201 protein-coding genes, 1 tRNA gene and 1 pseudogene (2 of these 203 only partly in view) are annotated in these 230154 nt (G+C 62.8%); 107 read left to right on the top strand and 96 right to left on the bottom strand.

Annotation, left to right across the window (positions count from 1 at the left end; translation table 11 throughout):
• Together IE123_RS07775 and IE123_RS07770 are read left to right on the top strand one after the other, a co-directional pair.
• Positions 1–106, top strand: the 3' portion of a protein-coding gene (locus tag IE123_RS07775) for a DUF445 domain-containing protein (protein ID WP_189516817.1). The gene continues 1163 nt to the left of window position 1, outside the view; only the last 106 of its 1269 coding nucleotides appear in the window; the start codon falls outside the window, past its left edge; its stop codon occupies positions 104–106.
• A 241-nt stretch (positions 107–347) separates the two neighbouring features.
• Positions 348–2000, top strand: a complete 1653-nt coding sequence (locus IE123_RS07770) for a catalase (RefSeq protein ID WP_189516816.1) — start codon at positions 348–350, stop codon at positions 1998–2000.
• A gap of 108 nt (positions 2001–2108) precedes the next feature.
• Here the strand turns inward: IE123_RS07770 and IE123_RS07765 are convergent, their stop codons facing one another.
• Positions 2109–2300, bottom strand: a complete 192-nt coding sequence (locus IE123_RS07765; RefSeq protein ID WP_189516815.1) for an SEC-C metal-binding domain-containing protein — start codon at positions 2298–2300, stop codon at positions 2109–2111.
• Positions 2301–2649: 349 nt separating this feature from the next.
• Between IE123_RS07765 and IE123_RS07760 the strand changes: the two genes are divergently transcribed.
• A complete protein-coding gene (locus IE123_RS07760; RefSeq protein ID WP_189516814.1) occupies positions 2650–3141 on the top strand; it encodes an Hsp20 family protein in 492 nt (163 codons plus the stop codon).
• Positions 3142–3230: 89 nt separating this feature from the next.
• On the opposite strand, the gene IE123_RS07755 is transcribed toward IE123_RS07760, so the two are convergent.
• A complete protein-coding gene (locus IE123_RS07755; RefSeq protein WP_189516813.1) occupies positions 3231–3899 on the bottom strand; it encodes a GntR family transcriptional regulator in 669 nt (222 codons plus the stop codon).
• A 270-nt stretch (positions 3900–4169) separates the two neighbouring features.
• Between IE123_RS07755 and IE123_RS07750 the strand changes: the two genes are divergently transcribed.
• From IE123_RS07750 to IE123_RS07725, 6 genes are all read left to right on the top strand, one after another.
• Complete coding sequence (locus tag IE123_RS07750) at positions 4170–5408, top strand: NRAMP family divalent metal transporter (RefSeq protein ID WP_189516812.1); 1239 nt, start codon at positions 4170–4172, stop codon at positions 5406–5408.
• 14 nt (positions 5409–5422) lie between these two features.
• Positions 5423–6193 (top strand): LamB/YcsF family protein, encoded by a 771-nt coding sequence (locus IE123_RS07745; RefSeq protein ID WP_189516811.1) that lies wholly within the window; start codon positions 5423–5425, stop codon positions 6191–6193.
• 28 nt (positions 6194–6221) lie between these two features.
• The gene (locus IE123_RS07740; protein WP_189516810.1) at positions 6222–7820 is read left to right on the top strand and encodes a 5-oxoprolinase subunit B/C family protein; all 1599 of its coding nucleotides are present in this window, start codon (positions 6222–6224) and stop codon (positions 7818–7820) included.
• On the top strand, positions 7817–9574 hold the full coding sequence (locus IE123_RS07735) for an acetyl/propionyl/methylcrotonyl-CoA carboxylase subunit alpha (protein WP_229819659.1): 1758 nt from the start codon (positions 7817–7819) through the stop codon (positions 9572–9574). Before IE123_RS07740 ends, IE123_RS07735 begins: the two co-directional genes overlap by 4 nt.
• Positions 9575–9994: 420 nt before the next feature.
• A complete protein-coding gene (locus tag IE123_RS07730; protein ID WP_189516809.1) occupies positions 9995–10396 on the top strand; it encodes a DUF2382 domain-containing protein in 402 nt (133 codons plus the stop codon).
• Between the two features lie 48 nt (positions 10397–10444).
• Positions 10445–11275: a YsnF/AvaK domain-containing protein gene (locus IE123_RS07725; protein WP_189516808.1), complete on the top strand. Its 831-nt coding sequence runs from the start codon at positions 10445–10447 to the stop codon at positions 11273–11275.
• A gap of 567 nt (positions 11276–11842) precedes the next feature.
• On the opposite strand, the gene IE123_RS07720 is transcribed toward IE123_RS07725, so the two are convergent.
• From IE123_RS07720 to IE123_RS07710, 3 genes are all read right to left on the bottom strand, one after another.
• Entirely contained in the window at positions 11843–12889 is a 1047-nt protein-coding gene (locus IE123_RS07720) for a CAP-Gly protein (protein WP_189516806.1), read from the bottom strand.
• A 491-nt stretch (positions 12890–13380) separates the two neighbouring features.
• A complete protein-coding gene (locus IE123_RS07715; RefSeq protein WP_189516803.1) occupies positions 13381–13869 on the bottom strand; it encodes an Lrp/AsnC family transcriptional regulator in 489 nt (162 codons plus the stop codon).
• Positions 13870–13937: 68 nt separating this feature from the next.
• Positions 13938–14594: a hypothetical protein gene (locus tag IE123_RS07710; RefSeq protein WP_189516801.1), complete on the bottom strand. Its 657-nt coding sequence runs from the start codon at positions 14592–14594 to the stop codon at positions 13938–13940.
• Positions 14595–14901: 307 nt separating this feature from the next.
• Here IE123_RS07710 and IE123_RS07705 point away from each other — a divergent pair, with 307 nt between their 5' ends.
• Positions 14902–15828 (top strand): 2-hydroxyacid dehydrogenase, encoded by a 927-nt coding sequence (locus IE123_RS07705; RefSeq protein WP_189516799.1) that lies wholly within the window; start codon positions 14902–14904, stop codon positions 15826–15828.
• A 114-nt stretch (positions 15829–15942) separates the two neighbouring features.
• Here the strand turns inward: IE123_RS07705 and IE123_RS07700 are convergent, their stop codons facing one another.
• From IE123_RS07700 to IE123_RS07655, 10 genes are all read right to left on the bottom strand, one after another.
• Positions 15943–16989 carry a CAP-Gly protein gene (locus tag IE123_RS07700; RefSeq protein WP_189516797.1) on the bottom strand — a complete coding sequence of 349 codons (1047 nt, stop codon included), beginning with the start codon at positions 16987–16989 and terminating at the stop codon, positions 15943–15945.
• Between the two features lie 336 nt (positions 16990–17325).
• Complete coding sequence (locus IE123_RS07695) at positions 17326–18786, bottom strand: NAD-dependent succinate-semialdehyde dehydrogenase (RefSeq protein WP_189516795.1); 1461 nt, start codon at positions 18784–18786, stop codon at positions 17326–17328.
• A gap of 29 nt (positions 18787–18815) precedes the next feature.
• Positions 18816–20468: an ABC transporter ATP-binding protein gene (locus tag IE123_RS07690; protein WP_229819658.1), complete on the bottom strand. Its 1653-nt coding sequence runs from the start codon at positions 20466–20468 to the stop codon at positions 18816–18818.
• Between the two features lie 4 nt (positions 20469–20472).
• The gene (locus IE123_RS07685) at positions 20473–21381 is read right to left on the bottom strand and encodes an ABC transporter permease (RefSeq protein ID WP_229819657.1); all 909 of its coding nucleotides are present in this window, start codon (positions 21379–21381) and stop codon (positions 20473–20475) included.
• 14 nt (positions 21382–21395) lie between these two features.
• Positions 21396–22340: an ABC transporter permease gene (locus IE123_RS07680; protein WP_189516793.1), complete on the bottom strand. Its 945-nt coding sequence runs from the start codon at positions 22338–22340 to the stop codon at positions 21396–21398.
• 106 nt (positions 22341–22446) lie between these two features.
• Positions 22447–24093, bottom strand: a complete 1647-nt coding sequence (locus tag IE123_RS07675; protein ID WP_189516791.1) for an ABC transporter substrate-binding protein — start codon at positions 24091–24093, stop codon at positions 22447–22449.
• Between the two features lie 99 nt (positions 24094–24192).
• Positions 24193–25467: an NAD(P)/FAD-dependent oxidoreductase gene (locus IE123_RS07670; protein WP_189516789.1), complete on the bottom strand. Its 1275-nt coding sequence runs from the start codon at positions 25465–25467 to the stop codon at positions 24193–24195.
• A gap of 46 nt (positions 25468–25513) precedes the next feature.
• Entirely contained in the window at positions 25514–26188 is a 675-nt protein-coding gene (locus tag IE123_RS07665) for a haloacid dehalogenase type II (RefSeq protein ID WP_189516787.1), read from the bottom strand.
• Positions 26189–26370: 182 nt separating this feature from the next.
• Positions 26371–27702: an NAD(P)/FAD-dependent oxidoreductase gene (locus tag IE123_RS07660; protein ID WP_189516785.1), complete on the bottom strand. Its 1332-nt coding sequence runs from the start codon at positions 27700–27702 to the stop codon at positions 26371–26373.
• Between the two features lie 93 nt (positions 27703–27795).
• Positions 27796–29271 (bottom strand): aldehyde dehydrogenase family protein, encoded by a 1476-nt coding sequence (locus IE123_RS07655; protein WP_189516783.1) that lies wholly within the window; start codon positions 29269–29271, stop codon positions 27796–27798.
• A gap of 253 nt (positions 29272–29524) precedes the next feature.
• On the opposite strand from IE123_RS07655, the gene IE123_RS07650 reads away from it, so the two are divergent.
• Positions 29525–30376, top strand: coding sequence for a GNAT family N-acetyltransferase (locus IE123_RS07650; protein ID WP_189516781.1), 852 nt, complete (start codon positions 29525–29527; stop codon positions 30374–30376).
• Positions 30377–30491: 115 nt separating this feature from the next.
• On the opposite strand, the gene IE123_RS07645 is transcribed toward IE123_RS07650, so the two are convergent.
• From IE123_RS07645 to IE123_RS07630, 4 genes are all read right to left on the bottom strand, one after another.
• Positions 30492–31643 carry an aldo/keto reductase gene (locus tag IE123_RS07645; protein WP_189516779.1) on the bottom strand — a complete coding sequence of 384 codons (1152 nt, stop codon included), beginning with the start codon at positions 31641–31643 and terminating at the stop codon, positions 30492–30494.
• Between the two features lie 163 nt (positions 31644–31806).
• Positions 31807–32757, bottom strand: a complete 951-nt coding sequence (locus IE123_RS07640; RefSeq protein ID WP_189516777.1) for a 3-hydroxyacyl-CoA dehydrogenase family protein — start codon at positions 32755–32757, stop codon at positions 31807–31809.
• A 29-nt stretch (positions 32758–32786) separates the two neighbouring features.
• Positions 32787–33755, bottom strand: a complete 969-nt coding sequence (locus IE123_RS07635) for a sugar phosphate isomerase/epimerase family protein (RefSeq protein ID WP_189516775.1) — start codon at positions 33753–33755, stop codon at positions 32787–32789.
• A 93-nt stretch (positions 33756–33848) separates the two neighbouring features.
• Positions 33849–35240, bottom strand: a complete 1392-nt coding sequence (locus IE123_RS07630; protein WP_189516774.1) for a GntP family permease — start codon at positions 35238–35240, stop codon at positions 33849–33851.
• 228 nt (positions 35241–35468) lie between these two features.
• On the opposite strand from IE123_RS07630, the gene IE123_RS07625 reads away from it, so the two are divergent.
• The 6 genes from IE123_RS07625 (at position 35469) to IE123_RS07600 (ending at position 42110) form a co-directional block, all read left to right on the top strand.
• Positions 35469–36368 carry a LysR family transcriptional regulator gene (locus IE123_RS07625; RefSeq protein ID WP_308430203.1) on the top strand — a complete coding sequence of 300 codons (900 nt, stop codon included), beginning with the start codon at positions 35469–35471 and terminating at the stop codon, positions 36366–36368.
• A 110-nt stretch (positions 36369–36478) separates the two neighbouring features.
• Complete coding sequence (locus tag IE123_RS07620; RefSeq protein WP_189516769.1) at positions 36479–37714, top strand: pyridoxal phosphate-dependent aminotransferase; 1236 nt, start codon at positions 36479–36481, stop codon at positions 37712–37714.
• A gap of 122 nt (positions 37715–37836) precedes the next feature.
• Entirely contained in the window at positions 37837–39036 is a 1200-nt protein-coding gene (locus IE123_RS07615; protein WP_189516767.1) for a multidrug effflux MFS transporter, read from the top strand.
• Between the two features lie 138 nt (positions 39037–39174).
• Positions 39175–40230: an ABC transporter substrate-binding protein gene (locus tag IE123_RS07610; protein WP_189516765.1), complete on the top strand. Its 1056-nt coding sequence runs from the start codon at positions 39175–39177 to the stop codon at positions 40228–40230.
• Positions 40227–41270, top strand: a complete 1044-nt coding sequence (locus tag IE123_RS07605) for a FecCD family ABC transporter permease (RefSeq protein WP_189516763.1) — start codon at positions 40227–40229, stop codon at positions 41268–41270. The genes IE123_RS07610 and IE123_RS07605 overlap by 4 nt, the downstream gene beginning before the upstream one ends.
• 51 nt (positions 41271–41321) lie before the next feature.
• On the top strand, positions 41322–42110 hold the full coding sequence (locus IE123_RS07600) for an ABC transporter ATP-binding protein (protein ID WP_189516761.1): 789 nt from the start codon (positions 41322–41324) through the stop codon (positions 42108–42110).
• Between the two features lie 7 nt (positions 42111–42117).
• On the opposite strand, the gene IE123_RS07595 is transcribed toward IE123_RS07600, so the two are convergent.
• Positions 42118–42795, bottom strand: a complete 678-nt coding sequence (locus IE123_RS07595; protein WP_189516759.1) for a GntR family transcriptional regulator — start codon at positions 42793–42795, stop codon at positions 42118–42120.
• A 232-nt stretch (positions 42796–43027) separates the two neighbouring features.
• On the opposite strand from IE123_RS07595, the gene IE123_RS07590 reads away from it, so the two are divergent.
• From IE123_RS07590 to IE123_RS07570, 5 genes are all read left to right on the top strand, one after another.
• On the top strand, positions 43028–44080 hold the full coding sequence (locus IE123_RS07590; RefSeq protein ID WP_189516757.1) for a 4-hydroxythreonine-4-phosphate dehydrogenase PdxA: 1053 nt from the start codon (positions 43028–43030) through the stop codon (positions 44078–44080).
• 57 nt (positions 44081–44137) lie between these two features.
• The gene (locus IE123_RS07585) at positions 44138–45115 is read left to right on the top strand and encodes a TRAP transporter substrate-binding protein (protein ID WP_189516755.1); all 978 of its coding nucleotides are present in this window, start codon (positions 44138–44140) and stop codon (positions 45113–45115) included.
• A 115-nt stretch (positions 45116–45230) separates the two neighbouring features.
• On the top strand, positions 45231–45785 hold the full coding sequence (locus IE123_RS07580) for a TRAP transporter small permease (protein WP_189516753.1): 555 nt from the start codon (positions 45231–45233) through the stop codon (positions 45783–45785).
• Positions 45782–47074 carry a TRAP transporter large permease gene (locus tag IE123_RS07575; RefSeq protein WP_189516751.1) on the top strand — a complete coding sequence of 431 codons (1293 nt, stop codon included), beginning with the start codon at positions 45782–45784 and terminating at the stop codon, positions 47072–47074. The genes IE123_RS07580 and IE123_RS07575 overlap by 4 nt, the downstream gene beginning before the upstream one ends.
• 227 nt (positions 47075–47301) lie before the next feature.
• A complete protein-coding gene (locus tag IE123_RS07570; protein ID WP_189516749.1) occupies positions 47302–48297 on the top strand; it encodes an ATP-grasp fold amidoligase family protein in 996 nt (331 codons plus the stop codon).
• 5 nt (positions 48298–48302) lie between these two features.
• Here the strand turns inward: IE123_RS07570 and rhtB are convergent, their stop codons facing one another.
• Complete coding sequence (gene rhtB / locus IE123_RS07565) at positions 48303–48926, bottom strand: homoserine/homoserine lactone efflux protein (protein ID WP_189516747.1); 624 nt, start codon at positions 48924–48926, stop codon at positions 48303–48305.
• A gap of 231 nt (positions 48927–49157) precedes the next feature.
• On the opposite strand from rhtB, the gene IE123_RS07560 reads away from it, so the two are divergent.
• Positions 49158–50360, top strand: coding sequence for a PQQ-dependent sugar dehydrogenase (locus IE123_RS07560; RefSeq protein WP_189516745.1), 1203 nt, complete (start codon positions 49158–49160; stop codon positions 50358–50360).
• Positions 50361–50434: 74 nt separating this feature from the next.
• On the opposite strand, the gene IE123_RS07555 is transcribed toward IE123_RS07560, so the two are convergent.
• Positions 50435–51241, bottom strand: coding sequence for an MBL fold metallo-hydrolase (locus tag IE123_RS07555; RefSeq protein ID WP_189516743.1), 807 nt, complete (start codon positions 51239–51241; stop codon positions 50435–50437).
• Positions 51242–51401: 160 nt separating this feature from the next.
• Positions 51402–53225, bottom strand: a complete 1824-nt coding sequence (locus IE123_RS07550) for a glycoside hydrolase family 15 protein (RefSeq protein ID WP_189516741.1) — start codon at positions 53223–53225, stop codon at positions 51402–51404.
• Between the two features lie 306 nt (positions 53226–53531).
• Between IE123_RS07550 and IE123_RS07545 the strand changes: the two genes are divergently transcribed.
• Positions 53532–54323: a sulfite exporter TauE/SafE family protein gene (locus IE123_RS07545; protein WP_189516739.1), complete on the top strand. Its 792-nt coding sequence runs from the start codon at positions 53532–53534 to the stop codon at positions 54321–54323.
• A gap of 142 nt (positions 54324–54465) precedes the next feature.
• Positions 54466–55908: a YfcC family protein gene (locus IE123_RS07540; RefSeq protein WP_189516737.1), complete on the top strand. Its 1443-nt coding sequence runs from the start codon at positions 54466–54468 to the stop codon at positions 55906–55908.
• Between the two features lie 108 nt (positions 55909–56016).
• Here the strand turns inward: IE123_RS07540 and IE123_RS07535 are convergent, their stop codons facing one another.
• The gene (locus IE123_RS07535; RefSeq protein ID WP_189516735.1) at positions 56017–56778 is read right to left on the bottom strand and encodes an FCD domain-containing protein; all 762 of its coding nucleotides are present in this window, start codon (positions 56776–56778) and stop codon (positions 56017–56019) included.
• A 279-nt stretch (positions 56779–57057) separates the two neighbouring features.
• On the opposite strand from IE123_RS07535, the gene IE123_RS07530 reads away from it, so the two are divergent.
• Together IE123_RS07530 and lldD are read left to right on the top strand one after the other, a co-directional pair.
• On the top strand, positions 57058–58752 hold the full coding sequence (locus IE123_RS07530) for an L-lactate permease (RefSeq protein WP_189516733.1): 1695 nt from the start codon (positions 57058–57060) through the stop codon (positions 58750–58752).
• Between the two features lie 57 nt (positions 58753–58809).
• Positions 58810–59964, top strand: coding sequence for an FMN-dependent L-lactate dehydrogenase LldD (gene lldD, locus IE123_RS07525; protein ID WP_189516732.1), 1155 nt, complete (start codon positions 58810–58812; stop codon positions 59962–59964).
• Between the two features lie 91 nt (positions 59965–60055).
• Here the strand turns inward: lldD and IE123_RS07520 are convergent, their stop codons facing one another.
• The 4 genes from IE123_RS07520 to IE123_RS07505 all read right to left on the bottom strand — a co-directional run bounded on the left by IE123_RS07520 (position 60056) and on the right by IE123_RS07505 (position 63723).
• A complete protein-coding gene (locus IE123_RS07520) occupies positions 60056–60658 on the bottom strand; it encodes an SEN1982 family lipoprotein (protein ID WP_189516726.1) in 603 nt (200 codons plus the stop codon).
• Positions 60659–60808: 150 nt separating this feature from the next.
• Complete coding sequence (mmuM, locus tag IE123_RS07515; RefSeq protein WP_189516724.1) at positions 60809–61765, bottom strand: homocysteine S-methyltransferase; 957 nt, start codon at positions 61763–61765, stop codon at positions 60809–60811.
• A complete protein-coding gene (locus IE123_RS07510) occupies positions 61762–63201 on the bottom strand; it encodes an amino acid permease (RefSeq protein ID WP_229819656.1) in 1440 nt (479 codons plus the stop codon). The genes mmuM and IE123_RS07510 overlap by 4 nt, the downstream gene beginning before the upstream one ends.
• 180 nt (positions 63202–63381) lie before the next feature.
• The gene (locus IE123_RS07505) at positions 63382–63723 is read right to left on the bottom strand and encodes a zinc ribbon domain-containing protein YjdM (RefSeq protein ID WP_189516722.1); all 342 of its coding nucleotides are present in this window, start codon (positions 63721–63723) and stop codon (positions 63382–63384) included.
• A 244-nt stretch (positions 63724–63967) separates the two neighbouring features.
• On the opposite strand from IE123_RS07505, the gene IE123_RS07500 reads away from it, so the two are divergent.
• The 3 genes from IE123_RS07500 to IE123_RS07490 all read left to right on the top strand — a co-directional run bounded on the left by IE123_RS07500 (position 63968) and on the right by IE123_RS07490 (position 66638).
• Positions 63968–64549 carry a manganese efflux pump MntP gene (locus IE123_RS07500; RefSeq protein WP_189516719.1) on the top strand — a complete coding sequence of 194 codons (582 nt, stop codon included), beginning with the start codon at positions 63968–63970 and terminating at the stop codon, positions 64547–64549.
• A gap of 90 nt (positions 64550–64639) precedes the next feature.
• Positions 64640–65794: a hypothetical protein gene (locus IE123_RS07495; RefSeq protein ID WP_189516717.1), complete on the top strand. Its 1155-nt coding sequence runs from the start codon at positions 64640–64642 to the stop codon at positions 65792–65794.
• Between the two features lie 37 nt (positions 65795–65831).
• Complete coding sequence (locus tag IE123_RS07490) at positions 65832–66638, top strand: mechanosensitive ion channel family protein (protein ID WP_189516715.1); 807 nt, start codon at positions 65832–65834, stop codon at positions 66636–66638.
• A 66-nt stretch (positions 66639–66704) separates the two neighbouring features.
• Here IE123_RS07490 and arfA read toward each other — a convergent pair whose 3' ends face one another.
• Together arfA and IE123_RS07480 are read right to left on the bottom strand one after the other, a co-directional pair.
• Positions 66705–68219 carry an arabinosylfuranosidase ArfA gene (arfA, locus tag IE123_RS07485; RefSeq protein WP_189516713.1) on the bottom strand — a complete coding sequence of 505 codons (1515 nt, stop codon included), beginning with the start codon at positions 68217–68219 and terminating at the stop codon, positions 66705–66707.
• 32 nt (positions 68220–68251) lie between these two features.
• Positions 68252–69682 (bottom strand): glycoside-pentoside-hexuronide (GPH):cation symporter, encoded by a 1431-nt coding sequence (locus tag IE123_RS07480; RefSeq protein ID WP_189516711.1) that lies wholly within the window; start codon positions 69680–69682, stop codon positions 68252–68254.
• Positions 69683–69960: 278 nt separating this feature from the next.
• Between IE123_RS07480 and IE123_RS07475 the strand changes: the two genes are divergently transcribed.
• From IE123_RS07475 to IE123_RS07465, 3 genes are all read left to right on the top strand, one after another.
• Positions 69961–70299, top strand: a complete 339-nt coding sequence (locus IE123_RS07475) for a tRNA-binding protein (RefSeq protein ID WP_189516709.1) — start codon at positions 69961–69963, stop codon at positions 70297–70299.
• A 126-nt stretch (positions 70300–70425) separates the two neighbouring features.
• Entirely contained in the window at positions 70426–71442 is a 1017-nt protein-coding gene (locus IE123_RS07470) for an SDR family oxidoreductase (protein ID WP_189516707.1), read from the top strand.
• A gap of 59 nt (positions 71443–71501) precedes the next feature.
• Complete coding sequence (locus IE123_RS07465) at positions 71502–72152, top strand: HD domain-containing protein (protein WP_189516705.1); 651 nt, start codon at positions 71502–71504, stop codon at positions 72150–72152.
• Here the strand turns inward: IE123_RS07465 and IE123_RS07460 are convergent.
• Positions 72149–73540 (bottom strand): aminotransferase-like domain-containing protein, encoded by a 1392-nt coding sequence (locus IE123_RS07460; RefSeq protein WP_189516703.1) that lies wholly within the window; start codon positions 73538–73540, stop codon positions 72149–72151. The genes IE123_RS07465 and IE123_RS07460 overlap by 4 nt on opposite strands.
• Positions 73541–73802: 262 nt before the next feature.
• On the opposite strand from IE123_RS07460, the gene IE123_RS07455 reads away from it, so the two are divergent.
• From IE123_RS07455 to IE123_RS07430, 6 genes are all read left to right on the top strand, one after another.
• A complete protein-coding gene (locus tag IE123_RS07455) occupies positions 73803–74588 on the top strand; it encodes an alanyl-tRNA editing protein (RefSeq protein ID WP_189516701.1) in 786 nt (261 codons plus the stop codon).
• The gene (locus IE123_RS07450; RefSeq protein ID WP_189516699.1) at positions 74585–75793 is read left to right on the top strand and encodes an MFS transporter; all 1209 of its coding nucleotides are present in this window, start codon (positions 74585–74587) and stop codon (positions 75791–75793) included. Before IE123_RS07455 ends, IE123_RS07450 begins: the two co-directional genes overlap by 4 nt.
• Positions 75794–75795: 2 nt before the next feature.
• Positions 75796–76707, top strand: a complete 912-nt coding sequence (locus tag IE123_RS07445; protein WP_189516697.1) for a pyridoxal-phosphate dependent enzyme — start codon at positions 75796–75798, stop codon at positions 76705–76707.
• A gap of 108 nt (positions 76708–76815) precedes the next feature.
• Positions 76816–77463 (top strand): serine O-acetyltransferase, encoded by a 648-nt coding sequence (locus IE123_RS07440; protein ID WP_229819655.1) that lies wholly within the window; start codon positions 76816–76818, stop codon positions 77461–77463.
• A 115-nt stretch (positions 77464–77578) separates the two neighbouring features.
• Positions 77579–77857 carry a hypothetical protein gene (locus IE123_RS07435; protein WP_189516695.1) on the top strand — a complete coding sequence of 93 codons (279 nt, stop codon included), beginning with the start codon at positions 77579–77581 and terminating at the stop codon, positions 77855–77857.
• Between the two features lie 128 nt (positions 77858–77985).
• The gene (locus IE123_RS07430; RefSeq protein ID WP_189516692.1) at positions 77986–78621 is read left to right on the top strand and encodes an NAD(P)H-dependent oxidoreductase; all 636 of its coding nucleotides are present in this window, start codon (positions 77986–77988) and stop codon (positions 78619–78621) included.
• An 83-nt stretch (positions 78622–78704) separates the two neighbouring features.
• Here IE123_RS07430 and IE123_RS07425 read toward each other — a convergent pair whose 3' ends face one another.
• Positions 78705–79409, bottom strand: coding sequence for a hypothetical protein (locus IE123_RS07425; RefSeq protein ID WP_189516690.1), 705 nt, complete (start codon positions 79407–79409; stop codon positions 78705–78707).
• A 495-nt stretch (positions 79410–79904) separates the two neighbouring features.
• On the opposite strand from IE123_RS07425, the gene IE123_RS07420 reads away from it, so the two are divergent.
• Together IE123_RS07420 and IE123_RS07415 are read left to right on the top strand one after the other, a co-directional pair.
• Positions 79905–81317 (top strand): MFS transporter, encoded by a 1413-nt coding sequence (locus tag IE123_RS07420; protein WP_189516688.1) that lies wholly within the window; start codon positions 79905–79907, stop codon positions 81315–81317.
• A gap of 258 nt (positions 81318–81575) precedes the next feature.
• Positions 81576–81779, top strand: coding sequence for a cold-shock protein (locus tag IE123_RS07415; protein ID WP_189516686.1), 204 nt, complete (start codon positions 81576–81578; stop codon positions 81777–81779).
• A gap of 207 nt (positions 81780–81986) precedes the next feature.
• On the opposite strand, the gene IE123_RS07410 is transcribed toward IE123_RS07415, so the two are convergent.
• Entirely contained in the window at positions 81987–83552 is a 1566-nt protein-coding gene (locus IE123_RS07410; protein ID WP_189516684.1) for a methyl-accepting chemotaxis protein, read from the bottom strand.
• A gap of 263 nt (positions 83553–83815) precedes the next feature.
• Between IE123_RS07410 and IE123_RS07405 the strand changes: the two genes are divergently transcribed.
• From IE123_RS07405 to IE123_RS07395, 3 genes are all read left to right on the top strand, one after another.
• Positions 83816–84277 carry a GNAT family N-acetyltransferase gene (locus IE123_RS07405; RefSeq protein ID WP_189516682.1) on the top strand — a complete coding sequence of 154 codons (462 nt, stop codon included), beginning with the start codon at positions 83816–83818 and terminating at the stop codon, positions 84275–84277.
• A 121-nt stretch (positions 84278–84398) separates the two neighbouring features.
• Positions 84399–85475 carry a 23S rRNA pseudouridine(2604) synthase RluF gene (gene rluF, locus IE123_RS07400; protein ID WP_189516680.1) on the top strand — a complete coding sequence of 359 codons (1077 nt, stop codon included), beginning with the start codon at positions 84399–84401 and terminating at the stop codon, positions 85473–85475.
• A gap of 132 nt (positions 85476–85607) precedes the next feature.
• Complete coding sequence (locus IE123_RS07395; RefSeq protein WP_189516678.1) at positions 85608–86444, top strand: YrhK family protein; 837 nt, start codon at positions 85608–85610, stop codon at positions 86442–86444.
• 103 nt (positions 86445–86547) lie between these two features.
• Here the strand turns inward: IE123_RS07395 and IE123_RS07390 are convergent, their stop codons facing one another.
• From IE123_RS07390 to IE123_RS16325, 4 genes and pseudogenes are all read right to left on the bottom strand, one after another.
• Positions 86548–87114 (bottom strand): HD domain-containing protein, encoded by a 567-nt coding sequence (locus tag IE123_RS07390; RefSeq protein ID WP_189516676.1) that lies wholly within the window; start codon positions 87112–87114, stop codon positions 86548–86550.
• 211 nt (positions 87115–87325) lie between these two features.
• On the bottom strand, positions 87326–88870 hold the full coding sequence (locus IE123_RS07385) for a M20/M25/M40 family metallo-hydrolase (RefSeq protein ID WP_189516674.1): 1545 nt from the start codon (positions 88868–88870) through the stop codon (positions 87326–87328).
• Positions 88871–89154: 284 nt separating this feature from the next.
• Complete coding sequence (locus IE123_RS07380; protein WP_189516672.1) at positions 89155–89301, bottom strand: hypothetical protein; 147 nt, start codon at positions 89299–89301, stop codon at positions 89155–89157.
• A 98-nt stretch (positions 89302–89399) separates the two neighbouring features.
• Positions 89400–89749, bottom strand: a pseudogene (locus IE123_RS16325) (HD domain-containing protein).
• Positions 89750–89939: 190 nt separating this feature from the next.
• Between IE123_RS16325 and IE123_RS07370 the strand changes: the two are divergent.
• Together IE123_RS07370 and IE123_RS07365 are read left to right on the top strand one after the other, a co-directional pair.
• Positions 89940–90953: an Abi family protein gene (locus IE123_RS07370; RefSeq protein ID WP_189516670.1), complete on the top strand. Its 1014-nt coding sequence runs from the start codon at positions 89940–89942 to the stop codon at positions 90951–90953.
• A gap of 133 nt (positions 90954–91086) precedes the next feature.
• Positions 91087–92196, top strand: coding sequence for a DUF8606 domain-containing protein (locus tag IE123_RS07365; RefSeq protein WP_189516668.1), 1110 nt, complete (start codon positions 91087–91089; stop codon positions 92194–92196).
• Positions 92197–92275: 79 nt separating this feature from the next.
• On the opposite strand, the gene IE123_RS07360 is transcribed toward IE123_RS07365, so the two are convergent.
• Positions 92276–92352, bottom strand: a tRNA-Arg gene (locus IE123_RS07360).
• Between the two features lie 179 nt (positions 92353–92531).
• Here IE123_RS07360 and IE123_RS07355 point away from each other — a divergent pair.
• The 4 genes from IE123_RS07355 (at position 92532) to IE123_RS07340 (ending at position 96048) form a co-directional block, all read left to right on the top strand.
• Complete coding sequence (locus tag IE123_RS07355; RefSeq protein ID WP_189516666.1) at positions 92532–92858, top strand: c-type cytochrome; 327 nt, start codon at positions 92532–92534, stop codon at positions 92856–92858.
• A 64-nt stretch (positions 92859–92922) separates the two neighbouring features.
• Positions 92923–93774, top strand: coding sequence for a hydroxyethylthiazole kinase (gene thiM / locus IE123_RS07350; RefSeq protein ID WP_189516663.1), 852 nt, complete (start codon positions 92923–92925; stop codon positions 93772–93774).
• Positions 93767–95383, top strand: a complete 1617-nt coding sequence (crtD, locus tag IE123_RS07345; protein ID WP_189516661.1) for a 1-hydroxycarotenoid 3,4-desaturase CrtD — start codon at positions 93767–93769, stop codon at positions 95381–95383. The genes thiM and crtD overlap by 8 nt, the downstream gene beginning before the upstream one ends.
• The gene (locus IE123_RS07340; RefSeq protein WP_189516659.1) at positions 95383–96048 is read left to right on the top strand and encodes a carotenoid biosynthesis protein; all 666 of its coding nucleotides are present in this window, start codon (positions 95383–95385) and stop codon (positions 96046–96048) included. Before crtD ends, IE123_RS07340 begins: the two co-directional genes overlap by 1 nt.
• A gap of 151 nt (positions 96049–96199) precedes the next feature.
• On the opposite strand, the gene IE123_RS07335 is transcribed toward IE123_RS07340, so the two are convergent.
• Positions 96200–97288 (bottom strand): acyltransferase family protein, encoded by a 1089-nt coding sequence (locus tag IE123_RS07335; protein WP_189516657.1) that lies wholly within the window; start codon positions 97286–97288, stop codon positions 96200–96202.
• Positions 97289–97559: 271 nt separating this feature from the next.
• Between IE123_RS07335 and IE123_RS07330 the strand changes: the two genes are divergently transcribed.
• Positions 97560–98591: an Ldh family oxidoreductase gene (locus IE123_RS07330; protein WP_189516655.1), complete on the top strand. Its 1032-nt coding sequence runs from the start codon at positions 97560–97562 to the stop codon at positions 98589–98591.
• Here IE123_RS07330 and rep read toward each other — a convergent pair.
• Complete coding sequence (rep, locus tag IE123_RS07325) at positions 98588–100639, bottom strand: DNA helicase Rep (protein WP_189516653.1); 2052 nt, start codon at positions 100637–100639, stop codon at positions 98588–98590. The genes IE123_RS07330 and rep overlap by 4 nt on opposite strands.
• 255 nt (positions 100640–100894) lie before the next feature.
• On the opposite strand from rep, the gene IE123_RS07320 reads away from it, so the two are divergent.
• Positions 100895–101401: a GNAT family N-acetyltransferase gene (locus IE123_RS07320; RefSeq protein ID WP_189516651.1), complete on the top strand. Its 507-nt coding sequence runs from the start codon at positions 100895–100897 to the stop codon at positions 101399–101401.
• On the opposite strand, the gene trmL is transcribed toward IE123_RS07320, so the two are convergent.
• The 3 genes from trmL to pyrE all read right to left on the bottom strand — a co-directional run bounded on the left by trmL (position 101359) and on the right by pyrE (position 103328).
• On the bottom strand, positions 101359–101823 hold the full coding sequence (gene trmL, locus IE123_RS07315) for a tRNA (uridine(34)/cytosine(34)/5-carboxymethylaminomethyluridine(34)-2'-O)-methyltransferase TrmL (RefSeq protein ID WP_189516649.1): 465 nt from the start codon (positions 101821–101823) through the stop codon (positions 101359–101361). The two genes, IE123_RS07320 and trmL, sit on opposite strands and share 43 nt — an antisense overlap.
• A gap of 124 nt (positions 101824–101947) precedes the next feature.
• On the bottom strand, positions 101948–102499 hold the full coding sequence (locus tag IE123_RS07310; RefSeq protein WP_189516640.1) for a YfaZ family outer membrane protein: 552 nt from the start codon (positions 102497–102499) through the stop codon (positions 101948–101950).
• A gap of 181 nt (positions 102500–102680) precedes the next feature.
• Complete coding sequence (gene pyrE / locus IE123_RS07305) at positions 102681–103328, bottom strand: orotate phosphoribosyltransferase (RefSeq protein WP_189516638.1); 648 nt, start codon at positions 103326–103328, stop codon at positions 102681–102683.
• Between the two features lie 86 nt (positions 103329–103414).
• Between pyrE and IE123_RS07300 the strand changes: the two genes are divergently transcribed.
• Positions 103415–104176 carry an exodeoxyribonuclease III gene (locus IE123_RS07300; RefSeq protein WP_189516636.1) on the top strand — a complete coding sequence of 254 codons (762 nt, stop codon included), beginning with the start codon at positions 103415–103417 and terminating at the stop codon, positions 104174–104176.
• Positions 104177–104311: 135 nt separating this feature from the next.
• Here the strand turns inward: IE123_RS07300 and rph are convergent, their stop codons facing one another.
• Entirely contained in the window at positions 104312–105034 is a 723-nt protein-coding gene (rph, locus tag IE123_RS07295; protein WP_189516634.1) for a ribonuclease PH, read from the bottom strand.
• 127 nt (positions 105035–105161) lie between these two features.
• On the opposite strand from rph, the gene IE123_RS07290 reads away from it, so the two are divergent.
• Entirely contained in the window at positions 105162–106028 is an 867-nt protein-coding gene (locus IE123_RS07290; protein WP_189516632.1) for a YicC/YloC family endoribonuclease, read from the top strand.
• Positions 106029–106091: 63 nt separating this feature from the next.
• On the opposite strand, the gene IE123_RS07285 is transcribed toward IE123_RS07290, so the two are convergent.
• A complete protein-coding gene (locus IE123_RS07285; RefSeq protein ID WP_189516630.1) occupies positions 106092–107006 on the bottom strand; it encodes an MBL fold metallo-hydrolase in 915 nt (304 codons plus the stop codon).
• 117 nt (positions 107007–107123) lie between these two features.
• On the opposite strand from IE123_RS07285, the gene IE123_RS07280 reads away from it, so the two are divergent.
• From IE123_RS07280 to IE123_RS07265, 4 genes are all read left to right on the top strand, one after another.
• Complete coding sequence (locus IE123_RS07280) at positions 107124–107825, top strand: CPBP family intramembrane glutamic endopeptidase (protein WP_189516628.1); 702 nt, start codon at positions 107124–107126, stop codon at positions 107823–107825.
• Positions 107826–107963: 138 nt separating this feature from the next.
• Entirely contained in the window at positions 107964–109103 is a 1140-nt protein-coding gene (locus tag IE123_RS07275; protein ID WP_189516626.1) for an ornithine cyclodeaminase family protein, read from the top strand.
• Between the two features lie 78 nt (positions 109104–109181).
• Positions 109182–109607 carry a Rid family hydrolase gene (locus tag IE123_RS07270; protein ID WP_189516624.1) on the top strand — a complete coding sequence of 142 codons (426 nt, stop codon included), beginning with the start codon at positions 109182–109184 and terminating at the stop codon, positions 109605–109607.
• A 92-nt stretch (positions 109608–109699) separates the two neighbouring features.
• Positions 109700–110989, top strand: coding sequence for an NAD(P)/FAD-dependent oxidoreductase (locus tag IE123_RS07265; RefSeq protein ID WP_189516622.1), 1290 nt, complete (start codon positions 109700–109702; stop codon positions 110987–110989).
• Between the two features lie 16 nt (positions 110990–111005).
• Here IE123_RS07265 and IE123_RS07260 read toward each other — a convergent pair whose 3' ends face one another.
• On the bottom strand, positions 111006–111935 hold the full coding sequence (locus IE123_RS07260; RefSeq protein WP_189516620.1) for a helix-turn-helix domain-containing protein: 930 nt from the start codon (positions 111933–111935) through the stop codon (positions 111006–111008).
• A 167-nt stretch (positions 111936–112102) separates the two neighbouring features.
• Between IE123_RS07260 and feaR the strand changes: the two genes are divergently transcribed.
• Positions 112103–113041, top strand: a complete 939-nt coding sequence (gene feaR / locus IE123_RS07255; RefSeq protein ID WP_189516618.1) for a transcriptional regulator FeaR — start codon at positions 112103–112105, stop codon at positions 113039–113041.
• Between the two features lie 106 nt (positions 113042–113147).
• Here feaR and IE123_RS07250 read toward each other — a convergent pair whose 3' ends face one another.
• From IE123_RS07250 to IE123_RS07220, 7 genes are all read right to left on the bottom strand, one after another.
• Positions 113148–114632, bottom strand: a complete 1485-nt coding sequence (locus tag IE123_RS07250) for an aldehyde dehydrogenase family protein (RefSeq protein WP_189516615.1) — start codon at positions 114630–114632, stop codon at positions 113148–113150.
• 138 nt (positions 114633–114770) lie between these two features.
• Positions 114771–116114 carry an alginate export family protein gene (locus IE123_RS07245; protein WP_229819652.1) on the bottom strand — a complete coding sequence of 448 codons (1344 nt, stop codon included), beginning with the start codon at positions 116112–116114 and terminating at the stop codon, positions 114771–114773.
• Between the two features lie 274 nt (positions 116115–116388).
• Entirely contained in the window at positions 116389–117705 is a 1317-nt protein-coding gene (locus tag IE123_RS07240) for a TRAP transporter large permease (protein ID WP_189516613.1), read from the bottom strand.
• Positions 117705–118208 (bottom strand): TRAP transporter small permease, encoded by a 504-nt coding sequence (locus IE123_RS07235; RefSeq protein ID WP_189516610.1) that lies wholly within the window; start codon positions 118206–118208, stop codon positions 117705–117707. Before IE123_RS07235 ends, IE123_RS07240 begins: the two co-directional genes overlap by 1 nt.
• On the bottom strand, positions 118205–119314 hold the full coding sequence (locus tag IE123_RS07230) for a TRAP transporter substrate-binding protein (RefSeq protein ID WP_189516608.1): 1110 nt from the start codon (positions 119312–119314) through the stop codon (positions 118205–118207). The genes IE123_RS07235 and IE123_RS07230 overlap by 4 nt, the downstream gene beginning before the upstream one ends.
• 105 nt (positions 119315–119419) lie before the next feature.
• Entirely contained in the window at positions 119420–122455 is a 3036-nt protein-coding gene (locus IE123_RS07225) for a cytochrome P450 (protein WP_189516606.1), read from the bottom strand.
• Positions 122456–122758: 303 nt separating this feature from the next.
• Positions 122759–124636, bottom strand: a complete 1878-nt coding sequence (locus IE123_RS07220; protein WP_189516596.1) for an FAD-binding monooxygenase — start codon at positions 124634–124636, stop codon at positions 122759–122761.
• Positions 124637–124930: 294 nt separating this feature from the next.
• On the opposite strand from IE123_RS07220, the gene IE123_RS07215 reads away from it, so the two are divergent.
• From IE123_RS07215 to hpaH, 5 genes are read left to right on the top strand one after another with little or no spacing between them, the layout of a single operon-like run.
• A complete protein-coding gene (locus IE123_RS07215) occupies positions 124931–125410 on the top strand; it encodes a 5-carboxymethyl-2-hydroxymuconate Delta-isomerase (RefSeq protein ID WP_229819651.1) in 480 nt (159 codons plus the stop codon).
• A 28-nt stretch (positions 125411–125438) separates the two neighbouring features.
• Entirely contained in the window at positions 125439–126947 is a 1509-nt protein-coding gene (gene hpaE, locus IE123_RS07210) for a 5-carboxymethyl-2-hydroxymuconate semialdehyde dehydrogenase (RefSeq protein ID WP_189516578.1), read from the top strand.
• 59 nt (positions 126948–127006) lie between these two features.
• Positions 127007–127987 carry a 3,4-dihydroxyphenylacetate 2,3-dioxygenase gene (gene hpaD / locus IE123_RS07205; protein ID WP_189516576.1) on the top strand — a complete coding sequence of 327 codons (981 nt, stop codon included), beginning with the start codon at positions 127007–127009 and terminating at the stop codon, positions 127985–127987.
• 56 nt (positions 127988–128043) lie between these two features.
• Complete coding sequence (locus IE123_RS07200) at positions 128044–128934, top strand: fumarylacetoacetate hydrolase family protein (RefSeq protein ID WP_189516574.1); 891 nt, start codon at positions 128044–128046, stop codon at positions 128932–128934.
• On the top strand, positions 128921–129721 hold the full coding sequence (gene hpaH / locus IE123_RS07195) for a 2-oxo-hept-4-ene-1,7-dioate hydratase (protein WP_189516572.1): 801 nt from the start codon (positions 128921–128923) through the stop codon (positions 129719–129721). Before IE123_RS07200 ends, hpaH begins: the two co-directional genes overlap by 14 nt.
• 31 nt (positions 129722–129752) lie before the next feature.
• Here the strand turns inward: hpaH and hpaA are convergent, their stop codons facing one another.
• Positions 129753–130652: a 4-hydroxyphenylacetate catabolism regulatory protein HpaA gene (hpaA, locus tag IE123_RS07190; protein ID WP_189516570.1), complete on the bottom strand. Its 900-nt coding sequence runs from the start codon at positions 130650–130652 to the stop codon at positions 129753–129755.
• 154 nt (positions 130653–130806) lie between these two features.
• Between hpaA and hpaD (IE123_RS07185) the strand changes: the two genes are divergently transcribed.
• From hpaD (IE123_RS07185) to gabD, 3 genes are all read left to right on the top strand, one after another.
• Entirely contained in the window at positions 130807–131661 is an 855-nt protein-coding gene (gene hpaD, locus IE123_RS07185; protein WP_189516568.1) for a 3,4-dihydroxyphenylacetate 2,3-dioxygenase, read from the top strand.
• Positions 131662–131705: 44 nt separating this feature from the next.
• On the top strand, positions 131706–132509 hold the full coding sequence (gene hpaI, locus IE123_RS07180) for a 4-hydroxy-2-oxoheptanedioate aldolase (RefSeq protein WP_189516566.1): 804 nt from the start codon (positions 131706–131708) through the stop codon (positions 132507–132509).
• 66 nt (positions 132510–132575) lie between these two features.
• A complete protein-coding gene (gabD, locus tag IE123_RS07175; RefSeq protein ID WP_189516564.1) occupies positions 132576–134027 on the top strand; it encodes an NADP-dependent succinate-semialdehyde dehydrogenase in 1452 nt (483 codons plus the stop codon).
• A 125-nt stretch (positions 134028–134152) separates the two neighbouring features.
• Here the strand turns inward: gabD and IE123_RS07170 are convergent, their stop codons facing one another.
• From IE123_RS07170 to IE123_RS07150, 5 genes are all read right to left on the bottom strand, one after another.
• A complete protein-coding gene (locus tag IE123_RS07170; protein WP_189516562.1) occupies positions 134153–135853 on the bottom strand; it encodes an amidohydrolase in 1701 nt (566 codons plus the stop codon).
• A gap of 318 nt (positions 135854–136171) precedes the next feature.
• The gene (locus IE123_RS07165; protein WP_189516560.1) at positions 136172–137617 is read right to left on the bottom strand and encodes an amidase; all 1446 of its coding nucleotides are present in this window, start codon (positions 137615–137617) and stop codon (positions 136172–136174) included.
• The gene (locus tag IE123_RS07160; RefSeq protein WP_189516558.1) at positions 137607–138863 is read right to left on the bottom strand and encodes an MFS transporter; all 1257 of its coding nucleotides are present in this window, start codon (positions 138861–138863) and stop codon (positions 137607–137609) included. The genes IE123_RS07165 and IE123_RS07160 overlap by 11 nt, the downstream gene beginning before the upstream one ends.
• 8 nt (positions 138864–138871) lie before the next feature.
• Entirely contained in the window at positions 138872–139795 is a 924-nt protein-coding gene (locus tag IE123_RS07155) for a SphA family protein (protein ID WP_229819650.1), read from the bottom strand.
• A 59-nt stretch (positions 139796–139854) separates the two neighbouring features.
• On the bottom strand, positions 139855–140832 hold the full coding sequence (locus IE123_RS07150; protein ID WP_189516554.1) for a helix-turn-helix domain-containing protein: 978 nt from the start codon (positions 140830–140832) through the stop codon (positions 139855–139857).
• Positions 140833–141233: 401 nt separating this feature from the next.
• On the opposite strand from IE123_RS07150, the gene hpaR reads away from it, so the two are divergent.
• A complete protein-coding gene (gene hpaR / locus IE123_RS07145; RefSeq protein WP_189516552.1) occupies positions 141234–141674 on the top strand; it encodes a homoprotocatechuate degradation operon regulator HpaR in 441 nt (146 codons plus the stop codon).
• A 192-nt stretch (positions 141675–141866) separates the two neighbouring features.
• Positions 141867–143489, top strand: a complete 1623-nt coding sequence (locus IE123_RS07140; protein WP_189516550.1) for a GMC family oxidoreductase — start codon at positions 141867–141869, stop codon at positions 143487–143489.
• An 83-nt stretch (positions 143490–143572) separates the two neighbouring features.
• Here IE123_RS07140 and IE123_RS07135 read toward each other — a convergent pair whose 3' ends face one another.
• Positions 143573–144967 carry an APC family permease gene (locus IE123_RS07135; protein ID WP_189516548.1) on the bottom strand — a complete coding sequence of 465 codons (1395 nt, stop codon included), beginning with the start codon at positions 144965–144967 and terminating at the stop codon, positions 143573–143575.
• A gap of 205 nt (positions 144968–145172) precedes the next feature.
• Positions 145173–146567: an APC family permease gene (locus tag IE123_RS07130; RefSeq protein WP_189516546.1), complete on the bottom strand. Its 1395-nt coding sequence runs from the start codon at positions 146565–146567 to the stop codon at positions 145173–145175.
• A 240-nt stretch (positions 146568–146807) separates the two neighbouring features.
• Between IE123_RS07130 and IE123_RS07125 the strand changes: the two genes are divergently transcribed.
• From IE123_RS07125 to IE123_RS07105, 5 genes are all read left to right on the top strand, one after another.
• A complete protein-coding gene (locus tag IE123_RS07125; RefSeq protein WP_189516544.1) occupies positions 146808–147626 on the top strand; it encodes a MoaF C-terminal domain-containing protein in 819 nt (272 codons plus the stop codon).
• On the top strand, positions 147616–148407 hold the full coding sequence (locus IE123_RS07120) for an SDR family NAD(P)-dependent oxidoreductase (protein ID WP_189516543.1): 792 nt from the start codon (positions 147616–147618) through the stop codon (positions 148405–148407). The genes IE123_RS07125 and IE123_RS07120 overlap by 11 nt, the downstream gene beginning before the upstream one ends.
• 64 nt (positions 148408–148471) lie before the next feature.
• On the top strand, positions 148472–149242 hold the full coding sequence (locus IE123_RS07115) for an SDR family oxidoreductase (protein ID WP_189516542.1): 771 nt from the start codon (positions 148472–148474) through the stop codon (positions 149240–149242).
• Between the two features lie 93 nt (positions 149243–149335).
• Positions 149336–150007, top strand: coding sequence for a helix-turn-helix transcriptional regulator (locus tag IE123_RS07110; protein WP_189516541.1), 672 nt, complete (start codon positions 149336–149338; stop codon positions 150005–150007).
• Positions 150008–150066: 59 nt separating this feature from the next.
• Positions 150067–150831: a glutathione S-transferase family protein gene (locus IE123_RS07105; protein WP_189516540.1), complete on the top strand. Its 765-nt coding sequence runs from the start codon at positions 150067–150069 to the stop codon at positions 150829–150831.
• A 71-nt stretch (positions 150832–150902) separates the two neighbouring features.
• Here the strand turns inward: IE123_RS07105 and IE123_RS07100 are convergent, their stop codons facing one another.
• The 12 genes from IE123_RS07100 to IE123_RS07045 form a co-directional block, all read right to left on the bottom strand.
• Positions 150903–151976, bottom strand: a complete 1074-nt coding sequence (locus IE123_RS07100; protein WP_189516539.1) for an HlyD family secretion protein — start codon at positions 151974–151976, stop codon at positions 150903–150905.
• A 49-nt stretch (positions 151977–152025) separates the two neighbouring features.
• Positions 152026–153573, bottom strand: a complete 1548-nt coding sequence (locus IE123_RS07095) for an MFS transporter (protein WP_189516538.1) — start codon at positions 153571–153573, stop codon at positions 152026–152028.
• Positions 153574–153691: 118 nt separating this feature from the next.
• On the bottom strand, positions 153692–154129 hold the full coding sequence (locus tag IE123_RS07090; RefSeq protein WP_189516536.1) for a MarR family winged helix-turn-helix transcriptional regulator: 438 nt from the start codon (positions 154127–154129) through the stop codon (positions 153692–153694).
• Between the two features lie 122 nt (positions 154130–154251).
• A complete protein-coding gene (locus IE123_RS07085) occupies positions 154252–154953 on the bottom strand; it encodes a response regulator (RefSeq protein ID WP_189516534.1) in 702 nt (233 codons plus the stop codon).
• Positions 154943–157705 carry an ATP-binding protein gene (locus IE123_RS07080; RefSeq protein ID WP_189516532.1) on the bottom strand — a complete coding sequence of 921 codons (2763 nt, stop codon included), beginning with the start codon at positions 157703–157705 and terminating at the stop codon, positions 154943–154945. Before IE123_RS07080 ends, IE123_RS07085 begins: the two co-directional genes overlap by 11 nt.
• The gene (gene kdpC / locus IE123_RS07075) at positions 157702–158307 is read right to left on the bottom strand and encodes a potassium-transporting ATPase subunit KdpC (protein WP_189516530.1); all 606 of its coding nucleotides are present in this window, start codon (positions 158305–158307) and stop codon (positions 157702–157704) included. Before kdpC ends, IE123_RS07080 begins: the two co-directional genes overlap by 4 nt.
• An 11-nt stretch (positions 158308–158318) precedes the next feature.
• Positions 158319–160382 (bottom strand): potassium-transporting ATPase subunit KdpB, encoded by a 2064-nt coding sequence (kdpB, locus tag IE123_RS07070; protein WP_308430201.1) that lies wholly within the window; start codon positions 160380–160382, stop codon positions 158319–158321.
• 11 nt (positions 160383–160393) lie between these two features.
• Complete coding sequence (gene kdpA / locus IE123_RS07065) at positions 160394–162109, bottom strand: potassium-transporting ATPase subunit KdpA (protein ID WP_189516528.1); 1716 nt, start codon at positions 162107–162109, stop codon at positions 160394–160396.
• A gap of 10 nt (positions 162110–162119) precedes the next feature.
• Complete coding sequence (kdpF, locus tag IE123_RS16320; protein WP_373295801.1) at positions 162120–162194, bottom strand: K(+)-transporting ATPase subunit F; 75 nt, start codon at positions 162192–162194, stop codon at positions 162120–162122.
• A gap of 269 nt (positions 162195–162463) precedes the next feature.
• Entirely contained in the window at positions 162464–163906 is a 1443-nt protein-coding gene (gene dcm, locus IE123_RS07055) for a DNA (cytosine-5-)-methyltransferase (RefSeq protein WP_189516526.1), read from the bottom strand.
• Positions 163907–163987: 81 nt separating this feature from the next.
• Positions 163988–164728 carry a siderophore-interacting protein gene (locus tag IE123_RS07050; protein WP_189516524.1) on the bottom strand — a complete coding sequence of 247 codons (741 nt, stop codon included), beginning with the start codon at positions 164726–164728 and terminating at the stop codon, positions 163988–163990.
• Complete coding sequence (locus tag IE123_RS07045) at positions 164725–165159, bottom strand: MarR family winged helix-turn-helix transcriptional regulator (RefSeq protein WP_189516522.1); 435 nt, start codon at positions 165157–165159, stop codon at positions 164725–164727. The genes IE123_RS07050 and IE123_RS07045 overlap by 4 nt, the downstream gene beginning before the upstream one ends.
• Positions 165160–165310: 151 nt before the next feature.
• On the opposite strand from IE123_RS07045, the gene IE123_RS07040 reads away from it, so the two are divergent.
• Positions 165311–165919 carry an inorganic diphosphatase gene (locus tag IE123_RS07040; RefSeq protein WP_189516520.1) on the top strand — a complete coding sequence of 203 codons (609 nt, stop codon included), beginning with the start codon at positions 165311–165313 and terminating at the stop codon, positions 165917–165919.
• 90 nt (positions 165920–166009) lie between these two features.
• Here the strand turns inward: IE123_RS07040 and IE123_RS07035 are convergent, their stop codons facing one another.
• A complete protein-coding gene (locus IE123_RS07035) occupies positions 166010–167497 on the bottom strand; it encodes a Na+/H+ antiporter family protein (protein ID WP_189516518.1) in 1488 nt (495 codons plus the stop codon).
• A gap of 155 nt (positions 167498–167652) precedes the next feature.
• On the opposite strand from IE123_RS07035, the gene IE123_RS07030 reads away from it, so the two are divergent.
• From IE123_RS07030 to IE123_RS07020, 3 genes are read left to right on the top strand one after another with little or no spacing between them, the layout of a single operon-like run.
• A complete protein-coding gene (locus tag IE123_RS07030; RefSeq protein ID WP_229819649.1) occupies positions 167653–168663 on the top strand; it encodes an ABC transporter substrate-binding protein in 1011 nt (336 codons plus the stop codon).
• A gap of 14 nt (positions 168664–168677) precedes the next feature.
• Positions 168678–170375, top strand: a complete 1698-nt coding sequence (locus tag IE123_RS07025; RefSeq protein WP_229819648.1) for an ABC transporter permease — start codon at positions 168678–168680, stop codon at positions 170373–170375.
• A complete protein-coding gene (locus tag IE123_RS07020; protein WP_189516512.1) occupies positions 170363–171439 on the top strand; it encodes an ABC transporter ATP-binding protein in 1077 nt (358 codons plus the stop codon). Before IE123_RS07025 ends, IE123_RS07020 begins: the two co-directional genes overlap by 13 nt.
• 10 nt (positions 171440–171449) lie before the next feature.
• On the opposite strand, the gene IE123_RS07015 is transcribed toward IE123_RS07020, so the two are convergent.
• Together IE123_RS07015 and IE123_RS07010 are read right to left on the bottom strand one after the other, a co-directional pair.
• Positions 171450–171758 (bottom strand): ArsR/SmtB family transcription factor, encoded by a 309-nt coding sequence (locus tag IE123_RS07015; protein WP_229819647.1) that lies wholly within the window; start codon positions 171756–171758, stop codon positions 171450–171452.
• A 78-nt stretch (positions 171759–171836) separates the two neighbouring features.
• Positions 171837–172970: an NADH:flavin oxidoreductase gene (locus IE123_RS07010; RefSeq protein WP_189516510.1), complete on the bottom strand. Its 1134-nt coding sequence runs from the start codon at positions 172968–172970 to the stop codon at positions 171837–171839.
• Positions 172971–173222: 252 nt separating this feature from the next.
• Between IE123_RS07010 and IE123_RS07005 the strand changes: the two genes are divergently transcribed.
• The 3 genes from IE123_RS07005 to IE123_RS06995 all read left to right on the top strand — a co-directional run bounded on the left by IE123_RS07005 (position 173223) and on the right by IE123_RS06995 (position 175241).
• The gene (locus IE123_RS07005; RefSeq protein WP_189516508.1) at positions 173223–174056 is read left to right on the top strand and encodes an inositol monophosphatase family protein; all 834 of its coding nucleotides are present in this window, start codon (positions 173223–173225) and stop codon (positions 174054–174056) included.
• A gap of 229 nt (positions 174057–174285) precedes the next feature.
• Positions 174286–174747 carry a MarR family winged helix-turn-helix transcriptional regulator gene (locus tag IE123_RS07000; protein WP_189516506.1) on the top strand — a complete coding sequence of 154 codons (462 nt, stop codon included), beginning with the start codon at positions 174286–174288 and terminating at the stop codon, positions 174745–174747.
• A gap of 65 nt (positions 174748–174812) precedes the next feature.
• The gene (locus tag IE123_RS06995; RefSeq protein WP_189516504.1) at positions 174813–175241 is read left to right on the top strand and encodes an organic hydroperoxide resistance protein; all 429 of its coding nucleotides are present in this window, start codon (positions 174813–174815) and stop codon (positions 175239–175241) included.
• A gap of 128 nt (positions 175242–175369) precedes the next feature.
• Here IE123_RS06995 and norR read toward each other — a convergent pair whose 3' ends face one another.
• On the bottom strand, positions 175370–176938 hold the full coding sequence (gene norR / locus IE123_RS06990; RefSeq protein WP_189516502.1) for a nitric oxide reductase transcriptional regulator NorR: 1569 nt from the start codon (positions 176936–176938) through the stop codon (positions 175370–175372).
• A 229-nt stretch (positions 176939–177167) separates the two neighbouring features.
• On the opposite strand from norR, the gene hmpA reads away from it, so the two are divergent.
• Positions 177168–178346, top strand: a complete 1179-nt coding sequence (gene hmpA, locus IE123_RS06985) for an NO-inducible flavohemoprotein (protein ID WP_189516500.1) — start codon at positions 177168–177170, stop codon at positions 178344–178346.
• A 107-nt stretch (positions 178347–178453) separates the two neighbouring features.
• Here the strand turns inward: hmpA and IE123_RS06980 are convergent, their stop codons facing one another.
• The 3 genes from IE123_RS06980 to IE123_RS06970 all read right to left on the bottom strand — a co-directional run bounded on the left by IE123_RS06980 (position 178454) and on the right by IE123_RS06970 (position 181504).
• On the bottom strand, positions 178454–179020 hold the full coding sequence (locus tag IE123_RS06980) for a peptidylprolyl isomerase (RefSeq protein ID WP_189516498.1): 567 nt from the start codon (positions 179018–179020) through the stop codon (positions 178454–178456).
• A 100-nt stretch (positions 179021–179120) separates the two neighbouring features.
• Positions 179121–179789 carry a two-component system response regulator NarL gene (gene narL, locus IE123_RS06975; protein ID WP_189516496.1) on the bottom strand — a complete coding sequence of 223 codons (669 nt, stop codon included), beginning with the start codon at positions 179787–179789 and terminating at the stop codon, positions 179121–179123.
• Complete coding sequence (locus IE123_RS06970; RefSeq protein WP_189516494.1) at positions 179786–181504, bottom strand: histidine kinase; 1719 nt, start codon at positions 181502–181504, stop codon at positions 179786–179788. The genes narL and IE123_RS06970 overlap by 4 nt, the downstream gene beginning before the upstream one ends.
• Positions 181505–181728: 224 nt before the next feature.
• On the opposite strand from IE123_RS06970, the gene IE123_RS06965 reads away from it, so the two are divergent.
• Positions 181729–184401: a nitrate/nitrite transporter gene (locus IE123_RS06965; protein WP_189516492.1), complete on the top strand. Its 2673-nt coding sequence runs from the start codon at positions 181729–181731 to the stop codon at positions 184399–184401.
• A 22-nt stretch (positions 184402–184423) separates the two neighbouring features.
• Positions 184424–188212 (top strand): nitrate reductase subunit alpha, encoded by a 3789-nt coding sequence (locus IE123_RS06960; protein WP_189516490.1) that lies wholly within the window; start codon positions 184424–184426, stop codon positions 188210–188212.
• 198 nt (positions 188213–188410) lie between these two features.
• On the opposite strand, the gene IE123_RS06955 is transcribed toward IE123_RS06960, so the two are convergent.
• The 5 genes from IE123_RS06955 to IE123_RS06935 all read right to left on the bottom strand — a co-directional run bounded on the left by IE123_RS06955 (position 188411) and on the right by IE123_RS06935 (position 194689).
• Positions 188411–189469 (bottom strand): acyltransferase family protein, encoded by a 1059-nt coding sequence (locus tag IE123_RS06955; RefSeq protein ID WP_189516488.1) that lies wholly within the window; start codon positions 189467–189469, stop codon positions 188411–188413.
• Between the two features lie 213 nt (positions 189470–189682).
• A complete protein-coding gene (locus tag IE123_RS06950) occupies positions 189683–191443 on the bottom strand; it encodes an ABC transporter permease subunit (protein WP_189516486.1) in 1761 nt (586 codons plus the stop codon).
• A gap of 10 nt (positions 191444–191453) precedes the next feature.
• Positions 191454–192986, bottom strand: a complete 1533-nt coding sequence (locus tag IE123_RS06945) for an ABC transporter substrate-binding protein (RefSeq protein WP_189516484.1) — start codon at positions 192984–192986, stop codon at positions 191454–191456.
• A gap of 24 nt (positions 192987–193010) precedes the next feature.
• Positions 193011–193865, bottom strand: coding sequence for an ABC transporter ATP-binding protein (locus IE123_RS06940; protein ID WP_229819646.1), 855 nt, complete (start codon positions 193863–193865; stop codon positions 193011–193013).
• Positions 193853–194689, bottom strand: a complete 837-nt coding sequence (locus IE123_RS06935) for an ATP-binding cassette domain-containing protein (RefSeq protein WP_189516482.1) — start codon at positions 194687–194689, stop codon at positions 193853–193855. The genes IE123_RS06940 and IE123_RS06935 overlap by 13 nt, the downstream gene beginning before the upstream one ends.
• 201 nt (positions 194690–194890) lie before the next feature.
• On the opposite strand from IE123_RS06935, the gene IE123_RS06930 reads away from it, so the two are divergent.
• The 4 genes from IE123_RS06930 to IE123_RS06915 all read left to right on the top strand — a co-directional run bounded on the left by IE123_RS06930 (position 194891) and on the right by IE123_RS06915 (position 200254).
• Positions 194891–195244, top strand: a complete 354-nt coding sequence (locus IE123_RS06930) for a DUF488 domain-containing protein (RefSeq protein WP_189516480.1) — start codon at positions 194891–194893, stop codon at positions 195242–195244.
• Positions 195245–195374: 130 nt separating this feature from the next.
• Positions 195375–197489, top strand: a complete 2115-nt coding sequence (locus tag IE123_RS06925; RefSeq protein ID WP_189516478.1) for a putative phage tail protein — start codon at positions 195375–195377, stop codon at positions 197487–197489.
• A gap of 143 nt (positions 197490–197632) precedes the next feature.
• The gene (locus IE123_RS06920) at positions 197633–199705 is read left to right on the top strand and encodes a TonB-dependent receptor family protein (RefSeq protein WP_373295797.1); all 2073 of its coding nucleotides are present in this window, start codon (positions 197633–197635) and stop codon (positions 199703–199705) included.
• A 165-nt stretch (positions 199706–199870) separates the two neighbouring features.
• A complete protein-coding gene (locus tag IE123_RS06915; RefSeq protein WP_189516476.1) occupies positions 199871–200254 on the top strand; it encodes a hypothetical protein in 384 nt (127 codons plus the stop codon).
• An 82-nt stretch (positions 200255–200336) separates the two neighbouring features.
• Here IE123_RS06915 and IE123_RS06910 read toward each other — a convergent pair whose 3' ends face one another.
• Complete coding sequence (locus IE123_RS06910) at positions 200337–202376, bottom strand: glycerophosphodiester phosphodiesterase family protein (protein ID WP_189516474.1); 2040 nt, start codon at positions 202374–202376, stop codon at positions 200337–200339.
• A 435-nt stretch (positions 202377–202811) separates the two neighbouring features.
• Here IE123_RS06910 and narH point away from each other — a divergent pair, with 435 nt between their 5' ends.
• Genes narH through IE123_RS06890 form a run of 4 tightly spaced genes read left to right on the top strand, consistent with a single transcriptional unit; the run spans position 202812 to position 206681 of the window.
• Entirely contained in the window at positions 202812–204413 is a 1602-nt protein-coding gene (gene narH, locus IE123_RS06905; RefSeq protein WP_189516472.1) for a nitrate reductase subunit beta, read from the top strand.
• Positions 204406–205140 (top strand): nitrate reductase molybdenum cofactor assembly chaperone, encoded by a 735-nt coding sequence (gene narJ / locus IE123_RS06900; RefSeq protein ID WP_189516470.1) that lies wholly within the window; start codon positions 204406–204408, stop codon positions 205138–205140. The genes narH and narJ overlap by 8 nt, the downstream gene beginning before the upstream one ends.
• Before the next feature lie 35 nt (positions 205141–205175).
• Positions 205176–205853 (top strand): respiratory nitrate reductase subunit gamma, encoded by a 678-nt coding sequence (gene narI / locus IE123_RS06895; RefSeq protein WP_189517853.1) that lies wholly within the window; start codon positions 205176–205178, stop codon positions 205851–205853.
• Between the two features lie 12 nt (positions 205854–205865).
• Positions 205866–206681, top strand: coding sequence for a peptidylprolyl isomerase (locus IE123_RS06890; RefSeq protein ID WP_189516468.1), 816 nt, complete (start codon positions 205866–205868; stop codon positions 206679–206681).
• A gap of 118 nt (positions 206682–206799) precedes the next feature.
• Here the strand turns inward: IE123_RS06890 and IE123_RS06885 are convergent, their stop codons facing one another.
• Both IE123_RS06885 and IE123_RS06880 read right to left on the bottom strand, forming a co-directional pair.
• Complete coding sequence (locus tag IE123_RS06885) at positions 206800–207363, bottom strand: GNAT family N-acetyltransferase (RefSeq protein WP_189516466.1); 564 nt, start codon at positions 207361–207363, stop codon at positions 206800–206802.
• A 36-nt stretch (positions 207364–207399) separates the two neighbouring features.
• Positions 207400–207999 (bottom strand): LysE family translocator, encoded by a 600-nt coding sequence (locus tag IE123_RS06880; RefSeq protein ID WP_373295800.1) that lies wholly within the window; start codon positions 207997–207999, stop codon positions 207400–207402.
• A gap of 113 nt (positions 208000–208112) precedes the next feature.
• On the opposite strand from IE123_RS06880, the gene IE123_RS06875 reads away from it, so the two are divergent.
• From IE123_RS06875 to ridA, 8 genes are all read left to right on the top strand, one after another.
• The gene (locus IE123_RS06875) at positions 208113–209504 is read left to right on the top strand and encodes an aminotransferase-like domain-containing protein (RefSeq protein ID WP_189516462.1); all 1392 of its coding nucleotides are present in this window, start codon (positions 208113–208115) and stop codon (positions 209502–209504) included.
• 126 nt (positions 209505–209630) lie between these two features.
• Positions 209631–210359 (top strand): glutathione S-transferase, encoded by a 729-nt coding sequence (locus IE123_RS06870; RefSeq protein WP_189516460.1) that lies wholly within the window; start codon positions 209631–209633, stop codon positions 210357–210359.
• Between the two features lie 162 nt (positions 210360–210521).
• A complete protein-coding gene (pnuC, locus tag IE123_RS06865; RefSeq protein WP_189516458.1) occupies positions 210522–211238 on the top strand; it encodes a nicotinamide riboside transporter PnuC in 717 nt (238 codons plus the stop codon).
• A gap of 155 nt (positions 211239–211393) precedes the next feature.
• Positions 211394–212050 (top strand): glutaredoxin 2, encoded by a 657-nt coding sequence (grxB, locus tag IE123_RS06860; protein WP_189516456.1) that lies wholly within the window; start codon positions 211394–211396, stop codon positions 212048–212050.
• Positions 212051–212124: 74 nt separating this feature from the next.
• The gene (gene gmk, locus IE123_RS06855) at positions 212125–212757 is read left to right on the top strand and encodes a guanylate kinase (protein WP_189516454.1); all 633 of its coding nucleotides are present in this window, start codon (positions 212125–212127) and stop codon (positions 212755–212757) included.
• A 90-nt stretch (positions 212758–212847) separates the two neighbouring features.
• Complete coding sequence (rpoZ, locus tag IE123_RS06850) at positions 212848–213099, top strand: DNA-directed RNA polymerase subunit omega (protein ID WP_189516452.1); 252 nt, start codon at positions 212848–212850, stop codon at positions 213097–213099.
• Positions 213100–213125: 26 nt separating this feature from the next.
• Positions 213126–215252: a RelA/SpoT family protein gene (locus IE123_RS06845; RefSeq protein WP_189516449.1), complete on the top strand. Its 2127-nt coding sequence runs from the start codon at positions 213126–213128 to the stop codon at positions 215250–215252.
• Positions 215253–215313: 61 nt separating this feature from the next.
• Entirely contained in the window at positions 215314–215703 is a 390-nt protein-coding gene (gene ridA / locus IE123_RS06840; RefSeq protein ID WP_189516447.1) for a deaminase RidA, read from the top strand.
• A 111-nt stretch (positions 215704–215814) separates the two neighbouring features.
• On the opposite strand, the gene IE123_RS06835 is transcribed toward ridA, so the two are convergent.
• Positions 215815–216690 carry an SDR family oxidoreductase gene (locus tag IE123_RS06835; protein WP_189516445.1) on the bottom strand — a complete coding sequence of 292 codons (876 nt, stop codon included), beginning with the start codon at positions 216688–216690 and terminating at the stop codon, positions 215815–215817.
• Positions 216691–216800: 110 nt separating this feature from the next.
• Between IE123_RS06835 and IE123_RS06830 the strand changes: the two genes are divergently transcribed.
• The 3 genes from IE123_RS06830 (at position 216801) to IE123_RS06820 (ending at position 220760) form a co-directional block, all read left to right on the top strand.
• Entirely contained in the window at positions 216801–217718 is a 918-nt protein-coding gene (locus IE123_RS06830) for a hydrogen peroxide-inducible genes activator (RefSeq protein WP_189516443.1), read from the top strand.
• The gene (gene recG, locus IE123_RS06825; RefSeq protein WP_189516441.1) at positions 217715–219820 is read left to right on the top strand and encodes an ATP-dependent DNA helicase RecG; all 2106 of its coding nucleotides are present in this window, start codon (positions 217715–217717) and stop codon (positions 219818–219820) included. Before IE123_RS06830 ends, recG begins: the two co-directional genes overlap by 4 nt.
• Positions 219821–219911: 91 nt before the next feature.
• Positions 219912–220760 (top strand): oxygenase MpaB family protein, encoded by an 849-nt coding sequence (locus tag IE123_RS06820; RefSeq protein ID WP_189516438.1) that lies wholly within the window; start codon positions 219912–219914, stop codon positions 220758–220760.
• Positions 220761–220808: 48 nt separating this feature from the next.
• On the opposite strand, the gene IE123_RS06815 is transcribed toward IE123_RS06820, so the two are convergent.
• Genes IE123_RS06815 through IE123_RS06805 form a run of 3 tightly spaced genes read right to left on the bottom strand, consistent with a single transcriptional unit; the run spans position 220809 to position 223851 of the window.
• Positions 220809–221684, bottom strand: a complete 876-nt coding sequence (locus tag IE123_RS06815; RefSeq protein ID WP_189516436.1) for a phosphogluconate dehydrogenase C-terminal domain-containing protein — start codon at positions 221682–221684, stop codon at positions 220809–220811.
• The gene (locus IE123_RS06810; protein WP_189516434.1) at positions 221677–222477 is read right to left on the bottom strand and encodes a sugar phosphate isomerase/epimerase family protein; all 801 of its coding nucleotides are present in this window, start codon (positions 222475–222477) and stop codon (positions 221677–221679) included. The genes IE123_RS06815 and IE123_RS06810 overlap by 8 nt, the downstream gene beginning before the upstream one ends.
• A gap of 18 nt (positions 222478–222495) precedes the next feature.
• Positions 222496–223851 (bottom strand): MFS transporter, encoded by a 1356-nt coding sequence (locus IE123_RS06805; protein ID WP_189516432.1) that lies wholly within the window; start codon positions 223849–223851, stop codon positions 222496–222498.
• A 329-nt stretch (positions 223852–224180) separates the two neighbouring features.
• Here IE123_RS06805 and IE123_RS06800 point away from each other — a divergent pair, with 329 nt between their 5' ends.
• Both IE123_RS06800 and nanR read left to right on the top strand, forming a co-directional pair.
• Complete coding sequence (locus tag IE123_RS06800) at positions 224181–224387, top strand: hypothetical protein (RefSeq protein WP_189516430.1); 207 nt, start codon at positions 224181–224183, stop codon at positions 224385–224387.
• A 27-nt stretch (positions 224388–224414) separates the two neighbouring features.
• A complete protein-coding gene (nanR, locus tag IE123_RS06795) occupies positions 224415–225134 on the top strand; it encodes a transcriptional regulator NanR (protein WP_189516428.1) in 720 nt (239 codons plus the stop codon).
• A 13-nt stretch (positions 225135–225147) separates the two neighbouring features.
• Here nanR and IE123_RS06790 read toward each other — a convergent pair whose 3' ends face one another.
• The 3 genes from IE123_RS06790 to IE123_RS06780 form a co-directional block, all read right to left on the bottom strand.
• Positions 225148–225768, bottom strand: a complete 621-nt coding sequence (locus tag IE123_RS06790) for a LysE family translocator (protein WP_189516426.1) — start codon at positions 225766–225768, stop codon at positions 225148–225150.
• A gap of 15 nt (positions 225769–225783) precedes the next feature.
• The gene (locus IE123_RS06785; RefSeq protein WP_189516424.1) at positions 225784–226617 is read right to left on the bottom strand and encodes an AraC family transcriptional regulator; all 834 of its coding nucleotides are present in this window, start codon (positions 226615–226617) and stop codon (positions 225784–225786) included.
• A 101-nt stretch (positions 226618–226718) separates the two neighbouring features.
• Positions 226719–227618, bottom strand: a complete 900-nt coding sequence (locus IE123_RS06780) for a LysR family transcriptional regulator (protein ID WP_189517851.1) — start codon at positions 227616–227618, stop codon at positions 226719–226721.
• 157 nt (positions 227619–227775) lie between these two features.
• Between IE123_RS06780 and trpB the strand changes: the two genes are divergently transcribed.
• Both trpB and trpA read left to right on the top strand, forming a co-directional pair.
• Positions 227776–229104: a tryptophan synthase subunit beta gene (trpB, locus tag IE123_RS06775; protein WP_189516422.1), complete on the top strand. Its 1329-nt coding sequence runs from the start codon at positions 227776–227778 to the stop codon at positions 229102–229104.
• Positions 229104–229919: a tryptophan synthase subunit alpha gene (gene trpA, locus IE123_RS06770; RefSeq protein ID WP_189516420.1), complete on the top strand. Its 816-nt coding sequence runs from the start codon at positions 229104–229106 to the stop codon at positions 229917–229919. The genes trpB and trpA overlap by 1 nt, the downstream gene beginning before the upstream one ends.
• A gap of 67 nt (positions 229920–229986) precedes the next feature.
• Here the strand turns inward: trpA and IE123_RS06765 are convergent, their stop codons facing one another.
• Positions 229987–230154, bottom strand: partial view of an HU family DNA-binding protein gene (locus tag IE123_RS06765; protein ID WP_189516418.1) — the 3' portion only. It continues 156 nt past the right edge of the window; the window shows 168 of its 324 coding nt (coding positions 157–324); its start codon lies beyond the right edge, outside the window — the gene reads right to left on this strand; the stop codon is at positions 229987–229989.

Here is a 230154-nt window from a genome sequence, read left to right as displayed (position 1 = left end):
GAACGTGGGCAACGACCTGCAGTTCATTCGCATCAACGGCACGCTGGTGGGGGGGCTGATCGGACTGGTCATCCATGTGCTGACCCAGCTTGTGATGGCGCTTTAAGGCGTCAAACCTTCGAAATGAGGCAGCGGCGAAGAGTCGATGCCATTCATGTTTCACGTGAAACATCGTCTGCCCGGACGACAGGCCCGTTCCCCTGAGCGGCAAAGGGCCTGTCATAGTCTTGATCTTTACTGCCCGATAGAACTAATACATGAGGGTACCGTGGTACCTTTCGCATTCCGGGCCGCTCGTGACCGGTGCCGGATACGACCCGGACAGGATGTCAAAAGAGGAGAAAGGCATGTCAGATAGAGATAACGAACTGACCAACCGGCAGGGTCACCCTGTCACCAACAACCAGTCCCAGCGTACGGTCGGCAGCCGCGGCCCGGCGACGCTTGAAAACTATCAGTTCCTTGAGAAGATCAGCCATTTTGACCGTGAGCGTATCCCCGAGCGTGTAGTACACGCCCGCGGCTTCCTCGCCTACGGTGAATTTGAAGCCACCGGCATGATCGGTGATGAGCCCGCGTCGAAGTACACCCGCGCGAAGCTCTTTCAGGAAGCCGGCAAGAAAACCGATCTGGCCCTGCGCTTTTCGACCGTTATCGGTGGCCGTGACTCCTCGGAAGCCGCTCGCGATCCGCGTGGTTTCGCGGTGAAGTTCTACACCGAAGATGGCAACTGGGACCTGGTCGGCAACAACCTGGCCGTGTTCTTTATTCGTGATGCGATCAAGTTCCCCGACGTGATCCACTCGCTCAAGCCGGACCCGGTCACCTTCCGTCAGGAACCCAACCGCATCTTCGACTTCATGAGCCAGACGCCTGAAGCGATGCACATGCTGACGCACCTGTTCAGCCCGCGCGGTATTCCGGCCTCCTATCGCCACCAGGAAGGCTTTGGCGTCAACACCTACAAGATGGTCAATGCCCAGGGCGAGACCTGCCTGGTCAAGTACCACTTCCACCCGCACTGCGGCGTGGCCAGCCTGACTGCGGCGGAAGCCGCCAAGGTACAGGGTCAGGATCTGGGCTCGGCCTCGAAGGATATGTATGACGCCATCGAGCGCGGCGACTATCCGAAGTGGGACGTCTTCGTACAGATCATGGAAGACCACGATCATCCCGAGCTTGACTGGGATCCGCTGGATGACACCAAGATCTGGCCGGAAAACGATTTCCCGCTGCGCAAGATCGGTGTGATGACGCTCAATCGCAACGTGCAGAACTTCTTTGCCGAAAACGATCAGATCGCCATGGGTACCGGCGTGCTGGTTGACGGTCTGGACTTCTCCGACGACAAGATGCTGGTCGGTCGTACGTTCTCCTATTCCGATACCCAGCGCTATCGTATCGGGCCCAACTACCTGCAGCTGCCGGTCAACCAGCCGAAGAACGCACGCGTTGCCACCAACCAGCGTGACGGTCAGATGGCCTATGAGCAGGGCGTGGCCCAGGGGCAGAACCCGCACATCAACTTCGAGCCGTCGATCCACAACGGCCTGCAGGAATCCAGCCGCGAAGAGCCCAACAACCCGCCTGAAATCCGCGGCGCGTTGACCCGCAGCGTGCTGGAGCGTCGCAACGACTACGTGCAGGCGCGCGGTCGTTACAACACCATGCAGGACTGGGAGCGTGAAGACCTGACCTTCAACATGGGCGACATGCTCAGTCAGTGCGAACGCGACGTGCAGGAACGCATGCTGTGGCACTTCTGGATGGTCCATGACGACTACGGCAACCGTGTTGCCGAGAAGCTCGGCATGAGCGTGAATGATGTCAAGCATCTGCAGCCGCTGGCCAAACAGGTCCTCACCGACGAAGACAAGAAGCGTCTTGAGAATCTGGGCAACAACGGCGACACCATCGATTCCGAAGTCTGGGGTCAGTGGACCAGCTCGGTCACCAACCGTCAGGTCACTGCTGAAGAAGTCCTCAGCGGCAAGCTCTGATCGGTTGAATCATTCGGGGCGATCCCTGACTGATTCCTGGCCATAAAAGAAACCGGCGCCTCTGGGCGCCGGTTTTTTTGTAGATCCCTGTCGCATCTGCCGACGGATTCAGCCGCCGTGACACTTCTTGTATTTCCTGCCACTGCCGCAGGGGCACGGATCGTTACGCCCGAGATCCTTCAACGCATTGCGAACGGGCTTGCGGGCGCCATGGCTGCAATTCGGCCCATGGACGTGCCCATGCTCATGATGATCGTGATCGTGCTGGCAGTTCGGGCCGTGAACGTGGGGCTGATTCATGTCGTGGTTTCCGGTGGTCGTGATTTCATGATTATCGACGCTGCGCGCCAAAAGAGAAGTCCTCGGCAGGACAATATCAATGCCCGCCCGCACGGCCCCGATATTTTTTGAAATGTCCTCTTGAAAAGCTTCATGCCGGCCCTATTTTCCCGACCAGTGACGTTTGGCAAAAAAGAGACAGGATTTTTTCCAGGAAGGACTTGAAATGCCGCCAGGCGCCACTATTTAACATAATGTCGCGACAACAGGCTCCATCAGAGCTGCTGACGCGAGCGCAGATGCCGCCCATGCGGGTCTGCGAGTCCTCAATCACGGTAGTGACGAACTTTGCTGTCCATCAGGAGGTTTTATGAACACCATGACCCTTTCTCCGCTCTTTCGTCGCAGCATCGGCTTTGATCGATTGAATGATCTGTTCGAACAGGCCATGCACAACGACGCGCCCAGCTATCCGCCCTACAACGTCGAAAAGCACGGCGACAATGACTATCGCATTGCGGTGGCCACGGCAGGATTCTCCGAGCAGGAGCTCGACGTCAACGTTGAAAACCGCGTACTGACCATTACCGGTGGTCGCGACGACAGTGACGGCGACGATTCAAGTGTCACGTATCTGCATCGCGGCATCGCCAAACGCTCGTTTCGGCTCTCCTTCCGCCTTGACGAAAACATCGAGATCCAGGGCGCACGGCTTGAAAACGGGCTGTTGATCGTTGATCTGCTGCGCGTGGTTCCCGAACGACAGCGCGCACGCCAGATCCCGATCAATGCCGGCCAGCGCGCCCTGACCGAGCAGAGAGACGATACGGCACGTGAGATGCCCGAGCACGCCAACGCCTGAGGTGTCGCCTACGCGGCAGTAACACCAGAAAGGCTGCATGAAAAAGGCCCCGCCAGTCATGGCGGGGCCTTTTGGTATCGTGGCTACCCTCAGGGCGCAGCCTGACGGGCCCAGGCCGCCAGTACGGTGCGCTCGGACTGGGCCAGATACTGCTCCAGCAGGGCGACGGCGGCTGTCGTGTCACCGGCCTCAAAGGTTTCCAGCACCTGCTGGTTCATCTCGACATAGGGCCCGTGCAGCCACTCCTTGTCAGACATCAGGCCAAAGGCCAGGCGCAGCTCGGCCGAGATCTGGCGAAAAAAGACGTCCAGCCGTGCACTATCCGCCAGTGCCACAATGGCGCCATGAAAGGCCATGTTGGCTGACCCCACCGCCTGCCAGTTCCTTTGCTCGCGACATGTCCGGGCCTCCTCTACGGCCGCGCGCATTTCCCTTACCGCTGGATGGCTGGGCCAGGCCGCGCTCAGGGCGCGACACTCGATGAAGCGGCGCAGCCGGTAAATATCGACAATCGAGGCCATGTCGGGTGTGGTCACAAACACCCCCCGGTTGGGCGCGTGGGTGACCAGCCCCTCATGTGCCAGCGTGCGAAAGGCCTCGCGCAGCGTATTGCGCGAGACACCCAGCTGCTCACTCAGCGCACTCTCGGACAGTCGCTGCCCCGGCGTCAGCGCGCCATCCACCAGCAGGCGCCGAATCTCGTCGCAAAGCGTCTCATTGAGCGTACTGCCCCTGCCCTCTCCCGCCTGCCTTTTCATTCATGCTTCCCGATCATGCCCTGTGCGTTGTCCATGCATGTTCGCGATTAACGTCGCCTACGGCAAGCGCGCGGCGCGCACCGATCTGGTGCGAGCACGGCGCTTTCTGCCCCGTGATGGGACACAAGTCGAATATCTGTCCTCTGCCTGCGCTTGTATTGTTGAACAATAAGTGACGATCAGCGCTACAACCCTGGCGACTTTCCTCACTTGTGGCATGCAAGTTGCTATCAGACATGACAACAAATCCGATTGTGGAGCTTCCCTGACATGGCACATGCAACCGACCCCGGGTTGGTCAGATCCCGACGCGCCTCGCTGATCGGCGCCGTCTTCCTGATGGCGACCTCGGCCGTGGGCCCCGGCTTCATTACCCAGACGGCCACCTTTACCGCCACGATGGGGGCGGCCTTCGCCTTCGCCATTCTGGCCTCGATCCTGATTGACCTGGTGGTGCAGCTCAATATCTGGCGGGTAGTGACCGTCACCGGCATGCGCGCCCCCGAAATTGCCAACGCCGCCCTGCCCGGCAGCGGCTATCTGCTGGCGATTCTGATCATCACCGGCGGGCTGACCTTCAACGTGGGCAACATTGCCGGCGCCGGTCTGGGGCTTAATGCCCTGATGGGGCTGGATACCACATGGGGCGGGCTGCTCAGCGCCGTCATTGCCGCCGGCATCTTTTTGTCAAAACGCGCCGGTATTGCCATCGACCGCATCATTGTCGTGCTGGGCGTGTTGATGCTGGCCATGACCGTGTTCGTGGCATTTGCCTCCAGCCCGCCCGTGGGCGAGGCGCTGCGCCAGACGGTGATGCCCGATACCATCAACTTTGCCACCATCACCACCATCGTCGGCGGCACGGTCGGTGGCTATATCACCTATGCCGGCGCCCACCGCCTGCTGGACCGCGGCCTGGGCGGCGTCGACAACGTCGAGACGGTCTCAAGGGCCGCCCTGCGCGGCATCCTGGTCACCGGGCTGATGCGCTACATCCTGTTTCTGGCCATTCTGGGCGTGGTCGCCAGCGGCGTGGTCATCGACGTCTCCAGTCAGAGCGCCAACCCCGCCGCCCAGGCCTTCCAGGCCGCCGCCGGCGAGCTGGGTCTGCGCGCCTTTGGTCTGATCCTGTGGGCGGCCGGCATTACCAGCATCATCGGGGCGGCCTATACCTCCATGACCTTTTTAAGCGCGTTTCGCCCCGGCATCAGCGAAGGCGTACGCAACCGGGCCACGCTGGTATTCATCCTCATCTCGCTGGTGGCCTTTGTGTCGATCGGCACACCGCCGGCGGCACTGCTGGTGTTTGTGGGCGGCTTTAACGGACTGATCCTGCCGGTGGGGCTGACGCTGTTTGTCTATGTGGCCTGGCGCAGAGCAGATCTCATGCACGGTCATCGCTATCCGCGCGGGCTGTTGATCGCCGGTGCCGTGGTCTGCGCCCTGACCTGGTATATGGGCGTTAACGCCATCGGTCCGATCTTTGACTTTCTGACACCGACTGCCTGAACAAGGAGCCCTGCATGTCCTCCATCGATTTGAACAGCGATCTGGGTGAAAGCTTTGGCCAGTGGCGCATGGGCGATGACGACACCATGCTCGGCATCGTCACCAGCGCCAACGTCGCCTGCGGCTTTCATGCCGGCGACCCGAGCGGCATTTTGCGCACGCTCAGGGCCGCCGCCGAACACGGCGTCACCGTGGGTGCTCATGTCAGCTACCCGGACCTGGTGGGCTTTGGCCGGCGTAACATGGATATCGCCAGTGATGAGCTCTACGCCGACGTCATCTATCAGATCGGCGCGCTGCAGGGGCTGGCCCGCGTCGCCGGCACCCGGGTGCGCTACGTCAAGCCGCACGGGGCGCTCTACAACACCATCGCCCACGACCGGCGCCAGGCCGAGGCCGTGATCGAGGCGATCCAGGACGTGGATGCCTCGCTGGTGCTGATGACCCTGGCAGGTGCCCCGTTGGTGACATGGGCCCGCGACGCCGGCCTCAACACGGCCGCCGAGGCCTTTGCTGATCGCGCCTACAATGCTGATGGCACGCTGGTATCGCGTCGCGAGGCAGGTGCGGTGCTGCATGACGCCGACCTTGTCGCTGCGCGCATGCAGCGTCTGGTATGTGAGGGCGTGATTGAGTGCATCGACGGTCACGACATTGCCCTTCATGCCGACTCCATCTGCGTTCACGGCGACAGCCCCGGCGCCATGGCACTGGCCGGCGCCGTGCGCCAGAGGCTGACCGCTGCAGGCGTCGCGCTGCGCGCCTTTGCAGGCCCGCATTCATGAACGGCACGGCACGCTTTCAGGAGCCTCTGTGAACATACTTCCCGTCAACCTGAGCGCCCTGCTGATCGAACTCGATGACCTGTCGCAGGCGCTGGGGCTTTTTGATCACCTTCATCGCCACCCGATCGACGGCGTCACCACCATCATCCCGGCGGCGCGCACCCTGCTGATTTACTTCACCCCGGCGCGCATCAGTGCCGCGCAGCTCACCCGAATGCTCATGGCGTGCCCCGTCAGCGATGCCAGTCACCGACAAGGCGAGCTGATCGAGATCCCCGTGTTTTATAACGGTGAGGATCTGGATGAGGTGGCCAGGCTGCTCGACATGGGCACCGATGAGGTCATCCGCCGCCACGGCGAGCATGAGTATCAGGTCGCCTTCTGCGGCTTTGCGCCAGGCTTTGCCTATCTGGCCGGCGGTGCGGGTTTTGACGTGCCCCGGCGCACCACGCCGCGCACCCGCATTCCGGCCGGTGCCGTGGCGCTGGCCGGTACCTTCAGCGGCATCTACCCCACCGAGAGCCCCGGCGGCTGGCAGCTGATCGGTACCACTCCACTTGCGATGTGGGATATCCAGCGCGAGCCGGCGGCGCTGCTGCAGCCCGGCATGCGGGTGCGCTTTACCGTGACCGATGCGCCTCCGACGCGGGTCAGCGTTCCCGCCGGCACCGTCGAGAACCGTGACACTGATGCCATGCCCTGTCTTGAAGTCCGCCAGCCCGGGCTTCAGAGCCTGTTTCAGGATCTTGGTCGCGAGGGTCAGACCGGCCAGGGCGTGTCCGGCGCCGGGGCGATGGACAAGGGTGCCCTGCGCAGTGCCAACCGCATCGTTGGCAATCCCTCCAATGCCACGGCCATCGAGTGCGCCCAGGGCGGGCTGTCGCTGGTCTGCCACCGGCCCGTCATCGTGGCCGTCACCGGCGCCGAGGTTCCGGTCTCGATCACTGCCCTTGATGGCACGCGCCATGACGCCGCGACCTGGCAACCCATCGAGCTGGCAGAAGGCGATACCCTCACCCTGGGCGCCACCACCTCCGGACTTCGCTGCTATCTGGCCCTGCGTGGCGGGTTTGAGGTCACACCAGTGCTGGGCAGCACCTCGACCGATACGCTGGCAAAACTCGGCCCCGAACCGCTCAGGCGCGGCGATGTTGTGTCCACGGCAGGGCTGGCGGTCACGGCAGTGTCGCCTGGCGAGATGCCACCGTTCGAACTGCCCCGCGCCGGTGAGTGCGTCACGCTCGATATCATCATGGGCCCGCGCAGCGACTGGTTCAGCGAGCAGGCGCTGGCGCTGTTGTGTGATCAGCCATGGCAGGTGACGCCGCGCTCCGACCGGGTCGGCATCCGTCTTGATGGTGAGCACTCACTGACACGAGCGCATCACGGCGAGCTGCCCAGCGAAGGCACCGTGACCGGCGCCCTTCAGGTGCCGGCCAGCGGCCAGCCGGTACTGTTTCTGGCCGATCATCCGCTGACCGGCGGTTACCCGGTCATCGCCTGCGTGGCCGAGCATCATCTGGATCTTGCCGGTCAGATCCCGCCCGGCGCCACCGTTCGCTTCAATCCGATTACCCGTTTCGCACCGCTTGCCGGTGACAACGCACCGCCTGAGGTCACGTCATGAATGCTCCCAATGCCCCGCGCCCTCTGAAGAAGGTGCTGATTGCCAATCGCGGTGAGATCGCCGTGCGTATCATCCACGCCTGTCGCGACTACGGTGTGGCCTCGGTCGCGGTCTACGCCGATGGCGATCTCGACGCCCTGCATGTGCGCCTGGCCGACGAAGCTTTTGCACTGGGCGGTGAGCGCCCGGGGGACAGCTATCTATCGATCGACAAACTGTTGGACGTCGCCCGCCGCGCCGGCGCCGATGCCATTCATCCGGGCTATGGCTTTCTCTCCGAACGGGCCGACTTCGCCCGCGCCGTGCAGAACGCAGGCCTGATCTGGATCGGCCCCGAGCCTTCCACCATCGACGTGCTGGGTGACAAGGTCCAGGCGCGCCGGTTGGCGCTCGAGGTAGGTGCGCCGCTGGCCCGCGGCACACAGGACCCGGTGGCAGGCGCCGAAGAGGTGGTGGCCTTTGCCGACGAGGTGGGTCTGCCGATCGCCATCAAGGCCGCCTTCGGCGGCGGCGGGCGTGGCCTCAAGGTCGCCTGGCGCATGGATGAAGTCACCGAGTGCTACCACTCGGCGGTGCGCGAGGCCGAGGCCGCCTTCGGGCGCGGTGAGTGTTTCGTCGAGCAGTATCTCGATTGCCCGCGTCATATCGAGGCCCAGGTACTCGGCGACCGGCACGGCAACGTGGTAGTGGTCGGCACGCGGGACTGCTCGCTGCAGCGCCGCAATCAGAAGCTGGTCGAGGAAGCCCCGGCGCCCTTTTTGAGCGATGAACAGCGCCAAAGGATTCATCAGGCCGCCCACGACATCTGCGCCCGGGCCGGTTATGTCAGCGCCGGCACGGTCGAGTTTCTGCTATCGCGGGACAACACCCTGTCGTTTCTGGAGGTCAACACACGCCTGCAGGTCGAGCATCCGGTCACCGAGGAGACGAGCGGCGTGGACGTGGTGATCGAGCAGCTGCGCATCAGTGAGGGCCATCCGCTCTCCTTTACCGAGACACCGACGCCGCGCGGCCACAGCTTCGAGTTTCGCATCAACGCCGAGGACGCCGCCAAGGGCTTTCTGCCCACACCCGGCCATGTTGACACCTTCAATGCCCCCTCCGGCGCCGGCGTGCGTCTGGACAGCGGGATTGAAAGCGGCGGGCGCGTCTCGGGTCATTTCGATTCCCTGATGGCCAAGCTGATCATCACCGGGGCAACACGCGAGCAGGCCATCGCCCGGGCCCGACGGGCCCTTGAGCACTTCGAGATTGAAGGCGTGGCCTCGGTGTTGCCCTTTCATCGCGCGGTGATGGCCCATGACGATTTCACCGGTGCAGAGAGCTTCAACGTGCATACCCGCTGGATCGAGACCGTGTTCGACACCGACACGCTTGAATGGGCCGAGCGCCAACGTCCGGCCACCGAGCCCGGCATGCTGCACGCCATGATCGATATTGACGGCAAGCGTCACCGCATCGGTCTGCCCACTGCGCTGCTGGCGCAGCTGGCACCCGGCGCGGCAGCCGCAGCGCCCGAACAGGTATCCGATGCACATGACGGCAGCGTTACCGCGCCGATCAGCGGCACGCTGCTGGCCTGGCAGGTCGACGATGGCGAACGGGTCGCCAAGGGTGATGTGATCGCCATCATGGAGGCGATGAAGATGGAAACGCAGATCACTGCCGAGGCCGATGGCCGTCTGACCCACTGCGCCGAGGCCGGCGCCACGCTCGAGGCCGGCCAGGTAATGGCCGAGATCGCAACCGACTGACCGGACCGACGTGCAAATGGTCAGGGTTTGACAGGGGCGCTGCGGCGCCCCTGTTCATGAAATTTCGGTCATGCAGCTCCGGTCATGCGGGCCCGATCATACGGCCATGTTGGTCGGGCCTGCGTCCGCCAGCGCCGCTGGTAATTAATTGCCGCAAGGCAATGCGTTTAAGCTGTCCTGCCACAACCAATCATACATTCTACGAATCTTATACTTAACCTGCATCATGCTTGAAGGCGACGTTAAATAGCCGGAAAAAGCACGTAAATGCTGTGATGTATCCTGTTGATACCAAAGATAACAATAAAGGATTCGCTTCCTGTGTCAGAACTGCCAGGTTGAAGGGTGTCCCCTGCGAAGTCCTGCATCATTCCGGCTTCATAAGCGGCTGACACTACATGAACCCCAAGGGAGCTTCCCATGACGAAAGATTCAGCGCCTTCCGATAAAGAGCAGATTCTGCCTCTGCTTGAGGAAACGCTCGATGTATCTCGTCGTGAGGTCACGACCGGCAGGGTCAGCGTCAGCACCGAGACTCATGAACGCACGGAAATGGTCGAGGAAATGCTTGCGCAGGAACGTGTCGAGGTCGATCGCATCGAGATCAATGAGTATGTCGATGAGATGCCCGAGACGCGCCAGGAAGGTGATACCACCATTATCCCCGTCGTTGAGGAAGTTCTGGTGGTGGAACGGCGGCTGCGCCTGAAGGAAGAGGTGTATGTGCGTCGCGTTCATGGTCAGACGCCCTGGCGCGAAGAGGTGACGCTGCGAGAGCAGCGCGCCGTGGTTACACGTCAGGATGACGATGTCACCGAGTAGGTTACACCGGCCGAAGGTCGATCCAGGTACGATTAAAGGAGAATATTCATGGATGAACAACTCGTTGTTGCCGTATACGACACCGAAGCACGTGCCGATGCTGCCATGCACGATCTGCGTGACGCCGGCATTGCCGACAGCGCCATCAACCGCCATGCCCAGCAGGGCACCGTCACTCATGAAAAGCATGAGGAACATGACAAGCCCAGCTTCTGGCAGCGTCTGTTTGGCAAGCATGATGAAGACACCAGCGATTACGACCGCAATGTAGAACAGGGTGCAACCGTGATTGCCGTTCGTGCCCCGGCCGCTGACCTTGATCGCATCGAAGCGATTCTGGAAAAGCATGATCCGGTCGATATCGACGAACAAAATGCCCAGCGTACAGGTAATACGCCTGGCGCCATGGGTGCGGCTACCGCTACCGGCGCAACACCGGGCGTCGCCACCGGTGCCGTAGATACCGGCGCTGCCCATACCGATCAGGAAGAGCGTCTGGCCCTGTCCGAGGAAGAGCTCAAGATCGGCAAGCGTGACGTCAACCGCGGCACTACTCGCGTACGTCGCCACGTGGTCAACGAGCGGGTCGAGGAAGATGTTCCCCTGCGCGATGAATCGGTCTCCGTCGAGCGTCGTCCGGTCACCGGTGATCGCCATGTCAGCGATGCCGACTTCACTGACAAGACGGTCGAAATGACCGAGACCGATGAAGAAGCCGTGGTCAGCAAGGAAGCGCATGTGCGCGAAGAAGTGGCCATTCGCAAGGACGTCGGTGAGCACACCGAGCATGTCAGCGAAAATGTCCGCCATCACGAAGTCGACATCGATGAAACCGATGGTACGCATCGTGATGACAAGCTGGACCCGAAAAAGCGCTAAGACTGTTTTTGCGTTATTCGCGACGTCTCGGCGTCATCCAAAAACCCGGTGCCCAGCACCGGGTTTTTTTGTGCATGCCGCAGGCGTTGGCAAGCATTCTCGGCGTCCAGCAACGGCCTTTTCCTGACTACCCGCTACCCGCTACCCGCTACCCGCTACCCGCTACAGATATCGTCAGGATATTTACCATGGGTCAATGACAAACAACGGCCCTGGCCCCGTGCCATTTAAAAGGGCCCGGACGTGGCGCAAGCGATCCATATACAAGGCAGGCAAACGATACTGGCAGGTCTACAGGCATGTACCGGTCCATACGCGATGTACTGTGCAATGCCTTTTGCCGGGTGGGCCTTTGCTTCCCAAAAAACTATACATCGTCATGGCGCTGCACACCGGTTCAAAACGTCACTGCCCATAAACCCTTGAGCCAATAAAACGCCCGGCTATAAGCCGGGCGTTTGAGAGGCCTGTCAGATCGTTGGCAACAGGCGTTTTCAGCAGTGATCCTGTAAAGCAGCGTACTGCTTCATTCGCTTAAGCCATGCACCGGGGGTGCTGGCAAAAGGCTCAGGCACGACGGCGACGCGTCTGCATCCTGCTGCCGGCCAGCCCCGCGAAGCTGCTGATCAGGGCTGCAATGACCATGGCAATAAAGGCCATCATGGCAGCGTTGCGAAGCTTCTGGGTCGCTTCTTCGGCGCTTTCACGCAGTGACTGCTCGGTCTCGGCCAGTTCCTGCTGTGCCTGCCCGACATAACCTTGCAGACGATCCACCTGTTGCTCCATTTGCGTGGCACCTTCATCAAGACGGGCCATGGCGTTATCGACGTATTCCTCTGCTTCAGACTCGCTCATGTCTGTATTGCTGGCCAGAGAATTGACCAGGGCATCGCGATCCACATCCTGCTGAATGTTTTCAAGGCGCCCCTTCTGCTTTTCGACCAGCTCATTGAGAACGGCTTCATAGTCGGAAGGGTTACTGGTCAGGTGCCTGACGGCGGCCTGGATGTCATCGCCGGCTGCCTGGGCCTGATTGCTCAGGTACTCCGGCTGCAGTGCTTCGGTCTGCGTATCACGCAGTACCTGATTGACCTGATTGCGCAGCTGTGGATCCTCCAGAGAGGATTCAACATCCGGGTCAAAATTGAAGTGATCGCTCAGCTGATCGCCCAGCGAGCCCGCTGCATTACCCATGCCACTGGCAACGCTGCCGGTGATCTGGCCTGCGCCCGAGACAATCGAGCCTACGGCGCTGGCACCGCCCGAGGCTACCTTGCCGGCAGCCAGGCCGATCAGCATGACCGACACGATGGTAGCGGTCGCCCAGCTTAAAAAGCCATGTATGAAACCGCGGCTATTGGCCAGCCGGCCCGCTACAAAACCGCCGGCAGCAAAACTGATGACCAGAAACACGGCCGAGGTAATGCCAAAGGTCGTGCCCAATCCATCAAGGGGGCTGTCCGACATCGGGTCGATCACGCTCGACCCGATGGCCGTACCCAGCAGTGACAGCAGGGCAGAAATGGCCAGGACGGTCACGAGCCCGGCAATGATGCTTCCCCATGAAACGCGGTCAATGGACTCACGTATTGATCCAATCGTGGTGTCTGGCATTGTCTAATTCCTTTTAACACGCGCCTGTTCATGACGCTTTTCAGCAACCCGGGACCGATGGGCACCAGGCTGTCTTCCCTTGAGTCAGATCGTATTGGTGGTCAGTCACCTGCAGTGACATAACACGTTGTCAGGGTAGCAAAAAAAGTAATCTGGAAAGGTGGCATCCAATATTGTCTTAACCCATTTAAGGATGACCGGGAGAGGTACTGCTCAACGAGCGGGCGATCCTTGAAAACATGGCCCTGCCGTGCTTGAAGAAGAATGCCCCTAGCGCCGTATGGTCCGGTGTCGGCAGACCACAGGGCCATCCATCATTTCGGGAACAGCAGCAATACCCGCCATCAGGAATTCGATATCTACAAGACTCATGACACGCGCAACGTGACAAGCGGACCTAAAAAGCACTAATGCTCTTTTGGCACAATTGAAAACCCGGTGGCAAACCACCGGGTTTTTTTGTGTCGGTCAGATGCCTGAACGCGACCCGGTCACCCCGACAGCAGCGTGCGCAGCGGCAGCTGCTCCTTGACGATGGGCGACTTGATCACGATGTAGCTGAAATACTTCTCGATGCCGATCTCACGTTCGATCAACTGCTCCATCACGCTTTGATAGTGGGTAATGCTGCGAGCGATAAAGCGCAGCAGATAGTCATAGCCACCGCTGATCAGATGACATTCCATCAGCTCATCGATTTCGCGAATGCTCTGCTCAAAACGCAGAAAGTCCTCACGGCGGTGATCCGATAGCGTCACCTCGGTGAACACGGTCACACTTTCCATCATTTTGGCCAGGTCAAGGCGGGCCTGAAACGCAGTGATGTAGCCGGCGGCTTCCAGTCGCTTGACGCGCTGCAGGCAGGGGCTGGGAGAGAGGCCGACGGCGTCGGCCAGATGCACGTTGGTCATGCGACCATCGTTTTGCAGCTGTACCAGAATGTTGATATCGATACGATCGAGTCGAACGGAACCCACCATAGAGCGCCCTTGTTGTTGTGTCCTCGGGCCCGCCTGCTACCAAAGTGCGGGGGTGTCGCCTCTCCTGTCTAAAGGATTTCGCGACGCAGGGCAAGCTGATGGGCCCCGATAAAGTCGCTCAGTGACGTAAAGTGCCAGCCGTCATGCACCGCCACGGCGGAGGCATTCGATGTTGAACGCACAATGCGACAAAAGCCCGCGCGACACGACGCCGGTGTGGGGCCTGCGCTCAACAGCAGCATATCGGGATCGCAGGCCAGATCATGAATGGCAGCGCGCGCCGCCACAAAGCTGCCGGTGGCCAGCCGCTCATGGGCCTCAAGCCCGATACGCACGTCCAGGGCGGCAAACTCGCGCTCATCGAGGGAGCTCACCACCGTGAGCCGATAGAACTTGCGCAGATAGTGGATCGCGCCCGGCGCATCCTCATACAGCGTACCGGCGTCGACCGTGGCCGCGAAGACAATCCCGTCCTGCCAGTGCGTTTTGAGCCCCCACTGTTCAGCCAGCGCGCAGTAGACCACACAGTGCGCCGAGACCGTGTTCATGCTGGCATCGGTCAGCGTATGCAGCGCCCTGAAATACTCGGCCAGCGCCTCATGTCGCGAGGGCGGCGCCGCAAGCTGTGTCATCAGCGGCGCAAGCCCTTCGATAATTGTGCTGTCACGGTCCATCAGCACCCCGTGTGCAGCAATACACAGTCTCGAATAATCCGTCAGCTGCATTGTCTGTCGCTCCTCTTGATCGGGATCGATCCCTGCCCGGCCACAACGGGCATTTCGGCCATGCGTTTCAGCCTACGCTGCTCGCCGCCTCAGGTGCCGCGCGTAATTGATCCCGTCACCGTTGATCGCGCTGAATCCGGGGGGCTGCACGGCATGATCCGCTGCAGAGATGCCACGACAGCGCAATCTGCGTCCGGACGCCAGAATTCGGCTCGATCACGCGGCAGGACATGCCATAACGGTATCGCGTGCGCCTTGATCCCGGGCACGATAGAGACCCGTTGATCACGACTGCGAGGCATCCTTCATGGCGCTACTGTACAAGTCCGACCCCGACCGCGGCCGACGCTGGCAGGCGCTGTTTGCCGAGCACGCCCCGGACATCGAGTTTCGCCAGTGGCCCGATATCGGCAACCCGGCCGACATTCGCTATCTGCTGGCCTGGCAGCCACCGGAGGCGATCGAAACCCTGCTGCCCCATCTCGAGGTGCTTTTTGCGACCTCCGCCGGCATCGATCAGTTCGACCCTTCGATACTGCCCGACGCACTGCCGGTGGTGCGCATGCTTGACCCGTCCATCGAGCAGGGCATGATCGAATACGCCACCTTCGCCACGCTCTGGCTGCATCGCCACATGGCCGACTACGTGCGCCAGCAGCGCGAGCATCACTGGCAGGCCCACATGCTGGTGCCGCCCGGCAAGCGTCGCATCGGTATTCTGGGGCTCGGACAGCTCGGCGGCGCCATTGCCCGACACTTGAAAGGTTATGGCTTTGTGGTCAGCGGCTGGTCGCGTACCCCGCGCGAGATGGACGGCATTACCACCCATGCCGGAGAAGCGGCGCTGGAGGATTTTCTTGCCACCAGCGACATCCTGATCTGTGTGCTGCCCCTGACCGACGCTACCCGCGGCGTGCTCAACGAGACGCTTTTCAATCGTCTGCCGTCGGGCGCGGCGCTGATCAACATGGGTCGCGGCGAGCATCTGGTGGAAGCCGATCTGACCAGAGCGCTGGCGACAGGCCGGCTCTCCGGCGCAGTGCTGGATGTGCTGCGCGAGGAACCGCCCGCAGTGGATCATCCCTTCTGGCAGGACCCGCGCATCCTCATGACCCCACACGTCGGCGCCATGACCCAGCCCGACACCGCCTTTCCGGTACTGCTGGAGAACCTGCGCCGCCATCAGCGCGGCGAACCAATGCTCGGGCGGGTGGATCGACAGCGCGGCTACTGAGTCCCGAACCGGCTTTTGGCGTTGTACGCCACCACCGAAAACGCCCGGCATGAGCCGGGCGTTTTGAGGTGGACATCTTGTTGAGCGGCGAGCGATAAAACGCCGCGCGCTGACTCAGGTCCTGCGGTGACGAGCACTCATTTTGCTGCCCAAAAGACCGGCAAAGCTGCTGATCAAGGCGGCGATGACCATGGCAATAAAGGCCATCAGCGCAGAGTTGCGAAGGCTATCGGCAGCCTCATCGGCGCTTTCACGCAGTGACTGCTCGGCCTCGGCCAGCTCCTGCTGCGCCTGATCAACATAGCCGTCCAGCCGGTCGACCTGCTGCTGCATCTGATTGACGCCGTCATCAAGGCGGGCCATCGCATTGTCAACGAACTCTTCGGCCTCTGACTCGCTCATGTCCGTATTGCTGGCCAGTGAATTGACCAGCGCGTCGCGGTCGATATCCTGCTGGATGTTATCAAGGCGCGCCTTTTGCTTTTCGACCAGCTCGTTGAGGATGGCCTCGTAGTTGGAAGGATTGCTGGCCAGCTGCCGGACAGCTGCCTGGATATCGTCGCCCGCCGCCTGGGCCTGATTGCTCAGATACTCGGGCTGCAGCGATCCGGTATCAGTGTCGCGCAGCACCTGACGGACCTGACGCTGAAGGTTTTGATCGTCCAGCATCGACTCGCTACCGGGATCAAAATCAAAGTGCTCGCTGAGCTGATCCCCCAGTGACGACGTCGCGTTGCCAAGTCCCTTCGCCACGCTGCCGGTCACCTGGCCGGCGCCCGAAACGATCGATCCCACGGCGCTGGCACCGCCGGAGACGATATTGCCGGCGGCGAAACCGATCAGCGCCATCGAAATCAGCGTTGCAGTCGCCCAGCTCAAGAAGCCGTGAATAAAGCCACGAATGTTGGCCAGTCGGCCTGCCACAAAGCCGCCGGCGGCAAAGCTGATGATCAGAAATACGGCAGAGGAGATGCCAAAGGCCGTCCCCAGACCGTCAAAGGGGTTATTCGACATCGGATCAATCACGCTGGAGCCGATCGCTGTTCCCAGCAGTGAGAGAATGGCGGAGATGGCGAGTACGGTCACCACGCCTGCAATGATGCTGCCCCATGAGACGCGATCGATCGACTCGCGTACGGTTCCAACGGTGGTATCTGCCATAATCCGATTCCTTGTATGAAGCACCCTTTAAAGCGCCCGTAACGTCCTGATGCCCATGGCTATCAGGACGTCTTTCCCTGGGATGGATCACGTGGGTGAGAAGTCCCTTTCACCAACATGTCACATTGTCACAATAGACAAACCAGAGGCAGCGGCCAGATTTATTTCACGGCGCCAGCAGGACGATGACAGGCCTCAATAAGGCGCTGTCGCGCAGAACACACCGGCAGATCACAGGGCGCAACTCTAGCGCCGGGAAGGGAAACAGTGGCAGGTCGTAAGTAAACATTGGCAGGTCGTTACGGGGCCCGGCGCCTGCCGGGCCCTCAATGGTGGCTAGATCAGCCCACCCATGTGGAAGGCCTTCTCCTCCAGGTATTCCTCAAGCCCCTGGCGAGCGCCCTCGCGCCCCAGCCCCGACTGCTTGACGCCGCCGAAGGGCGCCACCTCCATCGAGATCGCGCCGGTGTTGAGCCCGACCATGCCGAATTCCAGCGCCTCGCCGACGCGCCAGGCGCGACGCATGCTTTCGGTAAAAAAGTAGGCGGCAAGACCAAACGGTGTGTCGTTGGCGATGCGCACCGCCTCCTCTTCGCTGTCAAAGCGCATGATCGGGGCCACCGGCCCGAAGGTCTCTTCATACGTAATCCGCATGCCCTCGGTCACGCCGGTCAGAAGCGTCGGTACCGCGTGGCGATCACGACCATCGGGCACACCGCCGCACACCAGAGTGGCGCCGTGGCTCAGTGCGTCATCGATATGCGCGGCGACCTTCTCGATGGCCTGATGGTTGATCAACGGCCCGATGGTGACGCCCTCGTCCATGCCGTTGCCGCACCTGAGCGCGGCCATCGCCTCTTCAAGGCGGGCCACGAAGCGGTCGTGGATGCCTGACTGCACCAGAATGCGGTTGGCGCATACGCAGGTCTGACCGGCATTGCGGAACTTGCTCGCCATGGTGCCGGCCACCGCCAGTTCGATATCGGCATCGTCAAAGACGATCAGCGGTGCGTTGCCGCCCAGCTCCAGGCTCAGACGCTTGATCTCGTCGCTGCACTGGCGCATCAAAAGCCGCCCGACCCGGGTCGAGCCGGTAAAGGAGAGCTTTCGCACCACCGGATTGGCGGTCAGCTCGCCACCGATTTCTTCGGGCATGCCGGTGACGATGTTGAGCACACCGGGCGGGAAACCGGCACGCTCGGCCAGTACCGCCAGCGCCAGCGCCGACAGCGGTGTGAACTCCGAGGGCTTGATCACGATCGGGCAGCCCGCGGCGAGCGCCGGGGCGCACTTGCGCGTGATCATGGCATTGGGAAAGTTCCACGGCGTGATCGCCCCGCACACGCCCACCGGCTGCTTGAGCACCAGAATGCGGCGATCCTTCGTGGGGGCCGGAATGGTCTCGCCGTAGGCGCGCCGCGCTTCCTCGGCGAACCACTTCACGAAACTTGCGCCGTAGCGAATCTCGCCGCGTGACTCGTCAAGCGGCTTGCCCTGCTCGCGGGTCATGATCAGCGCCAGATCCTCGAGGTTCTCGATCATCAGATCGTGCCAGCGCATCAAAAGCTCGGCGCGCTCGGGCGCCGGTCGCGCCCGCCATTCGGGCCAGGCAGCCTCGGCGGCGGCAATCGCCCGGCGGGTTTCCTGAGTGCCCATCGCGGGCACCGCCGCCAGCGTCTCACCGCTGGCGGGATCAATGACCTCGATGGAGGCGCCATCATCGGCATGGCACCACTGCCCGTTGATAAATCCGGCCTCCTGCCAGAGCGCGGGGTCATTCAGCGCCGGTCTGCTCATGCGGTTTGCTCCTGACTGTTCAAAAGGGGTCATGCCATCGTGGCTGCCGTTTCGCTGCGCGGCGGACGGCTTTCCAGCCAGCCCTGCCGCAGCTCCGGCACCGAGCCGATCAGCCGCCGGGTATAGTCATGCTGCGGCGTGTCCAGCACCTGCCGACACGGTCCGCTCTCCACGCACTGGCCCTGATAAAGCACCATCACGTCATCACACAGCGAGCGCACGGTGGAGATGTCGTGGCTGATGAAGAGATAGGCCACGCCCAGCTCGCGACGCAGCTCGACCAGAAGCTCCAGAATCGCGGCACCCACCACCGTATCGAGCGCCGAGGTCACCTCGTCACACAGGATCAGATCCGGTCTGGCCGCCAGAGCGCGCGCCAGGTTGATGCGCTGTTTCTGGCCACCGGAGAGCTCGCCGGGCTTGCGCTCGAGCAGGTGGCGCGGCAGCTTGACCAGATCCATCAGCTCCTCGACACGGGCACGGCGCGCGCGCCGGTCCAGATTGAAGTAGGTCTCCAGTGGTCGATTGAGCAGGCGCTGGACGCTGTGGGCCGGATTGAGCGCGTTGTCGGCGCTCTGGAAGACCATCTGAATGCGGCGAAACTGCTCCGGCGTGCGCCCGCGCAGCGTGGTGGACAGCTCACGCCGGTCAAACTGGATCGCCCCATGCGACGGTGCGACCAGTCCCGCCACGGCGCGGGCCAGCGTCGATTTCCCCGAACCCGACTCCCCGATCACGCCCAGCGCCTGGCCGCTGGTCAGGTGCAGATTGATATGCTCAAGCACCACGTTTGCGGGTCGTCCCTGGGCGTTGCGTGCGCCATAGCCGACCTGCAGGTCGTCAATATCCAGAAGCTCCGCGCCGGGCCTGCCCCGGACCGGGGACAGATGCTCGTGCGGTCGGGCCGCGGCCAGCAGGCTGCGGGTATAGGCATGCGCCGGCTGCGCCAGAATACGGGCGGTGGTGTTGTGCTCCTGGGTTTCGCCGTTTTGCAGCACCAGTACCTGATCGGCCATCTGCGCCACCACGGCCAGATCATGTGAGACGTAGATGGCCGTGGTGCCCCGCTCGCGCATCACCTGCTTGAAGGCGCGCAGCACCTCGATCTGGGTGGTGACATCGAGTGCCGTGGTGGGCTCGTCAAGGATGACCAGCGCCGGGTCGGTGATCAGCGCCATCGCCGCCATGACCCGCTGGAGCTGTCCGCCGGAGACCTGATGCGGATAGCGCTCCCCGATGTGATCGGGTTCCGGCAGGGCCAGATCGTGAAACAGTGACACGGCCTTTTGTCGCGCCTCCTGACGGCTCATGACGCCATGAATCAGCGCGCCTTCGATGACCTGATCCATCAGGGTCCGTGAGGGGTTGAACGCCGCCGCCGCACTCTGGGCAATATAGGCCACCCGGTGGCCGCGCAGCGCGCGGGTCTCTTTGGGGTTGAGCGACAGGACATCGGTATCGCCGAGCTGCACGCTGCCCCCGGCGATGCGACAGCCGCTGCGGGCATAGCCCAGCATGGCAAGCGCAATGGTGGTCTTGCCCGAACCCGACTCGCCGATCAGTGCCAGCACTTCTCCCGGCGCCAGGGCAAAGCCGATGTCGTTAACGATAATGCGTTCCTCGCCGCCCGGCGGGGTGGCGCAGATCCTGAGATCGCGCACGGTGAGTGATTCACCCAGCATATGGTCACTCCTTTTGCGTGTCGCGGCTGTTGGACAGGCTGTCGATCAGCAGATTGGCGCCGATGGTGAGCGTGCCGATGGCCAGTGCCGGCGCAATGACGGCCAGCGCCCCATCGCTGAGTCCACCGATGTTTTCCCGCACCAGCGAGCCCAGATCGGCCGCCGGCGGCTGCACCCCCAGCCCCAGAAAGCTCATGCCGCTGAGCAGCAGTACGATGAAGACAAAGCGCATGCCCATGTCGGTGAGTACCGACTGGATCATGTTGGGCAGGATCTCGACGGCGGCGATGTAGAAACGCCCCTCGCCGCGCGTTTTCGCCACCTGCACGTACTCAAGCGTGGCCAGATTGGTGGCAAGGCTGTGGGCGATGCGAAAGGCGCCGGGGGCGTAGCTGAGTACTGCGGCCAGAATCAGCAGCGGAATGGAGGCGCCAAAGGCGGAGACCATCACCAGCGCCATCATCTTGCTGGGAATCGAGATCAGGGTGTCGAAGATGCGCCGGATACCCTCTTCCAGCCAGTGCGGCAGCAGCACGGCGAGCATGCCAAAGCCTGCCCCCACCAGACTCGACAGCAGCGCCGCCACGACCGCCAGCCCGACGGTATAGCGTGCCCCGGTCAGAATGCGGCTCAACATGTCGCGGCCCATGTAATCGGTCCCGAGCCAGTGGGCCACGCTGGCGCCGCCGTAGATCTCGTCGGACACAAACGCCCCCATCGGATAGGGCGCCAGCCACGGGCCGACAATGGCAATCAGGATCCACAGCCCGAACAGGGTGAGCCCGATCCAGCGGGTCAGCTTCAAGCGCGGCTTGTTGCGCCGGGCGGGCGTGGCAATCGGCAGACGACTGCTCTGGGTCATGCGCCGATGGGAGTCCCGGCGCGAGGGCACGCTTTGACGACGATGTGTCATGGCCTGTATCTCGCTCATCGGTTTCGCAGCCTCGGATTGGACAGGATCGCGCACAGATCGGCCGCCATGACCAGTATCAGGTAGGCGCCGCAAAAGAGCATGGCGCAGGCCTGTACCAGAGCGAGATCCCGGTTGGACACGGCATCCACCATCAGACTGGCGATGCCCGGATAGTTGAATATGGTCTCGACGATAATGACCCCGCCCAGCAGGTAGGACAGGCTCAGGGCCACGGCATTGGCAATCGGGCCCACCGCGTTGGGCAGGGCGTGACGCAGCACCCGGCGCATCGGCGGCACGCCCTTGAGCCGGGCCATCTCCACGTAGGCGCTGTCGAGCTGATCGATCAGCGCCGCCCGGGTCATGCGCGCCATCTGCGCGATCAACACACAGCACAGCGTCAGCACCGGCATGGCGTAGATCCGCATGAAATCCCCGAAGCTCTCCACGGTCGAGACGTAGGACAGCGCCGGCAGCCAGCCCAGATGCACGGCAAAGATCAGCACCGCGATCGTGGCGACCAGAAACTCCGGCACTGCCACCATCGACAGCGTGACCACATTCAGCGCGCGATCCACGTTGCCGCCGCGGCGCATGGCGGCCACCAGCCCCATGGTCAATGCCACGGGCACCGAGATGGCCGTGGTGATGGCCGCCAGCAGCAGCGAGTTGGGCAGCCGGTCATTCATCAGCTGCGCCACCGGCATGCCGTTGCTGGCCGACATGCCCAGATCGCCGGTCACGAACCCGCTCAGCCAGTGCCAGTAGCGCCAGAGGGCGGGCTGATCGAGCCCCATCTCGACGCGCAGGGCGGCCAGCTGTTCGGGCGTGGCGAACTGACCCAGAATCTGCTGGGCGGTATCGCCGGGCAGCAGGGAGGTAATGGCAAAAATGACCAGCGACACCAGAAACAGCGTCAAAAGACTCGAGGACAGACGTCCCAGCACCAGTTTGGACATCCCTTGGCCTCCGCAGTGGGGCCGGCAGGCGCACGGCGGCGATCATCCAGCGATCGCTGCCGCATCCGCGCTGCCGACGTCAGTGACAGGAAGGAGAAGCGCGGCCTTACGCGTTCCACCAGATGTTTTCAGCGCACATGTAACCCATGAAGGCGCCCAGCGGAATGGTGCGATCCATGCCACCGATGCGGGCGTCATAGCCCTCGACATCGCTTAGAAACACCGGAATGCCGATGCCGCTCTCGTCATGGATCAGGGTCTGCATGTCGGCGTACATCTGCTTGCGCGTGGCCTCGTCGGGCTCGTTTCTGGAGGCCACCAGCAGCTGATCGAACTGCTCGTTTTTCCAGCCCGATTCGTTCCAGGGCGCATCGGAGGCAAAAAACTGCGACAGCAGGATATTGGCGGTGGGACGCGGATTGATGTTGCCAAAGCCCAGCGGGTGCTTCATCCAGTGATTGGACCAGTAGCCATCCGCCGGCACCCGGTTGAGGTTGATGGTCAGCCCGGCCTGAGCGGCGGACTGCTGGAGAAGCTGTCCCATCTCCATGGAGTAGTTGGCCGCCGGTGACACCACGACCGATACGCGAGCGCCGGAGACGCCGGCCTTTTTCAGAAGCGAGACGGCGCGCTCGGGGTCATATTCGCGCTGAGGCAGGCCGCTGAAATGATAGGGCGAGGACGGCGCGATCGGCTGATCATTGGCGATCTCGCCGTAGCCCCGCAGCGCCACACGCTTGATCTGCTCGCGATCAAGAAGATATTTCATCGCCTCGACAAATTCAGGCCGGCTGCCGGGCTGTTGGTCGACGCGCATGATCAGATCGGTGTAGTTGCCCGAATTGGTCGCCTTCACCCGACTGCTCTCGCTCTGCTTGATGCGATCGGCGTTGCGTCCGGTGAGGTTGTTGATCATGTGCACATCGCCGGAGAGCAGCGCGTTGACGCGCGCCGACTCATCGCTGATGCCCACCATCTCGATGGCGTCCAGATACGGATAGCCTTCGCGCCAGTAGTTCTCGTTGCGCACCGCTATCGAGCGCACGCCGGGACTGAACTGTTCGCATTTGAATGGCCCGGTGCCGATCCCCTTTGAAAAATCGGTGGTGCCGTCGGGCACGATGACCAGATGCGACACGGCCAGAATCGAGGGCAGCTCGATGTTGGGCGAGGAGAGCTCGAACTCGACGCGGCGATCATCCAGTGCCCGGATATCTGCGACCTGGTCGACCATCGACTTCACCTTGGAGCCAACGGCCGGGTCCTTGTGGCGCATGATCGAATAGATCACATCCTGCGGCGTCAGGGATTTACCGTCGTGAAACGTGACACCTTCGCGCAGGGTAAAGACCCAGTGACCGCCGTTGTCAGGGCTTTCAAACGATTCGGCCAGCGCCGGCTGCGGCTCGAGCTGTTCGTTGAAGCGCGTCAGGCCGTTGTAAAAGGTATAGGCGCGCACGTAGTCAATCGCGGTCGAGCCTTTCGCCGGGTCCAGTGACTCGCTGGAGGAGGAAGAGTGCGCCGCCATGCGGATGCGACCGCCGCGTTTCGGGGTGCCCTGCTGGCTGTTCTCGCCCGCCCAGCTGCGCGAAATGCCCGGCACCAGCCCGGTGCTGCCGGCGGCCACGATGCCGGCGGCGGCAAGCATTTTCAGCGCCTGGCGACGGGACAGCCCGCCCTGCATGGCGCGATAGACCTGCAGGCTCTGCTCGGGAGAGACGAAACCGTCATCACCATATCGATTGTGTGTCATGAGCCTTCTCCTTCTGCCTGAAATTGTTATTGCATTCGGATACAGCGCTGCATCACTGACAGCCCCGGGCTGTCGCGTTGTTCTGTCCTTGCGGGCCGCCTAGTGCAGCCGGTCCTGCAGGCGATACCAGCCGCCTACCAGGGGTAAAAACCAGGGTTTGCCAAAATGACCGGGGATGGCCGGCCAGTCATCGCTCTGCCAGGGGTAGTCCTGACGCTCGCCCAGCATCATCTCGGCCAGCATGCGGCCCATGTGCACCGACATCTGCACGCCGTGGCCGCTGAACCCCATCACGTAATACATCCCCTCGTGACGTCCGGCATGGGGCAGGCGATCACGACTCATGTCCACCAGCCCGCCCCAGCAGTGCGACAGTGGTGTATCACCCAACTGCGGGAAGGTGTCACGCAGGCCGCGGCGCAGAATCTCGCCGCTTTTAACGTCGGATCTGCCGCCGGACATGGCAAAACGGGCGCGACCACCAAACAGCAGGCGATCATCCGGGGTCAGGCGGAAATAGTGGCCGATGATGCGACTGGTCACGCAGGCCCGGCGGTTGGGAATAAGCCGGGCGCATTGCTCCTTCGAGAGCGGCTCGGTGACCACGATAAAGCTGCCCACCGGCGCCATTCGACGGCGAAACCAGTTCAACGGCCCGACCTGAGAGGCACCGGTCGCCAGCAGCACGTTATCGGCTTCAAACTCGCCCTGCGCTGTGGTCAGGCGATAGCGCTCGCCGTCACGCTCGACGCCGGTCATGGGAGTGTGTTCAAAGATGTGGGCGCCGTGACGTACGGCGGCGTCGGCCAGTCCCGTACCGAAGCGGCCCATGTGCATCTGGCCGCCGTTTTTCTGCCACAGCCCGCCGTGAAAGATCGGGGAGTCCACCTCGCGGCGGGCCTCGTCCTTTGAAAGCAGCGCCACATCGGGGTCGATATCGCGACGAATCGCCTCGCAGGTATGGGCCAGCCTTTCATAATGCTCGGGCTTGGCGGCGAGCTTGAGCTTGCCGCGGCGCAGGTAATCACACTCGATGCCCTCCTCCTCGATCACCTGCTCGACCGAGGCCACCGCCTCGCTGTAGCTGCGGTAGTGATGCATCGCCTGCTCGCGGCCGAGCCGCTCGACCATGCCGGCGTAGTCCTGGGCCACGCCCGTGTTGCACTGACCGCCGTTGCGCCCGGAAGCCTCACCAATCACGCGCCCGGCTTCCAGCAGCGCCACGCGGGCACCGCCGCGGGCCAGGGTGCGGGCGGCCGACAGCCCGGTCAGACCGCCGCCGATCACGGCCACGTCGTAGTGGCCTTCGGGGGGTGTGGATCTGGCACCGGTAAAGGGCGGTGCCGTATCCAGCCAGTAGGACTCGAATTTCATGGACGCTCTCCCGGAAGGGGTCGCAAGGGTGGGTCGCAGCGAAAACTCAGAGGCCAACCAGCGCCGGCAGACCGCGGATATCGGCAATTTCGGTAGCGCCGTACCCCTGACAGAAGCCCTCGTGGTTGCGCGCCACAAAGGCCTTGTTGTTGATGCCCATGAAGTGCGCCGACATCAGGTCGTAGCGAAAGCTCGAGGAGACGTGCAAAAGCTCGTCGGGCCGACAGCCCAGGGTGTCGATCATGGCCTCGAAGGCTTCCAGACGCGGCTTGTAGACCTTGAAGGTGTCTGCCGTGAAGACCTTGTGAAACGGCACTTCCAGCTTTTTGACGTTGTCCATGATCTGACTGTCATCGGCGTTGGAGTAGATCACCAGCGGGATTTTATCGGCGATTTTTGAAAGGCCCTCGATCACGTCCGGATGCGGCCCCCAGGTCGGCACGGCCTCGAAATAGCGCATGCCTTCGTTGTCGCGATACTCCACGCCCCAGCGCCTGCAGGTGCGCTCAAGCGCCGTACACAGCACCTCTGAATAGGGCTTCCAGGGGCCAAGGACTTCATCGAAGCGATAGGCCCCGAAGGCGGTGACAAAGGCGTCCATGCGATCGGCCTCCGGAATGCGATCGGCAAAGATCTCCCGCGTCATGCTGCCCATCTGGAAGTTGGTCAGCGTGCCGTAGCAGTCAAAGGTGATGTACTTCGGGCGCATGATGTCGCTCATGGTGTGTCGTCCTGTATTGTCGGGCCGTCAGACGGCGAAGGTTGTTGCGGACGTTGGCCCCCTCGCGGGAGGCCATGACCCCATTACAGCACTGCACGGCCATCGCAGGACGCTGAAAGTCCGGGCGCTGCCGGTACAAAACGCCCTTTTTCACGACATGCACAGCACAGCCTGCGGCGATGTCACATCATCTCGGGCTGGCGAATGCGGCTGCCGCGGGCAAAACGATCGAGTCGGTAGGGGGTCGGGTCCACCACCGGCGTGGCACCGGTCACGATATCCGCGGTCAACTGTCCGGCTGCCGGGCCGATGCCAAAGCCATGACCGGAAAAGCCCGAGGCAATGACCAGTCCCGGGACGGCCTCGACCGGCGAGATGATGGGCACCATGTCCGGCGTGGTATCGATCATGCCGCCCCAGGCGCGGGCAATATGAACGCCCCTGAGCGAGGGGTATTCGGCGTGAAGCCCTGCCAGGGCGGCGCACGCCTGCGCCATGTCGGGCATGGGGTCGAGAATGCGCTGCTGCTCGAACGGCGAGATCTGATCAAACTGCCAGCTGCCGGCGGCTTCGGGGCCGCGGAAAAAGGAGCGACCGATGCGTACCTGCAGCTTTTTGGCCAGCTTGCTGCGGTAGGCGCCGTAGAATTTCGTGGCGTAGCGAAGCCCCTGCGGGCTGATCTCGACCCGTCCCAGACCCGGCATGGCCAGCGTATAGCCGCCATCAAGGCGTCGTCGCAGGGCAATTTTCGGCGTGGTGAGACAGCCCGGCGTGACCTGGTCGCCCGACGTGGTCTGAACCGTGGTGCCCATGATGTTGGCCGCCGGCAGCTCGACCCCATGGCGGCGACAAAAGCGCGAACTCCAGGCACCGCCGGCGCACACCACACTCGAGGTGCGGATCAGACCGCGCTCGGTCCACACGCCCGTGACGCGACCGCCGGCAATCTCCAGCCCGCGTACCGCACAGTTTTGATGGACATGGGCGCCGCGCTCGCGGGCACCATGGGCAATCGCCGGACAGGCCATGGCCGGTTCGGCGTGACCGTCGGTGGGCGAGAAGATGCCGCCCAGCCAGCGCGAGGTCGTGCCCGGTGCCCGCTCGTGCGCCTGCTCGGCCGTGAGCACATGGCTGACAAAGCCATGCGCCCGCGCCTTCTCGCCCCAGGCCTCCCATTTGGCCAGGCTCTCGGGGTTGTCGGTGGTATAGACGATGCCGCTGCGGCGAAAGCCCACGTCGCGCCCGATCTCCTTGGACAGGGCCTCCCAGCGATTCAGGCTGTGCATCGCCAGCGGCAGTTCGAACATGTCGCGATTTTGCTGGCGCACCCAGCCCCAGTTGCGACTCGACTGCTCGCAGCCAATGAGCCCCTTTTCCAGCAGCGCCACCGACACGCCCCGACAGGCCAGCTCATAGGCTGTGGTGGTCCCCACGATGCCACCGCCGATGACCACGACATCCACCTGCTCGGGGAAGTCGGCGCTGTCGTGCACGCTATCCACATTGACGAACATGTTCGAAAACCTCTTGTTGTTGATGTCTCGGCCGGGCCCACGTGCCCGACAGGATACGGGCACACCGGCGCATCAGCACCTGCGATCGGCGGCTCAGGTGTTCAGATCGATCAATACGCTCTTGTGGTGCAGATTGGCCTCGAACGCGGCGCGCCCCAGATCGCGGCCGATGCCCGAGCGCTTGTAGCCGCCGGTGGGCAGGATGTAGTCATTGCTGCGCCCGTAGCGATTGACCCACACGGTACCGGCACTGAGCCGGCGCACCGCCCGCAATGCCCGGCCGATATCGGCGGTGTGTACCCCGGCGGCCAGGCCATACACCTCGTGCTCGGCCAGTGCCAGCGCCTGCTCCTCATCATCAAAGGCCTGCACGGCAAGCACCGGACCGAAGATCTCCTCGCGCACCGCTGGATTGTCACTGTCATCGACCTCAAGAATCGTGGGCCGATAGAAACAGCCGCCCAGATCGGTCTCAAAGCGCTCGCCGCCGCGAATCAGCTCGGCGCCGGCCGCTACGGCACGCGAAACGACCGACTCGATACGGCCGGTCTGGGTCTCGGAGATGATCGGTGAAAAGCGACTCCCGCCGGCCCAGGTGAGCCCCGGCGTCAGCGCGTCGAAATGGGCGTTGAGCCGCTCGATCATGGGGGCCATCAGCGAGCGCTCGATCAGAAGGCGCGAACCCGCCACGCAGACCTGGCCGGCGTTGCCGGTGATGGCACCGGCAAGCGTTGCCGCGGTGCGTTCGATATCGGGAATATCGCCAAACACCACCTGCGGGCTCTTGCCGCCCAGCTCCAGCGTCATCGGTTTGGGGCCGGTCTCGGCGCAGGCGCCCATAATGGCGCGCCCGGTCACGGTCGATCCGGTAAAGGTGATCTTGGCCACATCCGGATGGCGACACAGGGCGTCTCCGGTGGTGGCGCCGTCACCCTGAATCACGTTAAAAACGCCCGGCGGCATGCCGGCCTCGATGGCAAGTTCGGCCAGCCGCACCGCCGTGAACGGCGTCATCTCTGAGGGCTTTAATACCACCGTATTGCCCGCCGCCAGCGCCGGCGCCACCTTCCAGCAGGTCATGCTCAGCGGAAAGTTCCACGGTGCAATGGCGCCCACCACCCCCAGCGGCTCGGCAATCTGCATGCCCAGACTGTCGTGGGCGGTGGCGGCCACCTCGCCGCCGTGCTTGTCGGCAAACTCGGCAAAAAAGCGGATGCCCTCGGCGGTATAGGGCACATCCCAGGCCCGCGCCTGATCGATCGGCCGGGTCGAACCCAACGCCTCGAGCGGGGCCAGATAGTCGATATCGGCCTCGATCAGATCTGCCCAGCGGCGCATGATGCGTGCGCGCTCGCGCGGGGCCCGACGCGCCCAGTCGGCGTGCAAAAATGCCTGCCGGGCACTGGCCACGGCCTCATCGACGCAGGCGGCGTCAGCCACGGGCAGCTCGGCATAGATCTCGCCGTCGGCCGGGCGAATGACCGCCATCGCCGCACTACCGCGCACCTGACGGCCGTGCAGAAAGTGGGCACAGGGAATCGTGATACGGGCAGGATCGAAACCGGACATGGCAGGCACTCTCGGGCTGTGAAGGGACACGCCCAGAACGCCGGGCGCGATGCTTCCCTCATGCTACGGCCAATGCCCCGGCACGGGGTGCCGAGTGTGGCCGCGCCCGGCGCAGTTGATGCGCCAAAGCCTCATTGATTCGGTCGGATCTGCCGAATTGCCCCGTCGGCGCTCAATGATGTGGCACGCATCACAGGCTGCATGCGACAGTCAGCACCATTGTCTGCTGATACTTCCATGGGAGCCTGATGTCATGACGTCACCCTTATCGCTGCGCCCGGCCGATACTTCCGAGCTTTGCTGGCGCCCGCTGCACGACACCGATCTTGCCCAGGCCCACGCGCTGTCACGCGGGCTTAGCTGGCCCCATCGCCCGGAGGACTGGGCCATGGCGCTCGAGCTTGGCAGCGGTGTGGCGCTGGAAGACACCGAAGGCACACTGATCGGCACCGGCTTTTGTCTGCCTCAGGGGCGCACCGCCACGCTGGGACTGGTCATCATCAGTGATGCCTGGCAGGGCAAGGGTTTGGGACGCATGATGATGACCCGCCTGATGGCACTGGCTGAAGATCGCACCCAGCTGCTGGTGGCCACGGTAGCCGGCGCGCCGCTCTATCAAAAGCTGGGTTTCACGCCGTGCAACACGGTCTGCCAGTATCAGGGCACGGTCGTCCCGATCGTGCCGGCCGGAGAGATTGTTGCCGGGCTGCGCCCGCTGACCAGTCACGACCTGGCCGCCGCCGTGGCGCTCTCGCCCGACAATCCCGTTCACGCCGGTGCGGTGCATCAGGCCACGGATGGCGCCGTGATCGAGCGCGACGGGCAGCTGGTGGGGCTGGCCCTGCGTCGTCCCTTCGGCCGCGGTGAGCAGATCGGTCCGGTGCTGGCCGAAACGCCTGAACAGGCCCGGGCACTGGTGACCTCGCTGCTGGGGCGTGCCGAGGGCACCTTCGTGCGGCTGGATCTGGTGGATCCGGAAGATGACGGCTGGCTGACCGAGGCCGGGCTCAACTGCGTGGATCGGGTGGTGCGCATGCGCCACGGCCCCGAGGTGAATCACGAGTCGTTGAACCGGTTTGGCCTGATTACTCAGGCGATGGGGTAAGGCCATTACCGGCCCTGAACCCCTGTCCTGAACACTTGTCCCAAACAACAGGGGCCATGTTTCACGTGAAACATGGCCCCGAAGATTCATGAAGCAACGGTCATGACCCTGACGCTCAGGCCTTGTTGGGCACGGGCGCATCCTCCTCGATCAATCCTTCCGATTTCAGCGCATCCCAGAACTCTGCCGGAACCTCGACCGTCATCGAGGCCTGATTTTCGCGGGCATGTTCGGCGGTACGCGCGCCGGGAATGGTGGCGCCGACCACCTCCGGGGCAGCGGTAAACTGCAGTGCCGCGGTGCGCAGATCCGTGCCGTGCTCCCGGGCGATGGCGCTGATGCGATCACGCTTTTGCGCAAATCCCTCGGGAATGTCGGTCTTATACATCCAGTGGGTGCTGCCGGCCAGATAGCCCGAGCCCAGCGGCGCGCCGATCACCAGCGACACGTCGCGCTCGCGGCAGGCCGGGAACAGCCGGTCCAGCGCATCACGGTGGTTGAGCAGGGTGTACTGCGTGGCCTGCAGGATGACGTCGGGATTGCCGGCGTCCATGGCCGCCAGGCTCGGCGCGATCTCGTTGACGCCCATGCCCCAGCCGCCAATGATGCCTTCATCACGCAGGCGCTCAAGCTCGGGGATGGCGCCCTTGCGGGCAATCTCGAAATACTGCTCCCACTCCTGCCCCATGTCCTCGTTGTCCGGCGACAGATCGTGGATATAGACCAGATCGATCTTGGACACGCCCATGCGCTGCAGGCTGTCCTCGATCGAGCGGCGCACGCCGTCGGCGGAGTAGTCATAACGGTAATTGGTGCGCAGGTTGCCCTTCCAGTTGGCCACGTTCTCGATCGAGGCATCCGGCGTCAAAAGCCGCCCCACCTTGGTGGAGAGCAGATACTCGCTCGGGTCCTTGTCGAACAGGAATCGGCCCAGGCGCCGCTCGGAGAGCCCGAGCCCATACCAGGGCGAGGTATCAAAGTGGCGATTGCCCCCTTCCCAGGCTGCCGCCAGCATACCCATGGCTTCTTCCTCGGAAGTCACCCGGTACATGTTGCCCAGCTGCGTGCCGCCCACGCCGTATTTGTGCTCGGGCGGAAAGCGGTTCATGGCCAGCGGCGGATTTCCAGGCAGCGCCGCATCAGGGTCTGCCGTCGATCCGGAGCTTGTGTTGTCGCTGCCCTTCTCTGCTGCCATGAGCCGCGGAGCGGCGGTGCCTGCCGCTGCCGCCAGCGCCGACCAGGCCAGAAACTCGCGCCGTGATGCCATGAAACGCTCCTTGTGATGGACATGTAACGTCCAAGCCTGGCGCAGCCCTGCCGGGGGCTCCAGCCAGTGCAGCCATCCTCGGCGTCTCTTCAGAAAAGGATCAGATAAAAAAGCGCCCGCTCGGAAAACCGAACGGGCGCCTGCAGGACCTGGGGTCGGGCGATTACTTCATCGGCGGCGGCCCGAGCTCCTTCATCAGCTCCGAGAGCTTCACGTAGGCCCGGTTGCGCCAGGCGATCAGATCCGGGATGCGCTCGGCCGGCACGTCGGTGAAACCGCCGCCGCTCTTGGTGCCCATCTTGCCCTGCTCGATCAGCGAGCTCAGCGCCTCGGGGGTGGCAAAGCGCTCGGGGAAGTCGGTCTGCAGCGACTGATAGCAGAAGTTGTAGACGTCCAGCCCCGCCATGTCGGCGATCGCGAACGGGCCGAAAAACGGCAGACGAAAACCGAACGTGGTGCGCACCAGCGTGTCGATATCCTCGGCGCTGGCCACGCCCTCTTCCAGCAGCTGGGTCGCCTCGTGAAAGAGTGCGTACTGCAGGCGATTGAGTACGAAGCCGGTCACGTCCTTGACGGTGGCGGTTTCCTTGCCGGTCTCGTGAACGATCTCACAGGCGCGCTTGACGACGTCCGGGTCGGTACCTTCATGCGGGATGATCTCCACGCCCGGCACGAACGGCGACGGGTTGGAGAAGTGCACGCCCAGAAAACGCCCGGGGTTGGTGACGGCCTCGGACAGCTTCGCAATCGAGATGGTCGAGGTGTTGGTGGCAATGATGGCATCGGGGCGTGCCGCGGCGCTGACGCGCCTGAAGATGTCATGCTTGATGTCGATCTTCTCGGGCACCGCTTCCTCGATGAAATCGGCATCGCGCACGGCGTCCTCGATCGATTCGGCGACCTTCACCTGACGTTCGATGCGCTCGACGGCATCACTCGGAAACAGACCGTCGGCGACGAATTTGCGGGTCTCCTCGATCAGCCGCTCGCGGTTGGCCTGGGTGACCTCAAGGGATACATCGCTGATCAATACCTCAGCGCCGGCCAGCGCCATGACCTGGGCGATACCGCCGCCCATGTAGCCCGAACCAACAATGGCAATCCTGCGTGTCATGAAACATTACTCCTTTTGATCACGGACCTTCAGCCCTGGCGAACCTGGCTCTTGCCCAGGGCATAGTCTGATGTGCGCGGCAGAATCTTTTCGCGCAGATAGCGCTGGTTGCTGCTGGACACACTCAGGCCATCGCCGCCGTAGTGCTCGGTGCAGATGATGCCCTGAAAGCCGTTGGCCAGTGCGATCTCGAACGCCTTGCGGTAGCTGATCAGACCCGACTCCAGCGGCGCGGGCATGGCCACGTAGTAGTCACGCGCCACGTCCTCATCGCGGATGTAGTTTTTGACATGCCAGTAGTTGGCATACGGCATGGTCTTTTCCATGATCTCGAGCCACGGCTCGATCGGGCGATGCAGACGAATCAGGTTGCCCACGTCCGGGTTGATGCCGACGTTGTCCAGACCGATGTCCTTGACCAGCGCCACCGAGGAGTCGGCGGTGCCCAGATAGGTGTCCTCATACATCTCCAGCGACATCAGAAGGCCCAGCTCATCGGCGTGGCGGCCCAGCTCCTGCAGACGCTTGACGGCCAGATTCCACATGTCGCGATCGGCCTGCGAGTCCTTGTGACCTTCCACGGTCCAGAACCACAGCTGCTTCTGCTGCTCGGGGGTCAGGGCCTGGTGCAGACCAAACGAGACCACGCGACAGCCCAGTGCGGCAGCGGCTTCCAGCGTGCGGTGGCTGTAGGCCAGGTTGTCCTCACCGTGTTCGGCATCGATCACGCTGCGGCGAATGGCCGACACCGACGGCAGGCCAATGCCCACTTCCTTCGCCGCACTACCGAGCGCTTCCAGACGGTCAAGGGAGAGATCCCCCGGCTTGATCCAGCTGTCGAACAGATCGGCGTTGTCAAAGCCTGCATCGCGGACTTCTTCAAACACACCACGCCAGTGCGAAGGGTCGGCATCGTTGACGGCACGGCCCTGGTCATCCACTCCGGCAAACTGCAGCAGGGCGGCCGTGATCGGCCAGTCATCAGCGGTATAGGGCATGGTGAATCTCCTTGTGACGTGCTTTTAAGGGACTTTTATCAGGGCCCGGGGCGTCTACGACTACTGCGGGCCCGCGAAGAGGGACAGGCGGTCTCAGGTCACCAGGGCAAAAAGCGCCCAGACCAGACCAAAGGCCATCAGGGAAATACCGGTCGACATCACGCTCCAGGTCCGCAGCATGGTGCGGGTCTCGACCTGCAGAAACCGTCCGACCAGCCAGAAGCCCGAATCGTTGACGTGGGAGTAGCCGATGGCACCGGCCACGATCGCCGTGGTGATACAGGCCGCCGGCATGCCGGCCAGCGCAGGCTCTGCCAGCACGGCAGGCGCCATGATGCCGGCCGCGGTCGTGCCGGCAACGGTCGCCGAGCCCTGGGCGATACGAATGACCGAGGCGATGAGATAGCCGGCCAGAATCAGGGGCATGCCGATCGCATCAAGGCTTGCCGCCAAGGCGTTGCCGATACCGCTGGCGGTGAGCACCCCGCCGAACATGCCGCCGGCACCGGTAATCAGGATGATGGTGCACACCGGCGCCAGCGCCTGCTCGATGATGTCGTTGATGGCATCCATCGGCGCCTTGCGTCCGCGGCGAAAGATCAAAAGCCACATCGCCACGCAGGTACTGATCAACAGCGCAATCGGGGTCTCGCCGATGACGACGAAGACGTCGAGCAACGCATTGTCTTCCGGCAGGGTACCGGCCGAGATCAGCGTCGAGATGCCGGTGTTCATGAAAATCAGTACCAGCGGCAGCAGCAGGACCAGCAGCACGGTGCCAAAGCTCGGGGGCGGCGCCCCGTCGTCCTCCTCGCCGCCCATCACATCGGGCACCGGTTGATATGGCGTTTTATTGGCAAGGGTCACGGCCAGGCGATAGCCCATCACATACCAGGTCGGCAGCCCGACCAGCAGCCCGACAAACAGCACCAGACCGATATCGGCATGCAGGAACACCGCCGCGGCAACCGGCCCCGGATGGGGCGGCATCAGCGCGTGCATGACCAGTGCAGCGCCCGCCACCGGCAGTCCGTACAACAGTACCGAGCCCTTGAGCTCACGGGCGACGGCAAAGATGATCGGCAGCATCACCACGTAGGCGGCATCCAGAAAGATCGGGAAGCAGAACAGCAGTGCCGCAATCGACAGGCCCAGCGGTGCGCGCTCGCGACCGCAGATGCGAATCAGGGTGTCGGAGAGCACCCGGGCACCGCCGGAGACCGCCACGATGCGCCCCAGCACGGCACCAAAGCCGATCAGCATCGCCACGTTGCCCAGCGTGCGGCCAAACCCGCCGGTCAGGGTCGCGATCAGATCACTGACGCCGATGCCGGTGGCCAGCGCCGTGGCAATACTGACAATGACCAGGGCAAAAAAGGGATGCAGACGGATGCGGATGATCAGCAGCAGCAAAATGGCGATGGCGGCTGCCGAGATCAACAGCAAAAGGGGTGTGGATAAAGCGGCTTCGGGGGCGCTGGGCATAACCGGCTCCGGATCAGACCATGGCGTCCGGGCAGGCCGATGCGCCATTGGTCGCAAAATGCCTTACATCGCTGTAAGTCCAATGACACAGACGATATCTTCCTGCGGTGATAACCGACCAATGCCGGTCATGGCGTCATGCGATGACTATTTTGATATCACTTGCACAACGAGCCGCATGTCATGGGGACTCTGCCTGAAGACTGGTTTTTTCGGTCACGACTAAAGTTGCGTCATCTGCAGCTGTTTGTGGCCCTTGGCGAGCAGGGCAACCTGCATCGCAGCGCCGAAGCGCTGGGTATCAGCCAGCCGGCCGCCTCCCGACTGCTTACCGAACTCGAGGAGCGTCTGGGCACCACGCTCTTTGAGCGTCATGGTCGCGGGCTCTCGCCCAACCTGTATGGCGAGCTGATGATTCGTCGCGCCCGCACCATCCTTGATGAGCTTGAACGCGCCGGGGAGGAGTTCAACGCCATCCGCGCCGGCCATGCCGGGCTGGTCCGGGTCGGCACGGTCATGGAGCCTGCCGTCGCCCTGCTGACCCGCGCCATCGAGCAGATGCATGGCGAACGTCCGGGGCTTCGCATCAACGTGCATGTCGATGTCAGCCGCGCGCTGATTCCCGGGCTCATGGACGGTCATTACGATTTCGTGATCTCGCGCATCCCGGCCGGCTTTTCCGGCGAGCATTTCGTGTTCGAGGAGATTGGCGAAGAGGAGATCTGCTTTATCTGCAGCCGACAGCATCCGCTGGCCGACCAGCCAATGCCGGAGCTGTCTGACATGGTTGACCACCCCTGGGCCCTGCAGCCGCCCGGCACCCTGATGCGCCAGCGCGTTGATGACCTGCTGCGCCATCGCGGCCTGCGACCGCCCCACTGGATCGTCGATACCTCGGATTTGACCACCTCGCTGGCGCTGGTGGATACCTCGTCGTTTCTGACGGTGGCGACTCGGGGCGTGGCCGAGCTGCTGTGCGACCCGCAGCGTTTTCGCATCATCGCCTCCCCGACCCGCCTGAGCGTGCAGCCCTATGGACTGGTCAGCCTGCGCCGCCAGCAGCTTCCACCGGGGGTGGCCGCCATGATGCGGCTGCTGCGCCAGCTGATCCGCCAGCCCGCGAACTGACGTCAGCACAGCGACCCCTGCACCCATTTTCCACACTCTACCGCGCGCGTGGTCGTGCGCGGTCAAAGCCGTTACCCTGATCCCCCGCCCTGCTGACCGGAATGCTGACCATGACCACGCTTGCCCGCCGCCTGAGTACGATTGCCCCCTCGGCGACCATTGAAATTTCGCGCCGCGCCGCCGAGATGCGCCGGGAGGGGCTCGATATCATCTCCCTGTCGCAGGGCGAGCCCGATTTCGACACGCCGGCCCATATTGCCCACGCCGGCAAGCGCGCCATCGATGAGGGCCAGACCCGCTACACCGATGTTGACGGCACCCCCGAGCTCAAGCAGGCGATCGTCGCCAAGTTCGAGCGTGATAACGCCCTGCACTACTCAACCGACCAGATCTCGGTGGGCACCGGCGGCAAGCAGGTGATCTTCAATGCGCTGATGGCGCTGATCGACCCGGATGACGAGGTGATCATCCCGGCGCCGTACTGGGTCTCCTACCCGGACATGGTGCGCCTGACCGGCGGCATGCCGGTCATTGTCGAGTGCGGCGAGGCGCAGCACTTCAGGCTCACGCCCGAGCAGCTTGAAGCGGCCATCACGCCGCAGACGAAATGCCTGATTCTCAACTCGCCCGGCAACCCGACCGGCACCGGCTACCACCGCGAGGAACTCATTGCACTCGGTGAGGTGTTAAAGCGCCACCCGCAGGTGTTCGTGATCAGCGATGACATCTATGAATATCTCGCCTATGACGGCTGGGCGTTTACCACCCTCGCCGCAGTAGTGCCCGAACTGTTCGAGCGCACCCTGACCGTCAATGGGGTCTCCAAGGGCTACGCCATGACCGGCTGGCGCATCGGCTTTGGCGCCGGCCCGAAGGACCTGATCCGTGCCATGGCGATGCTGCAGGGGCAGATGACCACCAACCCGAGTGCCATCTCCCAGGCCGCAGCGGTGGAAGCGCTCAACGCCCCGAAGGACTTTCTGGAAGAACATCTCGAGATCCTGCGTCAGCGCCGCGACATGTGCGCTGCGGCCATCAACGCCATCGACGGGCTGTCGTGTCGTGTGCCGGAAGGGGCGTTTTATCTCTTTGTCAGCTGTCAGGGGCTGATGGGGCGCCGGACACCGGACGGCGAGGTACTCGAACGTGATGTCGATGTGGCCCGCTTTCTGCTGGAAACGGCCCACGTGGCCGTGGTACCGGGCTCGGCCTTTGGGCTGGCGCCCTGGTTTCGAGTGTCCTTTGCCGCCGCCACCGAGCGCCTGGGCGAAGCGTGTGAGCGCATGGCTCATGCCTGTCAGACGCTGACGGCGGCGCCCGTGACCGATCAGACACCGATCGGCTGAGTCCTGTCTGCCGGGTTGCGCCTCCCACGGGGGCCACCCGGTGTTTCGTGCGTTGATAATGCCTCTCACCTGGCCATAATGGCGGCTTCCCTTCATCGACTGTATTCAGGCGACAACGTTTCATGGCATCCAGAACCCCCTCTCATTTCTCGCTGGCCGTGGTGCTGGCGCTGACGGCCGCCATCGGCCCCTTCTCGCTTGACGCCTACCTGCCCGCCTTTCCTGCCATGGCCGAATCACTGGGCGTGTCGATCAGCGACGTCTCCCTGAGCGTGTCGGTCTACATCTTCACGATGTCGATTGGTCAGCTCGTGGGCGGCCCGCTGTCCGATCAGCTCGGGCGCCAGAAGATCATGTTCTCGGGGCTGATCATCTACAGCGTGGCGAGTCTTCTGATCTGGCAGAGCGAGCAGCTTGAGAGCGTGCTGGCCTTACGTGCCCTGCAGGCCTTTGGCGCCGGCTGGACGCTGGTATCCGTGCCGGCGCTGGTACGCGATCGTGTTCAGGGCGTGGAAGCGGCGCGTCTTTTCAGCCTGATCGGGCTGATCATGGTGGTGGCCCCGGGCATTGCGCCGACCGTGGGCGGGGCGCTGCTGACCCTGGGCGGCTGGTCGTTCATCTTCCTGTTTCTGGCGCTCTATGCCCTGCTGGTCATTCCACTGCTGAAGATCGTGGCCTTCAAGGACACCGGCAAGGCAGCCCCGACTCGTGCGCCGGGACCGAAGGTGAGCATTTTCAAGCGCTACGCCCAGGTGCTGGCCACTCGCCAGGCGCTGCCCTTTCTGTTCTGGCAGGCGGCGTCGTTTTCGGTGCTGATGATCTTTGTCACCCACGCCTCCTTTATCTATCAGACCCACTTTGGTGCCAATGAGCACACCTTTGGCCTGCTGTTCGGCGCCAACGTGATCGTCATGCTGCTGGCCAATCTCACCAATCGCTCGCTGCTCGAGCGCTTTGGCTCGCGTCGTATCCTGCGTGCGGCGACCTGTATCCAGGCCGCCTCCATTGCTGCGCTGTTGCTGGCGAGTCTCTTCGATGCGCCGCTCTATCTCTTTTTGCCGGCCATGGTGATGAGCATCGGCATGGTCGGGGCGATTGCGCCCAACATCCAGGCCTCATTCATCGAGTACTTCGGGGTCAACAGCGGCACGGCCGCCGCGCTGCTGGGCGCCTCGCAGTTCGGCATCGCCGGCATTGTCAGCGCGCTGTCCTCACGCCTGCCGGCCTCGGTCACGGCCGTAGTGCTGGCAATGGCGGCCTGCTCGGCGGTGTCTCTCTGGATGCTGATGCTGTCACTGCGCCAGGAGCGCGCCCGGACCTGAGCCTCATGTTCCAAACAACAGGGCCTGATCGGCCTGCATGAATGACGCCACATGCCCGACTGAATCCTGCTCGCTTTTGTCGCCGGGGTTCGTCGGGTATGTTCATGCCTTTTCACCACCTGTTCACCGGACCCCCTGATGCCCCCTGCTCTTCTGCGCTCCGCGGCCTGCTCGTTATTGCTCCTGGTGCCTGCCCTGCAGGTACAGGCCGCCGATAACGATGGCCACTATCCCCTCACGCTGGACAACTGCGGCACGCAGATCCGTATTGACGCCCCACCGCAGCGGGCGGTCAGCATCGGCCAGAACACTACCGAGATCCTGCTCTCGCTGGGGCTGGCTGATCGCATGGCCGCCAGCGCCGTCTGGATCGGTGAGGTGCCGGACGCGCTCAGGGCCGACAACGACCGCGTGCCCCGGCTTTCCAGCACTGTCCCGGGGTTTGAGAGCGTCCTGGGCAAACGCCCCGACCTGGTAGCGGCGCAGTTTGAAAACGACGTCGGCCCCCAGGGGCGCATCGCCAGTCGCGAGCAGTTTGCCTCGCTTGGCGTGCCCACCTATCTCTCTCCGACCGACTGCGTGGGGCGTGTCTACGGCGGCGACACCAACCAGGACGGCGCCCGCACAAGAGCGTTTGACATGACGCTGGTGCATCGCGAAATCCGTGAGCTGGCCGAGATCTTCAACGTGCCCGAGCGTGGCGCCGCGCTGGTCGAATCATTGCAAGCGCGCGAAGCAGATGCCGTGGCCGCCTCCGCCGGCACACCGCCGGATCTGTCCATGGTGTGGTGGTTTTCCAGCGCCGAGCTCTCGGGGGATGCCTGGGTGGCCGGGGAACTCGGTGCGCCGGGCTACATCATGAAAAGGCTGGGCGCGCACAACATCATCAAAAGCAATGAGGAGTGGCCGGCGGTGAGCTGGGAGCGCATCGCCGCCCTGGACCCGGACGTGATCGTGCTGGGGGAGATGGCGCGACGTAACTTCCCGGCCGACGACATCAATCAAAAGATCGACTTTCTCGAGCATGATCCGGTCACACGTGAGATGAGCGCCGTGAAACATCGCCGGTTTATCGTGCTGGATGCCCAGGCGATGAACCCGACGCTGCGCACCCTCGAGGGTCTGGAAATCGTGGCCAAGGGCCTGAATGCACTGGGGCTGACCGGTAAGCGTTTGCCGGACGAGGCCCCATGAGCCTGACGGCCCCCGGCACCCGACATCGTCAGGGACTGCATCTGGGGCTGATCGTGCTGGCGCTGGCAGTGCTGACGCTTGCGATGGCGCTGGCGGTGTCGATCGGCGAGATTCATATTCCACTGGCCACGACCTTCAAGGCGCTGGGTAATGCACTGGGGGTGAGTGACTACCCGCTGGATCGCATCCACGAAAGCATCATCCGCGAGTATCGCCTGAGCCGGGCCCTGGTGGCGGCCTGCTGCGGCGCGGGGCTGGCGCTGTGTGGCGCCATTTTGCAGGCACTGCTGCGCAACCCGCTGGCCGAACCCTATGTACTGGGTATCTCGGCAGGCGCCTCAACCGGCGCGGTGTGCATCATGGTGCTCGGCGTGGGCGGTGGCGTCATTGGTCTTTCACTGGGCGCCTTTCTGGGCGCGCTGGGGGCATTTGCCGTGGTGCTGGCGCTGTCACGCGGCGCCTCCACCAGCCCCAACCGCATCATTCTGGCCGGCGTTGCCGGCTCGCAGCTGTTCAATGCGCTCACCGCCTGGGTGATCAGCACCTCAGCCAGCGCCGAGCAAGTGCGCGGTATCATGTTCTGGCTGCTGGGCAATCTGGGCGGCGTGCGCTGGCCGGATGTCACCCTGGCGCTGGCCGTGGTCATTCCGGGCTTTGTGATCTGCCTGCTCTTTGCCCGGGCGCTGGACGCCTTTACCTTCGGTCAGGACGCTGCGGCGGCACTGGGCATCCCGGTCGGCGCCGTGCGCCTGATCCTGTTTGCCGTCACCGCGCTGATGACCGCCACCATGGTCAGCATGGTCGGCGCCATCGGCTTCGTCGGCCTGGTAATTCCTCACGCCGCCCGTTTTATCGTCGGGCCGGCGCATGTGCGTCTGCTGCCGGCATCATTACTGATCGGCGCCATTTTCATGGTGCTGGCCGACATTGTTTCGCGCGTGATCCTGCCCAACCAGAGCCTGCCCATTGGCGTGGTCACTGCGCTGGTCGGCGCGCCGGTGTTTGCCATGATCCTTTACCGCGCCAAGCCGCCCCTGTGATGACAGCGATCACTCACTTACTCACTGCTCACTCACCCGGAGAGGCATGAGATGTCGATACAGGCACACGGGGTGAGCTGGTCCACGGCCGGCCGCCTGATTGTCGATGACGTGAGCCTTGCCATCACGCCCGGCGAGACCGTTGGACTGCTCGGCCCCAACGGCTCGGGCAAGTCTTCCCTGCTGCGTCTCCTGTGTGGCCTGCGCCGCACCACCGGCGGGCTGATTACCTTCGACGACACGCCGATCGAGACGCTGGGACGACGCGACGTGGCGCGCCGACTGGCGCTGGTCGAGCAAAGCGCAACCACCGATGCCGATGTCACCGTACTCGATGTGGTCCGGCTGGGCCGCACGCCATGGCGTTCGATGCTCAGCGGCTGGCGTGAGGAGGACAGTGTCGCCGTCGAGCAGGCGCTTGCCCAGGTCGGCATGGGGGCACGACGCCATCAGAACTGGCACACCCTCTCCGGCGGCGAACGCCAGCGCGTCCATATTGCCCGGGCGCTCGCCCAGCGTCCGCGGGAGCTGTTGCTGGATGAGCCCACCAATCATCTGGACATTCAGCACCAGCTGGAGATTCTGGCCCTGGTCCGACGGCTCTCCACCACCTGCGTGATGGCACTGCATGATCTCAACCTGGCCGCCATGTTCTGTGATCAGCTGGTGCTGCTGAAGGAAGGTCGCGTAGCCGCCGCCGGTACGCCCGAGTCCGTTCTGACCTGCGAGCGCATTCGCGATGTCTATGGGGTGGAAACCGTGATCGAACGCTCACCGCATCACGGCTGCCTGCACGTACATTACCTGCCGCAGAAAAGCCCTGTTGGGATGTCCGATTGAAAAGAGGCTATACGATGTCCCTGACCCGCTCCCAGGCATAGCCCAGATGTTCTCCCAACGCCTTAACCAGCGCCTTTTCGTCACGATGCTCCAGCGCAGTCATGATGCGCTCGTGTTCCTCGACAGCGGCCGCCCACTTCTCGGGACCATTGTGTCCAATGAAACGCACGCGCTTGAGCCGTGATTGCAGTGAATCATGCATCTGGATGAGCGGCTCATTGTGAGAAAGAGCCACCATCGCCGAGTGAATCAGCTGATTGTTCTTGTAATACGCCAGCCGGTCTCCCTGTTGATAGCACGTCAGCATGCGTTCGTGCAGCTGACGTACCTCGGCGATCTCTTCATCATCTGCGCGTTGACAGCCCAGTCGGGCCGCCAACTCTTCAAGAGAGCGGATAAGGATCAGCATGTCCTCGATATCGCGTGCCGAAAACTGACGCACGCGCGCACCGCGCTGTGGCACCAGCTCTACCAGCCCTTCACTGGCCAGAAAGCGCAGCGCCTCACGTAATGGCGTGCGCGAGACACCCAGCGTTTCACACAGCGGGCCTTCATATATACGCGCCCCCTGCTCAAGCTCTCCTTCAATGATCATATCGCGCAGGCGCCCGACAATGGCGTCATGCAGTGAAGGACGTGAAATGGCACTCGTCGCGCCATCACGTGGCATTGGTATCTCTTTCATGAGTCTCACTTGCTGAAATGGGCAGAATGCAGGCCCTTTGACATCAATGCATGGCAGATATCCATGGTCATGCTCTGCCATGAGCGTAAGCGGTGTCGCCTTTTCATGTGCCTGGACCTATGGCCAGGACGATCAGATGCATTTCAAGACCAACGTATAATGTATACATTATTCATTCGGGCGCACGCTCACCGTCAAGCAGGATTTTCTTTCGTAAACGGTGAGACATGCCATGACAACCAGCACCCCTTCTTCTGAAACCTATCGTCCACTGATAGCTCTTGCGATGGGCGACCCGGCCGGTATCAGCCCCGAGCTGACGGCTCGACTGGCGGCTGATAACGCCGTCAATACCGCAGCAAGACTGGTCATCATCGGTGATCGGCGCCTGTTCGATGAAGGCGCGCGCACTGCAGGACTGTCCCCCGAGCTCGGCACTACCACCCTTGAAGCACTGAAGGACAACGCGCCGGAGCAGGCCGCTTTTATAGACCTTGGCCACCTGTCCCCTGACGACATCGAACGCGGCGTACCGTCGCTGGAAGGCGGTACCTTCTGTTCGCGCAATTTCAACGAGGCGCTGACGCTGGCCAGCGAGGGTAACGTTGAGGCGGTCTGCTTTACCCCCTTCAACAAGCAGGCGATGCGCTACGCCAATCCTGACTATGACGATGAGATTCGCTTTGTGGCCCGTGCCATCGGTTTCAGCGGCAAGGCGCGTGAATTCAATATTTTGGACAACATCTGGAACGCTCGGGTGACCTCGCATATTCCGCTGTCGCAGGTGGCGTCGTCGCTCAACGAGGAGGCCATTCTCGAAGAGATCACTCTAACCCTGCAGTGCCTTGAGCAGGCCGGTATCGAGACACCGCGGATTGCGGTGGCCGGTCTGAATCCACACGCCGGCGACGGTGGCAATTTCGGTCAGGAAGAGATCGACATTATTGCCCCGGCAGTGGCACGAGCGCGCGATAACGGCTGGCAGGTCGAGGGGCCCTTTCCGGCAGATACGGTCTTTCTGCGCGCGCCGCGCGAGGGCTATCACGCGGTGCTGACCATGTACCACGACCAGGGCCAGATCGCGATGAAGCTGATGGGCTTTGACAGCGGCGTCACCATGTTGGGTGGCTTTCCCTTCCCCGTTTGCACCCCGGCCCACGGTACGGCCTATGACATTGCCGGCCGTGGTATCGCCGATATTGGCGCCTCACGTCAGGCACTGCTGCTGGCCGCGAAAATGGCAACACGCGCACGCAACGCCCGATCGCTTGTAACACACGCCTGACCCTAACGCCCTGCTGGGCGTCCTGCTCGAAGGAGTAACATCATGAAATGCTTTCGGATGACCCCTCTGATCATGGCCACACTGGCCAGTTGCCTCATGGCTGCCCCCGGCATGGCCCTGGCCGAGAAGATCACCATCGCCATCGGCGGCTCGGGCCAGAGCCTGCAGGGCCAGACGGCCAAACGCTTTGCCGATGGCCTGCAGGAACGTTTGGGTGATGACTATCAGGTCGAGTATTACGACAGCGGCCAGCTGGGTGATGAAAAACAGCTGGTGCAGAAACTGCGCCTGAAAACCGTGGACATGGCGGCCATTTCAACCGTGATGTCCTCGGTCGTCCCCGCCTTTGCCCTGTTCGATCTGCCGTATCTGATCAACGATCGTCAGCAGATGCAGAGCATCAATGACGAGCTGGTCATGACCGAGCTGGCCGAACGTGCTCGCAAGCGCGGGCTGGTACCTGTTTCTACCTGGGAAAACGGTTTTCGCCAGATCACCAACAACCGTCGTGCGATCAACACCCCGGCCGATCTCAAGGGTCTCAAGATCCGCGTACCGCCGAGCGAATGGCGCAGCATGATGTTCACCCAGTGGGGTGCGAATCCCACACCAATGGCCTTTTCCGAGGTCTTCGTAGGCCTGCAGACCGGGGTTATCGATGGTCAGGAAAACCCGCTGACCAACATCTACGGCGCTCGCCTTCATGAGGTACAGAACTACCTGTCGATGACCAATCACGTCTACTCGCCCATATGGCTGATGACCGGCCTTCAATGGTGGGACAAACAGCCCGAGGAAGTACGTCAGGCCATTCAGGAAGAGGCGCAGGACGCACAGCGGTGGGCATTCAAGCGCGGTCAGGAGATGGATGAAGAGCTGCTCGAGCGCTTTGAAGCAGAAGGTATTCGCATCAACGAGGTAGATCGCGAGGCATTCATCGATGCCAGCCAACCAGTCTATGAACGCTTTGCCAGTCAGGTAGAGGGCGGCGAATCCCTGATCGATCGGGCACGTGGCGCTGAAGGCCAGCAATAACAGGTGACGCACAACGATAAGGGAGTACGTTATGGCGCACATACATTCACAGCAGATGCCACCCCATGCGCGACCGAAAGATTCGTCCTCGACGCACGCCATCAAAGAACGCAGCGTGGGCCATTTGCTGAAAACGGCACTGGAAAGAGCGCTGGAAATTTTCAGCGTCGGGCTTTTGCTGGCACTGACGGTTGTGGTGCTGATGGGGGTGTTCTATCGCACGCTCGGCTGGCCGCTGCCCTGGTACGACGAAGTCGCGGCCATCGGGCTTTGCTGGCTAAGCTTTTACGGGGCGGCGCTGGCCGCTCTCAAACGCGCTCACATGGGCTTTTCGGGACTGGTCAAAAAGATGCCGGTGCCGCTTCGTGCCACGCTGTTCGTGTTTTCGGAAATCATCGTGATCGCCTTTTACGCCATCATTGCCTGGTATGGCTATCTGGTGCTGCCGGTAGTGGGCTGGGACACGATGGTATCACTGCCCTCCGTCACCATGGACGTGGTGCAGTCGGTCATCCCCATCAGCGCGGTGCTTTTCATCATCTGCGAACTGGCCAGCATGCCGCAGGCCTGGCGTAACATGCGGCAAAATCGTGACAGCGAGCAGGAAGAGATCGATGCGGCGATTCATGAAGCGCAGGTCAATCACGCCAGGTACGGGAGAAGCTCATGAATATGCTGGTTGTGATCCCCGCCTTGTTCGCGCTGGTGCTGATCAATGTTCCCATCGCCGTGGCCATCGGCGTGGTCGCTGTGGTGGGCATTATTGTCGCTCAGGGGTTTGACTCACTGGTCAACGTGCCGCTGGCACTGTTTACCGGAGCGACCAGCTTTCCGCTGGTGGCCATTCCGCTGTTCATCCTGGCCGGGGCCCTGATGAATACTACCGGGCTGTCCAAACGGCTGATCAACTTCGTCTCGGCCCTGATCGGTTTTGTGCGCGGCGGCCTTGCCATGGTCAACGTGGGCGTATCGATGTTTTTTGCCGAAATCTCGGGCTCGGCCGTGGCCGATGTGGCCGCCACCGGCTCGATTCTGATTCCGGAGATGAAAAAGCGCCGCTACAACGCCAACTTTGCTGCGGCCATCACCTCCTCATCGGCATCGCTTGCCATTATTATCCCGCCATCGCTGTCGATGATCCTGTACGGCGCTATCGCTGAAACTTCCATTATCAAGCTGTTCGTGGCCGGCATCGTGCCGGGCATTCTGGGTGGCGTACTGCTGGCAGGCTGCTGCTATTACTACGCGGTCAAATACAATTTGCCGCGCGAGGAAAGTTTTTCACTGTCACGCCTGGGCAAGGCATTCCGGGAGGCCTTCTGGGCGCTGCTTTTGCCGGTAGTGATTCTGGGCAGTATCTTCAGCGGTTTCGTGACAGCTACGGAAGGGGCCGGTATTGCGGTGCTGGCCGCGCTGGTCATCGGCGGCTGTATCTATCGCGAATTCGATCTGAAGCTTTTGTACCGTGCCGTGCTAGATGGCGTGGTGCAGACCGCTGTGGTCATGCTGCTGGTGGCCACTTCCGCCATTCTGGGGGTCTATCTCACCGAAATGCAGATCCCGCAGCAGCTGGCCCGGGGCATTCTGGATATTACACAGAATCCCATTCTGGTACTGGCACTCTTGAATATTCTGCTGCTGATACTGGGCATGTTCCTGCATGGCGCAGCCGCCATCATTCTGGTGGTGCCGATCGTAATGCCGCTGATCCATCAGATCGGTGTTGATCCCATCCAGTTCGGGCTGATTCTGACGCTCAATCTGGCCATCGGTCAGCAGACACCGCCGGTCGCCTCGGTACTGGCAACCTCCTGCTCGATTGCCAAAACCGACATGTGGCAGACCACCAGGGTCAACCTGCCAATGATTGGCGCACTCTTCGTACTACTGATGATCGTGACCTACATGCCGTTCATGACTCTGGGCGTCGTGGAATGGTTCTACCCCTCAGCCAATTGATACAAAAACATCCTGTCGATAAAACGCCCTGTCGGTACACCGGCAGGGCGTTTTCAGCCATTGAAGGCCTCAAAAACACCAGGACCATAAAACCCTGTCAAATCAGATTGCTACCATCGTCTTAAGTTGAAAACATGATTTTTCCAGCACAGTGATGCGTCCAACAGGAAATGCTCAATCAATGAGGGCGCAACATTACGCCTCCTGGAACAAAGGGATCATGTGACATGAGAGGAGCATCGTTTAACAATAAAGGGCAGATCGCGCAGCGTCGTGCACTACCCGGCGCCGAATACAGGGCGTTCGTGCGCAAGGCCCGCAGAGCGCTCACATGGCGGTTCAGTGACAAGCTGTATGTCTCGTTCGTCTACCGCCGTGAGTTTGGAACATTTCCGAACCTGAACAACCCGCAAACCTTCAATGAAAAGATCTGCTGCCGGCGCTTTGATCCCGAGCCTGTCTATACCGTATTGAGCGACAAGTACGCGGTACGCGATTACGTCGCCGCCACGGTCGGTGACGAATATCTGATCCCCTGTCATGGCCATACCACAGAGCTGACGCCCGCCATTTATAGACATCTGCCCGAGAGCTTTGTCATGAAGGGCAATCATGGCTCGGGCTTCAATCTGCTGGTGAGAAACAAGCGGGATTACCCGCTGCAGCTGCTGGATAGTATTGGCAGACGCTGGCTGGATGCCGACTACTACACCATGAGCCGTGAATCGCATTATCGCAGGATCCAGCCCCAGCTACTGTTTGAAGACCTGCTGCTGGATGAGGACGGCCGACCGCCCATGGACTTCAAGTTCTACTGTTTCAGACGCCCGGACCGACGCGCCCCTGACATCTATATCGAGGTAGTGCAGAACCGCTTCACCGATTTTGCCGTGGATTACTATGACGTCGACTGGAATCTGGTGGAGGTCGTTCAGGACAGGTTCACCACCGGGCGACGGATCCCGAGACCGAAAAGACTCGATGAGGCCATCGAGGTGGCGACAAGGCTTTCCGAAGGCTTCGACTTTGCCCGGGTGGATCTGTATCTGACCGCAGGTCGCATCCATTTCGGCGAAATCACCTTTACCCCGACGGGCGGGCTCAAGCACTTCAAGACGCCCGAACACGACCGATGGTGGGGGCAATTGATGCAGCCCCTGAGCACCCTCGTCGAGCCGTCTCCCTACCCCGAGGTCGATATGCCCTGGCGCGAGCCCATCTGAGGCACTCAGGCCCGCCAGGTGGCCAGCAGCCCGGCCACCAGCACGAACAGTCCGCCAAACAGGCGATTGAGGAGCCGCTGCTGGCGTGGCGAGCGCAGCCAGCGGGCAATCATGGTGGCAAGGCCTGCAAAGCCGCACATCACCACGATATCGATGACGATCATGATGACGCCCATGACGGTAAACTGCGTGACCCGCGACAGCGCCGGGTCCAGAAACTGCGGCAGCAGCGCGATCATGAAGATGGTGGCCTTGGGATTGGTCACGTTGACCAGCACACTCTTCCAGAAGCGGGCCATGGCGCCCTCGCGGGGCGCATCACTCGAGGACGCCGCGATATCGACCGCCTTCTCCCGCCACTTGCTGATGCCCAGATAGATCAGATATGCCACGCCCACCCACTTGATCAGCATGAAGGCCAGCTCCGAGGAGGCCAGCAGTGCCCCCAACCCTGCCCCCACGACAAGAATCTGCACACCCAGCCCCACCTGCAGCCCCAGAATCGCCGGCAGGGTACGCCTGAGCCCGTAGCGCATGCCGTTGGACATGGTATTGATGGCGCCCGCGCCGGGCGTAATGCTGATCAAAAGCGAGGCAGCCAGAAAGGCCCAGAAGAGTTCGGGAGACATGTTCGCCACTCATTGCATCATCAGATATATCGGCAGATGATCATACGCCGAGTGTGATGGCGCGAACATGACCCGGGCATGACATGGTGACCGGGGATGTCGATGTCCTGCCGTGCTTGAAGCCAGCCTGAGGCCCGACGGGCATTGCGCGAGCGATCGTGCAAGGCTTGAGGCAGATCAAGCGCTTGCGTTTTCAACGGCTTCTTTCCACCTCTGCACGAAGGTCCTGCCATGCGCTCTACGTTACCGCCCCTGACGCTTCTGACCACGCTTTTGATCGCCCCGCCGGCCCTGGCCGAACCGGTGGACGTCGGCCCACCCAATGCGCCCTCACAGACGCCGGCCTTCGAGGGCCAGACCCGCGCGCCGCAGATTCAGGAGGCGACCGAGCTCAACGCACAGACCATCGTTGATGGCCTGGAACATCCGTGGGGCATCGCCTTTCTGCCCGGCGGCGACATGCTGGTGACCGAACGTCCGGGCCGGCTGCGGCTTATTACGCCCGAGGGCGAGATGTCCGAGCCGATCGAAGGCCTGTCCGAGGTAGATGCCAGAGATCAGGGCGGTCTGCTGGATGTCAGTCTCGGCCCCGATTTTGATACCGAGCGATGGGTCTATCTGAGCTACGCCGAAGCGCAGGATGGTGATAAAAACGCTACCACCGTCGCGCGCGGCAGACTTTCCGAGGACAACACGCGCCTGACCGATGTCGAGGTCATTTTCCGCCAGCAGCCGGGCTGGAAGTCCACCAAACACTTTGGCTCCAGGCTCATGTGGGGCGAAGATGGCAGGCTCTTTATCACCCTGGGCGAGCGCTCGCTGGTCGAGCCGCGCCAGCTGGCCCAGACGCTGGATAACACGCTGGGCAAGGTCGTGCGCATCAACGCCGATGGCAGCATGCCGACGGACAACCCCTTTGCGGGCCGCGATGACGCCCTTGCCGAGATCTGGTCCTATGGCCACCGCAACATTCAGGGCGCCGCCCTGCACCCCGAGACCCGCAAGCTCTGGACCATCGAGCACGGCCCGAACGGTGGCGACGAACTCAACCGTCCCGAGGCCGGGCATAATTACGGCTGGCCGGTGATCACCTACGGTGAGGATTACTCGGGTGGTCCCATTGGTGAAGGCATTACCCAAAAGGAGGGCATGGAGCAGCCGGTGTATTACTGGGACCCGACCATCGCCCCGGGCGACATGACCTTCTACAGCGGCGATGCGTTCGACGGCTGGCAGGGGGATGCCCTGATCGCCTCGCTCAAGCCCGGCGGCATCATTCGATTGCATCTGGAAGACGGCCGCGTCACCGGCGAGGCACGCTATCTGGAGGAGCTGGGTCGGATCCGCGATGTCGAACAGGGCCCGGACGGTGCGCTGTGGATTCTCACCGACAATGGGGATGACGCCCTGATCCGCGTGCTGCCGCAGGAGTAAGTCCGGACATATAACGCACAGCGCCCCCGTGCTCGATGACGACACGGGGGCGCTGTCGTCCATCAGACCCTCTTTTAGGGCCCCACCTGCTCGAGCGCGCGGCAGTAGCGCTCAACCGAATACTGCACGGCCTGCCCGGCGCCGTCGGGAATCTCGCTGCCCTTGAAGGCGCAGTAGAGCGCATCGAACTCGAGTCCCTCCAGCACTTCGCCCATCGCCCTGACCTGGCTTGCCGGCAGCGGAATGTTATTGGGATAGGACCACATGAACGAGGCCAGCCGGTCGGGCGTTACCAGCAGCGTATCGCCGGCCAACAGCAGCTGCTGCGCCGGGCAGTGCAGCACGCAGGCCCCCGGGAAGTGGCCGCCCAGCCGGTGCAGGGTGACCCCCGGCAGCACCTCGAGCCGATCCCCTTCCCAGAACGACAACCGCTCGGAAGGCTGCATGATCCACTGTCGGTCATCATCATGGACGTGCACCGGGCAGTCAAAGGCCTCGGCCCAGCTGGCCATGGTGCTGTAGTAGTGCGGGTGGGAGATGGCGATGGCAGAGAGCCCGCCGAGCCCCTGAATCAGCTGAAAGGTGGGTGCATCGAGCAGGCTGATGCAGTCCCACAGCACATTGCCCAGCGGCGTCTGCAAAAGCAGCGCCCGCTGACCGATGCCGAATGTCGGCGTGGTGCGAAGGCTCAAAAGCGTAGGCGTGAGCTGCTCGAACACGTTGGCATGATCCGCCAGCAGTGCTTCAGGCGTGGTCCAGCGCTGGCCCGAGGCGGGGACGAACTCGCGCTCGTCCTCACAGATGGGGCAGCGCGTGGGCGAGTATTCACTTTGCTCAAACTGGACGCCACAGTTGGCGCACAGACATCCCTTCGCAAGCATGGCGCTCTCCTGTAATCCAGTGTCACTCATCCCGGTTCAAGCAAGCATGGCACCACCTGCCCGGGTCTGCCGCCGGAACAGCCGGGAAACCTGTTGGCCCGGCAACAAAAAGCCCCCTGCACCGCAGGCGGTGCAGGAGGCTGATCAGATACGGACGCACTCAGTAGTGCGCATCCTCCAGCGTGCGCCCGGAAAGCGCGTTGGCCGCACAGATCTGCGCCAGGTGGCTGAGTCCCTGGGGTACGTTGCCCAGGTGTTCGCCGGTAGAGGGGTCGACCATCTCGGTCAAAAGCCCCAGATTGCCGTTGGTAGCCTCGAGTGCCTCATCCATCAGCGCGCGGGCCTCTTCCTGCTCGCCCAGCGCCGCCAGCCCCTCGACCATCCAGAACGAGCAGGCCACAAAGGCGCCCTCTTCCTCATGCACACCGGAGTAGCGATAGAGCAGCGAGCCACGGCCGAGCTCCTCGCGAATGGCGCGATAGGTCGAGAGCATCCGCTCGCGATTGACCTCGGCACCGAAGCGGTGAGTCAGACACAGCGCCGCGTCCAGCCCTTCGATGCCTTCGTAAAAGACATAGGCACCGCGCGCCTCGGACCAGCAGTGGGTCTCGATCCATTCGGCAATCCGGTGTCTTTCCCGCTCCCAGCGCTCCTTCCAGGTAGGCTCGATATGGCCCTGATCGGCCAGCTGCACCGCGTGGGTCAGTGCCAGCCAGCAGGCCATCTTGGAATGCGTATAGTGCTGCGTCTCGCCGGGCAGCTCCCAGATACCGGCATCGCGAATGCGCCAGCGATCGGCGCACTGGTTGGCCAGATCGCCAAGCAGGCGTGCCGTCTCGATATCAATGATATGGCCGGCATCGATAAATACGGCCGCCGTGGCGAGCATGTCGCCGTACATCCCCAGCTGGATCTGATCACGTGCGTCGTTGCCCACCCGTACCGGCTTCGATCCCTTGTAGCCGGTCAGCGGCGGATGGGTTTCAGCCGGAATCAACTCGCCCTTGAGGGTATAGCAGACCCGCATGTTCGGGCCGTGACGTCGAATGGCGCAGGTCAGCCAGGAGAAGGCCGCCTTGGACTCCTCGATCGCGCCGGCATGCACAAATGCCTTGATCATAAGACAGGCGTCGCGCACCCAGGCGTAGCGGTAGTCGTAGTTCTTGTCGCCGCCGATACGCTCGGGCAGCGACGTGGTAGCGGCTGCCGCAATCGCACCGCTCGGCGAGTAGAGCAGAAACTTCAGTGCCAGTGCCGAGCGATAGACCCACTCGGGGTATTCACCGTCAAAATCGAGCTTCTCCACCCAGTCGCGCCAGGCGAAATCGCTGACCTCGATACGCTCGTCGATGCTCTCGATCGACGGCACCGCCAGCGGCTCACCCTCGGTGGCCAGCAGCGCCACCATCGAGCGCTGACCTTCCCGCATCGTCAGCGTGCCCCGAGTGTAGCGATCGCAGCACGCCGTGATCTCCACATCCTCGGAGCAGCGCAGCATCGCCATCAGATGCCCCACGTTGTAGACCCGCCCCATGGGCGTGGTCTGAAGCCAGGGGCTGACCGTCTCGGTGCGGGTGCCGGCATGAAAGCAGATATCCAGCACAACCTCGCCCTCAAGCCCTTCGACCCGGCGGGCCAGTTCACACCAGGGCAGGCGCCCGGCGGTATTGCTGTTGATCGACTCGGTGACTCGCACCCGCCCGTGCCCGGTAATGAAGGTGGTCTCCAGTACGTTGCTGTTGTCGCGATAGCGCCGCTCGACCCGATACTCACCCTGTGGAGCAAGAGAGAAGTAACCGCCCACTTCAGGCTCGAGCAATCGATCAAAGAGCGGCGGCGAGTCCATATCCGGCACACACCACCAGTCGATCGCCCCATCCAGGGCGATCAACGCGACCGAGCGCCCCTCACCGATGGCGGCGTAGTCGCCCAGCGGGGCAAAGCCTTCTTCTCGCGCAGGATTGTCGACCTGTCTGATTGTCATCAATAAACATCCCTGTGGTTGGAAGCGACACATCCCGTATGTCGCTGATGGAAGGACCGCACTCCCCCCGGAGACCGAAACGGTGACCCGGCGCGCCGGCAGCATGCAAAAGTAGATACAGATTAATGCTCACTGTGGACGCTCAAGCGTCATTGCGCCAATGGGTTAATGCTTCGTTAAGCCCTGTAACATGCGTCTGCAATACACAGGCTACGCATCGGCAGCCAGGATGGAAGGCACTATGCTTGTCAGCAGTCCCCGCGCCCCTTGTGAAGCGCTTTCCCGTTCGACCACCATGGAACCGGCATGATCTTTCTTCTCTATCTCGCACTGGGCATCGTGGCAGGCATTCTGGCCGGCCTGTTTGGCGTCGGCGGGGGCCTGATCATCGTCCCGGTGTTGATCTACAGCTTTACCCTGCAGGGCGTCGACCCGGCCGTCATGACCCATCTGGCGGTGGGCACATCGCTGGCCACCATTGTCTTTACCTCGATCAACTCGATCCACGGCCACCATCAAAAGGGCGCTACGCGCTGGCCGCTGGTGGGCTGGATGAGCATCGGCATTGTCGGTGGCTGCGCGCTGGGGGCCCTGACAGCCTCCTGGATTCCGGGTGGTGAGCTGCAGACGGTGATCGGCCTTTTTGCCATCGCCATGGCGATCCAGATCGCCTTCAACCTGCGCCCGAAGGGCGGCGGCACGGACTATCGCCCGCCCGGAAAACCCTGGCTGATCGGCGGCGGCACGATCATCGGCTGGGCCTCGGCCATTTTCGGCATTGGCGGTGGCTCGCTGACGGTGCCGTTTCTGCTCTGGCGTAACCTGCCGGCCCAGCAGGCGGTAGGCACCTCGGCGGCCTGTGGCCTGCCGATCGCCATTGCCGGTGCGGCTTCGTTCATGTGGTTCGGCCATGGCCAGTCCCATCTGCCTGAATGGAGCATCGGCTATGTCTATCTTCCCGGCATGCTGGGCATTGCGCTGACCAGCATGGTCTCGGCGCGGCTGGGGGTGCGCCTGGCGCATCGGCTCTCTCCCACCCTGTTAAAGCGCCTCTTTGCTGCGCTTTTGCTGGTGATCGGGATCAACTTCCTGCTGTAGGGGCCAGCGTGCGCCATCTGCCCCGGCACGTGATGGTCACACCGGGGCGACTTTCGTCTGATGATCAGTTGTGCAACGATCAGGGGGCTGGTGCAGCCCCCGGGTTGTGCTGACCTCCAATCAAGAATAACGAGTCAAGCGCATGCCAAAGACATCCCCTCAGAACGCGCCCGTGCGTTCTGCCGAGAAACGTTCGTTTCAGATCCCCCATATTTACGCCATTCTTTTCATCTTCATCCTGCTGGCAGGTCTTGCCACCTGGCTGATTCCGGCCGGTGCCTACGACACCGTGCCCGGACCCAACGGCCGTACCACCATCGATGCTGCCTCCTTTCACTGGGTACCGGCCAGCCCCGCCGGGCCGACCGAGCTGCTGCTGGCCATTCCACGCGGGCTGCTCAGCGCCGGGGAAGTGGTGTTCTTTACCCTGCTGATTGGCGGCATGTTTGCCGTACTGCGGCGCACCGGCATCATCGAGCTGGGCGTTGATCATCTGACGCGCCACTTCGTTGGCCGCAGCCTGTGGGTCATCCCGGTGTTGATGACCCTGTTTGCGGGGCTTGCCACCATCATCGGCACCCAGGAGCTGTCGCTGGTGTATGTGCCGGTGATTCTGCCGCTTCTGATTGCGCTGCGCTTTGACTCGGTCACGGCTGCCGCCATTGCCCTGTGTGCGACCACGGCAGGCTTTGCCGCCGGCGTCATCAACCCGATCAACACGGGGCTTGCCCAGCAGCTCTCCAGCCTGCCGCTTTATTCGGGGTTCGGCCTGCGTCTGGTGGCACTGGTGGCCATGGTGATCGCGGCGGTGTTCTGGGTGATCCGCTATGCCCGGCGCGTGCGTGACAACCCCGAGGCGAGTCTGGTGCATGACGAGGCCGATGAGCAGCAAAAGCGCGCGCGCTATCAGCACGCCCTCAATGAGGTCACTCCACCGGCGACCGGCCGTCAGAAGCTCTGCATTGCGGTGACGCTCGCCCTGTTCGGGGTGCTGGTATACGGCGTGTTGGGCCGCGGCTGGTTCATGTCGGAAATGGCCGGACTCTTTATCGTCATGGGCGTGGTGGCCGGCCTGGTCGCAGGACTAAAGATCGACGAGATCTGCGAGGGCTTCAACGAGGGATTCCGGGACGTGCTGATGGGCGCCATGATCGCCGGCATCGCCCGCGCCGTGGCGGTCGTGCTGGAAGATGGCCAGGTGCTCGACACCATGGTGCACGGCCTGGGCCATCTGGTCGGCGGGCTGCCCACGGCGCTCACGGCACTGGGCATGTACATCGCACAGCTCGGCTTCAACTTCGTGGTGCCCTCGGGCAGCGGTCAGGCGCTGGTGACCATGCCGATCATGGCGCCGCTGGCCGATGTGGTCGGCGTCACCCGCCAGACCGCCGTGCTGGCCTATCAGCTCGGTGACGGCATCGGCAATATTCTTTACCCCACCTCGGGCTACTTCATGGCAACGCTCGCGCTGGCAGGTGTGCCCTGGCAGAAGTGGGTGCGCTTTTTCCTGCCGCTGTTCGGGCTCTGGGTGCTGATCGCGATGGTCGTTTTGATTGTCGCGCAGGCCACCGGCTGGCAGGGCTGAACTCTCGGCCTTTCAGAACCGGCATGATATGAAAAGGGCGGCCCCTCGGGGTCGCCCTTTTCGTGGTGCCTTTCCGGGGTATTACCGGCAGGCGTCTGTCAGAACGCCCTATCCCCGGCGCCGGGCGCGGGCCATGCGCTGCGCCTCGGCGTGTACTTCCGCAAGCACCTGCTGCACGTAGTGGATATGGCGCTGGGCAATATCGCGGGCAAGCTCGGGCTCTCGCGCCATGACCGCCTCGAACAGCGCCTGGTGCTGATGGCTGAGGCTCTCACGGGTCTCGAGGCGCTGGGCGTACATCCCGCCGATATTGGTCACGACATTGCGCTTTAACAGATCAAACAGCCCGCGGATCGTGTGCAGCAGCACGCCGTTGTGGCTGGCTTCGGCAATCGCCAGATGAAAATCCGCATCCGCCGCCCCTTCCTCGGCCTGGGTGGTCGGGCCCACATGCTGATAGCAGTGCTGCAGGCGCTCAAACGCTGCGCGCAGCCGCTCGCGATCCGGCTCGGTGGCCCGCTGCGCGGCATAGAACGCGCAGGCACCTTCCAGCGTGTGACGAAACTCGAGCAGATCACGCTGGGCGTCGGGACTGTTTTCCAGCAGCAGCAGCATCGGATCACTGAAGGTCGCCCCCAGTGAGGGTGTCACATAGGTGCCGCCCCCCTGGCGGCTGCTGAGCAGCCCCCGGGCGACCAGGCGCTGGATGGCCTCACGCAGCGAGGGCCGGGAGACCCCGAACTGCTCGGCCAGCACGCGCTCGGCCGGCAGGCGTTCGCCGGCCTTGAGCGTCCCTTCAAGAATCATCGACTGCAGCTGCTCAACGATGCCATCTGCCAGTCGGCGCTGACGAACCTGCCCTACTTCCATACCCCGCCCTCAATTGGTATTACCAATTTCATATTAAGCACGATTTTTCTGAACCATGGCAACGCCCATGCACCAAAGTAGCAGTCGGCTTTCGTTGACCCCTGTAACAAGCGCGCCTTACTCTCCACAGCGTCTGCATTAGAAAATATTGAATTGGCCTTACCAATTCAAACCCGACAAGTCCAATAACACCGTGGAGTAACGTTCATGCGCCACAGCGACATGCCGGCACGTGCCTTTCCCCTTCTTCCTGCGATCTGCCACTGAGAGGGCATCAACATGTCACCCGGTCTGCTTGCCCTGCTCGCCGTCACCCCCATCATTGTTGCCGGTATTCTGCTCATCGGCCTGCGCTGGCCGGCCAGTCGCGCCATGCCGGTGGTCTATCTGCTCAGCGTGCTGATTGCACTGCTGGGATGGGAAATGAGTGTTGTCCGCGTGCTCGCCTCCACGCTTCAGGGGCTCATGATCACGGTCGGCGTGCTGTGGATCATTTTCGGGGCGATCCTGTTGCTCAATACGCTGCAGCACTCGGGCGCGATCAGGGCGATTCATGCCGGCTTTACCACCATCAGCCCGGACCGGCGCGTGCAGGCGATCATCATTGCGTGGCTCTTTGGCAGCTTCATTGAAGGCGCCTCGGGCTTTGGCACCACGGCCGCCATTGCCGCACCACTGCTGGTCGCGGTGGGCTTTCCCGCCATGGCCGCTGTGTTGATGGGGATGCTGGTACAAAGCACGCCGGTGTCCTTTGGCGCCGTGGGCACACCGATCGTGATCGGGGTGACCACCGGACTGGACAACGTGGCCCTGACCGAACAGCTGGTCTCACGGGGCTCCAGCTGGGAGATCTTCATCCAGCAGATCACCAATGGCACCGCGATCACGCATGCCATCGTTGGTACCGTCATGCCACTGATCATGGTGTTGATGCTGACGCGTTTTTTCGGCGCGAAAAAAAGCTGGAGGGAAGGTTTTGAAATCCTGCCCTTTGCGCTGTTGGCAGGGCTGGCCCTGACGGTTCCCTACGTCATCACCGGGATCTTCCTCGGACCCGAATTCCCCTCCCTGCTGGGCGGTCTGGTGGGTCTGGTGATTGTGGTGACCGCCGCCCGCCTGCGTTTTCTGACGCCTAAAACGGTCTGGGACTTTGCCGATCGAAAGGACTGGCCAGCCGAGTGGATGGGCACCCTGCAGGCCCGAGTCGATGACCTTACCGCTCGCCCCATGAGTCAGGTGCTCGCCTGGCTGCCCTATGTGCTGGTCGGTGTCCTGCTGGTCATCAGCCGCGTCTTTCCCGAGGTCACGGCCGCACTCAAGTCCTTTAGTTTTGGCCTGACCAACATCCTGGGGGAAGACGGCATCAGCGCCAGTATCGAGCCGCTGTTTCTGCCCGGCGGCATCCTGATCTTCGTGGCCCTTTTGACCGTGGGCCTGCACCGCATGCGCCTGCGCGCGCTGAATGAGGCGGTCAGCGAATCCGGCCAGGTGCTGCTCAAGGCAGGCTTTGTGCTGCTCTTTACCGTGCCCATGGTGCGCATTCTGATCAATTCAGGCATCAACGCGGCGGACCTGCCCAGCATGCCGATTGCCATGGCGCGCTATGTGGCCGACAGCGTCGGCGGCGTCTATCCGCTGATGGCACCGACCGTGGGCGCGCTGGGGGCGTTTCTGGCCGGTTCCAATACCGTGAGCAACATGATGTTCAGCCAGTTCCAGTTCGGCGTGGCCGAGACGCTGGGCATTTCCGGGGCGTTTATCGTCGCCATTCAGGCGGTGGGCGCGGCGGCCGGCAACATGATCGCCATTCACAACATTGTGGCGGCGTCTGCCACTGTCGGTCTGGTCGGACGCGAAGGGATTACCCTGCGCAAAACGGTCTGGCCCACCCTCTACTACGTATTCTTCACCGGTGTCATCGGGCTGGTGGCCTGTTACGCACTCGGCATCAGGGACCCGCTGATGGGCGGCTGAGGCTGCCCGTCAGCACGACCTGACACGTCGTTCTTCTTCTCGGATCCAGGGCCCAACATGATCATTTCAGCATCAACGGACTATCGCGCGGCAGCGCAGCGCAGGCTGCCCCCCTTTCTCTTTCACTACCTCGATGGCGGCGCCTACGCCGAGTACACCCTGCGCCGCAATGTCGATGATCTCGGCAGCGTGGCCCTGCGTCAGCGCGTGCTGCGAAACATGTCGGAGCTGCGCCTTGATACCGAGCTCTTCGGTGAACACCTGGCGATGCCGGTGGCGCTGGCTCCCGTGGGCCTGTGCGGCATGTACGCACGGCGCGGTGAAGTACAGGCCGCCACCGCGGCGGCCGAAAAGGGCATCCCCTTTACGCTCTCCACCGTATCGGTCTGCCCGATCGAGGAAGTGACCGCAGCGCTGGACCGCCCCATGTGGTTTCAGCTGTATGTCCTCAAGGACCGCGGCTTCATGAAAAACGCCCTTGAACGCGCCTGGGCGGCGGGCGTTCGCACCCTGATCTTTACCGTGGACATGCCCACGCCGGGCGCGCGCTACCGCGACGCCCACTCCGGCATGAGCGGTGAACGCGCCGCAATGCGCCGGATGTGGCAGGCCTTTACGCATCCCTTCTGGGCCTGGGATGTCGGCCTGCACGGCCGGCCGCATGATCTGGGCAACATCTCGAAATATCGCGGTCACCCCACCGGGCTTGAGGACTACATGGGCTGGCTGGCAAAGAACTTCGATCCATCGATTTCCTGGCAGGACCTGGAATGGATTCGCGATTTCTGGAAGGGCACCATGGTCATCAAGGGTATTCTCGATCCGGCGGATGCGCGTGACGCGGTGCGCTTCGGCGCCGACGGGATTGTCGTCTCCAACCACGGCGGGCGTCAGCTTGATGGCGTGCTCTCCAGCGCCCGCGCGATGCCGGAGATCGCCAGTGCCGTGAACGGTGATCTCAGGATTCTCGCTGACTCCGGCATCCGCAGCGGGCTGGATGTGGTCCGCATGATTGCGCTGGGTGCCGATGCGGTACTGCTGGGTCGCGTCTTTATCTACGCGCTGGCCACCCACGGCAGGGCAGGCGTCATGAACCTGCTGGATCTGATCGCCAAGGAGATGCGCGTGGCCATGACGCTGACCGGTGCCAGCACCATCAGTGAGATCAATGGTGATGTGCTGGTGCCCCAGTCCGGCTCGGTCATTGACTGAGCGCTGTATGGCATCGGATATGCAGACACCAAAAAGGGCGGCCCTCATGGGCCGCCCCTTTTGATACGCTTTTTTCACACCGGCGCCGTGATTACTCGGCAAAGCGACGCTCGGTCTGCCACCCCTTGTTGGTCAGGATCATCATCGCGCGCTTGTGCTGGGTGTCCTCGATACCCTCAAGACCGCCCTTGTAGGCCTTGCGCAGGCTGTCTTCCTCGGCCCAGCTCGGGATATCGCGGATCTTGTAGCTGTAGCGGACGTGGGAGACGGTGTAGCCGCCGTCGATTTCCTGGGCAGGCGTGAAGTTATCAACGCCTTCAATGCGCACCTTGCCGAAACAGAAACCGCCCTGCTCAAGGCCATGGGCGCGGGCATAGCTGTTGCGCCCGTCCTTTGTCAGCTTGTAGCGCAGACGGCCATCGCTCAGGTCTTCACGCTCGAGCAGTCCGGCCTCCACCAGCGCATTGGCACGTTTGGCGCGATTGGCCATGTCGGGGTTCTGACTGACAGCGCGCTTGTCCATCACGAACGGCATGCGCGGTGCCGGCGCTTCCAGACAGATGGCCGGGCCCATGTTGCCCACATCATCCTGCAATGCCGAACGGAAGTTGCTCTCGCTGGCCTCCCTGGCATCACCACAGGCGCTGAGCAGGGCAGCCAGCGGTAAAAGTGCCAGCACGCGATATGACTTCATACAATGACTCCTGATCAAACTTGAATTCGGTATGCCTGCCCAAAAGCGTAGCCCCTTTATTGCGGCCCTGCGGTCAGCGTTCCGATTGATGATCCAAAAAAATGCCCGTCCAGGGGACGGGCAGTCATCATCACTCAGGACAGCCTTGATTCAAAGTCCTGCGCGAAAGTCCGCAATCGCGCGAATGTCCTCGGGCGTGGTACGACAGCAGCCGCCGATCAGGCGCGCGCCGCGCGCGTACCACTGCGCGGCCTGCTCACCGAAACCTGCGCCGTGGGCAACATCGCAGCCGCCCTGCCAGGTCTTGCTGGTGGCGTCATAGGTTTCGCCCGAGTTGGGGTAGACGATCAGCGGCTTGTCGGTGGCCCCTGACATCTGTTCCAGCAGTGACGGGATATATTCGAGTGCCGTGCAGTTCACGCCCAGCGCGGCCACCTGGGGCTGATCGTTGAGCCAGCGGGCGCACTCGGCAATCGGCGTGCCTTCACTGATGTGCTCGCCATCGTGCGCGGTGAAGGTAATCCAGGCACTCGCCTCGGGAAATTCACGCAGCACGGTGACCAGCGCCTTCGCCTCGATCAGCGAGGGCATTGTTTCACAGGCCAGCACATCGGCACCGGCGGCCACCAGCGCGGCCATGCGCGCCCGATGAAAGTCCACCAGTCCCGCCTCATCGATATCGTAGTGGCCACGATACTCCGAACCGTCGGCCAGATACGCGCCATAGGGGCCGACCGAAGCCGCGACCAGCGGCCGGGGCCGCCCCTCGTGATTCGCCTCGTTCCAGAAATCATCACGCGCCTGGGCGGCCAGGCTGACCGAGCGCGTGATCAGCTCGAGCGCCTCATCCTCGCTCATGCCGCGCGCCATGTAGCCCTCGATAGTGGCCTGATAGCTCGAGGTAATGGCGATATCGGCGCCGGCCCTGAAATAGTCCAGATGGACCTGGCGAATCAGCTCGGGGCTCTCGGCCAGCACACGCGCCGACCAGAGGCTGTCGTTGAGATCGCAGCCGCGCGCTTCAAGCTCGGTGGCAAGCGCCCCGTCCACGATCAACAGCGGATGATCGGACAGGGCGCGGGCGATGGGATGGTTAGCGGTGGTCATGGTCTCTCCTGAACACGGGAGGTGGGCGCGCCCTTGCGGCGCGGATCGGTCAGATAAAACGCCAGATAGCACAGGGCGATAAAGGGAATGCCGCAGTACAGCGCGATGCGCTGGGTGGGGTCAAAGGCAATCCCGACAAAGCACAAAAGACAGGCAATAAAGGCGCCCAGCGGCACCCAGGGGTAGAACGGCGCCCGGTAGCCGAGCGTGGCCGGATCACCGCCGGCCCGCACGAACTGGCGGCGAAAGCACATCTGGCTCACCGCAATGCTCATCCATACCGCAACGACCGCAAAGCCCGAAATCGACACCAGCACCAGATAAAGCGTATCGGGGGCAAAGGCACTCGATAGCAGTGCGAGCAGCCCGCCGAGCATGCTGAACAACAGCGCATTGAGCGGAATGCCGCCGCGGGTCACTCGGGCAAAGACCGATGGCAGGGTGCGCTGCTCGCCCAGCGACCACAGCATGCGCGAGGCGGCATAAAGCCCCGAGTTGGCCGCTGACAGCAGCGCCGTGATGATGACGAAATTCATGATGTCAGCGGCATAGGGAATGCCGGTCATGGAAAAGACGGTCACGAACGGGCTTTCGACCAGCCCGGCCTGCTCGCGCGGCAGCATGGCCGCAATCACCACGATGGTGCCGACAAAAAAGACCACCAGCCGCCAGAGCGTGGCGCGAATGGCGCGCGGTACGTTCTTCTCCGGGTCTTCGGTTTCACCGGCGGCAATGCCGATCAACTCGGTACCGGAGAAGGCAAAGCTCACCGCCAGCATGGTGACCAGAATCGGCATCACGCCGGTGGGGAAGAATCCTTCCCGGGTGAGGTTGTGAAACATCGGCGCCGGCTGGCCTTCCGGCCCGGCAAACCCGAAGATCGCCGCCGCGCCCACGATGATGAAGATCACCACGGTGGCCACCTTGATCAACGAGAGCCAGAACTCGGTTTCAGCGAAGATCTTCGGCGTGAAGGCATTGGTCAGAAAGACGATCAGCGCAAAGAGCGCGCTCCAGATCCAGATCGGCACGTCCGGAAACCACTTCGCCATCAAAAGCCCGGAGGCGGTGAATTCCGAGCCCAGCGCCACCGTCCAGGTCAGCCAGTAAAGCCAGGCCACCGTGTAGCCGGTGCCGGGGCCGATATAGCGAGTGGCATGGGCGCTGAAGGCGCCGGTCTCGGGCATGTGCACGGACAGCTCGCCCAGACACATCATGACCAGATAGACCACCACCCCGCCGATCAGATAGGCAAGGATCGCGCCCATGGGGCCGGCCTGATTGACGGTATAGCCGGAACTCAGAAAGAGTCCGGTGCCGATCACGCCGCCCAGTGACAGCATCACCAGGTGACGCGACTGCATGCTGCGCTTGAAATCGCGGGACGTGCCGCGGGGCTCGGGGATCTCCGGGCCATCGGATGACGTTTTGCTCATGACGCTCTGCTGCCGGTTGCCATAAAAAAACGCCTTTCAATAAATAAAAGGCATAAGAGCGGGCATTATACGGGCCATGGGCGTGACGTCACCTCTCCTGTCACACAACCCTTCCAGCATGTTTCACGTGAAACATCCGATCACCGCGACAGACGTAGCACCTGACAGGGCCTGCAGCTATCAGGCCTTTTTCACGAATTCCGACTTGAGCTTCATCGCGCCGATGCCATCGATCTTGCAGTCAATGTCGTGATCGCCGTCGACCAGCCGGATGTTTTTCACCCGCGTGCCGACCTTTACGACCAGCGAGGAGCCCTTCACCTTCAGATCCTTGATGACCGTAACCGTATCGCCATCAGTGAGCACATTGCCGTTGGCGTCGCGGATGCTGCTGCCTTCTTCGGCGGGAGAGGCGTCACCGGCCTGTGCCCATTCATGGCCGCACATGGGGCAGACGAACATGGCGCCATCTTCATAGGTGTAGTCGGCGTCGCAGGCGGGGCAATGGGGCAGTGCTGACATTCGATTGTCCTGTTGGAAAGCGTAAATGGGCAGGCATCTTACGTCATTTTCAGAAGCCGCTGTCCGGCGAGACGACCAGCCCACGCTGAAAACAACCCCGGTAAAGTCTTCCCCTTTCTGAAAGTCTTTTACCTTCGGTTTATAAATAACTGTTTTTATTGATATTTTTATCGCCGGCAGGCACTATCGCCGCTCATTCATGCCTGCCTTCTCCGGAACGGCGATCCCGGTCGCCCCTTTTATCATGACACCTGCTTCCCTGACCCTGCTGTCACTTGCCATGTCGACCGATGCCTTTGCCGCTTCCATTGGTCGCGGTGCCGGCAGCGGCGGCCGCCCGCGCTTTCTCAACGCCCTGCGCACCGGCGCCATTTTCGGCGCTATCGAGGGCATTACACCGATAATTGGCTGGCTGGCCGGCGCCGCAGCTGTCCACCTGGTATCACGGTGGGATCACTGGATCGCCTTTGTGCTGCTGGTGGGGTTGGGTGCGCGTATGGTCTACGCCGGCATGGGAAAGGCCGAAGGCTGTGAGGAGGATGCGCCCCGCCAGTCCCTGCCCATGGTCATGCTGGCCGCTGTGGCCACCAGCATTGACGCCCTGGTCGTGGGCGTCAGCCTTGCCTTTGTCGACATTCATATCGCCGTGGCGGCCACCGCCATCGGTACTGCCACCATGGTGATGGTCACCCTGGGCATCATGCTCGGCTGCGCGCTGGGTCAGGTGGTCGGCAAGCGCGCCGAGATTCTGGGCGGCCTGGTCCTGATTGCTATCGGCGCCGGCACCCTCTACCAGCACCTCGGTGCCGACGCTTTAACCGGCTGATCCTTTCGCGCGCGGGCTTCTATACTGGATGTCGCCCTGCCGGATGCGCCTGGCAGGATACCGACACCGCCCCGAGAGCCCTGCCCTTTCATGACTACCGGCCCTGACACCCACGCAGCCCCCGAGCGGGCAGATGACCCGATCACCCTGGTCGACGCCGAACAGATCACGCCGCCGCCCTGGCCGCAAAAGGCCGCCCTGCAGGCCGTGCTGTCCAGAACCCGTCAGCTGCTCGGGCGCCGCCGCAAACCCTTCATGGACGATGACCGGCTGCGCCGCCCGGCCTGGCTTGATGAGGTGATACAGCAGCGCTCACCGGTCTGCACGCCGGCATTGAACGCGCTGACGCGCCTGCTCAATGATTCAAACGAGCCTGATCTACGCCTGATCATGCTGCCGCCCTGCGATGACAACGCACTGCTCGACACCTGGGCGGCGCGTCATGGCCTCGACTGTCTGGCCCCACCAGAGCACGGTGCCCTGCTGGCCGATGAGGATGTCAGCGTGACGCTGCCCGAGGGTGACGGAGTACTGGTCATTCCCGATCTGGGCGGCTGGTTTCTGCGCCACCACCATGGACTTCGCCATGTTCGGGCGCTGCTGGCGCAGCTGGGTAAAGGCGCGCGCGCCTGCATCATCGGCTGCAACAGCTGGACCTGGGCCTTTTTGTGCAAGGCGGTGCAGATCGATCTGATCCTGCCGGCACCGCTGACGTTCTCACCGCTGGAAGAGATGGCGCTGCGCCGCTGGTTTGCCGATGAGATGCCGGAGACCGCGCCGATCGACAGGCGTTTTCGATTGAGCGACAGCGGCCGCGACCTGCTGGCCCTGGATGAGCGCGGGCGTCCCGATCATGACTATTTCAGGCAGCTGGCCGCACGCAGCCTGGGCATTCCCTGGGTGGCCTGGCATTTGTGGCAGCGCAGCCTGCGCGAGCGTATCGACCCCGATGAAGACGATCGCGACACCCTGTGGGTCGTGGCACTGGAGGAAATCTCGCTGCCCGGCGACGGTCAGACCGAGTTTCTTTTGATCCTGCATGCGCTGTTGATTCACGGCGCGTTGCCAGGCGAGACGCTGTCGCAGGTACTGCCCGACATGGCGCCGGGGCCGCTGTTGCAGGCGCTGGAAAGCAATGGCTACATTGCACGACACAACGGATGGTTTTACTGCCAGCCGGGCGCCTACCCCGCCATACGCCGCGGACTGGAAGCCGCCGGCTTCCCCATGGACCTGTACGGCTGAGCGCGACCCGGCCGCCGTTGATCAAGGAGAACCCGTCATGTCAGAGAGTGCCGAGCAGGGCGCGCAATTGGTACGCGACCTGCAAAACATCGACTTCGTCGAGATTGCCCTGATTCTTGTCGGCACCTGGCTTGCCATCATGGTGGTGCGCCACACCCTGCCCTGGCTGGCCGAGCGCGGCCCCAGCCAGACACGGCTGATCCTGATGGGGGCGGTGCCTGTCTTTCGCCTGCTGGCCCTGATCGTGGCGATCGTCTGGATCACGCCGCTGGTGATCCGGGTAACGCTTGAAAACTTTCTGGTCATCGCCGGTGCTGCCAGCGTGGCGATCGGCTTTGCCTTCAAGGACTATGTCAGCAGCCTGATTGCCGGGGTGGTGGCGCTGTTTGAAAAACCCTGGCGCCCGGGCGACTGGGTGACCGTGGGCGATCACTACGGCGAGGTACAGTCGGTCGGCATGCGCGCCCTGACCCTTCGCACGCTGCATGATGACATCATCACCGTGCCGCTTCTAAAGCTCTGGGACAGCAATATCGTTAATGCCAACGACGGCGCACGCACGCTGATGTGCGTGGTGGATTTCTATCTGCACCCGGACCACGACACCGCGCAAATGCCACAGGCATTGAAGGATGTGGCGCTGACCAGTGCCTGGCTGGGCTACGACAGGCCGGTCGCGGTCTTTGTCGAGCAGACCCGGGTCGGCACCCACTACGAGCTGCGCGCCTATCCGTTTGAGATGCGTGATCAGGGGCCGTTTCGAAGCGACATGACCCTGCGCGGCAAGGCAGCGATTCGTGCCCTTGGCGGCATGGAAATCAGCGCCCCGGCGGCAGCCGGCTGAACAAAAGACACCGGCGCCGCCCGAGGGCGGCGCCGGTATGACAGGACAGGCCTGCACGTCAGAGCCTTACGTGCCCACGGACAGACGAATCATGTGATAGCTCAGCGGCGGCAGGCTGCCCTTGAGTGCGCCCTCCTCGACACCCACGCCCTGGCCTGCGACCGGGCGCACCTGATCCGGCTGGCTGGCCGTGTTGACGGCCTTCATCTGCGGATGGTTGAGGCACTGATGCTCAACCAGCCGGGCATTGTCAAAGCCCTGCAGCGCCACGTTCAGATCCAGCGCCTCCTTCTGGTGGCGATTGACGGCAAAGAGCGTCACGAACCCGCCCTCCTCATCGTGAACGGCCGCAATGTCCAGACACGGCACATCATCAAGCTCGCGAGTCTGATAGGTGGGGCCATCCACGGCCAGTTGCAGCGCGCGGCCGCGGCCATAGCGTGAGGCAAACATCAGCGGATAGAAGATGGTCTGGCGCCACACGTCACCCCCGGTGTCGGTCATGATCGGCGCGATGACGTTGACCAGCTGGGCGATACAGGCGATGCGTACCCGATCCGAGCGGCGAATGAAGGTGTTGAGCACGCAGCCGATCAGCAGCGCGTCCTCGACGTTATAGACATCTTCCAGAATCGGCGGCGCAAACGGCCAGTCAGTGCCTTCCAGCACGCGGCGGTCCTGCGCCACGCTGTGATACCAGACGTTCCACTCGTCAAAGCAGATATGGACCTGATGGCGGGTGCGCTTTTTGGCCTGGATGTAATCAATGACACCGGCGATCGAGACGATGTAGCGATCGAGCTGCTCGGCAATCGCCAGGTAGTCGCCCAGCTGATCCTCGTGGTTGGTGAAGTACATGTGCAGCGAGATGTAGTCGACCGTCTCGTAGCAATGATCCAGCACGGTCGCTTCCCACTCCGGGTAGCTGGCCATCTTCGGGTTCGATGAGCCGCAGGCGACGAGCTCCAGCGAGCGATCATAGGCCTTGAGCGCCTTGCCGGTTTCATTGGCCAGATGGCCGTATTCCGCCGCGCTCTTGTGGCCGATCTGCCAGGGGCCGTCCATCTCGTTGCCCAGACACCACAGCCGCACGTTCCAGGGGTCCTTGCGACCGTTTTTGATGCGCTCATCGCTCCAGGCGCTGCCGCCGGGATGGTTGACGTACTCCAGAAAGTTGCGCGCCTCATCGATGCCGCGCGACCCCAGATTGACCGCCAGCATCATCTCGATGCCGGCCTGTTCACACCAGTCGGCAAATTCATGGATGCCGACCTGGTTGGATTCCCGACTGTGCCAGGCCAGATCCAGGCGTACCGGACGCGCCTCGCGTGGGCCGATGCCATCCTCCCAGTTATAGGCCGACACAAAGTTGCCGCCCGGGTAGCGCACCAGTGGCGGGGCCAGCTCGCGCACCAGCGAGAGCACGTCCTGGCGAAAGCCGCTGGCGTCGGCCTGCGGGTGGCCGGGTTCATAAATGCCGCCGTAGATGGCGCGGCCCATGTGTTCGAGAAAGGCGCTGTAAAGACGCCCGTCAATGGTGCTGGTGACGAAGTCACGATGCAGGGTCACGCGGGTCTTCATGGGGTTCTCCCTGTGGGTGGATCGTTGGTCCATCAGGACACGGCCGGCTGGGCCGCACCGGGACGATGTTTCTTCGATGAGGTCCTGCGGCGCCCGGAGCGATCACCGGCACGTGCTTCCAGATCAACGCGAATGCGGTCCATCTCGACGTCATCCAGCCCGAAGCGCCAGCCGGCAAGCGTCATCAGCGCACTGACCAGCGCCGGTATCAGGGTGAAGAGCAGCACGATCATGGTCAGGGCCGTCTCGCTCTGGGCATCGGCGCCGCCCACATAGCCACCCAGCGAGAGCAGAAAGCCCACCAGACCGCCGGCGGCGGCCAGACCGAGCTTCAAAAAGAAGAGGTTGCCGGCAAAGGAGACGCCGGTATTGCGATAGCCACTTTTCCATTCGCCGTAGTCCTCGGCATCGGCCATGAAGGCCCAGGCAATCGGTGTGCCGATGCCATGGAAAATATTGATCAGAATCACCACGACCGCCGCCATTACCACCTGTTCACCGGGCACGAAATACAACGCCACACAGGCTGCCACCAGCGCCAGCGAACTGGCGATGAATACGCGCAGCTTGGTCGAGCGTCGCGTCAGCAGCGGTGAAATGGCGGTGCCTGCCATGCCGCCGACCACGCCTGACGTCACGAACATGGAGATGCCGGCGGCACCGAGACCCAGCACCCAGGTGGCGTAGTAGATCGCCGCGCCCTGACGCAGAAAGAACTGAAAGGCCTGCAAAAAGGTGATCGACAGTACCTGACGCCACTTGGGATTGGCGGCCAGCGTCTTCAGATCCTTCAAAAGCCCGTTGGAGGTGTTCTCGACCGGCTGGACGCGCTCACGCACGGTGGCAAAGCAAAAGCCGAACATGAACAGTGCAATCACGCACATGAGGCCCATGGTGATCTGAAAGCCCCGCGCCTGATCGCCCTGGCCGAACCATTCCACCAGCGGCATCAGCGTCGAATTGAGAATCAGATAGGCCACGCCCACCAGCACAAAGCGCCATGACTGGCATGACACCCGCTCTCGATGGTCACTGGTGACCACGCCGCCCAGCGCGCAGTAGGGAATGTTGACGGCCGTGTACAGCAGCGACATCACCGCGTAGGTCACGAAGGCGTAGAGGATCTTGTAGGTCTGCGAGCCCTCGGGTGTGGTGAACATCATCACGCAGGCAATCGCCAGCGGTACGGGAATGAACAAAAGCCACGGACGGAAGCGGCCCCAGCGACTGCGGGTGCGATCGGCAATCGCGCCCATGATCGGGTCGGTGATGGCGTCCACAAAGCGCATCGACAGGAAAATGGTGCCCACCACCGCCGGTGAAATGCCGTAGACGTCAGTGTAGAAATAGGAGAGATACATGACCACGGCGGCAAAGGTCATGTTGTTGCCGGCGTCCCCCATGCCAAAGCCGATCTTCTCGACAATGCTGATGCTGCCCTTTTGCATGCTCGTCTCTCCCATGCCCGTTTCTCCCATGCCCATGTCCGTTTCGGCGGCCGCGGAAAGGGTGAAAGAAACACGGGCGGCGGGCCGAAAACCCAGCCCTGAGCATAAGGAGAAGCGCAACTAGCCCACCAATACCCCGCCCCGGCACAACGCATACCGGTTTGGTTATGCCCTTTGGCAAACCGTTGAAAAGACGACCAATGTCGTCGATACAAGCGCCGGTCAAGCTGCCAAAGTTGTAGAACGCAAACGTTGATTGCGACCAATGTCGCAGGCCAGAAAAGGAGCTAGCAGTGTCGACACTGAGCTGGGAAGAGTTTTCGAAGGTGGAGCTGCGCGTGGGGCGCGTGACCCATGCCGAGGTATTCGAGAAGGCGCGTCGGCCGGCCTATCTCCTGCAGGTGGATTTCGGCCCCGAGATCGGCACGCGCAAGTCCAGTGCCCAGATCACCGAGCTGTATGACCCCGCAACGCTCATCGGTCGACTGGTGGTGGCGGTGACCAACTTTCCGCCCAAACAGATCGGCCCGATCATGTCCGAATGCCTGGTCACCGGCTTTCACAACGCCGATGGCGCCGTGGCGCTGTGCGTGCCGGATCAGGACGTGCCGCTGGGCACCCGACTCATGTAGCACCCGGCCAGCCAGCACATGGCCTGACACACTCATCTGATTGTCTATGCTTCATGGGTCATACAGGGCGATGCCGGGAGAGCATCGTCTGCCCCTTCATCGTCTGCCAACCAGAGGGAGCAGGACATGGCAACGAACGACCACGACGCCTCACGACGACGCATCATCAAGGGCGCCGGCCTGACCATGGCCGCAGCCGCAGCCGCCCCGGCCCTTGCCGGCAGTCAGACCGGTCAGAACAATGCGGCGCAGAACACGCCGCGCAGTCTTGAAAACCCGCAGAGCGCCTACCCCAGACCGCCGTTTGATTACCAGACCCAGCCCTGGCCGGCGCTGGCCGGCAGGATGCATCCGCGCCCGGACCACGGTGAGCAGAGCTATCGCGGCAGTAACCGTCTGGCCGGACGCCGCGCACTGATCACCGGCGGGGACTCCGGCATTGGCCGCGCCGCAGCGATCGCCTATGCCCGTGAAGGGGCCGACGTGGCGATCAACTATCTGCCCGACGAAGAGCCGGATGCCCGTGAAGTGGTCGAGCTGATCGAGGCGGCCGGTCGCCGGGCTGTCGCCATTCCGGGCGATATCCGTGACGAGAACTTCTGCCAGCAGTTGATCAATCAGGCGGCCAATCAGCTCGGCGGGCTGGATATCCTGGTGCTCAATGCCGCCCGCCAGCAGAGTCATGACTCGATCATGGACATCACCACCGAGCAGTTTGACTGGACGGTGAAGACCAACCTCTACGCCATGTTCTGGCTCAGCAAGGCGGCCATTCCGCATCTGCCCGAAGGCGGCGCGATCATCAATACCACCTCCACCACCGGCTGGACGCCGCCCGAGGATCTGCTCGATTACGCCATGACCAAGGCGGCGATCTCCAACTTCACCAAGGGTTTGGCCAAGCAGATGGCCAGCCGCGGCATTCGCGTCAACGCCGTGGCGCCGGGTCCGTTCTGGACCCCGCTGCAGGTCTGCTCGAATGCTTCAGAAGAAAAGCTCACCGGCTTTGGCGGCGACACGCCCATGAAGCGCCCCGGACAGCCCGCGGAGCTGGCCGGCGTCTATGTGCAGCTTGCCGAAAGCAGTGCCACCTACATCACCGGTGAAATCTACGCTGCCACTGGCGGCCAGACGCCGCTGTAAACCGGCCTTCCCGACAGGGCCTCGTTGACCGGGGCCCTGCCGAACATCATGCTTCTGCCATGTCCCCTGCCCTTTTCTCTCCCCATCAGTCGCTGGCCGACACCCTGCTGGCCCGTCTGCCTGACGCATTTGATGGTGCCCACGATCTCGCCCATCTGACGCGCGTGTGGCGCAACGTGCAGCGCCTCATGGCTGCCGAGGGCGGTGACAGCGAACTGCTGCTGGCCGCCACCCTTTTGCACGACGGTGTCCATGTGCCCAAAAACGACCCGCGCCGCGCGCAGGCATCAACACTTGCCGCCAGACAGGCTCGTGGGATTCTCGTCTCGCTTGACTGGGAGGCCTCACGTATCGAGGCGGTAGCCCATGCCATTGAGGCGCACAGCTTCTCGGCAGGCATGGCGCCGCAAACGCTGGAAGCAAGGATCCTGCAGGACGCCGACAGGCTCGACGCGCTGGGCGCCATGGGCATCGCGCGCTGTTTCTACACGGCAGGACTCATGGGCAGCGCGCTGTATGACCCGTTCGATCCGCAGGCCATCACTCGAGCACTGGACGATCAACGCTTCACGCTGGATCACTTCGCCACCAAGCTTCTGACGCTCAAAGCGGGCTTTCAGACCGCCACCGGTCGGCAGCTGGCCGCGGAGCGCCATGCGCGCCTGGTCGCGTTTCGCGATGCCCTGCTCGACGAGATCGGCGAGGTTTAGGGCCCGGCGTCTGGCTCAAACAGCGTCGCCAGTTCGGGCGTGAAGTGCGCCACGTTGATGCGCAGGGCATCCTCACGGCGATTGCCCACGGTAAACACCGACCCCGGCAGCAGCAGCACATTGTGGGCGGCCAGACGATGAATGAAGGCGTCCATGTCGGCAATGGCCGGGTGGCGCGCCCACAGGAACATGCCGCCGTCGGGGACGATATCAAATGTCCAGCCGCGTGCCTCCAGCAGCTGTCGCGTCAGCGCCTGCTGCGCCATCAGATCGCGCTGTACCCGGTGCATGTGGCGCAGATAGGAGCCATCGGAGAGGATCGTGTTGACGAAGCGCTCGCAAAAGCCGGGCACCGATACCGAGGTCAAAAGCTTTAACTGCAGCAGCGGCTCGATCATCTCGGCGCAGCAGGCGATATAACCGATACGCAGCGATGAGGAGAGCGACTTCGAGAAGCTGCCGATGTAGATGACATGATCCAGATCATCGAGATCGGCAAAGGTCTGATGATTGCCGCTGGAGAAGTCGCCGTAGACGTCATCCTCGATGATCAGAAAATCGTGCGCGATCGCCAGGCGCAGAATATCAAAGGCGTTGCGCGCCGACAGGCTTCCTCCGGTCGGGTTGTGAAAGGTGCTGTTGCAGACCAGCGCCCGCACCCGACGCCGGCTCAACAGTTCGGTAATAAAGGCCGTGTCCGGCCCGGTCGGGGTGCGCGGCACGCCGATGACCTCACCGCCGCCCAGCGCAATCAGCTTGTTGAGATTGCCATTGCCGGGCTCATCGACCAGCACCACATCACCCGGGCGCACCAGCAGGCGAATGACCAGATCCAGCGCCTGGGTGGCGCCCAGCGTGGTGATGATCTGGGTCGGCGGAATACTGGCGCGGGTCTTGCTCTGCAGATGGCGGGCCAGCTGCTGGCGCAGTGGCCGGTAGCCCTGGATATCACCGTACTCGACCAGCGCGCGCTGCTCCAGGCGCGCGGTACGGCGAATCGCGCGGGCCAGCATTTCGGTGTTGCGCCACTCGGTCGGCAGCCAGCCGCCACTGAGCTTGATCGCCTCGGGTCCGCTTTGCAGCAGCGCAAACAGGGGGTCTGAAGGGTGCATGGGCAGGGGCGGGGTGCTGGCCTCCCGGGCGGCCAGATCGGCCAGCGTATCGGCCCGGCGTCCGGCAGACGAATGGCCGGTCACGAAATACCCCCGCCCCTGCTGCGCCTCGATCAGCCCTTCAGCGGCGAGGCGATCATAGGCACTGACAATGGCATGGTGGCTGGCACCGCTGTCAGCGATCTGATGGCGTATGGAGGGCAGACGCTGGCCGGCGGCCCACTCGCCGGCCAGCAGCCGCTCGCGCAGATGCTGATAAAACGTGTCGCTGTTCATTCACCTGGCCTCCCCTGGCGTAGCCCTGGCTGTCCGGATATTTCCCTGTCCCGTACCGGAGCCCGGCGCGCCCGTTGCCCGCTTTTACCGACTTTTCAGCAATTTATCACTGTTTGTTAAAACGCTCTAACAGTTCGCTGGAAATCGTTTTGACTGTTTGCGCAGGCGGCGTCAAAACGTGTGAGCATCGAAGGTAACGATCCGACCACCGGCCTTGTTCATGTCCTTGTATCAGGCATTTATCGACAGGAAGAAACGTCAGATGCGTACCACCGACAAGCTCTATTACCTTGATCAGTACCTGTACCAGACCCAGGCCCACATCGCGACGCTGCATGCCGAGGCCATCGAACTTGACCGTACCGTGGCCTTCCCCGAGGGCGGCGGTCAGGAGGCCGATATCGGCACCATCGAGACCCCGGTGGGTATCTTTCGGTTCGTGTGGACCAAAAAACTCTACGGCACGCCGCTGAGCGTTGAGGGGTTTACCGGCGTCAAGGCCGGTGGCGTGGTACTGCACCTGGTACACCCGGATGACATTGACCGGCTGGGCGCGCTGGAGGTCGGCATGCCGGTCACGATCACCATTGATGTCGAACGCCGGGCCCGGCTGACGCTGTCCCACACCGCCAGCCATTTTCTCTACGCTGCAGCGCTGGCGCATGAACGCGAACTCAAGCAGCTGACCATTGGCTGTCATATCAAGGAAGACGCCGCACGCTTTGACTTTCTTGTCGAAACGTCCTTCAACGCCGAGGACGTCAGCGCCATCCAGACCGAGGCCAATCGGCTGATGGCCGACAACCTGCCCATCATTAACGATCATCTTCCTGAGCACTACGACGCGCGTTTCTGGCAGTACGGCGACATCTACATTCCCTGCGGTGGCACCCATCTGGAAACACCAAAGGCGATCGGTGCGCTGCAGGTGCGCCGCAAGAACACCGGCAAAAGCAAGGAGCGGCTGATCTGCACCTTTGAAGATGCCCACATCGACACGAGCTGCTATCACGTCGATGCCGAACGCCTTGCAGAGACTGCCTCATGAACACGCCCTTGCCCTTTCGCACCTGGCTTTATTTTGGCGCCCAGTCCATCAATCTGACCACCGCCGTCATGTCGGTGGCGATGGCGGCCATCGTGGGCGCCGAAATTGCCGGCAACGACACCCTGGCCACACTGCCCTACGGCTTTCAGTTTCTGACATTGATGCTGGCCACCTACCCGGCATCCAGGCTCATGAGTCATCTGGGTCGGCGCCCGGGATTTCTGATTGGCAATGCATTTCTGGCCCTGGCCGGCGGACTGGGGTATCTGGCCGTACAGGCCGAAAGCTTCGTGCTGCTGGCCCTCGCCCACGGCGCGCTGGGCATCTATATCGCCTTTGCCAACTTCAACCGCTTTGCCGCCACCGACGGGCTGCGCGAAGGGCTCAAGTCGCGGGCCATGTCGCTGGTAGTGGCCGGCGGTGTGCTGGCCGCCATCATCGGGCCGCTGGCCTCGTCAGTACTTTGGAACATCCCGGGCTATGGCCACTTCGCCCTGAGCTACAGCCTGTTCATTCCGCTGGCGATACTGTCCACCTGCATTACCATGCTGCTGCCCCAGAGCACCTCGCGCCCGCCGCGCGAGACGGCCGACAAGGATGATATCGCCCTGCCTCACCGACAGCTGAAACAGCGTCGGGTGCTGCTGGCCATCGCGGTCTCGGCGCTCGGCTATGGGGTGATGAATCTTTTGATGATTCAGGCCTCACTCCACATGCATGCTCAGGACACGCCCTTTCACGACGTCAACACTGCCATCCAATGGCATGTGCTGGCGATGTTCATACCCTCGTTTTTTACCGGGCGTCTGATCAATCGCCTGGGCCATCCGTTCATGATCACCCTGGGGCTGGGTCTTTTGATTACCACGGCGCTGCTCAATGTGGCCACCGAGGGCTGGCTGAGCATGGCACTGACCCTGATCGTGCTGGGGCTGGGGTGGAACTTCACCTATATCGGCGGCGGTGCGCTGCTGGCCCACACCATCGGTGATAGTCCACAGGCCGTGCGGCTTCAGGGCGTCAACGACATGGCCATCGCCGTGATGGCCACCCTGGGCGCCTTCCTGCCGGCCGTACTGCAGGCGGCCATTGGCTGGCAGACCACCAATCTGATCGTTGCCGGGGTATGCGCCATCACGCTGGTGAGCGTCATGCTGACACTGTCCAGGCGCCGCCACGGTGCCTTTGTCTCGGGAGCGGCCTGAGCATGAGTCGCCTGATCGCCTGTGATCCGCAGCTTTCCATCAAGCTGGAGCTTGATAACCCCGGCGGCAGCCACAAGTACCGCGCCGCCAGCCATATCGTGGCGCGCGCCATTGAGGCCGGCGAGATCGTTCCCGGTCATACCACGGTGATCGAAAAGACCGGCGGCAACTTCGGGTTTGGCCTGCTGGCTGCCTGTCAGAAAAGAAATGTTGATGTCGCGCTGGCCATCGGCCTGGGCTTTAGCCAGTTCAAGCGCGACCTGCTCGAGGGGCTGGGTGCCGAACTGATCGGCAAGATGCAGCTACTGGAGGGTGCCACCCCGCGCGAGGTGATCGAACATCATCTGGCCCACCAGCACACGCTGGGGCGCCATTATTACTACACCGATCAGTTCAACAACGTCGATAACGTCCAGGCGCACCGATGCGGTACCGGCGTCGAACTGGGCCAGCAGCTGCTGGCGGCCGAAACGCCGCAGCGGCTGCTGTTTGTGGGCTGCGCCGGCACCGGCGCCAGCTTTACCGGCGTGGTACAGGCGCTGCGTGACATGGGCTTTGATGTGCGTGCCGTGCTGGTCGAGCCCGATGGCTGCGATACGCGCACCGGCCACTTTGTGGATCACCGTCTGGAGGGGATGTGCGTGGGCGTCACTCCGCCCTTTCTGGACTGGACGCTGGTCAGTGATGTCTACCGCGTGAATCTTGCCGAGACCCTCAGCGCCCAGCGCCACTTCTATCGTGATCAGGGCTTTCACGTCGGCAATACCACCGGCGCGTGTCTGGCCGTGGCGCAACGGCTGCGCGAGCAGGCCGCCTTCGAAGGGCGCCATATCGTCATGCTGGGCTATGACGGCGGCCACTGGTATCCCGACCTGACGCAGGAAGCCCTGTCAGGTACACGCGACGCGGCCTGATGCGCTGCCGGCGCTTATAAAAAAGCATGATCACACACCTTGATGTGCACCACACATGCCCTGCCGTCCTCCGGCAGGCCTGATACGCCTTGATTCGGGGTCATCTGGATGCGGGAACACAATATCTACTACTACACCCTGGCGCGGCTGGCGCCCTTTCTGGAGCGTGCCACGCTTGAGCTGCTCGGCGAGCGTCATGACACGCAGGCCATGGCGCTGGCGGGTGAGGATCTCAGGGCCCTGATTGCCAGCGACCCGTCGCATCGGGGCCTTGAGCAGTGTTATCTGGAGAGCTGCTCACCGTTCATTGCGGTATCCACCTATCGGCTGGCGCACGCCTGCTGGGCACGTGCGCCCCTGATGGCGATGAAACTCTGCCACGCCGCACGTGTGGCCACCGGCGTCGAGATCCATCCGGGGGCGGTCATCGGCCAGCGCTTTATCGTCGATCACGGCACCGGCACGGTCATCGGTGAAACCACCGTGATCGGCGATGACTGCACGGTGCTCAATGGTGTAATCATCGGCTCAAGGCGCATGAACGCCAACGTGAGCGGCAAGCGCCACCCGACCATCGGCGATCGCGTCAGCATCGGCGCCTACAGCCAGCTGCTGGGCAATATTGTCATCGGTGACGACGTACGCATTCACCCCTGGTCGGTGATCACCCGGGACATGCGCCCCAGCGAACGCGCCTACGCCTGTCATGCCCATCATTTCGATCCGGCCCAGCCCGGCAGCGCGCTGACCCAGTAGCCCGACAAGGCCTGGCATCATCACCCGAGACTTTATGCTATGCATCAAAGGCAGGATGGACAGCACGCGGGCTTCACAACAGCATGGCGGGGTACGTCTTTCAAAGGACAAGCCCATGAGCGCCCCCTTTATTACCGACAGTCTGCTGCTGCGTTGCCGTCGGGAGCAGCGCGTCCAGCACGAGCGTAACCGCCAGAGCTTTGATCCGGCGGCCATCAACGATCGCAAGGAACTCTCCCTGCTGGTCGAGCAGGCGCTGGCCAACGGCCAGGACTATGCCGCCATCGTTCGCGAGCATCAGAGCATCCATCTGACCGAGGACGATCTGGTCATGCTGATCGGCCCCGAGCAGGCGCTGCGTGATCGTATCGAAAGGTTCGGCCAGCTACACTGAGCCTCGCCCCTTGTGCCGAAGGCCCCGCCCGCGCAGTGTGCCGGCGGGGCCTTGTTGCATGGCAGAGACACTGTTGCTGCGCGCACTCGATCAGGGCCCCTTTGATCACTGCAAGGAGACGTCCCGACATGACACTGACCGATGCCCTCCACTGGCGCTACGCTGCCAAGCGCATGAACGGCGAGCAGGTACCACAGGAAACGCTTGAGCGGATCATGGACGCCGCCCGGCTGGCGCCCTCCTCCTTCGGGCTGCACCCCTGGTCGCTGGTGCATGTGAGAAGCCAGGATCTGCGCGCGCGCCTGCATGACGACGCCGCACCGCAGCCGCAGGTCATCGAGGGCTCCGATCTTCTGGTGTTTGCCGTGCATGATCGCGACTTCAAGGCCCAGGTCGATGACTACATCACCCACATGGCCCACACCCGGGAGGTCGATGAAAGCTCGCTGGACGGCTTTCGCAACATGATCAAGGGCGTGATGGATCAAAAGGGCAGCCACGAGGCATGCCTTGAATGGGCCGCGCGGCAGGCCTATATCGGCATGGGCGTGGCGCTGAGCGCTGCAGCACTGGAAGAGGTCGATGCCTCACCGATGGAGGGCTTTTACCCGGCAAAGCTGGATGAGGCGCTCGGCCTGCAGGAAAAGGGGCTTAAAAGCGTGGTCATCATGGCGCTGGGCTATCGCGATACCGAACGCGATCAGGGCGCCGGACGCGCGAAGGTGCGTCGCGACCGGGACGACTTCGTCTACACCATCGAGTGATGGAGCATACCGGCATGAAAACGCCCCGCACTGCGGGACGTTTTCACATGGTGCTACCGGTGGCGGCAGAGGGATTCAATGAATCAGCGCCGGCGCAGGGTTCTGAGCATATTGCCGACCCCATAACGCGGACTGGGATCGAAAAAGTGGGCCAGCAGGGTGAGCCGTGGCCCCGAGGCCGCAGGGCTTACGGCGCGATTGGTGTGCAGTGTGGTGCGACCGGCAAACAGCAGCGGGCGGCGCTCGGCAAAGCTTTCAAGCGTGAACTGGTCCTGCGCCAGCAGCTGCGTGGCGCGCCTGCGGTTGGCATAGCGCTTGAACCAGGCCTTGCCGGCAATGTTTTCAAGCTCGCTGCGCGGCTGGCGCCGGGCATTGGGACGATAGAGCAGCTCGCCCGCCTCGTTGCCATCGGCCGCCGTGGGAATGACAAGAGGGATGACCAGTGTGAACAGGTGCGAATCGAAATGGGCACGATACTGCTCGGTGCTGTTGCCGGGCGTCACCAGACGCGCAATGTGGTACTGATCCTCCAGACTGCCCTGGTAGCCAAGGTGTTTTCGGGCCATTTGATGCAGCACGGGGGCCAGGCCATCGCGCACGTCGAGGGCATCCAGCAGTCGGGCATGCGCCGGGGAGGAAGCACAAAAGGTACGATCGCCCACCTCCTGCATGATCTCCCGGGCATAGGCATCAATATCGACGCTTTCCGATAACGCCGGAAACATCATGGTACCGCGTTCCATGAAACTCTCTTGAGCAGTCTCCAGCGCCTGCCAGTAATGTGCCATAGCGTTCCATCGTCCGTTTTTGTAGTGTTGCTGTAGGCGATAGAACTAACACGCGTCATGTATGAGCGTCACCGAAGCCAAATACCCGGAATCTTGATCTGTCATATGGCAATCCGGTAATGCACTGTTTTTCCATGCAATAAAAAACACTTCATCACCGGCTTTCCGCGCATCCCGGCACAGTTCTGAGCCCATTCTGAACAGCCCGTGGTATCCCCGTACGGTTCATCTCCCGTTCTGCAGCCGATGCAGACGCATCGCCCCTGTCATGACACCGGCTGACCCGACCCTGGTCTCTACATCCATGGTCGTAGCCGCCAGCAACATCAGACAGTTAACTGCCGGCATACCCACTTCGATATTCCCATCAGGCAAAACTCATATTAGCCACATGGCCACCCGCGCCTATAGCCTGGCATGACGCACAGGCCTTCCGGCACTGCTTGCCCAGGCCTCACACGCAACGCCGCAGGCGAAGGTTACCGGAGGTCGGGCATGCGCCAGAAGAAAGTGACGCTGTTGGAGAAGATCGGATTTGGCATGGGTGACGCCGGCTGCAACATGAGCTTTGCCGCCGTCGTGATGTATCTGTCCTATTTCTATACCGACATCTACGGGCTCTCGCCGGCGCTGGTCGGGGTGATCTTTATCACCATGCGCGTGATTGATGCCGTCACCGACCCGATCATGGGATTTGTGGCCGATCGCACCCATACCCGTTGGGGCAAGTACCGCCCGTATTTGCTGTGGGTGCCGATCCCGCTGGCGATCTCGATTTTTTTATTGTTCACCACGCCGGACTGGAGCGATGGCGCGAAGGTGGTGTATGCCTTTGCCACCTATTTTCTGATGTCAGTACTTTATACCGCGGTGAGCATTCCCTACTGTTCGCTGGGCGGCGTGGTCACCGATGATCACAAGGCACGCGTGTCGTTTCAGTCCTGGCGGTTCTTCTTTGCAGGCGTCGCCTATCTGATCCTGACCGGCTCGCTGTTGCCGCTGGTGGAACTGCTGGGCGGCGGTGACGAGGCGCGCGGGTTTCAGCTCACCATGGGACTGATGGGCATCATTGCCCTGTTCATGTTCGGCTTTTGTTTTGCCACCACCCGCGAACGGGTCGAGCCGATCAGTGAGGAAAGAAAACCACTGAAGCAGTCGCTCAAATCGCTGGTCAAAAACGAGCGCTGGCTGATCATTCTCGGCATCACCTTTTTGCAGGCGATGCAGTTCTTTCTGCGCCAGGGGGCGGCGATCTACTTTGCCACCTACGTGATGATGCTCAGCGCCGGCGGCATCTCGTTTTTCATCACCGCCGCCATTGTCGGCAAGATGATCGGCGCGCTGATTTCGCCCTGGTTCACCAGCCGCTTCAGCAAGACCCACGTCTACATGAGCACCTCGCTGATCATTACGGCAGGCTCGATCGGACTTTTCTTCATGCCGTTCGATCAGATGATGCTGACCACCTTCGCCTTTGCACTTTTGAATCTCATCAACGGCATCGGCACGCCCATCTCCTGGTCGATGATGGCGGATGCCGAGGACTACGGGGAGTGGAAGACCGGTGAGCGCAATACGGGACTGGCGTTTTCGGGCAACCTGTTCTTTTTGAAGGTGGGGCTGGCGGTCGCCGGCGGGCTGATCGGGATGATGCTCGCCATCGGCGGCTATGAGGCCGGCGTTGAGACCCAGAGTGCCAGTGCGGTGCTGGCCATCACGCTGATGATGACGCTGATTCCGGCGCTGATTACCCTGCTGCTGGCCGGTGCCATCTGGCGCTTTCGCCTGGACGACACCCGCATGGACGCCATCCGCCGGGACCTGGAGACGCGTCGAGACGCGCACACGGCCGCCGCCATGGACGCCGAGGCCTTCCCGCCCGGTCACATGGCGCCGCGGCCGGGCTGAGGGTCAGGCGCTTGAGGCTACGCCATTACCTGACGGCGTGGCCTGCCATGCTTGCCGGGGCAAAACTCTTTTCGAACGTTTGATTGACCCTGCCCGCATGAACGTGCCACCATGACGTCAGTTGGTTAGCAAGTCGAATATAGTCAGTTGCACTCGAGTCCTTCGGTAGCCTGGTTTTATCCCCCTTGTTTTACCTGCTTCATCTGGGGCAACACCCGGTAACTTTTTATAGCGCGTTTCGCGCAAGGAAATTCGAAAATGGCAACTGGCACAGTCAAGTGGTTCAACGACGCTAAAGGCTTCGGTTTCATCTCTCCCTCCGACGGCGGTGATGACCTGTTCGCCCACTTCTCCGAAATCAAGGCTGAAGGCTTCAAGTCACTGCAGGAAGGCCAGCAGGTCTCCTTTGAAGTGACTCAGGGCAAGAAAGGCCTTCAGGCTGCAAACATCCAGGCAGACTAACCTTCGGGTTATCTTCTGGTCGGGATCGCAAGATCCTGAACGACAAGGCCCGCTTCGGCGGGCCTTGTCGTTTCCGTGTGTCTGGTACCGACCCATCGATTCAATTGCCGCGTCATACGTGATAGTGATGCCGAGATCCCAAAAGGCCCCGCACCTGGCGGGGCCTTTGGCTATCTGACATTCCAGTGACCGGGCATTGCTGCTGTATCAGGCGTGCGCCGTGTCCCGAATCCGGAAGGTGGCCACAAGTTGCTGCAGCTGGCCGGCCTGTTCTTCCAGCATGCTGGCCGCGGCCGTGGACTGCTCGACCATGGCGGCATTTTGCTGGGTGACCAGATCCATCTGGGCGATGGCGGTATTGACCTGATCCACGCCGCCATCCTGCTCACGCGAGGCCGTGGCGATCTCATTGATCAGCGTGGCAAGCTCTTCGATGGCGCCTCGCGTCTGCTCGATACTGGTGCCGCTGCGCTCTGCCTGGGACACGCCGGAAGTAATGCGCTGGCCCATGGTTTCCAGCAGCTGGCGAATCTCGCCGGCCGAGGTCGCGCTGCGATTGGCCAGTGCCCGCACTTCCGAGGCCACCACCGCAAAGCCACGCCCCTGCTCCCCGGCGCGAGCCGCTTCCACCGACGCGTTAAGGGCCAGGATATTGGTCTGAAACGAGATCGAATCGATGGTAGCCAGAATCTCGTTGACGCGCTGCGACTGCACGGCAATCTCCTTCATCAGCGACAGGCTCTGCACCACATCACTACTGCTGCTGCGTGCGCTGCCGGTGGCATCAATGGTCAGCGCATTGATCCGCTGGGTCGCTTCGGTGTTGTTTTTCACCGTGGAAGAGATCTCCTCCATGCTGGCCGCGGTTTCCTCCAGAGAGGCCGCCTGCTGCTCGGTACGGGAGGCAAGATCGTGGCTGGCATGAGACAGCTCGCTGGCACCGGCATGCACGCTCTGACAGGTATCGCGAATCGAACTCACCAGCGTCAGAAGCGATCCGTTCATCTTCTTCATGGATGCCAGCAACTGCGCGGTTTCATCGCGCCCGGTGACGATAATGTTCTGGGTCAGATCACCCTGAGCAACCTGCTCGGCCACATACAGCGCCTGCTTGAGCGGGCGTGTGATGCTGCGGGTAATGACGAGCGCCAGCGCAATGGCTACCAGCAGGGCGATCACGGCAAATGTCAGCAGGCTGACCATGGTCCGGGAATGCGCCGTTGTAATGGTGTCATCGGCACGGTCCATCCGCTCGGCGGCGACCGTGTTGATCTGATCGGCCAGTGATTCCAGCTGATAGACCTGCTCCTTGTAGGCACCAAAGGCCGCGTTGGCCTGAGCAGGCTCTGTCAGCTCACCGCTGATGATGCGCTGATGAATGGCCTGAAACCCCGCGGCATACGCCTCAAGCGCTGTCCCGGCCTGCGCGTAGAGCTTTTTCAGCGCATCGGTCGGGGCAATCTGCTGGCCCTGCGTCAGTGTCTGCGCCAGCGCCTGGCGAGAGGCATCCCATTTGTCGTAATAACCGGCGACCCTGTCGGGCGTGGCAATATTGATGAAGCTGTCCTTTTCAAACCGACGCTCCTCCAGCGCCAGGCGCTGTACGCTCATCGCGTTCTGTGCCAGCAGGGCATCCGTATTGATCGCCCTGTCAGCGGTATCCTTCATGCTGCCAAGCCCCATCAGCCCTACCAGAGCGCTGGCGATCAACAGCAGTGTCAGCACACCAAAGCCCATCCCCAGACGGGTGCCGATATTCAAGCGCGTCAGCATGGTCATGTCTCTCGTGAATCAATGAGCGTGCTATATCGACGTGCCCGGGGCTTTCTTGATGATAGCTTCCAGGAATTAAGATCGAACCATTAATGTTTCAAATTTATTACAGCATGCTTTTTCAATAGCGCCTTATACAAGAAAGCATTAAACGCCTGACACATGAGTCCCGGGTCCATGGAGCCCATACCTGCAGGCGCGGGTATACACCTCACGCCGAATCGGTTTATATCGAGTCTTCCTGATACTGCCGGCAGACCATCATGTCGATTGAGATCACATCGCTGCACGAACGCCCCGAGTTCATTGATGCCTGCAGCGCCTGGGCCTACGGCCAGTGGGGCGTGCACTCCGTGCGTACGCTGGAAGAGACCCGCCTGCTGTTTGCCAGCGCCGCCCATGGCAGTGGACTGCCGTTCACCCGGGTTGCCCATCACGGCAACTGGCCGGTCGGCATGGCCAGCCTTGCCGACAATGACTGCTCAAGACGCCCGGACCTGCGCCCCTGGCTTGCCGCCGTGTTTGTCCATCCGGACTATCGCGGGCAAGGCATTGCGGCCCGGCTGATCGAGACGGTCGAGCACGCCGCCCGGGCGCAGGGCGAAGACAGGCTCCACCTGATTACCGCCCACAGTCAGACGCTCTATGAACGCCACGGCTGGCATAAAACGGGCATGGTTCAATATCCGGATCGCGACTGCGTGCTGATGGAAAAGGCGCTATAGACCGAATCATTCCCACGGAAGGCATCACCGGCCTGCACATTGGCGCCATTGGCGCTACCATGGCCGCAGCGTCGACCTGCTTCAGCGACCGCTTCCATTACCTTCAGCCCTGCGAAACGTCATGCCACTACGAACCTCTACCCGCATCAATAAATACATCAGCGAAAGCGGCCTGTGCTCGCGCCGCGAGGCGGACCGCTTCGTGGAACAGGGCAAGGTCTGGATCAACGGCCGGCGCGCCACCACGGGCGATCAGGTCGTGGCCGGCGATCGGGTAAAGGTCAACGGTCAGGAGATCGAGCCGCAGGAAGAAGAAGACCTGATCCTGATTGCGCTCAACAAGCCCGTGGGGATCGTCAGCACCACCGAATCCAGCGAGAAGGACAACATCGTCGAGTTCGTCAAACACGGTGCGCGCATCTTCCCCATCGGCCGGCTCGACAAGGACTCCCAGGGGCTGATCTTTCTGACCAACAACGGTGATCTGGTCAACCGCATCCTGCGCGCCGACAACAACCACGAGAAGGAATACCAGGTGACGGTCGACAAGCCGATCACCGAGGAATTTGTGGAAGCCATGCAAAAGGGCGTGCCGATCCTGGGTCAGGTGACGCGTCGGTGCAGGGTCGAGAAGGTCTCCACGTTCGTGTTCACGATCACGCTGGTGCAGGGGCTTAACCGCCAGATTCGCCGCATGTGCGAATACTTTGGCTATGAGGTCACCCAGCTGATCCGCAACCGGATCATGAACGTCTCGCTCAAGGGGCTGGCGATAGGCGACTGGCGTGACCTGACGCCAAAGGAAATCGACACGATTATCGAGCTGACGGAAGGCTCCGACGCCGCACCGAAAGCGTCAAAACCCGGGTCCGGTTCCAAATCAGGCACACCGACACAGGGCGGCCAGAAGCCTGCGAAGGCCGAGACCTCCCAAAAGACCGACCCGCTGGGCATCGGCAAGCCCGCGCTGGATAAGATGAAGGCCAGGGGCCGAGCCAAACCCGCGGCCGGCAAGACACAGGCGGGCAGCGGCGCCCAGAAGCCTGCCAGAGGCAACAAGCCGGCGCCACAATGCAAGCCAGGCGGCAAGTCCCCCTCACAGTGCAAGCCGAGCGGCAAGCCCACAGGCAAGGGCAAAACCGGTACCGGCAAGCCCTCCCCGCGCGGTCAGGGCGGCCGGCCCGGCAAGAAGCGCTAAAGGCACCCAGGGGGCCAACAACAGTCGCCGGGCAAGCCTGCCCGGCGCTTTTATGGGTAATAGTCACTCCAGCCGCTATACAACGCCCTATCCAATACCCACACTTTCCTTTTTTGTCTCAGGTTAATTTCCATGCCGCATCTGTTTACCGATCGCCCCCGAAGCGCCCGACCGGGCCGGGGCAAGAGTGATCTCCAAAAGGATTACCGCTGGGAAGGCATCAACGCGGTGCTCTACGAGCTGGGCGGCGTCATGTTCATCGTCGGCAGCGTCATGTTCTACCCGCGCCTTGAGCACATCAGGGATATCGGCGCCTGGCTGTTTTTTGTGGGCTCGCTGGTCTATCTGGTCGTTCAGGCCCATGACGTGATCGAAGTGCGCCGCTTCTGGAAGAACAGCAACAAGGTCTCGCCCTCGCAACTGCTGGAGACCATCTCGCTGGCGGTCTATATCATCGGCACCGTGCTGTATGCCGTGGGCAGCCTGTTCTTTCTGTCATGGTGGCACTGGATCGTGCCCGGGGCGTGGTTGTTCATCATCGGCTCGGTACTCTTTCTTATCGGCGCCTGTCTCAACGTCATGATGGTGATTCGCGCCTCGGCCCTGCTCACCCTGCAGCTGATGAACCTCACTGCCGTCACCTTCGTGGTGGGCTCGGTGCTGTTTGTGGTCGGCTCGATTCCCTACCTCTGGGGTTTTGACAGCGTGGCGGACCATGACCAGCTGCATAACCTGCTGGCATCGCTCTTTCTGGTCGGCAGTGCCTTTTTCATGATCGGGGGCCTTTTCAACCATCAGCGCGCCAACATCGTCATTCGCCACCGCTTTGATGCCACCGCCGAGGACAGCGAAGCCGACGAGCGTCTGCTCGCCTTCCTGCGTGGTGAACTCAATGATCCCGAGCACAGTCTGGATGACGCTTTTGAGTACGAAGACAACACCACGGTAAAGCCCGCCAAACCTGCTTGAGCCCGGCCCGTGACCGGCCGGCCCTGCTGGCATACAAAAACCCCGACAGCACCTGGCTGATCGGGGTTTTGTATTTTGAAGCTCGGACAATGGCAGAAAAACGCTACTGGCCGTGATCGATCCGCCGCTGGGTCTCGCCATCGACCAGGGTGCGCAGCATGGTCAGCACCGGCTCGGCATCGGTCTGCTTGAGCCCGTAGGTCAGGTTGAACGCGTAATCGAAGTCCGCCGGATTATCGCCCTGACTGTGCTGCAGGATGGTCTCGAGCTTGTCGAGCCCTTTCACCAGGCGCGCCTCCCGCGAGGTGCCATGCTCGTAGTCCTCCCACAGGGACAGAAACTCGATCTTCAACGCCTCATCCAGCGGTGCCATGACGGTCAGCAGATCCAGTCGCTCCTGGGTGTTTTTGTCTGCATCCTGCGCAATGGCCGGCTGATCCCCGTGGATCGCCTCGCCCAGGTCATGCAGTACGCAGAGTTTCAGAACGCGCGTCATGTCCAGCGGCGCCAGCTCACGCTCGAACGTCATCGCCATCAGACACAGCCGCCACGTATGCGCTGCCGTATCCTCCTGCCGCCCGGTGCTGGTGTAGGCCGTGCGCAGCACGCTCTTGAGCCGCTCGGCCTCCTTTAAAAACGCCAGCCCGTTGCCGAGTCGCTCGATGTCCATGGGGGCTCCGATATTGCGTCGGTTTTAGTGTGTACGAGATGCGAGATCAGCAGAGACCATTCATCTCTTTTTCGCCCATCTGACCATAAAAAGAAAAATAACCCACGCCAGACATAAAAAAGAGCCGCCCCATCAAGGGAGGCTCTTTTCAAAAAACGCGTTAACGATCATTCATCGTGGCGTGGGTATTATCGATGGAGCATAAACCCTGTCACTGTGCGCCTTCCTGCAGGGGCCTTGTGATCAGACTGTAGAGAGTGCGTACTCCGTTAACATAATTGCCCATCCGCATATTTTCATCGCTGGCGTGCTGATTATTGTCAGCGTTGACCAAAGGCACAATGACAAAGGGTACCTGCAGGGCTTCCACAATTTCTGCCGTGGGTACAGTGCCGCCCATCATCCGGATACGCACTGGCGCGGGGTTTTCACCAAACGCCTCCACCATCGACTGGAACGCCCACCGGCCTACAGGTGCATCAATTGGCGTCGCCGCAGCGTTTCCACCCTCGGTCTGATAAGTGAAGCTTGCCAACTTGTCAAAGCGTGCTCTTTCTTCGTCGGTCGGTGTACCTGTCACCAGGTGATAGCCCTGTTGTTGAATATGATCTTCAACGAGCTTTGCAAGGTATCTGGCATCGGATTCCGGCGTCGTACGTAGATCCAGCTCGGCGACTGCCTTTTCAGGCACAACAGTGGCGACCTTGTCGCCCACTTCAGCCGATGCCATTCCACGAACATTGAGCGATGGATACTGCATGGCCTCCTGATAATTGGCGCCTACCCTGTCGGGCTTTGCGATACCAAGACGCTTTAACATGGCATCTTCATCATCCGGCACGGCCGCCATGATCCGACGATCATCGGCGTCAAGCTGCACACGGTCATAATAGCCCGGCACGGTGACACGCCCATCATCGCCCTTCATGGAAGCCAGCAGCGTCGCCAGGCGCTGAGCAGGATTGGGCGAGTAATTGCCATAGTGACCGCTATGTAATGCTTCCCTGGCGCCATAGACGGTAATGCGCGCCTGCGCTGCCCCTCGATTGCCAAAAATCAATGTCGGCTGGTTGGTGGCATGCATGGGTCCATCGTTGATCACGATGGCATCCGAGCGCAGTAAATCACGATGGGCCGACATCACCTTTCTGATCGAAGGCGAGCCTTTTTCTTCTTCACTATCAAGAATCACCTTCACGTTCACACCCTGAGCGGCGCCGCTGGCCTTCAGGGCATCCATTGTGGCAAGAAGCATCATGATGGGGGCCTTGTCATCGGCAGATGAACGCCCGAAAACCCGCCACTCCGGATCGACCGAACCACTAAATAACTTCGCGGAGTCCATCTCTTCCCATTCACCGGCGTCGGTACGGCGTTTGAGTACAGGCGTCCATGGATCCTTCTGAGACCACTGCTCTGGAACGACCGGCTGACCATCGAGATGCATGTAAAAAAGAACCGTCCTGAGCTCTGGATCAGCATCCGGCTGCTCTGCAAAAAGCATGGGCTTGCCATCGTTTTCCAGTTGCCGTGTCACAAAGCCGCGCTTGCGAAAAGCCGCCTCGAGAAACTCGACGTTTTTGCGTATATCGGCTGGAACGATCGCATCATTGGGAAGCGACAGGAGATCCAGATACTCGGCATAAGTATCCTGGGCATACTGGCCCGCAGCAGCAACGGACAGCTCAGCAGCACTGGCACTGCTGCACGCGACAAGCGCCGCCCCAGCGAAGAAAAAAGCACGTAATGTATTCATGACCCCTCGAACTCCATAAAAGCAACGAATGCCCGTTATTTTGGTTTTTAACTATCCTGCCGAAATATTATCTCAAGGCAAAACATTAATATTTTGCTCCATTCTCATGAATGGATCCCTGTTTCCCATCACACCATAACATGCTGCCTCAGCGCTTTTTTTAACCGCAACATCAAGGTCGATATCGATACCCAAGCGGCCTGAAAGGACATGACCAACGTCCTTTTGGCAGCAATAATTAATGAGTCCGGAAAGTGCCCGCGTTGCTTATGGCTCGATACCGATCAGGACGTTGAAAGATGGCGCTTGTGCCATGCAATGAGTTGCCAGCCCTGCTCATTCACCATCAGACGGTGCGTCAGGTTGAGCTTCTCGAGGAAAGTCTCATCGTGAGAGACCACCACTAGTGCCCCCTGATAGTGGCGCAACATGAGTTCCAGAGCCTGCCCTGCCGGCACACAAGAAACCCCGATCAGCGAGGCTTGATCGGGGTTTTGTCGTTTGAGACTCACTCAATAACGAAAGGGCGTTACTGACCGTGATCGATGCGCCGCCGGGTTTCGCCATCAACCAAGGTGCGCAGCATGGTCAGCAGATCCAGTCGTTCCTGGGTGTTCTTGTCTGCATCCTGCGCAATGGCTGGCTGATTCCCGTGGATCGCCTCGCCCAGATCATGCAGCACGCAGAGTTTTAGAACGCGCGACATGTCCAGCGGCGCCAGCTCGCGCTCAACGTCATCGCCATCAGACACAGCCGCCACGTATGCGCCGCCGTATCCTCCTGCCACCCGGTGGTGGTGTAGGCCGTGCGCAGCACGCTCTTGAGCCGCTCGGCCTCTTTTAAAAACGCCAGCCCGTTGCCAAGTCGCTCGATGTCCATGAAATCTCCAATAACACCATTAGCTTTTAAACATTAATCCCAAACGGTTCTGTTACTTGAACCAATACATAATTAGAATCAATTGATTTAAACAAGTTTGCGGCTGAAAGCGGATGACAAAAAATAATCCAGACAAATACGACATTTCCACAAGATGGAACAGGCCCAAAGTGCAGCAGGTCATCAACTAATGGCCGATTACGACAAACCCTGGCTGAGCTACCGCGATCAGCTGCAACAGCTCAAGGATCGTGGCCTGACGATCACCGACGAATCACGCGCTCTAACGCATCTCCAACGCATCGGCTATTACCGCCTGAGTGGCTACTGGTACGCTTTTCGGCAGCGCTCTAACGTCTGCTGCCCACTGGACAAACGCGGCCGCCCAGTCCTCAAAAAGGGCAAGACCGATTATCTGGCGCTGGATGCCTTTAAACCCGGTGCAACCTTTCAGCAGGCGGTAGATCTCTACGTTTTCGACAAGCGACTGCGCCTGCTGGCACTGGATGGACTCGAGCGTATCGAGGTCGGGCTGCGTGTGGATATCGCGCACACGCTGGGCCGTCTGGACCCGTACGCTTACCTGAACCCGGCTCTGCTGCATGAAGAGTTTGCGCAGAAGATCGAGCAGAAGACCGGGTTAACACCGCTGCACAAATGGCAGGAAGGCCACGCGCGCTTGATCAATCGCTCCCGAGAAACGTTCATCCAGCATCACAAGAAGAAGTACGGCCTGCCCGTTCCGATCTGGATTGCCAGCGAAGTCTGGGACTTCGGCACTCTGTCTCACCTGTTCGGCGGTATGCGCGAGAAAGAGCAGGACGCCATCGCCGCTCGGTATGGCATCAGCAACGGCCGGGTGTTCGCCTCATGGCTGAGAAGCCTTAACCACCTTCGTAACGTCTGCGCGCATCACAGCCGGCTCTGGAATCGCAATATCACGGATCAACCGCGGAGGCCTGCGGCAGGCGAAGCGCCTCTGTTCGAGTATGGCTGGAAAGATGCCCACATCCAGGCGCGCCCTTTTCTGCTGTTGTGTATCGTGCAGCACCTGCTGACCACCATTAACCCGACCTCGACCTGGTGGCAGCGTTTAACGGCGCTATTGAACGAATTCCCCGATCTGACACCTGTTGGCATCGACCTGGATGGCATGGGAATCATTGAGGGCTGGGAAAACTGGGAGTGGAGAGAACAGCAATAAAAAACCCCTAAGCAGCTCGACTGCATTGCAGTCTCACCGATAGGGGCCGTGTTACCGATCAGTATAGGTATCCCCATACGCAGGGGCAATACATATCCGCATACAATATTTACACATCATGCAGGGATGATTTATGGCGATCGAACAGGGCATCTGGAAGCTGGCCAATGATACCCACGAGCGGCCACAGCGGCTGCGCCCGACGGGACTGGCTGACGAGCGTCTGCTGGAAGAGCAGATCATGCAGGATGTCTCAATCCTCAACCGGGACTGGCTCTTGATCGGCCGCCAGGTGCGTACCGATTTTGACAAGCTGATCGACCTGCTAGCGCTGGATGCCAACGGCAACGTCATTATCATCGAGCTCAAGCGCAACAAGACGCCCCGCGAGGTCGTGGCGCAGGCTATTGATTACGCATCATGGGTGGTGACGCTGGCCGATTATCAGCTGATCGATATTTACGAGGCGTTCGCCAAGCATTACCCCCGCCCGCATGCGTCACTTGGTGAGGCCTTCGAGGCCAAATTCGGCATGCCTCTCACCGACGTGGCCCTCAACGACAGTCATCAGATGGTGGTTGTGGCGACACGACTGGATGCCAGCAGCGAACGGATCATCAACTATCTCAACGAGCACGCCCAGCTCTCGATCAATGCCATGTTCTTCTCGGCATTCGAAGACGGCGGCAATCGCTATCTGAGCCGCGCCTGGATGACCGACCCCGACGAGCCGCTCCAGCCCGCGACAAGGAAGTCACAAAAAGCCCCCTGGAACGGCGAGTTCTACGCCTCGTTCGGCGATGACCGGCCGTGGGAGCTGGCGCGCCGATACGGCTTTATCGCCGGTGGCGGTGCCGCATGGTACTCCAAGACCCTCAACCTGCTCTCCGAAGGCGATCGCGTGTGGGTCAACATCCCCAAAACCGGCTATGTCGGCGTGGCAGAAGTGACCGGCGAGCGGCGCCGCGGCGATGAATTCATGATCCCGACTGAACATGGCGCGCAAAGCCTGCACTCGATGACCACGCCCGCCGACTACGACCATATTCATCGCCCGTCCGATCCCGATGATGAGGAAAGGCTGGAATACGTTGTTCCCGTGCGATGGCTCAGGAGCTTTCCTGCCGAACAGGCTTTTCGAGAGGTCGGGTTATTTGGCAATCAGAACACGGTCTGCAAACCCACGGCGCACAAGTGGGAGCATACGGTGACGCGCTTGAAGCAGGCGTGGAATATCGAATAACCAGGGCCTGCTGTCAGAACAGGCAACCATAAAAAACGCCACTCGGCATGAACCGTAGTGGCGTTTTTTAATAAAGCTATGGCGCGCTTGTTGGGATTCGAACCCAAGACCCCCGCCTTCGGAGGGCGGTACTCTATCCAGCTGAGCTACAAGCGCGCAGGTGTCTTCGCGGGGAAGACAGCGCGCTATCCTAACGCCCGTGCTTGTCACTGTCCACTCCCGAGTGGCGCACAGGGCCGCGCTTTTTGTCGGGCAGTCAAGCATCCACAAGGCTTTTATACTGATGCCCATACCATAAAAAATGACCTGACCCGATGACCTGCAAGGAAGAAACCATGCGCGCTCGCTTCACATCCCTGACACTCGCTACCACCTTGATGGCCGGCCTTTTGGGCACGACCACTATCGCCCAGGCCGATGACATTGATGGCCGCCAGATCTATGACGACAGCTGTGCGCGCTGCCATGACGGCGGGCGCGGTCCGCAGCGCGGCTCCGAGCGCTGGGAGCAGCGCCTGGAGGATGGCGAGACCAGCCTGCTGTACACCCACGCCATCGAAGGCTTTCGTGGCATGCCGGCACGCGGCGGCAACGATGCGCTGTCTGATGCCGAGGTGAAGGCGGCGGTCGATCATCTGGTCGCCCCGGTCGAAGATGAGTAACGTCTATCCTGATGCTTCTGACAACCCTGTGTTTTCTGCCAACAAGAGAGAGGCCCCGATGGGCATGAGTGAACGGGGCAGCGAGCCCACCATCAACATGGTTATTGCAGCCCACCAGGCGCTGAAGGCACAAAAGCCGCTGGTGCAGTGCCTGACCAATAACGTGACGGTCAATCTGGTCGCCAATGCGCTGCTGGCCGCCGGCGCCACGCCGGCCATGATCGACAACCCCGAGGAGGCCGGGCGCTTTGCGGGCCAGGCCGACGCGGTGCTGATCAACCTGGGCACGCCGCAGAGCGACCAAGTCAAGGCGATGCACAAGGCCGCCGGCGGTGCCCATCAGGCCGGTACGCCCTGGGTACTCGACCCCATTGGTGCAGGCAGCATGAAGTGGCGCCACGGTCTGGCGCTGGAGCTTCTGGAACATTCTCCCACGGTGGTACGCGGCAATGCCTCGGAAATCATGGGGCTGGCCGGACAGGAAGGCGCCGGGCGTGGCGTGGACAGCGGCATGAGCCCGCAGACCGCCATCAATGCCGCGCGTGAACTGCTCAAGCATGCCTGCGCGGTGTCGGCCTCCGGCCCGGTGGATACACTGGTCGGGCCGCTGCTTGATCGCCACCACAACGGCCCGGCGCTGGTCGAGGTCAGCGGCGGCAGCGAGTGGCAGCCGCGCGTCTCCGGCACCGGCTGTGCGCTCGGCGCGATCGTTGCCGCCTACTGCGCCGTGGTGCGTGACCCCCTGAGCGCCGCCGCGGCCGCCCACGTGCATGTGGCCGTAGCCGCGGAGCTGGCCGAGGAGCACATCCAGGGGCCGGGCAGCTTTGCCGTGGCCTGGCTGGACGCGCTGGATCAGGTCGATGAAACGCTGCTGCGCCAGCGTGGGCGATTGGCGGTGCGCTGGCTGGATGCCTGAACCGAACGCGTCCATCGCCTCGGCCACCGCGCCACGCATCGGTATCATCGGCTCGGGCATTGCCGGGCTGGCCGCGGCCGTTCGTCTGCGGCTGGAAGGCGCTCACGTCGAGGTGTTCGAAGCCGCCGATACGCCGGGCGGCAAGCTCGGCGAGCTGGTGCTGGGCGAGTACCGCTTCGGCATCGGCCCCTCGCTTTTGACCATGCCGCAATACATCGATGAGCTCTTTACGCTGGCCGGTGAGACACCAGCGGATCATTTTCGCTACCAGCGCCTCGAGACGGTGTGCCGCTATGCCTGGGAAGATGGCATCTGGCTGGATGCCTCGGGCGATCCGGAGACCTTCGCCCATGAGGTCGAGCGCGTACTTGGCGTGCCGGCACAGCGGGTGCTCAACACGCTCGCTCACGGGGCCGAGAAGTACCGGCTGACCGGCCACACCTTCCTGGAAAAGTCGCTGCACTCACCAAAGACCTGGCTCACGCCAGAGGTGGGTCACGCGCTGACCCGCCTGCATCGACTGGATCTCACTCGCACGCTGCACCAGGTCCATGAGCGCGATCTGGGTGAGGCGCATCTGGTACAGCTTTTTGATCGCTTTGCGACCTACAACGGCTCCAATCCGTATCGCGCGCCGGGACTTTTATCCATGATCGCCCACTTCGAGCACGGCGCCGGCGCCTTCGTGCCCGAAGGCGGCATCCCCGCGATCGGCCGGGCGCTGTATGACCTGGCCCAGCGCGTGGGCGTGATCTTTCACTTCAATACCCCGGTAGCGGAGATACTGACCCGACCGGGCAGGCAACGCCCGCGCGCGGTGGGGCTGCGTCTGGCGGATGACCGGCAGGTTCTGCTGGATCGCGTGGTCAGCAACATGGATGTGTTCTTCACCCATGAACGGCTGCTGCCGAATGCTCCGGCGCCCACGCGGGTGCTGGCGCGGGAGAAATCCACCTCGGCGCTGATCTTCTACTGGGGTGTGGACAAGCCCTTCCCTGAACTGGATGTGCATAACATCCTTTTCAGCGTCGACTACCCGGCGGAATTTGCCGCGCTGGAAGCCGGCACCCTGTGTGATGACCCGACTGTCTATATCAGCATCTCGTCGCGCTATGACCAGAGCGCTGCCCCGGCCCATGGCGAGAACTGGTTCGTGATGATCAATGCGCCCTGCGCGGCACCACACCAGGACTGGGAGGCGTTGATCCAGCGCACCCGAGAGCGCGTCATCGACAAGATCGAGCGGATGCTTTCAAGGCGTCGGGGTCAGGCGGTAGCCCTTCGTGACATGATCGCCGAGGAGGCAGTGTTCGACCCGACCACGATTGAAGCCAGCACGCTCTCGCATCAGGGGGCGCTGTATGGCACCAGCTCCAATGACCGCATGGCGGCCTTCATGCGCCACCCCAACCACAGCCGCCACGTTGATGGGCTCTATTTCTGCGGCGGCAGCGTGCACCCGGGCGGCGGCCTGCCGCTGTGTCTTTTGTCCGCCAAAATCATGACCCGCGTCATGGCACAACGCGAGCCCTGGCCGCACAACGTCCCTTCTTCGCACGACATTTCGTTTTCAAACAACGCCCCGTCTTCACACAAGGACGATGCCTGATGACCTCACCTGCCCCTGCCACCCGTGAGCGCCGCCTGCGCCCAACGCCGGTGATCATTCTGCTGAGTCTGATCTACCTGGCCGGCGTTATCGGCATTGCGCTGCCGGTGCATGATCAGTTCATTCGCCTGACGCCGCTGACGCTTCTGTCATCGCTGGCCCTGGTGCTGGCCTTTCACCCGGGTCCGCGCGGGCGGCTGTGGGGCTATGTGGCGCTGTGCTACATCGTCGGGTTCGCAGCCGAGGCGCTCGGCACCTCGACGGGGATCTTGTTCGGGGATTACGCCTACGGCCACGTGCTGGGGCCGACGCTGTGGCACACGCCGCTGATCATCGGGGTCAACTGGGCGCTGCTGCTCTATTGTCTCAACGTGGTGGTCCAGCGCGTGTTGCCGGGGCTTTCGCGCCCGCTCAAGGGCGTGATCGGCGCCGGCCTGATGGTGGCACTCGACATGCTGATCGAACCGGTCGCCATCCATCACGAGATGTGGGCGTGGGGCGATACCCTGGTGCCGCTGAGCAACTATGTCGGATGGTTCATCGTCTCGCTGCCGATCTCGATCCTCTTTCACTACCTGTTTACGCGCGTGCACAACCCGGTGGCGATCGCCGTGGCACTGTTGATGGCGGGATTTTTTGCAGCACTCAACCTGCTCGGAGTCTAGCGCGTCCCTGTTTCCCCGGGAGCTCGACATGCCCACCATGCTCCCTCTTCTCGAGACGTCGAACATGAAAGAGCGCCACGCATCCATTGATGTGTGGCGCTCTTGCATTCGGGGGAAAACGACAAGGGCGAGCACTGCTCGCCCTGGAAGCCTAATGGACTGGCTGTAGCAGCCCGGTGCGATAGGCCACGCGCCGAAAGGTATGCGGCATGGTGAAGAGTACGCGTCCGGGACCACGGTTGAGCCCACGATGGGCCAGCAGGCACAGCGCCCCGATCAGCACCGTCATGGCCAGCGGCGTCATGGCCAGCACGCCGTTTCCAAACGCACCTTCTACATTGAGGGCTTCGGGCATGATGGCCACCAGCGCGAAGATTAACAGCTTGTGAATGACATAGATCGGCAGGGTACGCCTGCCGACATCGCACAGCAGCGCCATGCGAAAGCGCTCGGTCAGCCACGCGAACAGATCAATGGTGGTCGAGACCATCAAAAGGGCCAGCACCAGCTTCACGCCCGGCGCTTCCAGTGCACTCAGCTTCCAGGCAATGCCCAGCGCGACCAGCGTCAGCGCCCCTGTTATCAGTAGCCGTCTCATATCGCACTGCACGTAGTGGCGGTCAATGAGGGGCTTTAGATGGCAGCCGATGGCGAAAAAGAAGAGATAATCGAGCAGCGAGCCAATGTTCCACCACTGCGGCGGCAGCCACAGGCTTGATCCCAGATGCAGCACCACCCCCAGGCCAATGCTCAGAACGGCCGGATGCTTCAGGTGCTGTAACAGCTTGCAGGTGGCGAAATAAAGCACCAGCGCGTAGAGATACCAGAGCCCGGTATCCGCTACCAGAAGCTGCGCGGCAAAACCGCCAATGGAATCCGGATGGGCACCGGCGGCCACAACATCCACATCCAGCGGCTCGATCACGCTTTCGGTAAACAGCCAGTACAGCCCGACCCACAGGACATAGACCCACAGCAGGTTGGCCACACGACTGGTCCGTATCTCCCCCCAGCCACGGCTGATAATCGAACGGCTGGCCAGAAATCCCGAGATGAGAAAGAAAAGCGGCATGCGCAGCGGCTTGAGCGCCGTGATGATCAGATTCCAGAGCGTGGGAATGGCCGTCTGACCAAAATCGATCTGCTGAAGCACCATTTGATTGAAGTGATAAAGCACGACCGCAAGGATGCACACTCCCTTGGCGGCATCGATCCAGTCGATACGACGTGCGCTGGCCATGCGGACTCCTTGACATACTTAAGTAGCATTCAGATGAATCCGGTCATTATGCGCAGCCAGGCTAGCTAATACATGCAGGGTAAAAAGATTAATCAATTTAACACTCATTGTTACAAGACCTCATTAAACCTGGTCTCGCTACCGCGAAGGATGTAGTCCCACACCTTCGTCCAGCAGGCACCACCCGGGGAGACGTTTATGCTGGCAGGCTACCGGCAGGGCATGTCTTTTGAGGATCGCCCTGTCTGCCTCGTATTGACCGGGAGCCCTCATGACACATGACATCACCCTTTCGCTGCAGGAAGCCCAGGCGTTGAGCCGGCGCATCCTGCGCCATGCTGGCTTTGGCACCGGCCACGTTGAGGCGATTACTCAAAGCGTTGTCGCCGCCCAGCGGGACGAGTGCCACTCCCATGGCCTTTACCGCCTGCTGGGCTGCGTGGAGACGGCGAAGATGGGCGGGCTGGATCCGCAGGCCGTGCCCGAGGTGATCGATCAGGCCCCCGGTATCGTCAGGGTCGATGCCCGTTACGGCAGCTCGCTGCTGGCGTTCGAACAGGGGCTGGCGCCATTAAGGGAGAAGGCCGAACGCAACGGCATTGCGGTGCTGGCCATCAATCACTGTTTCCATTTCTCGGCGCTGTGGTCCGAGGTGGAAGCACTTTCCGGAATGGGGCTGGCGGGGCTGGCGATGAATCCGACTCACGCCTTTGTGGCGCCGGCAGGGGGTGTACGAGCGCTGCTGGGCACCAATCCGTTTGCGTTTTCCTGGCCGCGCCCGGGCGGCAACCCCTACACCTTTGACTTTGCCACCAGCGTGGTCGCCCGCGGCGAGATCGAGCTGCACCGCCGTGCCGGCAAATCCATCCCTGATAACTGGGCACTGGATGATCGGGGTCAGCCGACCACGGACCCAACAGCGGCACTGGAAGGCGCCATGCTGACCTTTGGCAGTCACAAGGGCTCGGCACTGTCGACCATGATCGAGCTGCTGGCCGGCCCGCTGATCGGCGACGCCCTGAGCCATGAGACCCAGGCGGCGAATGCGGCAGGCACCGGCCGGCCCTGTCACGGTGAACTGGTGATCGCGCTGTCACCAAAGACCTTTCTGGGCGAGCAATGTGAAGCGGGGCTTTTACACGCCGAGCGGCTTTTCGAGGAGATGCTGGGGCAGGGCGCGCGGCTGCCGTCGCAGCGACGTTTCCAGGCGCGCAGCCGTAGTCTGAAGGAAGGTGTCTCGATCCCGGCAGCACTCTACCGGGATCTACAAGCCTTGGCCGGCGAGGATGGCAAGGCGGACTAACCGAGCAGCGAGCGCAGCCCGGCAATGGCGCTCTGGCCGCGCTCGTGCTTTTTCTCGGGGTTTTCCTTGTCGGCGCGGCCGTACCACTCCAGATCCTCGGCCGGCAGCTCATCGAGAAAGCGGCTGGGGGTGCAGTTCATCATCTCGCCGAACTGCTTGCGCTGCTGGGCCAGCGACAGCGTCAGGGTCTGGCGCGCGCGGGTGATGCCCACGTAGGCCAGGCGCCGCTCCTCTTCGATGGTGTCCATCTCGATCGAATTGCGATGCGGCAGCAGCTCCTCTTCCATGCCCATCACGTAGACGTGCGGGAACTCGAGCCCCTTGGAGGCGTGCAGGGTCAAAAGCTGCACCTTGTCGGTGTCATCCTCCTTGGCCTGCTGATCGAGAATGTCGCGCAGCACCAGCCGCGAGATGGCGGCTTCGACATCGTCGGTCTCCTCGGCGACATCGTCACCCTCGTCCGCGTCCCGGTGCATCGACTTTTCGAGCTGATCGATCAGGATGTACACGTTGCCCATGCGCTTTTCGGCGATGATCGGCGCGCTGGCGTTCTGATACAGCCACGCCTCGTAATCCATCTCGGCAAACATCGCCCGAATGGCGGCGATGGCATCGCCCTGATCCATGCGCTTTCGAATGCCTTCCAGAAAATGATTGAAGCGCCCCAGCCGGTCCACGGCGCGCTCGGAGAGCACGTGCGAAAGGCCCATCTCGCTGCAGGCGGCAAAGAGGCTTACCTTGCGCTCCTGGGCGTAGTTGGCGAGCTTCTCCAGCGTGTTGGGGCCGATCTCGCGGCGCGGTACGTTGACGATGCGCAAAAAGGCGTTGTCATCGGCCGGGTTGATCAAAAGGCGCAGGTAGGCCATGGCGTCCTTGATCTCGTTGCGCGAGAAAAAGGAGGTGCCGCCGGAGAGCTTGTAGGGAATCTGGTGGTGCTGAAGCTTGAGCTCCAAAAGCCTGGCCTGAAAGTTGCCGCGATAGAGCACGGCAAAATCGCGCCACTGGGCGCTTTCCTTGATGCGACGGGTGAGAATCTCGGTGGCCACCCGCTCGGTCTCGGCCTCCTCGTTGCGATTGACGATGATGCGAATCGGCTCACCGCGGCCCTTGTCCGACCACAGCGTCTTTTCATAGACGTGGGGATTATTGGCAATCAGCGTATTGGCGGCCTTTAGGATGATCGAGGTCGAGCGGTAGTTCTGCTCCAGCTTGATGACGTTGAGCGAGGGGAAATCCTCACCGAGCTGGACCAGATTCTCCGGGCGCGCGCCGCGCCAGGCGTAGATCGACTGGTCGTCATCGCCCACCACGGTAAACGTCTGACGCTCGGCCATCAGCATGCGCACCAGCTGATACTGACTCGAGTTGGTGTCCTGATACTCGTCCACCAGCATGTAGTGGATGCGGCCCCGCCAGCGCTGGAGCACCTCGGGGTGACGCTCGAACATCGTCGCCGGCAGCATGATCAAATCATCGAAATCGACCGCGTTGTAGGCCTTCAGGTGACGCACGTAGTGCTCGTAGATACGCGCGCAGTACGCATCATCCTCGGTCTCGGCATGAGAGAGCGCGTGCCCCGGCAGGATCAGGTCGTTTTTCCAGTTCGAAATCTGACTCTGCACCCGGTTGATCTGATCGGCATCGATCTGGGCGTCCTTTTGCATCAGATCACGCAGCAGCGCCCTGGCATCCTCCGGATCAAACAGCGAAAAGCCCGGACGCAGGCCCAGCGTTTTCAGCTCCGAGCGGATGATGGTCAGCCCCAGGGTGTGAAAGGTGGAGACCGTCAGGCCGTGGCCGCTGCGCCCGGGCAGCAGCGACTGCACGCGCTCTTTCATCTCGCGCGCCGCCTTGTTGGTAAAAGTGACTGCCGCGATACGCCGGGCACTCATGCCACATTCCTGAACCAGATAGGCAATCTTGGTCGTGATCACACTGGTCTTGCCGGAACCGGCGCCGGCCAGCACCAGACAGGGGCCGTCGATGTATTTCACCGCCTCGCGCTGGCGCGGGTTGAGGCCGGCAATGCGGTTGCGAATATCGGACATGGGAACAACCTGATGAAGGGCAGATGACGCAGGCGCACATGATACATCCTGCGACGCGGGATGTGCTGTAGTGCCAGGCAGGGGATTGGCTTTCGACCGTCATGCCGAGGAGGAAAGCCGCGCGTTATCAGTTGCTTGCACGAGGTATAAAAAAGCGGCTTTTTTATACCGGCGCAGCGCCTGCTGATTTAAAACGGCAACTGCTTATCTACAATGACAAGCCACGACAGACCACAACAACAAGAGGCAATGACCATGAAGATACTTCAGGATGATCTGACCAGGGCAGACACCCTCGCGCTGATTCGCGCACACGTGACGGAGCTGGCCGGCCACTCCCCCGAGGAGAGCTGCCACGCGCTGGATATTGAGGCGCTACGTGGCGCCGGTATCACCTTCTGGAGCGTCTGGGAAGGCAACACCATTGCCGGCTGTGGCGCGCTCAAGGCCCTCGATGAGACCCACGGCGAGATCAAGTTGATGCGCACCGCCGACACACATCTGCGCCGCGGCGTGGCGGCCAAACTGCTCGAGCACATCATCAAAGAGGCGCGTTCGCGCGGCTATGAGCGCCTGAGCCTTGAGACCGGTACGCCGGCTGCCTTTGCACCGGCGCAGCGTCTCTATGAGCGCTTCGGCTTTGAGACCTGCCCGCCGTTCGGCGATTACCGGGAAGACCCCTACAGTCTGTTCATGACAAGGCGGCTGAACGAGCCGAGCTACAGCGCGCCGCCAAAATCCAGCTGCCGCCAGGCTTCATAGACCAGCACGGCGCAGGCGTTGGACAGGTTGAGACTGCGACTGCCCTCGCGCATGGGAATGCGCAGGCGCTGGTTTTCGGGAAGGCTGTCGATCAGGGCCTGCGGCAGGCCACGGCTCTCCGGGCCGAACAGCAGCGCATCTCCCATTTGATAGCCCACCTGATCATGACGTGACCGCCCGCGGGTGGTCACGGCCAGCACACGTGTGGGTTCAACCGCGGCCATGAAAGCCTCAAGGGAAGCATGCACCTGCACGCGCGCCCACTCGTGGTAATCAAGCCCGGCACGGCGCAGACGCTTGTCATCAAGTTCAAAGCCGAGCGGCTCGATCAGGTGCAGGCGAAAACCGGTATTGGCGCAGAGTCTGATGATGTTGCCGGTGTTGGGGGCAATTTCCGGTTCAAACAAAACGATATCAAGCATGGTCTGGCAAGCGTTCCTGCTGGAATTGGAGCTACCAACGACAGCGGGCCCGGCATGAAAGCCGGGCCCGCCCGTGACAGGTGCTGATCGAATCAGACACCCATCGATTTAGAAGCCAATCGATTTAGAAACCAACCGAAACGCCCAGCTCCGGACCGCTGAACAGCGTCTTGTTGCTGTGATTGTCGAAATCGGCGCGGTAGTAGCGATAGCCCACGAAGCCGTAGGTGTTGGCAATGAGCGTGGCACGGGCGCGGGCGCCGTACTCGTAGCTCTTGTCCAGATCGCCGTGGCTCAGGCCGGTCGGCGTGACGAAACCGTAGCCGCCGACGCTGACGCGCGGGATCGGGGTATCAACATAGGCCGAACCGCCCAGGCCCAGACCGCCGCCGTTACCATAGTGGGAATCCATGTACTGGTAACGACCACCCAGTGAAATATCCACACCCGGTACGTAGGGCGAGAACATCAGCTGACCGGAATAGGTCTTGGTGTTGTCGCCGCTGCGATCAGTGTTGCTGTAGCCCGCACCGGCGCTCCAGCCCGGCAGCAGGGACTGATTGATCTGAACACTGTGAGTGTCCTTGCCGCCGCTGGCCGAGACGCTCAGGGCCGAGGCATTGAGACTTGAGAGGGCAAGGCCTGCGCCCAGTACCGAAATGATGATTTTTTTCATGTTGCAATCCTTGGCTGGACGTCCCCTGAAAACAAGACGTGCACTGTCAGAAAATTAACCCGTTCGCCTGCAGGCATACAGACCGGTGTGTCCCGGTGCATTGTGCCATCATGATGATGCGGATCGACATGATGTCATCTTTTTTATTAAGGCCACCTTACCATCGACTGAAGCGCCGCGCTCAGACGCCGTAGCGCGTGCGGTAGCCATGAATGGCGCGGGCGTGCGGCGCCATGGTGTCATCGGCGTGGGTCTCGAGATACTCAAGAATACCCGCCAGGGTGACGATAGGGATGACCGGAATGCCGTAGCGCTGGCGAACATCTTCAATCGCGCTGATGTCGCCCTGGCCGCGTTCCTGACGATCAAGGGCCACGACCACGCCGGCGGCGGTCGCGCCGGCCGCCTCGATCAGCGCCATGGATTCACCAATGGCCGTGCCGGCAGTGATGACGTCATCAATGATCAGCACGCGGCCGGACAGCGGCGCCCCCACGATCGAGCCGCCTTCACCGTGGTCCTTGGCTTCCTTGCGGTTGAACGACCAGGGGAGATTGCGGTCATGATGGGTGGCCATCGCAATGGCCGTACTCGATGCCAGCGGAATGCCCTTGTAGGCAGGGCCGAACAGAAGATCAAACGCCAGCCCGCTGCGCTGAATGGCACCGGCATAGCAGCGCCCCAGCATGGCCAGTGCCGCACCACTGTGAAAATGGCCTGCATTGAAGAAATAGGGACTGACGCGCCCCGACTTGAGAGTGAACTCGCCAAAGCGGAGCGCCTGCTCGGCAATGGCGAATTCGATGAATTCTCGCTGCTCATCGTGCATGTCGTACCCTTATTTCTTGTACCGGCTCTTTACCCAAACCTGTCAGGCTCGGGTATCATACACGCGCGAAAAACAAGGGACCATGTATGAAAATCGCCAGTATCAACGTCAATGGCATGCGCAGGGCCGTCGAGCGGGGCTTTCTCGACTGGCTGAAAGCGCAGGATGCCGACATCGTCTGCGTGCAGAACCTGAAAACCAAAAGCTTCGAGCTGGACGACTCGATCCTCTACCCCGAGGGCTATGAAGGCTATTTTCTGGATGCCGAACAGGACGACTTTGCCGGCGTAGGCATCTACTGCCGCAAGATCCCCAAGGCGATCATGTATGGTCTGGGCTTTGAGCAGTGCGACAACGAAGGTCGTTTCCTGCAGGCCGATTACGACCGCTTCAGCGTGGCCTCCTTTCTGATGCCGGAAGACCCCCACGCCAAGCAGCGCTTTATCGCGCAGTACAGCGACTATCTCAACAAGCTGCGCCGCAAGCGTCGTCAGTACATCATTGCCGGCAGCTGGTACATCGCCCACAAGACCGTCGATCTTGATCACTGGTCCGAGCACCAGAGCACGCCGGGCTTTCGCCCTGAAGAGCGCGCCTTCATGGATCAGGTCTTCGGCCCGATGGACTTTGTCGACACCTTCCGTGAGGTCGAGCGCAACGCCGGTCATCACACCTGGTGGGAAAAGCTCGACAGTGACGTGCCGCGCAAGCGTCAGGATGGCTGGCGCATGGACTATCAGATCACCGGTCCGGACATCGCCCGCACTGCCAAGCGCGCCTGGATCGATCACGAGGCCGACTTCAGCGAATTCGCCCCGCTGATTATCGAGTACGATCTGGAGCTCTGATATCGGTTGTCGATGACGGCCAGGCCGTGATCGACAGCACCTGTTTCGGTCCCTTCGCGCAACACGGCGCCGAAAGCCTTTGGCTTTCGGCGCCGTGTCGTTATGCGTCCGGCGTGGCAGACCACGCCCGGGCGTTTAGCTGACCATGCCCAGCACGTCGCGCTGACGCGCAAAGAGCTGCTCGCAGCCGTTTTCGGCCATATCCATCATGGCGTTGAGCTCACTGCGCGAGAACGATTTCTGCTCGGCGGTGCCCTGCACCTCGATGATGCCGCCATCGGCGGTCATGACCACGTTCATGTCGGTCTCGGCGCGCGAATCCTCGGCGTAGTCCAGATCCGTCACCGCCTGGCCCTTGTAGATACCGACCGATACCGCGCTGACCAGCTGCTTGAGCGGATCGGTGGTGATCTGCTTTTTGCGCTGCAGCGTCTGGAGCGCATCGACCAGCGCCACACAGCCGCCGGTAATTGACGCCGTGCGCGTACCGCCGTCGGCCTGGATCACATCGCAGTCGATGGTAATGGTGAACTCACCGAGCTTTTTCAGATCGACCGCCGCGCGCAGGCTGCGCCCGATCAGACGCTGGATTTCAACGGTACGACCGCCCTGCTTGCCACGGGCCGCTTCCCGGCCGTTGCGGGTATGCGTCGCGCGCGGCAGCATGCCGTACTCGGCGGTGATCCAGCCCTGACCCTTGCCACGCAGCCAGCGCGGCACGCCGGCTTCAACGCTTGCCGTGCACAGCACCTGGGTATCGCCAAAGGCGACCAGCACAGAGCCCTCGGCATGCTTCGTGTAGCCGCGGGTCAGGGTAATTTCACGAGTTGCCTCGGGGGCACGTCCACTGGGTCGCATGACACTCTCTCTACTGGTAAAAATGAAAACTACAAACCAAAAGGCGGGCCGGGCATCTTACACGCCTGCCTGCACGATGAACGAATCGTTTAGACTCACCCTTTATCACTTCACGCAAGGATGACCCATGGCACGCAGCATGACCGCCTTCACCCGCCAGACGCTGGATGCCGACTGGGGCAGCCTTGCGCTGGAACTGCGCTCGGTCAACCAGCGCTATCTCGATCTGCACTTTCGCCTGCCCGAGACCCTGCGCGATCTGGAAGCGCCGTTTCGCGACAGCCTGCGCGGCGCGCTCTCACGCGGCAAGATCGAATGTTCGCTGCGCTTTGAACGTGCCCGGAGCAGCGGTGACGGCCTTGATATCAATGTCGGCCACCTTGAAGTCCTGATGGAAACCCTGACCCGCCTGCGCCGCCATGCCCCGGAAGCCTCCATGCCCAGCCTGCTGGAACTGCTGGATCATCCCGGCATTGCCCGCGGCGGCGAGATCGACATGGACGCCGTGCGCGCCGCTGCGCTCAAGCTGATGTCGCAGGCACTCGAGGATTTGAACGCCGGCCGCGAACGCGAAGGCGAGCAGCTCTGCGCGCTGATCCGCGAGCGTCTGACGGGCATTCGCGCCCAGGTGGAGGAAGTGCGCGCCCACCTGCCGGCCGTGCTGGAGCGCCAGCGCAGCCAGATTCTGGAGCGTCTGGAGACCGTGAAGGCCGAGCTTGATCCCAACCGGCTGGAAGCGGAAATGGCCCTGATGGCGCAAAAGGCCGATGTCGCCGAGGAGCTTGATCGCCTCGACACCCACGTGGGCGAGGTCGAGCGTCAGTTGAATCAGAAGGGGCCCATTGGTCGCCGACTGGACTTTCTGATGCAGGAGCTCAACCGCGAAGCCAACACGCTCTCCTCCAAGGCTGCCGTCACTGATACCACTCGCTGCGCGGTGGAACTCAAGGTGCTGATCGAGCAGATGCGCGAGCAGATTCAAAATATCGAGTAACCCTTCATCACTTTCATGGCGTCGTCGGATTTTATTTTCCCGATTCGCGACGCCATTCTTCTGCTACTCCCACGCCGCCCCATCCAGCGCATCGAGTGGAATCTTCAGATAGCGCCGGCCGTTGCTCTCGGGCTCCGGCAGGCGCCCGCCAAGAATATTGACCTGCAGTGCGTGCAGGATCAGCTTCGGCATCGGTAATTCGTGATCGCGCCCTTGTCGCAGCGCGACGAATTCGGCCTCGCCACACGCCCCCACCTGATGTTTGTTGGTCTCGCGCTGCTCGCGCACGGTGCTTTCCCACTGCGGCTCGCGATCCCCCAGCATGTAGTCGTGACCGGTGAACAGCCGCGTGTCGTCCGGCAGAGCCAGAATGGCCTGGATCGAGTGCCACAGCTGGTGCGCACAGCCGCCGGGAAAGTCGGCCCGCGCAGTGCCGAAGTCCGGCTGGAAGAGCGTGTCGTGCACGAAGGCGGCATCGCCGATCACGCAGGTGATGGATGCCAGCGTATGGCCCGGCGAGTGCATGACGCGCGCCTCAAGATCACCCACCCGGAAGGTGTCGCCGTCGTCAAAAAGACGATCCCACTGGCTGCCGTCATCGCTTAACTCCGGCCAGTGATAAATCTCCTTCCACATCGCCTGCACCCTTGTGACCGCCCGGCCAATGGCGGTCGGCGCACCGGTTTTCTCATGCAGGTAGCGCGCCGCACTGAAATGATCGGCGTGCGGGTGCGTGTCCAGAATCCACTCGACCTCGAGCCCTTCCTGTTCGATGTATTCAAGCAGCGCATCGGCCTGCAGCGTGGCGGTGCCGCCGGCCTTTTCATCGAAATCGAGCACCGGATCGATGATCACGCAGCGCCGCGTGGCGGGATCAATCACCACGTACTGAATGCTGAAGGTGCGGGGATCGAAAAAGCCGGCCACATCGGGGCGGGCGCGCTCGGCATCTCCCGGGGAGAGGGCAAAGGTCTTCATGGTGACTCCTTGCTGGGCAACGCTTCCAGTCTAGCGCCCTTTTCCATCGCTCTGCTCTGCGCTGACTTCAGAAACGAGTGCTACCCTGCCTGGATTCCCGCTACCGGAGCCCGGGCCATGACCACCGCTCGCCCTTTTGATCAGCGCCCTTGCCTTCAGATCCTGTTTGGCCTGGCAATGTTTGCCGTCTATCTCGCCAGCCAGTTTTCAAGCGTATGGGTGCTGCAGCATGTCCTGAGTGATGCCGCGTTTGCCGCGCTCATTCAGGGCTACGGCTTTGCGGTGATTCTCGCGCCGTCACTGCTGCTGATGCTGGCAGGCTTTTGGGCGTGGCGGCGCTGGTTTTCCTCCGAGCCCCGGCTTCTCGGGCGCTTCACGGGAGGCGATGTTGCCCGCGGCATTGGTCTGGTGCTGCTGGTGCAGGGGCTGGCGGCAGCAATCAGCGTCTGGCTGGACATGGCACCCGAGGCGTTCATGGCATCGCTTTATGACGGCAGGAGCCTGCTCCAGAACGTGATCATGGCAGCCTGCGTGCTGGTCTGGGCGCCCATCATCGAGGAGCTGGCCTTTCGCCACTTCCTGATGGCGAGAGTCGATCACCAGACGCGTGGCTGGCGCGTGGCGCTTTTGATCGTGTTCAGCGCGCTGTGTTTCGCCGGGCTGCACATGATCCAGTACCACCACCTGCTCACGTTTGTGGCGCTTTTTGGCTGGGGACTGGTGCTGGGCTATTACCGCTGGCGCACCAAAGGACTTTTGCTGCCGATGCTGCTGCATGCGCTGGTTTCAGGCATTGGGCTTGTCGGGGCGCTTTTTTGACCTCCATGTGCCTTTTGCCACGCTCTTCGACCTTGGTCCTGGAACCGCCATCGGTTGCCGATCTGTGCTAACGCCTGCGTTCGACGAGACGCACCATGCGGGACATCGCATTGGAAAGAACTCGCCGAGGGCCGCACGATGGACCACAACACCAGAATCGATTTCATCTATCTGTCCGAGCAGGACATGATCCGCGCAGGTGTCACCGACATGGCCGCCTGCGTCGATACCATGGAAGAGGTCTTTCACCTGCTGCACATCGGTGACTACCGCATGGCCGGCCCCAACAATGACTCGCACGGCGCGATGATCATGTTTCCCCAGGAGTCGCCGTTTCCCACCATGCCAAAGCCCACCGCGGATCGTCGCATGATGGCGATGCCGGCCTATCTGGGCGGCAGCTTCTGCACTTCCGGGGTGAAGTGGTACGGCTCCAACATCGCCAACAAGGAAAAGGGGCTGCCCCGCTCCATTTTGATGTTCACGCTCACCGACCCGGACACTGCCGCGCCGCTGGCCTACATGTCGGCCAACCTGCTGTCGGCCTACCGCACCGGCGCGGTGCCGGGCGTCGGCGCCCGCCACCTGGCGCGCAAGGACTCCCGCGTTATCGGTCTTCTGGGACCGGGCGTGATGGGCCGCACGAGCGTGGCGGCGTTTATGGCCGTCTGTCCGCAGATTGACACCCTCAAGGTCAAGGGCCGCAGCGGCGAAAACCTCAGCGTCTTTCTGAACTGGATAGAAGAGCACTATCCGCAGATCACCAATGTCGAGGTGGTCGACAGTGTCGAAGCCGTGGTGCGCGATTCAGACATCGTGACCTACTGCGCTTCCGGCGAAGTCGGCGACCCCTCGCAGTATCCGCTGGTCAAGCGTGAGTGGGTCAAGCCCGGCGCCTTTCTGGCCATGCCCGCGCCGTGCAACTTCGATGAAGGCATGGAGGCGAGTGATGTTCGCAAGGTGCTCGACGACACCGGCCTCTATGAAGCCTGGTACGAGGAAGTGCCCAAGCCCGCCCACAACTGTATTCCGCTGGTCGGCGTGAAGTTCATGGACATGATTCACGCCGGCACCCTCAAGGCCGAGGATCTCGAGGACCTGGGCGCCATCGTCTCCGGTGACAGCCCGGGGCGTCAAAGCGATGACGAGATCATCATGATGTCGGTCGGCGGCATGCCGGTCGAGGACGTCGCCTGGGCCACGGTCGTCTACCGCCGGGCCGTGGAAGAGGGCATCGGCGTCAGGCTCAACCTGTGGGATGAACCAGTACTGCGATAACGAGCAGCGTCTTCTTCGGCAGGCGCCCCGTTTACGGGCGCCCGCCCTTTCATCGACTTTTAATGCGAGCACTCTGCAATGACCAGGATTACAAAGGTAAAGACAGGTTCAAAATTCGAGGAACACGCCAGCTATTCCCGCGTGGTGGCCGTCGACAACTGGATCCTTGTTTCCAACACGGCCGGTCGCAACCCGGACACCAAGGAGATTCCGGAGGATGTCAGCGAGCAGCTCAAGCAGGTGTTTGCCAACATCGAGCGCGGCCTTGCCGCCGTCGACAGCAGTCTGGCCGACGTGGTATCCGCAAGGATCTTCATCCAGAACCCGGCCGATACCGAGACCGTCATGACGCTGTTTGGCGAGACGATGCGCGGCGTTGATCCGGTCATCACCGTCACCTGCCCGCCGCTGGGCTCGGAGGTCTACAAGGTCGAGCTGGAAGTGACCGCCTACCGCGGCGCCGGCAGCGCCGAGGTTCAAAGGATCGACACCTCCTCGCAGTAAGGCCCCGCCGGGGTTGCTACTCAAGCGTTTGACAGGCGACCGGCATCGACCGGTCGCCCCTGGTTTGCTGACCCACCGATCAGGACACTTTCATGGCACCGACCATCGCATCCGTTGACACCTCCAGGGACTTTCCCGCCTCGACCACCGTGGTCATCATCGGGGGCGGCATTATCGGTCTGACCGCCGCGCTGACCCTTGCCGAACGCGGCGTGCCGGTCGTCGTGCTGGAAAAGGGCCGCCTGGCCGGGGAGCAGTCCTCCCGTAATCTGGGCTGGATTCGCAAGACCAGCCGTCACGGCGAGGATGTGCCCCTGGCGCTGGCTGCCGACCGGCTGTGGGCCAACATGGCAGAGCGGACCGGCAGCGATGTCGGCTATCGCCCGTCGGGCATCATGTTTTTATCGCGCACGCCCGAACAGCTCGCCGTGCACGAAAGCTGGCTCAAGTCGGTATCGGACCTGTCGCTGGACTCAAGGCTCATGAGCGCCCGCGATATCGACCAACACGCCCCCGGCGGCCGCGGCCAGTGGGCCGGCGGTATCCTCACCGCCTCCGATGGCTATGCCGAGCCGACACTGGCTTCCAGCGCCATCGCCCGGGCTGCCATCGCCCGTGGCGCGGTCATCGTCGAGCACTGCGCAGTGCGCAACCTGGTGCGCACCGGCGGCCGAGTCAGCGGCGTGGTGACCGAGCGCGGCGAGATCAGCTGTGACCAGGTGCTGCTGGCCGGCGGTCTGTGGTCACGCCGTTTTCTGGGCAACATTGGCATTTCGCTGCCGACGCTGCCGCTGATTTTATCGGTGTTTCGTACCCATTCCATGAAAGGCCCGACCGACAGCGCCGTGGGCGGACCGGACTTCTCCTTTCGAAAGCACAGGGATGGCGGTTTCATCGTGACCCAGCGCGGCGCACTGGATGCCCCGCTGACGTTTGATCACCTGCTGGTCGGTTCGAAATACCTGAGTTCGCTGCGCTCGCAATGGGGGCTTTTGAAGATGTCGCTGGGCAAGCACTTCTGGCGGGATCTCGCGCTCTCCCGGCGCTGGAAGCAGGGCCGCTCACCCTTTGAGCGCGTGCGTACCATGGACCCGCCGGTCAACGAAAAATTCAACAATGATGCCCTGCGCAATCTGGCAACCGCCTGGCCGGTGTTTGAAAACGCCACCATCGAACAGTCCTGGGCGGGCATGTTCGATGTCACACCTGACTCCAATCCGGTGATCGATGCCGTACCCGGCGTGCCGGGGCTGACGCTGGCGACCGGCTTCTCCGGGCACGGCTTTGGTACCTCGCCGGCTGCCGGCCAGCTGGCGGCGGATCTGGTCATGAACGAGGCGCCGATCATCAGCCCGACACCCTACCGATTCGGCCGGTTCTAGCTCGGGTATGGCAGATCTACGCCACACACTGCCGATCGGGTTCAAGAATCCGTGCCCGGGTTGTGGAGGGCGGTTCATGAAACAGCCGACGATACTCGCGGCAGAAGTAGCTCTGATGGAAAAAGCCCTGGGCGGCGGCGGCGTCCGCCAGCGCCTGGGTCGGGTTCTGCAGGAGACTGCGGCGCACGGCATTGAGCCGCAATGCGCGCAGATAGGTCACCGGGGACTGGCCGACCTCACTCTGGAAGCTGTACTGAAGGGTACGTCTGGAGATTCTGAGCTGGTGGCACAGCGCCATCAGCGAGGGCGGGTCATCGGGGCGGCTGCGAATCAGCGCCTGACAGCGATCAACGATGTAGCGCCGGGTTCGGTAGCTGGCGACGTCCGGCTCACCGACGAGCGTCGCGCTGCCCAGCAGCAGCTCGATGCTCTCCTCGAGCTGGCGCATCAGTGACTGCTGCAGGGCCTGTGACATCGGCTCGCGGTCCGGACGCTGGCGCAGATAATCGGTCATCAACTGCCACTGCCCGCGGGCCTGGTTCAAAAGTGCTGCAGGCACATCAAGGCGGCGCAGACGATGTTCATCGCGGCCGAGCCACTCATGGCGGCTTCGATCGATGGACACCACCAGCAGATCGTAGTTCGACGGCGCCACGCTCCAGAACTGATCGCAGCGCGGCAGGACGGTCACGGTATCGGTGCCGAACAGGCTCGTGCTCGACCAGCGAATGGGCGTGACCAGATGCCACTGGGACTCGGGAAAATGCATGCGCTGGTGCAGACCCAGATTGGCACTTTCGCGAAAAAGGCGTACCTCACGGCTGGAAACGTCCACGATCTCACCCGAAAACACGCCGGCCTCGATCTGGCTTGACTCCTGCTGCCAGCCTTCCAGCCGCCGGGCATGTTCGGCGGCATCAAGACAGTGATGCAGTGTAATGCTCATCAATGACTCCTTCGGGCGCACTACCCGCGGTCATGGCATGTTGTTTGCACTATTGCACAAGCGCTGCGCTGGATCAGGGCATGCTTGACCAATGGATGGTGGTGACAGCGCTCTTTTTTCTTTAGAGTCATTCCAACCATTAAAATGTTAATGATTATGGTGACCCAATGCTAACCACGAATGCAACCTCACTGCCGTTCGATGTCTGGCTTGGCGCCCTGCGGCAAACATGCGGCCAGTTCGACTCGATTCCCCGGGATCGCCGCAGCTTCCAAGGCAGCGTCTCAAGACGCGCCAATGGCGGCATCGAGATTGCCAATATCGTCACGAACGCCGAAAGGATTACCAGCAGCCATACCCAGCGTCGCAATGAAGACCGCTTCTGTTTTCTTGTTGTTCAGAAGCAGGGCCATGCCACGCTGGTGCAAAACGACACCGCCATCACGCTGCGCCCGGGAGAAATGGCGCTGATGGACTCCGTCATGGCCTGTGACATCATTCCTCACGGCCTGATCGAGCACGATTCACTCCATCTGACGCGCAGCGACGTGGCCGGGCGCTTCGGCAACACGGCCATTCCCTTCATGAAGATCACGGCCGACTGCGCCAGCAGTCAGATCCTGCAGCTGATCGTCAATCGGATGGTGACCGAGCCGCTGGCGGCGGCAGAGGAGAAAGAGCGGGGGATTCTGGAGTCACTGGTGGCCCTGCTGCCGGCCATTCATCAGCATCAGACGATGTCACCGGCGTTCATGGAACAGGCCGACGGCACGCTGTTCATCTGCGTTCAGCAGTTCATTGACCAGCATCTGCAGGAAGACGGCATCAGTCCGGAGCGTCTGGCCAGTGCCTTTCACATGTCGGTGCGACAGCTCTACCGCCTGTTCGAGCAGCACGGCGAGACGGTGTGTCGCTACGTGCAGCGCCGCCGGCTGGCGCGCTGCGCCGAAGAGCTGGCCAGCCCGATTCTGAGCCGGCGCTCGATTACGCAGATTGCCTACAAGTGGGGCTTTACCGACTCGGCGCATTTCAGCCGCTCTTTCAAGCGCGAGTTTTCAAGCTCGCCGCGCGAGTATCGTCGCACCCGGCTTGAGCACGCTGCCTGACCCGGAGGCGACATGCTGCCTGCGCTACAGACGTGATCCGAACGACGCGTTGATCTGACAACCGTGACCGGCCGCTCACCCTCGAGCGGCCGGTGCGTGTCATCCATCAGTAGGCGATGCACACCGACTTGAGCTCGGTGTAGGCGTTGACCGCTTCAGGGCCGAACTCCTTGCCAAGCCCGGACATCTTGAGACCGCCAAACGGCATGGCCGGATCAAGCGTTACGTGGGTATTGACCCATACGGTGCCGGCCTCGATACGCGGCGTCAGGGCCATGGCCTTTGACAGATTGTTGGTCCAGAGACTGGCCGCCAGCCCCAGGTCACTGTCATTGACCATGCGCAGCGCTTCTTCCTCGTCATCAAACGGAATGACGGTCAGCACCGGCCCGAAGACCTCTTCGCGCGCAACTTCCATATCGTGATGGGCGCCGCTGATGATGGCCGGCGACACATAGAAGCCTTCCGTGGGCACGTCGTTGCCCACATGAATGGTGGCACCCTGCTCGCGCGCCCGATCGAGATAGCCGCGCACGCTGTCCTGCTGGCGTTTGGAAACCAGCGGATTGACCTGCGCCTGCGGGTCCATGCCGGGGCCGGCCTGCATGGTGTCCACAGCCTGGGCCAGCCGCTCGCAGAAGGCGTCATGAAGGCTGCGATGCACATAAAAGCGCGAGGCTGCCGCGCACACCTGCCCCTGATTGAACAGCCCGCCCATCAGCGCGCCATTGACGGCCTTTTCAACGTCGGCATCTTCCAGCACCAGCATCGGGTTCTTGCCGCCCAGCTCCAGCGAGAAGTGCGCCATGTGCTCCACGGCGGCGTGGCCGACCTGCTTGCCGACCGCGGTGCTGCCGGTGAAGGTGACCTTTTTGACGTCCGGATGCTCGGCCAGACGCGTACCGACCACCGAGCCCGAACCCAGTACCACGTTGAACACGCCCTTCGGCACACCGGCTTCCAGCGCCAGCTCCGCCAGACGCAGCACGCTCAAGGGCGTTTCCGAGGCGGGCTTCAATACCACCGTGCAGCCCGCCGCCAGCGCCGGCACCAGCTTCCACAGCGCAATCATCATCGGGAAGTTCCACGGCACAATGGCCCCTACCACGCCCAGCGGCTGGCGCAGGGTGTAGACATTGAACCTTGCGCCTTCCGGCATGCCGATGGAAACGTCGCGGGTGTTGCCCTCGAGCTTGGTGGTCCAGCCGGCCATGTAGCGGATGAAATCGATTGAAAAGCCCACGTCAACGCCGCGGGCGAGGTTGATCGACTTGCCCTGGTTGAGGGTTTCGATCTGGGCCAACTCTTCGGCGTGCGCCTCGACCAGATCGGCAAAGCGCAGCAGGATGCGCTCGCGTGCGGCCGGCGTCAGTCCGGACCAGCGGCCATCCTCGAAGCTCTCCTTGGTCAGCGCAATCGCCCGGTCGGCCAGGGCGCGATCCCCTTCACGCAGCGTGGTCAGCGCCTGACCGCTGGAAGGGTCCAGCACGTCAAAGGGCTTGCCTTCTTCGAGAAAGGTGCCGTCGATGAACGAGCCGGTGGCCCGCTTGAAGAAATCCTGCACGCCCTGGGCGGTGGTGGTCTGACTCATGACAATCTCCTGCGCATACGCAGATTCAGTGAAAGCGGCGCCAGCGGGGCCGCATGACATGCATGGGCCCAGACTAGGGGGCCAACAGAGGTAGTGCTTGCCCTGCTCTGCCACACACATGACGCTGGCTGCCGAGTGCTAGAAATTGAAGCCGACCATCAGCTGGGTGTAGTAGTTCGTACCGCTGTCGCCGAGCTGTGAACCGCCGCTTTCCACCGACTCATCCGGCTTGTAGCGACCCAGCAGCGGCATCAGCCACCATTGATCGGTGATGTCCCAGTGGGCGTAGATATCGATCTCGTTGCCATCAAGCCTTGGCCCACGGTCGGCATTGATGGTGTCAAAGCGATACGCCATGAGCCCAAGGCTCAGCTGTTCAGCCGGCTTGAGCGTCAGCGTGACCTGGTGAACGCGGGCATTGCTTGCAAAGGGGCCGGCGTAGTTGGCCGCCACCTCGCCCTGGAACCAGGTGCCGAGTGCGCGACCGTTGCCGTAGAACAGCGGGTCATAGCCGTCGGAGAAGCGGCTGAAGCGATAGCTTACGTAGGGTGACCAGGCCAGCTCGTCAAACGTCCAGCCGGCTTCCAGATACCAGGCGTTTTCGCTGTCGTCGTTGCCCTTGTTCTGCCAGGCGTACTGACCGGACAGAAACAGGTTCTCGACCCCGGCATTGCCGTGACCGTAGACGCTATAGACCCTAGTGTTCTCGCGGTCGGGGTAGAGAAACGCGTAATCGCTGTCGGTGTTGAGCACCTTGAGATATGTCGCCCCGAGCGTGTTGTCGCCGTCGACGTGCTCCAGCGTACCCACTGCCATCTCGGGGCGGGCCTGGGCCCGATTGTCGGACTTCAGCCACATCAGATCGCCCCGCCAGCCCTGGTCGCCACCGAGTCGAATCACGGCAGTATTGTCAAAGGACTGCCGTGCGGCCAGATAGTAGGCACCGCCGCGGTCAAGGGCGCCATCCAGCACGCCCTGGCCGAAGTTGAGCGAATCGCCGGAGATCAAAAAGCCGTCACCGGCCTGAATGTACTGACGACCAAAGGAGATATCGATACCATCATGTCCCAGCGCCGGCACCAGATCGCCGGACTTCCAGCCGGCAAACAGATTCTCGATGTGTGTCGTGCGCTCATCGCCGGTGGTAAAGCCGCCCGCATCTCCCTGCCCCCAGGTGGCGCTGGAGGTCCAGGCCACGTTGCCATAGATCGACCCCTGGGTCGGTGACAGCGTGTGGATCGCTTCCAGGCCGTACTTGACGAACCCTTCCTGCCAGTCCCGCCCGCCGGCCTCGGCCGTTTCCGTCTGGGCATAACCCTTCTGGCTGTGAAAGGCGCCAGCCACGCCGTTGACGTTGAGATTGACGGTGGTGTCCGCCGTTTTATAAAGCTCGAGTGCCGAAGCGCTGCCACACATCGACAGCGTCAGGGCAGTGCCGGCGGCCAGCCGCGGCAGGAGGGGGCTGTAGCGTGAGTTGATCATGGGTCAGTCATCCCTTGTTGTTGTGACGCCTGTTGTTGTGACGCCTGTTGTTATGAGGCCTGGTGCTGTGACGCGTGCTGTTGTGATGGCTGGAGCGCCGGACTTCTGATGACAGGCTAGCGAGCAGCCATGTCCTGCTCTTGTCTGGCGCTGACGAAAATTGGCCCCCGGCTGCCGTCAATTGCCTTCGGCATTAAAAAACCGGCGCAGGGCCGGTCGACATGAAGATCAAGGGAAAGGAAGATCAGTGGCGCAGATGTTCGGGGCTGATGGGCTACCCCAGCCACACCAGCGACAGCGCCGGTACAAAAACGATAATGGCGATGCGTACCATGTCGGCACCGAGAAACGGCACGATGCCGCGACTGACCGTGGCCAGCGACGTGTTGTGGCTGTATTTCTGCACGATGAAAAGATTCATTCCCATTGGCGGGGTAATCAGCCCGATCTCCACCACCATCAGCGCCACGATCCCGAACCAGATCGCCTTTTCCGGCCCGGTCAGGCCGAAAAGCTCCAGCTGCATGATGATGGGAAAGAAGATCGGGATGGTCAGCAGAATCATCGACAGCGAATCCATCATGCAGCCCAGCACCAGATAGATCACAAGAATCACCAGCAGCACCGCCAGCGGCGTCAGACCACTGCCCAGTACCCAGTCGGCAAGCGCTGCCGGCATCTGCCCCAGCGCCAGCCCGCTGTTCAAAAGATCGGCACCGATCACCACCAGATAGATCATGGCGCTCGCCTCCGCCGTCCCCACCAGGCTTTTATAGAGCCCGGCCCCGCGCATGCCGCGCCACACGGCATAGACCCCGCAGGCCGCGGCCCCGAGCGAGGCCGCCTCGGTCAGGTTTGCCCAGCCGCCGTAGAGCCCGAAGATCACAGTGACAAAGATCACCAGCACCGGGGCGATCTCGCGCAGACTGGCCCGTCGCTCGGACCACGAATAGCGTGGCGAGGCTTCGATGCTGCTCATGGTGCGCACCGCCAGCAGACGGATCACCGCAAAATAGCCTGCCACCGCCAGCAGCCCCGGCAGCACCGCGGCCAGAAACAGGGTCGCAATCGAGGTCTGCGTCAGTACGGCGTAGACGATCAGGGGTACCGATGGCGGAATCAGGATGCCCAGCGTGCCCGCTGCGGCAATGGTGCCGGTCGCCAGGCGTTTGCTGTAGCGATGGCGCTCGAGTTCGGGCAGCGCCACCTGACTCATGGTGGTGGCGGTGGCCAGCGACGAGCCGCAGATGGCGCCAAAGCCGGCACAGGCACCGGCCGCCGACATCGCAAGTCCGCCCCGCCAGTGGCCGATCCATCTGGCGCTGGCCTGAAAGAGCGTCGAGGAGAGCCCGCCGTGGATCGCGAACTGCCCCATCAGCACGAAGATGGGAATCACGGCCAGGTCATAGCTTGAAAAGCGCGCGTAGACCAGGTTGTTGAGGGTATACAGCAGCGCGTGCATATCGCCGCCATAGACCAGCAGATAACACAGGGCACCGGCCAGCAGCATGCCCACGCCCACATGTAGACGACACCCCAGCAGCACCAGCATGGCCCCAAGGGCCACCGCCCCCATTGCGAGTCCGTCCATTAAAATCCCTCCTCTTCGATCATGGCGGGCACCTCGTCATGGGTGAGTCGATACACGCCCTGATAGAGCGCACAAAGCCCCATCAGGGCGATGCCGGGCAGCATGGCCATCTGAAAGAGCCCCTCGCTCAGACCAAGCTGCACGCTCTGGGCGTCATATGTGAGGCTATCCATCGCCAGCATGGCCGTGCGCCAGGTCAGCAGCGCACAGATCACGGCCAGCGTCAGATGCGAGAGCGACAGCAGGATGCGATTGGCGCCTTGCGGCAGGAAGGTGGCGATAATATCGACGCGGATGTGGCGGTCGTTGATTTCACACAGCGGCAGAAAACAGGCCACCGCCACGGCCATGGTCATCTGCAAAAGCTCCATGTCGCCCGTGATGGGCGTCGTCCAGAGCCGCCGACCCAGCATTGAGGCCAGCGACAGGGCGATGGCCGCCAGCAGCAGAACGCCCCCTATCAGCGCCAGCCCGGCGGCCAGCCGCTGCAGCAGTGTCTTCATGGTGTCGCTCTCCTGGAAATGTTCTGCCCGGCCGGCGCCGACGTCTGATGCAGCGCCGGGGCCATTGACTCGACCATCGCCTCAAGCGAGCGCACCAGCGCCGCGCGATCGACGCCCCGCTCGCGCGAGGCCATCCACGCCTCGGTAACGCCCCTGGAGGCGTCACGCATGGCGCGGTAGGCGTCATCATCAAGGGCAATGACGGTGTGGTCGGGATCACTTTCAAGGCGTTTTCTGACCGGCGCGATGGCATCATCCCAGGCCTTGCCAAAGCGTCGCGACAGGGCCTCGCCGCTGAGGCTGTCCAGCGCCTGACGCGCCTTGTCGGGCAGGCGCGCATAGCTTTCCCTGTTCATCAAAAAGGCAAGCACGGTCACGGTCGGGGTGGCCTGATGCGCGTTCGATTCGGTGTGATAGTGGGTGACCTCATCAAGCTTGGTCGGCGGCACGACCTCCCAGCCGGCCGAGGCACCGTCGATGACGCCCTTGGCGAGCGTGTCAGCAATCTGGGCCGGCGGCATGCTCACTGCCGAGGCGCCCAGCGAATCGATCAGTCGTGCGGCCATGCGCGTCGGGGCACGCAGCTTTAGCCCTGTCATGTCGTCCATGCCGTGAAGGGCGGTATGGCGCGTATGAAACACGGCGCCGCCGTCGCTCTGGATGGCCAGCAGGTGGTAGTCGTCAAAATCCGCCCGCGCCGGCCCCTGACTGAAGGCCCACGCAATGCGGCTGCCTTCCACGCCGCCGGCCGGCAGCATGAAGGGCAGCTCCAGTGCCTCGCTTCTGGGAAAGCGTCCGGCGGAATAGCCAAGCGCCGTCCAGGCAATGTCCACCACGCCGTTGCGCACCATGTCGGGCAGCTGGGAAGGAATGCCGCCAAGCTGCATCGAGGGGTAGATCTGACAGCGAATCTCATGATCGGAGCGCGCCTCAAGCTCGTCACACCAGGGATCGAGCACCCGTCGCTGCACGTTGGCCACTGCCGGCAGAAAATGGGCGATGCGCAGCGTGGTCATCGCCGGCGCAGGCGTACTGATCAAAAAACCGGCCAGGCAGAGCAGTGCTGCCAGTGCCGGTCGATATATCGCAAGGCCCACCCTGTTCATGGTCGTGATCCCGCTGCTGTCCCAAGGAGCGGCCATGTTATTACAATCATTAATACATTAATGATTAGACGTTGTTATAAGGCATTGTCATCACACCATGTCGACTCAGGCCGGCATGGACGCCTCCTCGGCAAGCAGGGCCAGCACGCCTTCCGCCCAGTCCAGCGCGACATCGGAGGCGGCAAGCGAACCGCTGGCGTCGTGACGACCGAACTCGCCGATGCGCGTTGCCCCACAGGCCGTCAGCGCCTCGGTCAGCAGTTCACCGCCGCGAAAAAAGGTTCGCGCATAGCTGCTGTCTCCCAGTCCAAAACTGGCAAAGCGAATGCCGGAGAGATCCGGGGCGTCGTCGCGCAGCGCCTGATAGAAGTCGCGCGCGCTGCCTGGTACTTCACCGTCGCCGTAGGTCGAGCAGACGATGAGATAGAACCGCTCGGGGTCGAGCGCTCCAGGATCAATGCCATCCAGATCCGACACCGCCACCTCACAGCGCCCGTCCAGCGCCTGCTCGAGCTCTTCGGCCACCAGCTCGGCGTTGCCGGACTCGGTGCCAAACAAAATGCTGACCGAAAGATCTTCCGGGATATCGCCGTGCCCTGCGCCGCCGCGGGTTTCGCGCTCGATGTTCAACGAGTTGTCGCGTGCTGATTCAAGCAGGGCCTTGAGCGTGCACAGCTTGGTGCGCACCCGGCCGGAGGCGGCCCTGGTGCACTCCACATGATCAATGCGCCGCCAGCCGTCGATGTCGGTGGCCTCAGGGTGTGGCGCCAGCCCCTGGCGGGTACAGCGCACGTCACCACTGGCGATATCAGCGCCGAGCACGCCGGCCAGGGCCCGCGCATCGGTGCGCTGATCGGGAATCGTGCCGCGGGCGCCGCGGCGCAGCCACCCGGCCAGATAGAGCCCGGCCTCGACCCGTCCGTTCTCGGCAGCATCCGGCAGCTCGGCCAGCGCTCTGGAGATGGCATCGCCCTTATCGGGCACAAAGCCGATGGCGGTAATGACCGAGTCCACCTCGAGCGAGAAGGTCTCGCCGCCGTGACGCAGCACCATGCCTTCGACTCGCCTCTGTCCGTCGATGCGCTCGGGTACCGCCTCGAACCACCACTCGACGGTCATGTGAGCTCTGCCGTCAACCTCGACGCTGCCCGCCCCTGGCAGGGTACGCAGCGCGTCCAGCCGCGCATCCTTGCCTTCCGGCACACGTTCCAGGTCAACGCCGTGGAGGCGGTGTTCGATGTTTGAAAAGCGGCCCAGCTCGCGAATCATTACCGGATCAAAGCGGGCCTTCTCGGCACTCGAGCGCCCGATGACATGAAGCGTGTCGATCTCGCGGGTCAGTGCGCCATGCACGGCATCATCAATGTCGCTGCCCTCGAGATCGCAAGAGCGGATCGACAGCAGCCGCAGTACATCGATGGCCACGTTGCCCTGGCCGACGATCGCCACGCGCCGGCCCAGCGTCGGGGTGTCGGTCTCGTCCGGATGACCATTGAGTCGGCGGGTAATGCCGCCTGCTCCGAACACCCCGGCAAGCCGCTCGCCTGCAATATCGAGTCGGCGATCGGCACACATGCCGCAGGCGAGCACCACGGCGTCGTAGTTCGCGCGCAGTTCCTCAAATGAGACCTGATCGCCGATGGTGGTGTTGCCGACAAAGCGCACGTTTGGCGAATCAAACAGGCGATCGAACTGGCGCGATACGGCCTTGGTGCCCTGGTGATCGCCGGCCACGCCGTAGCGCAAAAGCCCATAGGGCACCGGCAGGCGGTCAACAAGATCGATATGGGCCCCTGGCATGCGGCGCTGAATCTCTTTGGCCGTGAAACAGCCCGCCGGCCCCGAACCCACGATGGCCACATGCGGGGCGGCCTCGCGCTCGGACGCGGCGGCCGGGTTGCTGACGGGGACGGAGGTCGCACTGCCCTCAAGCGGGCGGACATCACGCCAGGTGACCGGCAGCGACAGCATGCCGCGAAATACCCAGCCGCCGACGGTGGGTGTTTGATCGGGATGGATCTCGAGCCCCTCGAGATGATTGAACAAAAGCGGCATCGCCACGTCGGCGACTTCCGCCCGTGCCGCCCGCGCGCCCAGACACACATGGGTGCCCTTGCTGAAGGCCAGGTGCGGCTTGACCTCCCGGTGAATGTCAAACTCGTCCGGTCGCTCCCAGATCGACTCGTCGCGGTTGGCCGAGAGAATGCAGATGCCCAGCCGCGCACCCCTTGGCAGCTCAACGCCGGCCAGCACGGTCTTTTTGGTCGTCTGGCGCGAGTAGAGCCCGATCGGCGCAATCCAGCGAATGGTTTCATCAAACACCGTCGACCACAGGCTCGGGTCGCGCTCGACCGCCCGACGCTGGTCGGGGTGGGTCAGCATCGCCCAGGCGGCCACACCGAGCGCGTCGCGGGGCTCGTTGAGACCGCCGCCGATGCTCATCTTGATGTTGGCGCGAATCTTTTCGATCGGCATCTGCTCCTCGGGCGAGGAGAGCAGCGACGAGATCAGGGAGTGGTCACGATGATGCAGATGCCACTCGAGCATCTCGTCCAGGGCGACATCCACCTCATCAAACGAGCGCTTGCCGGCCGCCCACACTGCCGGGTCTTCAGCATAGTTGCCGGTGGCATCGATCAGCGTCTGCGACCAGCGCTGCAGATCCTGGGCCGAGGCGTTGTAGAGCCCGAGCAGCGATTTGAGACACTCCGCGGCGAAAGGCGCCGAAAAGTCCCAGATCAGATCCGCCCCCGGGCCCTTGTCGATGAGAAAGGCCAGCTGCTCGCGGCCCTTTTCATGGAAGGTCCGGGTCCAGACATTTTTCACCGCGTTGGGCTTGAACACGCTCTGCCACTGGCGCCGTTCGCGGTAGTGCTCCGGGTCGTCGCGACGCAGCATCGAATGCCCCATGGCGCGAATCTGAAGCGAATCCGTTTCGTTGGCCGAGAAGGTGTCCTGATCGTGCTCGGTGGCAATCACCGCATCATAGCTGGTGATCAGGTAACGATTGACGCTGGGCACCCAGTGGACGCCACCCTCGCGACGAAGGCGCTGATAGATCGGGTACGGGTCTTCGTACAGCGTTTTGATATCGACCCAGTCCGCCACCGGAGCGGAGCGGGCGTTCAGCGGCTTGTTCATGCAACCTCCACGAGGCAATGGCAAAAGGGTATGCGCTTCGTAGGTGCCAGCGCCTGAAATACTCGCGGGTCCACTCATGCGGCGGCAGAGGGACTTCAGCGCCTCCACCAATCGATCATGGCCCAGGCTATCGTTTCATTAACAAGTGAACAATTCGACCTTGTATATATGGGTTCCTGAACAGCTCGGGATTGCATTTTTCATGACCAGGCAGGCGCCACGAGAGTGTGTCACCGGCCTGAACCTTTCAGGAGATTTCACCCCATTGCAGGGCGCTGTCATGACAAAACGGCATGCCGGGTCTCAGGCCTGAAGACGCCGGAAGAAGTCTCCCAGCCGACCGGTATCCTCAAGTGGCAGCACATCGGCCACGTACTGGTCGGGACGCACCACCACCACCGCGCCGTGACGGTCGATGCCGCGGACAACAAAAATGTCCTCATCGGGCGCCACGCCAAACACGTTTTCGAGATCCTGCAGTGCAAACGGCCCCACCGTCGGGATAAACACACGCGGCACCTGCATGATTGCCACGTCCTCATGGCGCTGCTGGTAGATCACCCTGATATCGAACCAGTCGACCCATGCACCGCCCGGTAGCGTGGCATTAAGCGGAGAGTCGCTGGAGCGCGCCAGCCACTCGGCCAGCCGCTGTGTCGCCGACGACTCGCCGGCAAAGGCGGCATCGGCAAACACATAAAGACGCCACCGCCCGTCAGCGCGGGCCTGATGGCCGAGCTGCAGCGGGTTACCGTCACACACCCGCGAGACCCACGCCGACTTGAAGCGCTTGCCGACCGGGAAGCCGGTGGCCAGTGCCTGATGCGCGGCGTCGTTGGTAATCATGGAAGGGGCGTATTCGGTCATGAAGCCCGCCGGAAACTCGATGGTGCGGGTATAGAACGCCTCCAGCTCGCCCGGGTCCTCGAACTCTTCCGGTCGTTTGGCCATCATCGTCGACCACTGTTTATCGAAATCGATCAGGTTTCGGGCCACCACCTGGCGCTCGGCGGAATAGGTCGACAGCAGACTCGCCGGACTGCGACCGGAGAGCACGTAGCCGAGCTTCCAGCCCAGATTGAAGCCGTCCTGCATCGACACGTTCATGCCCTGGCCGGCCTTGGCACTATGGGTATGGCAGGCATCCCCGGTAATGAATACCCGCGGCAGACGCCCGGAGTCCGGGTCCTCGACATCATCGAAACGGTCGGTGAGCCGGTGGCCCACCTCATAGACGCTGTGCCAGGCGACGTTTTTAACGTCGAGGGTGTAGGGCGACAGGATCTCGTTGGCCTTTTTGATGATCGCCTCGATGGGCGTATGACGCACGGCGCTGCTGCCGTCGGCCGGCACCTCGCCCAGATCAACATACATGCGAAACAGATGCCCGCCCTCGCGCGGGATCAGCAGAATGCTGCCGCCCGAGCGGGACTGAATGGCGCATTTGGTGCGAATGTCGGGAAAATCGGTGACGGCCAGCACGTCCATCACACCCCAGGCGTGGTTGGCCTGATCGCCGGCCAGTCTGCAGCCGATGGCGCTGCGCACGCCGCTGCGCGCGCCGTCACAGCCGACCACATAGCGGGCACGCACGGTGCGCTCGGTGCCTTCTTCAGGACCGGCGACCGCGCGAAGCGACACGCTGAGGGGGAAGGGCTGCGTATCGTCTCTCTCGAGCCCCTTAAACTCATGGCCGAAGTCGGGCTTGATGCGCGCCGGGCCGTTGAGTGCTGATTCCGCCAGATAGTCGAGCACCCGGGCCTGGTTGACGATCAGGTGAGGAAACTCGCTGATGCCGGCCGGATCATCCGGGGTGCGGGCGGTGCGGATGATGTGCTCGGGCCGGTTCGGGTCCGGCTTCCAGAACGCCATCTCGGTGATGCGATAGGCCTCGGCGGTGATGCGATCGGCAAAACCGAAGGCCTGAAAGGTTTCAACGCTGCGCGCCTGAATGCCGTCAGCGTGGCCGATCTCGAGCCGACCGGCCCGACGCTCGATGATGCGGGTACGGATATGAGGGAACTGCGCAAGCTGGGCCGCCATGATCATGCCGGCAGGCCCGGTACCCACGATCAGGACATCGACCTCATCGGGCAGTACATCACACCGGTCGAGCCCTTCGCCCGAAGCCGGTTGCCGACGCGGGTCGCCTGACACATAGCCGTAATGATGAAACTGCATGGTGCTGTCCTCGTAATGGTCACATTGCCGCTGCAGGGCGGGCATGCGTCTTATGCTGGGCAAGGCCCCAGGCATTGAGGATGTGTTTTACGCTTGCTCGATTGTACTTTTCATGAATACGCCCCCTACCTTCGTCGCGCTGCCCACCACTGACGCTGCCAACTCATTAATCTGTGAACAATATGTTGGGTATCGGGTATTTCGGGGTCACGTCCGGCTCTGATCGGATGCCGCCATCGAGAAGCCTTCGACCAAGATAGCGCTTGACACATGGCGCCTGTCCGTGTCGTTAATATGTTAATGATTAGAGCCGATGACACGCCTGATCGAAACAAGGGCGCCGTGTCCGGCATCACCTTTAATCCGGTGTCTTCAAGGGAGAGCCAGATGCCCCATCTGCATATCGAGTATTCACCCACCCTCGAGCGGCATGTGGATGTGCGCGACGTCTGCCGGGCGGCCTGGGAGGTCATGGCAACAGACGATCTCTTTCCGCGCGCCGGTATTCGCGTGCGGGCCTTTGCCGCCGATCACTGCATCGTGGCCGATGACCACCCCGACAACGATTTTCTGGCCATGACGCTGAGCGTTGGCAGCGGCCGTGAGCAAAGCGCTCTGAAGGCGGCCGGCGATCGTCTGTTTGCCGCCGTGCAGGCAGCGCTGGCCGAAGTGCTGGCCGCCCCGCACTTCGCGCTATCGCTGGAAATTCGAGAAATCAATGCCGAGCTGAGCTGGAAGGACACCCCGATCCACGCCCGGCTGTCCCGAAAGTGAGTCCCAAGCCATCTCTGGAGGATGTCTGATGAGTCAGTTGAACGACAACATCGCCCGCGCGCAGCAATACCTGAAGCGCTTTCGTGACCAGGGCGTTTTGAACCATATCAATGGCGAGTCGGTGCCCGCCGACTCCGGCAAGACCTTCGACACCATTTCGCCGGTGGATCTCTCAACGCTGGCCAGCGTCGCCCACGGCGGTAAAAGCGATATCGACCGCGCCGTACAGGCCGCCGAAAAAGCGTTCAAGACCTGGAGCAAAACACCGGGCAAGGAGCGCCGCGAGATTCTGATCAGAGTGGCCGAGGCCATCGAAGCCCGCGCCGAAGAGATCGCCTTTACCGAGTGCATGGATACGGGTCAGTCACTGCGTTTCATGTCGAAGGCGGCCATTCGCGGCGCGGCCAATTTCCGCTTCTTTGCCGACCGGGCGCCGCAGGCCGAAGACGGTCAGGCGCTGCGCAACGACACGCAGATGAACGTGACGTCCAAGCGCCCGCTGGGCCCGATTGGCGTCATCACGCCGTGGAACACGCCGTTCATGCTCTCGACCTGGAAGATCGCGCCTGCCCTGGCTTCGGGCTGCACCGTGGTCCACAAGCCGGCCGAATTCTCGCCGATGACCGCCAAGCTGCTGGTCGAAATCGCCGAGGAAGCCGGACTGCCGAAAGGCGTTTTGAACCTGGTCAACGGCATGGGTGAAGATGCCGGCAAGGCGCTGACCGAACACCCGGGCATCAAGGCGATCGCCTTTGTCGGCGAAAGCCGTACCGGCCAGCTGATCATGGCCCAGGCCGCGCCGACGCTGAAGCGCTTTCACTTTGAGCTCGGCGGCAAGAACCCGGTTATCGTGTTCGAAGACGCCGATCTCGAGCGCGCCGTCAATGCTGCCAGCTTCATGATTTACTCACTCAACGGCGAGCGCTGCACCTCGTCCTCGCGCCTTCTGGTGCACGAAAACATCTATGAGGAATTCACCCGCCGCGTGGCGGAGGTCGCCAATGGCATAAAGGTCGGTCATCCACTTGACCCGGACACCGTGGTCGGCCCGCTGATCCACCCGGAGCACGAACAAAAGGTGCTGTCGTACTTCGACAAGGCGCGTGAAGAGGGGGCCACTATCGCCGCCGGTGGCGAAAAGGCCGCCGAAGAAGGCTGCTTCGTGCGCCCGACGCTGTTCACCAACGCCACGAACGACATGACGATCGCCCAGGAAGAGATCTTCGGACCGGTACTGACCGCCATTCCGTTCAAGGACGACGAGGAAGCGCTGCGACTGGCCAATGACACCCAGTACGGCCTGGCCGCCTATCTGTGGACCAACGACCTTGACCGCGCCATGCGCATGACCGATGAGCTGGAAGCGGGGATGATCTGGGTCAACTCCGAGAACGTGCGTCACCTGGAATCGCCCTTTGGCGGCGTGAAGGCGTCCGGCATCGGCCGCGACGGCGGTGACTGGTCGTTCGACTTCTACATGGAAACCGTCAACGTCGCCTTCCCGCGCAAGCCGCACAAGGTGCCGAAACTCGGTTGATATCGCTACCCGCAGGGGGCCGGAAGCGCCTCCTGCCCGGAATCTCATGGAGACAAGTCATGCCCATTCCAACGCCCAACCTTTATCCAGCGTTCAACATCATTCGCCTGAGCCATGTGGTGTTCGGCGTCACTGATCTGGCCAAAAGCCGCCACTTTTACGTCGACACGCTCGGTCTGCAGGTCACCGATGAAGACGACAAGCGCATCTATCTGCGCGCGATGGAAGAGCGCGGCCACCACTGCATCGTGCTGGAAAAAAGCGACACCGCCACCGTCAAGTCGCTATCGCTCAAGGTGTTCGACGAGCAGGAGCTCGACAAGGCGCACGACTGGTTCAAGGAGCACGGTCATCCGGTCGAGTGGGTCGAGCGTCCCTATCAGGGTCGCACGCTGCGTACCACCGACTGCTTTGACGTGCCTCTTGAGCTTTATTTCAAAATGGACCGGCTCTCTCCGATCCATCAGCAGTACGCCCTCTACAAGGGCGTCAAGCCGCTGCGCATCGACCATTTCAACCTGTTCTCGCCCAGCGTGGACAAGTCGGTCGATTTCTACAATCAGCTCGGCTTTCGCGTCACCGAATACACCGAGGACGAGGAAAGCGGCAAGCTGTGGGCGGCATGGACCCATCGCAAGGGCGGCGTGCATGACATGGCATTCACCAACGGCCGCGGTCCGCGCCTGCACCACACGGCGTTCTGGGTGCCGACACCGCTGAACATCATTGATCTGTGCGATCTGATGGCCACCACCGGCTATGTCAGTAACATCGAGCGCGGCCCGGGCCGTCACGGCATCTCCAATGCCTTCTTCCTCTATGTGCTCGATCCGGACGGCCATCGCATCGAGATCTACTGCTCGGACTACCAGACCGTTGATCCGGATCTGGAAGCGATCAAGTGGGACCTGAAGGATCCGCAGCGCCAGACCCTGTGGGGTGCCCCGGCGCCACGCTCCTGGTTCGAACACGGTTCGCTTTTTGAAAATCTGGAGCCCGTGGACTCCCAGCTCAACGCCACGCCCATCATCGCGCCCTGAACCGTACTGTCTGAGCATCCGGCCCGGCCAATGCCGGGCCCTGCAGGAGAAACGTCATGACCACAGCACTGCCTCCCCGTCTCGCCGCCTTTCACGCTGAAGGCACTGACCGCTACGGCGTCGTGACCGATGAAGGCATCATCGACCTGAGCCAGGAATTCGGCGCGCGTTTCAAGGGGCTCAAGGAAGTGATCGAGGCCGGCGCCATCGATGAGCTGCTGACCACCGCCAAAGACCGCAGCCCGAGCTACCGTGAGGAAGACGTCACCTGGCTGATCCCGATCGCCAACCCGGAAAAGCTGATCTGCGTCGGCGTCAACTTCCCCTCGCGCAACGAAGAGTACAAGGACGGCCAGGCCGCCCCGAGCAAACCGTCGCTGTTTATCCGCTTCCCGCGCAGCTTTGTCGGCCATAACGAAAATCTTGTGCGACCCCCGGAGAGTGAACAGCTCGACTACGAAGGCGAAGTCACCATCGTGATCGGCAAGGGCGGTCGCCGCATTTCGCGCGAAAAGGCCTATGAGCACATTGCCGCACTGACGCTGTGCAACGAAGGCACCATTCGCGACTGGGTCCGCCACGCCAAGTTCAACGTCACGCAAGGCAAGAACTTCGATGCCACCGGCGCCATCGGCCCGTGGCTGGTGCCGTTCAAAAGTGCCGACCAGCTTGATGACATCGAGCTGACCACCCGCGTCAACGGCGAAGTTCGCCAGAACGATCGCACCTCGCGGATGATGTTCGACTTCCGCTACATCGTGAATTACGTCTCGACCTTCACCACCCTGGTGCCGGGCGATGTGATTGTCTGCGGTACGCCCACCGGCGCCGGCGCCCGGTTTGATCCGCCGATCTGGCTCAAGCCGGGTGATGTAATCGAGGTCGAGGCCGACGGCATCGGCACGCTGACCAACGGTGTGGAGGATGAGCAGCATGCCACTGACTGACGATCAGATTGCCGCCGCCGCCGATGCCCTGCTTGAGGCCGAGAAAAGTCGCCAGCAGATCGGACTGCTGTCAAAAACATATCCGGACATGACCCTGGATGATGCCTACGCCATCCAGACCGCCCAGATGGCGCGCAAAACGCATGAGCACGAGATCATCGGCTGGAAGATCGGTCTGACCTCGCGCGTCATGCAGGACGCGCTCGGCATCGACACGCCCGACAGCGGCGTGCTCTATGACTACATGCGCTTTGAGTCCGGCGCCGTGATTTCGAAGGATCATTTCATCCAGCCGCGCATCGAGGCCGAGATCGCCTTTGTCATGAAGGCGCCGCTGGAAGGCGAGGTCACACGCGAGGACGTGCTGGCTGCCACCGATTTTGTGGCGCCGGCCATCGAGATTCTCGATACCCGCATCGTCAGAAAGGATCCCGAGACCGGTCAGACGCGGGTGATCTTTGACACCGTCTCCGACAACGCCGCCAACGCCGGCATCGTGCTGGGCGCCGAGCGCCACGACCCGCGTACGCTGGATCTGCGCTGGGTCGGCTCGATCGTCAAGCGCAATGGGGACGTCATGGCCACGGGCCTGGGGGCCGGCGTGCTGGATGATCCGGTCACCGGCATCGTATGGCTGGCGCGTCGCATGGCGACCTACGGGCAGCGCATCGAGGCCGGCCAGGTCATCCTGTCGGGCTCGTTCATCGGCCCGATCGAATGCCCCTCCGGCAGCAACATCGAAGCCGACTACGGCCCGTTCGGCGTCGTGTCGCTGGCATTTGAATAAGCGGCTGACGTTTGACCCGGGATCGAACCCGCTAGCCGTGGCCGGGCTGATCGCGACGGTAACCCGAGGGGGTGGTGCTGGCATGACGCGCAAAGAATCGACAGAAGTAGGCGGGGTCATGAAACCCGAGCTGATAGCCGATCTCGTTGACGCTCATGCGGGTGAAGGTCAGAAGGCGTCGCGCCTCCTGCATCAAGCGATCATGCACCACCCGCTTGCTGGGCACGCCGGCGATGCGTCGGCAGACGCTGTTGAGGCGCGCCTCGGTGACGTTGAGCGCGCGGGCGTAGTCCGAAAGCGTCCAGTGCGCCCGGTAGCGGGCCTCGATCTCCAGATTGAAGCGGTGAAACAGCGACAGCTCGTCGTGGCGCACGCTCTGGGCCTTGAGCGAGTTGGCCGACAGGCGAAACAGCCCGATGAAGATCAGCCGCGTCAGGGCGATCAGCGAAGCCTCCCGGCCCGGCCGGTCGGCCTCGAACTCAAGACGCAGCTCGTCAAAAAGGTGTTCGACGCGGCGCACTTCCGGGCGCGTCTCGTCGCTGACCCGGCCAGTGGCCACGCACACCGGCGCCACGGTCGAGGCATCACCCAGCGCGGGGATCTCCTCGAGCAGCGACCAGACCAGCTGCTGGCGCACGGTCAGTACATGGCCGTCACTGCCGTCTTCGGTGGTAAAGGAGTGAGGTACGGTCGGCGGGGTCAGAAAGAACATCGGTCCCTGCTGGTGAAACTGCCGATCGTCCAGATAGACCCGCACCATGCCGCTTTTGACATAGTGCACCTGAAAGAACCGGTCATGGTGATGCACCGGCATGTTGCGCCCGTAGAAGTTCGCCATGTGCGCCAGCGAATCGTGGTGCACCGGTGCATCGGCGTAGCGCTGGTCATACTCCTGACCAATGGTGATGTTGGGAATGAATGCCAGCGTCATGGCTGCGCTCCTGGACCTGCGCGGTGCAGCGGCCCGACAGGCCGCCATACCAACCACTACCGAAACAATCACCGACGGGCACGTCGCTCAACGACGCTGTCTGACTCGCGCTCAAGCCGTTCGGCCCCGCCCGTCCGCGTCAAGGAATGCCATCATGGGTGAAATCGTACTCGCCGCCAAGATCACACACGTCCCCTCGATGTATCTCTCCGAGCAGCCCGGCCCGCATCATGGATGCCGCGCCGAGGCGATTGCCGGGCACAAGGAGATCGCGCGTCGCGCCCGCGAGCTCGGTGCCGACGTCGCCGTGGTCTTTGACACGCACTGGCTGGTCAACAGCGGCTATCACATCAACTGCGGCGATCATTTCGAAGGCGTGTATACCAGCAACGAGCTGCCGCACTTCATTCAGAACATGCCCTACAGGTACGACGGCTGCCCAGAGCTTGGCCGAGCGATCGCCGAGTACGCCAACGGCTCCGATATCCGCACCATGGCGCACAATATCCAGAGCCTCAAGCTTGAATACGGCACGCTGGTGCCCATGCGCTACATGCACATGGACGTGCCGGACGAGCAGCCCTTCAAGGTGATTTCCATCGCCGCCTGGGATGCCTGGCACGACCTGAACGACAGCATTCGCTTCGGCGCCGCCGTACGCCAGGCGATCGAGGCCAGCGATCACAGGGTGATGGTGCTGGCTTCCGGGTCGTTATCGCATCGCTTCAGCGACAACGCCAATGCGCTCGAGAACCTGCACTGCTGGACCCGCGAATTCGACCGCCAGATGGACATTCGCGTGGTCGAGCTGTGGCGCGAAGGCAAGTTCGACGCGTTTCGCGCCATGCTGCCGGAGTACGCCCAGCACTGCTACGGCGAGGGCGGCATGCATGACACCGCGATGCTGATGGGCGTGCTCGGCGAGGGCCATGACCGGCCGGCCGAAATTCTGACCGCGCCGTTTGGCAGCTCCGGTACCGGCCAGATCAACGCCGTATTTCCGATGTAACGCCATCTTTTCGATGTAACGCGACACCACGCAAGGAGCGCCCCATGGATATGCCGATCAATACCTTCAAGCAGGCCCTGGCCCGTCAGCAGGCGCAGATCGGGCTGTGGCTCGGGCTGGCCGATGGCTACTGCGCCGAACTCGCCGCCAACGCAGGCTTTGACTGGCTCTTGATCGACGGCGAGCACGCCCCGAACGATCTGCGCACCATTCTCCAGCAGCTGCAGGCGGTCACGCCCTACGACGCCCAGCCGGTGGTGCGCCCGCCCGTGGGCGAGGCCGCCCTGATCAAGCAGTATCTCGACATTGGCGTGCAGACCCTGCTGGTGCCGATGGTCGATACCGCCGAGCAGGCCCGCGAGCTGGTACGTGCCACCCGTTACCCGCCCGAGGGCATTCGCGGCGTGGGCAGCGCGCTGGCCCGCGCCTCGCGCTGGAACTCGATCCCCGGCTATCTCGATCAGGCCGACGGCGAAGTCTGCCTGCTCGTCCAGATCGAGACGCAAAAGGGGCTTGAGAACCTTGACGAGATCGCCGCCGTTGAGGGCGTCGACGGTGTCTTCATCGGCCCGGCCGATTTAAGCGCCTCGCTGGGCCATCGCGGCGACCCGGGCCATGACGACGTCCAGAACGCCATCGAGGACGGCATCGCCCGCATTCAAAAGGCCGGCAAGGCCGCCGGCATCCTCTCGGCCAACAAAACGCTGGCCCGCCGCTATCTCGAGCTTGGCGCCACCTTCGTGGCGGTCGGCGTGGATACCAGCGTGCTGATGAACGCGCTGAAGACGCTGGCCGGCGAATTCAAGGGCGGCGACGCCCCGGCGGCACCGTCGTCATCGGTGTACTGATGTTGCCTGCCTTTCCTTGATTCACCGGGCCCGCCCCCACGGCCGGCCCCTTATTTGGAACAGACCATGAACCTCACGGATTTGAATCTTCTGCGCCAGCAGGCCTACATCAACGGCCAATGGGTGGACGCCGACAGCGGCGACACCTTTGACGTGACCAACCCGGCCAACGGCGAGACCGTCGCCACCGTTGCCCGCGTGGGCAAGGCCGAAACCCGGCGCGCCATCGAGGCGGCCAATACCGCGCTGCCGGCCTGGCGCGACATGACCGCGAAAGCGCGCTCGCTGATTCTCAAGCGCTGGTTCGCGCTGATGCAGGAGCACCGGGAAGATCTGGCCCGCATTCTGAGTGCGGAGCAGGGCAAGCCGCTGGCCGAGAGCCGCGGTGAGGTCGACTACGGCGCCAGCTTCATCGAGTGGTTCGCCGAGGAAGGCAAGCGCGTCTATGGCGACGTCATCCCCAACGACAAGCCCGACCGTCGCCTGGTGGTGATCAAGCAACCGGTGGGCGTGGTCGCCGCGATCACGCCCTGGAACTTCCCGATCGCCATGATCACCCGCAAGGCCGGCCCGGCACTGGCCGCCGGCTGCACCATGGTATTGAAGCCCGCCTCCGAGACGCCGTTGTCGGCACTGGCGCTGGCCGAGCTTGCCGAGCGCGCGGGCGTACCGGCAGGCGTTTTCAACGTGGTGGCCGGGCGTGCCGGCGAGATTGGCACCGAGCTCACCCACAGCGAGACCATCCGCAAGCTCTCCTTTACCGGCTCCACCGAGATCGGCCGTCAGTTGATGGAGGAGTGCGCCGGCACCATCAAGAAGGTCAGCATGGAGCTGGGCGGCAACGCGCCGTTCATCGTCTTTGATGATGCCGATCTGGACGCCGCCGTCGAGGGTGCGATCGCCTCGAAATTCCGCAACAGCGGTCAGACCTGTGTGTGCACCAACCGTTTTCTGGTTCACGATGCCGTCTATGACGCCTTCAGCGACAAGCTGATTGCGGCTGTGAAGGCGCTCAAGGTGGCGCCGGCCGAAGAGGAGGGCGCCCAGCAGGGGCCGCTGATCAACCAGAAGGCAGTCGACAAGGTTCGCGCCCATATCGACAACGCCGTTGAACATGGCGCGAAGGTGCTGTGTGGCGGCAAACCCCACGCGCTGGGCGGCAGCTTCTTCGAGCCCACGGTGCTTGGTGATGTGACCTCTGACATGGATGTGGCCGGTGAGGAGACCTTCGGCCCGCTCGCGCCGCTGTTTCGTTTCAGCAGTGAGCAGGAAGCCATCGCCATGGCCAACGACACGCCCTTTGGTCTGGCGGCCTACGTCTACACCCAGAATCTGGGCCGCAGCTGGCGCATGGGCGAGGCGCTCGAGTACGGCATGGTCGGCATCAACGAGGGCATCATCTCCACTGAAGTCGCCCCGTTTGGCGGCATCAAGGCGTCCGGCGTCGGCCGCGAAGGCTCGCACTACGGCATCGAGGACTACCTCGAGGTCAAGTACCTGTGCATGGGCATCAAATAATCTGCCGGAGCGCTGTACCGCCCGACAGGTATGACGCCTGACCTAAAACGCCCCGCCCCCTCACATGAGGGGCGGGGCGTTTTGTCAGGTCGGCGCTTTCCAGGGTCAAAGCCGCCATGACAGGGTTAGTCGGTCGCTGAATCAGCCTGATAGACCGGGCGGCCACGAAACACCGTCAAAAGCACCTGGGTATTGGCAATATCATCGACTGCAATGGCAAACGGGTCGCGATCGATGACAACCATGTCGGCCGACTTGCCCGGCTCGATCGAGCCGATCTCGGCGGACTTGTTGACCGACCAGGCCCCGCCGCGGGTCATCGTATCGACGGCGGCCTGCAGCGCAATGCTCTGCTCGGGGCCGATATCACGGTGCATCATTGAGGCAAGCGACGGCCAGGGGTTGATCGAGCTGGCAATGGATGGCCAGTCCGAGCCATAGGCAATGGTGGCACCGGCCTTCAAAAGCTCCGCGGAGGGCGGCGTTCGTGCGTAGCGCTCGCTGCCGATTACCTCGGTCATGGCGTCGCTGTAGGGACCCTCTATCCAGATGGGCGGGGCGATGTCAGCGGTCACGTCCAGAGCCCTGAAGCGGGGCAGATCCTGCGGACTTGCCATGCCGACATGGGCGATGGAGTGGTGAAGATGCCCCTGGGGATTGGCCCGGCGTACGGCCTCAAGAGTGTCCAGCGCCTCGCGTACCGCCGCATCGCCTGCGGCGTGAAACTTGAGGGTAATGCCCTGCTGATCCAGCGCGATGGCGTCCCGGCGCAGCGCATCCGGGCTCATGCGAAGCTGGCCGTGAAAATCCTCCGGCAGATGGTGCTCATGCAGGGCGTCCGCCTGATAGGGGCTCAGGAGTGCGGCGGTGAATGCCGGCGGCACGCCATCCAGATAGAACTTGGCGTTATTGGCATCCACGTTGTCGGACTGATAGCGCTGGCGCTGATTGAGCGTCTCGCGCTGCGTCTGCCTGGATTCGTTGAAGTCGGTGTCGTACTGAAGAAAGGCCACCACCCGCGCGGTCAGCCCGGTGTTGCCATCCACGTCATGATAGGCCCGGATCGTGGGCCGGTCGGTGCGTGCCTCAACGAAGGTGGTGATGCCGTAGCGGTTGGCCATCTCGACCGCCCTTTTGACGACCGCCTGGTATTTCTCATCATCCATCGGCGGGATAATCCGAGTCAGCGCACCGGCGGCATCTTCCTGCAGGATGCCAGTTGGCTCACCGCTGGCATCAGTGACAATCGCCGGCATCTCGCGCGCCTTCTCCTTCGTGAAACCTGCCGCGGCCAGCGCCCTTGAGTTGACGTAGCCGTTGTGGCCGGTGTCATCGAGCAGATAGACGGGGTTGTCCGGCGATACCGCATCCAGCAGGGCCTTGTTGACGCCGCCGGTGTTGGCATAACTTGATGCCCAGGCCCCGCCTACCACCCACTCGCCGGGCCTGGCCCGCTTCACACAGGCCTCGACCTTCTCGGCAATCGCCGCCGCAGGCGTGCTGCTGGAGAAATCACAGCTGAAAAGCTCGCGCTGAAAACCGCGCACGTAATGGCCATGAGCGTCGATGATGCCGGGCATGACCGTTTTGCCCTGCAGATCGACCACCTCGGTATCAGGGCCGATATAGCTCTTGATGTCCTGATCACGTCCGACGGCCAGAAACACGCCATCCCTGGTGGCCACTGCCTCGGCATGGTCGCGCTGATCGTTTTGCGTATGGATATTGCCGTGCCGATAGACCCGATCGGCGATGTCATCGGCGGCAGACACGCTGCCGGCCTGCAGCGCGACCGCGCAGAGCGTCAGTTTCAGTAAGCCTTTCATGATCCCCACCCCTTTATCGTACACACCACGTGGTTGTGTCGGCGTCCCGATGCGGGGTCGACCCACAGACCGCAGCACAGTGAATACGCCGTTCAAAGGGGATCGATGGGACATCTGACCGCCGCTGATCTCCCCTCCCGGCATGCTTGATCGAACCTCGGGGTGAGTCCTGGACGAGCCTGCCGGGCTTTTGATGCTGCCTGCCGGAGACAGGACATAAGGCCAAAAGCGACGGCGCGCCCCTTGATCCGCCATCGATCAACAACGACACCGGGATGCGCCCGATGTCGTCTTCGTCATTAAAGGGTCAATGGGTGATCAGCGCGAGCACGCGTTGACGCCCGGCACCCGTCCGGCCCAGGGGCGCTCCTGCTCAAGCTGGGCGGCCAGCGAAAACAGCAGATTCTCCTGGCCGAAGCGTCCTGCAAAGTGGCTGCCCAGCGGCAGACCGTCTTCGGTCCAGTACAGCGGCACCGACATGGCCGGCTGACCGGTAGCATTGAAAAGGGCCGTAAACGGGCAGTAGCTGTGAAAGGCGTGAATGACCTCATCAAGCGTTAACCGATCATCAAAAGCGTCCAGCGTGCCGATCATCGGCGGCTTGCGCGCCAGCGTCGGCGACAGCAGGACGTCAAAATCGAGCATGGTGCCCGCAATCTTTCGCCCCAGAGCGTGGATGTAGTTGATGGCGGCGATGTAGCGTGTGGCGTCGAGGCGACCGCGTTCGCGCAGCATGACCCGCGTGCGCGGCTCGATCTCCTCGTTACTGACCGGCTGGCCGCGCATGTGACCGATAGTGTCGAGCAGCTCCTGCGTGCTGGGACCGATGATGTCAAAGCAGCGCTGGTACAGCTCATCCCAGTCAAGCGGGAGTCTGACCACCTCGACCCGATGGCCGAGCGATTCGCACAGTGCTGCCGTCTGCCGCGCTACCTCAGCGGCTTCGGGGGCCAGCGTCGGCCCTTCGATCAGGGCGATGCTCAGCGTGCCGGGATCGCGTCGGGTCGCCTCCAGACAGGAGAAGGGGCTCGCGGGCGCTGCATAGGGTGCGCCCATATCGCTTCCAGCGGTGACATCCAGCAGTGCGGCGCTGTCGCGCACCGAGCGCGTGATGGCGTGAGACGTGCCCATGCCGCCCCAGCCCTCGCCGGCCATCGGCCCCGACGGCATCACCCCCCGGCTCGGCTTGAAGCCGAACACGCCGCAGCACGACGCCGGCACCCGCAGCGAGCCCCCGCCGTCGTTGCCGTGGGCAAAGGGCACCACTCGCGCCGCCACCAGCGCCGCGGCACCGCCGCTGGAGCCGCCGGCACTGCGCTCGATATCCCACGGGTTGCGGGTCGCACCGTGGCGGGTGGATTCGGTGGTATAGGAGGTGCCGAACTCCGGCGAGGTGCTGGTGCCCATCAACACGCAGCCGGCGTGACGCAGCCGCGCCACGGCCTCGGCATCAAAATCGGCCCGCACGTTGCCGCTGACCTGCGAGCCCTGGGTCATGCGCGCGCCTCGAAGCGGTGAGAAAAGATCCTTGATTAGCGTCGGCACCCCGGCAAACAGCTGGCCGGTGGCGCGGGGCCGCCTGCTCTCCTCGCGGGCGGTATCGTAGAGACGATCCACTACGGCGTTGAGGCTCGGCTCGACCCTTTCCAGCCGCTCAATGACGGCCTCAAGGAGGGCCTCGCGGGAGATATCGCCGGCATTGACGTGCTCGCCCAGCGCCAGGCCGTCCCGTGAATCCAGCAGATGATGAAAGTCATGCGTCATGATGATGCTCCTGAGACAGCAATGAAGAAGCGATTGAGGCGCGACCGCCGCGTCGCACGGAAAGAGCAGCCAGCCACCACAGGGCCGCATAGAGCGCCCCCAGGGCGGCCAGAGCGAGAATGCCATTGACCAGTCCGCCAGCAAGCGAGGCGGCAAGGCTCACCACCAGCGGACTAATGAACTGACCCAGATAGAGAAAGGCGGTGAAAAGGCCCATGCCACGCCCACGCGAGGTCGGTGTCAGCGCGTTCATGACCGGTGCCATGGCGTTGGGTACCAGCATGCCCACGCCGATACCGTGGACCAGAATCGACACCAGCACCGCCGAGTAGCTCTGGGCCAGCGCCAGCCCGGTCAGCCCGGCGGCCGCCAGCAGCAGCAACAGCACGTTGCAGCCCCTCACGCCGAAGGTGCGCCGCGCCAGCGGCCACATCAGCGCGCCCACCAGCGAGGCCAGCAGCCCCGCGCCGGTGGCCAGCCCGATCAGGGTGGTCGAGGTCACACCCATCGTGACCAGCAGCACGGGAGTCTGCACCGGCACTACAAAGCTCATCACCATGCCGATACCGATCAGCAGATAGCCGGCCAGAAGTGCCGTCATGTTGACCCGGTCGGTCGGAGCAGGCGCCGCCCTTGATGCGTCCTGCACCGGCGGCGTGCGCGAGACGCCCGGCTCCCACAGGATGCGTGCCATGAACGGCAACAGCAGCAGCGGCAGCAGATAGAGATAGAAGGGCCAGCGCCAGGAGTGTTCTCCCAGCATGCCACCGATGATGAAAAAGGCAGACCCCACCACGGCGATGGTCACGACCTGACGGTTGACGTATTTCAGGCGCTGCTCGCCGTGCCAGTAGTCGGCAATCATCGTGGTGCACACGGTCATGATCATCGCCTCGGCCAGGCCGAACAGCAGCCGCACCCCGACGATGCCGGTCAGGTCATTCAAAAGCGCCGGCAGGGCACCCAGCAGGGCGTAGAAAAGTGTGGCGATCATCAGCATGCGCTTGCGCCCGACGCGGTCCGCCAGCCAGCCGGCCACCGGGGCAAAGAGCGCGATGGCCAGCGCCGGCCCGGTGATGGCCAGCGGCACCCACAGCGACGCCTGTGGATTGACCGGGGCGAAGGCCTCGATCATGCGCGGCAGCATGGGGGCCACCATCACCGAACCGACGATGGTCAGACTGCTGCCCAGCAGCAGGATGGCGCCCTCGCGGGCGCCGGCCTGACGATTGGCGGATGTATTCATGAGACCTCCTAGAAGCTGTAGGCAACGCGCAGGGCCGCGTTATAGCCTTCGGTGCGGTTTTCGGCGCCAAACTCCTTGTAGACGTGAAACCACACGGCCGGCAGCCCGGGGGAGAGGAAGCTCACTGCCGGCCCGGCCGCCCAGACACGGGCACGATTGCCGTCATCGGCCATCAGGTCAGGGCTTTTGTCATCGCTTAACTGGTCGTAGTAATAACCGCCCAGCCCCAGCGTCCAGGCATCGACGTGCTGGCCGATGGCAAACTCGTTGCGGTACTCCACGCCGCTGCGGTAGTCGGTGTCGGTGTTGCGGGTGTTGAAATCGAGCTGCGACAGGGTCGAGAACTCCAGGCCGCCGTCGGTGACGTAGGTGAAACCCACGATGGGCGAGAACGTCCAGTGGTTGAGACCGGGGTTGATCAGGCGGTCCTGCTCGTATTTCCCGGTGGGCGCCTGGATCTGGAACTGGGCGCTGACGCCCATGTTCGGCGCAGGCTGCCAGGCCAGCATCAGCGGCAGAATCTGGGCATCGGCCTGGGCCAGCACATGGGCGTCGTCCTGAAACACGGTACGCCCGCCGGCGTTGACGTCCAGCGAGGCCTTCATATCGAAAAAGGGCAGCACGCCGCCGAAGCCGTAGCGCGCGCCAAACAGCGTTGCATCCGTCATGCGGATATAGGCCACGCCGAATGAGAGCACGTTCAGGGAGAGGTCATTGGGAGATTTTTTACCGCCGCTGGTGCGCAGGTCATCGGTCGTGTAATAGGCCGTACGCAGGCCAATGGTCCCGTTCGGGGTCGTGGGGGGTAGAAAGCCGGCGCCGAAGTCATAGGTCCCCATGGGGGTGGTGGGGGCACCGCCTTCGGTGGCGAAGGATGAAACAGCGCAGGTCATGCCGGCCAGCGCGAGACAGACAGGGACTATTTTTTTCATTGTGCACCTTGTCATCACATGTGTGGTGCACCAGATTATGTCGCCCCCGAGTGGTAACGTTATCCGGATTCGGCAGAGTTTTGACGCCCGCGCTGCAGCGTCTCGGAAGGCCGCTCGCCGAACAGGCGGCGGTACTCCAGCGCAAAATGGCCCAGATGGAAAAAGCCCCAGCGCACCGCCTCATCCTGAACCCGCAGCGCCGCGCCGCGCGCCAGCGTGCGGTGCACCGCGTTGAGCCGGGCCAGACGCACGTAGCTGGCCGGACTGATGTCCAGATACTCCTGAAAGCAGTACTGCAGCTTGCGCCGGCTGACGCCGATGCGATGGCATACGGACAAAATGGCGATGGGCTCCCCCTGCTGGGCATCGATTACCTCACGGGCGCGGTCCACCACGCGCTTGCGCACCGACGGCGTCACCCGCTCTACCGGCCCACGCTCGATGACATCCAGTACGTGGCCCAGAAAGGCGTCGCGCAGGGCGTGACGGCAGACCAGGTCAGGGCGCAGCGCCAGCCACTGACAGGCCATGTCAAACAGCAGCGTCAGCGCCTGCTGGTTCGAGGCCGCCGGCAGATAGCCCGGGCCGGCACGCAGGCTGTCCATGACCTCGACAGCCTCGGCGGACAGAATTGCCAGTTTCTGATAGTCGAGGCTCAGGGAGAGCAGATCCAGGTTGGCCGCTACGCGCACTTCCGGCAGATTGTCCCCCATGACGGCCAGTACGCCGGCGCGGGTGTAGCGTCGCCCCTGACAGATCAGCGGGTCGTCGGGTCTTGATAGCGGGAAGCTGAATCCCGCCGTCGAGCGGCCCAGCCCGCCGCGCTTGAGCAGGGCCTGACTGCTGTGATCGCGTACCAGCCGCACGCCTTCCAGCTCCACATGCGTCACCTGCCCTTCAAAGCGCCCGCGGGAAAGCTGCATGAGCTGCAGATCCCAGCCCTGATACGCCTTGATGTGCTGCTCGATGCTGTCAGTGCGATGACAGGACAGTCGCGACAGCACCGGCGAGCATGGTGGTCTTTCCTGAATGCTCATGAGCCCTTCCTCGTTCCACGATCGCCAACGGTTGACGTGATACTCAGGCGCCCCCTCGCCAACGCCAATCTAGCGCGAATCCCCGTGACTTTGGATGCCACGTTAGGCCATGGCGCTACGCCACCCATCGTGGCATGCGGTGTTCCCTCCCATGGCCATGGGAATATGTGTCCTCCCGTCGGGTTGTAGCGACAGGGGACATATAGCCCGGACGGGCGAGTATGATATGGTCGGCCTCCCGCGAAGGCCCCTCCCTGCCGCCCTCATCGGACGGCTTGCAGGGCAGATCAGGGGAGCGTTTTGTTATATTGGCCGAGCGGCACAGTGATACTGGACGAGTCCCCCCGATCACCTGACGCCGGCACCGGATCGTTTCCGACTTCTCCTTGAAAAGGCACAACATGGCGCGCCCGACTCCCTCACTCACTCTGGCACTGCTGCAGGCCCGTGAATCCGCCATGGATTTCTTCCGGCCGCATCTTAATCAGCACAACGTCACCGAGCAGCAGTGGCGCGTTATCCGCATCCTCTGGCAGGCAGAAGACCAGACGCTGGAGAGCTATCAGCTGGCCGAGCGAGCCTGCATCCTGCGTCCGAGCCTGACCGGCGTGCTGGTGCGTCTTGAGCAAAATGGCCTGGTCAGGCGCTGGAAACCCGAAACCGATCAGCGCCGGCTGTGCGTTACCCTGACGCCACAGGGCAATGCGCTTTTCGATAGCATGAAAGGGGAGATGATGCGTCAGTACCAGAAAATCCAGCAGCGCCTGGGGCCGGAGAAATACCGCACGCTGATGGGCCTGCTGGATGAGGTGCAAAAGCTCGATCCCGATGATCCCCAGTGATACGCAGCGCAGGGCGGGGACCATGACGATCTCCCATACCAGAGAATATTTTATAACCCCCTGATATCACGGTTTTTTGCGCCATGGCAGTAACAGTCAAATAACTGTCATGGACGGTCAAATAAGCCCCTCCCCCGGTTCTTACCCTGATGGTGATGCGCCACACGCGCCATCCTGTATCAGGGAGACCCCATGCAGAATCCATACGACTACATCATCGTCGGCGCAGGCTCCGCCGGCTGCGTCATCGCCCACCGCCTGATTCAGGCCACCCGGGCCACGGTACTGTTGATCGAGGCCGGTGGCCCGGATGCCGGTCTTCTGATCCGGATGCCGGGAGCCCTTGGCAGGGTGATTCCGACGCGCACCTGGCCCTATATGACCACACCGCATGAAGCGACCAACCACCGCGCCATGACCATCGCCCAGGGGCGACTGATCGGCGGCAGCAGCTCGGTCAACGGCATGATCTATATCCGCGGACATCGCAGCGACTACGACGCCTGGGCCAGTGATTACGGGTGCACCGGCTGGGACTACAAGGGGCTTTTGCCTTATTTCATCAAAAGCGAAGGCAACGAATCGCTGGCCGGTCCCCTGCACGGCAACGACGGCCCGCTCAGGGTGAGCGAGAACCGCTATCGCCACCCGCTGACCCAGACGTTCGTGCGGGCCGGCCAGGAGATCGGTCTGCCCTACGTCAACGACTTCAACGATAACGCCCCCGAAGGGGTCGGCTACTACCAGACCACCACCTTCAACGGCGAGCGCTACAGCACCTCGAAGGCCTATCTGAGCGACGTGCGTGACGATCCGCGCCTGACGATCCTTTCCGATACCGAAGTCGAGCGCGTGATCATTGAAAGCGGCCGGGCGGTGGGCATTCGGGCCCGACACGCCAAAAAGGGTGAGATGACGCTGCACGCTCGTCGCGAGGTCATTCTCAGCGCCGGCGCGATCGGCACGCCAAGAATTCTGATGAGCTCCGGCATCGGCCATCGTCATCACCTGAGCGAGCAGGGCATCGAGTGCCTCAAGGATCTGCCGGTGGGCGACAACCTGCAGGATCATCTGCACATGTCGATCAATGCCACGCTCAAGGAGGAAACCTCGCTGTACGGGGAAGACGCGGGCCTGCGCGCACTGCGTCACGGCGCCGAGTGGCTGCTGCATCGCCGCGGGCTTTTGACCTCCAACGTGCTGGAGGGCGGCGCCTTTCTGGACACCGCCGATGAGGGGCGCGCCGACACCCAGGTCCATTTCATGCCGGTGCTGGACACCTGGGACGACCCCAACGGCATTGGTCTTGGGCGCACCCACGGCATTACTCTCAAGGTCGGCCATCTGCGCCCGGCCTCACGGGGCACGGTGCGCCTGACCGGACCGCGCGGCGCAAAGACCGCGGCCATCGATGCCCGGTTTCTCGAGGCGCCCGAGGATCTGGAACACCAGATGCGCTCGCTGCGTGCGGGCCTGGCGCTGCTTGACACGCCGGCGCTGGCCGGCGTCATCGATGACATCTTCTCGCCACCCGAGGCGCGCTACCTGATGGCGCAGAACGCCAATGACAACCGCCGGGCACTGGAAGCCTTCATTCGCCAGTACTGCAAGACGACCTATCACCCGGTCGGCACCTGCCGCATGGGACAGGACGCCAGACACTCGGTCGTCGATCTCGAGCTGAAGGTGCATGGCGTGGACGGTCTTCGGGTCATCGACTGCTCGATCTTCCCGACCCTGCCCGGCGGCAACACCAATGCCCCGACCATTGCCGTGGCGGAGAAGGGCGCCGATATCCTGATCAATGCGGCCTGAACAGAGCTCATGAAAAGGGGCGCTCCACTGGAGCGCCCCGCGTAACGGCACAGGCGTTTTTCCATTCACTCAACGCCGCGTTCTTATTCGCTCATGTCCGGCTCGAACAGTTTCTTCTTCATTTTGAACTTCACCCAGACCAGCGCAATCAGGCTGACGATGCCCAGCACCACGCCCAGAAGCGTGTAGACCATGGGGGTCATGTCAGGGGAGGGCGAGGCGTTGGCGGCCACGTAGGCCATGCCGATGATGCCCAGCACCTGCGGCAGCGGATAAAACGGCGTGCGGTACGGGCGGCGCTGATGCGGGCGACGACGACGCAGCACGATCACATCAATATGCGCGACGATATAGGCCAGCAGCCAGCTGGTCGAGGCACCGATCAGCAAAATGACGATGTTGTCTGCCTTGACCAGCATGAAGGGGATCGCAACGATTGCGGCCAGAAACACGATGCTGACCCAGGGCGTGTTATAGCGTGAATGGCGTTTGCCCATGATGCCGAACGCCTGCCCGTTGTCGGCCATGCCCGAGAGCATGCGCGGCACCGAGGCCAGCACCGTATTGACCGTGCTGCAGGTCGCGGTCAGGCCCATGACGGTGGCGATGATCAGCCCGGCCTTGCCAAAGACACCGTCGACCAGATCAAGGTAGGGCAGGGGCGAGGTGGTCAGGGTCTCGACCGATAGATAGCGCCCGCCCCCCAGACAGAACAGCGCAAACAGCACGAAGATGATGCCCAGCGACATGAACATGGCACGCGGAATGCGTCTTTCCGGCTGGCGGATGTCGTTGATCATCGGACAGATGAACTCACAGCCGACAAACAGCCACATCGCCAGCGCCACCAGACCGATAAAGCTGCCATCGACGATACTGCCGGTACCCCGATGAATGCCCGCAGCAGCACTCGCCACCTCGGCAGTGGGCGGCTCGATCAGGGCCGTGGCGCCCACGATCAGGATGGCGGCAATCATGGCGAAGGTGAACACGTTCTGGAGTCTGGCGAAGACATCGGTGCCCAGAATATTGAGGGCAGCCAGACTCACCAGCAGCAGCACGGGCACCAGATGGGGCGGCAGCGTTTCGGGAAACAGCGCCTGCAGCAGGGCATCAACCAGCAACAGCTCGGCGGACAGCCCGAACATCGCCACCACCACATAACCCGAGAAGACCGACACGATGGCGGGAAAATGGCCGATCGCCTTCTGGGTATAGGTGGCCAGCGTGCCCGCCTGCGGATACATCAGCGAGAGTTCCGAGAAGGTCATGGCGTTGCAAAGCGCAAAGAAGGCCGCCACCAGCATGGCGGCCAGAAAGCTCAGGCCCCCGAGGCCAAAGCCCATCAGTGCGGACGCCATGGCCCCCTGAACGACCACGCAGCCTACGCAGATTGCGATCATGGTCCTGAAGCCGATGGCCTGCCGCGCAGGCGCGCCAACGGAGGGCATCGGCATTGCCCTGGTGGTGTCTGACATGATTGGTCACCTTAACGGAGTGCATCCGGCATTATTATTGGCGGATACCGAGGGGGTATCCCGGCCTGAGGTGCCAATCTGCGCCTGACGGGCGCGGCATTCTTGTTTTCTCGTGCCAGAAATTTTTCTTTCCCTGCCCTGGCCCGTGGCGGCACAGTCGGACGCCGAAAGCCAGCGGGCCGGCGCGGGGCCGCCCCGGGTGGCGCTAGTCGCGCATATCCGGCTCGAAAAGTCCCTTCTTCATTTTGAATTTGACCCATACGATCGCGACCAGGCTGACAAGTCCCAGCACCACACCCAGAAGCGTGTAGATCGTGGCGGTCATCGCGGGTGAGGGTGAGGCGTTGGCGGCCACATAGGCCATGCCGATGATCCCCACAATCTGCGGCAGCGGGTAAAACGGCGTGCGGTAGGGGCGGCGATGCTCGGGCCGGCGGCGGCGCAGCACGATCACATCGATGTGCGCCACGATATAGGCCAGCAGCCAGCTGGTCGCCGCCGCGATCACCAGCGAGATGATCTGATCGGGCGTGATCAGCAAAAAGGGCACGAGCACACCCAGCGCCAGAAAGACAATACCGACCCAGGGCGTGTTATAGCGCGGATGCATTTTGCCCATGATCCTGAACGCCTGTCCGTTGTCGGCCATGCCCGAGAGCATGCGCGGTACGGCGGCCAGCACCGTGTTGACCGTGCTACAGGTCGCGGTGATCCCCATCACGGTGGCAATGATCAGACCGGCCCGGCCAAACACATCACCGACCAGGTCGACGTACGGCATCGGCGAGGTGGTCAGGGTTTCGGTCGAGAGGTAGCGACCGGCTCCGAGGCAGAACAGCGAAAACAGCACAAAGATGATCCCCAGCGACAGGAACATGGCCCGCGGAATGCGCTTTTCCGGCTGGCGAATGTCATTGATCATCGGACAGACGAACTCGCAGCCGACGAACATCCACATGGCCAGCGCCACCAGACCGATGAAGCTGCCATCGACGATGCCGTCAATGCCCCAGCCGATGCCGACGGCGGTCTCGGCGACCGCCGGTGACGGCGCCTGAACCAGCGCCGTGGCGCCTACCAGGAAGATGGCGACGATCATGGCGAAGGTGAACACGTTCTGCAGTCTGGCAAAGACGTCGGTGCCCAGAATATTGAGCACGGCCAGCGCCGCCAGCAGCATGATCGGCACCACATGAGAGGGCAGCGTCTCGGGGAACAGGGCCTGCAACAGGGCATCTACCAGCAGAAATTCGGCGGGAATCGCGAAGATCGCCACCATGACGTAGCCGGCAAACACCGACACGATGGCGGGGAAATGGCCGATCGCCTTCTGGGTATAGGTGGCCAGCGTCCCCGCCTGCGGATACATCAGCGAGAGCTCCGAGAAGGTCATGGCGTTGCACACGGCCAGCAGCGCCGCGACCAGCATGGCGGCCAGAAAGCTCAGGCCTCCGAGGCCAAAGCCCAGCAGCGCCGAGGCCATGGCGCCCTGCACGACCACGGTCCCCACGCAGATGGCAATCATGGTCTTGAAGCCGATGGCCTGGCGGACGGGCGACGTGGTCGGAGACACTGACCCTGCTTTCGTGGTGTCGACCATGATGGGTTACCTCTGTGGAGAGTATCCGGAATTATTGTTGGTGATCGATGCGGGCATTAAACCCTGCTAATTCAATCTGCGCCGGCCGGCCCCGGCTTTCTTGATTGCTCCTGCCAGAAATTTTCCTTTCCCTGCCGGGTCCGTCAGCGTTTTCCGGGCCTCCCCCATTTGGTGGATAGCGCCGGCTGTCGCCCGGCGCAAGGATGAACGTCCCCTTTACAGGTAGCTCAGGAGCCTTCAATGACAACAACCACTTCTCCCTCCGAATGGATCTCGGTCACCGGTCTTGAAAAGGGTTTCGAGACGGACTCCTACGCGCTGGATAACTCGGCCGATCTGAGCGGCAAAAGGATCGAACTTCACGACGCCAGCGGTAATGTCCGCCGTCTGGACATCGACCAGCAGACGCTGCGTGTCGATGACGGCGAGGCGGTCAGGCTGCGCCTGACCTCCTTGCGTCAGGGCATCTATCTGCTCGACTGGCTGGAGGAATCGGCACGCCCGGTCACGTCCTATACGGTGGTGCTGGACACGCTGACCGACAGCTATACGCAGGTCGTCGGCACCCTGCCCACGTTCGATACCATCAAGACCGGACTTTACGAACGCGCCCTCGGCGGCCGGGCACTGACCGATGTGAACGTCGAGATCAGCCACGGCACGGTGAACCGGGCCTTCAGTGACGGCGCCTGTCCGCATGCCCTGACCGATGAGCTCATCGGCGTGCGCAATCTCTATCGCTACAGCCCCACAGAGGTGTATGAGCACACCTACCTGAACCCCAACTTCTACACGTGGCAGTGCCTGAAGGGCGTGGAGCAGGGCCTGTGCGATACCGACCGCTGCCACTACTACAGGATCACCGACGATCTCTATCTGTTCATCTGGCGCGAAAAGATCGTGCCGACGCTGGGCATCGTCATGATCGATGAGCAGAACCACCGCAGCGATGGCAAGATCTTCGGCGTGGGCGATACCGAGGACGCACCGCTGGCCAACTTCCCGATGGCCTCCTATTGCCAGCGCCTGAGCAATACGGAGTATCCCGATGACCTTTGAAAAAAGAACCATCGTCATTACCGGCGCCGGCACCGGCGTCGGGGAAGCCTGCGCGCGCCAGCAGGCGGCGCTCGGGCACAACGTGGTCCTGATCGGTCGCCGCCGTGAGCCACTCGAGGCGCTGGCCGGAGAGATCGGCGGACTGGTGCTGTCCGGCGATGCCGCCAGCGCCACCGAATGGGCCGGCTTTTGCCGGCAGATCATCGAGACATACGGGCGTATCGACAGCCTGATCTGCAGCGCCGGCGGTCACGACCTGGGCGCGGCCACCGACATGTCGGAAGAGGACTGGCAAAAGGCGATGCGCCTGAATCTGGACACGGCCTTCTACAGCGCCCGGGCGTGTCTGCCGCATCTGATCGAACAACACGGCACCATGGTGCTGCTGGGGTCACTGGCCTCGTTTCAGGCCGGCGGCGACATCTGCGGCTATACCACCGCCAAGCATGCCCTCGTCGGTCTGACCCGCTCGCTGGCCCGCGACTACGGCCCCAGAGGTGTTCGGGTCAACTGCGTCTGCCCGGGCTGGATTCGAACGCCGATGGCCGATGAGGAAATGCAGCCGCTGATGGCGCACTATAACGAGTCGCTTGATGACGCCTACGCCCGCGTGACGCAGCATGTCCCGCTGCGCCGGGCCGCCAGCGCCCACGAGATCGCCGAGGTCTGCGCCTTTCTGATCAGCCCCGCCTCCGCCATCATCACGGGTGCCATGATCATGGCCGACGGCGGCTCGCATATCGTCGACATGCCAACGCTGGCCTTCGAGGCGCTGTCCTAGCCTGTATTCTTTCGGTCGGGCAGCGGATGCCCGACCGTTTCTCCTTTGTGACAGGAGCTCACTCATGAGTATCAGCATCGACTACAGCGGCCGCCACGTGCTGGTGACCGGCGGCGCCCAGGGCATTGGCGAGGCCATCGTGACCCGCTTCGCCCAGGCCGGCGCCCGGGTAACGCTCGCTGACATCAACGCCGAACAGGCCCGGGGCGTGGCCGAAAAACTGACCAACAAGGGCCATCAGGTCACGGCCTGCCATGTGGATCTCGCCGACGAGGCCGGCACTCGCGCCATGATCGAGACAAGCGACCCGATCGATGTGCTGGTGCACAACGCCGGCTACTTCCCGCTGACCCCCTTTGAAGAACTGACGCTGGAGCGGGTCGAGCGCACCTTTGCCGTCAACGTGCAATCGCTGTTCTGGATGACCCAGGCACTGCTGCCGTCCTTCAGGCAAAAGGGCAAGGGCGTGATCCTGTGCACCTCTTCGGTGACCGGTAACCGCGTCGCCTATCCGGGCCTGACCCACTACGCCGCCTCCAAGGCGGCGGTCAACGGCTTTATCCGTAATACGGCGCTTGAGATGGGGCGATCCAACATTCGCATCAATGGCGTCGAGCCGGGCATGATTCGAACGCCTGCGATGGACAATCTCGGCGATGACGAGCACAGCCAGAGCCTTGAGAAGGGCATTCCGCTGGGCCGTCTGGGCGACCCGGAAGACATCGCCAACGCCATGCTGTTTCTGGGCTCCGATCTGGCCAAATACATCACCGGCCAGACCATCATTGTCGATGGCGGCGCACTGCTGCCGGAGAGCGTCACCGCGCTTGGCTAGGCCGGCCCTGGACCATTGCGGCAGAAACGGCATTGCCCTGATCGGGCCGGCTCGCTATGTTGTCGACATCGTTCGACACGGAGTCGGCCCGACATGTCTCATGTTCAGGTTCTGGGTGTGCCCTGCCTGCGCGCCTTTACCCGCGCCGTTCCGGCGTCGCTGGCGGCGTTTTACACCATCGATGACACCCTGAGTGCGCGTGACTTCCAGCTCGCCGGCGACGCCCGCCCGATTCATGATCACTACCTGACGCGCTATCGCCATCTGGACCCGCTCCAGCCCGGCTACTGCCTGCAGACCGGCCGCCAGGTGCTTTCACTTGATGACGCTCGGGCGCTGCAGTCGGAAGCCCGCAACCGCGGCTATCAGAACTTTCTGACCCAGCACGACGTGGTCGATGTCGCCGAAGTGTTCTTTCATGCCCACGGGCGCCCCGTATTCGGCCTCTCCCTGCTGCGTCGCTCCGCATACGGCCACTTCACCCATCACGAGATGGCCACACTCCAGTCGCTGCAGGAGATGATGCAGCTGGCGGTCGATCAGCGCCCGCCCGAGCTGTCGCACACAGGCCATGCGCCCCTGTCGCCCGCCCTGACCGCCCGGGAGACCCAGCTGGCCGAGCTGGTGCGACACGGACTGAGCAACAAGGCCATGGCCCGCGAGCTCGGCATCGCCCCCTCCACGGTGAAGACCCACCTGGATCATCTCTACCGCAAGCTCAATGTCACCAACCGCACCGAGCTGGTCGGCCGGCTTTATCTATAATGGTGTGAGTTACTGACTTTCCTCGATGGCACGCCATCATCCCCACAAGGATCAAGCGCATGCCCATGACCCTCTACGCCCATCGCCTCTCCCAGCCCTCGCGCGCCGTGGAAATTCTCGCGCGCGAGCTGGGCCTTGAGTACCACTTCCACGAGGTCGACTTCGCCGGTGGCGAGACCCGCACCGAATGGTTTGCCGCCATCAACCCCTTCCAGACCGTGCCCGCGCTGGTGGTCGACAATGAAGAAGGCGACGAAGCTGACGGTAAAAAAGCGCCGCTCCAGCTGGCCGAGAGTCAGGCGATCATGATCCACCTGTGTCGCACTGCGCCGGACCGGGAAATCGCGCAGCGCTGGTACCCCGGTGATCAGGACATCGTGCGCTGCGCGCAGATCGATCAGTGGCTTGCCTGGTACCATGGCAACCTGCGCCGCTTCGACATGTTCCACCACATCATGAACCTGCACATGACGCTGCCGATGCTCAAGCGCGAGATTCAGGCCACGCTGTTGCAGCTGCTGCAGGACGGGCTCAAGCCGGGGCTGGCCACACTGGAAGCGCATCTTGAACAACATGGCAGTGACCATCCGCCGACGCTGCTGGGTGGCGAACATCCCACCATTGCCGATCTTGCCATGGGCTGCGAGCTCTATCAGATCCGCGCGGCCGGCTATCGGTTTGGCGCCTATCCGCAAGTGGCGGCGTGGCTTTCGGGGCTGGCCAGCCGGGCGCCTTTCAGGGCCGTGAGCGAAGAAATCAACGCACTGGGCGGCGAGATCCAGACACAGGAAGGCGACTATCTGGCTTTTGATGCCTTCGACTGACGCCCTCCTGAAATCTTCAGCCATTAAAAAAGCCCGGCATCCGCCGGGCTATTGGGTGATGAGGCGTCAGGCTACGCGCCCTTCTGCCGGTCCCCTTCGGTATGGATCGTCGTCTCCACCGACAGCCCCACCCGCAGCCGGTCGAGGCCGGGCTGGTCGGGGTCAAGCGCGATGCGCACCGGCAGGCGCTGAACGATCTTGGTGAAATTGCCGGAAGTATCGTTGCTCGACACCGGTGAGAAGGTGGTGCCGGTGGCCGGCGCCAGGCTTTTCACATGGCCATGCAGCTTGAGATCCGGCCAGGCATCGACCGAGATGTCTACCGGCTGCCCCGGCGCGACATCGGTGATATCCACCTCGCGGTAGTGGGCGGTGATGTAGATGCCCTGCACCGGCACGATGGCCAGTTGCGCGCTGCCGGCACTGACCCAGCCTCCCACGCGAGCCGACTGCTCGGCGATGACGCCATCCACCGGCGCGGTGATGTGCGTACGCGACAGTGCCAGCCGGGCCTTTTCCTGCTGTGCCAGCGCCCGATCCAGCGCCGCCTGCGCGCTGTCCTTTTGTGCCTTGAGCACCCCATCCTGCTGACGCACACGCACCAGCTCGGCCTGATCGGCCCGGCGTTTGGCCTGCTGGGCACGAGCGTTGGCATCGGCCTGCTGCGCGTTCTGATCAGAGACGTTGCCGTTGTGGCGCAACCGCCGGTAGCGCTCGGCGGTGGCATGGGCGTAATCGGCGTTGGCGCCATCCTCGGCCACTTGTGCCTCGGCCCGGCGCACCTGCGCCGGCAGCTGCGCCAGCTGCGCCTCGATCTGCGCCAGCTCGGCCCGGGCCGCCGCCACCTGGCCCTCGGCGTCATCGACGGCCGCCTGATAGTCGCGCGCATCGATATCCATCAGCGCGTCGCCGCGTTTGACACGGTCGTGGTCCTCGACGTGCACCGCCACCAGATCGCCGGCCACCTGCGGGGAGATCACCACATAGTCGGCATCGAAACGGGCATCGTTGGTCCAGACGTCACTACCGCCAAGCTGATGGCGGAGCAGCAGCACGGCGGCCACGGCGGCGATGGCCAAGATCACAACGGTCAGGATCAGCGGCCTGCGCGAGCGCGGCCGGGCGTCATCGGTAGCATTACTCATGGCACTCTCGGTGGATCAAAAGGGGTTTGGGAGTCAAAGGGCTTTGAAATCAAAGCGGTCTGGGTCGATTGAAGCGGGGCGCAAAGGTACGTTTGGGCAGCAGGCACAGCGGCAACAGCAGCAGGGCGCCCAGCGCCAGGGCACGCCAGATGTCGGCATGGGCCATCACCTGCGCCTGTACCTCCAGCTGCTCGAACAGATGATGGAAGGCCTCGCCGTGCACCGGGCCTGAAGACCAGGCCAGCGCCGCGCCATCATGACCGCCGAGCGGCATCGCACGGGACAGGGAAAAGCGCATGGTGCCGATGCGATCGAGCAGGGCATGCAGGTGATGATCCACGGCCACCGTCATGGCATGGCCGATAAGGCCGCCGGCGATGGGGCCGGCAAGCGCCCGGGTCGTATTGATCGTCGCCGAGGCAAACGGCCCTTCCTTCGGGTCGATCACGGCGGTGGACGTGGTCAAAAGACTCACCACCACGATCGACTGGCCGGCCGAAAAGAGTATCTGCGAGAGATAGAACTGATCACGCGTCCAGGCGATGGTGGCGTAGCTGTTCATCCAGCTGGAAAGCGCCATCAGCACCAGCCCCAGCGCCACCATCCAGCGGCTGTCGACGCGCTCGAAGTTCAGCACGAATGCCGTCAGCGGCAGCATCACAAGCGAGGGCAGGGCAAGCGCCAGCGCCACCGGCAGGCTCTGCAGCGGTCGATAGCCCTGCACCTCGGCAAGAAACTCCTCCGGCAGCGAGGCCGCCGAGGCGCCCAGTGCAATCACGCCCATCAGCATGGCGATGCCAAAGCCGAAGTTGACCCGTTTGACCAGCCCGGGCTGGATCAGCGGCACCGGTGCGACGCAGCAGCGCAGGATAAACAGCGGCGCCAGCGTGGCACTGGCCAGCGCCAGCCAGCACACCAGCGTTGAATTGAACCAGTCCAGCCGCTCGCCCTGGGTAAAGAGCACCACGACGCTTGCGCACACGCCCCAGCCCAGCAGCCAGCCGGGCCAGTCGAACTGGCGCCAGCGCCCGGGCGGGCGCGGGTCCTGTGGCAGGCCGTACATCAAAAGGGCAGCGGCCAGCACGCACAGCGGCACCACTGCCCAGAAGACGAAACCAATACCCATTCCCTGATGGGCCCAGACCACAATGGGGCCACCGATATTGGGCGCAAAGGTGGCCGTCAGGCCGTAGGCGGCCAGGCCAAAGAGCTTGATCGACGGCGTCAGAAAGCGCAGCGCCACCGCCATCAGAAGCGGAATCAGAAAGCCGTTGGTCAGCCCCTGCAGCCAGCGCAGGGCGAGTATCAGCGCGCGCGAATCAATCACCGTAAAGCAAAGTCCCAGCGCCCCGAGGGCGAGCACCGCCACCGCCGCAAAACGACGCATCGAATAGGTAATGGCAAGCCAGGGGGCCACCAGCATCCCCATCGCCACGCCGGCGGCGTAGAGCGTGGTAAACCAGCGGCCCTGATCCGCGCTGAACCCGTAGGCACCGCGAATATCGGCCAGCGCCAGCGAGGTGGCTTCTTCATTGATATCGGCACCGACACAGGCCAGCAGCATACCGACCAGGCCGAGGACCAGGCGCAGGGACATGACACACTCTTTGCGATGGGTGATGGGCAGGGGAAGTCGACCCGGGGCGGGCAACCTATCGTCGAAAGTTGACTTTGTCAACTTTCAGGGACACCTCATCGCCTTTTGTGTGCGCCCCTCAGTTCACCAGGGGTGCGCTGCCCACGTTGTCCAGCACCCGCTCGAGCAGCGCATCGAAGTGTCGGATCTCCTCCGGCGAACAGCCGGCCATCATGGTCGCGGCCAGCTCGGTACGGATCTGCTCAAGCTGCTCGAACAGCGCCTGCCCCTCCGGCGTCAGCGCCGCCTCGGTAATGCGACGGGCCGTTGAGCTACCGCAGCGCCGGATCAGCCCCTGCTGCTCAAGCTCCCGAAACGCCCGGGCCACCTGGCCCTTGTCCCAGCCGCGGCGCTGCAGGATGGCCTGCTGGGCCTGGTCGGGAAAGCGCCCCACCACCGACAGCACCCGCAGCTGAAAGGTGGGCAGGGTGATCTCCTCGCGGCGCGCCAGCTCGCTCAGTCGCGCCCGGCTCTGAAAGCTCAGTTCTGCCAGCCTGTCGATGATTTGGCGTTCCATGGCCCCTCCCTGCGCTGAAAAGCTGCCATTGTGATCGAAACACCCGCAGGCTGGCGAATCGGCCGTAATCCCTGCTGCCATCGTCAAATATCCCCACGCGCGCCAGAGAGGGAAACCCGGCGCTACCCGGGCACCACCAGCCGATAGCCCACCCCGGCCTCCGTCTGGATCAGGCGGGGCTGCTCGGGGTCATCATCCAGCTTATGGCGCAGCCGGCTGATGACGATGCGCAGGTAGTGGGTATCGTGCTCGTGCACCGGCCCCCAGATTTCGCGCAGCAGCTGGGTCTGGGTGATCACCCGTCCGGCGTGTTCGGCCAAAAGCGTCAGCACCGCAAACTCCCGCGGGGTCAGCCGAATCGGTTCGCCCCCCAGGGTAACGCGGTGCGTATCGGCATCCACCGCCAGCGCCCCGACATGGAACTGGCGAGAGGGAGACGGGCCGGCGGTCGCCACCTGCTGGCGCAGCGCCGCCCGCACGCGGGCCAGCAGCTCCTGAATGCCGAACGGCTTGGTCACATAGTCACTGGCACCGGCATCCAGACAGGCCACCTTCTCGCGCTCCGAGGCGCGTACCGACACCACGATGACCGGCACGTCACTCTGCGAGCAAATCGCCTGAAGGACCTCCCGGCCATCAATGTCCGGCAGGCCGAGATCCAGAAGCACCAGATCCGGCTGATCGCCGATCGCGCGCACCAGCCCTTCGCCGCCGGTGGCCGCCTCGATCACCTCGTGGCCCTGCGAGGCCAGACTGATGCGCAGAAAGCGCCGGATCTGAAACTCATCATCAACGATCAGAATGCGGGGGCGATCAGCGCTCATCAGGGTGCTCCCTCTGGTCAGGAAGTGCTTTTTCGCCAGCAGGCCGGCGCTCGTCAAGGGGCTCGCGCTCGTCATGGTCGGCGTGGTCGTGCCTGTCTACCAGCGGCAGATGGATCACGATACAGGTGCCGTGCCCGTCCGGGCTCGCCTCGGCGTTGATGCTGCCGCCGTGGGCACCCACCATACCGCGGCAGATGGCCAGCCCCAGGCCGCTGCCGTGACGGCCGCGGTCGCCCGCGCCGCCGGTGAAGAACATGTCAAAGACCTGCTCGCGCAGCGCCTCAGGGATGCCGGGGCCTTCATCGCTGATCCGGATCACCAGCATATCGGCCAGACGCGCGGCGCGGATGACAATGCGCCCCTGGGGGGGCGAGAAGCGGATGGCATTTTCGATCACGTTGACCAGCGCCTGCTCCAAAAGCGCCGGATGGACATACAACAACGGCAGATCCTCCGGCCAGTCGCGCACCAGCGTGATGCCATTGAGCGCCGTACTCAGCCGTGCCAGCGCGGCATTGACCAGATCAGACAGCGTCACCCAGTCCCGTTCGATCCTGAGCGTGCCGTGGCCCAGCCGCGTCATGTCCAGAAGGTTCTGAATATAGCGGTCCAGCCGCTCGCTTTCGCTGAGCACGCCGTCGAGCAGCTCCTGCTTGTCCTCGCGCGAGAGCTGATCATCCAGCGTGCGCAGTGCACCGGCCGCGCCGATGATCGAGGCCAGCGGCGTGCGCAGGTCGTGAGAGACCGAGGAGAGCAGCGCCGAGCGCAGCCGCTCGTTTTCCTCGGCCAGCCGCGCCGCGCCCAGATCGCTGACCAGTCGGGTGCGCGCCATCGCCATGCCCAGCTGACTGATCAGGGTGTCGATCAGCACTTCCTGGTCATACGGCGGTGCCTCCTGATCGCCCAGCGCCAGTCCGACCACGCCCAGAATGCGCGCCTTCTCGACCAGGGCGATAAAGCGCCAGCGCTGGCCGGCGAGCGTCTGGGAGCCATGTCCGCTGGGGCGCTGATGATGCCAGGTCCAGTCGGCGGCCTGACGAGCCACCGGGTCCAGCACCACACCGCCCGGGTGGGCGGCCAGCACCTGCAGCGTCTCATCACCGGCCTCGCGCGCCAGATAGACGGCCGGCACCTGAAGCCAGTCGGCCAGCGCGGTCACGCCGGTGGTGCGCACGCTGTCCTGATCGGGTGCGGCGGCCAGCGCGCGGGAGAACTGCAGCAGCCGCCGGGTCTGATCCCGGCTGGCGCGCAGGGCGATCAGCTGCCGCCGGGCGCGGCCTGCCAGCTGCCCGCCGATCATCGCCACCACAAAAAAGAAAAAGACCGTCAGCAGCTGATCACGCTGGATCATCGCCAGGCTCAGGCGCGGCTCGGTAAAAAAGAAGTTGTAGATCAGTGCACTGAGCACGGCGCTGAGCATGGCCGCCCGGGTGCCGCTCAGGGTCGCCGTCAAGAGCACGCCGGTGAGAAAGACCAGCGACAGATTGGCCAGCGCCAGCGCCTGATGCATCAACAGCGCCAGCCCCAGGCTTGCGCCCATGATGAGTACCGGATGCAGCCACTCTTGGCGCTGCAGGGGGGAGAGCGGGCGTTTCGACCGCCGCTGGCGTTCGGTGCGCGAGTCATCGGCGACCACCAGCAGATCAAACGCGCGCGCCTCACGCAGCAGACGCCGGCCCAGCGAGCGGTGCCAGAACCGCCAGCCGCGCGGCTGCCCCCGGCCGATCATCAGGGTGGTCATGTTATGACGCCGGGCATAGTCCAGAAGCTCCGCCACGCGGTGCTGGCCCGGCAGCACCACCACCTCACCGCCCAGCTGTTCGATCAGCTGCGTACTGCGCTCAAGCGCCAGTCGCACCAGCGGCGAGGCGCGGCCCGTATCGATATGCACCGCGCGCCAGCGCACGCCGCGATGCTCGGCCATGCGGTGGGCGGCCCGCACCAGGGTGGCGTCCTCGGCCCGGCCGGACAGCGCCACCAGAATCCGGGGACGCACCGGCCAAGGCCCGGCAACGCCGCGCGCGCCCATGGCATCGCGCACGTCGCTGTCGATGCGCTCGGCCATGGTCTGCAGGGCCAGCTCGCGCAGCGCCGTGAGATTGGTGACGCTGAAAAAGCCTTCCAGCGCCGCGCGGGCCTGCTCGGGCACGTAGACCCGCCCCTGCCTGAGCCGCTGGATCAGCTCATCGGGGGTGAGATCGATCAGGGAGATATCCCGCGCCCGGTTGATCAGCGCATCCGGTACGGTTTCGCGCATGCGAATGCCGGTAATACGGGCCACGGCGTCGTTCAAACTTTCGATGTGCTGCACGTTCAGGGTGGTCCAGACATCGATCCCCGCCGCCAGAAGCTCCTCGATATCCTGATAACGCCGGGCATGGCGCCCGCCGGGGATATTGCGATGGGCCAGCTCATCGACCAGCACCACCCCTGGTGCCCGCGCCAGGGCGGCATCCAGATCGAACTCGCGAAAGCGCTGGCCGTGATGTTCCCGCGTGGTCAGCGCCAGGCGCTCGATGCCCACACACAGGCGCTCGGTCTCCTCGCGGCCGTGGGACTCGATAACCCCAAGCACGATGTCCTCGCCCTCGGCGACCCGCTCACCGGCGGTGCGCAGCATGGCAAAGGTCTTGCCCACGCCGGGCGCGGCGCCCAGAAAGATACGCAGACCACCGCGCGCCTCGCGGCGAGCGGTGGTCAGCAGCGCGTCCGGGTCGGGACGCGTTGGGTCATTATCATCAGTGCGGGTCATCGCATCTCCTGTCTCGCCTCGGCAGGCGACATGGCCGCCAGTGCCAGATTCAGGCGCAGCACGTTAACGACCGGCGCACCCGGAAAGCCCGTGTATTCGGTCGCCGCCGCGATGGCCTGCATCACGGACTCCAGCGACAGCCCCCGCGCCTGACTGACCCGGGCTGCCTGCACCCGAGCCGCGGCCGGTGAGATGTGCGGATCAACCCCCGAGCCCGAGGCGGCCAGCAGTTCCACCGGGATCTCGCCGATGATCAGACCGTCCCGCGCCGCAAGCCGTTCTGCTTCCTGTTGGGCACGCTCGCGCAGCGCCACATTGCCGGGCGCCAGGTTGGAGCCGCCCACACTCACGGGGTCGTTGCCGACCGCCGAGGGCCGGCCGTGGAAGTATTGTGCGCCTTCAAACGACTGACCCACCAGTGCCGAGCCCACCGCCCGACCCTGTGAATCATGGAGCACGCTGCCACCGGCCTGGAAGGGAAACAGCGCCCCACCCAGCGTGGTGGTCACGAAGGGATAGACAAGCCCCAGCAGCGCGGCCAGTACCACCATCAGGCGCAGCGAGGAGAAAAGAACCGGGCGAATCATCAAGGCATCGTTCATGGCAGAAGCTCCTAAAGCAGACCGGCAAGCAGCACATCGAGCAGCTTGATGGCAGGGAAGGGCAGCAGCAGGCCACCCAGGCCGTAGACCAGCAGATTGCGCCGCAAAAGCCCCGTGGCCGAATCGGCCTTGAAGCGCACCCCGCGCAGCGCAAACGGGATCAGGGCGGGAATGATCAGGGCGTTGAAGATCACTGCCGCCAGCACCGCCGATTCCGGTGAGTGCAGCTTAAGCACGTTCAGCGCGCCGAGTGAGGGCATGCTGGCCACGAAAATCGCCGGCAGGATGGCGAAATACTTCGCCACATCGTTGGCCAGCGAAAAGGTGGTCAGTGCGCCACGGGTAATCAGCAGCTGCTTGCCGATCTCGACCGCCTGCAGCAGTTTGCCGGGGTCGGAGTCGAGATCGACCATGTTGCCCGCCTCGCGCGCGGCCTGGGTGCCGGAGTTCATCGCCAGTCCCAGGTCGGCCTGCGCCAGCGCCGGGGCGTCGTTGGTACCATCGCCCATCATCGCCACCAGCCGCCCGGTGGCCTGCTCCTCGCGGATGATGGCGAGCTTGCGCTCGGGGGTCGCCTCGGCCACGTAATCATCCACCCCGGCCTCGGCGGCAATCGCCGCGGCGGTCACCGGGTTGTCGCCGGTGATCATCACCGTTTTCACCCCCATCTCGCGCAGCTGCGCAAACCGCTCGGCCATGCCGGACTTGATCACATCCGAGAGCGCAATCACGCCCAGCAGCCGCCCACCGTCTGCCACCGCCAGCGGCGTGGCCCCGCGGGCGGCAATGCGCGAGACCAGCGCCGACCAGCCGGCGGGTACGCTGCCGCCTTGATCCTTTACAAACTCGGCAATCGCATTGGGCGCGCCCTTGCGCAGCCGGGTGCCATCAGGGAGATCCACGCCGGACAGTCGCGTGGCGGCCGAGAAGGGAATAAACGAGGCGCCGGTCTGATCCAGGCGCTGATCAAACCCCTGGTCACGCGCCAGCGTCACGATCGAGCGGCCTTCCGGGGTGGGGTCTTCCAGCGAGCAGCGACAGGCCACCTCGCGCAGACGCTCGACACTTACGCGCTCGCAGGAGGCAAACTCGGTCGCCCGGCGATCCCCCAGGGTGATGGTGCCGGTCTTGTCGAGCAGCAGGGTGTCGATGCTGCCGGCAATCTCCACCGCCTTGCCGGATTTCGCCACCAGGTTGGCGCGCATCGCCCGCGACATGCCGGCAATGCCGATCGCCGGCAGCAGCCCGCCGATGGTAGTGGGGATCAGACACACCAACAGGGCTACCAGCATGACCGGCGAGGTGGTGATGCCGACAAACGCCGCCATTGGCGAGAGGGTCACCACCACGATCAGAAACACCAGTGTCAGGGTGGTGATCAGCACCGACAGCGCCAGCTCGCTGGGCGTTTTCTGCCGGCTGGCGCCTTCGACCAGCGCAATCATGCGATCGAGCAGCGACTCGCCCGGGTCCACGCTGACCTCGATGATCAGTTCATCCGAGAGCAGCCGGGTGCCGGCGCTGACCCCGCTGTTGTCGGTGCCCGCCTCGCGCAGCACCGGTGCTGACTCTCCGGTCACTGCCGACTCGTTGATCGAGCCGGCGCCCTTCACGATTTCGCCGTCGGCCGGAATCATTTCATCGGCGATCACCCGCACCCGATCGCCGCGGCGCAGGGTGTCGGCGCTGACCGTCACCTCGCTGCCGTCCCTTTCCAGCCGTCGCGCGCTGAGCTGGCTGCGGGTGGCGCGCAGGCTGCCCGCCTGGGCCTTGCCGCGCGACTCCGCCAGCGCCTCGGCGGCGTTGGCAAAGAGCACCGTGGCCAGCAGCACCAGCGTCACGCTCAGCGCAAAGCCAAAGGTCGCGCCCTCATGCACCGCCAGCCCGGTATAGAGCGCACAGACCAGCGTGCCCACGGCCACCACCGCCATCACCGGATTGCGCGCCATCGCGCGCGGGCTCAGCCGCTTGAGCGATTCCAGCAGCAGGGTCGCCATATGGGGGCGCTGCGTGCCCGGGACGCGAGCATCAGAAGCCTCCGCTGCGGTCCGCTCACCATGGATCGATTGAGACATGTGACTGCTCCTTAGTAACCCAGTGTCAGCTGTTCGGCGATCGGGCCGAGCACCAGCACCGGCAGAAAGCCCAGCAGATTGATGATCACGATGACGCCCGCGGTCAGGCCCACAAAGGCGCCGCTGTCCATGGCAAGCGTCCCGCGCCCGGCCGGCGCCATGCGCTTGCCGGCCAGCCACGCAGCGACTGCCAGCGGCACCAGCATGGGTACAAAGCGCCCGATCAAAAGGGCCACCACGCAGGTCAGGTTCCACCAGGGCGTGCCGTCTCCCAGCCCCTCAAAGCCCGAGCCGTTGTTGGCAAAGGCGGAGGTGTACTCGTAAAGCACCTGGGAGAGGCCGTGGAAGGTCGGGTTGGAGGTGCCGACCAGGCCGGGCACGGCCACCGTCAGCGCCGTCAGCCCCAAAATCACCAGCGGCTGGGCCAGAATGGCCAGCGAGATCCGGCGCATCTCGCGGGTCTCCAGCGCCCGGCCCATCAGCTCCGGCGCCCGGCCGATCATCAGCGAGCCGATAAAGGCCGCCAGCATCAGATAGAGCAGATAGCCGATCAGCCCGACGCCGATGCCGCCGAAGGTGACGTTGATGAACATGTCCATCAGCGTGACCATCCCGCCCATCGGGTTGAGGCTGTCGTGCATGGCATTGACCGAGCCGTTGGAGGTCTGGGTGGTCCAGCTCGCCCACAGCGCCGACATCTCGGGGCCAAAGCGCAGCTCCTTGCCCTCCAGGTTGGCGCTGCCCACCGCAGCCAGCCCCTCAAACGCCGCGTTGGGCAGACGCTCGGAAGCGATCAACACCGAGGTCGAGATCAGCGAAAAGGCCAGCATGACCCCGCCGATGCCCGCCATCAGGCGTCGCCGCCCGGTAAAGACCGCCATGGCCACCAGCAGCGCCACCGGAATCAGCAGCAGCGAGACGGTTTCGATGAGGTTGGACAGGGGCGTGGGGTTTTCCAGCGGCACGGTCGAATTGGGGCCATACCAGCCGCCGCCGTTGGTGCCCAGCTGCTTGATCGCCACCATAGAGGCCACCGGGCCCAGCGGGATCTGCTGGGTGGTGGCCACCGACTGATCCAGCGGCGCTACCGTCTGCGCGCCCTGCCAGGTGCTCGGCATGCCCTGCCAGGTCAGCAACAGCGCCACCACCATGGCCAGCGGCAACAGAATGCGCACCAGCGTGCGGACCAGATCGCGGTAGTAGTTGCCCACCCCGACGCTCTGCCCGGTGGCCTCCGCGACAGGCGCCGCCCTTTTCTTCAACAGCACCCGCGCGATCGCCAGCAGCACCGCCAGGCCCGTGGCCGGAGTGATGAACTGCAGCGTCACGATGGCAAACGTCTGGCTCAGGTAGGAGAGCTGCGCCTGGCCCGAGTAGTGCTGCTGATTGGTATTGGTGGCAAACGACACCGCCGTGTGCAGCGCCGTATCCCAGGACATGCCGGCAATGCCGTCCGGGTTGAGCGGCAGCACCCCCTGGGCCATGAACACGCCCCAGGCCAGGGCGATCAACAGCAGATGCAGCACCACCACGGCCAGCGCGTAGGCCGGCCAGCGCATCACGCGCGTTTCATTAACGCCCGCCAGGCGGTAGATCACCGCCTCGATTGGTCGAAAGAGCCGGTCGATCCGGCTTTCGCGTTCATCATCCAGCGCCCGGGCCATGTAGATGCCGAGCGGAAAGGCCAGCCCGAGGACCAGCGCATAGCAGAGTATGACCTCGTTCATGGGGGGTTCCTTAAAAGCGCTCGGGCCACAGCAGGGCCACCAACAGGTAGAGACCGACACACAACGACAGCACCAGCAGAACCATCTGCATCGCCTTGACTCCTTGAAGGACAGGCTCAGCGTGCGACCGACGTGCGTAAAATATCGAGACCGATTTCAGGGCTGGCGCGTAAAAAGGACGTAAAAATGGAGGGGTGGGAATTTGGGGGAAAGGGCAGGAGGGTAGTGGCGTTCAGAAAGCAGACAGGAATGATCTGATGGGGGGTGTTGGCTTGGAACCATAGGTTCTGCAGACGAACTATCGAGCAGGAGAATATCAATATCCGAAGCGGCTTTTGCCGCTTCGGGAATGTTTCAGGAGATGGCAGCCATCGATGCTGCTCCAGCGTCCTGCTTTTCCATTGTCCCCTTCGCCGCCATCACTCTCGGCTTCATCATCTCCGCCACGGCCTGAAACACCGGCACCACCACCGAGTTGCCGAACTGGCGATAGGCCTGGGTATCCGACACTGGAATCACGAAGCGCCGCTCCCTGGGGGCATCAAAACCCATCAGGCGCGCGCATTCCTGCGGCGTCAGGCGCCGGGGGCGATTGGTCAGATTCTCGGGGGCGTCAAAGGCCAACGCCTCGTTAAAGCCACGGTCGACGAGGATCTCCGAGCCATCCTTGTGATAGCGCGCCGACAGTGTGCGGGCGGTGTCTTCGGCGCGGGTCAGGCCAAAGCCGAAGCCGTTGCCCTTTTCCTTGTGCTTGCGAGCGTACTGATACAGATAGTGCCAGAGCTTCGGAGTAAGCACATACTTCGCATCGACTTCACTATCCAGCAGCTCGCCGAAGGTGGGGGTATGCGCAGGGAAGTGGGCGCTGATGTCGCGCAGGGTGAAGCCTTCATGCACGTTTAAATCGCGGCGAAAGCCGACCAGCACGATGCGCTCGCGGTGCTGGGGCACGAAGTGACGGGCGTCGATCACCTTGGGGTCGCGGCCCTTCGGGGCATCCATGTCGGCGACGTCATAACCCAGCTCATCGAGTGCCTCGCAGATCACGCGAAAGGTCTTGCCCTGGTCGTGACTCTTGAGGTTCTTGACGTTCTCCAGCACAAACGCCGGCGGCCGGCGCGCGGCGATAATGCGGGCGACATCGAAAAAGAGCGTGCCCTGGGCGTCGCACTCAAAGCCGTGCTTGCGCCCCAGCGCGTTTTTCTTGGAGACGCCGGCCAGCGAGAAGGGCTGACAGGGGAAGCCCGCCAGCAGCACGTCGTGTTCGGGGATCTGCTCGCGAATATGGGCGTAGGCAGTCTCTTCGTCCACGTCATCCCGCGCGGAGAGCGTCACATCGCGAATGTCCTCGTTAAAACGGTGGGTCTGCGGGTCGCAGTAGTGGTTCGCCTTGTAGGTGCGCACGGCGTACTTGTTCCACTCGGAAGTGAATACGCACTCACCGCCGACCGCCTCAAAACCCTGACGAATACCGCCGATGCCGGCAAAGAGATCAATGAAGGTGAAGTCGGCCCGGTGCTGATGCGACGGCGGTGCCGGCAGCAGGGTGATCAGCACCCGGCGCTCAGCGTCACTCAGCGGTGTCTGGCTGCCCCGTTTGAGGTGGCGAGTCAGCGTGTCGCGTGTCCAGTGAGCGCTCACTCCGGAAAGCTTCTGCGCGACAAAACCGCGGTCGAAGATCTCCAGCACCCGGGCCAGCAGCGCGTCATCGTCCAGCGCGTCATAGGGGCAGGCACCGGTCGGGGCACGTTCGGTCTCGAGTTCCGGGGGCAGCAGTTCCGGTGAAGGCAGGGTCATGGGCGCTCGCGAATAGGCAGGGTACGATCGACGCCCATTGTACGGCGTAGGCGCCCCCGGCCACCAGGGCGCCCCGTGTGATCAGGCGCTGCGTTCGGCGTCTTCCTGCTTGGCGGTCTTGTGGCGCTCCTCGTTCAGGCCCAGCTTCCAGTAGCTCGACACATAGAGATCGCTTTTGGCCACCTCGCGCTCGGTCTTGAAGTACTGACGCAGCTGGCGCATCGAGGAGAACTCGCACGCCGCCCAGACGGCGGGGCGGCCCTCTTCCCAGTCGATCGCGCGCACCGCGGCGGGTAGCACGTCGCTGTTTTCACCTGGATGCTCGTTGACCACCCAGTGCAGCTGAATGCCCTCGGGCTTATCAAGCGACTGAATTTCGGCCTCGCTCAGCACCTCGATCACGGCGTGACCGCGGGCGTCGGCGGGCAGGTTCTCCAGGTTGTCGCTGATCGCCGGCAGGGCGGTCATGTCACCGGCGAACAGAAACCAGTCGGCGCTTGTATCGACGCGCTTGCGCGGGCCGGGGCCGCCGATCTCGATGGTGTCACCGGGGGCGGCGTTTTCGGCCCATTGCGCGGCCGGGCCGCCGTCCTCGTGCAGCACAAAGTCCACATCGATGGAATCGATACGCTGGGCACGCACGGTGTAGGTGCGCATAAACGGCGTGCCGTCATCGCGGGTGAACATCAGCTTGATGTAGGTGCCGGCCTGATCCTCGGGGAAGGTCGTCATGCCCTCGCCGCCAAGGGTGACGCGCAGCATGTGCGGGGTGATCAGGGTCTTGTTCAGCACGGTAAAAACGCGGGGGGCGGGGCGGCTCATGGGCTCTCCTGGTCGCGATCAAGCTGATCGGTCATGGCGTTGACGGTCTCGATGAAATCACTGGCCCGGGCAGGGCTTAGATCGGCCCCCATCTGCGCCTCGAGCGTTTGTTCGATGGCACTGAGGCGATCACACAGAACCCGGCCGTCAGCGCTCAGCATCAGATGCGCGGCGCGACTGTCGCTCGGGTGCGGGTGGCGCTCGATCAGGCCGTCGCGCTCAAGCTCTCGGGTCACCCGGGTGATCAGGCCCTTGTCCTGCAAAAGCGCAGCGGCCACCTCGCGGGCCATGATGCCCTCATGGTGGCCGATCTCGGTGAGCACGCGCTGATGCGACAGGGGCAGGGTGACCCCGGCGGCGCGGCAGCGCTCGCGCAGGGCACGCTTGTAAACATGCAAAAGTCCGAAGAGCGCGTTGCCGGCTGACGCCATTATTTCATGACCATGAATGAAAGTGATTCTCGATACCATCCGCCATATGGTTGATATTGTCAACCATACAGCGCTGCCCACTGTCATCGCCGTGACATGACCCTGTCTCAATCTGGACGGCCTTTTATCCTGTCGATCCGGAGTCATCAACATGTTTGCACCACGCCGTCTTGCCGCTGCGCTTTTGGCCACCGCGACGCTTGTCACCACGCTTTCGGCTCAGGCGGCCGGCGGCCTGGCCGATATCCCGCAGCCCGAGGGCGCACCGGAGACCTTTTTGATGGTTAACGAGATCCCGGCGGGCAGCGCCATCAAGTACGAGCTGGACGAGGCGGGGCATGTGATCGTCGATCGCTTTTTGTCCATGCCGATGGCCTATCCGGCCAACTACGGCTCGATCCCCAGTTCCCTGGGCGGCGATGGTGATCCGCTCGATGTGATGGCCTTTACCCGCACGCCGATCGTGCCGGGGGCGATCATGGCCGTACGCCCCATCGGCATGCTGCGCATGATTGATGGCGGCGAGGCAGACGACAAGATCATCGCCGTGCCCACCCACGACGTGGACCCCACCTGGGATGAGGTGAAAAGCCTTGATGACCTGCCGGCCATGGAGCGCGAGCGTCTCGAGGGCTTTTTCCGGGTCTACAAGCAGCTGCCGGAGGGCAGCAAGGTCATCGAACTCAAGGGCTTTGCCCCGGTCAGCGAGGCCCACGAGGTGCTGCAAAGGGCGCTGGAGGATTACCGCTCAAGGTCCTGAACGGCAGCAATCGCTGGCACTGACAAACGACAACGCCCGTCCTCGAATTGAGGGCGGGCGTTGTGTTGGAATCAGGTACTGCGCTGTCGGCTACAGCACCATGGCGGCGACCCAGGCCAACGCCAGCATGCCGAGGTTGGCGTGCAGAAAGGTCGGGATCACGCTATCCCTGATGTGGTCATGCTGGCCGTCGGCATTGAGCCCGGCCGTCGCGCCCAGGGTGATGGTCGAGGCCGGCGAGCCGGCATCACCCAGCGCTGCAGATGCCCCCAGCAATGCGATGGTGGCCAGCGGCGAAAACCCCAGCGCCAGGGCCAGCGGAATATAAATCGGCGCCAGAATCGGCACGCTGGCGAAGGAGTCGCCAAAGCCGATGGTGATGAAAAGCCCCACCACCAGCATGATCAAGGCACCCAGCGCCATGTTGTCGCCGATCAGATCTGCCGCGGCGCTGACCAGCGGTTCGATCTCGCCGGTGGCGCCAAGCACGCCGGCAAAGCCCGAGGCCACGGTAATGATGACGGCAATCTGCGCCATCATGCGAAGCCCCTGGGTGAAGACATCATCCTGCTCGCGCCAGCGGAAAATGCCGGTCACGCTGATGATCATGAAGCCGATCAGGGCACCCAGCAGCAGCGAGTCAAAAACGATCTGACACAGCAGCGCCACGCCCAGCGCGATCAGCGTCATCACCAGCTGACCCACGTTGAGTGTCGCCGGCACTGGTGACTGAAGTGTCACGGCACTGGCGGCCTGCGGGACGGGCGTGTCAGACGGTGAAGATACATAGTCGCGCGGGCGTCGATAGCTCACCAGCACCGCCACCAGCATACCCAGAAGAATCCCCAGCACCGGCAGGGCCATCGCTTTCGGTGCCATGGCGGCCGTGGCAGTCAGTCCCAGCGGCTCGCCCACCTGATTGACGTTGGCCAGCAGAATTTCGTTGAGATAGATCGCCCCAAACCCGGTGGGCAGCAACAGATAGGTGGCACTCATGGCGCAGGCCAGCACGCAGGCGATTGCCCGCCGGTCCAGCCGCAGCCGGTTCATCAGCCCCAAAAGCGGTGGAATCAGGATCGGGATAAAGGCGATGTGCACCGGCACCAGGTTCTGCGACAGCAGCGAGGCGATCATCAGCATGGCAAACAGCAGGGCCCTGATCCCGCGACCGGTGGCGGCACTATCACGATCCAGCGCGGTGGAGAGCTTCCGGGCCAAAAGCTCCAGCAGGCCACTGCGCCCCAGGGCCACCGCCAGCGCGCCGATCATGACGTAGGTCAGCCCGACCTGCGCGCCGACCAGAAGATTGTCGTTAAACGCCGCAAGCGTTGCCTCCATCGAAAGTCCCGCATGCAGCCCGCCAAGCAGCGCGGCCGCGATCAGGGCAATCGCCACCGGAATCTGCAGAAGACACAGCGTCACCATCAGCACGATCGTGAGCACCACGGCATTGATGTGATAGCCCACCGCCAGCGCGATCAGATACAGCACGGCCAGAAGGGCCAGCACCGGCAGCGCGCGAGACCGGGCGAAACGGTCCCGACCGGGAGAGACATCAGGAGAAAGAGAGTCGGACATGATCCTGCCTTGTGAGAGGTTGTTATTGTCTGCCCAGCGGGCATGCGCCGTGATCATACCAACGCCGGCGCCGGTCGGCGCCCGTCACAAGACTGTCATGTTGCCCGGCCACGATATCGGCCCATGCTCCCGTTCACCTGCCGATGCCTCTGCCCATGCCCCTGCCCATGACTGTCACTTCGTTTCCTGCGTTTCGCTCCGGACTCTCCGCTCTGGCCACCGTGGCCTTCACGCTTGTAGCACCGCTGGCCAGCGCCGAGTCGCTGATGCTCTATACCAGCCAGCCCAATACCGATGCCCAGCAGACGGTGGATGCCTTTGAAAAGGCCCACCCGGAGATCGAGGTGCAGTGGGTACGCGATGGCACCACGCGACTGATGACCCGTCTGGAGGCCGAACGTGCCGCCGGGCAGCACCGCGCCGATGTGCTGCTGGTCGCCGATGCGGTAAGTCTCGAGAACCTGCGTCAGCAGGACCTGCTGGCCCAATACCAGCCCGAGGCGCTCGAGCACTATCCGGACGCGCTGTATGACCCCGAGGGCTACTACTTCGGCACCAAGCAGATCGCCACCGGCATCGTCCATCACCAGCGCGCCGCGGAGCAGCCGCAGCGCTGGCAGGATCTCACCGAGCCCGCATACAAGGGCCAGGTCGCCATGCCCAGCCCGCTTTATTCCGGCGCAGCGCTGATTCATCTGGACAGCATGGTGAATGACGAGCGCTTTGGCTGGGCCTATTACCAGGCGCTCGCCGATAACGGGGTAACGCCCAACGGTGGCAACGGCGGGGTGCTCAAGCAGGTGGCGGCCGGCACCAAACCCTATGGCGTGATGGTCGATTTCATGGCCCTGCGCGAAAAGGCGAAGGGCTCGCCGATCGAGTTTGTCTACCCCGAGGAGGGGGTGAGCGTGGTCACCGAGCCGGTGGCGATCATGAAGGGTGCCCAACACGTTGAGGCCGCGCGTAAATTTGTCGAGTTCCTGCTCTCGCGCGAGGGTCAGCAGCTGGTCAGCCAGCAGGGCTACCTGCCGGCGCGCGATGACGTCAGCGCCCCGGAAGGCTATCCCGACCGCGAGCAGATCAAACCGCTGCCCTTTTCGGCCACCCGGGCGCTCGAGCAGGCCGAGGCTGAAAAGGCGCGCTTTGCCGATATCTTCTCCTCCTGATGGCGGCAACGGTGATGATGCGAGGTCTGCCACGGCTCGGGCCGGCGCTATTGTTTGTGCCGGCGCTGTTGATCTGTCTGCTGCCGGTGGGGCAGCTCCTCATCGAGGCGCTGCTGGCCACGCTTGCCGCGCCTGCCGAGTGGCGCGACTCGCCGCTGTTTGAAGTATTGACCAGCACCACGACCTGGCGGGCCACCGGCCACAGTCTTTACACCACCGCACTGGGTACCCTGATCAGCGTGGTGCTGGGGATGCTCTTTGCCTTTGCGCTGGCGCTGACCGACCTGCGCGGGCGGCGGGCGCTGGTGATCTGTTTCATGCTGCCGATGATGATTCCGCCCCAGGTGACGGCACTGGCCTGGCTACAGCTGTTCGGCCCGGCCAGTACGCTGTTGATTACGCTGGGCATCGCGCCGGCGCTGGGCGCACCGCAGCCGCTCTATTCCGCGGAGGGCATTGCGCTACTGCTGGGCATTCAGCACGCGCCGATGGTGTTTCTGGCTCTTCGGGCCAGCCTTGCCGAGCTGCCGGCAGAGCTGGTGGAGGCCGCGCGTCTGAGCGGGGCCGCGCCGCGCACGGTCTGGCGCACGGTGATCCTGCCGCTGTGCGCGCCGGGGCTGATTGCCGGCACGGCGATCGCGGCCATCGCCGCACTTGGCAACTTCGGCATTCCGGCGATGCTGGGCATCCCGGTGGGCTACTACACCCTGCCCACGCTGATCTATCAGCAGCTGGCCGGTTTTGGCACCGGCGTACTGGACCGCGTCGCCTCGCTGGCGCTATTAATGACGGCGCTGGTGGGGGTGGGCATCTGGCTGCAGCACCATCTGCTGGCCCGGCGTGACTATCGATTGGGCGGGCAGGGCGCCCGGGCGCTCACCCTTGCCACCGGACACTGGCGGTGGCCGCTCACGCTGATGCTGTGGGCCATTCTGGCGCTGATTCTGGTGGCACCGCTAATGGCGCTGATCAGCACCTCGCTGGTGCCGGCGTTTGGCATGGGGCTGGACTGGCAGCACCTGAGCCTGGCCGCCTATCAGGAGATGTTCACCCGCCAGGCGGTCACCGCACGCGCCTTCACCAACAGCCTGTGGCTGGCCGGCAGTGCTGCCGTGGTGCTGGTGGCGTTGACCCTGCCGCTGGCGTGGCAGCTGGCGCGCCGACGCTCCAGGGTGCTGGGCGTGTGCGCGGCACTCTTTGATGTGCCCTTTGCCCTGCCGGGCGTGGTGCTGGCGATCGCCTGCATCATGGTGTTCAGCCGGCCGCTGCCGATCATCGAATACTCGCTCTACGGCACGCTGGGCATCATCTTCATTGCCTATCTGTCACGCTTTCTGGTCGTCGCGCTCAAGCCGCTGCACAGCGCCTTCGTCCAGCTGGACCCGGGCCTTGAAGAGGCCGCCCGGCTGGCCGGTGCCGGCCCGATGCGAAGGCTATGGGATATTTTATTGCCGCTGGTGGCGCCGGCTGCCATGGCCGGGGGCCTGCTGGTCTTTTTGAGCGCGGTCAACGAGCTGACCGTGTCGGCGCTTCTGTGGTCAGCCGGCAACGAGACGCTGGGCGTGCTGATCTTCAATCTGGATGACGGCGGCGACAGCGTGCTGGCCTCGGCCGTGGCGGTGGTCACCGTGGCCATGGTGGTGGCGCTCATGGGCGCGCTGGAGCTGATGGCGCGTCGCCTGCCGAAAGGGGTTTTGCCATGGCAACAATGAATGCAGGTCGGCTATCGATGACGGCACTCGCCAAACATTTCGGCCAGCATGTGGCGCTCGAAGGGCTGTCGATGACCATCGAGCCGGGCGAATTCGTGGCGCTGCTGGGCCCCAGCGGCTGTGGCAAGAGCACCACGCTGCGGCTGCTGGCCGGTTTCGAGACGCCGGATCACGGCGAGATTTATCTGGGCGATCAACGGCTCTCCAGTGCGCAAATGCAGGTGCCGCCCGAGCAGCGACGCATGGGCATGGTGTTTCAGTCCTATGCACTCTGGCCGCATCTGAGCGTGGCGGGCAACGTGGATTATCCGCTGCGGGTCCAGAAGGTGGCCAGCAGCGAGCGACGCCGGCGGGTGGAGGCGGTGCTGGCGCGGGTGGACATGACCGCCATGGCCGGGCGCTATCCACGGGAACTCAGCGGCGGGCAGCGTCAGCGGGTGGCACTGGCGCGCTGTCTGGTCAGCCAGCCGGCGGTGATATTACTCGATGAGCCGCTGGCCAATCTGGACCGCCATCTGCGCGCCAGCATGGAGGACTACTTTCGCGACTTTCACCGCGAGACCGGCACCACCATGGTGTATGTCACCCATGATCAGGATGAGGCGATGGCACTGGCCGATCGGGTCGCGGTGATGCAGGCGGGCCGGCTCAAACAGTTCGCCACTCCCGAGACGCTCTATCACCAGCCTGTCGATGTCGACGTCGCCCGCTTTATCGGTCAGGGCAGTATCGTGCATCTGACCCGCGCCGCGGCCGGCGAGTGGCTGACCGGCAGTGAGGCCCAGCGCCTGAGTGATCAGGGCAGGGCGAGAGGCTTTGTGCGGCCCCAGCATGTGGTGACGGGCGTTGAGGGCGGGCTGCCGGCACAGGTGGAGCGCTGCATCTTTCGCGGCGAGCGCCATGTGCTTTCCCTGCGCCTGGCCGATGGTCAGTCACTGACCGCCTATAGCGCTGCCGCACAGCCATCCGGCAGCCGCACAGGCGTAGCCATTGAACGGCTCTGGGGACTGGAAGCAGGGGAAAGGGAAGTGAAGGGTGCAGACGCCCGGGCGTCTGCAGGCTGATGCCAAAGGATCAACGGCGGGAAAGCCGCTCGCCAAGGGCATTCAGGAAGGCCTCGGCGACCTCATGCTCGTAGCGGTAATAGGTCCACTGACCTACCCGCTGCGATGATACAAGGCCAGCACGCGACAGCGTCGACAGATACAGCGAAATGGTCGGCTGGGAGAGCCCGGTCTTCTCGCGAATATGGCTGACACAAATCCCCCCGGGTGGGGCCGTATCCTTCTGAGGCGGGAAATGCTGCTCCGGCTCCTTGAGCCAGGACAGGATGTCCAGTCGCACCGGGTTGGCCAGTGCGCTTAAAACCGTATTGATATCCATGATCAGGGCCAGGCGTTGGAGGCCGGATCAGTATACGCGCTCACGGCCGGGCTGCCGAGACAGCCCGACCAATACGCGTCAGCGCACCAGTTCATCCAGCGCACTGGTATCGAAATCCTGCAGCTCATCGAGTCGGCCGTCACGCACCTTGTTGGCCCACTGCGGATCGGACAGCAGGGCCCGGCCAATGGCAATCAGATCGAAATCGTTGCGCGCACGCCAGGCGGCCAGCTCCTCGACGTTGACCCGGCTCTTGGAGGTCGGGTCTTCCGTGCGGGTGAAGTGCCCGGTGCGGAAGGTCTTGTCCAGCCCCACGCTACCCACGGCAATTACCGGACAGCCGGTCAGCTCACGCGTCCAGGTCGCCAGCGTCTTGCTGCTGCCCTCAAAGCCCGGCTCCCACACGCGGCGCGTGCTGGCATGGAAGATGTCCACGCCGTCGGCGGCCAGCGGGCTGAGCAGCTCGCCCAGTGCCTCGGGAGTCTCGGCAATGATCGCTTCATAGTCGGAGAGCTTCCACTGCGAGAAGCGGAAAACGATCGGGAAGTCCGGACCGACAGCCTCGCGCACGGCACGCACGATCAGGCGCGGGAAGCGCAGACGGTTTTCCAGGCTGCCGCCGTAGGCGTCCTCGCGCTGGTTGCTTTCCGGCCACAGGAACTGATCGATCAGGTAGCCGTGGGCGCCGTGCAGCTCGATGCCGTCAAAGCCGATCGCTTTCGCATCGCGGGCCGCGCGGGCAAAGGAGGCCACCACGTCCTGGATGTCCTGCTCGGTCATCGCCTTCACGACTTCCACACCGTCTTCAACGATGGCCATCGGCCCAAAGCCCGGCACATCGGTCTGCGGCTCGACACCCGGGCGACGCTCGCGGCCCACGTGCCACAGCTGCGGCATGATTTTCCCGCCGGCGGCGTGAACGCCCTCGACCACCTTCTGCCAGCCCGCCAGTGCGGCTTCGCCGTGGAAGGCCGGCACCTGTGGGTAGCCGTTGGCACCGGGATGATCGATATAGGTGCCTTCGGTGATGATCAGGCCGACACCGCCTTCGGCGCGGCTCTTGTAATAAGCCGCGACGTCATCACCCGGGACGCCGTTTGGCGACTGGTTGCGCGTCATGGGGGCCATGACAATACGGTTGGGAAGGGTGACCGGACCCAGGGAAAGGGGCTCGAACAGCGGGGCGGCCAGCGCCTGTGCAGACGTCGTCATGTCGTTTACCTATTGATATAGAAATATATCAATATATTTAAACAGAGCAGCAGCGCCGTGGCAATCCCCCTCTTGCCGAGGCAGGGCGACACACCGTCACAGGTCATGTTTCCCGCATTTCATGCGCCATCGGGACTGGTGATCCCCCCGGATGGACGCCATGCTATAGGCAGACGGTGTCGTCGCGGTGCCCGTGTGCGGTATCGCGATGGTTTGACACCTTTTCGTCACCCTTCACCAAGGAGCCCTGTCATGACCCTGGATCAGGCTGCAGCCCAGACGCTTATCGACATTGTTCGCCACGCTGCCAGAACCGAGATTCTGCCGCGTTTTCGTATGCTCGATCCTGATGCCATCGATACCAAGAGCGGCCCGGATGACCTGGTGACCATTGCCGATAAAAGCGCCGAGAAGGTCATTACCCAGGGCGTCGCCAAAGCCTTTCCCGAGGCGACCATCGTGGGTGAAGAAGCGGTGGCCGAAGACGCCTCGCTTTTAAAGACCATCGGCAATGCCGAGATGGCGGTCATCATCGACCCGATCGACGGCACCTGGAACTTCGCGCGCAATCTCAACCAGTTCGGCGTGATTGTGGCCGTGGTCAGCCGCGGCGAGACCGTGCTTGGCCTGTTGTACGATCCGCTGGCCGATGACTGGGTCATGGCGCGCAAGGGGGAGGGGGCCTGGTATGGCCGCCCTGACGGCACGGCGCGGCGTCTGCAGGTGTCGAACACCAAAAAGGTCTCGAACATGGTGGGCTCGACCTCGATTCGCCTGTTCCCGCGCGAAACCCAGTACGACATGGCCGGGCTCTTCCCCGATTTCGCCCGCATGATGTCCTTTGGCTGCGCGTGCCATGAGTACCGCACCATGGCCTTCGGCTTTGTGGATTTCATGCTTACCGCCAAGCTGATGCCCTGGGATCACGCCGCCGGCGTCATGATCCTGCAGGAAGCCGGCGGTTACGCCGCGCTGCTCGATGGCACCCCCTACAGTCCCACCATTCATCAGGGCTGCATGATCGCGGCCAACTCGAAGGACAGCTGGGAAAACCTGCGTGAAAAGTTCGACTTCCTGATCGACTGATCCTTCCAACCTGTCCGGCGTGTGTCCTCCGGGTGGCGCGCCGGTGTCTTTTGGCTTTCCTGATACGCCATGGCTTACCCAGGTTATTGTCAGCCATGGCTTTTTAGCATCACGATAGGCGCCGACACGGTTTTTCCCCTGATCATGATGATCTTCCCAAGGCCAGCGCTATGACCCTCATAGGTTTAAATCGCTGGTTATTAAATAGCGCACTATGTAAATTACAGTGATGACAGACGACAACGATAATCTCGACCATGACGAGAGCATGCTGGCCCTGGAGTCTCAGCTCTGCTTTGCGCTCTACGCCACGCAGCTTTCAATGAGCAAGCTTTACCGGCGTCTGCTCAAGCGGCTGGAGCTCACCTATCCCCAGTATCTGGTCATGCTGGTGCTGTGGGAAGAGGATCACCTGACCGTTTCCGGCATCGGCGAGCGGCTGTCGCTGGACTCCGCCACGCTCACGCCGCTGCTCAAGCGACTTGAAGGGGCCGAACTGGTCCGGCGAGCACGCACCCGTGAAGATGAACGCCAGGTCGAGGTGTCGTTGACCGACAAGGGAAGCGCGCTGCGTGAGCAGGCCCGGGCCGTACCTGTCGAGGTTCAGCAGGCCACGGGCTGTTCAAGACCGGAGATACAGGCGCTGCGCGATCAGCTCAATGCCCTGAAAAGACATCTGGATAATATTTGACCTTTTTTTACCCATTTACATAGCGCGCTACCCAATAGCCCGCAATCATGTTCAGAGGAAATGACATGCCACTCGAAAAGGTACTTTACCGCGCCAACGCCCAGGCCACTGGCGGTCGCGACGGCCGCGCCGTCTCTTCCGACGAGAAGCTCGATGTCGTGTTGAGCACGCCAAAGGAGCTGGGCGGCACCGGCGGTGATGGCACCAACCCCGAGCAGCTTTTTGCCGCCGGTTACTCGGCCTGCTTCATGGGCGCGCTCAAGCATGTGGCGGCCCAGCAGAAGGCAAGACTGCCCGACAACGCCTGGGTCGGTGCCGACGTGGGCATTGGCCCGATTGCCACCGGCTTTGGTATCGAAGTGGCGCTGAATATCCGCCTTCCCGACATGGACGAAGGCCTGGCCAATGAACTGGTTGAAAGGGCTCATGTAGTGTGCCCCTACTCCAATGCCACCCGCGGCAACATCGACGTGACGCTGAGCGTCGAAGTCTGAACGCGGTTACAGCGCTCAGAATGAAGGGCCCGCCTGCGAAACAGGCGGGCTTTTTTTATGGTGCAGGTCGTGTTTTACGCTTGAATGTTTCACGTGAAACAACATCTTTCTGCTTGTTCGAGACGAGACTATTTGAGCCCCAGCCGACGCCCGAGTCGATGCAGATTGGCACTGTCCATGCCCAGGGCGCGTGCCGCCCGTGCCCAGTTGCCCTCATGCGCGGCCAGAGCGCGTTCAATGTGACAGCGCTGGAAGGCGTCAGTGGCATCGCGCAACGGCAGGTCGTTATCCACAGGGGGTGGTGCGTGAGCGGGTGTGGATAAACCGGCACTGTCAGGCACAGACCGTTCGGACGCCGCGGCCACGCCGCCAGGCAGATCAAGATGGGTGGCATTGATGCGCAGTATTTCGGCGCGCCGTGCAGCCGGGTGGGCATCGCCAAGGGCGCGCAGGGCCGCACGGCTCAGGGTATGTTCGAGTTCGCGCACGTTGCCGGGCCAGTGCCAGTCCAGCAGCGCCTGCTCGGCGCTGATATCCAGGCGCAGGTTGGCAAGACCGAGCCGCACCCGGTTGTCTTCCAGAAAATGGCCGGCCAGCAGCAGAATGTCTTCACGGCGCTCGCGCAGCGGCGGAATGCGCAGGGGAAAGACGCTCAGGCGGTGATACAAATCCTCGCGAAAGCGCCCGGCGGCCACTTCCTCGGCCAGATCCCGATTGGTCACGGCAATCAGACGCACATCCACCTTGATCGCCTGATCGCTGCCCAGCGGCTGGATCTCGCCTTCCTGCAGCACGCGCAAAAGCCGCGGCTGCTGGGAAAGCGGCAGCTCGCCGATCTCGTCAAGCATCAGGGTGCCGCCGTCGGCCATCGCGAAATGGCCGCGATGATCACGACTGGCGCCGGAAAAGGCGCCGCGGCGATGGCCAAACAGCGCGCTTTCGATCAGCGATTCAGGCAGGGTGGCGCAGTTGACCTTGACCAGCGGCCCGTTGCGCCGGCGCGAGCACTCATGCATATAGCGGGTCAGGTGCTCCTTGCCCACGCCGGTCTCGCCGTGCAACAGCACGCTCAGGTCGGTAGGGGCCACCAGCGCCATGCTTTCATACAGCCGGGCCATGGCCGGGCTGTGCCAGCCGGGCGAGCGCAGCGGCGCACTTTCTTGCGGCGAGAGCGCCTGATTGAGGCGCGAACGGGTATCCTCAAGCTGCCCGGTCAGGCGCAGGCAGGTGGCCAGTAGCTCCGCGGCGGCCATCAGCTCCTCATCATCGATGCCTGCCATCTGCTCGGGGATCAGGGCATCCAGGGTCAGCATGCCCAGCAGCCGGTCACCGTCGCGCAGGGCCACGCCCATGCAGTCATGAACGTGGGTGAGATCGGCATCAAGCAGACCATCGAAGGGGTCCGGCAGGGTGCAGTCGCGTGGAAAGCGACATACCCGCGGATGCGCCGCAATCGCGGCAAGCCTTGGGTGAGCCTGCAGGGAGAAATGGCGCCCGCAGACCTCCTCATCCATCCCCAGTACTGCCACTGGCTGCAGGCCTTCATCGACGCTGACCATCAGCGTACTGGCATCGGCCGGGTAATTGCCCACCAGCGCCGCCAGCAGCGTCGACCACTGCGCATGCAGGGCATCGGGACGCTTGCCATCGCTCAGCGCGGCCAACAGCGCCCGCAATGCTCTTGAAAAAGTAGTCATATCGACACACCACCTGCCGGATTGTCATTTTGACCTTCAAAAACGGTGTCATTATGACCATGGCCGCAACAGGGATGCCAGCACCGCCTTGCCATGTCACTGGAACGTGCCGCCTCATACGGGCCCTGACATCGTACGAACGTGGCAGACTGTCGCAGCATGGACCACCTGGCACGGCTTTTGCGATATTAAAAGCGTCTCATATTGTTACCGTCGCCAGGAGCGCGTCATGCTTAACCAGAAGCAGCTTGAAGTCATCAACGCCACTGCACCGGTCGTGGCCGAACATGCTGAAACCATCGCCAGCACCTTTTACCCGCTGATGTTCGAGCGCTACCCGCACGTGCGCTCGATGTTCAACATGCGCCACCAGCAGACCGGCGAGCAGCCCCGGGCACTTGCCCGTTCAGTGGTGGCCTACGCGCTTAATCGTCAGGACCCCGAGGCACTCGAGAAACTCATGCATCCGATCGTCAACAAGCATGTGGCGATCAATCTGCAGCCCGATCAGTATCCCATCGTCGCCGAGTGCCTGATGGCCGCGATCGGCGAAGTGCTGGGCGATGCCGTTACCCCCGAAGTGGCCGATGCCTGGAGTGGCCTGTACTGGGAGTTTGCCGATCGACTGATCGATGCCGAGGAGCGTACCTATCAGCAGCTGGAACAGGCACCGGGCGGCTGGCGCGGAGAGCGCACCTTCTATCTGGCCGACCGCGTGGTCGAAAGCGAGGAGATCGTGTCGTTCTACTTCAAGCCGGTCGATGACAAGCCGGTACGCACCTTCCAGGCAGGGCAGTATCTGGGCGTGTCGCTTGATATCGACGGCGAACAGGCGCTGCGCCAGTACAGCCTGACATCCCTCCCGGGGGATGACTTCTACCGTATTTCGGTCAAGCGAGAGGGGCAGGGCCGGGCCAGTCGCCACCTGCACGATCACATCAGGGTCGGCGATCATGTGCAGCTGCTGGCGCCGGTAGGCGAGATGGTGCTCGATGACCGCGACGCGCCGGTCATGCTGATCAGCGGCGGCGTCGGCCAGACCCCGATGCTGTCGCTCATGGCCCAGGCCCTCGATGCCGGCCGCCAGGTGATCTACCTGCACGCAGCGCGCAATTCCAGCGTCCACGCCTTTCATGAACACCTCAAGGCCATGACCGAACAGTACGGCAGCCGGCTCACCTACCGCTACGTCTACAGCCATCCGGACACGCCCGAGGACAAGCGCCACAAGGGCATCCTTGATCACGCCCTGCTGGCGGATTACCTGCCGCGCGAGGTAACGCCAAGCTGCTATTTTACCGGCCCCACCGGCTTCATGCGTGATATCGACAGCGAACTGGCCGCGCTCGGCGTTGATACACCGTATCGCCATTTCGAGTACTTTGGCCCCTCCGGTCAGCTGCACTGAGCATCGTATAGCGCTGACCACCGGGTAGCGCGCTCGTCATCAAACGGCCCCGACCACCTGCAAGGGTGATCGGGGCCGTCGTCGTTGCAGACTGCTCTCGAGAAAGGTCAGTCCAGCCGTCTGGCACCCTCGATGGTGATCGGCGTCTCTGGCACGTCGGCGTGCGGCCCCTTGCGGGTCGTGGGCACCCGGGCCATGGCATCGACCACGTCCATACCCGAGACCACATGGCCAAAGACGGTATAGCCGGGCTCGTAGAGGTTGCGGTAATCGAGTGATGCGTTATCTACCAGATTGATGAAGAACTGGCTGGTGGCCGAATCCGGCTGGGCGGTGCGCGCCATGGCGATGGTGCCGCGCTGATTTTTGAGTCCGCTCTCTTCCAGCGCGATGGGGGCATGGGGCTTTTTGGTCGCCATGTCGGCGGTCATGCCGCCGCCCTGGACCATGAAGCCGTCGATGACGCGGTGAAAGACGGTGTCCTGATAGAAGCCTTCCTCGACGTAGCGCAGGAAGTTTTCCACCGTGTTGGGCGCTGCCCGGGCGTCGAGTTCCAGCTCGATATTGCCCTGGCTGGTCGTGATCTCGACATGCGGGTGATCGGCATCGGCCAGTGCCGGGAGAGAGAACAGCGGCAGCGCCAGCAGGCACCCGCGCAGTAACGGTTTCAGCATGAAAAGCGCTCCAGTCACACGAGATAGGGTCCGCCAGCCTAGCCGGGAGAGCCATGGCTGACCAGCCCCCGCACTCACTTCCAGCACTTGTATTCAGCGTTTACTTCCAGCCTTCCTGGGCCGCCCACACGGCGGCTTCGGTACGGGTGCGCATGCCCATTTTCTTGAGTAGATGGCGCACGTGGACCTTGACCGTCCCTTCGCTGATCTCAAGGCGTCGGCCGATTTCCTTGTTGGAATGGCTGCGGGCAATCAGGCGCAGAATATCGCGCTCGCGCCGGGTGAGGCGGGCGATCATGGCCTCGGGGCCGGGCGCCGGTTCACGCAATGCCCGGGTCAGAAGCCCCATGAGCCGCGGGTCAAAGGCGTCGCCCTCGCCATCGAGCGCCTCGATGGCCGCCAGCAGTTCCTCGGGGGCCGTATCCTTGAGCAGATAGCCGCTGGCACCGGCCCGAATGGCGGACAAGACGTCATCCTGGGATTCCGACACGGTGAGCATCACGATCGGCGCTGTCACGCCCGCCTCACGCAGCCGGGTCAGCGTCTCGATGCCGTCCATGCCCGCCATCTTCATGTCCAGCAGGATCAGATCCGGCATGTGGCGCTTACAGAATTCGATCGCCTGCTGACCGCTGTCAGCCTCGCCTGAAAGCGTCAGCGACGCGCTCATGGCCAGAAGCTGCTGCACCCCGCGTCGAAAGAGCGGGTGATCATCCACCACCAGGACGCCGCGTGGCTGCGCATGGTGGCTCGTGTCGTGAGGGCTCATGCCGTGGTGTCTCCTGAAGTTGACCCATTGATGAAGTTCAGCGCCACCCGCGTGCCGCCCGCGTCACGTCGGGCCATTACCAGCGTCGTGCCCAGACTGCGCGCGCGCTCGGCCATGATGATGGTGCCGTAATGATGGCTGCGGCTCACCTGTGCGGGCAGGCCCACGCCGTCGTCCTCGATCACAAGATCAATGCTACCGGCCTGATCGGTCAGGGTCACCGTGACCTTTTGTGCCCGGGCGTGCTGGACCACGTTGGCCAGCGCCTCACGCAGGATCTGCACCAGGTGCAGCTCCTGGTCGGGGGCAAGGACGTCATCGGCAATGGCAAGCGTTGTGTCGATCTCAAGCTCACCCCGCGCGGCAAACTCTTCGATGCTCGCCCGCACGGCGGCATTGATGCCGTGCTCGGTCAGGCGCAGACGAAAGGTGACCAGCAGCTCGCGCAGCTGGCGATAGGCCTGAGCAATGCCCTCGCGCAGCTCGCCGAGAATGGCCGGGGCCTCGCTGTCGCTCGCCTCGGGCAGGGCGCGGGCCAGTCGCAGGGCCTGAATGTTGAGATAGCTCAGCGACTGCGCCAGAGAGTCGTGCAGCTCGCGGGCGATCACGGCGCGCTCATCCATCAGGGCCAGCCGACGCTTGTGCCGCCCCTGGGCGCGCAGCGCCAGCGCCGCGTCCAGGTGATCGGCCAGCGTCTCGCAGATCTGACACTTCCAGCCCGGCAGCGGCGCACCGCCGGGCAGTCGGGCCACCAGTACCAGGGGCACATCAGCGTCGCCCTGCAGCGGGAAGCGGTACGTACCGGCATCATCATCATCGGCATTTTGCGAAGCGACCAGCGCCAGTTCGGCCGGGGCCATCAGCGCCTCGAAGGGTTGCAGTGCCTGCTGCGGGTCGATGGCCTCAGGTGCCGTCGTGGCCAGATAGCGCGCGTTGTCATACAAAAGCGTCAGCGCCAGATGACTCTGCTGCAGCCGATGAGCGCGGTCTTCGACCTGGTCATTGAGATGGCGATAGAACATCTCGAGCTGGCCGGCCATGTCATCGATGGTGGCCGCCAGAAGGCCTATCTCGTCGTTGCGCCAGTAGCCGGTGCGGGCCTGAAGATCGCCGGCACGCAGGGTTTCGACCACGCCCAGCAGCTGCCCGAGCGGGCGGCGCACATGAAAGTGAAGCCGCCAGGCCCCGAAGCCGATCAGCGGCAGGGTCAGCAGCAACAGCGCCACCTGCAGGGCACGCAGGCGGGCAATGCGTGTCTCGGCCAGCGCCTGCAGCTCACCGGTCAGCCCGTCCAGACCGCTGACATGGGCGGCAATACGGGCAGGGTCGATGCGCGCGGCCTGCTCGGGCGTGCGCATGTCCGGGTGCAGGGTGGTGACCCATTCAAGGCGCAGCATGCCAAGCTGCAGCGCCATGTCGTCGTCATATTCACGGCTCACCGCCTCATCAAGGTGCTGCCAGGTGTCATCGATGGTGTTTAACAGCGCGCGCCACCCGGCGTGGTCCATGGTGGGTGCCTGCGCCATCAGCCGCCAGGTCTGCATGCGCAGCGAACCGGCCTGATTGATCACCCGGGCGTCATGACGCGCCGTATCCGCCAGCCAGCCGCTGGCCACCATCCCGCCCAGGGCCAGCAGCGACACCCCTGCCAGCACCAGCGCCAGCGTCAGGCTCAGGGCGTAATGGGAAGGCACAAACCGCTTGAATACCCCCATGGCGTTCTCCTGCGCAGCATGGCTACCCCCAAGGAGGTAGTCGGAACAATAAAAGGCTTTCCTTTCAGCGACCTGCAGCGGCAAATGCCACTATCGCCAATGAGTTAACACGCTGATTTAACGCCATTTTTACCAGGGGTATTTTGACGACGGTCAAAAGCGCCCGCGCCATCTCCCGCACAGTAGTCCCTGACGCCACCTTCCTTTGGCATGAGGGCACCATCATGAGGGCAGACACCGCTTCCCCCCCACGCTCGCAGCAGCGACGCGCACTGGGTCTCTCGACGCTGGCCTTCACACTCTGCTTCGCGGTCTGGACGATCTTTTCCATCATCGGTATCCATCTGCGACACGAGTTTGGCCTTTCCGATACGCAGCTGGGGCTTTTGATGGCCACGCCGGTCCTGACCGGCTCCATCAGCCGGCTGTTTCTGGGCATCTGGACCGACCGCTTCGGCGGGCGCCGGGTGTTCAGCCTGCTCATGCTGGTCAGCGCCGCCTGCGTGTATCTGCTCACCTTCGCCACAAGCTACGCCATGCTGCTGCTGGCAGCGCTGGGCGTGGGGCTGGCCGGCGGCGGCTTCATCGCCGGGGTCGCCTATACCTCAGCCTGGTACAGCGCCGACAGGCAGGGTACGGCACTGGGCATTTTCGGCGCTGGCAACGTGGGCGCGGCCATTACCAACTTTGCCGCGCCCTTTCTGCTGCTGGCGATGGGCTGGCAGGGTACGGCGCTGGTCTATGCCACCGTGCTGGCGCTGGCCGGCGTGGCGTTTTTTGTGCTGGCGAAGGAAGACCCGCAGCACGCCCAGCGCCGGGCACCGGTACCACTGAAGACGCAGCTGGCACCCCTTGCCGAGATGCGCGTCTGGCGCTTCTCGCTGTACTACTTCTTCGTCTTTGGCGGTTTCGTGGCGCTGGCCCTGTGGCTGCCCCACTACCTGATGGAGGTCTACGGCCTGGGTATCGCCGCGGCCGGCATGGTGGCCGCGCTCTATTCGGTACCGGCGTCGCTCTTTCGCATTCTCGGCGGTGTGATGTCGGACCGCATCGGCGCGCGCCGCGTGATGTACTGGACGCTGGGCATCTCGGCGCTGTGTCTTTTGGTGCTGAGCTACCCGCCGAGCCGGTTTCTGGTCGATGGCGTACGCGGTGAGGTCAGCTTCGCCCTTTCCACGCCGCTGTCACTGTTTATCGTGCTGATCTTCGTGCTCGGTTTTTTCATGTCACTGGGCAAGGCCGCCGTGTTCAAGCACATTCCGGTCTATTACCCCCACCATGTGGGCGCCGTCGGTGGCGTGGTCGGCATGGTCGGCGGGCTGGGCGGCTTCTTCCTGCCGCTGACGTTCGGCATGCTCAATGACGTGGTCGGCATCTGGCAGAGCTGCTTCATGCTGCTGTTTGTGGTGGTCATCGCGGCGCTGGCGTGGATGCACTACGCCATTACCCGCGCCGACAACAAGAGCTGGGGCCGCGCCGAGCGCAGTACCGATCTGCCGGAACTCGCCGCTCCCAGCGCCATGACACTGACCGAGTGGCATCCGGAAGACGAGACCTTCTGGCAGACCACCGGGGCCCGCATTGCCCGACGCAACCTGTGGATCTCGATTCCCAACCTGCTGCTGGCCTTTGCGGTGTGGTCGATCTGGAGCATCCTGGTAGTGCGCCTGCCCCAGCTCGGCTTTGGCTACAGCCCCAATCAGCTCTTCTGGCTGGCCGCGCTGCCGTCGCTTTCCGGCGCGACGCTTCGCATCTTCTACAGCTTCATGGTGCCAATCTTTGGCGGACGCCGCTGGACGGCCATCTCGACGGCTTCCCTGCTGCTGCCGTGCCTGTGGATCGGCGTGGCGGTACAGCATCCTGATACGCCCTACAGCGTGATGCTGATCCTGGCGCTTTTGTGCGGCTTCGGTGGCGGCAACTTCGCCTCCAGCATGGCCAACATCAGCTTTTTCTACCCGCAGGCCAAAAAGGGCACCGCCATGGGCCTGAATGCAGGCCTGGGCAATCTGGGTGTCTCCGCCCTGCAGCTGATCGGCCCGCTGGTCATTGCCACCAGCGTACTGGGCCCGATGGCCGGCGACCCATTGATTGCGCAGCAGGGGGCCTACACCGGTGAGCCGGTATGGCTGCAGAACATCGCCTTCATCTGGGTGCCGCTGATTGCCATCGCCGCGATCGCGGCCTGGTTTGGCATGCACGACATCGCCTCGGCGAAATCCTCGTTCCGCGATCAGGCGGTGATCTTCAAGCGGCTGCACAACTGGCTGATGAGCTGGCTGTATCTGGGCACCTTTGGCAGCTTCATCGGCTTTGCCGCAGGCTTTCCGCTGCTCTCCGGCATGCAGTTTCCCGACGTCGACCCGACCCGCTACGCCTTTCTGGGCCCGCTGGTCGGCGCACTGGCCCGGCCGCTGGGTGGCTGGCTGGCCGACCGTCTTGGCGGGGCGCGGGTCACGCTGTGGAATTTCGGTCTGATGGTGGCCGGCGTACTCGGCGTGCTGTTCTTCCTGCCCGGTGGGGATCAGGGCCAGAGCGGCAGCTTCGTCGGCTTTTTCCTGATGTTTTTGATCCTGTTCGTGGCCACCGGCATCGGCAACGGTTCTACCTACCGCATGGTGCCGGTCATCTTCTTCAATCAGCGACGCCAGGCCCTGGGGGAAGGGCATCTGGAACGCGTCCGCACAGAGGCCAATCGCGAATCGGCCGCCGTTCTGGGCTTCATCTCGGCCGTGGCGGCCTACGGCGGCTTCTTCATTCCCAAGGCCTACGGCACTGCCACGGCACTTTCCGGCAGCGTGGCGCCGGCCCTGTACGGCTTCATCCTCTTCTATCTGAGCTGCATGGTGCTGACCTGGTGGTATTACGCCCGTCGTAACGCCCCGGCGCCCTGCTGATCAATCTCGTGGAGACCTGACAATGAGCTATTTCCTCGACCGTTTGCAGTACATGAAAAAGATTCGCACGTCCTTTTCCGGCGAGCACGGCGAGCTGCGCGAAGAAAATCGTGACTGGGAAGACGGCTACCGCGCCCGCTGGCAGCACGACAAGGTGGTGCGCTCCACCCACGGGGTGAACTGTACCGGTTCGTGCAGCTGGAAGATCTACGTCAAGAATGGCCTGGTCACCTGGGAAACCCAGCAGACCGACTACCCGCGCACCCGGCCCGACCTGCCCAACCACGAGCCGCGCGGCTGCCCGCGTGGGGCGAGCTACTCCTGGTATCTCTACAGCGCCAACCGGCTCAAGTATCCGCTGGTGCGCCAGACCCTGATTCGCCTGTGGCGTGACGCCCTGAAGCAGCATCCCGACCCGGTGGATGCCTGGGGCTCGATTGTCGAAGACCCGGAAAAGACCGCGCAGTACAAGAAGGCCCGCGGCATGGGCGGCTTCGTGCGCGCCGACTGGGAGGAGATGCAGACCCTGGTGGCGGCGTCCAACGTCTACACCGCCAAGCAGTACGGTCCGGACCGCATCACCGGCTTCTCGCCGATTCCGGCCATGTCGATGGTCTCCTACGCCGCCGGTGCGCGCTATCTGTCCCTGATCGGCGGGGTATGCCTGTCGTTTTATGACTGGTACTGCGACCTGCCGCCGGCCAGCCCCCAGACCTGGGGCGAGCAGACCGACGTACCGGAATCCGCCGACTGGTACAACTCGAACTACATCATCGCCTGGGGCTCCAACGTGCCTCAGACCCGTACCCCGGATGCGCACTTTTTCACCGAGGTGCGTTACAAGGGCACCAAGACGGTCGCCATCACGCCGGACTACGCCGAAGTCGCCAAGCTCTGTGATGAATGGATCAGCCCCAAGCAGGGCACCGACTCGGCGCTGGGCATGGCCATGGGCCACGTGATTCTGAAAGAGTTCTACCTCGAGCGTCAGAGCGCGTACTTCACCGACTACGTGCGTCGCTACACCGACATGCCGATGCTGGTACAGCTGGAGGCACGCGAGGATGGCAGCTACGTGCCCGGCCGCCAGCTGCGCGCGGCGGACTTTGACGAAGCCCTGGGTCAGGACAACAACCCCGAGTGGAAAACGGTGGCCTGGGATGAGCACCGCCAGCAGCTCGTGGTGCCGCGTGGTTCGATCGGTTTCCGCTGGGGCGAGGCCGAGGAAGGCCGGGGTCGGTGGAATCTTGAATCGCTGGATGCCGAGGGCGAAGAGATCCACCTGCGTCTGTCCCAGGCTGAAGATCATGACCGGGTCGTCCGAGTCGGTTTCCCCTACTTCGGCCACATCAAGCACGTGCATTTCAACCATGTCGATGGCAACGACGTGCTCTATCACCACCTGCCGGCCCGACGCCTGACGCTGGCCGATGGCAGTGAAACGCTGGCCGTGACCGTGTTTGACCTGATGGTGGCCAACTACGGCATCGACCGCGGCCTTGCCCTGAGCGATGGCGAGGCGGGTGAAGATGACGGCGCCACATCGCTGGATCAGATGCGCCCCTATACGCCCGTCTGGCAGGAAGCAATCACCGGCGTACCGGCGGCGCAGATCACCCGCCTGGCGCGCGAGTTTGCCGACAACGCCGACAAGACCCACGGACGCTCGATGATCATCGTTGGTGCCGGGCTCAACCACTGGTACCACATGGACATGCAGTACCGCGGCCTGATCAACATGCTGATCATGTGCGGCTGCATCGGTCAGAGCGGCGGCGGCTGGGCCCACTACGTGGGTCAGGAGAAGCTGCGCCCGCAGACCGGCTGGACACCGCTGGCCTTCGGCCTAGACTGGAGCCGGCCGGCGCGTCAGATGAACGGCACCTCGTTTTTCTACAACCACTCAAGCCAGTGGCGTTTTGAAAAGGTCGAGGTCAAGGAGCTGCTCTCACCGCTGGCCCGCCGCGAGGACTATTCCGGCAGCCTGATCGACTTCAACGTGCGCGCCGAGCGCATGGGCTGGCTGCCTTCCGCCCCACAGCTGGGCACCAACCCGCTGCGCCTGGCCGGTGCTGCCGAGGCGGCCGGCCAACCACTCAAGGACTACGTGGTCGACCAGCTCAAGAGCGGTGGCCTGCGCTTTGCCTCCGAGGACCCGGACAATCCGCAGAACTTCCCGCGCAACATGTTTATCTGGCGATCCAACCTGCTGGGCAGCTCCGGCAAGGGCCACGAATACATGCTCAAGTACCTGCTGGGCACCCGGCACGGGTTGCAGGGCAAGGATCTCGGCGAGACGGGTGGCACGCTGCCGGAGGAAGTGCAGTGGCGCGATGAGGCTCCCGAGGGCAAGCTCGACCTGCTGGTGACGCTCGATTTTCGCATGTCGACCACCTGTCTCTACTCCGATGTGGTGCTGCCCACGGCCACCTGGTATGAGAAGGACGATCTCAATACCTCGGACATGCACCCCTTCATTCACCCGCTCACCGCGGCTACTGATCCGGCGTGGGAATCCCGCAGCGACTGGGAGATCTACAAGGGTATCGCCAAGGCCTTCTCCCGCGTCTGTGTCGGGCATCTGGGCGAGGAGACCGACCTGGTCACCCAGCCGCTGATGCACGACACCCCCGGGGAGCTGTCGCAGGTGGATGTTCACGACTGGAAGCGCGGCGAGTGCGAGCCCATCCCCGGGCGCACCATGCCGGATCTGATGACGGTCAAGCGTGACTATCCGGCCACGTTTGAACGCTTCACCTCGGTCGGCCCGCTGCTGGATACGCTGGGCAACGGCGGCAAGGGCATCAGCTGGCCTACCGGTCCCGAGATCGAGCTTTTGGGTCAGCTCAACCGCTGCAAGGACGACGGTCCGGCGAAAGGGCGCCCGATCATCGACAGCGCCATCGATGCTGCCGAGATGATCCTCACACTCGCCCCGGAAACCAACGGCAAGGTGGCCGTGCGTGCCTGGGAGGCACTGTCGAAGATCACCGGGCGTGAGCACGCGCATCTGGCCCTGCCCAAGCACGAGGAGAAGATTCGTTTTCGTGACGTGGTCGCCCAGCCGCGCAAGATCATCTCAAGCCCGACCTGGTCAGGCCTTGAGGATGAGCACGTCTCCTATAACGCCGGGCATACCAACGTGCATGAGCTGATTCCGTGGCGCACCCTGAGCGGTCGTCAGCAGTTCTATCAGGATCACGCCTGGATGCGCGCCTTTGGCGAGAGTCTTTTGACCTATCGTCCGCCGATTGATACCCGCGCGGTGGTCGGTGTGACCAACCCGCCCGAGGACAACGGCAACCCGGAACTGGTGCTCAACTGGATCACCCCGCACCAGAAGTGGGGGATTCACTCTACCTATACCGATAACCTGTTGATGCTCACGCTCTCGCGCGGCGGGCCGGTGGTATGGCTCTCCGAGGAGGACGCTGCAACGCTGGGCGTTGCGGATAACGACTGGATCGATCTGTACAACGCCCACGGTGCGGTGGCCGCGCGTGCCATCGTCAGTCAGCGGGTGAAAACCGGCATGGCAATGATGTATCACGCCCAGGAGCGGATCGTGAACGTGCCCGGCTCCGAGGTCAGCGGTACCCGCGGCGGCATTCACAACTCGGTCACCCGCGTGTGTCCCAAACCGACCCACATGATCGGGGGCTATGCCCAGCTCTCCTACGGGTTCAACTACTACGGTACCGTTGGTTCCAACCGTGATGAATTCGTGGTGGTACGTCGCATGCACCACGTCAACTGGCTTGACGAGGAAGGCAACGACAGCGTGCAGGAACCGGTCGGAAAATCCTCCTGATCGGGCAGGTGTCGGCACAGGCCGCGCTGCAGGTGTCTGACTGACAGGCCCTGTGTACAGCACCCAAAAAGGCGCCCCTCATGTGAGGGGCGCCTTTCTCGTTTTCACCTGCTCGTTGTCAGTCGCCTCTATTCACCGCGCCACCACAGACTCGACGGCACACCGCCAGTATCGGCACTTGCCGGCAGGGCATTTTCGTTATGCGACAGGGCGCAGCAGATGGGTACGGTACGCGATACGTCGCATCGTATGGGGCATGGTGAACAGTGCCCGCCCGCCCCTGATGCGCAGCAGGCCGTGATAGATGAACAGGCAGACGGCCGCCACGGCGATGGTGGCAATGATGGGCTCCATGACCAGCAGAAAGGTGTTCACGGTCTCCGGCATATAAGGCGAGATAAAGCGCAACACCAGCCGGTGCATGACATAGATCGGCAGCGTCTGCCGGCCGACCATGCACAGATACGTCATGTTGACATGGCGACAGGCCAGAGCAAACAGATCAATCACGGTCGACACCATCACAAACCCCAGCAGCATCTCCACGCCCGGTGCCGTCAGGGCGCTGAAGTAACTGGCAAGCGCCAGCCCTGCGAGCGTCAATGCCGCCGTACAGGCAAAGCGCCTGAGATTGAATGCGGCATAGTGCGTCGTAATGATGTCCTTCGCGTAGGCCCCCAGCGCAAAGAAGACAAAATAACCGATCAGACTGCGCATTCCCCAGTTGGCAGGGTCGATGAAAAAGTACATGGCGATGTTGATCAGTACACCCAGCCCGATCGCGGCCACGGCGGAACGCATGACTTTTGCCACAACAAAATAGATCACCAGGGCGTACAGGTACCAAAGGGAAATATTGGCCGTCAGCATGCGTTCCAGCAAAAGCGTCAGGGTCATGTCGGCGTTGAAGCTGTTTTCAAACCAGGGGTTATCGGGCAGCAGGTGTGATACCGCGGCCCAGTAAATGACCGCCCACAGCACGTAGACCCACAGGAGGGAGGCAATCTTTTTGGTTCTGACCCTTCCCCAGCTGCGTCGAGTAATACTGGTGCTGGCCAGATAGCCGGAAATCAAAAAGAACAGCGGCATGCGCAGCGGCTTCAGCGCCGTGATGCCGATATTCCACACCGCGGCGATGGTGTGGCCTTCATGAATACCCTGATAGATGAAGATATTGAAGTGATACAGGATCACGGCAAGGATACACGCACCCTTTGCCGCATCGATCCACTCGATACGTTGTCCCTTGTTTTGCATAAGCCCTGCCTTATAAGTATTTTTTAAAGCAAGGACATGCTAATGAAGGCGCTGAAACCGTTTGTACCTTTTCGATTGCCTTAAGCGAAACTTTGTAACTTTTTGTATAAACCTGCCCGTCACAAGCGCTCATCGGGTACGTTCGTCATCGAAGGTCGACCGAAGGTGCCGGGAGGCCCCTGGCACCTTCTCACTCCCAGAAAGGAAGGGCGCTCAGCCGCGCCGCCACAGACTCGACAGCGACACCGCCAGCACCGACATCAGCACCAGTGCAAGCGAGGGCACCAGTACCGCCCAGGGCGCACGCTCCAGATAGGGAATGCCCTCGGCCAAAAGCAGCCCCCACTCCGGCGCCGGCGGGCGCGGGCCCAGTCCCAGAAAGCCGAGTGCAGCGAGCGCCAGCGCAATGCCGGGCAGGCGCAGCATGGCGTGGCGAAAGACGGGGCCAATGATGGCCGGCAGCACATAGCGACTCAGCAGGCGCCACCGCCCCACACCCAGCATGGGTGTAATGCGCACGTGGGCCTGGCCCAGCACTTCGGTGACCAGCGCCGCCGTATGGGCCGCCAGCGGCGCCCAGCTCACCAGCGTCACCGCAATGATGGCGCCGCTGGTGCTTGGCCCCATGACGCCGGCCACGATCAGCCCGGCAATCACCGGCGGGGTCGCGTTGGTGATCTCGATCGGCCCGGCCGCCAGGCGCGGCATCAGGCCGATCAGCACGCCCAGCACAAAGGTGATACTGACCACCACCAGCGCCATGCCCATGGTGGAAAGCGCGCCGTGACTGACGCGGGCCAGAATGTCGCGTCCGGTGCCGTCGGCGCCCAGCGGCAGATCCCAGCTCGGGGGCTGCAGGCGAATATGGGCGGAGGTGAGTGGATCACGCGTGATGCCGGCCACAATGATGATCACCAGCAGCAGCGCCACCACACCCGGCACCAGCCAGGGCCAGCGCCCGGGATGATGCTCATGACGGGTCACCGGCATGGCACCGGCGCGCAGGGTACGCCCCAGCAGCAGGGTGCGACCAAGGCCGGCCGCCCCGCCGAGTACCACGGCAATCGCCAGCAGCAGCAGAATGCCGGTCTGAAGCGCCGGCAGATCCTGTGCCGAGGCTGCCCCCAGCGTCGCCCGCCCGAGCCCGGGAATCGAGAACACCTGCTCGACGGCAATCGCACCGCCGGTCAGCCCCACGATCACCAGTCCCACCTGGGGCAGCAGGCTGGGCAGGGTGCGCTTGAGCACGGCGAGTGCAATGCGACGCCGCCCGAAGCCCGCCACGTGCCAGGTCGCCACCCAGCGCTCGGAAAAGCTCGCCGTCAGGCCATCGCTGAACAACCTCCCCAGCAGCCCGCCGGCCGGCAGCCCGAGCGCCAGCGCCGGCAGCACCATATGGCGTGCCTCACCCCAGCCGTAGGGCGGCAGCCAGTTGAGCCCGGCGGCGAAGATCACCAGCAAAAGCGCAGCGAGCAGAAACTCCGGCAGCGCGGTCAGCGTGGCGCCCACCACGCCGGAAGTGGGCGCCGGCTCGCCCAGCAGGCCGCGACGCACGGCCGTCACACACAGCGCCATGGTCGTCACCAGCGCCACCAGCAGGGCGCCGAGCATCAGCATCAATGACACGCCGGTGGCCTCAAGCATGCCGGGCAGCACCGGCCCACCGGAGATCCACGACAGCCCGACGTCACCGTGCATCAGCCCCCAGAGCCAGTGTCCGAGTTTTTCCCATGGGCTCATGTCGAGCCCGAGCTGGGTTCTAATGGCCTCCAGCGCCTCGGGCGTGGGGTTCTGATCACCGGCGCGGGCACGCAGGATGCTCAGCGCCGGGTCGCGTCCGGACAGCCAGGGCAGCAGTCCGACCAGCACCACCACGGCGGCCAGCGTCACCAGTCGGGAGAGGGTAGGCACCAGCGTGCGCAGGCTGGCCGCCAGCACGGGTGGTCGGGCGATCACGGCTCCGGTAGTGCTCATGCTCTCTTCCCTAGCGCGTTGCGGCGCCAAGGCGCGTGTGCTCGGAGATCAGCTCGCGCTCGCGCGGGTCGCGCACGGCCTCATGAACCCGCGCGGCCTCGCCCTGGATCACGCGCTCGTGCAGCATCGGCACGGCAGCGTCCGTGGCCAGAATGGCCGCTTCGGCATCGATGATCGCCTGACGGCGCGCCTCCCCGGTGGGCAGGTCGGCGGCGAGGGAAAGCGCTTCATCAACGGTCGGGTCGCAGAGCTGGGCAATGTTGAAGGAGCCCTCGCAGGCGAAGTCGCTGTACATGTAGGCGACCGGGTCACCGGAGTCGAGCATGGTCGCGCGCGAGAGGATCACGGCGTCAAACGCCCCGGCGAGCATGTCCGATTCGATATGGGCGTACTGGCGCACCTCCTGATGGACCGTAAAGCCCGCCGCCTTCAGCTGCTGCTCCAGCAGCACCGCCACTTCAGGAAGCTCCGCCCGATCGGTGAAGGTGCCCAGCGTGATGTCGGCGCCGTTGGGCGGTGCAGCATCCGCACGGCCCTCGATCGGCGAGCGCAGGCCATCGGCCCAGGCCAGCGCCGGGCCCAGCAGGCCGCGGGCCACGTCGGCGCGGCCTTCATAGACCGTTCTCACAATGGCCTCGGCATTGAGCGCCTCACGGGCAGCAGCGCGCATGGCCGGGTCCTGGAAGGGGCCCTTTTCGGTATTGAGATAGAGCGTGTTGGTACGCGGCATCGGCACCTCATGGACCAGCTCCGGGTCGATCAGCGCGACCTGGGAGACCGGTACGGCCTCGACCACATCAGCCGTGCCGGTGCGCAGCGCCGCGGCCCGCGCGGTACCGTCGGGCACATAGTCGGCGTCAATGCCGGCAAGCGCGGCGCGCTCGCCCCAGTAGTCGTCATAGCGATCCAGCCGCGCGCTCTGGGTGCCGTTGATCTCCTTCAACACGAACGGCCCGGTGCCGGCCTCGATCGGGTTGACCCGGCCATCCTCGCCGTAGGCCTTCGCCGCCATGATGGCCAGCTGCGGGCTCGAGAGGCGGTTGGGCACCAGCGGGTCGGCATGTTCGGTGCGTACCCGCACGGCGTGCTCGCCATCGGCCTCGATGGTCATCTTCACGCCATCAAGAATGCGCGGGCGCGGTGCGGCGCGGGTGGCCGCCGTCAGGGCGTGCACGACCTGCTCAGAGGTCAGCGGCGTGCCGTCATGGAAGGTGACGTTGTCGCGAATCTCGAAGCGCCAGGTGCGCTCATCGATCTGTTCCCACTCGGTGGCCAGAAACGGCTGCGGGTCACCGTCATCATCCAGCCGCACCAGGGTCTCGGCGGTGCGCCAGCGCGAGAGCTTGAAGGCGTCATCGGTCAGCGGATTGAGCCCCGAGCGCGGCGGCTGAAGCATGGCCACGCGCACGCGGTTGTTACCGGCCTGCTCGCCGGCCGCTTCCTCTGATGACTCCTCCTGCTGACAGCCGGTGAGCAGGGCCAGTGACAGGACCCCGAGCGATAGATAAAAGGTGGACCGATAAAACGCGCGGCGAAGGGTCAAGAGGGCTCTCCAAAGCAGTGGGTATCAGGAAACGGGGTGAAGGACAGTCGCGGACGCCGGCGTCATGGCGGCATGGTCCAGATGCGCGGCGCGCACCAGCGCTCGGGTGTGGTCGTGCGCGGGAGCGTCAAAGAGCGCCGCCGTGGAGCGGTCCTCGATGATGGCGCCGTCATGCAGGATGAGCGTGCGCTCACACAGCCGCGGCATGACGGAGAGATCATGGGAGATGATCAAAAAGGCCGTGCCATCCAGACGGCTCATGTCATCAAAGAGCTGCATGACACGGGCGCGCACCGGCAGGTCCAGCCCGCTGAGCGGCTCATCGGCCAGCAACAGGCGCGGGCGCAGCGCCACGGCGCGGGCGATCGCCACGCGCTGGGCCTGACCGCCGGAGAGTGCTCCGGGGCGGGCGCTTGAAAACTTCCGGTCCAGCCCGACCCGGTCCAGCGCTTCATCGATGCGCCGGGCGTGGTTGTCTGCCACGTTCAGACGCACCAGCGGCTCGCGAATCAGATCACGCACGCTCATGCGCGGGTCCAGCGAAGCGGCCGGGTCCTGGGGAATGTACTGCACCAGCCGGCGATACCAGCGCAGCGCGCGTACCGAGGCCGGGCGCACGGGCTGCCCCTGACAGGTGATGGTGCCGGCATCGGCGCCTTTCAGTGCCAGCAAAAGGTTCAAAAGCGTCGTCTTGCCGGCCCCCGAGACGCCGGCCAGGCCAATGCGCTCGCCGGGGCGAATCGACAGGTTGATGTCACGCAGGATCGTGCGGCTCTGCCGCCCGCGCCAGAACGCCAGGCTCGGCTGGTGGAGATGCTTGTAAAGTCCTTCGGCGCACAGCAGGGGCGCCGACGCCTGGCTTGAGTTTACGCCGTGCACAACAGCCCCTCGCGAGCATCAAAGTCGGGCGCCCAGGGCACCGTGCCGGGAGCGCTATCGCGCAGCGCGCGCACCAGCTGTCGCGAGAAGTGATGCTGCGGGTTGGCGATGATGTGGGTCAGCGTGTTGCTTTCGACCAGCCGGCCTTCATCGATGATGACCGCGCGCTCGCACAGCCGACAGGCCGCGCCGATGTCATGGGAGATGAACAGCAGCGCCGGGGTATCCGCCGTGCCGGTGCACTCGCGCAAAAGTGTCAGCACTTCCTCCTGGGTGAGCACGTCCAGCGCGGTGGTGGGCTCATCGGCCACGATCAGCGCCGGCCTGCAGGCCAGCGCCAGCGCCATGCAGATGCGCTGGCGCTGACCGCCGGAAAGCTCGGCCGGCGAGCGCTGCAGGATGTCATCGATGCGTTCCATGTTCATGCCGGCGAGCATGGTTCTCGCAGCCTCCATGGCGCTCTTGCGGGAGAGGCCGTGAAAGCGCATGAAGGGTTCACGCAGCTGCGCGCCGACGCTGACCAGCGGGTTGAGCGCCGAGTGGGTGTCCTGAAAGACCATGCCCGAGCGCGACTGCGGCGAACGCCTCGTAGCGCGAATATCGGCCACTTCCACGCCGTTGATGCACACGCTGCCATCGATATGCACCGAGTGCGGCGACAACCCCAGAATGGCACCGGCGGTCAGTGACTTGCCCGACCCCGATGGCCCCAGCAGACAGACCCGCTCGCCTGCGGCCACATGAAAGCACAGATCGCTTACCACCGGCTGTCCATCCACCCGGATGCACAGCTCATTGACCCTTAGCACGGCATCACTCGACATGTTCAACGCACGCCTCTGACAGTCTGCATGGCTTGTTATTCGAAAGGTTATATCATAACAATCAAGGTATTGTATTGTGATTGTCTTAAGTCTTTAGGCGTGTCTGCCAGCTCCACAGGGTGCGACAAAAGGCATCTCTGCCGGTTGAATTCACACCTGCTAATGTCATTGGGACATCATGACCCCACCGCAGGAGGCGACATGCAGATTCAGCTCAAGCGTATTTATGACCAGCGCGACAGCGATGACGGCTACCGGGTGCTGATTGACGGCATGTGGCCGCGGGGCGTGGCAAAGGAGGACGCCCATATCGACGAGTGGTGCCGCGAGATTGCGCCCTCAAGGGATCTTCTCAAGTGGTTTGGCCACGACCGCGACCGCTGGAAAGGCTTTTATGACGCCTACCGCAGGGAGCTGCGCGAGGGGGACTCAACGCTTCCCCAGACCCTGCGCGAGCACGCGCAAAACGAAGGGCTGACGCTGCTTTATGCGGCAAGGGACGAGGAGTGCAACAACGCCGTGGTGCTCAGGGACTTTTTAAAGCGCACCCATTGAAGGCGGCCTCAATCTACAGCATTCGGCCGCTGTGACAGCATTCGCCAGTACTTTAAGGCTGCCGGCCCTCTTGTCGCGTCGTGAGGCGCTACACTTCTCCCCACCGAGAAGCACCCCACAAGAGGCCCCCATGGCGATGACCATGACCGACCAGCAACTGCGCGATCAGGTGTATGCGACGATCAACGATATCGAGCAGATGCATTCCAGCGGCCTGGAAGTGCTTGAAGAGCTGCCCGATCAGACCGTCACCCTGGCTGACGGCACCAGGGTGCCCTCCCTGCGCGACCATGCCCGGGGCCTCGTCGATGGCTGGCGTCAACAGCCGCCCCCTGCGCCGCCCGAAGGCAGTGACACCCCGGGCGTCATGACTGCCAGCCCCTATGAGGCCGTCATCCAGCGCTTGCTGATCGATCGTCTGAAGGATGTGGTCATGCGTCCCATCCCGGTAACCCACATGGCCGGACTGCGCGAACGCACACCGCTGTACACGGGAGAGCGTGTTGCGACGACCTTTTATGTCGTGCCCGGCTTCGGTGGCGGTGTCTATGCCCATGACCCGGCAGATACGTCCAGCGCCGACAACGGCGGCAGTGTCATTGTGACGGCCCAGGGCGCGCGCTATAAGCGCGAGTGGGGCGAGACGCCCCGAGGCTGCGTGCTGGCCTGGGGCCTTGATCCGACAGGCGATCAGGACAACGCCGATCACAACGCCGAGCGCCTGCAGGCGCTGGTCGATGAGTGCAGGGCGCACTGTGACACGCTGACCCGGACCGTCATGTTCCCCAGCGAAGGCAACTTCGTGTTCGGTAGAACCGTGAACATGCACCAGCGCCTGACCGTCATGTCCAGCGGACAGCAATGGGCGCACTTTGGCAGTAACAGCAGGGGCGCCGCGCTCAGGTTGAAGAACAACGCCGACAGTGGCCCCGTCCTGGAGGGCGTTTACAACGCTTTCGGACTGGCGTTCTTCGCGCCGGAAGTCAAAGGGGAGGGCGCCGTCTATCACGGCATCAAGCTGGACGGCTACGTCAACAAGATCGAGCGCTGTACCTTTAACGGCGTCGGTGACGCCATTGGCGCAGCGTCGCTGGTTAACGTTGACGTCGTGCGCTGTCATTTTATCGGCGTTGACCGTGGTCTGGCCTGTGACACCGATGCTCTCTGCACCACCATCACCATGGAGGGCAACCTGTGCCAGTACACAAGGCACCTGTGCTACATCGCGGGCGAGCTTTGGGGCAGCCGCTTTAACGGCAACACCTGGGAAGTATGCTCCGGTGAGCTGGTGGTCGCCAAAACCCTCTTCAACTGCTCCTTTACCATGAACTGGTACGAGCGTGGCGGTGGTAGCGAGGATCAGCCGCTGCACCCCATCCGCAGCCTGATGAATCAGCAGATCAAGAAATGTGTCGCCTTCGGCAACTCCTTCCATCACGGCCACTGGGAGCGATTTGATCATGGCCCGGGGGGAGCCCGAAGTGGACGCATGGGCGGCGCGGTACTCGACAGTGGCGATCTTCTGCTGTCCGAAAGCACCGGGTCAGGCGTCCGCTTGAGTGTTGACGGCCTGTATCAGGAGATGGATGACTGGAAACCCGCCAGACCCTTTCAGATCAAAAGCACCGGCAACGAGTACGGCGGCATGCCCCTTGACCTGGACGCGGCAGGCGCCCTGCGCCTGACCACGCGCAACGGCTCCATCGAGCTCAAATCCGGCGACAGCGAACCATCGAAAACCAGACTGCGCTGGGCGCGCCGGATCCTTGCCGAGGAAGGGATTGATGCTCATGTCGAGCACGGGATCGACCGCACCGGTGCCCTGTCGACGACGATTCCGTTCAAGCAGACCAATCCGGAGGCCCCGGAAGACGCCACAGGCGACGAGCGCTGCCGGATCGGTACGACGAAGCAGGCCACCCCCTTCATGATTCGCTGGTCGGGCGCCTTCGAGCCGGGTCAGGGCGACAGACTGGAATCGGCGTATTTCGACTATTCAGAGTGTCATGATGACCACATTACGCTGGCCAGTGATCATATCGAGACGCGCAACCCCAAGATCCTGGTGCAGGTCGAAAATGATCCCGATATCGAGTTCGAACGGTGGCAACCCATCAGCAGCTACAGCGGCAGCTGGGGTGCCTACCGGGTGGCCAAGGGGTTTCGCTTTTACTTTCGCCACAAGGACACCAAAGAGCGGGTCATCCCCCAGGCCTTTGTGGCCTTCATTCAGAGCGGCCAATAAACGGCCATTCGACAAGATCGCGCCCATGCGCGGAGCACCAAAACGATAACCATGCGACAGACCGGTATCTTCACCCCGCCAGAAGGTGAGTGCCTCGAACAAGACAACGACAACAACACGACAACCAACTTCAGGGGAACAATATGACAACACGCAGGACGCTGCTGCTGGCGCTGGCGGGCGCCATGACGGCGGGAACCGCCCATGGCGAAGAGATCGAGACGGTTGATGCCGTGGACAACACCGACGCCGTGGAGACGATGGTGATCAGCGCCCCGCGGCTGGCCCGCGAGCTTTACGACACGCCGGCGGCCGTGTCGACCGTCGAGCGAGAGAGCATCCGGCGCGGTCAGCAGCGCGTGCGGCTGGATGAATCGCTCGGGCAGGTGCCGGGCGTGTTCATCCAGAACCGCGACAACTTTGCCCAGGGCCAGCGCATCGCCATTCGCGGCTTCGGCGCCCGCGCGCCCTTCGGCGTGCGCGGCATCACCATTTTGATGGACGGCATTCCCTATACGTTGCCGGACGGTCAGGCCCAGATCGACGCGATTGATCTGGACAGCGCCGAGAGCATCGAGGTGATCCGCGGGCCGTCGTCGGTGCTCTACGGCAACGCCGCCGGCGGCGTGATCTCGGTGACCACCGCCGACGGCCGGAACAATCCCGGCACGCGCCTGCGTGTGGAGGGCGGCAGCGACGACTACAGGAAGGCCTCACTGCAGACCGGCGGCGCCAACGGTGACTGGTCGCACCACGTCAGCCTTTCGGCGCTGAACCAGAACGGCTACCGGGACCACAGCTCGGTGGAGAAGTACCTGCTCAACGCCAAACTGCGCCGCGAGCTGGATGAGGACCGCGCGCTGACCGCCATCGTCAATCTGCTCGACAACCCGCGCTCGGAAGACCCGGGCGGGCTGACCCGCGAGCAGGTCGGTGAGAAACGCCATCAGGCCGGCGCCTTTACCAAGGAATATGACACCGGTCAGAGCGTTGACCAGCAGGTGGTGGGGCTGCAGTACGAGGACCTTGCCGCCGGGCCCGGCGAGCTCTACGTGAAGGGGTTCTACAGCTGGCGCCACTTCGAGCAGCAGCTGCCCTATCCGGGTGACAGCCTGCTGGGCTATGACCGCGACTTCTTCGGCGCCAGCGCCGAGTACCATCAGACGCTGAGCCTGGGTGACATGCCGCTGCGCTACGTGGCCGGTGTTGATGCCGCCCATCAGCGCGATGACCGCTGGCGGCGCAATGTCGCCTTCAGCGGCAACGTCACCGGCAAGGTTGAAGACGAAACCCAGAGTGCCACCTCGACCGGGGTGTTTGTGCAGGGCGACCTCGACCTTGATGATCAGTGGACGGCATCCCTTGGCGCGCGCTACGACCGCGTGCGGCTCAAGATCAACGATGACCTGACCACCGAAGGCGACAACAGCGGTGACCGGGAATTCAACGAGTGGAGCGGCTCGGCGGGCCTGAGCTATCGCTACCTGCCCGACCATCAGGCCTACGTGAACACCGGTACCTCGTTCGAGACGCCGACCTTCTCGGAGTTTGCCAATCCCGCCGGGGGCGGCGGCTTCAATTCAAGCGTCGAGCCGCAAAAGGCGTGGAACCGCGAAATCGGCCTTCGCGGGCATTTCAACAACGGCCTGAACTACGACGTGGCGCTGTTCTCGGTACGGGTGCGCGATGAGCTGGTGCCCTATTCCCTGGAAGGCGATAACGATCGCACCTTCTACCAGAACGCCGGCGACACCAACCGCGACGGGCTGGAAGTGGCACTGGGCTGGCAGATCGATGAGACCTGGCGGCTCGATAGCGCCCTGACGCTGGCCCACTACCGTTTTGACAGCTTCGACGCCGACGGCGAGCGCCATGACAGCAACCGCATTCCCGGCTTGCCGGAGCAGACCTGGGTCAACTGGCTGACCTGGGAGGGGCAGGACCAACGCTTTGCCACGCTCGAGACCCAGTACATCGGCGACATGGTGGCGGACAACGCCAACGACGTGGACGTCGACAGCTACTGGCTGATCAACCTGCGCGCCGGCGAGGGCTGGCGGCTCGGCAATGATACGAACCTCAACGTCTACGCCGGCATTCGCAACCTGTTCGATCGGGAGCATTTTGCCAATACCCGCATCAATGCCAGCAACGATCGCTACTTCGAGCCGGCCCCGGGGCGGACCTTTTACGCCGGGCTGGAGGTCGGGTTCTAGATATCAGAGTTTGGACAGGAAACGGCCCGCGCTGGCGACGTGTTTGCCAGTGCAGGGCTGATCAGCTGCCCACCTGAGGCCGCCATGAGCCCTGCCGGTATCCGGTTTCGGAGCTACAGTATTGGCCAGAACCTCCGTCTCACCTGACAAAAGAGTGACTTCCCCATGAAAGCCCACCTTTGTTCGTTCGCCATTCTCGCTGCGCTTGCCGGCTGTACCGGTGAGGCACCTGACCACGCCGATGACGGGCTGGTGTTCGAATCCGGCAGCTATACGCATGCCATCGACAAAGACTGTGTCGACCGCATTGCCCTGGAGCATGACGAGGCATCGAAGCCGGTCGTTACGGTCGATCTGATTGACTCACCCGAGTGCAGCGGCGCACTCAGCGAATTTACCGACACCCACGTCGGTGATCCGATGGCGCTTCGGTTTGATGATGAGGTGCTGCTGCATGATGCCAACGCCGCCAGCCATCCCGACAACAGCTTTACCGTGCCGGTCGACAGCGGTGAACAGGGCCAGGCCATCGTGGAGTATTACCAGTAAGCGTTTGTGCCCCATGTCGTCATGAGGCATGGACGAGCGCACCTCAAAGGCCCCCGCCACCAGACAGGGGCCTGATCATGCCTTACGCCGCAGCCCACCACTCCTGACCCGGATCGACCAGCGCCACCACCTGGGCATAGTCATCGCTGGTGCCGATGTCCCAGGCCAGTTCCGCACGACTGATCTCTTCGTCTTCCAGCTTTTCGGTCCAGAACGCCAGACTCTCGTCATCGGGCGCCTGGCCCAGCACGTTGATATAGAGCGTCTGCACGAACTCGCTGTCATCGAGTGCATCACTGCGCTCACGGAACGTGGTGGTGTATTCCAGCCCACCGCCCAGATCTTCCAGCTCGATGCCACGGCGGCTAATGGTGGCGATGATGCTCTGTGTATCCGCGTCCGGCCCGTGGCCCAGAAAGGCACGTGAAACGCCGGAGTATTCCGCCTGCCCGGTGGCAAAAAGCCCCCAGCGTACATCGCTGTCGGTAAAGGCAACCTCCTGAATGTTGATCGCCTGGGTCTGATCGCCGCTGCGATCGGTGATTACGGCCCGACTGCCGACAATATCCATGCTGTAGTCATAGGCAGTACCGGGCAGCACCAGCACGTCGTGGCCGTAGCCACCGTCGATCATGTTCTGACCGCCACCGCTGTAGATCACGTTATCCCCGGCGTTGCCGGCGATGATGTTATTGCCCACGTGGCCCACCACGGTGGTGTCATCGGTACCGCGCAGCCGGGCGTTTTCCACATTAAACGGCAGGGTCAGGGTGCCGTCACCGCTATACAGCGCCACATCCAGCCCCGGGGTGCCGTGTGATGCGTTCAGCTCGCTGCTGTCGAGCACCAGCAGCTCGCGCAGGGCGATATCGCTGCGATCATGCGCGATGACACCTGCGCCGGCATCCAGCTGATCGATGATCTGACGTCCGTTGGCGGGAAAGTCGGTGAACACGCCGTCGATGCCGGTCGAGATCAGCCCGACATACTCCTCCACGGGCGTGCGCAGCGTGCCGTCCGGATGCAGCGCCTGAAAACTCTCCTCATTGCGCAGGGTGTAGGGCACCACCTCAAGACCCGCGGCGTGAGCGTTGGCCACCAGCGCACTCTGCACACCGGTCGCCACCTGACTGACCTGCGCCTGGCCATTGCCGTCCCCATCCACCGGTACCGACAGCTCGCGGGTCGGCAGGATCACGCTTTTCGACGGTCCCAGAATATCGGCGTAGCCGGCCACTGCCATGGCGCCTTCCGGCGTCCAGAGATCGCTATAGGTGGTCTCCGCCGTGACCCTGATATCCAGATCCTTGTAGGCACAGCGGTTGGCACCGTCATTGTCGCGATTGAGATTGTACTGGATGTCCCAGGGCGTGCCGCCACCGCCAATCAGCTGTACCAGCGGCAGATCCACACCCGCCTCCGGCATGATGGATTTATCCAGCCGCATCAGGTTTTCCACTTCGAACGACTGAATCGCCACGCGGTCGGGGTCGGTAAAATCCGCCGCCACCAGGGTATCGATCAGCCGCTGGCTGGTATCGATGTTGATCGGCTCACCGCTGAGCAGGGTGCCTTCCTTTGCAAAATACGTCGGATGCTTGAGCTCGGGCATGATGGCGATTTCGCGCCCGGTCTCGGCTTCCACCTCACGCACCAGCGCGATCATCTCCTCCAGGGTGGCGATCTCGAACTTGTCGTTATAGGCGATGTTGTCGCCGCGGATCTCGGGGATACGCTCGCGTGCGCCCATCGTCTTGAGCTCGGCCAGCGTGAAGTCCTCGGTGAACCAGCCCGAGTAATCACGACCGTCGATGCTTTTGGTGGTGTAGCGCTCCGCAAACTCGGGATGCTCGGCCACGTCGGTGGTGTCATTGAGCAGATTTTCGTGACGCGCGACCAGCACACCATCTTTTGTGGGTACCAGGTCAGGCTCGATGGTATCGGCGCCCTGCTCGATGGCCACGCGGTACGCCTCCAGCGTATGTTCGGGGCGGTAGCCGCTGGCGCCGCGGTGGGCGACGAGATCGAAATCATCGGCGCTGAAATCCGCCAGGCGAGCCATGTCGATATCAAAGGCGTCGCGGGGGGAGGTAGTGAGAAACGGACGGTCGAACAGGGGCATGGTGCGAATCCTCAACAAGGAAGTGGGAAAGACCTGCCGAATCGACGCTAGGCGCGGTAGATGACGGTTACAAGATGCTTGCGTGTCCGGTGCGTAATAACGGGTAGGAGAAAGTTTGCGGTGGGCAAGGTTGAGTAAGGGCAGTCAGCAACATCACAATCAAATCATTGCTAATATTTTGATTACCCCTAAAGAACCCCTGTCTCCTGAACTCCTTCCCAATCAATTCCTAAAAATTCATCAAACCACTGAATTTAAAGTTTTTATCCAGCGCCCCGCTATCTACCTCCAAAGAGGTATCCCCCGTTCCCGCCCCCGCCAGCCTTGACCTGCATCAAAACCACCATTGATCACCGCGCGCACGATTGGCCCCATAACTGCGCATCCTGTCGGTGGCGGACAGCCCAATGCGCAATCTTCCTGGAGGCCGTGATCATGAAAATTCGCTCACAGGTAGGCATGGTGCTGAACCTGGACAAGTGCATCGGTTGCCATACCTGCTCCGTAACCTGCAAGAACGTCTGGACCAGTCGCGAAGGCATGGAATATGCCTGGTTCAACAACGTCGAAACCAAGCCCGGTATCGGTTACCCGAAGGAGTGGGAGAACCAGCAGAAGTGGAAGGGCGGCTGGCTGCGGCGTGAGGATGGTGCCATTGAGCCCCGCATCGGCGGGCGCTTTCGCGTGCTGGCCAAGCTCTTTTCCAACCCCGAACTGCCCGAAATCGATGACTACTACGAGCCGTTTGATTTCGACTACCAGCACCTGCACCGCGCCGGCCCCGGCAAGCATCAGCCGGTGGCGCGTCCGCGCTCGCTGATCAGCGGTCAGCGCATGAAAAAGATCGAGTGGGGCCCGAACTGGGAAGAGATCCTGGGCACCGAGTTTGAAAAGCGCCGCAAGGACAAGAACTTCGATCGCATTCAGGCCGACATCTACGGGCAGTTTGAAAACACCTTCATGATGTATCTGCCCAGGCTCTGCGAGCACTGCCTGAACCCGGCGTGCGTGGCGTCCTGCCCGAGCGGGGCGATCTACAAGCGTGAAGAAGACGGCATCGTGCTGATCGACCAGGACAAGTGCCGCGGCTGGCGCATGTGCGTGTCGGGCTGCCCGTACAAGAAGATTTACTACAACTGGAAAAGCGGCAAATCCGAGAAGTGCATCTTCTGCTATCCGCGTATCGAATCAGGCATGCCGACCATCTGTTCGGAAACCTGTGTGGGCCGTATTCGCTCCATTGGTGTGCTGCTTTATGACGCCGATCGCATCGAGGAAGTCGCCGCCAGCCCCGATGAGCAGGATCTCTACCATCGCCAGTGCGAGATCTTCCTCGATCCAAACGACCCGGAAGTGATCGCTCAGGCCCGCCGCGACGGCATCGAAGAGAACGTGCTCGTAGCTGCTCAGGCCTCGCCGATCTACAAGCTTGCCATCGAATGGCAGCTGGCCCTGCCGCTGCACCCGGAATACCGCACCCTGCCGATGGTCTGGTATGTGCCGCCACTGTCACCGATTCAGTCCGCCTTTGACCTGGGCGATGTGCCTTCCGACGGCGTGCTGCCGGATATCGAATCGCTGCGTATTCCGGTGCGCTATCTGGCCAACCTGCTCACTGCCGGAGAAGAAGAACCCGTGGTCCGCGCCCTCAAGCGTTTGATGGCGATGCGCCTTTACAAGCGCGCCCAGCAGGTCGAAGGCCGCGAGGCCACCGAGGTGCTGGAAGCGGCAGGGCTGACCAAAGCCCAGATCGAGGAGATGTATCGTTATCTGGCGCTGGCCGATTTCGAGGACCGCTTCGTCATTCCGTCTACCCACCGGGAACAGGCCCGCGAGGCGTTCCCCGAACGCGGCGGCTGTGGCTTCTCGTTTGGTCAGGGCTGCAACGGCGGCGACAGCAACGGCAGCCTGTTTGGCGGGCGCAAGCATACCAGCACCCTGGTCAAGCCGGTGGTCTCGCACTACGAACCCGAGGTGGCGCGCTACGAGCCGGAAGAAGAAGCGCACGCCGGTGATGAGGAGAACCGCCATGCGTAGTCTGATCGTACTGGCACGGCTGCTGGATTACCCCACCAGGGCCCTGCAGCAGGCCGCCCCCGAGATGACGGCGGTGATCAAGGAAGAGACCCGGCTCTCGCCCCTGCGGCGGGAAACGCTGGTCGGCTGGATTCGCCGCATCGCTCAGGGCGATCTGCTCGATCTGCAGGCCGAATATGTAGCGCTCTTTGACAAGGGCCGCTCGACCTCGCTGCTGCTGTTTGAACATGTCCACGGCGAGTCGCGGGACCGCGGCCAGGCGATGGTCGATCTGCTGGCCCAGTATCGCGAGGCGGGGTTTGAACTCGATGCCCGCGAGCTTCCCGACTATCTGCCGCTGTTTCTGGAGTTTCTCTCGACGCGAGAAGAGGCCGAGATTGCCGGCCAGCTCGGTGAGATTGCCCATATTCTGGCGCGCCTGACGGCACGGCTCGAGGAGCGCGAGGCCGACCAGGCACTGGCCACGGCCACGCTTTTGGCGCTGATCGGTGCCGAGGATGAGATCACCGAGCATCAGGACAAGGTGCGCCAGGAAAAGCGTGATGACACGCCGGCGGCGCTGGATGCGGTGTGGGAAGAGGAAGCCGTGCGCTTTTCCGCTACCTCCGATCAGGACTGCGCGGTGCAGTCCGCAGCCGGGCAACGCCGCGCGCAGCAGCGCCAGAACGAGCGTGAACAGGTCTCACCGGTGCGCATGATGGATGCCGCCAGCGATCGTTGTCATTGAGCACCAGTCATTGAGCTTGAGGGAGTCACATCATGATGGATTACGCCCATACCCTGCTGTTCGGCTTCTATCCCTATCTTGCCGGTACGGTCTTTCTGCTCGGCAGCATCCTGCGCTTTGACCACGCGCAGTACACCTGGAAAACCGGGTCGAGCCAGATGCTCAGCAAGCGCCGCATGCGCCTGGGCAGCAACATGTTCCACATCGGTATCATCGTGATCTTTTTTGGTCACCTGGTCGGGCTTTTGACCCCGCACTGGGCCTATGAATGGGCCATCACGCCCGGCAACAAACAGATCATGGCGATCCTCGTGGGCGGCATTGCCGGCATTTTCTGCCTGGCAGGCGGTCTGATCCTGCTCCACCGTCGGCTGACCGACCCTCGCGTACGCGCCAGTTCCAGCCGCAGTGATAACGTCATTTTGATCCTGCTGATGGTGCAGGTCACGCTGGGGCTCTTGACCATCATTTCCGCGACTGAACATCTCGATGGCAGTGTGATGCTGCCGCTGGCCGAGTGGGCACAGTCCATCGTCTTTTTCCGCTCCAACGCCGCCAGCCATCTGATGGATGTAGGCGTGATCTACAAGCTGCACATCTTCGTCGGCCTGACCATCGTGATGGTGTTCCCCTTCACCCGTCTGGTCCACGCCTGGAGCGCGCCGTTTGGCTACATCGGCCGTCGCTATCAGCTGGTACGCCGCCGCGCCTGAGGAGACAACACCATGCAGATGATCGACACACAAACGCTGCCGAATGATCCGACCCTGGCCCTGCCGCCCATTCACGTGGGCGATACCCCCATCGACCCGGCCGAGATTGCCGGCGAGATGCAGTATCACGTCGCTGACTCGCCCGAAGAGGCGCAGCTGGCCGCGGCGCGGGCGCTGGTCATTCGTGAGCTATTGCGCCAGCAAGCCCATGAGCAGGGCCTTGATGACACCACGGATGATGAACAGGTGCGCGTCAGTGCCCTGCTGGAACAGGCGCTGACCACACCCGAACCCGATGACGCCACCTGCGAGCGCTACTTTGAGGCCAACCGCGAGCGCTTTTGCACGCCGCCACGCTATCGCGTGCGCCACATCCTGCTGCCGGCGGCACCGGATGATGACGAAGGCCGTGACGAAATGAAAACGCAGGGAGAATCCCTGCTTCTTGAGCTTTCCGAGCACCCGGAGCGCTTTGACGAATTTGCCCTGCGTTTTTCTGCCTGCCCATCAAGGGAGAGCGGTGGCGCGCTGGGGGAACTCTCCCCGGGTCAGACCGTGCCGGAACTTGATGATGCCCTCAAACGCCTCCCCGAGGGCCTGCATGACCGCCCGCTGGCCTCGCGCTACGGCTGGCACCTGGTGCAGGTGGACAGGCATATCGAGGGAGAACCGCTGCCACTGGACGCCGTGATCGACCGCGTGCGCCACACCCTGCGCGAGCAGGCCACCCGACGTGCCCTGCGCCACTACCTGCTGGCGCTGGCCGAGGAGATCGGCGTGACCGGCATTGCCCTGGATGACGAGGCCGGCGGCGCAATGATGCAGTAGGCAGACCGCTCGAGTCGTTGAAACAACATCCGCCATACGACAAACGCCATCGACCGCAGGGTCGATGGCGTTGTTGTGTTCGCTATCAGGACGCTATCAGGAGAAGGGCGCTTGCCCCCTACGCGTCCGGCAGGGTAGTGCTGCCGTCATTCAGCGCGCGCTGCATCATGACAACATCAACCCAGCGGCCGAACTTGAAGCCGCAGGCCTTGATCACGCCCTGATGCTCAAAGCCAAAGCGCCTGTGCAGCGCTATCGAGCCCGCGTTGTCGCTGTCGCCGATCAGGGCGGTCATCTGGCGCCACGGGCCGGCTTCGCAGCGGGTAAGCAGCTCGCCCAGCAGCGCACTGCCCACGCCGCGGCCGTGGGCGTCATGGCTGACATAGACCGAGTCCTCCAGACAGAAGCGAAAGGCGCTGCGCGGGCGGAAAAAGCCCGCGTAGGCGTAGCCCACTACCGCCTCATCGATCGTGGCCACCAGCCAGGGCAGCCCGGCCTCGCCAATGGCGGCACAGCGCCGGGTCATTTCCTCAAGCGTGGGCGGCACTTCTTCAAAGGAACCCAACCCATGGCGGACATGGTGGCCATAGATGGCGTGGATGGCGGCGAGATCCTGATTCCTCACATCGCGCACGCTCACACCGTGTCCTGTCACGCCGAATGTTCCAGGCCTGTCACTCATGCGGATACTGCCCCTGCTGATGGTTGGAAGTGAGCCTCACTTTACAATGAAGATCACGCAGGCGGCAGTCATCAGCCCCATGGTGACATTGAAGATGCGCCACGCACGTGGGGTGGTCAGAAAACGCGCAATCACCATGCCAAAGCCCGCCCACAGCGAGATGCAGGGCAGGGCGATGATCTCCATGAGCAGGGCCAGCCCGAAGGCATTGACCCAGAGCGGGCCCTGAGACGGCAGAAAGCTGGCCATCAGGGTCAGCCCCATCACCCACACCTTGGGATTGACGAACTGAAAGGTGGCCGCCTGCCACAGCGTCAGGGGTCGGGCATCACCAGTCACATCAAACTCGGGCGGCGGCGCCGAGGCGATGCGCCAGGCCAGATAGAGCAGATAGAGCGCGCCCATGATCTGTAGCCCCTGCTGGATCAGCGGATAGCGCTGAAACAGCGTGCCCAGGCCCAGCGCGATGAGCGTAAAGAGCACCAGCCCGCCCAGCAGAATGCCGACAATGTGGGGCAGCGTGCGGCGAAAGCCGTACATCGCCCCCGAGGCCGTCAGCATGACGTTGTTGGGGCCGGGCGTGCCGGTCATGGTGATGGCGAACAGGGTCACGGAGACCCACCAGCTGACGGACATCATGACGGCCTCACTCTCATTGTATGAATACAATTGTGGAAGTGTTACCCGCTTATGGGTGACAATTCGAGCATACGTTTTCCAATGTCACCGTCAACGGATTTATTGTCACCATGACAATATGGAACCCCGAGCTTTCGCAGGAAGGTCCACGCTATCGGGCGCTGGCCCAGGCCATCGAGCGGGCCATCAACAACGGCGAACTGCCGCCGGGTGAAAAGCTGCCGCCCCAGCGTCGGCTGGCCGATGCGCTGGGCGTCACGGTCGGTACCGTCACCCGGGCCTATGCGCTGGTGGAGCAGAGCGGGCTGGTCAGTGCCCAGGTAGGCAGCGGCACCTTCGTCAAGGCCAGACCGACTGCCGAGGGCTTCGCCCGGGTCATCGGTGCGCCCCATGAGGGCCTGGTGGATCTGGGCATGTCACTGCCGCCACCGCACCCGACGCGTCAGGCCACGCTGGGACGTTTCATGAGTGCCATGGCGCTTGAACCTGCCGCGCTTGAGCAGGCCATCGACTATCCGCTGGATGACAGCATGACCACGCACCGTCAGCGCTATGCCGACTGGCTGACGGCGCAGGGGCTGACCGTGGATGCCGATGAGCTATTGATCACCCAGGGCGGCATGAACGGCATCGCCCTGGCCATGTCGGCACTGCTCTCGCCGGGCGATCGACTGGCGGCCGAGGCGCTGAGCTACCCGGGTGTGATCAGTGCCGCGCGGCAGCAGGCGCTGAAGATGGTGGCCGTGCCCTTTGATGAGCAAGGTATCGATGTGGCGGCGCTGGCCGCGCGCCACGAGCGCACGCCCTTCAAGGCACTTTATGTCATGCCTGAGCATCACAACCCCACCACCGTGCAGCTGTCCCCCGAGCGCCGCGAGGCACTGGTGGCGCTGGCGCGTGAGCGGGACTTCTGGCTGATCGAGGACGGTGTGATGCATCTGCCGCCCGAGGCCCGCGGCACGCCGCTGTATCAGCTGGCGCCGGAGCGCACGATATTCGTGTTTTCGGTGGCCAAGATTCTGGGCGGCGGCCTGCGTTCAGGCGTCGTGCGCTCGCCTGCACCGCTGCTGGAGCGCCTGCATATCAGCCTGCGCAATCAGTGCTGGGCGCCACCGGCGCTCATCGCCGGGATTGCCGGGCGCTGGCTGGACAGCGGAGAGGCTGACCGGCTACTGGCGTGGCAGTTCGAGGAGCTTGAAGCACGTCAGGCAATGGTGCGTGAGGCGCTGGGCGAGTTTGATCTCTCCATGCGCCGCGGTGGCTTCTATGCCTGGCTGGTACTGCCCGCAGAACACCGCGCCCAGGCACTGGTCGAGACGCTGGAACACTCGGGCGTGCGCGTCGCATCGGCCGAGACGTTCTGTGTCGGCAGCACGGCGGCGCCGCAGGCAATCCGGATCTGTCTGAGTGCCGCCCCCGGCCGGGAAGCCCTGGCGCAGGCACTGGAGATCATTGTTCAGGCACTGGCGCAGAACGCGCCGCCGCGGTGGCAGACGGTCTGAGACCGGACCTTTGGCGCACGCTGTGAATATGCCGTTTAATGCCTTTGCCGGGCGGATGTCTTCATCTCAGCCCGTCCCGGCTGTCACTATGCGCGTTATCAGAGACGTCAGTGCGGAGAGAACACCATGCGTTACGAGCTCTATTACTGGCCGACCATTCCCGGTCGGGGCGAATTCATTCGACTAGCGCTGGAAGCCGGCGGCGCCGACTATATCGATGTGGGCAACAGCACCGAGCCCGGCTACGGGGTCGAGGCGATCACGGCCTGGCTTGAAGGTAGCGTGACCGACTATCCGCCCCTGGCACCGCCCTTTTTAAAGGCGGGCAAGGAGGTCATCTCCCATGTCGCCAATATCCTGTTGTTTCTGGCCCCACGGCTCAAGCTGATCAACGATGACAAGGTCTATCAGTACTGGGCCCACAGCCTGCAGCTGACCATTACCGATTTTGTCGCCGAAGCCCATGATGTTCATCACCCGCTGGGGCCGGAGCTTTACTTCGAGGATCAACAGGAGGAGGCGATTCGCCGGGCCGGCAATTTCCTCGATAACCGCCTGCCGAAGTTCTTTCACTATTTCGAGCAGATCATCGACAAAAATCCCGAAAGCACGGTGTATCTGGTCGGCAAGCGACTGTCCTATGTGGATCTGTCGCTCTTTCACATGGTGCAGGGGCTGCGCTACGCCTTCCCCAGGGCCATGGCCGCGCTGGAACCGGAAATACCGAAGGTCATCACCCTGCACGATCACGTCCTGGAGCTGCCCCTGATCAGCGAGTATCTCGCCTCCGAGCGACGTCTGCCGTTTTCCGAGGAAGGACTCTTTCGTCACTACCCGGTGCTGGATCGATCCTGAGGACATCAAGCCAGCGTGCGGGCTGCCAGAGTCGGCGCGCTGGCCTGCTTGTACCGGTGCCCTGACGGCGCCTGCGGCAGGGCCTGTCGCGATCAGGCATTGCCGCTGAGCGCATCGTGCGATAAGACACCATGACCACCACGCAACGTCCGGGGCAGGTACATGGATTTTTTCAGCACGCAAAACATTCTGGTTCATATCCCGATCGGCGCTGGCGGCTATGATCTGTCATGGATCGAGGCCATCGGCACGCTGGCAGGGCTGCTTTGTATCTGGCTCGCCAGCCAGGAGAAGGTCAGCAATTACGCGTTCGGCCTGATCAACGTGACGCTCTTTGCGGTCATTTTCTTCCAGATTCAGCTCTACGCCAGCCTGTTGCTGCAGCTGTTTTTTCTGGTGGCCAATATTTACGGCTGGTACGCGTGGTCACGCCAGAGCGATGACAATGAAACGCTGCTTCGTATTCGCTGGCTGCCCCTGCCAAAGGCCATTGCCTGGCTTTGCACCTGTGCCGGCGCCATCGCCCTGATGACCCTTTATATCGATCCGGTCTTTGCCCTTTTGACCCGCATGGCCGTCAGCGTCATGCAGGCTGCCGGTCTGAATGTGGCCATGCCGACACTGCAGCCGGACGCCTTCCCGTTCTGGGACGCGTGCCTGATGGTGCTTTCCATCGCGGCAATGATTCTGATGACACGCAAATACGTCGAGAACTGGCTGCTCTGGGTCGTGATCAACATCATCAGCGTGGTGATTTTTGCGCGCCAGGGCGTTTATGCCATGTCGCTGGAATATCTATTGCTGACTGTCATCGCGCTCAACGGCTGTCGAATCTGGATCAAGCGTGCACACAGACGAGGCTCGCGCGCCCTGTCATGAACGATGAACGACAAAGACATGAGTGATGGACAGGAAGGGCAGACCCGCAAGGCAATATTTGCGAAAAAGTAGTACCCGAAACGTCATGATCGGGTGGCAGGTTGTGCCTGTGTCGCCCAGGCTTGCTTCAGGACATGGACGCCGCGGAGAAGACGATGGACCTGTATATCTATGATCACTGCCCGTTTTGCGTGAAGGCACGCATGATCTTTGGCCTGCGCGATGTGCCGGTCACCCTGCAGACGCTGCTCAATGACGACGCCGAGACCCCTACGCGACTGGTCGGAGAGAAGAAGGTGCCGATTCTTGAATTCGAGGATGGCCATACCGTGGACGAGAGCCTGGATATCGTGCAGTGCATCGACAGCGAAGCCGAAGGTGTGAAGGTGCTGGATGGTCCACGCAATCAGGAGATCGAGCGCTGGGTAAAGGCTTCAGGCGATACCGTGATAAAGCTCTTTATTCCCCGCGTACCGCGGGCACCGCTGGGCGAGTTCGCCACGCCCGAGGCTGCCGAGTACTTCACACGTAACAAGGAAGCGACGTTTGGCAGCTTCGACACGCTGCTGGCGCAGACCCCCGAACTGCTGGTCGATCTGGAGCGCTGGCTCAACGAGCTCGACGCGCTGATCCAGTCGCCGGAGGCGGTCAACGGCGTGCTGTCGATGGATGACATTGAACTCTTTCCGGTGCTGCGCCAGCTCTCGCTGGTGGAGGGTGTGAAGTATCCGAAAAACGTTGAAGCCTATCGGCAGGCGATGTCACAGCTGGCCAATGTTCCCCTGCATGACGAGATCGCCGTGGCGGCCTGAGCAATCTCCTCACGGGCGGCTGCAGGGCTGTGCCATAATGGTGCGCCTTGCAGCCATTCATTCGGATCGCTTTCATGTCCCAGGGCACGCTCTACATCATTTCCGCCCCGTCGGGCGCCGGCAAGACCAGTCTGGTACGCGAGCTTATCGCCGCCACGTCGCACATCGGTGTCTCGGTCTCCCATACGACCCGCCAGATGCGCCCCGGCGAAACCGATGGCATCAACTATCACTTTGTTGATGAAGCCGCCTTCGAGGCGATGATCCAGCGCGGTGAGTTCTTCGAACACGCCTGGGTCTTTGATCGCCACTATGGCACCTCGCGTCTGGAGGTGGAAAAACGTCTGGCCCACGGCGAGGATGTCATCCTTGAAATCGATTGGCAGGGTGCGCGTCAGGTGCGCAGCCAGATGCCACAGGCCGTCTCGATCTTCATTCTGCCGCCCTCGCGCGAGGCCCTGCGCGAGCGTCTGTCCAACCGCGGACAGGATGACGCTGCCACCATCGATCGCCGCATGCGTGACGCCGTCAGCGAGATGTCGCATTTCGACGAGTATGACTATCTGGTCATCAACGATGATTTCGCCACTGCCGTGGACGAGCTGAAAGGACTGATCAGTGCCGAACGTCTTCGAATGGCGCGGGTACAGGCGGCAAACCAGGGGCTGATTGGCGAGCTCTTGTCAGAAGTGGAAGGGCTCCGGTAGACTCGGACCCCCCTTCCGAACACGATACCGCCTGGCACAAGACGCGCCGGGCGTCTTCACTCAGATCACACGCATTCAGGAGCCAGCATCATGGCACGAGTAACGGTTGAAGATTGTCTCGAATACATGGATAACCGCTTTCAGCTGGTCATGGTCGCAACCCATCGCGCCCGTCAGCTGGCCCGCGGCTCGCGCAATGCCGAACTCCCCTGGGAAAATGACAAGGCCACCGTCATGGCCCTGCGCGAAATTGCAGCCCAGAAAGTCGACCGTACCGTGCTCAACGAGCCGCTGGAGGCCATGGTGCCGCAGCGTCCGCGCTACGAGCCGGAAAGCGAATAAGCCCATTGCCCATACGCTGACCTGCCATGTTCACGATCGATGATCTCTCCGACCGCCTGGACGGCTACCTGACCGTCGATGAGATCGCGCAGGTCAGACGCGCCTTCTACTACGCCGAACAGGCCCACGATGGCCAGCATCGCCGCTCCGGCGAGCCCTATGTGACCCACCCGCTGGCCGTGGCCAACATCCTTGCCAACATGCACATGGACTATCAAAGCCTGATGGCGGCGATGCTTCATGACGTGATCGAGGATACCGGCATCACCAAGGAGGCGCTGTCACGCCAGTTCGGTGAGGAAGTGGCCGAGCTGGTCGACGGTGTCTCGAAGCTGACCCAGATCACCTTCGAGGACAAGGCCGTCGCTCAGGCGGAGAACTTCCAGAAGATGGTGCTGGCGATGTCGCGCGACATTCGCGTCATCATCGTCAAACTCGCCGACCGGCTGCACAACATGCGCACGCTGGGCGCCCTGCGCCCGGACAAGAAGCGTCGCATCGCCCGCGAGACGCTGGAAATCTATTCCCGCATTGCCGGACGACTGGGCATCAATACCATTCGGGTCGAGCTTGAGGATCTCTCCTTTCAGGCGATCCATCCGATGCGCGCCGAGCGCATCCAGCGTGCGGTGGTCAAGGCGCGCGGCAACCGCCGCTCGATGGTGCGCCACGTTCAGAGCACCCTGCAGAGTACGCTGGACAGTGACGAGCTGACCGGCACGGTCATGGGACGCCAGAAGCATCTGCTGTCGATCTATCGCAAGATGCGCGACCAGCGAAAGCCCTTCAACGAGCTGATGGACGTGTTCGGCTTTCGCATCGTCACCGACCGGGTCGACACCTGCTATCGCATCCTGGGCGCGGTGCACAATCTCTACAAGCCGGTGCCGGGGCGGTTCAAGGATTACATCGCCATCCCCAAGGCCAACGGCTACCAGAGCCTGCATACCACGCTCTTTGGTCCCAACGGCATACCCATCGAGGTGCAGATTCGCACCCGCGAGATGGAAGCAATGGCCAACAACGGCATTGCCGCCCACTGGCTCTACAAGGCCGGCCAGACCGACCGGCCGATCGCCATGGGCAGCCACGCCCGTGCCCGCGAATGGGTGCGCGGCCTTTTGGAAATGCAGCGCCACGCCGGCAATTCGCTGGAGTTCATCGAGCACGTCAAAAACGACCTGTTCCCCGATGACGCCTACGTGTTCACCCCCAAGGGCGACATCATGGAGCTGCCCCGCGGTGCCACCGCGATCGACTTTGCCTATGCGGTGCACACCGATATCGGCAACAGCTGCATCGCCTGTCGTATCGACCGCCATCTGGCGCCGCTGTCATCGCGCCTTGAAAGCGGTCAGACGGTCGAGATCATTACCGCCCCGGGCGCCCAGCCCAATCTGGCGTGGCTGTCGTTCACGATCACGGCCAAGGCCCGCTCGGCGGTGCGTCACGCCCTCAAGCATCAGCAGCGCAATGATTCGGTGGCGCTGGGTCGGCGTCTGCTCAATCAGGCCCTAAGCGCGTTCAGCCTGACGCTGGATACCCTCTCGCAGGCCCAGGTGGATGAGCTGCTCAAGGCGCTGGCGCTGAATTCGCTGGATGACCTGCTTGAGGAGATCGGGCTGGGCAGCCGCGTGGCCTACAGCGTGGCGCGACGGCTGGCCGACAGTGAGCCCGAGAACATTCAGGCGCACAGCGATGAACAACAGGGCGCGATGGCCATTACGGGCGCGCGCAACATGGTGATCAGTTTCGCCCGCTGCTGCTATCCGCTGCCGGGCGATACCATTGTCGGCAATCTCAGTGCCGGCCGCGGTATTGTGGTACATCGCTCCGAGTGCGGTAATCTGGAAGACTGCCGTGAGGATCCCGAAAAGTGTTTCCCGCTGCAGTGGTCCGATAACGTGGAGGACGACTTCCCGGTGGGACTGCGCCTTGAGATTGAAACGCGCCGCGGACTGGTGGCCGAGCTTGCCAGTCTGATCAACGACGCCGAAGCCAACATCGAGCGCATTAATATCGAGGAACGCGATGAGCGCCTGTCGATCGTCAACCTGACCCTGTCGGTACGCAACCGCGTGCATCTGGCGCGCATCATCAGACGCATGCGCAACCTGGTCTACGTGGGCCGCGTGTCCCGTACCGGCAGCTGACGCGGCGGCGCTTCAGCCCCTTTTGCAACAGGCCTTTTCAACAACAACGCAGGGAGTGTTCATGAGCAATCGTGCTGCCATCCATACCGATCGTGCCCCGAAGGCCATCGGCCCCTATTCACAGGCCGTCAAGGCCGGCAACACCATCTATCTGTCCGGTCAGATTCCGCTCGATCCGAGCACCATGGAAATGGTGAGCGATAATATCGAGCAGCAGGCCCATCAGGTGTTCAAAAACATGCAGGCCGTGTGTGAAGAGGCCGCAGGCTCACTGGCCGATATCGTCAAGCTCAACCTGTACCTGACGGATCTGTCGCATTTTGCGACGGTCAATGAGGTCATGGAGCAGTATTTTCAGCCGCCCTATCCGGCGCGGGCTGCCGTGGGCGTGAAGGAACTGCCAAAGGGCAGCCTGTTTGAGGCCGAAGGGGTCATGGTACTGGGCGACTAGAACGCCCTGCAGGCCAATGAAAGGGGGGCGATGTTCTGGTGACATCGCCCCCTTTTTCATGCCGGTATGTTCATGCCGATACAGGCTGAGGGCAGTGTGATGGCGCAGGCATCAGACCTGTTCACTCACCTTGATACCCGCTTCCCGCAGTACCTGAGCGTAGCCTTCACGGAAGGTGGGGTACTGAAACTGATAACCGGCCTCGATCAGCCGGCGGCTGTCGCAGCGCTTGCTGGCACGTCGGCGCAGCGGAGACTGAATGGTGCTGCTGGGTTCGACGTTGAGCCGGGCGGCCAGCCACATCATCACGTCATGCAGCGGCGTGGATTCGGTATCACTGCCCAGATAGACCGGCTCGAGTGGCTCGCCGTCAAGCGCGCGCTCGATCAGAAAGTCCAGCACACCGGCGCAGTCATCGCGGTGAATGCGGTTGGAGTACATCGCCGGGCTCTTTGGAGCGACACGGCCTTCCTGCACCTGACCGATGAGCCGCTCGCGTCCGGGACCATAGATGCCTGAAAAGCGCACGGACGTGCCCGGCAGCGGGCTGGCGGCCAGACGCTGCTCGGCTTCGACCAGCAGCCGCCCGGAGAAGCTTTTGGGATCAAGCTCACTGTCTTCGTCGACCGTCTCGCCATCCTGCTGGCCATAGACCGAGGTCGAGGAGACGAAAAATGCGTGCTCCGGCGCCCGGGCCCTTTGCTCGAAATGACGCAGTACCCGATCCAGTCCGTCGACGTAGGCGGCCTGATAGGCGCTTTCTTCAAAGCGGTCAGCGCTGAGCGCATAGACTACAATGTCGGCATCAGGCAGCGCCTCGAGTGCGGATTCCTCGTTGATATCCATCGACAGGCCTTCGATGCCATACGACTGAAGTCCCGCTGCATGGCGGCGCACACCGACCACGCGATGTCCCTGCGCAAGCATGCGCTGCCCCAGCGTGGTGCCGACATCACCGCATCCAAGGATGAGTATTGTTTTATTCACCCGCTAAGCTCCTTGCTTGATAGGGCCGATAAGGTTTGACTATAGGCCCTGAGTTGAACGGTCGCTCCATGCGACAACTCCCTGTTCCACGTGCTGGCACGGTCTGCTACATGACTCTAACAGAACTTCGCTACATCGTAACCTTGGCCCAGGAGCGTCATTTTGGACGCGCCGCCGAGCGTTGCTTCGTCTCGCAGCCGACCCTGTCGGTGGCGGTCAAGAAACTGGAGGAAGAACTGGGCGTGGCGCTGTTTGAACGCAGCAAGTCCACCGTCCAGGTCACGCCGCTGGGCGAAAAAATCGTCGAGCAGGCCAGTCGCGTGCTCGAACAGGCCGGCGCCATCAAGGAGCTGGCCAATGAAGGCAAGGACCAGCTCTCCAGTCCGCTGCGGGTCGGTGCCATACATACCATCGGCCCCTATCTCTTTCCGCATCTGATTCCCAGGCTCTCCGAGGAAGCGCCGCAGATGCCGCTGTACATCGAGGAAAACCTGACCGGCGAGCTGCGGCGCAAGCTGCGTTCCGGCGAGCTCGATGTGATCCTCGTGGCGCTGCCCTTTTCCGAGCCCGACGTGTTGACCAAGTCGCTCTATGAGGAGCCCTTTGACGTCCTGATGCCGGCCGGTCACCCGTGGCTTGCGCAAAAGGAGATCGACCGCGAGGTCCTCTATGACGAGAAGATGCTGATGCTGGGCGAGGGCCACTGCTTTCGCGATCAGGTGCTTGAAGCCTGTCCCACCATCAAGACTCAGGTGCATCAGCCCGGCAACACCCTGATTGCCGAGGGCGGTTCGCTGGAAACCATTCGCCACATGGTCGCCTCGGGCCTGGGCATCACCATCGTCCCGCGCTCGGCCACCGGCAGCGTGCATTACGCCAGTGGCCTGCTGGAAACACGCCCGTTCAAGGCCCCGGCGCCCAGTCGTACCGTGGCGCTGGCCTGGCGGGCCAGCTTTCCGCGCCCGAAGGCAATCGACTCGATCACCCGCGCCATCCGCGCCTCCCAGAAGGCGATCGATACGCAATGAGCACTGCCGTGACCCGGCCCGCCAGCGGCGCGACGGATCTCAACACGCTCAAGGGCGTGGGACCGGCCATGCGCGAACGCCTTGAACGTCTCGGCCTGCAGGTCGCCGAGGATCTGCTCTTTCATCTGCCGCTGCGCTATCAGGACCGCACCAGGGTCACCCCGATTGCCGGCCTGCGCGCCGGTCACGAGGCGGTGGTGGAAGGCGAGGTCACGGCATCCGATGTGATCCAGGGTCGCCGGCGCAGCCTGCTGGTCCGCCTGCGCGATGGTTCGGGCATCATGTCGCTGCGCTTTTTTCATTTCTCCCAGGCCCAGGTCACGCAGTTTACCCGCGGCGCCCGGATACGCCTGTTTGGCGAAGCACGCTCCGGCAGTACCGGCCTTGAGATGTATCATCCCGAGTATCGGCTTTTAAAGGATGACACCGCTGATGAGGTCGAGGAGACCCTCACGCCGATCTACCCGACCACCGAAGGGCTGGCCCAGCCGCGTCTGCGTGCCCTGATTCGTCAGGCCTTTGAGCATCTTGATCAGGGCAGTCTCACGCTCGAGGAGCTGATTCCCGAACACATCCGCACCCGCTTTCGTCTGCCGGCCCTGCGCGAGTCGCTGGATTACCTGCACTTTCCGCCGCCGGATGCCCCCCTGGAACGACTTTCCGACGGCCATCATCCCACTCAGCGGCGTCTGGCGCTGGAAGAACTGCTCGCCCACCAGCTAAGCCTGTATCGCATTCGCCTGCGCATTCAGGATGACGCCGCCCCGGCCCTGCCCGGCAGCGGCGGGCTTGCCACCCGGTTTCTGACCCAGCTGCCGTTTTCGCTGACCGGCGCCCAGCGTCGGGTGCTGAGCGAGATCAGCGCGGATATCCAGCAGACCACCCCCATGCTGCGCCTGGTACAGGGCGATGTTGGCTCCGGCAAAACGGTGGTGGCGGCCATGGCCATGCTACAGGCGGTGACCGGCGGCTATCAGGCCGCGCTCATGGCCCCCACCGAGCTGCTGGCCGAGCAGCACTACAAGAGCCTCAAGCGCTGGTTCGAGCCACTGGGTATTGAGGTGGCCTGGCTTTCCGGCAAGCTCAAGGGCAAGGCACGACTCGAGGCCAAGGCCATGATCAGTGAAGGACGCGCACAGGTCGTGGCCGGCACCCACGCACTCTTTCAGGAAGACGTGCATTTCCAGCGCCTGGGCCTGGCCGTGATCGACGAGCAGCATCGTTTCGGCGTGCACCAGCGTCTGGCCCTGCGCCAGAAGGGTGAGGTGAGTGGTGCGACCCCGCATCAGCTGATCATGACCGCCACGCCGATCCCACGAACGCTTGCCATGAGCGCCTACGCCGACCTGGACGTCTCGATCATCGATGAGCTGCCGCCCGGGCGCACCCCGGTCAAGACCGTCGCGGTATCGGACGAGCGCCGAGGTGAGGTCACCGAGCGCATTCGCAACGCCTGTCAGGCCGGTCGCCAGGCCTACTGGGTCTGCACCCTGATCGAGGAATCCGAAGCGCTGACCTGTCAGGCCGCCGAGGTGACCCGCGATACCCTGACCGAGGCGCTGCCGGAGTTTCAGGTCGGCCTGGTCCACGGGCGCATGAAGGCCACCGAGAAGGCCGAGGTGATGAACGCCTTTCGTGACGGCGAGCTGGATCTTCTGGTCGCTACCACGGTCATCGAGGTGGGCGTGGATGTCCCCAATGCCAGTCTCATGATCATTGAAAACCCCGAGCGTCTCGGGCTGGCGCAGCTGCACCAGCTCAGAGGCCGGGTGGGGCGCGGCAAGGTCGAAAGCTTTTGTGTCCTGCTTTATCACCCGCCATTGTCGGATACCTCGCGCGAGCGCCTGGCGGTGCTGCGCGAATCCAACGATGGCTTTCGCATCGCCGAGCGTGATCTGGAACTGCGCGGCCCCGGTGAGGTGCTGGGCACCCGCCAGACGGGACTGGTCGGCATGAAGATTGCCGATCTCACCCGCGATCGTGATCTGCTGGAACCGGTGCGCAGCCTGACCCGCGCCATGCTCGATCAGGCGCCCGAGTCAGTCGAACCGCTGATCCGACGCTGGCTGGGCGAGGCCGCCGGGCAGTACGGCCAGGTGTAGGCCCCGCGGCCCCCGTCAGGGTGTCCTACACTGAAAGCGCATCAGAAACCCTGACGGTCCTTCCAACGCCGAATACGCGAGCCCTGCGCCCATGACCTCGACCTTTCTGCGTGATGCCATGATCGAGCGCCTGGGCGAGGCGCGTACCCATCAAAACCCCGGCCCCTTTCCCCGTGACGGGCTGGTCCGCAACATCCACGGCGATTTCACCCCGATGATGTGCGGCGGCATCAGCGCGCTGTTGCTGCAGATGCTGCACCCGCTGGCGCTGGCCGGCATCTGGGATCACTCCCGCTTTCGCGAAGACATGATCGGACGGCTCAGGCGCACCAGTGACTTCATCGCCACCACCAGCTTCGGCACCTTTGAGCAGGCCGAGATCGCGATTGCCCGGGTGCGGCGGGTCCATGAATATGTGAAGGGCCACGCTGCCGATGGCCGCCCCTACGCCGCTGACGACCCCGACCTGCTGGTGTGGGTGCACGTGGCCGAAATGAGCCGCTTCATGGCCGGGCATCTGCGCTATCGCAACCCGCAGCTAAGCGTTGCCGAGCAAAACCGCTACTACTTCGAGACCGCCTGCATCGCCGAAGCGCTGGGTGCGCGCCATGTGCCCGACAGTCGGAATGCCATAACGAACTACCTCGAGGAGAAGCGTCATGAGCTGGTGTGTGACGAGCGCACCCGCGAGGTGATCCGGATACTGCTGGATGCACCGCCGCGCAATCTCGTGCTGCGACCGGCCGGGGCGCTGTTCATGCGCGCGGGGATCGATCTGTTGCCCGACTGGGCCAATGACATGCTGGATTTAAAACTGTCGCGCCTGCAGCGACATGCGGTGCGCAGAGGTATCAAAAGCGCCATGCCGATGATCAGCCGCGCGGTGAGAAGCGGCGCCTATCGGCGAGCGCTGGAGCGGCTGCAGGGCGAGAAGGGGTAGAAGGGCCGATCCTGAATCGGCCCTTCAACAACGTATGCCTGCGTCGACTCAGTTCAGGGCCGGCGTGTCGCGGCGCACCTTGTCGATCTTGAGCATGCGCGCGATGACCTTGTCGAGCTCCTCCTGCTCGAAGATCTTCTTCCAGTCATCCTTGAGGATGTTTTCGCGCCCGTAGTCGATGGCGATCATGCAGGCATCCGAGAACGGGTTGGTGCTGCGAAACGCCACGGCCAGCGCAATCTGGATGTGGCCATAAAGCATCGCCTCGGCGGCCTCCCGCGCGACGCCAGTGCGCTCAACCGTTTCATCAAGCGCCTCCTTCATGAAGGTGCCCACCATGCAGGCCACGGTCTCCACCAGGGTCGGTTCGAGATAGGCCAGCTGGGTGACGGTCATCCAGTGCACCTTGTCCACCGGACCGTACATCTGACAGATGACGGTCTCGAGCGAGGCGCGCTCTGCTTCGCTGCCCTGTTCAAAGGCCGCCGCTACCGACTGTACGGCGCCGCTGCCGCCAAAGGCGTCGGCCCACTCCTCGTCGGTGCGACGCTCCAGAAAGACCGACGGATGGCAGGGGTGGGCAACAGCGTAGTGAATCTCGTCACGCTGGTGCAGCAGATTGGCATAGGCCGCCGCCGGGTCCAGCGTCAGCACCGTGGCACCCGCCTTCATGCGCGGCACCAGCGCCTCGGAGACCTTGCCCAGCACGATATCGGGCACGGCCAGAATGACCAGATCACACTGCTCGATAACCTGTTCGATATCGCTGACCTCGCGACCTGCCTCGCGCATTTTCTCCTGCGCAGCAGGGGCGTTTTCGCAGTAGTAGATCGTGCTGTCGCTCTGCTCGAGGTTGGCCGAGATGCGCATGCCCATCTTGCCGCCGGCGCCGACCATCGCGATATGCTGGTAAACGTTATCCATGATGACTCCTTAAAAAATCCATGTTGTGACGGGTCCACTGCGCTTCCAGCGCGCAGGTGCTTGCCTCGTCCTGCTGCCAGGGCAGCCAGTGCTCGAAAATCTCGTTGATGCCGCGTGCCTCGGGATTCACCGCCTCGCGCATCGCCTTGAGCGGTAACAGCCCTTCGCCCAGCGGGCAGCCGGTCAGCTGAAAGCCCACCCAACCGGGCGCGCGGGAAAAGGCAAAGTCCTTGATGTGCAGGTTCACTACCCGGGCGGCCGTGCGCGCAATGACCGCCTCAGGCAGTTCAAGTGCGGCCACGCAGTTGCCGGGATCCAGACACACGCCGATGTGGTCATCATCGATCGTCTCGATCACCTGCATCAGGGCTTCAACGCTGACCTGCTCGTAGGTCTCCAGCGCCAGCGTCACCTGCTGCTGTTTCAGCGCCGGCAGAAGGGTCTCGAGTCGACGGATGGCCTCCTGCAGGGCAGGGCGGTCCTCACCGGCATACAGCATGCTGCGGATCAGGCGCACATCGAGCAGACGGGCCAGCGTCAGATAGCGCTCCAGATGCTCAGGGGCGATACCGCGGGTGCCCAGCTCCAGCGTGATGCCCAGCGTTTGCGCACGGTCACGCAGCGCCGTCAGACGCGCCTCATCGAAGGTCTCGATCGCTGGATAGTCGCAGATCTGAAAGACCTCCCCGCCCAGCTCGGCGGTCTCTTCCAGCATCGCCTCGAGCGTCATGGGCGTGTCGACCTGCTTTGATCCGCGCCAGAAAAACGCGTACGTACTCAATCCAATGGCCATGTCATCTCCCTGGGTAAATCAGTGTGCCTGGGCACCGTCATGAGCCATCCGCACCCCCGTGCCGGTCCGGGGTGCCCGGCTGATGGCCAGCATCAGAACGCCCGACATCAGCATGAAACCGCCGACCACGAACATCGGCACGGTGTAGCCGCCGGTCAGATCGTGCAGGGCGCCCGTGACATAGCTCGATGAGAAGCCGGCCATGTTGCCGATCGTATTGATCAGGGCAACGCCTGCGGCCGCAGCCGCACCGTCCAGAAACCGGGTCGGCAGGGTCCAGAAGTTGGGCAGGGCGGCAAAGATGGAGCAGGCCGTCACGGTAATCACGGCAACGGTGGCCGCCGGAGAATCCATGTAGAGCGCCAGCGGCACGCTCACCGCCCCGGTAAAGGCGGGCAGGGCCACATGCCAGGTACGCACGCCGCGTCGGGTCGCATCACGCGACCAGAGATAGAGCACGATGGCAGCCGGCAGGTAGGGAATGGCGGTAATCAGGCCCTTTTGCATCAGGTCAAAACGGGTGCCGAACTGCGCTTCAAATCCGCCAATGATGGTCGGCAGAAAGAAGGCAAGCGCATAAAGGCCGTAGATAAAGCCGAAATAGATCAGGGCCAGCGTCCAGACCCGGCCGTTGGTAAAGGCCACCTTCAGACCGTGACGACCATGGTCGTTGCCGGTCTTCTCACGGGATTCGCGCTCAAGCGCCTCGGTCAGCCAGCGCTTTTCGGCATCGGTCAGCCACTTGGCATCGGCCGGGCGATCCACCAGGTAAAACCAGGCAACGATGCCCATGACGATCGCCGGGATGGCCACGCCAAAGAACATGAAGCGCCAGCCCGCCAGGCCAAAGAAGAACCCGTCATGCTGAATCAGTGAGGCCGCCAGCGGTGCGCCAAGAACGGTGGTGAGCGGCTGGGCCAGATAGAACAGCGCCAGGATGCGGCTGCGATAGCGCGCCGGCACCCACAGGCTCAAAAAGAGGATGGCACCGGGAAAGAAACCGGCCTCGGCTACACCCAGGGCAAAGCGCAGGGCATAGAGTTCAACGGCGCTGTCCACCCAGGTAAAGAGCAGTGCCACCACGCCCCAGCTCACCATGATGCGGGCCAGCCACTTGCGCGCGCCGAAGCGGTGCAGGGCCATGTTGCTGGGCACTTCCAGCAGGATATAGCCCAGAAAGAAGATGCCGGAGGCAAAGCCAAACTGCGCCGCGCTCAGGGCCAGGTCGCTGTTCATGCCGTTGGGTGCGGCAAACGAGATCGCGGTACGGTCAAGGTAATTGATGAAAAACATCAGGGCCACGAAGGGCACCAGACGAATGGCAACCTTGCGGATGGCAGACGCCGCCACGGCATCCGTGTGCGCGTGAGACATGATCACTTCACTCCCGCTGCCGTCTCAACGGCAGTTCACCGGCATGGATGGGCAAAAGTCCTTCGCGGCTGCGATCGACTTTATAACGGCCTGGCCAGGCGGGAGTGATCATCATCTCATCATACCACTGACGCAATACGACTCAGGTCGCACACAGACACGTGTTCCTACATCGCCCTGCATCGTAAAAGGTCATAAACAGCTCAAAAGCACGTGTTTTGAGGGGGAAAGGGATCATTGACGACGGAGTCCTTCTGAGTAAGACAGGCGCAACAAAAGGCCCATATGCGACCATTGGTATAATGACATTGCGGCATTGATCCTCGCTGTTGACAGCGAAACGTGCCCTGTCGGTCTCCCGGGCGGCCATCGGGAAAAGTGCAGCGCCTGTCCGGACCCACTGGCCTGAACGGCATCAGGCAGGCGTTGAAGCCGATGCCCCGGGCAGGGACAATGACAGGACGCCGACACCGGCAGAAGCCGCCCGTGAGGCCATCGACCACCACAGGGTCATGACGCCACAGCGCTGGCCATGATGGGTCCCATACAAGGAAATCGCTTCGATGTTCCCAACTTCCGATGAGCCGATTCGACGGCGCAAGCTTTCCGATGAGGTGCTTGAAAGGCTGCTTGAAGACATCCGCAGCGGCGCGCTGCAACCGGGGGATCAGCTGCCGCCCGAACGCGAGCTGATGAGTCGCTTTGGCGTGGGGCGCCCGGCCGTTCGTGAGGCGATGCAGAGTCTCGCCTCCAGAGGTCTGATCACCATTTCACATGGTGAGCGGGCGCGCGTCAGTGCATTCAGCGTTGCCTCGATGATCGATCAGTTCGACACCACCGCCCGGCTGCTGTTATCGAACGCCGAGGAAAACGTCGATCACCTCATACAAGCGCGACTTTTTTTCGAAACCGGCATGGTGCGCATGGCCGCGGCCCGGGCCACGCCCGAGGACATCGCCCATCTTGAGACTCTGATTGATGAGATGGAAAGGCAGCCCACCGGTGCCGCGTTCATCGAGCGCGACATGGCCTTTCACCACGCGATTGCGGACATGACCGGCAACCCCATCTTCTCAGCCACCGCCCGGGGCATGCTGCACTGGCTCAAGGACTATCACGTGGCCATCATCAGCTTTCAGGGTGCCGAGGACGTCACGCTCAGAGAGCATCGCGACATCGTTCACTACCTGTCAAAACATGACGTCGAGGGCGCCGCCCGTGCGATGGGCAATCACCTGACCCGGGCGAGCGAACTTTACCGGTTGCGGGGCGATAAACCGTAAACCGTGTAACGGCCTATGCCTTCCCGGACGATAACATCAGCGGTGTCCAGACATGCTCCCACCCCATGGACAGCGCCACACCCACCAATAGCGTGGCCATCATCAGGTTGATGGCCCTGAAAAGACGCGCGCTCTCCAGCCGTCGGCCGAGCAGCGCGCCCAGCACGGCGTAGCTGCCCGGGGCGCCCACAGCGAGTACCGCAAGCCCGAGTGACCAGACAAGCAGCATGACGCCATCGATGCCGGCAGCCGGAAACTGCAGGGTCGCGATCGGCAGGGTGGCGATCATGCCCTTGGGGTTGCCCAGCTGCATGATCAGTCCATCGCGAAAGCGCAGCACGCGCGGCGGTTGTTCCAGCGCGGTCGGGTCGATGCTGGATCGCGCGATCTTGAAGGCCAGATAGAGGATATAGCCGCAACCCAGCGCGCCGATGAGCGCCAGCACGTGCGGTTGTACCCAGGCCGCACCGGCAAGCCCGAACAGCAGAAAAAGCAGCAGCATGGCCAGTCCCACCCCCAGGCAAAACCCGATGGTGCCCCGGGCCTGCCCCTGAAGTCCCATGTTGAGACCGAGCAGATTCACGGGCCCGGGCGAATACATGATGCCCAGGGCATAAGCGATGATGGCGAGCATGAAATGGGTTCCGGATCAGTGGGCGAGGCTTTGCTGATATTGAAAGGGCGTGACGCCGTGGATGCGCTTGAAGCGCCGATTGAAGTGACTGTGATCGGCAAAGCCGTAGCGCAGCGCCACCTCGCCGGGCGTGGCGCCCTGCTCCAGTGCACCGCGCGCGGCATCGATGCGACAGCTGATGACGTACTGATGCGGGGTCATGCCGAACTGACGGCGAAAAAGACGCAGAAAGTGATAGCGGGAGAGGTTCGCGGCAGCGCTGATGCGCTCAAGCGAGAGCTCCTCCTCCAGATGGGCGCGGACGTAGTCGCAGGCGCGCGTCAGCAGCACATCGGGACGCGTGCTCGCCGGAGCCATCCTCTGATAGCGTCCGGCGCGCTGCACCATCCTTGTGGCGATCTGTTGCAGCAGATGTTCCTGATCGATACGGCTGCCGACGTTTTCCCTGACCAGCCGCGTCAGCGCCACGATGGCATCGCGCAACACCGGATCCGTGATCAGCGTTTGAGGACTTGAAAGCCTGCCGGCATGCTGATGGCCTGCGGCAGCTGCAAAAAGCGGCGCCAGCGTCTCGGGAGAGACGTAGGTCATGACGTAGTCCAGACGGTGATCACCGCCGGACTCGCCGTCATGGGGCTGTTCGGGGTTGAAAAAGATCACGCTGCCCGGCGGATTGCGATGATAGGTGCCGGCGCTGAAAAAATCCTGCCGCCCGGCCAGCGTCACGCCAAAGGCGTATTCGGTGTGGGCATGGCGGTCGTAGCGAAAATCATTGATCGAGGCGCTGAGCACCTTGAGCGTCGGCACATGCCGACTGCTGAAAAACTGAAATTCGAACGCGCGGCGCATGGTGGCTCTCCCCGGACTCTGGTCCCAAAGCGTTATCCCAAAAGCCTAACGGGAATCGACACCTGCGGGCTTGAACGTTATTGCTCAATGACGCTCAAGGCTCACGCCGGTGTCATCAGCTCGTGACGCAGCCATGCCGCAAGCGCCTCACCGCTCTGGCGCGGTGCTCCACGGGCGAGCAGCAGACACAGGCGGGCATCGGTATCGACAAACCCCCAGGGCGCCACCAGCCGACCGCTTTTCAGATCGCCCTCGATGACCAGCCGCGGCGCGATCGCCACCCCCAGCCCCGCCAGCGCTGCCTCGATCAGATAGTAGAGATGCTCAAAGCGCTGTCCGGCGTCACGCGCCAGCTTCAGCTGTCCGCCATCCATGTCTGTTGCCTCGGCCCACTGTGGCCAGGCCTGGGGGCGCGAGGTGGTTTCCAGAATGGTCTCCTTGAGCAGCGCCGCGGCCGGGCGACCGGCCAGCCGCGCAGCAATGCCGGGGGCGGCCACGGCGCCGATGGTCTCGGCGGCGATCTCGATCACTTCCATCTCCGCAGGCCAGGGTGGGGCGATAAAGGCCAGCGCCGCGCTGATATCGCCGCCTCGCGTATCCGGTGCCCCATCGCTGGCCATGACATTGAGCCTGAGGGCGGGCAGTTCCCGATGCAGTCGGTCCAGCCGCGGGATCAGCCAGCGCGCCAGCAGGCTGCCCGGGCAGGCCAGCGTAAAGGGCGCGCCCTCGATCTCGCGGCTCAGGGCGCGGCAGCTCTCGCGCAGGCCGGCAAAGGCCTCGCTGACGCCGGTATGAAGCTGGCGGCCGTGACGGGTCAGCACCAGTCCGCGGCCGGCGCGCTCGAACAGTGACGTATTGAGGTGTGCCTCCAGCGCACGAATCTGGCGACTGACGGCGCCGTGGGTGACACTCAGCTCCTGCGCGGCGGCAGTGACACTACCCAGCCGGGCGGCGGCTTCAAAGGCTTTCAGGGCATTCAGCGGCGGTAGCGATTCCGGCATGGCGATGTGAGTTTTTCTCAACGGTCGTGGCTTAATTATCGATGTTATACCGCGCTGCAAGCTGCCAGGATAGGGCCATCATCAATGGAGCCATCGATACCCGTTTTTTGAGTTCGTGCCTCCATGACCGACCTTCATGACGGACAGGGAGATCACCATGTCGTCTGCTACTGATGCAATCAAACGCTTTTCAAAGGGCCCGGATGCCGACGGTTTCTACGGCGATTTCGGCGGCCGTTTCGTGGCCGAAACCCTGATGCCCCTGATTCTTGAACTGGAAGAGGCCTGGGAGTGGTCACGTACCGACGAGGCCTTTCGTCAGGAACTTGAAGGCTATCAGCGCGACTACATCGGCCGTGCGACACCGCTGTACTACGCCGAGCGCCTGACCGAGCATCTGGGCGGGGCGAAGATCTACTTCAAGCGCGAGGACCTCAACCATACCGGCGCGCACAAGATCAACAACTGCATCGGCCAGATCCTTCTGGCCCGCAAGATGGGCAAAAAGCGCATCATCGCCGAGACCGGCGCCGGCATGCACGGCGTGGCCACCGCCACGGTCGCGGCGCGCTTTGGCATGGAATGCGTGATCTACATGGGCGCCACCGATATCGAGCGCCAGCAGCCCAACGTGTTTCGCATGAAGCTTTTGGGCGCCGAGGTGATTCCGGTCGAATCCGGTACCGGCACGCTCAAGGACGCCATGAACGAGGCGCTGCGCGACTGGGTTACCAACGTGGATTCCACCTTTTATCTGATCGGCACCGTGGCGGGTCCGCACCCCTATCCGGCGATGGTGCGTGATTTCCAGTCGGTGATCGGTCGTGAAACCCGTGAGCAGATTCTCGAGAAGGAAGGGCGCCTGCCGGACACGCTGATGGCATGCATCGGCGGTGGCTCCAACGCCATGGGGCTGTTCCACCCGATGCTCGATGACGAAAGCGTTCACATGATCGGCGTGGAAGCGGCCGGCCACGGCATCGAAACCGGTGAGCACGCCGCAAGTCTCAACGGCGGCGAGCCGGGCGTGCTGCACGGCAATCGCACCTTCCTGCTGCAAAGCGATGACGGCCAGATCACCGATGCCCACTCGGTGTCGGCAGGTCTGGACTATCCCGGCATCGGCCCCGAACACGCCTGGTTGCATACCCAGAAACGCGTCGAATACGTCTCGATCACCGACCATGAAGCAATCGAGGCCTTCAAGCTGTGCTGTGAACTGGAAGGCATCATCCCGGCGCTGGAATCGGCGCACTCGCTGGCACACCTGAGAAAGATCGCCCCTGATCTGCCCGGCGATCACCTGATCGTGCTCAACATGAGCGGACGCGGCGACAAGGACATGGCAAGCGTAGCCAACTGGCTCGAGGCGCACGGTGATACCGACAAGCTGCCGGACACCACGGTAGAGGCCGCCGAGCCCGGCCGGATTGATGACATGCAGCCGCCGCATGACGTGGCAAAAAAGACCGGGGAGACCGAATAATGGCCACACGTATTACCCGCCGCCTGGACGCGCTCAAGGCTGAAGATCGTGCGGCACTGGTCACCTTTACCATGGCCGGTGACCCGAACTATCAGGCCTCGCTTGATACCCTCAAGGGGCTGCCCGGGGCCGGAGCCGATATCATTGAGCTGGGCATGCCGTTTACCGACCCGATGGCCGACGGTCCGGCCATTCAGAAGGCCGCCCTGCGCGCGCTCAAGGGCCAGCACACCCAGCAGAAAACGCTCGAGATGGTGCGCGAGTTTCGTCGTGAGGATCAGGACACCCCGATCGTGCTGATGGGCTACTACAACCCCATCTATCGCTATGGCGTCGAGCGGTTTTTAAAGGACGCCAGTGAGGCCGGCATCGATGGGCTGATCGTGGTGGATCTGCCGCCCGAGCATGACAGCGAGCTGTGTCTGCCGGCGGCGCGGGCCGGGATCGACTTCATCCGTCTGGCCACGCCCACGACCGACGACAAGCGTCTGCCGCGGGTGCTGGAAAACACCTCGGGCTTTATCTATTACGTCTCGGTGGCCGGTGTAACCGGGGCTGCCGCCCCGACGCCGGAAGGCGTCGAGCAATCGATTACGCGCATTCGCGCCCATACCGATCTGCCGATCGCGGTGGGCTTTGGCATTCGCAGCGCCGAGCAGGCCGCCGCCATTGGCCGCTTTGCCGATGCCGTGGTGGTGGGGTCAGCCCTGATCAGCTGCATCGAGCAGGCCGACAGCGTGGACGCCGGCACCCGGGACGTTCACGCGCTGGTGCGCGAACTCTCGCAAGGCGTACGCCGCGCACGATCGGCATAGGGCAGATACAACACCGGCTGCCCTGGGGCAGCCGGTGATATCAACGCCGTCATCCTTGTGACAAGGATTACTTGGAAACGGCGTCCTTGAGACCCTTGCCGGCCTTGAAGGCGACGTTCTTGCTGGCAGGAATCTGGATTTCCTTGCCGGTCTGCGGGTTCTTGCCGGTACGTGCAGCACGCTCGCGCACGGTGAAGGTGCCAAAACCGATCAGCGTGACATCTTCGCCCTTGGC

This window comes from Kushneria pakistanensis (assembly GCF_014652795.1).
In the GTDB taxonomy this organism is placed as follows: domain Bacteria; phylum Pseudomonadota; class Gammaproteobacteria; order Pseudomonadales; family Halomonadaceae; genus Kushneria; species Kushneria pakistanensis.
This window is presented reverse-complemented; position numbering and strand designations above follow the sequence as displayed.

Excerpts from the sequence above, each read along its gene's own strand:
- IE123_RS06890 (WP_189516468.1), top strand. The coding sequence starts at position 205,866 with ATGCAGATGATCGACACACAAACGCTGCCGAATGATCCGACCCTGGCC.
- IE123_RS07170 (WP_189516562.1), bottom strand. The coding sequence starts at position 135,853 with ATGAAAGGCTTACTGAAACTGACGCTCTGCGCGGTCGCGCTGCAGGCC.
- IE123_RS07595 (WP_189516759.1), bottom strand. The coding sequence starts at position 42,795 with ATGAAAGAGATACCAATGCCACGTGATGGCGCGACGAGTGCCATTTCA.
- trmL (WP_189516649.1), bottom strand. The coding sequence starts at position 101,823 with ATGCTTGATATCGTTTTGTTTGAACCGGAAATTGCCCCCAACACCGGC.
- IE123_RS07130 (WP_189516546.1), bottom strand. The coding sequence starts at position 146,567 with ATGGTCGACACCACGAAAGCAGGGTCAGTGTCTCCGACCACGTCGCCC.
- IE123_RS07430 (WP_189516692.1), top strand. The coding sequence starts at position 77,986 with ATGACACTGACCGATGCCCTCCACTGGCGCTACGCTGCCAAGCGCATG.
- IE123_RS07010 (WP_189516510.1), bottom strand. The coding sequence starts at position 172,970 with ATGACGACGTCTGCACAGGCGCTGGCCGCCCCGCTGTTCGAGCCCCTT.
- rpoZ (WP_189516452.1), top strand. The coding sequence starts at position 212,848 with ATGGCACGAGTAACGGTTGAAGATTGTCTCGAATACATGGATAACCGC.
- IE123_RS07635 (WP_189516775.1), bottom strand. The coding sequence starts at position 33,755 with ATGCCCTATACCGCTGATGACTGGCCGATCACGGCCGCCCTGCTGCAG.
- IE123_RS06910 (WP_189516474.1), bottom strand. The coding sequence starts at position 202,376 with ATGCCCCTGTTCGACCGTCCGTTTCTCACTACCTCCCCCCGCGACGCC.
- IE123_RS06815 (WP_189516436.1), bottom strand. The coding sequence starts at position 221,684 with ATGGATAACGTTTACCAGCATATCGCGATGGTCGGCGCCGGCGGCAAG.
- IE123_RS07280 (WP_189516628.1), top strand. The coding sequence starts at position 107,124 with ATGACCACCGCTCGCCCTTTTGATCAGCGCCCTTGCCTTCAGATCCTG.
- IE123_RS07080 (WP_189516532.1), bottom strand. The coding sequence starts at position 157,705 with ATGACCCGCACTGATGATAATGACCCAACGCGTCCCGACCCGGACGCG.
- IE123_RS07290 (WP_189516632.1), top strand. The coding sequence starts at position 105,162 with ATGGCACGCAGCATGACCGCCTTCACCCGCCAGACGCTGGATGCCGAC.
- narH (WP_189516472.1), top strand. The coding sequence starts at position 202,812 with ATGAAAATTCGCTCACAGGTAGGCATGGTGCTGAACCTGGACAAGTGC.
- IE123_RS07105 (WP_189516540.1), top strand. The coding sequence starts at position 150,067 with ATGCCCATGACCCTCTACGCCCATCGCCTCTCCCAGCCCTCGCGCGCC.
- rph (WP_189516634.1), bottom strand. The coding sequence starts at position 105,034 with ATGCGACCCAGTGGACGTGCCCCCGAGGCAACTCGTGAAATTACCCTG.
- IE123_RS07505 (WP_189516722.1), bottom strand. The coding sequence starts at position 63,723 with ATGTCAGCACTGCCCCATTGCCCCGCCTGCGACGCCGACTACACCTAT.
- IE123_RS07230 (WP_189516608.1), bottom strand. The coding sequence starts at position 119,314 with ATGAACAGGGTGGGCCTTGCGATATATCGACCGGCACTGGCAGCACTG.
- IE123_RS07745 (WP_189516811.1), top strand. The coding sequence starts at position 5,423 with ATGTCCTCCATCGATTTGAACAGCGATCTGGGTGAAAGCTTTGGCCAG.
- IE123_RS07365 (WP_189516668.1), top strand. The coding sequence starts at position 91,087 with ATGGCGATCGAACAGGGCATCTGGAAGCTGGCCAATGATACCCACGAG.
- IE123_RS07705 (WP_189516799.1), top strand. The coding sequence starts at position 14,902 with ATGGCGCTACTGTACAAGTCCGACCCCGACCGCGGCCGACGCTGGCAG.
- IE123_RS07095 (WP_189516538.1), bottom strand. The coding sequence starts at position 153,573 with ATGTCCCTGCGCCTGGTCCTCGGCCTGGTCGGTATGCTGCTGGCCTGT.
- IE123_RS07585 (WP_189516755.1), top strand. The coding sequence starts at position 44,138 with ATGACCCCTCTGATCATGGCCACACTGGCCAGTTGCCTCATGGCTGCC.
- IE123_RS07665 (WP_189516787.1), bottom strand. The coding sequence starts at position 26,188 with ATGAGCGACATCATGCGCCCGAAGTACATCACCTTTGACTGCTACGGC.
- narJ (WP_189516470.1), top strand. The coding sequence starts at position 204,406 with ATGCGTAGTCTGATCGTACTGGCACGGCTGCTGGATTACCCCACCAGG.
- IE123_RS07440 (WP_229819655.1), top strand. The coding sequence starts at position 76,816 with ATGCGGGAACACAATATCTACTACTACACCCTGGCGCGGCTGGCGCCC.
- IE123_RS06805 (WP_189516432.1), bottom strand. The coding sequence starts at position 223,851 with ATGTCTCACGCGCACACGGATGCCGTGGCGGCGTCTGCCATCCGCAAG.
- IE123_RS06970 (WP_189516494.1), bottom strand. The coding sequence starts at position 181,504 with ATGGGGGTATTCAAGCGGTTTGTGCCTTCCCATTACGCCCTGAGCCTG.
- IE123_RS07700 (WP_189516797.1), bottom strand. The coding sequence starts at position 16,989 with ATGGCAGATACCACCGTTGGAACCGTACGCGAGTCGATCGATCGCGTC.
- IE123_RS07445 (WP_189516697.1), top strand. The coding sequence starts at position 75,796 with ATGAGTCGCCTGATCGCCTGTGATCCGCAGCTTTCCATCAAGCTGGAG.
- narI (WP_189517853.1), top strand. The coding sequence starts at position 205,176 with ATGGATTACGCCCATACCCTGCTGTTCGGCTTCTATCCCTATCTTGCC.
- IE123_RS07600 (WP_189516761.1), top strand. The coding sequence starts at position 41,322 with ATGTCGATACAGGCACACGGGGTGAGCTGGTCCACGGCCGGCCGCCTG.
- rhtB (WP_189516747.1), bottom strand. The coding sequence starts at position 48,926 with ATGTCTCCCGAACTCTTCTGGGCCTTTCTGGCTGCCTCGCTTTTGATC.
- IE123_RS07570 (WP_189516749.1), top strand. The coding sequence starts at position 47,302 with ATGAGAGGAGCATCGTTTAACAATAAAGGGCAGATCGCGCAGCGTCGT.
- IE123_RS07285 (WP_189516630.1), bottom strand. The coding sequence starts at position 107,006 with ATGAAGACCTTTGCCCTCTCCCCGGGAGATGCCGAGCGCGCCCGCCCC.
- IE123_RS06960 (WP_189516490.1), top strand. The coding sequence starts at position 184,424 with ATGAGCTATTTCCTCGACCGTTTGCAGTACATGAAAAAGATTCGCACG.
- crtD (WP_189516661.1), top strand. The coding sequence starts at position 93,767 with ATGCCTGAACCGAACGCGTCCATCGCCTCGGCCACCGCGCCACGCATC.
- IE123_RS07215 (WP_229819651.1), top strand. The coding sequence starts at position 124,931 with ATGTTAATGATTAGAGCCGATGACACGCCTGATCGAAACAAGGGCGCC.
- IE123_RS07135 (WP_189516548.1), bottom strand. The coding sequence starts at position 144,967 with ATGTCAGACACCACCAGGGCAATGCCGATGCCCTCCGTTGGCGCGCCT.
- IE123_RS07520 (WP_189516726.1), bottom strand. The coding sequence starts at position 60,658 with ATGAAGTCATATCGCGTGCTGGCACTTTTACCGCTGGCTGCCCTGCTC.
- IE123_RS07650 (WP_189516781.1), top strand. The coding sequence starts at position 29,525 with ATGACGTCACCCTTATCGCTGCGCCCGGCCGATACTTCCGAGCTTTGC.
- IE123_RS07300 (WP_189516636.1), top strand. The coding sequence starts at position 103,415 with ATGAAAATCGCCAGTATCAACGTCAATGGCATGCGCAGGGCCGTCGAG.
- hmpA (WP_189516500.1), top strand. The coding sequence starts at position 177,168 with ATGCTTAACCAGAAGCAGCTTGAAGTCATCAACGCCACTGCACCGGTC.
- IE123_RS07555 (WP_189516743.1), bottom strand. The coding sequence starts at position 51,241 with ATGCTTGCGAAGGGATGTCTGTGCGCCAACTGTGGCGTCCAGTTTGAG.
- IE123_RS07370 (WP_189516670.1), top strand. The coding sequence starts at position 89,940 with ATGGCCGATTACGACAAACCCTGGCTGAGCTACCGCGATCAGCTGCAA.
- IE123_RS07405 (WP_189516682.1), top strand. The coding sequence starts at position 83,816 with ATGTCGATTGAGATCACATCGCTGCACGAACGCCCCGAGTTCATTGAT.
- IE123_RS07235 (WP_189516610.1), bottom strand. The coding sequence starts at position 118,208 with ATGAAGACACTGCTGCAGCGGCTGGCCGCCGGGCTGGCGCTGATAGGG.
- trpA (WP_189516420.1), top strand. The coding sequence starts at position 229,104 with ATGGCCACACGTATTACCCGCCGCCTGGACGCGCTCAAGGCTGAAGAT.
- feaR (WP_189516618.1), top strand. The coding sequence starts at position 112,103 with ATGCTAACCACGAATGCAACCTCACTGCCGTTCGATGTCTGGCTTGGC.
- narL (WP_189516496.1), bottom strand. The coding sequence starts at position 179,789 with ATGAGCCCTCACGACACGAGCCACCATGCGCAGCCACGCGGCGTCCTG.
- pyrE (WP_189516638.1), bottom strand. The coding sequence starts at position 103,328 with ATGCACGATGAGCAGCGAGAATTCATCGAATTCGCCATTGCCGAGCAG.
- IE123_RS06820 (WP_189516438.1), top strand. The coding sequence starts at position 219,912 with ATGACCTCGACCTTTCTGCGTGATGCCATGATCGAGCGCCTGGGCGAG.
- IE123_RS07265 (WP_189516622.1), top strand. The coding sequence starts at position 109,700 with ATGGCACCGACCATCGCATCCGTTGACACCTCCAGGGACTTTCCCGCC.
- norR (WP_189516502.1), bottom strand. The coding sequence starts at position 176,938 with ATGACTACTTTTTCAAGAGCATTGCGGGCGCTGTTGGCCGCGCTGAGC.
- IE123_RS07395 (WP_189516678.1), top strand. The coding sequence starts at position 85,608 with ATGCCGCATCTGTTTACCGATCGCCCCCGAAGCGCCCGACCGGGCCGG.
- dcm (WP_189516526.1), bottom strand. The coding sequence starts at position 163,906 with ATGACCCTGCCTTCACCGGAACTGCTGCCCCCGGAACTCGAGACCGAA.
- IE123_RS07720 (WP_189516806.1), bottom strand. The coding sequence starts at position 12,889 with ATGCCAGACACCACGATTGGATCAATACGTGAGTCCATTGACCGCGTT.
- IE123_RS07250 (WP_189516615.1), bottom strand. The coding sequence starts at position 114,632 with ATGAGTCAGACCACCACCGCCCAGGGCGTGCAGGATTTCTTCAAGCGG.
- IE123_RS06810 (WP_189516434.1), bottom strand. The coding sequence starts at position 222,477 with ATGGCCATTGGATTGAGTACGTACGCGTTTTTCTGGCGCGGATCAAAG.
- IE123_RS07675 (WP_189516791.1), bottom strand. The coding sequence starts at position 24,093 with ATGACACACAATCGATATGGTGATGACGGTTTCGTCTCTCCCGAGCAG.
- IE123_RS07410 (WP_189516684.1), bottom strand. The coding sequence starts at position 83,552 with ATGCTGACGCGCTTGAATATCGGCACCCGTCTGGGGATGGGCTTTGGT.
- IE123_RS07425 (WP_189516690.1), bottom strand. The coding sequence starts at position 79,409 with ATGGCACATTACTGGCAGGCGCTGGAGACTGCTCAAGAGAGTTTCATG.
- IE123_RS06980 (WP_189516498.1), bottom strand. The coding sequence starts at position 179,020 with ATGCTGAAACCGTTACTGCGCGGGTGCCTGCTGGCGCTGCCGCTGTTC.
- IE123_RS07140 (WP_189516550.1), top strand. The coding sequence starts at position 141,867 with ATGCAGAATCCATACGACTACATCATCGTCGGCGCAGGCTCCGCCGGC.
- IE123_RS07610 (WP_189516765.1), top strand. The coding sequence starts at position 39,175 with ATGCCCCCTGCTCTTCTGCGCTCCGCGGCCTGCTCGTTATTGCTCCTG.
- IE123_RS07540 (WP_189516737.1), top strand. The coding sequence starts at position 54,466 with ATGCCAAAGACATCCCCTCAGAACGCGCCCGTGCGTTCTGCCGAGAAA.
- IE123_RS06780 (WP_189517851.1), bottom strand. The coding sequence starts at position 227,618 with ATGCCGGAATCGCTACCGCCGCTGAATGCCCTGAAAGCCTTTGAAGCC.
- hpaA (WP_189516570.1), bottom strand. The coding sequence starts at position 130,652 with ATGACGCTGGCATTCATTCCCAACATCACCATTGGTCAGGAGTATGAC.
- IE123_RS06930 (WP_189516480.1), top strand. The coding sequence starts at position 194,891 with ATGCAGATTCAGCTCAAGCGTATTTATGACCAGCGCGACAGCGATGAC.
- IE123_RS07220 (WP_189516596.1), bottom strand. The coding sequence starts at position 124,636 with ATGCAGTTTCATCATTACGGCTATGTGTCAGGCGACCCGCGTCGGCAA.
- hpaE (WP_189516578.1), top strand. The coding sequence starts at position 125,439 with ATGAGTCAGTTGAACGACAACATCGCCCGCGCGCAGCAATACCTGAAG.
- IE123_RS06875 (WP_189516462.1), top strand. The coding sequence starts at position 208,113 with ATGACAATATGGAACCCCGAGCTTTCGCAGGAAGGTCCACGCTATCGG.
- IE123_RS07045 (WP_189516522.1), bottom strand. The coding sequence starts at position 165,159 with ATGGCGTCAGCCGGCAACGCGCTCTTCGGACTTTTGCATGTTTACAAG.
- lldD (WP_189516732.1), top strand. The coding sequence starts at position 58,810 with ATGATCATTTCAGCATCAACGGACTATCGCGCGGCAGCGCAGCGCAGG.
- IE123_RS07550 (WP_189516741.1), bottom strand. The coding sequence starts at position 53,225 with ATGACAATCAGACAGGTCGACAATCCTGCGCGAGAAGAAGGCTTTGCC.
- IE123_RS07200 (WP_189516574.1), top strand. The coding sequence starts at position 128,044 with ATGACCACAGCACTGCCTCCCCGTCTCGCCGCCTTTCACGCTGAAGGC.
- IE123_RS07620 (WP_189516769.1), top strand. The coding sequence starts at position 36,479 with ATGACCACGCTTGCCCGCCGCCTGAGTACGATTGCCCCCTCGGCGACC.
- IE123_RS07670 (WP_189516789.1), bottom strand. The coding sequence starts at position 25,467 with ATGAAATTCGAGTCCTACTGGCTGGATACGGCACCGCCCTTTACCGGT.
- IE123_RS07770 (WP_189516816.1), top strand. The coding sequence starts at position 348 with ATGTCAGATAGAGATAACGAACTGACCAACCGGCAGGGTCACCCTGTC.
- IE123_RS06845 (WP_189516449.1), top strand. The coding sequence starts at position 213,126 with ATGTTCACGATCGATGATCTCTCCGACCGCCTGGACGGCTACCTGACC.
- IE123_RS07630 (WP_189516774.1), bottom strand. The coding sequence starts at position 35,240 with ATGCCCAGCGCCCCCGAAGCCGCTTTATCCACACCCCTTTTGCTGTTG.
- IE123_RS06925 (WP_189516478.1), top strand. The coding sequence starts at position 195,375 with ATGGCGATGACCATGACCGACCAGCAACTGCGCGATCAGGTGTATGCG.
- IE123_RS07750 (WP_189516812.1), top strand. The coding sequence starts at position 4,170 with ATGGCACATGCAACCGACCCCGGGTTGGTCAGATCCCGACGCGCCTCG.
- IE123_RS07460 (WP_189516703.1), bottom strand. The coding sequence starts at position 73,540 with ATGAACAGCGACACGTTTTATCAGCATCTGCGCGAGCGGCTGCTGGCC.
- IE123_RS07560 (WP_189516745.1), top strand. The coding sequence starts at position 49,158 with ATGCGCTCTACGTTACCGCCCCTGACGCTTCTGACCACGCTTTTGATC.
- IE123_RS07245 (WP_229819652.1), bottom strand. The coding sequence starts at position 116,114 with ATGATCAACTCACGCTACAGCCCCCTCCTGCCGCGGCTGGCCGCCGGC.
- hpaD (WP_189516568.1), top strand. The coding sequence starts at position 130,807 with ATGGGTGAAATCGTACTCGCCGCCAAGATCACACACGTCCCCTCGATG.
- IE123_RS07575 (WP_189516751.1), top strand. The coding sequence starts at position 45,782 with ATGAATATGCTGGTTGTGATCCCCGCCTTGTTCGCGCTGGTGCTGATC.
- IE123_RS06880 (WP_373295800.1), bottom strand. The coding sequence starts at position 207,999 with ATGTCCGTCAGCTGGTGGGTCTCCGTGACCCTGTTCGCCATCACCATG.
- IE123_RS07710 (WP_189516801.1), bottom strand. The coding sequence starts at position 14,594 with ATGCAGCTGACGGATTATTCGAGACTGTGTATTGCTGCACACGGGGTG.
- kdpC (WP_189516530.1), bottom strand. The coding sequence starts at position 158,307 with ATGAACGATGCCTTGATGATTCGCCCGGTTCTTTTCTCCTCGCTGCGC.
- IE123_RS07035 (WP_189516518.1), bottom strand. The coding sequence starts at position 167,497 with ATGTCCGACTCTCTTTCTCCTGATGTCTCTCCCGGTCGGGACCGTTTC.
- IE123_RS07150 (WP_189516554.1), bottom strand. The coding sequence starts at position 140,832 with ATGAGCATTCAGGAAAGACCACCATGCTCGCCGGTGCTGTCGCGACTG.
- IE123_RS06785 (WP_189516424.1), bottom strand. The coding sequence starts at position 226,617 with ATGCGCCGCGCGTTCGAATTTCAGTTTTTCAGCAGTCGGCATGTGCCG.
- IE123_RS07605 (WP_189516763.1), top strand. The coding sequence starts at position 40,227 with ATGAGCCTGACGGCCCCCGGCACCCGACATCGTCAGGGACTGCATCTG.
- IE123_RS07110 (WP_189516541.1), top strand. The coding sequence starts at position 149,336 with ATGTCTCATGTTCAGGTTCTGGGTGTGCCCTGCCTGCGCGCCTTTACC.
- ridA (WP_189516447.1), top strand. The coding sequence starts at position 215,314 with ATGAGCAATCGTGCTGCCATCCATACCGATCGTGCCCCGAAGGCCATC.
- IE123_RS07260 (WP_189516620.1), bottom strand. The coding sequence starts at position 111,935 with ATGAGCATTACACTGCATCACTGTCTTGATGCCGCCGAACATGCCCGG.
- IE123_RS07100 (WP_189516539.1), bottom strand. The coding sequence starts at position 151,976 with ATGAGTAATGCTACCGATGACGCCCGGCCGCGCTCGCGCAGGCCGCTG.
- IE123_RS07500 (WP_189516719.1), top strand. The coding sequence starts at position 63,968 with ATGACACCTGCTTCCCTGACCCTGCTGTCACTTGCCATGTCGACCGAT.
- nanR (WP_189516428.1), top strand. The coding sequence starts at position 224,415 with ATGTTCCCAACTTCCGATGAGCCGATTCGACGGCGCAAGCTTTCCGAT.
- IE123_RS07590 (WP_189516757.1), top strand. The coding sequence starts at position 43,028 with ATGACAACCAGCACCCCTTCTTCTGAAACCTATCGTCCACTGATAGCT.
- IE123_RS07470 (WP_189516707.1), top strand. The coding sequence starts at position 70,426 with ATGGCAACGAACGACCACGACGCCTCACGACGACGCATCATCAAGGGC.
- IE123_RS06950 (WP_189516486.1), bottom strand. The coding sequence starts at position 191,443 with ATGAGCACTACCGGAGCCGTGATCGCCCGACCACCCGTGCTGGCGGCC.
- IE123_RS06995 (WP_189516504.1), top strand. The coding sequence starts at position 174,813 with ATGCCACTCGAAAAGGTACTTTACCGCGCCAACGCCCAGGCCACTGGC.
- IE123_RS07730 (WP_189516809.1), top strand. The coding sequence starts at position 9,995 with ATGACGAAAGATTCAGCGCCTTCCGATAAAGAGCAGATTCTGCCTCTG.
- IE123_RS07030 (WP_229819649.1), top strand. The coding sequence starts at position 167,653 with ATGCCCCTGCCCATGACTGTCACTTCGTTTCCTGCGTTTCGCTCCGGA.
- IE123_RS07615 (WP_189516767.1), top strand. The coding sequence starts at position 37,837 with ATGGCATCCAGAACCCCCTCTCATTTCTCGCTGGCCGTGGTGCTGGCG.
- IE123_RS07545 (WP_189516739.1), top strand. The coding sequence starts at position 53,532 with ATGATCTTTCTTCTCTATCTCGCACTGGGCATCGTGGCAGGCATTCTG.
- IE123_RS07655 (WP_189516783.1), bottom strand. The coding sequence starts at position 29,271 with ATGTCCGGTTTCGATCCTGCCCGTATCACGATTCCCTGTGCCCACTTT.
- kdpA (WP_189516528.1), bottom strand. The coding sequence starts at position 162,109 with ATGAACGAGGTCATACTCTGCTATGCGCTGGTCCTCGGGCTGGCCTTT.
- rep (WP_189516653.1), bottom strand. The coding sequence starts at position 100,639 with ATGTCCGATATTCGCAACCGCATTGCCGGCCTCAACCCGCGCCAGCGC.
- IE123_RS07085 (WP_189516534.1), bottom strand. The coding sequence starts at position 154,953 with ATGAGCGCTGATCGCCCCCGCATTCTGATCGTTGATGATGAGTTTCAG.
- arfA (WP_189516713.1), bottom strand. The coding sequence starts at position 68,219 with ATGAAGACCCGCGTGACCCTGCATCGTGACTTCGTCACCAGCACCATT.
- IE123_RS07715 (WP_189516803.1), bottom strand. The coding sequence starts at position 13,869 with ATGGTGGGTTCCGTTCGACTCGATCGTATCGATATCAACATTCTGGTA.
- IE123_RS07015 (WP_229819647.1), bottom strand. The coding sequence starts at position 171,758 with ATGGATATCAATACGGTTTTAAGCGCACTGGCCAACCCGGTGCGACTG.
- IE123_RS07725 (WP_189516808.1), top strand. The coding sequence starts at position 10,445 with ATGGATGAACAACTCGTTGTTGCCGTATACGACACCGAAGCACGTGCC.
- IE123_RS07690 (WP_229819658.1), bottom strand. The coding sequence starts at position 20,468 with ATGCTGGGTGAATCACTCACCGTGCGCGATCTCAGGATCTGCGCCACC.
- IE123_RS07115 (WP_189516542.1), top strand. The coding sequence starts at position 148,472 with ATGAGTATCAGCATCGACTACAGCGGCCGCCACGTGCTGGTGACCGGC.
- IE123_RS07385 (WP_189516674.1), bottom strand. The coding sequence starts at position 88,870 with ATGAATACATTACGTGCTTTTTTCTTCGCTGGGGCGGCGCTTGTCGCG.
- IE123_RS07490 (WP_189516715.1), top strand. The coding sequence starts at position 65,832 with ATGTCAGAGAGTGCCGAGCAGGGCGCGCAATTGGTACGCGACCTGCAA.
- IE123_RS07765 (WP_189516815.1), bottom strand. The coding sequence starts at position 2,300 with ATGAATCAGCCCCACGTTCACGGCCCGAACTGCCAGCACGATCACGAT.
- IE123_RS07000 (WP_189516506.1), top strand. The coding sequence starts at position 174,286 with ATGACAGACGACAACGATAATCTCGACCATGACGAGAGCATGCTGGCC.
- grxB (WP_189516456.1), top strand. The coding sequence starts at position 211,394 with ATGGACCTGTATATCTATGATCACTGCCCGTTTTGCGTGAAGGCACGC.
- IE123_RS07685 (WP_229819657.1), bottom strand. The coding sequence starts at position 21,381 with ATGACACATCGTCGTCAAAGCGTGCCCTCGCGCCGGGACTCCCATCGG.
- rluF (WP_189516680.1), top strand. The coding sequence starts at position 84,399 with ATGCCACTACGAACCTCTACCCGCATCAATAAATACATCAGCGAAAGC.
- IE123_RS07025 (WP_229819648.1), top strand. The coding sequence starts at position 168,678 with ATGATGCGAGGTCTGCCACGGCTCGGGCCGGCGCTATTGTTTGTGCCG.
- IE123_RS07660 (WP_189516785.1), bottom strand. The coding sequence starts at position 27,702 with ATGTTCGTCAATGTGGATAGCGTGCACGACAGCGCCGACTTCCCCGAG.
- pnuC (WP_189516458.1), top strand. The coding sequence starts at position 210,522 with ATGGATTTTTTCAGCACGCAAAACATTCTGGTTCATATCCCGATCGGC.
- IE123_RS07275 (WP_189516626.1), top strand. The coding sequence starts at position 107,964 with ATGGACCACAACACCAGAATCGATTTCATCTATCTGTCCGAGCAGGAC.
- IE123_RS07640 (WP_189516777.1), bottom strand. The coding sequence starts at position 32,757 with ATGACACGCAGGATTGCCATTGTTGGTTCGGGCTACATGGGCGGCGGT.
- IE123_RS06915 (WP_189516476.1), top strand. The coding sequence starts at position 199,871 with ATGAAAGCCCACCTTTGTTCGTTCGCCATTCTCGCTGCGCTTGCCGGC.
- IE123_RS07735 (WP_229819659.1), top strand. The coding sequence starts at position 7,817 with ATGAATGCTCCCAATGCCCCGCGCCCTCTGAAGAAGGTGCTGATTGCC.
- IE123_RS06885 (WP_189516466.1), bottom strand. The coding sequence starts at position 207,363 with ATGAGTGACAGGCCTGGAACATTCGGCGTGACAGGACACGGTGTGAGC.
- IE123_RS07680 (WP_189516793.1), bottom strand. The coding sequence starts at position 22,340 with ATGTCCAAACTGGTGCTGGGACGTCTGTCCTCGAGTCTTTTGACGCTG.
- IE123_RS07480 (WP_189516711.1), bottom strand. The coding sequence starts at position 69,682 with ATGGGAGAGACGAGCATGCAAAAGGGCAGCATCAGCATTGTCGAGAAG.
- IE123_RS07240 (WP_189516613.1), bottom strand. The coding sequence starts at position 117,705 with ATGGACGGACTCGCAATGGGGGCGGTGGCCCTTGGGGCCATGCTGGTG.
- IE123_RS07530 (WP_189516733.1), top strand. The coding sequence starts at position 57,058 with ATGTCACCCGGTCTGCTTGCCCTGCTCGCCGTCACCCCCATCATTGTT.
- IE123_RS07695 (WP_189516795.1), bottom strand. The coding sequence starts at position 18,786 with ATGAGCAGACCGGCGCTGAATGACCCCGCGCTCTGGCAGGAGGCCGGA.
- IE123_RS07535 (WP_189516735.1), bottom strand. The coding sequence starts at position 56,778 with ATGGAAGTAGGGCAGGTTCGTCAGCGCCGACTGGCAGATGGCATCGTT.
- IE123_RS07435 (WP_189516695.1), top strand. The coding sequence starts at position 77,579 with ATGAGCGCCCCCTTTATTACCGACAGTCTGCTGCTGCGTTGCCGTCGG.
- IE123_RS07455 (WP_189516701.1), top strand. The coding sequence starts at position 73,803 with ATGCGTACCACCGACAAGCTCTATTACCTTGATCAGTACCTGTACCAG.
- IE123_RS07320 (WP_189516651.1), top strand. The coding sequence starts at position 100,895 with ATGAAGATACTTCAGGATGATCTGACCAGGGCAGACACCCTCGCGCTG.
- IE123_RS06830 (WP_189516443.1), top strand. The coding sequence starts at position 216,801 with ATGACTCTAACAGAACTTCGCTACATCGTAACCTTGGCCCAGGAGCGT.
- hpaI (WP_189516566.1), top strand. The coding sequence starts at position 131,706 with ATGGATATGCCGATCAATACCTTCAAGCAGGCCCTGGCCCGTCAGCAG.
- gabD (WP_189516564.1), top strand. The coding sequence starts at position 132,576 with ATGAACCTCACGGATTTGAATCTTCTGCGCCAGCAGGCCTACATCAAC.
- kdpB (WP_308430201.1), bottom strand. The coding sequence starts at position 160,382 with ATGTCTCAATCGATCCATGGTGAGCGGACCGCAGCGGAGGCTTCTGAT.
- IE123_RS07380 (WP_189516672.1), bottom strand. The coding sequence starts at position 89,301 with ATGTTGCGCCACTATCAGGGGGCACTAGTGGTGGTCTCTCACGATGAG.
- hpaD (WP_189516576.1), top strand. The coding sequence starts at position 127,007 with ATGCCCATTCCAACGCCCAACCTTTATCCAGCGTTCAACATCATTCGC.
- IE123_RS07005 (WP_189516508.1), top strand. The coding sequence starts at position 173,223 with ATGACCCTGGATCAGGCTGCAGCCCAGACGCTTATCGACATTGTTCGC.
- IE123_RS07270 (WP_189516624.1), top strand. The coding sequence starts at position 109,182 with ATGACCAGGATTACAAAGGTAAAGACAGGTTCAAAATTCGAGGAACAC.
- IE123_RS07340 (WP_189516659.1), top strand. The coding sequence starts at position 95,383 with ATGACCTCACCTGCCCCTGCCACCCGTGAGCGCCGCCTGCGCCCAACG.
- hpaH (WP_189516572.1), top strand. The coding sequence starts at position 128,921 with ATGCCACTGACTGACGATCAGATTGCCGCCGCCGCCGATGCCCTGCTT.
- IE123_RS06870 (WP_189516460.1), top strand. The coding sequence starts at position 209,631 with ATGCGTTACGAGCTCTATTACTGGCCGACCATTCCCGGTCGGGGCGAA.
- IE123_RS06935 (WP_189516482.1), bottom strand. The coding sequence starts at position 194,689 with ATGTCGAGTGATGCCGTGCTAAGGGTCAATGAGCTGTGCATCCGGGTG.
- IE123_RS07645 (WP_189516779.1), bottom strand. The coding sequence starts at position 31,643 with ATGGCATCACGGCGCGAGTTTCTGGCCTGGTCGGCGCTGGCGGCAGCG.
- IE123_RS07415 (WP_189516686.1), top strand. The coding sequence starts at position 81,576 with ATGGCAACTGGCACAGTCAAGTGGTTCAACGACGCTAAAGGCTTCGGT.
- IE123_RS07155 (WP_229819650.1), bottom strand. The coding sequence starts at position 139,795 with ATGAAAAAAATAGTCCCTGTCTGTCTCGCGCTGGCCGGCATGACCTGC.
- IE123_RS07510 (WP_229819656.1), bottom strand. The coding sequence starts at position 63,201 with ATGAGCAAAACGTCATCCGATGGCCCGGAGATCCCCGAGCCCCGCGGC.
- IE123_RS07160 (WP_189516558.1), bottom strand. The coding sequence starts at position 138,863 with ATGAATACATCCGCCAATCGTCAGGCCGGCGCCCGCGAGGGCGCCATC.
- IE123_RS07330 (WP_189516655.1), top strand. The coding sequence starts at position 97,560 with ATGACACATGACATCACCCTTTCGCTGCAGGAAGCCCAGGCGTTGAGC.
- IE123_RS06965 (WP_189516492.1), top strand. The coding sequence starts at position 181,729 with ATGAGGGCAGACACCGCTTCCCCCCCACGCTCGCAGCAGCGACGCGCA.
- IE123_RS07090 (WP_189516536.1), bottom strand. The coding sequence starts at position 154,129 with ATGGAACGCCAAATCATCGACAGGCTGGCAGAACTGAGCTTTCAGAGC.
- IE123_RS07465 (WP_189516705.1), top strand. The coding sequence starts at position 71,502 with ATGTCCCCTGCCCTTTTCTCTCCCCATCAGTCGCTGGCCGACACCCTG.
- IE123_RS07040 (WP_189516520.1), top strand. The coding sequence starts at position 165,311 with ATGTTTGCACCACGCCGTCTTGCCGCTGCGCTTTTGGCCACCGCGACG.
- IE123_RS07225 (WP_189516606.1), bottom strand. The coding sequence starts at position 122,455 with ATGAACAAGCCGCTGAACGCCCGCTCCGCTCCGGTGGCGGACTGGGTC.
- recG (WP_189516441.1), top strand. The coding sequence starts at position 217,715 with ATGAGCACTGCCGTGACCCGGCCCGCCAGCGGCGCGACGGATCTCAAC.
- IE123_RS07450 (WP_189516699.1), top strand. The coding sequence starts at position 74,585 with ATGAACACGCCCTTGCCCTTTCGCACCTGGCTTTATTTTGGCGCCCAG.
- IE123_RS07125 (WP_189516544.1), top strand. The coding sequence starts at position 146,808 with ATGACAACAACCACTTCTCCCTCCGAATGGATCTCGGTCACCGGTCTT.
- IE123_RS07335 (WP_189516657.1), bottom strand. The coding sequence starts at position 97,288 with ATGGCCAGCGCACGTCGTATCGACTGGATCGATGCCGCCAAGGGAGTG.
- mmuM (WP_189516724.1), bottom strand. The coding sequence starts at position 61,765 with ATGACCACCGCTAACCATCCCATCGCCCGCGCCCTGTCCGATCATCCG.
- thiM (WP_189516663.1), top strand. The coding sequence starts at position 92,923 with ATGAGTGAACGGGGCAGCGAGCCCACCATCAACATGGTTATTGCAGCC.
- IE123_RS07120 (WP_189516543.1), top strand. The coding sequence starts at position 147,616 with ATGACCTTTGAAAAAAGAACCATCGTCATTACCGGCGCCGGCACCGGC.
- IE123_RS07165 (WP_189516560.1), bottom strand. The coding sequence starts at position 137,617 with ATGACGCATGACTTTCATCATCTGCTGGATTCACGGGACGGCCTGGCG.
- hpaR (WP_189516552.1), top strand. The coding sequence starts at position 141,234 with ATGGCGCGCCCGACTCCCTCACTCACTCTGGCACTGCTGCAGGCCCGT.
- trpB (WP_189516422.1), top strand. The coding sequence starts at position 227,776 with ATGTCGTCTGCTACTGATGCAATCAAACGCTTTTCAAAGGGCCCGGAT.
- IE123_RS06790 (WP_189516426.1), bottom strand. The coding sequence starts at position 225,768 with ATGCTCGCCATCATCGCTTATGCCCTGGGCATCATGTATTCGCCCGGG.
- IE123_RS07755 (WP_189516813.1), bottom strand. The coding sequence starts at position 3,899 with ATGAAAAGGCAGGCGGGAGAGGGCAGGGGCAGTACGCTCAATGAGACG.
- IE123_RS07420 (WP_189516688.1), top strand. The coding sequence starts at position 79,905 with ATGCGCCAGAAGAAAGTGACGCTGTTGGAGAAGATCGGATTTGGCATG.
- gmk (WP_189516454.1), top strand. The coding sequence starts at position 212,125 with ATGTCCCAGGGCACGCTCTACATCATTTCCGCCCCGTCGGGCGCCGGC.
- IE123_RS07355 (WP_189516666.1), top strand. The coding sequence starts at position 92,532 with ATGCGCGCTCGCTTCACATCCCTGACACTCGCTACCACCTTGATGGCC.
- IE123_RS07050 (WP_189516524.1), bottom strand. The coding sequence starts at position 164,728 with ATGAGCCGCCCCGCCCCCCGCGTTTTTACCGTGCTGAACAAGACCCTG.
- IE123_RS06920 (WP_373295797.1), top strand. The coding sequence starts at position 197,633 with ATGACAACACGCAGGACGCTGCTGCTGGCGCTGGCGGGCGCCATGACG.
- IE123_RS07020 (WP_189516512.1), top strand. The coding sequence starts at position 170,363 with ATGGCAACAATGAATGCAGGTCGGCTATCGATGACGGCACTCGCCAAA.
- IE123_RS07390 (WP_189516676.1), bottom strand. The coding sequence starts at position 87,114 with ATGGACATCGAGCGACTCGGCAACGGGCTGGCGTTTTTAAAGGAGGCC.
- IE123_RS07495 (WP_189516717.1), top strand. The coding sequence starts at position 64,640 with ATGACTACCGGCCCTGACACCCACGCAGCCCCCGAGCGGGCAGATGAC.
- IE123_RS07310 (WP_189516640.1), bottom strand. The coding sequence starts at position 102,499 with ATGAAAAAAATCATCATTTCGGTACTGGGCGCAGGCCTTGCCCTCTCA.
- IE123_RS06955 (WP_189516488.1), bottom strand. The coding sequence starts at position 189,469 with ATGCAAAACAAGGGACAACGTATCGAGTGGATCGATGCGGCAAAGGGT.
- IE123_RS07760 (WP_189516814.1), top strand. The coding sequence starts at position 2,650 with ATGAACACCATGACCCTTTCTCCGCTCTTTCGTCGCAGCATCGGCTTT.